204 protein-coding genes, 8 tRNA genes, 3 rRNA genes, 1 other RNA gene, 5 pseudogenes and 1 riboswitch (2 of these 222 running past the window's edge) are annotated in these 230,686 nt (G+C 59.5%); of the genes and pseudogenes, 95 read left to right on the top strand and 126 right to left on the bottom strand.

What is annotated here, in order from left to right:
* The 13 genes from murC to rsmI all read right to left on the bottom strand — a co-directional run.
* Nucleotides 1–1,359 carry the 5' portion of a UDP-N-acetylmuramate--L-alanine ligase gene (gene murC / locus DKY63_RS14870; RefSeq protein ID WP_110964799.1) on the bottom strand. It extends 102 nt beyond the left edge of the window, so 1,359 of the gene's 1,461 nt are visible here — the first part of the coding sequence; its start codon is at nt 1,357–1,359; its stop codon lies beyond the left edge, outside the window.
* A complete protein-coding gene (gene murG, locus DKY63_RS14875) occupies nt 1,352–2,422 on the bottom strand; it encodes an undecaprenyldiphospho-muramoylpentapeptide beta-N-acetylglucosaminyltransferase (RefSeq protein ID WP_110964800.1) in 1,071 nt (356 codons plus the stop codon). Before murG ends, murC begins: the two co-directional genes overlap by 8 nt.
* Complete coding sequence (gene ftsW / locus DKY63_RS14880; RefSeq protein WP_110964801.1) at nt 2,412–3,629, bottom strand: putative lipid II flippase FtsW; 1,218 nt, start codon at nt 3,627–3,629, stop codon at nt 2,412–2,414. Before ftsW ends, murG begins: the two co-directional genes overlap by 11 nt.
* Complete coding sequence (murD, locus tag DKY63_RS14885; protein ID WP_110964802.1) at nt 3,626–4,972, bottom strand: UDP-N-acetylmuramoyl-L-alanine--D-glutamate ligase; 1,347 nt, start codon at nt 4,970–4,972, stop codon at nt 3,626–3,628. Before murD ends, ftsW begins: the two co-directional genes overlap by 4 nt.
* Nucleotides 4,973–4,978: 6 nt before the next feature.
* The gene (gene mraY, locus DKY63_RS14890) at nt 4,979–6,061 is read right to left on the bottom strand and encodes a phospho-N-acetylmuramoyl-pentapeptide-transferase (protein WP_110964803.1); all 1,083 of its coding nucleotides are present in this window, start codon (nt 6,059–6,061) and stop codon (nt 4,979–4,981) included.
* Nucleotides 6,061–7,428 carry a UDP-N-acetylmuramoyl-tripeptide--D-alanyl-D-alanine ligase gene (locus DKY63_RS14895; RefSeq protein ID WP_110964804.1) on the bottom strand — a complete coding sequence of 456 codons (1,368 nt, stop codon included), beginning with the start codon at nt 7,426–7,428 and terminating at the stop codon, nt 6,061–6,063. Before DKY63_RS14895 ends, mraY begins: the two co-directional genes overlap by 1 nt.
* On the bottom strand, nt 7,421–8,884 hold the full coding sequence (locus DKY63_RS14900; RefSeq protein WP_110964805.1) for a UDP-N-acetylmuramoyl-L-alanyl-D-glutamate--2,6-diaminopimelate ligase: 1,464 nt from the start codon (nt 8,882–8,884) through the stop codon (nt 7,421–7,423). Before DKY63_RS14900 ends, DKY63_RS14895 begins: the two co-directional genes overlap by 8 nt.
* Entirely contained in the window at nt 8,884–10,623 is a 1,740-nt protein-coding gene (locus DKY63_RS14905) for a peptidoglycan D,D-transpeptidase FtsI family protein (protein ID WP_204354355.1), read from the bottom strand. Before DKY63_RS14905 ends, DKY63_RS14900 begins: the two co-directional genes overlap by 1 nt.
* Nucleotides 10,623–10,916, bottom strand: coding sequence for a cell division protein FtsL (gene ftsL / locus DKY63_RS14910; protein ID WP_110964807.1), 294 nt, complete (start codon nt 10,914–10,916; stop codon nt 10,623–10,625). The genes DKY63_RS14905 and ftsL overlap by 1 nt, the downstream gene beginning before the upstream one ends.
* Entirely contained in the window at nt 10,913–11,860 is a 948-nt protein-coding gene (gene rsmH / locus DKY63_RS14915; RefSeq protein WP_162634902.1) for a 16S rRNA (cytosine(1402)-N(4))-methyltransferase RsmH, read from the bottom strand. The genes ftsL and rsmH overlap by 4 nt, the downstream gene beginning before the upstream one ends.
* Nucleotides 11,857–12,312, bottom strand: a complete 456-nt coding sequence (mraZ, locus tag DKY63_RS14920) for a division/cell wall cluster transcriptional repressor MraZ (protein ID WP_007917012.1) — start codon at nt 12,310–12,312, stop codon at nt 11,857–11,859. Before mraZ ends, rsmH begins: the two co-directional genes overlap by 4 nt.
* Nucleotides 12,313–12,667: 355 nt before the next feature.
* An RNA gene (rnpB, locus tag DKY63_RS14925) (RNase P RNA component class A) lies at nt 12,668–13,021 on the bottom strand.
* 76 nt (nt 13,022–13,097) lie between these two features.
* Nucleotides 13,098–13,970 carry a 16S rRNA (cytidine(1402)-2'-O)-methyltransferase gene (gene rsmI, locus DKY63_RS14930; protein ID WP_110964808.1) on the bottom strand — a complete coding sequence of 291 codons (873 nt, stop codon included), beginning with the start codon at nt 13,968–13,970 and terminating at the stop codon, nt 13,098–13,100.
* Nucleotides 13,971–14,179: 209 nt separating this feature from the next.
* On the opposite strand from rsmI, the gene DKY63_RS14935 reads away from it, so the two are divergent.
* The 4 genes from DKY63_RS14935 to DKY63_RS14950 all read left to right on the top strand — a co-directional run bounded on the left by DKY63_RS14935 (nt 14,180) and on the right by DKY63_RS14950 (nt 17,623).
* Nucleotides 14,180–15,991 carry a penicillin-binding protein activator gene (locus DKY63_RS14935; RefSeq protein ID WP_110964809.1) on the top strand — a complete coding sequence of 604 codons (1,812 nt, stop codon included), beginning with the start codon at nt 14,180–14,182 and terminating at the stop codon, nt 15,989–15,991.
* Nucleotides 15,991–16,353 carry a YraN family protein gene (locus tag DKY63_RS14940; RefSeq protein WP_110964810.1) on the top strand — a complete coding sequence of 121 codons (363 nt, stop codon included), beginning with the start codon at nt 15,991–15,993 and terminating at the stop codon, nt 16,351–16,353. Before DKY63_RS14935 ends, DKY63_RS14940 begins: the two co-directional genes overlap by 1 nt.
* A 101-nt stretch (nt 16,354–16,454) precedes the next feature.
* On the top strand, nt 16,455–17,048 hold the full coding sequence (locus tag DKY63_RS14945; RefSeq protein ID WP_095192986.1) for a phosphoheptose isomerase: 594 nt from the start codon (nt 16,455–16,457) through the stop codon (nt 17,046–17,048).
* On the top strand, nt 17,045–17,623 hold the full coding sequence (locus DKY63_RS14950; protein WP_110964811.1) for a BON domain-containing protein: 579 nt from the start codon (nt 17,045–17,047) through the stop codon (nt 17,621–17,623). The genes DKY63_RS14945 and DKY63_RS14950 overlap by 4 nt, the downstream gene beginning before the upstream one ends.
* 54 nt (nt 17,624–17,677) lie before the next feature.
* Here DKY63_RS14950 and DKY63_RS14955 read toward each other — a convergent pair whose 3' ends face one another.
* From DKY63_RS14955 to rplM, 7 genes are all read right to left on the bottom strand, one after another.
* On the bottom strand, nt 17,678–18,091 hold the full coding sequence (locus tag DKY63_RS14955) for a ClpXP protease specificity-enhancing factor (protein ID WP_110964812.1): 414 nt from the start codon (nt 18,089–18,091) through the stop codon (nt 17,678–17,680).
* 16 nt (nt 18,092–18,107) lie between these two features.
* Nucleotides 18,108–18,725 (bottom strand): glutathione S-transferase N-terminal domain-containing protein, encoded by a 618-nt coding sequence (locus DKY63_RS14960; protein ID WP_110964813.1) that lies wholly within the window; start codon nt 18,723–18,725, stop codon nt 18,108–18,110.
* A 150-nt stretch (nt 18,726–18,875) separates the two neighbouring features.
* Complete coding sequence (locus DKY63_RS14965) at nt 18,876–19,658, bottom strand: cytochrome c1 (RefSeq protein ID WP_110964814.1); 783 nt, start codon at nt 19,656–19,658, stop codon at nt 18,876–18,878.
* Nucleotides 19,658–20,869, bottom strand: coding sequence for a cytochrome b (locus DKY63_RS14970; RefSeq protein ID WP_110964815.1), 1,212 nt, complete (start codon nt 20,867–20,869; stop codon nt 19,658–19,660). The genes DKY63_RS14965 and DKY63_RS14970 overlap by 1 nt, the downstream gene beginning before the upstream one ends.
* Nucleotides 20,869–21,462, bottom strand: a complete 594-nt coding sequence (petA, locus tag DKY63_RS14975; protein WP_110964816.1) for a ubiquinol-cytochrome c reductase iron-sulfur subunit — start codon at nt 21,460–21,462, stop codon at nt 20,869–20,871. The genes DKY63_RS14970 and petA overlap by 1 nt, the downstream gene beginning before the upstream one ends.
* Before the next feature lie 268 nt (nt 21,463–21,730).
* Nucleotides 21,731–22,123, bottom strand: a complete 393-nt coding sequence (rpsI, locus tag DKY63_RS14980) for a 30S ribosomal protein S9 (RefSeq protein WP_110964817.1) — start codon at nt 22,121–22,123, stop codon at nt 21,731–21,733.
* A gap of 14 nt (nt 22,124–22,137) precedes the next feature.
* Nucleotides 22,138–22,566 (bottom strand): 50S ribosomal protein L13, encoded by a 429-nt coding sequence (rplM, locus tag DKY63_RS14985; RefSeq protein WP_110964818.1) that lies wholly within the window; start codon nt 22,564–22,566, stop codon nt 22,138–22,140.
* 245 nt (nt 22,567–22,811) lie between these two features.
* Here rplM and DKY63_RS14990 point away from each other — a divergent pair, with 245 nt between their 5' ends.
* Complete coding sequence (locus DKY63_RS14990) at nt 22,812–23,852, top strand: NADP(H)-dependent aldo-keto reductase (protein ID WP_110964819.1); 1,041 nt, start codon at nt 22,812–22,814, stop codon at nt 23,850–23,852.
* Nucleotides 23,853–23,955: 103 nt separating this feature from the next.
* Here DKY63_RS14990 and DKY63_RS14995 read toward each other — a convergent pair whose 3' ends face one another.
* Complete coding sequence (locus tag DKY63_RS14995; RefSeq protein WP_110964820.1) at nt 23,956–25,092, bottom strand: acyl-CoA dehydrogenase family protein; 1,137 nt, start codon at nt 25,090–25,092, stop codon at nt 23,956–23,958.
* Nucleotides 25,093–25,313: 221 nt separating this feature from the next.
* Here DKY63_RS14995 and DKY63_RS15000 point away from each other — a divergent pair, with 221 nt between their 5' ends.
* Nucleotides 25,314–26,234, top strand: a complete 921-nt coding sequence (locus DKY63_RS15000; RefSeq protein ID WP_204354356.1) for a GlxA family transcriptional regulator — start codon at nt 25,314–25,316, stop codon at nt 26,232–26,234.
* A 182-nt stretch (nt 26,235–26,416) separates the two neighbouring features.
* Here the strand turns inward: DKY63_RS15000 and zapE are convergent, their stop codons facing one another.
* From zapE to DKY63_RS15015, 3 genes are all read right to left on the bottom strand, one after another.
* The gene (zapE, locus tag DKY63_RS15005) at nt 26,417–27,511 is read right to left on the bottom strand and encodes a cell division protein ZapE (RefSeq protein ID WP_110964822.1); all 1,095 of its coding nucleotides are present in this window, start codon (nt 27,509–27,511) and stop codon (nt 26,417–26,419) included.
* Between the two features lie 90 nt (nt 27,512–27,601).
* Nucleotides 27,602–28,957 (bottom strand): tryptophan--tRNA ligase, encoded by a 1,356-nt coding sequence (locus tag DKY63_RS15010; protein ID WP_110964823.1) that lies wholly within the window; start codon nt 28,955–28,957, stop codon nt 27,602–27,604.
* Nucleotides 28,958–28,981: 24 nt separating this feature from the next.
* Nucleotides 28,982–29,611, bottom strand: coding sequence for an alpha/beta hydrolase (locus tag DKY63_RS15015; protein WP_110967929.1), 630 nt, complete (start codon nt 29,609–29,611; stop codon nt 28,982–28,984).
* Between the two features lie 144 nt (nt 29,612–29,755).
* Between DKY63_RS15015 and DKY63_RS15020 the strand changes: the two genes are divergently transcribed.
* Nucleotides 29,756–30,190 carry a YhcB family protein gene (locus DKY63_RS15020; RefSeq protein WP_110964824.1) on the top strand — a complete coding sequence of 145 codons (435 nt, stop codon included), beginning with the start codon at nt 29,756–29,758 and terminating at the stop codon, nt 30,188–30,190.
* Nucleotides 30,191–30,268: 78 nt separating this feature from the next.
* Here the strand turns inward: DKY63_RS15020 and DKY63_RS15025 are convergent, their stop codons facing one another.
* The 6 genes from DKY63_RS15025 to DKY63_RS15050 form a co-directional block, all read right to left on the bottom strand.
* Nucleotides 30,269–31,000, bottom strand: a complete 732-nt coding sequence (locus DKY63_RS15025; protein ID WP_110964825.1) for an OmpA family protein — start codon at nt 30,998–31,000, stop codon at nt 30,269–30,271.
* Nucleotides 31,001–31,103: 103 nt separating this feature from the next.
* Nucleotides 31,104–31,745, bottom strand: coding sequence for an MBL fold metallo-hydrolase (locus DKY63_RS15030; RefSeq protein WP_110964826.1), 642 nt, complete (start codon nt 31,743–31,745; stop codon nt 31,104–31,106).
* A gap of 85 nt (nt 31,746–31,830) precedes the next feature.
* A complete protein-coding gene (locus DKY63_RS15035; protein ID WP_110964827.1) occupies nt 31,831–34,569 on the bottom strand; it encodes a LuxR C-terminal-related transcriptional regulator in 2,739 nt (912 codons plus the stop codon).
* A gap of 221 nt (nt 34,570–34,790) precedes the next feature.
* Nucleotides 34,791–36,155 (bottom strand): DUF1329 domain-containing protein, encoded by a 1,365-nt coding sequence (locus DKY63_RS15040; RefSeq protein ID WP_110964828.1) that lies wholly within the window; start codon nt 36,153–36,155, stop codon nt 34,791–34,793.
* A gap of 28 nt (nt 36,156–36,183) precedes the next feature.
* A complete protein-coding gene (locus DKY63_RS15045) occupies nt 36,184–38,070 on the bottom strand; it encodes a DUF1302 domain-containing protein (RefSeq protein ID WP_110964829.1) in 1,887 nt (628 codons plus the stop codon).
* A 337-nt stretch (nt 38,071–38,407) separates the two neighbouring features.
* Nucleotides 38,408–40,090: a fatty acid--CoA ligase gene (locus DKY63_RS15050; protein ID WP_110964830.1), complete on the bottom strand. Its 1,683-nt coding sequence runs from the start codon at nt 40,088–40,090 to the stop codon at nt 38,408–38,410.
* Nucleotides 40,091–40,366: 276 nt separating this feature from the next.
* On the opposite strand from DKY63_RS15050, the gene DKY63_RS15055 reads away from it, so the two are divergent.
* Both DKY63_RS15055 and DKY63_RS15060 read left to right on the top strand, forming a co-directional pair.
* The gene (locus DKY63_RS15055; protein ID WP_110967930.1) at nt 40,367–41,260 is read left to right on the top strand and encodes a glycosyltransferase family 2 protein; all 894 of its coding nucleotides are present in this window, start codon (nt 40,367–40,369) and stop codon (nt 41,258–41,260) included.
* Nucleotides 41,261–41,307: 47 nt separating this feature from the next.
* Nucleotides 41,308–41,946, top strand: coding sequence for a CatB-related O-acetyltransferase (locus DKY63_RS15060; RefSeq protein WP_110964831.1), 639 nt, complete (start codon nt 41,308–41,310; stop codon nt 41,944–41,946).
* Between the two features lie 44 nt (nt 41,947–41,990).
* Here DKY63_RS15060 and DKY63_RS15065 read toward each other — a convergent pair whose 3' ends face one another.
* The gene (locus DKY63_RS15065) at nt 41,991–42,620 is read right to left on the bottom strand and encodes a LysE family translocator (RefSeq protein ID WP_110964832.1); all 630 of its coding nucleotides are present in this window, start codon (nt 42,618–42,620) and stop codon (nt 41,991–41,993) included.
* Between the two features lie 91 nt (nt 42,621–42,711).
* Here DKY63_RS15065 and DKY63_RS15070 point away from each other — a divergent pair, with 91 nt between their 5' ends.
* From DKY63_RS15070 to DKY63_RS15080, 3 genes are all read left to right on the top strand, one after another.
* On the top strand, nt 42,712–43,677 hold the full coding sequence (locus DKY63_RS15070) for a 2-hydroxyacid dehydrogenase (RefSeq protein WP_110964833.1): 966 nt from the start codon (nt 42,712–42,714) through the stop codon (nt 43,675–43,677).
* A 33-nt stretch (nt 43,678–43,710) separates the two neighbouring features.
* Nucleotides 43,711–44,709, top strand: a complete 999-nt coding sequence (locus DKY63_RS15075) for a class I SAM-dependent methyltransferase (RefSeq protein WP_110964834.1) — start codon at nt 43,711–43,713, stop codon at nt 44,707–44,709.
* Nucleotides 44,710–44,748: 39 nt separating this feature from the next.
* Nucleotides 44,749–44,873: riboswitch (yybP-ykoY riboswitch) on the top strand.
* Nucleotides 44,874–44,962: 89 nt separating this feature from the next.
* Nucleotides 44,963–45,547 carry a TMEM165/GDT1 family protein gene (locus DKY63_RS15080; protein ID WP_110964835.1) on the top strand — a complete coding sequence of 195 codons (585 nt, stop codon included), beginning with the start codon at nt 44,963–44,965 and terminating at the stop codon, nt 45,545–45,547.
* 148 nt (nt 45,548–45,695) lie between these two features.
* Here DKY63_RS15080 and DKY63_RS15085 read toward each other — a convergent pair whose 3' ends face one another.
* Nucleotides 45,696–46,511 (bottom strand): M48 family metallopeptidase, encoded by an 816-nt coding sequence (locus DKY63_RS15085; protein WP_110964836.1) that lies wholly within the window; start codon nt 46,509–46,511, stop codon nt 45,696–45,698.
* Between the two features lie 1,374 nt (nt 46,512–47,885).
* On the opposite strand from DKY63_RS15085, the pseudogene DKY63_RS33100 reads away from it, so the two are divergent.
* Nucleotides 47,886–48,083, top strand: a pseudogene (locus DKY63_RS33100) (HAMP domain-containing protein); the annotation flags it as partial.
* A 111-nt stretch (nt 48,084–48,194) separates the two neighbouring features.
* On the top strand, nt 48,195–48,938 hold the full coding sequence (locus DKY63_RS33105) for a methyl-accepting chemotaxis protein (RefSeq protein ID WP_430523156.1): 744 nt from the start codon (nt 48,195–48,197) through the stop codon (nt 48,936–48,938).
* Nucleotides 48,939–49,074: 136 nt separating this feature from the next.
* Here DKY63_RS33105 and DKY63_RS15095 read toward each other — a convergent pair whose 3' ends face one another.
* Genes DKY63_RS15095 through DKY63_RS15105 form a run of 3 tightly spaced genes read right to left on the bottom strand, consistent with a single transcriptional unit; the run spans nt 49,075 to nt 50,186 of the window.
* Nucleotides 49,075–49,698, bottom strand: a complete 624-nt coding sequence (locus DKY63_RS15095; protein ID WP_110964838.1) for an SOS response-associated peptidase — start codon at nt 49,696–49,698, stop codon at nt 49,075–49,077.
* Between the two features lie 36 nt (nt 49,699–49,734).
* Entirely contained in the window at nt 49,735–49,995 is a 261-nt protein-coding gene (locus DKY63_RS15100) for a putative signal transducing protein (RefSeq protein ID WP_110964839.1), read from the bottom strand.
* An 8-nt stretch (nt 49,996–50,003) separates the two neighbouring features.
* Nucleotides 50,004–50,186: a CPXCG motif-containing cysteine-rich protein gene (locus DKY63_RS15105; protein WP_110964840.1), complete on the bottom strand. Its 183-nt coding sequence runs from the start codon at nt 50,184–50,186 to the stop codon at nt 50,004–50,006.
* A gap of 139 nt (nt 50,187–50,325) precedes the next feature.
* On the opposite strand from DKY63_RS15105, the gene DKY63_RS15110 reads away from it, so the two are divergent.
* Nucleotides 50,326–51,492, top strand: a complete 1,167-nt coding sequence (locus DKY63_RS15110) for a 1-acyl-sn-glycerol-3-phosphate acyltransferase (protein ID WP_110964841.1) — start codon at nt 50,326–50,328, stop codon at nt 51,490–51,492.
* 39 nt (nt 51,493–51,531) lie between these two features.
* Here DKY63_RS15110 and DKY63_RS15115 read toward each other — a convergent pair whose 3' ends face one another.
* Both DKY63_RS15115 and DKY63_RS15120 read right to left on the bottom strand, forming a co-directional pair.
* A complete protein-coding gene (locus DKY63_RS15115; protein WP_110964842.1) occupies nt 51,532–51,810 on the bottom strand; it encodes a hypothetical protein in 279 nt (92 codons plus the stop codon).
* A 232-nt stretch (nt 51,811–52,042) separates the two neighbouring features.
* On the bottom strand, nt 52,043–52,627 hold the full coding sequence (locus tag DKY63_RS15120; protein ID WP_110964843.1) for a YajG family lipoprotein: 585 nt from the start codon (nt 52,625–52,627) through the stop codon (nt 52,043–52,045).
* 206 nt (nt 52,628–52,833) lie between these two features.
* On the opposite strand from DKY63_RS15120, the gene DKY63_RS15125 reads away from it, so the two are divergent.
* Together DKY63_RS15125 and mqo are read left to right on the top strand one after the other, a co-directional pair.
* On the top strand, nt 52,834–53,067 hold the full coding sequence (locus DKY63_RS15125) for a hypothetical protein (protein ID WP_110964844.1): 234 nt from the start codon (nt 52,834–52,836) through the stop codon (nt 53,065–53,067).
* Nucleotides 53,068–53,807: 740 nt separating this feature from the next.
* On the top strand, nt 53,808–55,319 hold the full coding sequence (gene mqo / locus DKY63_RS15130; RefSeq protein WP_110964845.1) for a malate dehydrogenase (quinone): 1,512 nt from the start codon (nt 53,808–53,810) through the stop codon (nt 55,317–55,319).
* Between the two features lie 63 nt (nt 55,320–55,382).
* Here the strand turns inward: mqo and DKY63_RS15135 are convergent, their stop codons facing one another.
* The 4 genes from DKY63_RS15135 to DKY63_RS15150 all read right to left on the bottom strand — a co-directional run bounded on the left by DKY63_RS15135 (nt 55,383) and on the right by DKY63_RS15150 (nt 57,419).
* Nucleotides 55,383–55,670 carry a PA4642 family protein gene (locus tag DKY63_RS15135; RefSeq protein ID WP_110964846.1) on the bottom strand — a complete coding sequence of 96 codons (288 nt, stop codon included), beginning with the start codon at nt 55,668–55,670 and terminating at the stop codon, nt 55,383–55,385.
* A 63-nt stretch (nt 55,671–55,733) separates the two neighbouring features.
* Entirely contained in the window at nt 55,734–56,219 is a 486-nt protein-coding gene (locus tag DKY63_RS15140) for a hypothetical protein (protein WP_110964847.1), read from the bottom strand.
* A 165-nt stretch (nt 56,220–56,384) separates the two neighbouring features.
* Nucleotides 56,385–56,858 (bottom strand): WbuC family cupin fold metalloprotein, encoded by a 474-nt coding sequence (locus DKY63_RS15145; RefSeq protein ID WP_110964848.1) that lies wholly within the window; start codon nt 56,856–56,858, stop codon nt 56,385–56,387.
* A gap of 3 nt (nt 56,859–56,861) precedes the next feature.
* Nucleotides 56,862–57,419 carry a hypoxanthine-guanine phosphoribosyltransferase gene (locus tag DKY63_RS15150; RefSeq protein WP_110964849.1) on the bottom strand — a complete coding sequence of 186 codons (558 nt, stop codon included), beginning with the start codon at nt 57,417–57,419 and terminating at the stop codon, nt 56,862–56,864.
* Between the two features lie 175 nt (nt 57,420–57,594).
* On the opposite strand from DKY63_RS15150, the gene upp reads away from it, so the two are divergent.
* Together upp and DKY63_RS15160 are read left to right on the top strand one after the other, a co-directional pair.
* Nucleotides 57,595–58,233, top strand: coding sequence for a uracil phosphoribosyltransferase (gene upp / locus DKY63_RS15155; RefSeq protein ID WP_096509110.1), 639 nt, complete (start codon nt 57,595–57,597; stop codon nt 58,231–58,233).
* A gap of 2 nt (nt 58,234–58,235) precedes the next feature.
* On the top strand, nt 58,236–59,510 hold the full coding sequence (locus DKY63_RS15160; RefSeq protein ID WP_110964850.1) for a uracil-xanthine permease family protein: 1,275 nt from the start codon (nt 58,236–58,238) through the stop codon (nt 59,508–59,510).
* Between the two features lie 112 nt (nt 59,511–59,622).
* Here DKY63_RS15160 and hemH read toward each other — a convergent pair whose 3' ends face one another.
* Entirely contained in the window at nt 59,623–60,645 is a 1,023-nt protein-coding gene (gene hemH, locus DKY63_RS15165; RefSeq protein ID WP_110964851.1) for a ferrochelatase, read from the bottom strand.
* Nucleotides 60,646–60,658: 13 nt separating this feature from the next.
* On the bottom strand, nt 60,659–61,561 hold the full coding sequence (locus tag DKY63_RS15170; protein WP_110964852.1) for a TIGR01777 family oxidoreductase: 903 nt from the start codon (nt 61,559–61,561) through the stop codon (nt 60,659–60,661).
* Nucleotides 61,562–61,762: 201 nt separating this feature from the next.
* Between DKY63_RS15170 and DKY63_RS15175 the strand changes: the two genes are divergently transcribed.
* The 6 genes from DKY63_RS15175 (at nt 61,763) to DKY63_RS15200 (ending at nt 67,495) form a co-directional block, all read left to right on the top strand.
* Nucleotides 61,763–62,749 carry an NAD(P)/FAD-dependent oxidoreductase gene (locus DKY63_RS15175; RefSeq protein WP_110964853.1) on the top strand — a complete coding sequence of 329 codons (987 nt, stop codon included), beginning with the start codon at nt 61,763–61,765 and terminating at the stop codon, nt 62,747–62,749.
* Nucleotides 62,750–62,886: 137 nt separating this feature from the next.
* Nucleotides 62,887–63,846 carry a YbgA family protein gene (locus DKY63_RS15180; RefSeq protein ID WP_110964854.1) on the top strand — a complete coding sequence of 320 codons (960 nt, stop codon included), beginning with the start codon at nt 62,887–62,889 and terminating at the stop codon, nt 63,844–63,846.
* Nucleotides 63,846–64,787, top strand: coding sequence for a MerR family transcriptional regulator (locus DKY63_RS15185; protein ID WP_110964855.1), 942 nt, complete (start codon nt 63,846–63,848; stop codon nt 64,785–64,787). The genes DKY63_RS15180 and DKY63_RS15185 overlap by 1 nt, the downstream gene beginning before the upstream one ends.
* A 13-nt stretch (nt 64,788–64,800) precedes the next feature.
* The gene (phrB, locus tag DKY63_RS15190) at nt 64,801–66,246 is read left to right on the top strand and encodes a deoxyribodipyrimidine photo-lyase (protein WP_110967931.1); all 1,446 of its coding nucleotides are present in this window, start codon (nt 64,801–64,803) and stop codon (nt 66,244–66,246) included.
* Between the two features lie 81 nt (nt 66,247–66,327).
* Nucleotides 66,328–67,110 (top strand): SDR family NAD(P)-dependent oxidoreductase, encoded by a 783-nt coding sequence (locus tag DKY63_RS15195; protein ID WP_110964856.1) that lies wholly within the window; start codon nt 66,328–66,330, stop codon nt 67,108–67,110.
* Nucleotides 67,111–67,189: 79 nt separating this feature from the next.
* Complete coding sequence (locus DKY63_RS15200; protein WP_110964857.1) at nt 67,190–67,495, top strand: YkgJ family cysteine cluster protein; 306 nt, start codon at nt 67,190–67,192, stop codon at nt 67,493–67,495.
* Nucleotides 67,496–67,625: 130 nt separating this feature from the next.
* Here the strand turns inward: DKY63_RS15200 and DKY63_RS15210 are convergent, their stop codons facing one another.
* The 6 genes from DKY63_RS15210 to hemA all read right to left on the bottom strand — a co-directional run bounded on the left by DKY63_RS15210 (nt 67,626) and on the right by hemA (nt 72,987).
* Nucleotides 67,626–68,144, bottom strand: coding sequence for an acyloxyacyl hydrolase (locus DKY63_RS15210; RefSeq protein ID WP_110964859.1), 519 nt, complete (start codon nt 68,142–68,144; stop codon nt 67,626–67,628).
* 110 nt (nt 68,145–68,254) lie between these two features.
* Nucleotides 68,255–69,046, bottom strand: a complete 792-nt coding sequence (gene murI, locus DKY63_RS15215; protein ID WP_110964860.1) for a glutamate racemase — start codon at nt 69,044–69,046, stop codon at nt 68,255–68,257.
* Nucleotides 69,039–69,794: a molybdopterin-synthase adenylyltransferase MoeB gene (locus DKY63_RS15220; RefSeq protein WP_110964861.1), complete on the bottom strand. Its 756-nt coding sequence runs from the start codon at nt 69,792–69,794 to the stop codon at nt 69,039–69,041. Before DKY63_RS15220 ends, murI begins: the two co-directional genes overlap by 8 nt.
* A complete protein-coding gene (prmC, locus tag DKY63_RS15225) occupies nt 69,788–70,618 on the bottom strand; it encodes a peptide chain release factor N(5)-glutamine methyltransferase (RefSeq protein ID WP_110964862.1) in 831 nt (276 codons plus the stop codon). The genes DKY63_RS15220 and prmC overlap by 7 nt, the downstream gene beginning before the upstream one ends.
* Nucleotides 70,619–71,701: a peptide chain release factor 1 gene (gene prfA, locus DKY63_RS15230; protein ID WP_110964863.1), complete on the bottom strand. Its 1,083-nt coding sequence runs from the start codon at nt 71,699–71,701 to the stop codon at nt 70,619–70,621. It abuts the gene before it with no gap.
* Nucleotides 71,698–72,987: a glutamyl-tRNA reductase gene (gene hemA / locus DKY63_RS15235; protein WP_110964864.1), complete on the bottom strand. Its 1,290-nt coding sequence runs from the start codon at nt 72,985–72,987 to the stop codon at nt 71,698–71,700. Before hemA ends, prfA begins: the two co-directional genes overlap by 4 nt.
* A gap of 237 nt (nt 72,988–73,224) precedes the next feature.
* Between hemA and DKY63_RS15240 the strand changes: the two genes are divergently transcribed.
* The 8 genes from DKY63_RS15240 (at nt 73,225) to ychF (ending at nt 80,138) form a co-directional block, all read left to right on the top strand.
* Nucleotides 73,225–74,949, top strand: coding sequence for a tetratricopeptide repeat protein (locus tag DKY63_RS15240; protein ID WP_110964865.1), 1,725 nt, complete (start codon nt 73,225–73,227; stop codon nt 74,947–74,949).
* A gap of 4 nt (nt 74,950–74,953) precedes the next feature.
* Nucleotides 74,954–75,571: a lipoprotein insertase outer membrane protein LolB gene (gene lolB, locus DKY63_RS15245; RefSeq protein ID WP_110964866.1), complete on the top strand. Its 618-nt coding sequence runs from the start codon at nt 74,954–74,956 to the stop codon at nt 75,569–75,571.
* 1 nt (nt 75,572) lies between these two features.
* Complete coding sequence (gene ispE / locus DKY63_RS15250; protein ID WP_110964867.1) at nt 75,573–76,424, top strand: 4-(cytidine 5'-diphospho)-2-C-methyl-D-erythritol kinase; 852 nt, start codon at nt 75,573–75,575, stop codon at nt 76,422–76,424.
* 36 nt (nt 76,425–76,460) lie between these two features.
* Nucleotides 76,461–76,535 (top strand) — tRNA-Gln (locus DKY63_RS15255).
* A gap of 47 nt (nt 76,536–76,582) precedes the next feature.
* Nucleotides 76,583–77,524 (top strand): ribose-phosphate pyrophosphokinase, encoded by a 942-nt coding sequence (locus DKY63_RS15260; protein ID WP_003171603.1) that lies wholly within the window; start codon nt 76,583–76,585, stop codon nt 77,522–77,524.
* A gap of 140 nt (nt 77,525–77,664) precedes the next feature.
* Nucleotides 77,665–78,261 (top strand): 50S ribosomal protein L25/general stress protein Ctc, encoded by a 597-nt coding sequence (locus DKY63_RS15265; protein ID WP_110964868.1) that lies wholly within the window; start codon nt 77,665–77,667, stop codon nt 78,259–78,261.
* 169 nt (nt 78,262–78,430) lie between these two features.
* Complete coding sequence (gene pth, locus DKY63_RS15270; RefSeq protein ID WP_020799735.1) at nt 78,431–79,015, top strand: aminoacyl-tRNA hydrolase; 585 nt, start codon at nt 78,431–78,433, stop codon at nt 79,013–79,015.
* A 22-nt stretch (nt 79,016–79,037) separates the two neighbouring features.
* Entirely contained in the window at nt 79,038–80,138 is a 1,101-nt protein-coding gene (gene ychF / locus DKY63_RS15275; RefSeq protein WP_110964869.1) for a redox-regulated ATPase YchF, read from the top strand.
* Between the two features lie 179 nt (nt 80,139–80,317).
* Here ychF and DKY63_RS15280 read toward each other — a convergent pair whose 3' ends face one another.
* A complete protein-coding gene (locus DKY63_RS15280) occupies nt 80,318–81,535 on the bottom strand; it encodes an MFS transporter (protein ID WP_110964870.1) in 1,218 nt (405 codons plus the stop codon).
* Nucleotides 81,536–81,864: 329 nt separating this feature from the next.
* Here DKY63_RS15280 and DKY63_RS15285 point away from each other — a divergent pair, with 329 nt between their 5' ends.
* Together DKY63_RS15285 and DKY63_RS15290 are read left to right on the top strand one after the other, a co-directional pair.
* Nucleotides 81,865–83,922 carry a methyl-accepting chemotaxis protein gene (locus tag DKY63_RS15285; protein ID WP_110964871.1) on the top strand — a complete coding sequence of 686 codons (2,058 nt, stop codon included), beginning with the start codon at nt 81,865–81,867 and terminating at the stop codon, nt 83,920–83,922.
* Between the two features lie 116 nt (nt 83,923–84,038).
* Nucleotides 84,039–84,115: transfer RNA gene (locus DKY63_RS15290), tRNA-Met, on the top strand.
* Between the two features lie 193 nt (nt 84,116–84,308).
* Here the strand turns inward: DKY63_RS15290 and DKY63_RS15300 are convergent.
* Nucleotides 84,309–85,418 carry a DUF2817 domain-containing protein gene (locus DKY63_RS15300; RefSeq protein ID WP_110964873.1) on the bottom strand — a complete coding sequence of 370 codons (1,110 nt, stop codon included), beginning with the start codon at nt 85,416–85,418 and terminating at the stop codon, nt 84,309–84,311.
* Between the two features lie 165 nt (nt 85,419–85,583).
* Here DKY63_RS15300 and ggt point away from each other — a divergent pair, with 165 nt between their 5' ends.
* On the top strand, nt 85,584–87,428 hold the full coding sequence (gene ggt / locus DKY63_RS15305) for a gamma-glutamyltransferase (protein ID WP_110964874.1): 1,845 nt from the start codon (nt 85,584–85,586) through the stop codon (nt 87,426–87,428).
* Between the two features lie 60 nt (nt 87,429–87,488).
* On the opposite strand, the gene ddlA is transcribed toward ggt, so the two are convergent.
* The 5 genes and pseudogenes from ddlA to DKY63_RS15325 all read right to left on the bottom strand — a co-directional run bounded on the left by ddlA (nt 87,489) and on the right by DKY63_RS15325 (nt 92,136).
* A complete protein-coding gene (ddlA, locus tag DKY63_RS15310; protein WP_110964875.1) occupies nt 87,489–88,583 on the bottom strand; it encodes a D-alanine--D-alanine ligase in 1,095 nt (364 codons plus the stop codon).
* Nucleotides 88,584–88,607: 24 nt separating this feature from the next.
* On the bottom strand, nt 88,608–89,207 hold the full coding sequence (locus DKY63_RS15315; protein ID WP_110964876.1) for a flavin reductase family protein: 600 nt from the start codon (nt 89,205–89,207) through the stop codon (nt 88,608–88,610).
* Between the two features lie 168 nt (nt 89,208–89,375).
* Nucleotides 89,376–89,954, bottom strand: a complete 579-nt coding sequence (locus DKY63_RS33110) for a methyl-accepting chemotaxis protein (RefSeq protein WP_430523157.1) — start codon at nt 89,952–89,954, stop codon at nt 89,376–89,378.
* A 9-nt stretch (nt 89,955–89,963) separates the two neighbouring features.
* Nucleotides 89,964–90,692, bottom strand: a pseudogene (locus DKY63_RS33115) (PAS domain-containing protein); the annotation flags it as partial.
* A gap of 130 nt (nt 90,693–90,822) precedes the next feature.
* The gene (locus DKY63_RS15325; protein WP_110964878.1) at nt 90,823–92,136 is read right to left on the bottom strand and encodes an MFS transporter; all 1,314 of its coding nucleotides are present in this window, start codon (nt 92,134–92,136) and stop codon (nt 90,823–90,825) included.
* A gap of 198 nt (nt 92,137–92,334) precedes the next feature.
* Here DKY63_RS15325 and DKY63_RS15330 point away from each other — a divergent pair, with 198 nt between their 5' ends.
* Nucleotides 92,335–93,753, top strand: a complete 1,419-nt coding sequence (locus tag DKY63_RS15330) for a short-chain fatty acid transporter (protein ID WP_110964879.1) — start codon at nt 92,335–92,337, stop codon at nt 93,751–93,753.
* Between the two features lie 182 nt (nt 93,754–93,935).
* Nucleotides 93,936–95,108 carry a hypothetical protein gene (locus DKY63_RS15335; RefSeq protein ID WP_110964880.1) on the top strand — a complete coding sequence of 391 codons (1,173 nt, stop codon included), beginning with the start codon at nt 93,936–93,938 and terminating at the stop codon, nt 95,106–95,108.
* A gap of 164 nt (nt 95,109–95,272) precedes the next feature.
* On the opposite strand, the gene can is transcribed toward DKY63_RS15335, so the two are convergent.
* Nucleotides 95,273–95,917 (bottom strand): carbonate dehydratase, encoded by a 645-nt coding sequence (gene can, locus DKY63_RS15340; RefSeq protein WP_110964881.1) that lies wholly within the window; start codon nt 95,915–95,917, stop codon nt 95,273–95,275.
* A 155-nt stretch (nt 95,918–96,072) separates the two neighbouring features.
* Here can and DKY63_RS15345 point away from each other — a divergent pair, with 155 nt between their 5' ends.
* Complete coding sequence (locus DKY63_RS15345; RefSeq protein ID WP_110964882.1) at nt 96,073–96,477, top strand: serine kinase/phosphatase; 405 nt, start codon at nt 96,073–96,075, stop codon at nt 96,475–96,477.
* 91 nt (nt 96,478–96,568) lie between these two features.
* On the opposite strand, the gene rimI is transcribed toward DKY63_RS15345, so the two are convergent.
* Both rimI and DKY63_RS15355 read right to left on the bottom strand, forming a co-directional pair.
* Nucleotides 96,569–97,021 carry a ribosomal protein S18-alanine N-acetyltransferase gene (gene rimI / locus DKY63_RS15350; RefSeq protein ID WP_110964883.1) on the bottom strand — a complete coding sequence of 151 codons (453 nt, stop codon included), beginning with the start codon at nt 97,019–97,021 and terminating at the stop codon, nt 96,569–96,571.
* Complete coding sequence (locus DKY63_RS15355; protein WP_110964884.1) at nt 97,014–97,775, bottom strand: energy transducer TonB; 762 nt, start codon at nt 97,773–97,775, stop codon at nt 97,014–97,016. The genes rimI and DKY63_RS15355 overlap by 8 nt, the downstream gene beginning before the upstream one ends.
* Nucleotides 97,776–97,994: 219 nt before the next feature.
* Here DKY63_RS15355 and mksB point away from each other — a divergent pair, with 219 nt between their 5' ends.
* The 3 genes from mksB to mksF are packed head-to-tail and all read left to right on the top strand — an operon-like array spanning nt 97,995 to nt 102,806.
* On the top strand, nt 97,995–99,275 hold the full coding sequence (mksB, locus tag DKY63_RS15360; RefSeq protein ID WP_162634903.1) for an Mks condensin complex protein MksB: 1,281 nt from the start codon (nt 97,995–97,997) through the stop codon (nt 99,273–99,275).
* Nucleotides 99,265–99,969 (top strand): Mks condensin complex protein MksE, encoded by a 705-nt coding sequence (gene mksE / locus DKY63_RS15365; RefSeq protein WP_110964886.1) that lies wholly within the window; start codon nt 99,265–99,267, stop codon nt 99,967–99,969. Before mksB ends, mksE begins: the two co-directional genes overlap by 11 nt.
* Nucleotides 99,966–102,806, top strand: a complete 2,841-nt coding sequence (mksF, locus tag DKY63_RS15370; RefSeq protein WP_110964887.1) for an Mks condensin complex protein MksF — start codon at nt 99,966–99,968, stop codon at nt 102,804–102,806. The genes mksE and mksF overlap by 4 nt, the downstream gene beginning before the upstream one ends.
* 68 nt (nt 102,807–102,874) lie before the next feature.
* On the opposite strand, the gene DKY63_RS15375 is transcribed toward mksF, so the two are convergent.
* The 14 genes from DKY63_RS15375 to DKY63_RS15445 form a co-directional block, all read right to left on the bottom strand.
* Nucleotides 102,875–105,178 (bottom strand): PqiB family protein, encoded by a 2,304-nt coding sequence (locus tag DKY63_RS15375; protein ID WP_110964888.1) that lies wholly within the window; start codon nt 105,176–105,178, stop codon nt 102,875–102,877.
* Complete coding sequence (locus DKY63_RS15380) at nt 105,171–105,794, bottom strand: paraquat-inducible protein A (protein ID WP_110964889.1); 624 nt, start codon at nt 105,792–105,794, stop codon at nt 105,171–105,173. The genes DKY63_RS15375 and DKY63_RS15380 overlap by 8 nt, the downstream gene beginning before the upstream one ends.
* On the bottom strand, nt 105,781–106,440 hold the full coding sequence (locus DKY63_RS15385; protein WP_110964890.1) for a paraquat-inducible protein A: 660 nt from the start codon (nt 106,438–106,440) through the stop codon (nt 105,781–105,783). The genes DKY63_RS15380 and DKY63_RS15385 overlap by 14 nt, the downstream gene beginning before the upstream one ends.
* Nucleotides 106,441–106,586: 146 nt before the next feature.
* Nucleotides 106,587–106,702, bottom strand: a 5S ribosomal RNA gene (rrf, locus tag DKY63_RS15390).
* A 146-nt stretch (nt 106,703–106,848) separates the two neighbouring features.
* A 23S ribosomal RNA gene (locus DKY63_RS15395) occupies nt 106,849–109,740 on the bottom strand.
* A gap of 242 nt (nt 109,741–109,982) precedes the next feature.
* Nucleotides 109,983–110,058: transfer RNA gene (locus DKY63_RS15400), tRNA-Ala, on the bottom strand.
* A 30-nt stretch (nt 110,059–110,088) separates the two neighbouring features.
* Nucleotides 110,089–110,165 (bottom strand) — tRNA-Ile (locus tag DKY63_RS15405).
* Between the two features lie 80 nt (nt 110,166–110,245).
* A 16S ribosomal RNA gene (locus DKY63_RS15410) occupies nt 110,246–111,782 on the bottom strand.
* The 16S, 23S and 5S rRNA genes sit together here with 2 tRNA genes alongside, the layout of an rRNA operon.
* A gap of 479 nt (nt 111,783–112,261) precedes the next feature.
* The gene (gene msrQ, locus DKY63_RS15420) at nt 112,262–112,885 is read right to left on the bottom strand and encodes a protein-methionine-sulfoxide reductase heme-binding subunit MsrQ (protein ID WP_110964891.1); all 624 of its coding nucleotides are present in this window, start codon (nt 112,883–112,885) and stop codon (nt 112,262–112,264) included.
* Nucleotides 112,885–113,898 (bottom strand): protein-methionine-sulfoxide reductase catalytic subunit MsrP, encoded by a 1,014-nt coding sequence (msrP, locus tag DKY63_RS15425; RefSeq protein ID WP_110964892.1) that lies wholly within the window; start codon nt 113,896–113,898, stop codon nt 112,885–112,887. The genes msrQ and msrP overlap by 1 nt, the downstream gene beginning before the upstream one ends.
* A 63-nt stretch (nt 113,899–113,961) precedes the next feature.
* Nucleotides 113,962–114,819: a CDP-diacylglycerol--serine O-phosphatidyltransferase gene (pssA, locus tag DKY63_RS15430; protein WP_110964893.1), complete on the bottom strand. Its 858-nt coding sequence runs from the start codon at nt 114,817–114,819 to the stop codon at nt 113,962–113,964.
* A gap of 145 nt (nt 114,820–114,964) precedes the next feature.
* Nucleotides 114,965–115,981: a ketol-acid reductoisomerase gene (gene ilvC / locus DKY63_RS15435; RefSeq protein ID WP_007959661.1), complete on the bottom strand. Its 1,017-nt coding sequence runs from the start codon at nt 115,979–115,981 to the stop codon at nt 114,965–114,967.
* A 47-nt stretch (nt 115,982–116,028) separates the two neighbouring features.
* A complete protein-coding gene (gene ilvN, locus DKY63_RS15440; RefSeq protein WP_003205610.1) occupies nt 116,029–116,520 on the bottom strand; it encodes an acetolactate synthase small subunit in 492 nt (163 codons plus the stop codon).
* A 2-nt stretch (nt 116,521–116,522) separates the two neighbouring features.
* The gene (locus DKY63_RS15445; RefSeq protein ID WP_110967932.1) at nt 116,523–118,247 is read right to left on the bottom strand and encodes an acetolactate synthase 3 large subunit; all 1,725 of its coding nucleotides are present in this window, start codon (nt 118,245–118,247) and stop codon (nt 116,523–116,525) included.
* A gap of 400 nt (nt 118,248–118,647) precedes the next feature.
* Between DKY63_RS15445 and DKY63_RS15450 the strand changes: the two genes are divergently transcribed.
* A complete protein-coding gene (locus tag DKY63_RS15450; protein ID WP_110964894.1) occupies nt 118,648–119,070 on the top strand; it encodes a DUF4124 domain-containing protein in 423 nt (140 codons plus the stop codon).
* 97 nt (nt 119,071–119,167) lie between these two features.
* Here DKY63_RS15450 and DKY63_RS15455 read toward each other — a convergent pair whose 3' ends face one another.
* Genes DKY63_RS15455 through mrcB form a run of 3 tightly spaced genes read right to left on the bottom strand, consistent with a single transcriptional unit; the run spans nt 119,168 to nt 122,593 of the window.
* The gene (locus DKY63_RS15455) at nt 119,168–119,503 is read right to left on the bottom strand and encodes a YqcC family protein (protein WP_110964895.1); all 336 of its coding nucleotides are present in this window, start codon (nt 119,501–119,503) and stop codon (nt 119,168–119,170) included.
* Complete coding sequence (locus tag DKY63_RS15460) at nt 119,503–120,252, bottom strand: tetratricopeptide repeat protein (protein WP_110964896.1); 750 nt, start codon at nt 120,250–120,252, stop codon at nt 119,503–119,505. The genes DKY63_RS15455 and DKY63_RS15460 overlap by 1 nt, the downstream gene beginning before the upstream one ends.
* Nucleotides 120,253–120,268: 16 nt before the next feature.
* Nucleotides 120,269–122,593 carry a penicillin-binding protein 1B gene (gene mrcB, locus DKY63_RS15465; RefSeq protein ID WP_110964897.1) on the bottom strand — a complete coding sequence of 775 codons (2,325 nt, stop codon included), beginning with the start codon at nt 122,591–122,593 and terminating at the stop codon, nt 120,269–120,271.
* A gap of 117 nt (nt 122,594–122,710) precedes the next feature.
* Between mrcB and DKY63_RS15470 the strand changes: the two genes are divergently transcribed.
* The 4 genes from DKY63_RS15470 (at nt 122,711) to DKY63_RS15485 (ending at nt 126,067) form a co-directional block, all read left to right on the top strand.
* Nucleotides 122,711–124,267, top strand: coding sequence for an AAA family ATPase (locus DKY63_RS15470; RefSeq protein WP_110964898.1), 1,557 nt, complete (start codon nt 122,711–122,713; stop codon nt 124,265–124,267).
* Between the two features lie 92 nt (nt 124,268–124,359).
* Nucleotides 124,360–124,704 (top strand): pentapeptide repeat-containing protein, encoded by a 345-nt coding sequence (locus tag DKY63_RS15475; protein WP_110964899.1) that lies wholly within the window; start codon nt 124,360–124,362, stop codon nt 124,702–124,704.
* Nucleotides 124,705–124,948: 244 nt separating this feature from the next.
* A complete protein-coding gene (locus DKY63_RS15480; protein ID WP_007971093.1) occupies nt 124,949–125,221 on the top strand; it encodes a TfoX/Sxy family protein in 273 nt (90 codons plus the stop codon).
* 528 nt (nt 125,222–125,749) lie between these two features.
* Nucleotides 125,750–126,067: a Rieske (2Fe-2S) protein gene (locus tag DKY63_RS15485; protein ID WP_110964900.1), complete on the top strand. Its 318-nt coding sequence runs from the start codon at nt 125,750–125,752 to the stop codon at nt 126,065–126,067.
* Here the strand turns inward: DKY63_RS15485 and sfsA are convergent.
* Together sfsA and DKY63_RS15495 are read right to left on the bottom strand one after the other, a co-directional pair.
* Nucleotides 126,064–126,777 carry a DNA/RNA nuclease SfsA gene (gene sfsA / locus DKY63_RS15490; RefSeq protein WP_110964901.1) on the bottom strand — a complete coding sequence of 238 codons (714 nt, stop codon included), beginning with the start codon at nt 126,775–126,777 and terminating at the stop codon, nt 126,064–126,066. The genes DKY63_RS15485 and sfsA overlap by 4 nt on opposite strands.
* Nucleotides 126,777–127,949, bottom strand: coding sequence for a pyridoxal phosphate-dependent aminotransferase (locus DKY63_RS15495; protein WP_110964902.1), 1,173 nt, complete (start codon nt 127,947–127,949; stop codon nt 126,777–126,779). The genes sfsA and DKY63_RS15495 overlap by 1 nt, the downstream gene beginning before the upstream one ends.
* Before the next feature lie 332 nt (nt 127,950–128,281).
* Between DKY63_RS15495 and dksA the strand changes: the two genes are divergently transcribed.
* The 16 genes from dksA (at nt 128,282) to DKY63_RS15585 (ending at nt 149,182) form a co-directional block, all read left to right on the top strand.
* A complete protein-coding gene (gene dksA / locus DKY63_RS15500; RefSeq protein ID WP_110964903.1) occupies nt 128,282–128,716 on the top strand; it encodes an RNA polymerase-binding protein DksA in 435 nt (144 codons plus the stop codon).
* A gap of 202 nt (nt 128,717–128,918) precedes the next feature.
* Nucleotides 128,919–129,815: a tRNA glutamyl-Q(34) synthetase GluQRS gene (gene gluQRS / locus DKY63_RS15505; RefSeq protein ID WP_110964904.1), complete on the top strand. Its 897-nt coding sequence runs from the start codon at nt 128,919–128,921 to the stop codon at nt 129,813–129,815.
* A 77-nt stretch (nt 129,816–129,892) separates the two neighbouring features.
* The gene (locus tag DKY63_RS15510) at nt 129,893–130,069 is read left to right on the top strand and encodes a hypothetical protein (RefSeq protein WP_003176118.1); all 177 of its coding nucleotides are present in this window, start codon (nt 129,893–129,895) and stop codon (nt 130,067–130,069) included.
* The gene (locus DKY63_RS15515) at nt 130,053–133,007 is read left to right on the top strand and encodes a sensor histidine kinase (protein WP_162634904.1); all 2,955 of its coding nucleotides are present in this window, start codon (nt 130,053–130,055) and stop codon (nt 133,005–133,007) included. The genes DKY63_RS15510 and DKY63_RS15515 overlap by 17 nt, the downstream gene beginning before the upstream one ends.
* A gap of 22 nt (nt 133,008–133,029) precedes the next feature.
* The gene (locus DKY63_RS15520) at nt 133,030–134,469 is read left to right on the top strand and encodes a sigma-54-dependent transcriptional regulator (RefSeq protein WP_110964906.1); all 1,440 of its coding nucleotides are present in this window, start codon (nt 133,030–133,032) and stop codon (nt 134,467–134,469) included.
* Between the two features lie 713 nt (nt 134,470–135,182).
* Complete coding sequence (locus DKY63_RS15530; protein WP_162634905.1) at nt 135,183–136,580, top strand: polynucleotide adenylyltransferase PcnB; 1,398 nt, start codon at nt 135,183–135,185, stop codon at nt 136,578–136,580.
* A gap of 4 nt (nt 136,581–136,584) precedes the next feature.
* Nucleotides 136,585–137,070, top strand: a complete 486-nt coding sequence (folK, locus tag DKY63_RS15535; protein ID WP_110964909.1) for a 2-amino-4-hydroxy-6-hydroxymethyldihydropteridine diphosphokinase — start codon at nt 136,585–136,587, stop codon at nt 137,068–137,070.
* Nucleotides 137,071–137,435: 365 nt separating this feature from the next.
* A complete protein-coding gene (panB, locus tag DKY63_RS15545) occupies nt 137,436–138,236 on the top strand; it encodes a 3-methyl-2-oxobutanoate hydroxymethyltransferase (protein WP_110964910.1) in 801 nt (266 codons plus the stop codon).
* Complete coding sequence (gene panC / locus DKY63_RS15550; protein ID WP_110964911.1) at nt 138,233–139,093, top strand: pantoate--beta-alanine ligase; 861 nt, start codon at nt 138,233–138,235, stop codon at nt 139,091–139,093. Before panB ends, panC begins: the two co-directional genes overlap by 4 nt.
* Before the next feature lie 160 nt (nt 139,094–139,253).
* The gene (gene panD, locus DKY63_RS15555; RefSeq protein WP_003228271.1) at nt 139,254–139,634 is read left to right on the top strand and encodes an aspartate 1-decarboxylase; all 381 of its coding nucleotides are present in this window, start codon (nt 139,254–139,256) and stop codon (nt 139,632–139,634) included.
* A gap of 224 nt (nt 139,635–139,858) precedes the next feature.
* Entirely contained in the window at nt 139,859–141,523 is a 1,665-nt protein-coding gene (pgi, locus tag DKY63_RS15560; RefSeq protein WP_110964912.1) for a glucose-6-phosphate isomerase, read from the top strand.
* Between the two features lie 194 nt (nt 141,524–141,717).
* The gene (gene acs / locus DKY63_RS15565) at nt 141,718–143,655 is read left to right on the top strand and encodes an acetate--CoA ligase (RefSeq protein WP_110964913.1); all 1,938 of its coding nucleotides are present in this window, start codon (nt 141,718–141,720) and stop codon (nt 143,653–143,655) included.
* 129 nt (nt 143,656–143,784) lie between these two features.
* Complete coding sequence (locus DKY63_RS15570) at nt 143,785–144,657, top strand: oxygenase MpaB family protein (protein WP_110964914.1); 873 nt, start codon at nt 143,785–143,787, stop codon at nt 144,655–144,657.
* A 162-nt stretch (nt 144,658–144,819) separates the two neighbouring features.
* Complete coding sequence (locus tag DKY63_RS15575) at nt 144,820–145,836, top strand: class I SAM-dependent rRNA methyltransferase (RefSeq protein ID WP_110964915.1); 1,017 nt, start codon at nt 144,820–144,822, stop codon at nt 145,834–145,836.
* Nucleotides 145,837–145,931: 95 nt separating this feature from the next.
* Complete coding sequence (locus DKY63_RS15580; RefSeq protein ID WP_110964916.1) at nt 145,932–148,886, top strand: DUF748 domain-containing protein; 2,955 nt, start codon at nt 145,932–145,934, stop codon at nt 148,884–148,886.
* Nucleotides 148,886–149,182 carry a DUF2845 domain-containing protein gene (locus DKY63_RS15585; RefSeq protein WP_110964917.1) on the top strand — a complete coding sequence of 99 codons (297 nt, stop codon included), beginning with the start codon at nt 148,886–148,888 and terminating at the stop codon, nt 149,180–149,182. The genes DKY63_RS15580 and DKY63_RS15585 overlap by 1 nt, the downstream gene beginning before the upstream one ends.
* Nucleotides 149,183–149,450: 268 nt before the next feature.
* Here DKY63_RS15585 and DKY63_RS15590 read toward each other — a convergent pair whose 3' ends face one another.
* Nucleotides 149,451–149,804, bottom strand: a complete 354-nt coding sequence (locus DKY63_RS15590; protein WP_110964918.1) for a BON domain-containing protein — start codon at nt 149,802–149,804, stop codon at nt 149,451–149,453.
* 309 nt (nt 149,805–150,113) lie between these two features.
* A complete protein-coding gene (locus DKY63_RS15595) occupies nt 150,114–150,515 on the bottom strand; it encodes a pilin (protein ID WP_110964919.1) in 402 nt (133 codons plus the stop codon).
* Between the two features lie 227 nt (nt 150,516–150,742).
* On the opposite strand from DKY63_RS15595, the gene pilB reads away from it, so the two are divergent.
* Genes pilB through yacG form a run of 5 tightly spaced genes read left to right on the top strand, consistent with a single transcriptional unit; the run spans nt 150,743 to nt 155,351 of the window.
* Nucleotides 150,743–152,437 (top strand): type IV-A pilus assembly ATPase PilB, encoded by a 1,695-nt coding sequence (gene pilB / locus DKY63_RS15600; RefSeq protein WP_110964920.1) that lies wholly within the window; start codon nt 150,743–150,745, stop codon nt 152,435–152,437.
* Nucleotides 152,438–152,439: 2 nt separating this feature from the next.
* A complete protein-coding gene (locus DKY63_RS15605) occupies nt 152,440–153,657 on the top strand; it encodes a type II secretion system F family protein (RefSeq protein WP_110964921.1) in 1,218 nt (405 codons plus the stop codon).
* Nucleotide 153,658: 1 nt separating this feature from the next.
* Entirely contained in the window at nt 153,659–154,531 is an 873-nt protein-coding gene (locus tag DKY63_RS15610; protein ID WP_110964922.1) for a prepilin peptidase, read from the top strand.
* Nucleotides 154,528–155,151: a dephospho-CoA kinase gene (coaE, locus tag DKY63_RS15615; protein ID WP_110964923.1), complete on the top strand. Its 624-nt coding sequence runs from the start codon at nt 154,528–154,530 to the stop codon at nt 155,149–155,151. Before DKY63_RS15610 ends, coaE begins: the two co-directional genes overlap by 4 nt.
* Nucleotides 155,148–155,351, top strand: a complete 204-nt coding sequence (yacG, locus tag DKY63_RS15620) for a DNA gyrase inhibitor YacG (RefSeq protein WP_110964924.1) — start codon at nt 155,148–155,150, stop codon at nt 155,349–155,351. The genes coaE and yacG overlap by 4 nt, the downstream gene beginning before the upstream one ends.
* Nucleotides 155,352–155,381: 30 nt before the next feature.
* Here yacG and DKY63_RS15625 read toward each other — a convergent pair whose 3' ends face one another.
* Nucleotides 155,382–156,071 (bottom strand): energy-coupling factor ABC transporter permease, encoded by a 690-nt coding sequence (locus DKY63_RS15625; RefSeq protein WP_110964925.1) that lies wholly within the window; start codon nt 156,069–156,071, stop codon nt 155,382–155,384.
* A gap of 260 nt (nt 156,072–156,331) precedes the next feature.
* Here DKY63_RS15625 and DKY63_RS15630 point away from each other — a divergent pair, with 260 nt between their 5' ends.
* Nucleotides 156,332–156,571 (top strand): DUF2790 domain-containing protein, encoded by a 240-nt coding sequence (locus tag DKY63_RS15630; protein ID WP_110964926.1) that lies wholly within the window; start codon nt 156,332–156,334, stop codon nt 156,569–156,571.
* Between the two features lie 8 nt (nt 156,572–156,579).
* On the opposite strand, the pseudogene DKY63_RS15635 reads toward DKY63_RS15630, so the two are convergent.
* The 3 genes and pseudogenes from DKY63_RS15635 to DKY63_RS15645 all read right to left on the bottom strand — a co-directional run bounded on the left by DKY63_RS15635 (nt 156,580) and on the right by DKY63_RS15645 (nt 160,447).
* Nucleotides 156,580–157,848 (bottom strand): annotated as a pseudogene (locus tag DKY63_RS15635) (OprD family porin).
* 17 nt (nt 157,849–157,865) lie between these two features.
* A complete protein-coding gene (locus tag DKY63_RS15640; protein WP_110964927.1) occupies nt 157,866–159,086 on the bottom strand; it encodes a benzoate/H(+) symporter BenE family transporter in 1,221 nt (406 codons plus the stop codon).
* Nucleotides 159,083–160,447 carry an aromatic acid/H+ symport family MFS transporter gene (locus DKY63_RS15645; protein WP_110964928.1) on the bottom strand — a complete coding sequence of 455 codons (1,365 nt, stop codon included), beginning with the start codon at nt 160,445–160,447 and terminating at the stop codon, nt 159,083–159,085. Before DKY63_RS15645 ends, DKY63_RS15640 begins: the two co-directional genes overlap by 4 nt.
* A 223-nt stretch (nt 160,448–160,670) precedes the next feature.
* On the opposite strand from DKY63_RS15645, the gene DKY63_RS15650 reads away from it, so the two are divergent.
* The 4 genes from DKY63_RS15650 to DKY63_RS15665 are packed head-to-tail and all read left to right on the top strand — an operon-like array spanning nt 160,671 to nt 163,405.
* Nucleotides 160,671–161,297, top strand: coding sequence for a DUF1780 domain-containing protein (locus DKY63_RS15650; RefSeq protein ID WP_057400461.1), 627 nt, complete (start codon nt 160,671–160,673; stop codon nt 161,295–161,297).
* Nucleotides 161,294–161,821: an MOSC domain-containing protein gene (locus DKY63_RS15655; RefSeq protein WP_110964929.1), complete on the top strand. Its 528-nt coding sequence runs from the start codon at nt 161,294–161,296 to the stop codon at nt 161,819–161,821. Before DKY63_RS15650 ends, DKY63_RS15655 begins: the two co-directional genes overlap by 4 nt.
* A gap of 51 nt (nt 161,822–161,872) precedes the next feature.
* Nucleotides 161,873–162,046 carry a DUF3094 domain-containing protein gene (locus DKY63_RS15660; protein ID WP_007909875.1) on the top strand — a complete coding sequence of 58 codons (174 nt, stop codon included), beginning with the start codon at nt 161,873–161,875 and terminating at the stop codon, nt 162,044–162,046.
* A gap of 60 nt (nt 162,047–162,106) precedes the next feature.
* The gene (locus DKY63_RS15665; RefSeq protein ID WP_110964930.1) at nt 162,107–163,405 is read left to right on the top strand and encodes an NAD(P)/FAD-dependent oxidoreductase; all 1,299 of its coding nucleotides are present in this window, start codon (nt 162,107–162,109) and stop codon (nt 163,403–163,405) included.
* A gap of 116 nt (nt 163,406–163,521) precedes the next feature.
* On the opposite strand, the gene DKY63_RS33120 is transcribed toward DKY63_RS15665, so the two are convergent.
* From DKY63_RS33120 to rluD, 9 genes and pseudogenes are all read right to left on the bottom strand, one after another.
* Entirely contained in the window at nt 163,522–164,385 is an 864-nt protein-coding gene (locus tag DKY63_RS33120; protein ID WP_430523158.1) for a methyl-accepting chemotaxis protein, read from the bottom strand.
* A pseudogene (locus tag DKY63_RS33125) lies at nt 164,377–165,147 on the bottom strand (MCP four helix bundle domain-containing protein); the annotation flags it as partial. The gene DKY63_RS33120 and the pseudogene DKY63_RS33125, both read right to left, overlap by 9 nt.
* A gap of 146 nt (nt 165,148–165,293) precedes the next feature.
* A tRNA-Pro gene (locus DKY63_RS15675) sits at nt 165,294–165,370 on the bottom strand.
* Nucleotides 165,371–165,463: 93 nt separating this feature from the next.
* A tRNA-Lys gene (locus tag DKY63_RS15680) sits at nt 165,464–165,539 on the bottom strand.
* A 5-nt stretch (nt 165,540–165,544) separates the two neighbouring features.
* Nucleotides 165,545–165,621, bottom strand: a tRNA-Pro gene (locus tag DKY63_RS15685).
* A 9-nt stretch (nt 165,622–165,630) separates the two neighbouring features.
* Nucleotides 165,631–165,706, bottom strand: a tRNA-Asn gene (locus tag DKY63_RS15690).
* Between the two features lie 300 nt (nt 165,707–166,006).
* The gene (clpB, locus tag DKY63_RS15695; protein WP_110964932.1) at nt 166,007–168,571 is read right to left on the bottom strand and encodes an ATP-dependent chaperone ClpB; all 2,565 of its coding nucleotides are present in this window, start codon (nt 168,569–168,571) and stop codon (nt 166,007–166,009) included.
* Nucleotides 168,572–168,701: 130 nt separating this feature from the next.
* A complete protein-coding gene (gene pgeF / locus DKY63_RS15700) occupies nt 168,702–169,427 on the bottom strand; it encodes a peptidoglycan editing factor PgeF (protein WP_110964933.1) in 726 nt (241 codons plus the stop codon).
* On the bottom strand, nt 169,424–170,386 hold the full coding sequence (gene rluD / locus DKY63_RS15705; protein ID WP_110964934.1) for a 23S rRNA pseudouridine(1911/1915/1917) synthase RluD: 963 nt from the start codon (nt 170,384–170,386) through the stop codon (nt 169,424–169,426). Before rluD ends, pgeF begins: the two co-directional genes overlap by 4 nt.
* A gap of 151 nt (nt 170,387–170,537) precedes the next feature.
* Here rluD and DKY63_RS15710 point away from each other — a divergent pair, with 151 nt between their 5' ends.
* The 4 genes from DKY63_RS15710 to DKY63_RS15725 all read left to right on the top strand — a co-directional run bounded on the left by DKY63_RS15710 (nt 170,538) and on the right by DKY63_RS15725 (nt 174,845).
* The gene (locus DKY63_RS15710; RefSeq protein ID WP_110964935.1) at nt 170,538–171,560 is read left to right on the top strand and encodes an outer membrane protein assembly factor BamD; all 1,023 of its coding nucleotides are present in this window, start codon (nt 170,538–170,540) and stop codon (nt 171,558–171,560) included.
* A 138-nt stretch (nt 171,561–171,698) separates the two neighbouring features.
* Nucleotides 171,699–171,932, top strand: coding sequence for a PP0621 family protein (locus DKY63_RS15715; RefSeq protein WP_110964936.1), 234 nt, complete (start codon nt 171,699–171,701; stop codon nt 171,930–171,932).
* Nucleotides 171,922–173,511, top strand: a complete 1,590-nt coding sequence (locus tag DKY63_RS15720; RefSeq protein ID WP_110964937.1) for a sensor histidine kinase — start codon at nt 171,922–171,924, stop codon at nt 173,509–173,511. The genes DKY63_RS15715 and DKY63_RS15720 overlap by 11 nt, the downstream gene beginning before the upstream one ends.
* A 2-nt stretch (nt 173,512–173,513) precedes the next feature.
* Nucleotides 173,514–174,845, top strand: a complete 1,332-nt coding sequence (locus tag DKY63_RS15725; protein ID WP_110964938.1) for a sigma-54-dependent transcriptional regulator — start codon at nt 173,514–173,516, stop codon at nt 174,843–174,845.
* A 101-nt stretch (nt 174,846–174,946) separates the two neighbouring features.
* Here DKY63_RS15725 and thiO read toward each other — a convergent pair whose 3' ends face one another.
* The 7 genes and pseudogenes from thiO to DKY63_RS15760 all read right to left on the bottom strand — a co-directional run bounded on the left by thiO (nt 174,947) and on the right by DKY63_RS15760 (nt 181,711).
* Entirely contained in the window at nt 174,947–176,047 is a 1,101-nt protein-coding gene (thiO, locus tag DKY63_RS15730) for a glycine oxidase ThiO (RefSeq protein ID WP_110964939.1), read from the bottom strand.
* 58 nt (nt 176,048–176,105) lie between these two features.
* On the bottom strand, nt 176,106–176,507 hold the full coding sequence (locus tag DKY63_RS15735) for a type IV pilin protein (protein WP_110964940.1): 402 nt from the start codon (nt 176,505–176,507) through the stop codon (nt 176,106–176,108).
* 14 nt (nt 176,508–176,521) lie between these two features.
* Nucleotides 176,522–179,604, bottom strand: a pseudogene (locus tag DKY63_RS15740) (pilus assembly protein).
* Entirely contained in the window at nt 179,591–180,070 is a 480-nt protein-coding gene (locus DKY63_RS15745; protein WP_110964941.1) for a pilus assembly PilX family protein, read from the bottom strand. Before DKY63_RS15745 ends, DKY63_RS15740 begins: the two are co-directional and overlap by 14 nt.
* A gap of 11 nt (nt 180,071–180,081) precedes the next feature.
* On the bottom strand, nt 180,082–180,795 hold the full coding sequence (locus tag DKY63_RS15750) for a PilW family protein (protein ID WP_110964942.1): 714 nt from the start codon (nt 180,793–180,795) through the stop codon (nt 180,082–180,084).
* Nucleotides 180,792–181,241, bottom strand: coding sequence for a type IV pilus modification protein PilV (gene pilV, locus DKY63_RS15755; RefSeq protein WP_110964943.1), 450 nt, complete (start codon nt 181,239–181,241; stop codon nt 180,792–180,794). Before pilV ends, DKY63_RS15750 begins: the two co-directional genes overlap by 4 nt.
* The gene (locus DKY63_RS15760) at nt 181,238–181,711 is read right to left on the bottom strand and encodes a GspH/FimT family pseudopilin (protein WP_110964944.1); all 474 of its coding nucleotides are present in this window, start codon (nt 181,709–181,711) and stop codon (nt 181,238–181,240) included. Before DKY63_RS15760 ends, pilV begins: the two co-directional genes overlap by 4 nt.
* A gap of 130 nt (nt 181,712–181,841) precedes the next feature.
* Here DKY63_RS15760 and DKY63_RS15765 point away from each other — a divergent pair, with 130 nt between their 5' ends.
* A complete protein-coding gene (locus DKY63_RS15765; protein WP_110964945.1) occupies nt 181,842–182,390 on the top strand; it encodes a GspH/FimT family pseudopilin in 549 nt (182 codons plus the stop codon).
* Here DKY63_RS15765 and ispH read toward each other — a convergent pair.
* The 6 genes from ispH to murJ form a co-directional block, all read right to left on the bottom strand.
* Nucleotides 182,367–183,314, bottom strand: coding sequence for a 4-hydroxy-3-methylbut-2-enyl diphosphate reductase (gene ispH, locus DKY63_RS15770; RefSeq protein ID WP_110964946.1), 948 nt, complete (start codon nt 183,312–183,314; stop codon nt 182,367–182,369). The two genes, DKY63_RS15765 and ispH, sit on opposite strands and share 24 nt — an antisense overlap.
* A 151-nt stretch (nt 183,315–183,465) precedes the next feature.
* Nucleotides 183,466–183,918, bottom strand: coding sequence for an FKBP-type peptidyl-prolyl cis-trans isomerase (gene fkpB / locus DKY63_RS15775; protein ID WP_110964947.1), 453 nt, complete (start codon nt 183,916–183,918; stop codon nt 183,466–183,468).
* The gene (gene lspA / locus DKY63_RS15780; protein ID WP_085726135.1) at nt 183,911–184,423 is read right to left on the bottom strand and encodes a signal peptidase II; all 513 of its coding nucleotides are present in this window, start codon (nt 184,421–184,423) and stop codon (nt 183,911–183,913) included. The genes fkpB and lspA overlap by 8 nt, the downstream gene beginning before the upstream one ends.
* On the bottom strand, nt 184,416–187,247 hold the full coding sequence (gene ileS, locus DKY63_RS15785; protein WP_110964948.1) for an isoleucine--tRNA ligase: 2,832 nt from the start codon (nt 187,245–187,247) through the stop codon (nt 184,416–184,418). Before ileS ends, lspA begins: the two co-directional genes overlap by 8 nt.
* Before the next feature lie 13 nt (nt 187,248–187,260).
* The gene (gene ribF, locus DKY63_RS15790) at nt 187,261–188,199 is read right to left on the bottom strand and encodes a bifunctional riboflavin kinase/FAD synthetase (protein WP_162634906.1); all 939 of its coding nucleotides are present in this window, start codon (nt 188,197–188,199) and stop codon (nt 187,261–187,263) included.
* 129 nt (nt 188,200–188,328) lie between these two features.
* A complete protein-coding gene (murJ, locus tag DKY63_RS15795) occupies nt 188,329–189,867 on the bottom strand; it encodes a murein biosynthesis integral membrane protein MurJ (protein ID WP_110964950.1) in 1,539 nt (512 codons plus the stop codon).
* Between the two features lie 388 nt (nt 189,868–190,255).
* On the opposite strand from murJ, the gene rpsT reads away from it, so the two are divergent.
* On the top strand, nt 190,256–190,534 hold the full coding sequence (rpsT, locus tag DKY63_RS15805; RefSeq protein ID WP_007970922.1) for a 30S ribosomal protein S20: 279 nt from the start codon (nt 190,256–190,258) through the stop codon (nt 190,532–190,534).
* Nucleotides 190,535–190,716: 182 nt separating this feature from the next.
* On the opposite strand, the gene DKY63_RS15810 is transcribed toward rpsT, so the two are convergent.
* From DKY63_RS15810 to rplU, 5 genes are all read right to left on the bottom strand, one after another.
* Nucleotides 190,717–191,184, bottom strand: coding sequence for a CreA family protein (locus tag DKY63_RS15810; protein WP_110964951.1), 468 nt, complete (start codon nt 191,182–191,184; stop codon nt 190,717–190,719).
* Between the two features lie 12 nt (nt 191,185–191,196).
* Nucleotides 191,197–192,315, bottom strand: a complete 1,119-nt coding sequence (proB, locus tag DKY63_RS15815; protein ID WP_043302662.1) for a glutamate 5-kinase — start codon at nt 192,313–192,315, stop codon at nt 191,197–191,199.
* A gap of 139 nt (nt 192,316–192,454) precedes the next feature.
* Complete coding sequence (cgtA, locus tag DKY63_RS15820) at nt 192,455–193,678, bottom strand: Obg family GTPase CgtA (protein WP_110964952.1); 1,224 nt, start codon at nt 193,676–193,678, stop codon at nt 192,455–192,457.
* A gap of 193 nt (nt 193,679–193,871) precedes the next feature.
* Complete coding sequence (gene rpmA, locus DKY63_RS15825; protein ID WP_003281574.1) at nt 193,872–194,129, bottom strand: 50S ribosomal protein L27; 258 nt, start codon at nt 194,127–194,129, stop codon at nt 193,872–193,874.
* Nucleotides 194,130–194,164: 35 nt separating this feature from the next.
* Nucleotides 194,165–194,479 (bottom strand): 50S ribosomal protein L21, encoded by a 315-nt coding sequence (gene rplU, locus DKY63_RS15830; protein WP_007950961.1) that lies wholly within the window; start codon nt 194,477–194,479, stop codon nt 194,165–194,167.
* A gap of 238 nt (nt 194,480–194,717) precedes the next feature.
* On the opposite strand from rplU, the gene DKY63_RS15835 reads away from it, so the two are divergent.
* From DKY63_RS15835 to DKY63_RS15845, 3 genes are all read left to right on the top strand, one after another.
* Complete coding sequence (locus DKY63_RS15835) at nt 194,718–195,686, top strand: polyprenyl synthetase family protein (protein ID WP_110964953.1); 969 nt, start codon at nt 194,718–194,720, stop codon at nt 195,684–195,686.
* 192 nt (nt 195,687–195,878) lie between these two features.
* Nucleotides 195,879–196,220 (top strand): zinc ribbon domain-containing protein YjdM, encoded by a 342-nt coding sequence (locus tag DKY63_RS15840; RefSeq protein WP_110964954.1) that lies wholly within the window; start codon nt 195,879–195,881, stop codon nt 196,218–196,220.
* Between the two features lie 203 nt (nt 196,221–196,423).
* Nucleotides 196,424–196,681: a PA4570 family protein gene (locus DKY63_RS15845; RefSeq protein ID WP_110964955.1), complete on the top strand. Its 258-nt coding sequence runs from the start codon at nt 196,424–196,426 to the stop codon at nt 196,679–196,681.
* Between the two features lie 132 nt (nt 196,682–196,813).
* On the opposite strand, the gene DKY63_RS15850 is transcribed toward DKY63_RS15845, so the two are convergent.
* The 3 genes from DKY63_RS15850 to DKY63_RS15860 form a co-directional block, all read right to left on the bottom strand.
* Complete coding sequence (locus DKY63_RS15850; protein WP_110964956.1) at nt 196,814–197,431, bottom strand: FKBP-type peptidyl-prolyl cis-trans isomerase; 618 nt, start codon at nt 197,429–197,431, stop codon at nt 196,814–196,816.
* A 121-nt stretch (nt 197,432–197,552) separates the two neighbouring features.
* Nucleotides 197,553–197,861: a DUF6482 family protein gene (locus DKY63_RS15855; protein ID WP_110964957.1), complete on the bottom strand. Its 309-nt coding sequence runs from the start codon at nt 197,859–197,861 to the stop codon at nt 197,553–197,555.
* Nucleotides 197,862–197,994: 133 nt separating this feature from the next.
* Nucleotides 197,995–198,483 (bottom strand): TIGR00645 family protein, encoded by a 489-nt coding sequence (locus DKY63_RS15860; RefSeq protein ID WP_007970904.1) that lies wholly within the window; start codon nt 198,481–198,483, stop codon nt 197,995–197,997.
* A 159-nt stretch (nt 198,484–198,642) separates the two neighbouring features.
* Here DKY63_RS15860 and DKY63_RS15865 point away from each other — a divergent pair, with 159 nt between their 5' ends.
* Nucleotides 198,643–200,472 carry a hypothetical protein gene (locus DKY63_RS15865; RefSeq protein ID WP_110964958.1) on the top strand — a complete coding sequence of 610 codons (1,830 nt, stop codon included), beginning with the start codon at nt 198,643–198,645 and terminating at the stop codon, nt 200,470–200,472.
* Nucleotides 200,473–200,477: 5 nt separating this feature from the next.
* Here DKY63_RS15865 and DKY63_RS15870 read toward each other — a convergent pair whose 3' ends face one another.
* Both DKY63_RS15870 and DKY63_RS15875 read right to left on the bottom strand, forming a co-directional pair.
* On the bottom strand, nt 200,478–200,819 hold the full coding sequence (locus DKY63_RS15870) for a hypothetical protein (RefSeq protein WP_110964959.1): 342 nt from the start codon (nt 200,817–200,819) through the stop codon (nt 200,478–200,480).
* Nucleotides 200,820–201,128: 309 nt separating this feature from the next.
* Nucleotides 201,129–203,567: a Lon protease family protein gene (locus DKY63_RS15875; RefSeq protein WP_110964960.1), complete on the bottom strand. Its 2,439-nt coding sequence runs from the start codon at nt 203,565–203,567 to the stop codon at nt 201,129–201,131.
* Nucleotides 203,568–203,856: 289 nt separating this feature from the next.
* Here DKY63_RS15875 and DKY63_RS15880 point away from each other — a divergent pair, with 289 nt between their 5' ends.
* The 4 genes from DKY63_RS15880 to DKY63_RS15895 all read left to right on the top strand — a co-directional run bounded on the left by DKY63_RS15880 (nt 203,857) and on the right by DKY63_RS15895 (nt 207,518).
* Nucleotides 203,857–204,345 (top strand): DUF3015 domain-containing protein, encoded by a 489-nt coding sequence (locus tag DKY63_RS15880; protein WP_110964961.1) that lies wholly within the window; start codon nt 203,857–203,859, stop codon nt 204,343–204,345.
* A gap of 95 nt (nt 204,346–204,440) precedes the next feature.
* Nucleotides 204,441–206,294: a DUF4105 domain-containing protein gene (locus tag DKY63_RS15885; RefSeq protein WP_110964962.1), complete on the top strand. Its 1,854-nt coding sequence runs from the start codon at nt 204,441–204,443 to the stop codon at nt 206,292–206,294.
* 219 nt (nt 206,295–206,513) lie between these two features.
* Entirely contained in the window at nt 206,514–206,870 is a 357-nt protein-coding gene (locus DKY63_RS15890) for a hypothetical protein (RefSeq protein WP_110964963.1), read from the top strand.
* A 153-nt stretch (nt 206,871–207,023) separates the two neighbouring features.
* On the top strand, nt 207,024–207,518 hold the full coding sequence (locus tag DKY63_RS15895) for a GreA/GreB family elongation factor (protein ID WP_110964964.1): 495 nt from the start codon (nt 207,024–207,026) through the stop codon (nt 207,516–207,518).
* Here the strand turns inward: DKY63_RS15895 and gdhA are convergent.
* Nucleotides 207,515–208,852 carry an NADP-specific glutamate dehydrogenase gene (gene gdhA / locus DKY63_RS15900; RefSeq protein WP_110964965.1) on the bottom strand — a complete coding sequence of 446 codons (1,338 nt, stop codon included), beginning with the start codon at nt 208,850–208,852 and terminating at the stop codon, nt 207,515–207,517. The two genes, DKY63_RS15895 and gdhA, sit on opposite strands and share 4 nt — an antisense overlap.
* 348 nt (nt 208,853–209,200) lie before the next feature.
* Nucleotides 209,201–210,865: an energy-dependent translational throttle protein EttA gene (gene ettA, locus DKY63_RS15905; RefSeq protein WP_007950976.1), complete on the bottom strand. Its 1,665-nt coding sequence runs from the start codon at nt 210,863–210,865 to the stop codon at nt 209,201–209,203.
* Nucleotides 210,866–211,151: 286 nt separating this feature from the next.
* Between ettA and DKY63_RS15910 the strand changes: the two genes are divergently transcribed.
* The 3 genes from DKY63_RS15910 to DKY63_RS15920 all read left to right on the top strand — a co-directional run bounded on the left by DKY63_RS15910 (nt 211,152) and on the right by DKY63_RS15920 (nt 217,325).
* Nucleotides 211,152–215,000, top strand: coding sequence for a sensor domain-containing protein (locus DKY63_RS15910; protein WP_110964966.1), 3,849 nt, complete (start codon nt 211,152–211,154; stop codon nt 214,998–215,000).
* Between the two features lie 208 nt (nt 215,001–215,208).
* Nucleotides 215,209–216,462: a serine hydroxymethyltransferase gene (gene glyA, locus DKY63_RS15915; RefSeq protein ID WP_110964967.1), complete on the top strand. Its 1,254-nt coding sequence runs from the start codon at nt 215,209–215,211 to the stop codon at nt 216,460–216,462.
* Nucleotides 216,463–216,755: 293 nt separating this feature from the next.
* Nucleotides 216,756–217,325 (top strand): hypothetical protein, encoded by a 570-nt coding sequence (locus tag DKY63_RS15920; protein ID WP_110964968.1) that lies wholly within the window; start codon nt 216,756–216,758, stop codon nt 217,323–217,325.
* Nucleotides 217,326–217,417: 92 nt separating this feature from the next.
* Here DKY63_RS15920 and yjiA read toward each other — a convergent pair whose 3' ends face one another.
* The 3 genes from yjiA to DKY63_RS15940 form a co-directional block, all read right to left on the bottom strand.
* On the bottom strand, nt 217,418–218,389 hold the full coding sequence (gene yjiA / locus DKY63_RS15925) for a GTPase (protein ID WP_110964969.1): 972 nt from the start codon (nt 218,387–218,389) through the stop codon (nt 217,418–217,420).
* 170 nt (nt 218,390–218,559) lie between these two features.
* Nucleotides 218,560–218,757, bottom strand: coding sequence for a YbdD/YjiX family protein (locus DKY63_RS15935; RefSeq protein WP_077046022.1), 198 nt, complete (start codon nt 218,755–218,757; stop codon nt 218,560–218,562).
* Between the two features lie 14 nt (nt 218,758–218,771).
* A complete protein-coding gene (locus DKY63_RS15940) occupies nt 218,772–220,838 on the bottom strand; it encodes a carbon starvation CstA family protein (protein ID WP_110964970.1) in 2,067 nt (688 codons plus the stop codon).
* A 158-nt stretch (nt 220,839–220,996) separates the two neighbouring features.
* Between DKY63_RS15940 and DKY63_RS15945 the strand changes: the two genes are divergently transcribed.
* A complete protein-coding gene (locus DKY63_RS15945; RefSeq protein ID WP_110964971.1) occupies nt 220,997–221,365 on the top strand; it encodes a PilZ domain-containing protein in 369 nt (122 codons plus the stop codon).
* Nucleotides 221,366–221,495: 130 nt separating this feature from the next.
* Here the strand turns inward: DKY63_RS15945 and radA are convergent, their stop codons facing one another.
* On the bottom strand, nt 221,496–222,863 hold the full coding sequence (gene radA, locus DKY63_RS15950; RefSeq protein WP_110964972.1) for a DNA repair protein RadA: 1,368 nt from the start codon (nt 222,861–222,863) through the stop codon (nt 221,496–221,498).
* Nucleotides 222,864–223,478: 615 nt separating this feature from the next.
* On the opposite strand from radA, the gene mscL reads away from it, so the two are divergent.
* Complete coding sequence (mscL, locus tag DKY63_RS15955; protein ID WP_110964973.1) at nt 223,479–223,892, top strand: large-conductance mechanosensitive channel protein MscL; 414 nt, start codon at nt 223,479–223,481, stop codon at nt 223,890–223,892.
* A gap of 81 nt (nt 223,893–223,973) precedes the next feature.
* Here the strand turns inward: mscL and DKY63_RS15960 are convergent, their stop codons facing one another.
* Nucleotides 223,974–224,750, bottom strand: coding sequence for a ferredoxin--NADP reductase (locus DKY63_RS15960; RefSeq protein WP_110964974.1), 777 nt, complete (start codon nt 224,748–224,750; stop codon nt 223,974–223,976).
* 344 nt (nt 224,751–225,094) lie between these two features.
* On the opposite strand from DKY63_RS15960, the gene DKY63_RS15965 reads away from it, so the two are divergent.
* Entirely contained in the window at nt 225,095–225,826 is a 732-nt protein-coding gene (locus DKY63_RS15965) for a helix-turn-helix transcriptional regulator (protein WP_110964975.1), read from the top strand.
* A 163-nt stretch (nt 225,827–225,989) separates the two neighbouring features.
* The gene (locus DKY63_RS15970; RefSeq protein WP_110964976.1) at nt 225,990–227,114 is read left to right on the top strand and encodes a methyltransferase; all 1,125 of its coding nucleotides are present in this window, start codon (nt 225,990–225,992) and stop codon (nt 227,112–227,114) included.
* A gap of 72 nt (nt 227,115–227,186) precedes the next feature.
* On the opposite strand, the gene DKY63_RS15975 is transcribed toward DKY63_RS15970, so the two are convergent.
* From DKY63_RS15975 to DKY63_RS15985, 3 genes are all read right to left on the bottom strand, one after another.
* Nucleotides 227,187–227,354, bottom strand: coding sequence for a DUF2474 domain-containing protein (locus tag DKY63_RS15975; RefSeq protein ID WP_110964977.1), 168 nt, complete (start codon nt 227,352–227,354; stop codon nt 227,187–227,189).
* A 72-nt stretch (nt 227,355–227,426) separates the two neighbouring features.
* Nucleotides 227,427–228,434 (bottom strand): cytochrome d ubiquinol oxidase subunit II, encoded by a 1,008-nt coding sequence (gene cydB, locus DKY63_RS15980; protein WP_110964978.1) that lies wholly within the window; start codon nt 228,432–228,434, stop codon nt 227,427–227,429.
* Nucleotides 228,435–228,437: 3 nt separating this feature from the next.
* On the bottom strand, nt 228,438–229,871 hold the full coding sequence (locus tag DKY63_RS15985; protein WP_110964979.1) for a cytochrome ubiquinol oxidase subunit I: 1,434 nt from the start codon (nt 229,869–229,871) through the stop codon (nt 228,438–228,440).
* 485 nt (nt 229,872–230,356) lie between these two features.
* Here DKY63_RS15985 and DKY63_RS15990 point away from each other — a divergent pair, with 485 nt between their 5' ends.
* On the top strand, nt 230,357–230,686 hold the start of the coding sequence (locus DKY63_RS15990) for an MFS transporter (RefSeq protein WP_110964980.1). Its footprint extends 912 nt past the window's final position; only the first 330 of its 1,242 coding nucleotides appear in the window; the start codon lies at nt 230,357–230,359; its stop codon lies off the right edge, out of view.

The raw sequence follows: 230,686 nt of genomic DNA on the forward strand, positions 1-230,686 counted from the left end.
CAGCAGGATGTCGCCGGCACGCAGCAGCGGCTTGACCAGTGGCGCCAGGTCGATTCCGCGCTCGATGTAGATCGGGTCGAGCTGACCGCGCTGGCGGATGCTGTTGCACAGCTTGCGGCTGTCGGCACCCGGAATCGGCTCTTCGCCGGCCGGATAGACTTCCATCAGCAGCAGGACGTTGGCATCGGCCAGTACATTGACGAAATCGTCGTACAGGTCGCGTGTGCGGCTGTAACGGTGCGGCTGGTAGACCATCACCAGACGACGCTCCGGCCAGCCACCGCGCACGGCCTTGATCACTGCCGCGACTTCGGTCGGGTGGTGACCGTAGTCGTCGACCAGCATCACGTTGCCGCCTTCGACCGGCAGTTCGCCGTAGACCTGGAAGCGTCGGCCAACGCCCTGGAACCCGGACAGGCCCTGGACGATGGCTTCATCACTGACGCCCTCGTCAGTAGCGATGCAAATGGTCGCCAATGCGTTGAGCACGTTGTGGTTGCCCGGCATGTTCACCGAAACATCCAGCGGCTCACGATCCGGACGCAGTACGGTAAAGAAGGTCTGCATGCCCTGCTGGCGCACGTTGATGGCGCGCACGTCGCAGTCTTCGCCAAAACCGTAGGTGACGGTCGGACGCTTGACCTGCGGCAGGATTTCACGCACGACAGGATCGTCCAGGCAGACCACGGCCAGGCCATAGAACGGCAGGTTGTGGAGGAATTCGACGAAGGTTTTCTTCAGCTTGTTGAAGTCACCGTCGTAGGTCGCCATGTGATCGGCGTCGATGTTGGTGACCACGGCCACCAGCGGCTGCAAGTGCAGGAAGCTGGCATCGCTTTCGTCGGCCTCGGCGATCAGGTAACGGCTGGTACCGAGCTGGGCGTTGGTGCCCGCGGCATTCAGACGGCCACCGATGACGAAGGTCGGATCCAGGCCACCGGCGGCGAATACCGAAGCGATGAGGCTGGTAGTAGTGGTTTTGCCGTGGGTACCGGCGACGGCGATACCATGACGATAGCGCATCAGCTCGGCCAGCATTTCGGCGCGCGGCACCACAGGGATGCGGCGTTCCAGCGCGGTGGCAACTTCCGGATTGGAGGTGTTCACGGCACTCGATACCACCAGCACGTCGGCAGCAGCGGCGTTTTCGGCACGGTGGCCGATGAAAATCTGCGCACCGAAGGATTCCAGGCGCTCGGTTACCAGCGAAGCCTTGAGGTCGGAACCGGACACTTCATAGCCCAGGTTCAGCAGCACTTCGGCAATCCCGCACATACCCACACCGCCGATTCCGACGAAGTGGATGCGGCGGATGCGGCGCATTTCCGGTTGTGGCATGGCTTTCTGATTCTCAACCATGGGCCACCTCCAGGCAGGTATCGACCACGTTACGGGTGGCATCGGGTTTGGCCAGGCGGCGGGCGGCAGTGGCCATATCGTTCAGTCGTTGCGGTTGCATCAGGACCTCTGTCAGGCGAGCGGCAAGATCCGCTGCACCGGTCGTTCTTTGCGGCATCAGGAAGGCAGCGCCCTCACGGGCCAAATAGTCGGCGTTGCGGGTCTGGTGATCGTCGATCGCATGGGGCAAGGGCACCAGCATCGAGGGCAGACCGGCGGCAGCCAGTTCACTGATGGTCAGCGCACCTGCGCGACACACCACCAGATCGGCCCAGCCATAGGCTTGGGCCATGTCTTTGATAAAGGGCTGCACCTGCGCTTCCACGCCAGCCGCGCGATAGCGCTCTGCAGTCACTTCATCGTGATTTTTGCCGGCCTGATGGAACACTTCCGGGCGCAGGTCGGGCGCGACTTGCGACAGGGCTTCAGGCAGCAACTTGTTTAACGGCTCTGCCCCCAGGCTTCCGCCCAGGATCAGCAAACGCGCCTTGCGACCGCCCAGGGCGGGCCGCGGTGTTTCAAGGAACAGCTCGGTGCGCACCGGGTTACCGGTGGTCCGTCGGCTGCTCGACAGGGTAAAGGTGTCGGGGAACGCTTCACAGACTCGGGCGGCCAACGGCACCAGCAACCGATTGGCGGTACCGGCCACCGCGTTCTGCTCGTGAACGATCACCGGTACGCCGGCCAGTTTGGCGGCAACTCCGCCGGGACCGGTCACATAACCACCAAATCCGACCACACAGACCGGCTGCAAGCGGCGAATGATCGCCCGTGCCTGCCAGACCGATTTGAGCAACATGAACGGTGCCTTGAGCAGCGACAATTTGCCCTTGCCACGCAGGCCGCTGGCGTTGATCCGGTGCAATTCAATCCCGGCCATTGGCACCAGTTCGTTCTCGATGCCGCGCGGCGTGCCGAGCCAGTGCACGGTATAGCCGCGCGCCTGGAACTCGCGGGCACAAGCCAGCGCCGGGAACACATGACCACCGGTGCCGCCTGCCATGATCAATACATTAGCGCCCATGGTTCGGCTCCTCGGCGAAGTCGCTCTCATGGAATTCCATCTCTTCGCTGCCCAGGTGGGTTCGACTCTCCCACTCGATGCGCAGCAACAAGCCAAGACAGGCACAGCAGATCACCAGCGAACTGCCGCCATAACTGAGGAACGGCAAGGTCAGGCCCTTGGTCGGCAGCAGGCCGACGTTCACGCCGATGTTGATCAGGAATTGACCGATCCACAGGAAAGAAAGGCCATAGGCGACGTAGGCGGCGAAGAACTGCTTGGCTTTTTCTGCCCACAGGCCGATGTACATGCCGCGAATACAGACGAAAACGAACAGCGCGACCGTGCACAGGGAGCCCACGGCGCCCAGTTCTTCGGCCAGCACGGAGAATACGAAGTCGGTGTGGGCTTCCGGCAGATAGAACTGCTTCTGCACGCTGTTGCCCAGGCCAACGCCCAGCCACTCGCCGCGACCGAAGGCGATCAACGCCTGGGACAACTGATAACCGGCACCAAACTGATCGGCCCAAGGGTCGGCAAAGTTGGTCAGGCGCGCCATTCGATAGGGCTGCATCTGAATCAACAACACAACCGCGCCGACCGCCAGCACCACCATCAGGGAAAAACGGAACAGCCCCACGCCGCCGAGGAACAGCATCGCCGCCGCCGCGCCCATCATTACAACGGTGGCGCCGAAGTCAGGCTCCATCAGCAACAGACCGGCCATTGGCAGCAGCACGATGAACGGCTTGAAAAAGCCCATCCAGCTCTCACGCACTTCCTTCTGACGGCGCACCAGGTAACCGGCGAGGTAAATCACCACGAACACCTTGGCGATTTCGGAAGGCTGCACGTTGAAGAAGCTGAAGCCGATCCAGCGCATCGAACCGTTCACCTCACGGCCGATTCCCGGGATGATCACCATTACCAGCAGACCGAAGGCACCGATCAGCATCATCCAGCCCATGCGTTGCCAGGTGGCGATCGGAATCATCATCGTGACGATGCAGGCGCCCAGGCCCAGCACCACGTAGATCAAATGGCGAATCATGTAATACAGGGGGCTGCCCGACTGCACCGCCGCCACTTCGGTCGATGCCGAGGCAATCATGATCAGGCCCAGGCCAAGCAGCGCCAGGCAACCGGCGAGCATCGGGAAGTCGAGATCGATACCGCGCCCGGTAATCAGCGGCGATGGAAACGGCTTGATGATGCCCTTCAGACTCATGCCAATTCCTCCACGGCCTGGACGAACTGGTGACCACGGTCTTCGTAGTTCTTGAACATGTCGAAGCTGGCACAGGCCGGCGACAGCAGCACCACGTCACCTGGCTGGGCGGCGGCCCGGCATTGTTCCACGGCGTCGATCAGGGAGCCTGCGCGAATCAGCGGAACAGCGTCGCCAATGGCCTCGCCGATCTTGTCGGAATCACGGCCCATCAAAATGACGGCGCGACAGTTAGCTGCCACCGGACCACGCAGATCCTTGAATTCGGCACCCTTGCCGTCGCCACCGGCGATCAGCACGATCTTGCCGTCGATGTCCGCGCCCAGGCCTTCGATGGCAGCCAGGGCGGCGCCGACGTTGGTGGCCTTGGAGTCGTTGTAATAGCCCACGCCATCCAGGTCGCGAACCCACTGGCAACGGTGTTCAAGCCCGGCGAAGTTGCGCAGGGCCGAGAGCATGGCATCGAATGGCAGGCCGACCGCGTGACCGAGGGCCAGCGCCGCCAGGGCGTTGGACTGGTTATGGGCACCGCGAATCTTCAGCTCGCGTACGGGCATCAGGTTCTGGAATTCGAAGGCCAGGTACTTTTCGCCGTCTTCTTCGCGAAGACCGAAGGCCTTGAAGTCAGGCTTGGTCAAACCGAAGGTCCAGCAAGGCTGGTTCTCGCCCATCAGCGGACGGCTGAGGGCATCCTGACGGTTGACCACGAATTGCTTCGCGCCACGGAAGATCCGGTGCTTGGCCAAGTGGTAGGCCGGCAGACCGCTGTAGCGGTCCATGTGGTCTTCACTGATGTTGAGCACGGTCGCCACTTCGGCGTTGAGCTGGTCGGTGGTTTCCAGCTGGAAACTCGACAACTCCATGACGTAAAGCTCGACGTCATCGCGCAGCAGGTCCAGCGCCGGCGTACCAAGATTGCCGCCGACAGCGACACGCTTGCCGGCCGCAGTCGCCATTTCGCCGACCAGGGTAGTGACGGTGCTCTTCGCGTTGGAACCGCTGATGGCCACGATCGGCGCCTTCGCGTTGCGCGCGAACAGCTCGATGTCGCCGGACAATTTCACGCCACGGGCGGCGGCAGCCTGCAGGGCCGGAGTCGCCAGCGCCAGGCCAGGGCTCACGTAGAGTTCGTCGGCACGGCACAGGAATTCGACATCCAGCTCGCCACAACGCACTTCCACGTGCGGATAGTCACGCTTGAGCGTGGCCAGTTCCGGTGGATTTTCCCGCGTATCGGCCACGGCAAACGCCACGCCCCGGTTCGCCAGGAAGCGAACCAGGGACATGCCGCTCTTGCCGAGGCCGACAACGATGCGGAAGTGGTCAGAAGCGATCAGAGACACGGGTTTCTACCTCAGCTTCAGTGTGGCAAGGCCGATCAGCACGAGAATCACGGTGATGATCCAGAAACGGACGATCACGCGCGGCTCGGGCCAGCCCTTGAGTTCAAAGTGGTGGTGAATCGGCGCCATGCGGAATACGCGGCGACCGGTCAGCTTAAAGGAGGCAACCTGAATGACCACTGACAGGGTTTCCATCACGAACACGCCGCCCATGATGAACAGAACGATTTCCTGACGGACGATCACGGCGATGGTGCCCAGCGCTGCGCCCAGTGCCAGTGCGCCAACGTCACCCATGAAGACTTGTGCCGGGTAGGTGTTGAACCACAGGAAGCCCAGGCCAGCACCAATCAGTGCGCCGCAGAACACGATCAGTTCACCCGCGCCCGGTACGTAAGGGATGAGCAGGTATTCGGCGAATTTCACGTTACCCGACAAGTAGCAGAAGATCCCCAAACCACCGCCGACCATCACGGTCGGCATGATCGCCAGGCCGTCGAGGCCGTCGGTCAGGTTGACGGCGTTGCTCGAGCCGACGATCACGAAATAGGTCAGCACGATGAAACTCGCGCCCAGCGGGATGCTGTAGTCCTTGAGCATCGGCAGGATCAGGGTGGTTTCCACCGGCGTGGCGGCAGTCATATAAAGGAAGATCGCTGCGCCCAGGCCGAACACCGACTGCCAGAAATACTTCCAGCGGCTCGGCAGGCCACGGGAGTTCTTCTCGATCACCTTGCGATAGTCATCGACCCAGCCGATGGCACCGAACAGCAGGGTCACCAGCAAGACGACCCAGACATAACGATTGCTCAGGTCAGCCCACAGCAGGGTGCTGACGCCGATCGAAGACAGGATAAGTGCGCCGCCCATGGTCGGGGTGCCGGACTTGGACAGGTGTGATTGCGGACCATCGTTGCGAACGGCCTGGCCGATCTGACGGTTCTGCAGGGTGCGGATCATCCACGGGCCATAGCACAGCGACAAAACCAGCGCGGTCAGTACACCGAGAATCCCGCGCAGGGTCAGGTACTGGAAGACCGCGAAGCCTTTGTAGAACTGTTGCAGATACTCCGCTAGCAGCAGCAGCATTAATGTTTCTCCAGACTGGTCCCGCACAAGGCGGCAACGATGTTTTCCATCGCAGCGCTGCGCGAGCCCTTGATCAAAATGGTGGTGTTTGTGTCTTGCTCGGTGCCCAGCGCCTTGATCAGCTCAGCCTGCGTGCTGAAATGAAAGGCTTGTGGACCGAAGGCGTTGACGGCGTGAAGCATGTTTGGCCCGACGGCGTAAAGCGCAGAAACCTTGCCACGGGCGTAAGCGCCCACGTCGCGGTGCCCCTGCTCCGCCCAATCGCCCAATTCGCCGATATCCCCGAGCACCAGGACGGTGCGGCCGGAAAAGCCGGCGAGTATATCAACGGCGGCGCACATGGAGGTGGGGTTCGCGTTGTAAGTGTCATCGATCACGCGCATGCCATTGCTGGCCAGTTGCGCGACGGTGCGCCCCTTGACCGGCTGCACCGCGCCGAGGCCGGTGGCGATACCAAATAGCGATACGCCCAGCGCATGGGCAGCGGCCGCAGCGGCCATGGCGTTGGCGACGTTATGAGTACCGAGCAGGTTCAGTTGAACATGCTCCACACCCTCAGGGGTGTGCAGGTTGAATGCCGGGCATCCACGCGCGTCCGTGCTCAGGTCGCTGGCGTGGAAGTCCGCACGGCTATTGGTCAACGCGAAGGTCAGCACCTTGCGACCGGCCGCGCGCTTCTTCCAGATCTCGAATGCCTTGTCGTCGAGATTGAGAACCGCGACGCCATCAGCGGCCAGCCCTTCGATGATCTCGCCCTTGGCTTCGACGATTTTTTCCGGGCCGCCGAACTCGCCAACGTGAGCGGTGCCGGCGTTGTTGAGAATGGCCACGTGAGGCTTGGTCATGCCGACGGTATAGGCAATCTCGCCCAGACGCGAAGCACCCAACTCGATCACTGCAGCGGTATGCTCCGGCGCCAGTTCGAGCAAGGTAAGTGGAACGCCGAGATCGTTGTTCAAGTTGCCACGGGTAGCCAACACCGACCCGCGGGTCCGCAGGATGCTCGCGAGCATTTCCTTGACCGTGGTCTTGCCGCTGGAGCCGGTAATGGCGGCAACTGGTTGGGTGAACGCCGCACGGTTCAGCGCACCGAGTTGCCCCAGCGCCTGACGGGTATCGCCTACCAGCAATTGCGGCAGGGTGCTGTCGGCGACTTCACGCTCGACCAATGCCGCAACGGCGCCCTTGGCTGCCACTTCGTTCAGATAGTCGTGACCATCGAAACGCGGACCGGTCAGGGCGATGAACAACTGACCCGGCTTGATCGCGCGACTGTCGATGCTGACACCGTCGAAGGTGGCATCCGTACTGATCAATCGGCCATTGAGCGCGCTGGTCAACTCACTGAGTTTCAGAGCCTTAAGCATGGGCCACCTCCCAGGCAGTCAAGGCATGATCGGCCTCGACCAGATCGGAGAAGGCGTGGCGCACGCCGTTGATTTCCTGATAGTCCTCGTGACCTTTGCCCGCGAGCACGATCACGTCATCCGCCGAAGCTTCAGCGATCAACTGGGCAATCGCCTTGCCACGACCGGCCACGAAGGTGACCTTATCCACAGCCACAAAACCGGCGCGGATGTCATCGAAAATGATTGCCGGGTCTTCGGTACGCGGGTTGTCGTCAGTCACCAGGACGCCGTCTGCCAAACGCTCCACCACTTCAGCCATCAACGGACGCTTGCCCCGATCACGATCACCACCACAACCGAACAGGCACAACAAACGGCCTTTGACGTGGGGGCGCAGAGCGGTGAGGACTTTTTCCAGAGCATCCGGGGTGTGGGCGTAATCGACCACCACTAGCGGTTGGGTGCCGCCACCCAGGCGCTGCATGCGACCGGCCGGGCCTTCGAGTTTCGGCAACGTCTTGAGAATTTCGTCGAGGGGGTAGTCAAGGCCCAGCAGGGCACCGACGGCCGCCAGCACGTTGCTCAAGTTGAAACGACCGAGCAAGGTGCTGCGCAAATGGTGCTCGCCCTGCGGCGTGACCAGCGTGGCACGCACGCCTTCGTCGTCGAACTGTGCTTCGCGGCAATAGAGGTAGGCACTGCAGTCGAGCAGGCTGTAGGTGATCAGCCGCGACTCGCGTTTTTCGGCGGCCAGTTGCCGGCCGAAATCGTCATCGAGGTTCACCACGCGACATTTCAAATCGTTCCAGGCGAACAGCTTGGCCTTGGCCTCGCCATAGGCTTGCATGGTGCCGTGGTAATCCAGGTGATCCCGGGACAGGTTGGTCATCACCGCCACGTCGAATGCCAGCGCGGTGACCCGGCCCTGATCCAGGCCATGGGAGGAGACTTCCATGGCAACGGCCTTGGCGCCGGCCTTTTTCAGATCGCCCAGGGTCGCCTGCATGGCAATCGGATTCGGCGTGGTGTGCAGGCCGCTCTCCAGCGCGCCGTAGAAACCAGAGCCAAGGGTGCCAACGATGCCGCAATGCTGGCCAAGAAGGTCAAGCGCCTGGGCGACCAGTTGGGTCACGCTGGTTTTGCCGTTGGTGCCGGTCACGCCGACAAGATTCAGGTGGTGGCTGGGTTCGCCATAAAAGCGGCCGGCGATATCCGACAACTGCGCAGCCAGGCCCTTGACCGGAATCAGTGGCACTTCGGTGATCGGCAACACGGTGGCGCCTTCTACTTCGTAAGCCACGGCAGCAGCACCGCGTTGCAATGCATCGGCAATATGCGCGCGACCATCGAACTTGCCGCCTGGCACGGCGAGGAACAGATCACCTGCGCGAACGTTGCGACTGTCCAGCGCCAATTCACGGATCAACAGATCGTGGCCGGCGTGGGGGAAGATTTTATTCAGACTTAATGACATCAGCCGCGCCCTCCATTGGCTTTCAGCGGAACGACCGGGGTGGCGTTGACTTGTTGAACCGGTGGCAGGTTGTCCGGGGTGATGTTCATCAGGCGCAGGGTGCCCGACATCACGCGGCTGAACACCGGAGCCGACACCAGACCACCGAAGTAACCGGCCTTGGTCGGCTCATCGATGACCACCACGATGGCGTAACGTGGATCGTTCATCGGACCGAAACCGGCGAACAGCGAGCGGTAGGAGTTCTCTGCGTAGCCCTTGGTGCCCACCGAGGTCTTGCGTGCAGTACCGGATTTACCACCGACGTGATACGCAGGCACCTGCGCACGGAACACACCGCGCGGAGCTTCGATCACCTGCTGCAGCATGCCGTGCATGGTTTTGGCCACGGCTTCCGGCAGTACTTGGGTGGTTTGTGGCGGCTTGTCGGTTTTGATCAGAGTCAGCGGCGCAAGGCGACCGTTGTTGGCCAGCGCGGAGAAGGCGTGAACCAGTTGGATCGCCGTCACCGAAACACCGTAGCCGTAGGACAGCGTGGCCGTTTCGGCCTTGCGCCACTCGCGGTAGTTCGGGAGGTTGCCGACACGTTCACCCGGGAAGCCGAGGCCGGTATCCTGGCCGAGGCCGAGCTTTTGTGCGAGGCGGAAAATGGTTTCGCCACCGATATCGAACGCGACCTTACTCATGCCAACGTTACTGGAATTGATCAGAATGCCGGTCATGTCCAGCACCGGACCTTCGGTCTTGGACACGTCCTTGATGGTGTATTTGCCAATCTGCAGAGAGCCCGGATACACCTCGACAGTGTCACTTGGCTTCCAGCGCCCGGTTTCGATCGCGGCGCTCATGGAGATCGCCTTCATGGTCGAACCCGGTTCGAACACGTCGATCATCGCGCGGTTACGCATCATCGCCGGCTGCAGGTTGCGACGGTTGTTCGGGTTGTAGGTCGGCTGGTTGACCATGGCCAGGATTTCACCGGTCTTCACGTCCATGATCACCAGACTGCCGGCCTTGGCGCCGTTCTCGATGATCGCGTTGCGCAATTCGCGGTTGGCCAGGTATTGCAGGCGCAGGTCAATGGACAACGCCAAGGGCTTTCCGGCCTTGGCGTTCTTGGTGACCTGGACATCCTTGATCAGCCGGCCACGCCGGTCCTTGATGACCTGTCGCTTGCCGGGAACCCCGGCCAGCCATTCGTCATAGGCCAGTTCGACACCTTCACGACCGTGATCATCGATATCGGTAAAACCGACCATATGCGCGGTGACTTCACCGGCCGGATAGAAGCGGCGGAATTCTTCAATGCCGTAGACGCCCGGTACTTTCAGGTCGAGCACAGCCTGGCCCTGCTCAGGCGTCAGGCCGCGGACCAGATAAATGAATTCTTTATTGGCCTGAGCTTCGAGACGCTCGGCCAAGGCTTTCGGGTCCTGTCCCAGCGCCGCGGCCAGTGCGGGCCACTTTTCCTTGGCCAGCTGCATTTCCTTGGCGTTGGCCCACAGGGTGGTCACTGGCGTACTGACGGCCAACGGCTCGCCGTTACGGTCGGTGATCAGACCACGGTGAGCCGGAATGGGAATATGACGCACGCTGCGCGCATCGCCCTGACCCTTGAGGAAATCACGGTCGACGACTTGCAGGTCGATGATGCGCCAGGCGATCGCCGCCACCATCACGCCGAGCAAACCCAGCACCAGACGGAACCGCCAGGGAAAGAGAGCGCCTTCGAGTTTCATCATGGCGCCACCATCTGTACTTCTGCGGCACCGGGAATGCGCATTTTCAGCTGCTCGGTGGCCAGTACTTCGATTCGGCTATGAGCCGTCCAGGTACTTTGTTCAAGAATCAGCCGACCCCACTCGGCCTGCGCCTTGTCGCGCACGCTCAATTCGTTGTACAGCGAGTTCAGCAACTGACGGTTCCAGTGCGCGCTATAGGACACGCCGATGGCAGACACGAGCACGCCGAGAAACAGCAGCAGCATGAAAAAGCTTCCGCCGGGCAATGGCTTGGCGAAAAGCTTGCTCACCGCAGTTTCTCCGCGACACGCATGACTGCGCTACGGGAACGAGGGTTGGCCTTGAGTTCGGCATCGGAGGCCGTCTGCGCTTTGCCGTGGACTTTGATTTTCGGTTCGAAGGCGACATGCCGAACCGGCAGGTTGCGCGGCAGGTTGTCGGCTTCACCTTTAACCAGCTTGCGCATGAACAATTTGACGATGCGGTCTTCCAGCGAGTGGAAGCTGATCACCACCAGACGACCGCCGACTTCCAGGCAATCCAGAGCGGCTTCAAGACCGGCTTCCAGATCACCCAGTTCGTTGTTGACGTGAATACGCAGGCCCTGAAATGCGCGAGTCGCTGGGTTCTTGCCCTTTTCCCAGGACGGGTTGGCGACTTTCAACACTTCAGCCAGGTCAGCGGTGCGCTCGAACGGTTTGATATCGCGACGCTCGACCACCGCACGGGCCATGCGCCCGGAAAAACGCTCTTCGCCGTATTCCTTGAATACACGGGCAATTTCTTCCGCAGGCGCGGTGTTCACGAACTCCGCCGCGCTGATCCCGCGGGACGGGTCCATGCGCATGTCCAGCGGGCCATCGCTGAGGAAGCTGAAGCCGCGTTCAGGGTCATCGAGCTGAGGCGAAGACACACCGAGGTCGAGCAGAATGCCGCTGACCTTGCCGTGCAGGCCACGCTCGACAACTTCGGATCCGAGTTCGGCAAAGCTGCGCTGCACAACGACAAAGCGGCCGTCTTCGGCCGCTAGCGTCTGCCCGGTGGCAATCGCTTGAGGGTCTTTGTCGAATCCGAGGAGTCGACCATCCGGACCGAGCCGGCTGAGGATCAACCGACTGTGCCCACCGCGTCCGAACGTGCCGTCCAGATAGCAGCCATCAGGACGTACGGCGAGAGCCTCCACGGCTTCGTCAAGCAGTACGGTGATGTGGTTAAAGCCGCTATCAATAGTCACAGGATCAAATCACGCAGTTCATCAGGCATGGCGCCTGGTTGTTGAATAGCAGCCAGGTCAGCGGCAGAAACCGCATTCCAGGCATCCTCGTCCCACAATTGGAACTTGTTCAGTTGGCCTACCAACATCGCGCGCTTATCCAACTTGGCATATTCACGAAGACGCGGCGGAACCAGAAAACGACCACTGCCATCGAGCTCGAGGTCGACGGCGTTACCGATCAATAAACGTTGCAGGCGGCGGTTTTCTTCGCGAAGCGAAGGCAGTGCGCGCAGTTTGGTTTCAATAATTTCCCACTCATCGAGGGGGTAAACACACAAACACGGATCAACGGCATCAATCGTGACAATCAACTGACCGGAACTACGCGAATCGAGCTCGTCACGGTACCGACTCGGCATGGCGAGACGGCCCTTTGCATCGAGACTGATTGCATTGGCTCCGCGAAACACGTCAGCGTTTCTCCAAATGTTAGCGTTTTACGCTCAAAAAACCCACTTCATGCCACTTTCCGCCACTTGTGCACACTATAGGAATGCGCCCACTGCACCGTCAAGGCGCGGATTAAAGGAAAACCCTTACAGAACTGAGATTTAGGAGCATAAAAGGAAGGGACACGAGAATCCGGCAGATGAAACTGCCCGATAACTTGAATCAGCACAGAGGGCTGCGTTCGGAAGTTAAAGTAATTTATTAAGAGTAAGATTTTTTCGGTATTACGAAAGTGCTTATGCCGACGATTCTGAAAGGAGGGAAATTGCTATCACAGGCACCCTGCTCAATGATTTAAGCAGAGGAAAGAAAAAGGTGGAGAGTCGATCTGTAAGCCGGGTTCTGTCTTGAACAGTCATTCGTCTACGATGGCCATCACTGGACACCTTTAGCAACCTACCCGGTCCCAGCGCGGGCCACGCCTTGGGACCCTATTTGGTCTTGCTCCAAGTGGGGTTTACCTAGCCACGAACTGTTGCCAGACGTGCGGTGCGCTCTTACCGCACCTTTTCACCCTTACCGGCGCCGAAGCGCTTAGGCGGTTATTTTCTGTGGCACTTTCCGTAGGCTCACGCCTCCCAGGCGTTACCTGGCACTTCGCCCTATGGAGCCCGGACTTTCCTCCCCCCCCTAATTTTCATAGAGGGCAGCGACTGTCCGATCGACTCTCCGCCGCGCAGGTTAACGGCAGAGCGCCCGAAGAACAAGCGCTAAAAGCCTTTGGCCATGCCTTTGCGTCGGGTTTTTACTCACCCTTCTGTTTATCCAGCGCCACCTGATAGAGAACATTCTTGCGCTCACCGGTAATTTGCGCCGCCAACGCGGCGGCACGCTTGAGCGGCATTTCCTCGAGCAACAGATTGAGAACGCGCATCGCCTCGCTGCTGACCGCATCTTCGCTCTCGGGCACCGACCAGCCCGCCACCAGCACCACGCATTCGCCACGCTGCTGATTCGAGTCCGACTCGACGAACTGGCGCAATTCGGCCAGTGGCAAACCCTTGAGTGTTTCGAAGGTTTTAGTCAGTTCACGAGCCAGCAACGCGGGGCGGTCGGCTCCGAATACCAGTTCCATGTCCTGCAGGCATTCAAGGATACGGTGCGGGGCTTCGTAAAAGATCAGCGTGCGTGGCTCTTCCTTTATTGCCTCAAGACGCGCGCGCCTTCCCACGGCCTTGGCCGGCAGGAAACCTTCAAAGATAAAGCGATCGGACGGCAACCCGGCAGCCGATAATGCGGCGATCAGGGCACAGGCGCCCGGAACCGGCACCACATTGATCCCCGCGGCGCGAGCCTGGCGCACCAAGTGATAACCCGGGTCGGAAATCAGTGGCGTCCCCGCATCTGAGATCAGCGCTACATCATCTCCCGCCAGCAGACGGGTAATGAAACGACTGCCTTCGTCACGCTCATTGTGTTCATGGCAAGCCGCCAACGGCGTGGAAATGCCGAAGTGTTGCATCAAACGCTGGGAATGACGGGTATCTTCCGCAGCGATCAACGCTACCTCACGCAAGATTTTCAGCGCGCGCGCACTGATGTCATCCAGGTTGCCGATGGGCGTCGCCACCACATAAAGCGAGCCCGCAGCGGAATTCAAAGCACCTGGAGCAGTCAAAGCGCACACCTCATGATCGATAAAGCCGCCATTGTAGCGCGTAGCGGCACTCACGACAGACGCGGGTAACACCCGGTTTTGCCGTGGTTTGTGGCGCAGCGCAACATTTACACCAGCTAAATTGATCGATTCACGCCAGTAACATCGCACCCCGGCCAGCGCTTGGGTACAATTCCACGCTAATTTGATCGAGTATCAGGAACGCTTACATGATCGCTTGCCTGCGGCTGTTCACTGCCCTCTGCCTTGCTGCCCTGCTGGCTGCTTGCGCCAGCTCGCCCTCCTCCAGCCTTGGCGAACTCCCACGGACCCCGGATGCCAGTATCGAGCAACTGCTTGAGAAAGCCGCCCAGAGCAAATCGCCGGAAGATGCGGCCCTGCTGCGCCTGAGCGCAGCAGACCTGGCTTATCGTCAAGGCAACGCCGCGCAATCGGCGCAAATTCTGCAGCAGGTGCCCGTGGAGCAACTCAAGCCTGGCCAACAGGTGTTTGCCAGCACACTGGCAGCCGAACTGGCGATGACCCGCAATCAGCCGAAAGCTGCCTTGACAGCCTTGAGCCATCCAAGCATGCAGCGCCTCGGAGAATTGCCGCAGGAGCAGCAAGTCCGCACCGGCACCGTTCGCGCCCGCGCCCTGGAAGCTGACGGTCAGACCCTGGCTGCCGCAAAGGAGCGCATCTTCATTGCGCCAATGCTTAGCGGCGAAGCTGCCAGCAAAAACCACGAAGCAATCTGGGCATTGATCGCCTCGCTGCCGACCGAACAACTGCAACCAAACACCTCTGATGACCTCGGCGGCTGGATGGGGCTGGCCCTGGCGGTCAAGTCTGCCGGCACCGTGGAACAACAACAGGCCGCCATCGACAACTGGCGCAAGCAGAATCCGAAGCACCCCGCCGCCATTCAGTTGCCGCTGCCACTGACCAAACTCAACGAACTGGCCAGCCAGCCCCTGAGCAAAATCGCCCTGCTCCTGCCACAGGACGGCCCGCTCGCCTCGGTTGGCAAGGCATTGCGCGAAGGTTTCATGGCCGCTCACTACCAGGCGCAACAAGCCGGACAGAAACCGCCAGCCATCGAGTTCTATGACAGCTCGAAGCTCACCTCCCTCGACGAGTTTTATCGCAAGGCCCAGGCCGATGGCGTGCAATTGGTCGTCGGTCCGCTGGAGAAGCCACTGGTCAAACAGCTGAGCGCTCGCCCGCAACTGCCGATCACCACCCTGGCACTGAACTACAGCGAAGGCGCACAAGGTCCGGCGCAACTGTTCCAGTTCGGTCTTGCCGCGGAAGACGAAGCCCGCGAAGTGTCTCGTCGCGCCCGTGCCGACGGCCTGCATCGCGCCGCCATCATGGTCCCGAAAGGTGAGTGGGGCGACCGCGTACTGCGCGCATTCAGCCAGGACTGGCAAGCCAACGGCGGCACAATCGTCGCCACCGAGCGCGTCGACCAGCCGGTGCAATTGGCCCAGCAGATTGCCGATATGTTCCAGTTGCGCCAGAGCGAAGGTCGCGCCAAGAGCCTGCAGAGCACAGTAGGCTCACAGGTTGCCGCCCAGCCATCTCGCCGTCAGGACATCGAGTTCATCTTCCTGGCCGCCACGCCACAACAGGCGCAACAGATCAAACCGACCCTGAACTTTCAGTACGCGGGAGACGTTCCGGTCTACGCCACGTCCCACGTGTTCAGCGCCAGCGGCGATGTGAACCAGTACAACGACATGAATGGCATCCGCTTCTGCGAAACTCCATGGCTGCTGGACGCCAATGACCCGCTGCGCAAGCAGGTCACCGCACAATGGCCACAAGCTGCCAGCAGCCTCGGCCGCCTGTATGCCATGGGTGTCGACGCCTATCGCCTGGCACCTCGCCTGGGTCAACTCAAGGCCCTGCCGGATAGCCGCATTGAAGGCCAGTCGGGCAGCCTGGGCATGTCGCAGAACCAGCGCGTTGTGCGCCAACTGCCATGGGCAGAGTTCGTAAACGGCCAGGTTCAGCGCCTGCCGGACACCTCTCGCTGATGCCCGACGGGTCACGCCAGCAAAGCGGTAAAGATGCCGAGCGCCACGCGCTCGAGCATCTTCAACAACAGGGTCTGCGCCTGCTGGCGCAGAACTGGTTGTGTAAACGCGGCGAGCTTGATCTGGTCATGCTAGATGGCGATACAGTAGTATTCGTTGAAGTTCGTTACAGAAAAAACACTCAATGGGGTGGCGCGCTCGATAGCATCGATGAGCGCAAACGGCAAAAACTGATTTTTGCCGCGCAGTATTTTCTTCAGCGCGAATCGCGCTGGGCCAACTCCCCTTGCCGTTTCGATGTGGTTGCCATTGATAGCGACCTCGATCAGCTGAACTGGTTACAAAATGCCTTCGACAGCTGATCACTTGCACCCCGAACCGGAAAACGCCCAACACTTTTGCTCTTTGCTTTGCGGGCTGCACATTTTCGTGCCGAACAGCCGCGCTCATTAAGGTCACACAGATGGACATGCAATCCCGAATTCGCCAGCTTTTTCAGGCCAGTATCGACACCAAGCAACAGGCGATGGAAGTACTTGCACCGCACATCGAGCAAGCCAGCCAGGTCATGGTCAACGCCCTGCTCAACGAAGGCAAAATGCTGTCCTGCGGCAACGGCGGCTCCGCCGGTGACGCCCAGCATTTTTCCTCCGAACTGCTCAACCGCTTCGAGCGTGAGCGCCCGAGCCTGCCCGCCATCGCGCTGACCACTGACAGTTCGACGATCACCTCGATCGCCAACGACTACAGCTACAACGAAGTCTTCTCCAAGCAGATACGAGCCCTTGGCCAGCCAGGTGATGTTCTGCTGGCTATTTCCACCAGTGGTAACTCGGCGAACATTATTCAAGCGATCCAGGCCGCACATGATCGCGAAATGATTGTCGTAGCATTGACCGGTCGCGATGGCGGCGGCATGGCGTCATTGCTATTGCCCGAGGACGTGGAGATTCGCGTGCCCGCCAATGTCACCGCTCGTATCCAGGAAGTCCACCTGCTGGCGATCCATTGCCTTTGCGACTTGATCGACAGCCAATTGTTCGGGAGTGAAGAATGACCCCTAATCGCCTCGGCCTACTGGCCCTGACTTTGTGCCTCGGCATCAGCGGCTGCACCTCGGTGGTTAATGCCAGCCGCGAAGCACCGATTGAAGACGACCGTGGCACCCGCACCTTCGGCAGCAAGATCGATGACTCCCTTATCGACACCAAGGTCGGCGTGAACGTTGCCAAGGCCGACCCAGCCCTGGATAACGATTCGCACATTGTGGTCACCAGCTTCAACGGTGTCGTACTGCTCGCCGGCCAAACCCCTCGCGCCGACCTCAAGGCCAAGGCCGAACAGGCCGCTGCCGCCGTTCAGCGGGTAAAGACCGTCCACAACGAACTGCAGATCCTGCCACCCTCCTCACTGCTGGCTCGCCAGAACGACACCTGGCTGACCACCAAGATCAAAACCCAGATGCTCACCGATCCGAACATCCCGGGCTCACGGATCAAGGTCGTGACGGAGAACGGCATCGTTTATCTGCTGGGCCTGCTGACCAAACAGGAAGCTGCGCAGGCGACCAATCTGGTGCAAGGTGTATCCGGCGTGCAGAAGATCGTTAAGCTGTTTGAGTACATCGACTGATAAACACCGCTTCTGCAGGCAATAAAAAAGGCGACCCTTGAAGGTCGCCTTTTTTTATTTCACCACTTTCAGACTGGGGCGACCGCTGGGACGCGGAGGCTCGCTATCGGGTGGCGGAATGTCGTCATCCGGTTCGATCTCGTCTTCATCACCCATTGGCGACTCCAGATCGAACACCATGCCCTGGCCATTCTCCCGGGCGTAAATACCCAGGATCGATGCGATAGGCACATACAGCGTATGCGGCACGCCTCCGAAGCGGCCTTCGAAACTCACCGCTTCGTTATCCATGTGCAGATGACGCACGGCTTGGGGCGATACGTTCAGGACAATTTGCCCATCACTGGCAAACCCCTGCGGCACTTGAACCGATGGATACTCGGAGTTCACAAGGATGTGCGGGGTACAGTCATTGTCCACAATCCACTCGTAGAGCGCGCGGACCAGATATGGTCGACTGGAGTTCATAGCGGCTCCTTAAGCCTTAGCGCATGTCGCGTTCGACACCAGACAGACTTGCCTGGAAAGCCTCACGCGCAAACTGGCGCTCCATGTAATCAAGCAGCGGCTTGGCAGGCCGCGGCAGTTCGATACCCAGAATCGGCAATCGCCAGAGTATTGGCAATAGGCAGCAATCCACCAGGCTTTGTTCCTCACTGAGGAAAAACGGCTTGTCAGCGAACAACGGCGACACGCCAGTCAGACTTTCGCGCAGCTCCTTGCGCGCCACGGCGCGAGCCGCGTCCTTGGTCCGCGAATCCAGAATCAGATCCACCAGACCACACCAGTCCCGCTGAATACGGTGCATCAGCAGTCGGCTATTGGCACGCGCCACCGGGTACACCGGCAGCAGCGGCGGGTGCGGATAGCGCTCATCCAGGTATTCCATTACCACCGTGGACTCCCACAGCGCCAGGTCCCGATCAACCAGGGTAGGCAAGCTGCCATAAGGGTTCACTTCGATCAGTTTAGGTGGCTGGCGACCAGCCTCCACGTAGATGATCTCGGCGCTGACACCCTTCTCTGCCAGTACGATTCGCACTCGGTGGGAATAGTGGTCGGCGGGGTCGGAGTAGCAGGCCAACCGATTGGTCACGCCCATGGCGATCCTCCTCGCTTGTAAAAATGATCGAAAGCGGAAAAACGAACGCGCCCAGAGGGCGCCTCCCGTAACGCCTGGCAAGCCAGATTCGTTACACCTTCAGAGGCGCCCTTGGGCGCGCGCGATTAACAGCAATAGCTTGAAGCTTTATCAGTGCACGTCTTTCCAGTATTCACGCTTGAGCAAGTATGCGAATACGAAGAAGAACGCCAGGTACAGCAATACATAGGTACCAATGCGCTGATGTTGCAGCTTAACCGGGTTAGCCGAGTAAGCCAGGAAGGTTACCAGATTCTTGACCTTCTCATCGAACTGCTCTTCGGTCAAAGAACCACTCTTCGGCACGATCGTCAGCTGATCGCATGCCTCGTGGGTCAACGGCGTACCGGTCAACGGGTCAAATTGCTTCTTGCCGTCTTCGACGATCTGGACTTGTTTGCAACCGACAACCTGGCGACCTTGCAAACCGACCAGGACGTTAGGCATACCGACGTTCGGGAAGACCTTGTTGTTCACCCCCCAAGGGCGCGATGGGTCTTCATAGAACGACTTCAGGTAACCGTAAAGCCAATCAGTACCACGAACACGAGCTACCAGGGTCAGATCGGGTGGTGCCGCACCGAACCAGGTCTTGGCGTCAGCCGGCTGCATGCCGATGCTCATGTGATCGCCAATCTTGGCGCCGGTGAACACCAGCTTCTCCAGCATCAGTTCATGAGGAATACCCAGGTCATCGGCGACACGCTCATAGCGCTGGAACTTGGCGCTATGGCAACCCATGCAATAGTTGGCAAACGTGCGCGCACCATCCTGCATGGCAGCTTTGTCGGATACGTCGATGTCGACTTTTTCCAGTTCAGGACCGCCGTGTTCAGCAGCGAAAGCAAACACTGGCAGTGCCGCAAGCATCAATACCGCAAATAGTTTTTTCATCAGCCAGTCACCCTTTCCGGAACCGGTTTGGTCTTCTCGAGCCGGGTATAGAACGGCATCAGAATGAAGTAAGCGAAATACAGGAAGGTACATACCTGCGACAGCAACGTACGCTCAGGGGTAGGCGCCAATACGCCCAGAACACCCAGGATCACGAACGAAATGCAGAATACCCAGAGCCAGATCTTGCTCAGCCAGCCTTTGTAGCGCATCGACTTGACCGGGCTGCGATCCAGCCACGGCAGCACGAACAGCACTGCGATGGCCGCACCCATGGCGATAACACCGAAGAGCTTGTCCGGAACCGCACGCAAAATCGCGTAGAACGGGGTGAAGTACCAGACCGGAGCGATGTGCTCAGGGGTCTTGAAGGCGTTCGCCACTTCAAAGTTCGGCTTCTCGAGGAAGTAACCGCCCATTTCCGGGAAGAAGAACACGATCGAACAGAAGATGAACAGGAACACCACCACGCCGACGATATCCTTCACGGTGTAGTACGGGTGGAAGGCAATGCCGTCCAGCGGTACGCCGTTTTCATCCTTGTGCTTCTTGATGTCCACACCGTCCGGGTTGTTCGAGCCCACTTCGTGCAGCGCCAGAATGTGCAGTACCACCAGACCGAGAATCACGATCGGCAACGCAACCACATGCAGGGCGAAGAAGCGGTTCAGGGTAATACCGGAAATCAGGTAGTCACCACGGATCCACTGGGTCAGGTCGTTGCCGATGACCGGGATCGCACCGAACAGCGAGATGATCACCTGGGCGCCCCAGTAGGACATCTGGCCCCACGGCAGCAGGTAACCCATGAAGGCTTCAGCCATCAGCGCCAGGTAGATCAGCATGCCGAAGACCCACACCAACTCGCGCGGTTTCTGGTACGAACCGTAGAGCAAGCCACGGAACATGTGCAGATAGACCACGATGAAGAACGCCGAAGCGCCGGTGGAGTGCAGAAGACGCAGGATCGAGCCGTACTCGACATCGCGCATGATGTATTCGACGGAAGCGAACGCTTCTTCCGCCGACGGGGTGTAGCTCATGGTCAGCCAGACACCAGTGACGATCTGGTTGACCAGCACCAGCAAAGCCAGGGAGCCGAAGAAGTAGAAGAAGTTGAAGTTTTTTGGCGCGTAATATTTGCTGAGATGGTCTTCCCACATTTTGGTCGCGGGAAAGCGCGCATCAACCCAATCCATGAACTTGCTCATCACGCGTTCTCCTTATCGACACCAATGACAATGATTTCATCGGTCTCATAGGAATGCGGGGGAACTGGCAGGTTCAAAGGCGCGGGTTGTGCCTTGTAGACGCGGCCAGCCAGGTCGTAGTGGGAGCCGTGGCAGGGGCAGAAATAACCACCTACCCAGTCCTTGCCCAGATCTGCGGGGGCGACTTCGGGACGGAATGTCGGCGAGCAACCCAGGTGCGTGCAGATACCGATCAGCAGCAGAACCTCAGGTTTGATCGAACGGGTTTCCGGATCAACATAGGTCGGTTGAGTCGAGTTCTTGGAGGTAGGATCAGACAGTTGACCCTCGATCTTCTTCAGATTCCCCAGGATTTCCGGTGTACGGCGGACGATGAATACCGGCTGGCCACGCCATTCAGCAATCATCTGCTGGCCTGGCTCGACTTTGCTGACATTCACTTTCACCGGTGCCCCTGCGGCTTTCGCCTTGGCACTGGGAAACCATGACCCCACGAACGGGACCGCAGCCCCCACCGCTCCTGCAGCACCCACCACGGATGTGGCTGCTACCAAGAAGCGACGCCGGCCTGCATTCACGCCGTCATTGCTCATTCAGTCCTCTCCCATCAGCTTTGTGGCCTGTTAAATCAGGCATCTACTAAATAAATCTATGTACTTATAAAAATTTTGCCGAATGGTAATGAAAACCCCCAATTCTGACAAGGTAATTACCGGGAGCTACCCCCCTCAAGCCTTGTAGTATAGGGCGTCTACGGATGTGGCAAGTTGTCACAGAGCAATTCTTTTATAAATCGCAGACACAAAAAAACGCCCAGCTCCGTGAGGAAACTGGGCGTTCTTTTTTGAACGTGGAAGCGAATTAACGCTTCGAGTACTGCGGACGCTTACGCGCTTTACGCAGACCAACTTTCTTACGTTCAACTTCACGTGCATCGCGGGTTACGAAGCCAGCTTTACGCAGCGAGCTGCGCAGAGTTTCGTCGTAGTCCATCAGGGCGCGAGTGATACCGTGGCGGATTGCGCCAGCCTGGCCACTTACACCACCGCCGATCACGGTGACGTAGATGTCGAATTTCTCGACAGTCTCGGTCAGCTCCAGCGGCTGACGAACTACCATGCGGGCAGTTTCGCGGCCGAAGAAGGTATCCAGCGAACGGTTGTTGATGGAGATTTTACCAGTGCCCGGACGCAGGAAAACGCGTGCGGTTGCGGTCTTGCGACGGCCAGTGCCGTAATTTTGAGTCGCCGACATAATGAACTATTCCGTTAAATCTTCAGTTCTTGGGGCTGCTGAGCAGTATGAGGGTGTGCAGCGCCCGCATAGACTTTCAGCTTACGGTACATGTCGCGACCCAGCGGGTTCTTAGGCAGCATGCCTTTCACCGCGGTCTCGATCACGCGCTCAGGGGCCTTGGCGATCAGCTTTTCAAAGTTGATCGACTTGATGCCGCCCGGGAAACCGGAGTGGGAGTAGTACATTTTGTCGCTGGTTTTAGCGCCAGTAACACGGATCTGCTCGGCATTGATCACGACGATGTAGTCGCCGGTGTCAACGTGAGGAGTGTACTCAGGCTTGTGCTTGCCACGCAGACGGCTGGCGATTTCGGTGGCCAGACGACCCAGGGTCTGACCAGCAGCGTCGACGACAAACCAGTCGCGCTTTACTGTTTCCGGTTTAGCAGTAAAAGTTTTCATTCTTTATAGCCTCAGGGGCCGCCTGTAAATAAGACGGCGGATCTTACTGAATAGTGCGTACTTTGACAAGTCAAAGGCAGCCGGATACAGACGCTTTCGGGGGCTCGGGTCGGCGCGTCCGTTCAACGGCAAGATTCTTCGGCGGCGGCGCATCACTTCCACTGCAGAAAGAGGTGCGCAATTATGCAGATTGCGAAAAATAATTCAACCTGCTTTTATGCTTGTTTTGCCCAAGGAGCTCCCCGATGGAGTATCGCCAGTTAGGCCGGACCAACCTGAACGTGAGTGCACTCTGCCTCGGCACCATGACCTGGGGCGAGCAAAACAGCGAAGCTGAAGCCTTCGCCCAGATTGAGCGGGCCAAGAGCGCCGGGATCAATTTCATCGATACCGCCGAGATGTACCCGGTGCCACCCAAGGCCGAAACCTACGCCACCACCGAACGCTACATCGGCAATTACTTCAAGAGCCGCGGCGATCGCGCCGACTGGATACTGGCCAGCAAGATCGCCGGCCCCGGCAACACCATCGACTACATCCGCGACAAGAACCTGCGCCACAACCGCCAGCACATCACCGAAGCCGTGGATGGCAGCCTCAAGCGCCTGCAGACCGACTACATCGACCTCTACCAACTGCACTGGCCCGAGCGCAGCACCAATTTCTTCGGACAACTGGGCTACAAGCACAAGATCGAAGCCAACCTGACACCACTGGAAGACACCCTCGAAGCGCTCGATGAGCAGGTCAAGGCCGGCAAGATCCGCCACATCGGCCTGTCCAACGAAACGCCGTGGGGCACCATGCGCTTCCTCGCCCTGGCCGAAGCCCGTGGCTGGCCGCGCGCGGTATCGATCCAGAACCCCTATAACCTGCTCAATCGCAGCTTCGAAGTCGGCCTGGCGGAAATCGCCATTCGCGAACAATGCGGATTGCTCGCCTATTCGCCGCTGGCGTTCGGTTTTCTGTCAGGCAAGTACGAAGGTGGTGCCCGTCCACCGAAAGGCCGCCTGAGCCTCTACAGCCGCTTCAGCCGCTATTTCAACCCGCAGTCGGAAGCAGCGTGCAGCCGCTACGTGGCGCTGGCGCGCGAGCACGGCCTTGATCCGGCACAAATGGCCTTGGCCTTCGTGACGCAGCAGCCGTTCGTCACCAGCAACATCATCGGCGCGACAACGCTGGAGCAACTGGACAGCAACATTGCCAGTTTTGATCTGAAACTGTCGGATGAAGTGCTGGAAGGGATCGAGGCGATTCACAAGGATCATCCGAATCCTGCGCCTTGATTGACTCATCTCTCCATTCGCGAGCAGGCTCGCTCCCACAGGGATTGCACTGTACCCGTGGGAGCGAGCCTGCTCGCGATGGCGGCATAACAGTCACAGCAGATCAAAGCGACCGCGCAATAATCTCCTTCATGATCTCATTGGTCCCGGCATAGATCCGCTGCACCCGCGCATCCGCCCACGCCCGGGCGACCGGGTATTCCCACATGAAGCCGTATCCGCCATGCAACTGCACGCACTCATCGAGAACCTTGCATTGCAGGTCGGTTCCCCAGTACTTGGCCATCGCCGCCGTGGGCACGTCGAGCTTGCCTTGCAGATGCAGTTCCATGCAGCGGTCGACGAAGACCCGGCCGATCTGGATTTCAGTCGCCATCTCCGCCAGCTTGAATCGCGTGTTCTGGAAGTCGGCAATCGATTTGCCGAACGCCTTGCGCTCACGGGTGTAATCCAGCGTCCACTCCAGCGCCGCTTCGGCTGACGCCAGCCCACCAATCGCCACGGTCAGACGCTCCTGCGGCAATTCCTGCATCAGATAGGCAAAACCCATCCCTGCCTGCCCCAACAGATTTTCCTTGGGCACCCGGACATCCTGGAAAAACAGCTCCGATGTATCCTGAGCCTTCATGCCAACCTTCTCCAGGCGCTTGCCCTTGTCGAAGCCCGGCGTATCGGCTTCCACCAGAAACAGGCTGGTGCCCTTCGCGCCCGCCTTCGGATCAGTCTTGGCCACGACAATCACCAGGTCAGCGAGATAACCGTTGGTGATGAAGGTTTTCGAGCCGTTGATCACATATTCGTCGCCGTCCAGCACTGCCGTGGTCTTGACCCCTTGCAGGTCCGAACCGGCGCCCGGCTCGGTCATGGCGATAGCGCTGACCATCTCCCCGGAAACCAGTTTCGGCAGGTATTTTTGTTTCAGCATTTCACTGCCGTAATGCAGGATGTACGGCGCCACGATGTCCGAATGCAGGGAGAAACCGATGCCGGTCAGCCCCAGCCGCCCCACTTCTTCGATCACCACCGCACTGTAAAGAAAGTCCGCCCCCAAGCCGCCGTACTCTTCCGGCAGATGCGAGCACAACATCCCCGCCTCCCCCGCCTTGTTCCAGAGTTTGCGGTCGATATAGCCCTGTTTTTCCCATTGCCCATGGAACGGCACCGCCTCTTTTTCCAGAAAGGTTCGCACGCTGTCACGGAAGAGTTCGTGCTCGGAACTGAACAAGGTTCTGGGAATCATGCGGCACCTGTCGTTAGTTTTTAGAAGAGGTAGGCCTTCAGAGACTAAGCCCCGTGTCCGATACAGGACACTGGACACATCCGACAAAAAATAAGACGATCCAGCCGTCTGGTGACCACTTTCCCCTATAAAAATAAAGTTGAATTATGTCTAACCAAGCCTCCACGCCCCTGCGGCGCGTCAGCATCCTGGCCTTCGACCGGGTTTTCGCTTCCACCCTCATGCAAGCCAAGGATTTCTTCCACCTCGCCAGTCTGCGCTACGGCAAACAGCTGGGCCACGGCCTGGTACCGGCCTTCGAAACCCGCCTGGTCAGCCCCGACGGCAAACCTGTGCAAAGTTTCAGCAATGTGCTCATGCCAGTGGACGGCGGGCTGGAAAATGCCGACATCATCGTCATTCCCGCATTCTGGGACGACTTCGAAAACCTCTGCCAACGCTACCCTCAAGTCCTGCCCTGGCTGCGCCAGCAACATGCACGCGGCGCCGTACTCGTTGGCGAGGCCACCGGAGTCTTCTGGCTGGCCGAGGCCGGGTTGCTCGACGGCAAGGAAGCGACCACTTACTGGCGCTTCTTCAATGCCTTCGCCGAACGCTTCCCGCGGGTCTACCTCAACCAGGACAAGCACCTGACCGACGCCGATAACCTCTACTGCGCGGGCGGCACCACCTCGGCATGCGACCTGTACATCTACCTGATCGAACGCTTCTGCGGCGCCAATGTGTCCCAGGCAGTGGCCCGGGACATTCTCTACGAGGTGCAGCGCAGCTACTCGCCAGGAAGAATCGGCTTCGGCGGCCAGAAACTGCATCAGGACGTGATCATCCTGCAGATCCAGCACTGGCTCGAAGAGCACTTCGCCGACAAATTCCGCTTCGAAGACGTCGCCCGCGAGCACGGCATGAGCATCCGCAACTTCATGCGCCGCTTCCAGACCGCCACCGGCGACAAGCCGCTGCACTACCTGCAACGCCTGCGCATCGAAACCGCCAAGGGCCTGCTGTCCGGCAGCCGCAAGAGCATCAAGACCATCAGCTATGAAGTTGGCTACGACGACGCCAGCTTCTTTGCCCGACTGTTCCGGCAGCACACTGAGTTGTCGCCGAACCAGTATCGGCAGCAGTTTCAGCAAGCGGCGTAGATTCCAGAATCAACACAATTTCAATGGAGGAGCGAGCCTGCTCGCGATGACGTCGGCACATCCAGCTTTAATGTGACTGACCCGGCACTATCGCGAGCAGGCTCGCTCCTACAGAGATCCCGGTAAGCCATTAGCGAAAAAAAAGGCCTGCAATCGCAGGCCTTTTCATTTTCCGAACCGCTCTACGGCTTATGCGCCCGAGACAGGAATTCGTGGGATTGCATTTCCAGCAGGCGGCTGAGGGTGCGCTGGAACTCGAACGTCAGGCGGCCACCGGTGTAGAGGTCTTTGAGCTCTACTTCGGCAGAAATGATCAGTTTCACGTTACGGTCGTAGAACTCGTCGACCATGTTGATGAAACGACGGGCGATGTCGTCGGTGGTGACGCTCATCTGCTCGACACCGCTAAGCAACACGGCGTGGAAGATCTTGCCCAGTTCGATGTAGTCGTTCTGGCTGCGTGGGCCATCGCACAGTTCGCGGAAGTCGAACCAGGCCACGTCATCACAGGTGCGCAGGGCGCGGATTTCGCGGTTTTCGATCATCAGCACGTCGTTCTCGACTGCTGCAGTGCATTCCGGCGTCAGCGCACGGAAACTCTTGCGCAGGCTTTCGTGGGCGGCTTCGTCCAGCGGGAAGTGGAACAGTTCCGCTTGTTCGAGATGGCGCAGACGGTAATCGACGCCACTGTCGACGTTGACGATATCGGTGTGCTGCTTGATCAGCGCGATGGCCGGCAGGAAACGCGCACGTTGCAGGCCGTCCTTGTACAAGCCGTCCGGCACGATGTTCGAAGTCGCGACCAGGCTCACGCCGTTCTTGAACAGCTCTTCCATCAGGGTGCCAAGGATCATGGCGTCGGTGATGTCGGAAACGAAGAACTCATCGAAACAGATCACCCGGGTCTCGGCGGCGAAACGCTTGGCGATGATGGTCAGCGGGTTTTTCTCGCCGCCCAGGGTTTTCATTTCTTCGTGCACGCGCTTCATGAAGCGGTGGAAGTGTGTACGGGTCTTTTCCTTGAACGGCAGCGCCTCAAAGAAGGTGTCGACCAGGTAAGTCTTGCCGCGACCTACGCCGCCCCAGAAATACAGGCCCTTGACCGGCGTCTGATCCTTCTTGCCAAACAGTTTGCCCAGCAGGCCTGGTTTGTTCTGCTCGGCCGCGACCAGATCGTCGTACAGGCGCTGCAAATGACGCACAGCCGTTTCCTGCGCAGCGTCATGGAAGAACTCCGGGCGTTTCAGATCAGCTTGATATCGTTCTAGGGGCGTCATAATTCGTTAGCAAGGCAACAAAAACGGGCCGTCACTTTAGCGATGGCCCGTGGGAATGGCAATCAACCCTTGGTCGGGTCGAGCCGTTGATTATTCCTGAATCGGCGTCAGCGCAATGCGCAGGGCGTCGATCGCACCGTCGCGCGCGGCGCTGTCAGCGAAAGCCGGGCTATCGCCGACGCACTCGCCTTCCAGCCAGACGCTGAAGCTCAAGTCTTCGCTACGCACGTCCAATGGCTGGCCCGATTGCAGTTGCTTGGTCACCTGCCCGGCGGTTTTACCGTCAGCGAAGTTGCGCGATAGCAGCAGTTGTTCACCATCGGCTGCCAGCAGGCGGAAGCGGAAGCTGCCGTCGTCTTCGCGGAAGCTGACGAAACGCGCGGCTTTCGCAGCTTTCTTCTTGGTGGTCGCCGCCACTTGTGTCTGAGCGACGAAGGAGCGCAAGCCCACCGCTTCACGCAGCTCGTGAAGGAACGGCGTCGCCACCGCACGGGCCTTTTTCGCACCGTGCTGCAGGATGTCTTCCAGGTCCGCCGGGCGCTCGATCAGTTGTTGATAACGCTCACGGGACTCGCCCAGTTCGTTGTCCAGCAACTGGAACAGGCGGTTCTTCGCCTCGCCCCAACCCAGGCCCTGCAGCAGTTCGCTACGGAACTCGTCGGCTTGCGCGGGGGTAGCAAAGGCCTGGAACAGGGTGAACAGGTGCGAATTGTCTGGATCTTTCGCTTCGCCCGGGGCACGGGAGTCGGTGACGATCCGCGAAATCGCGTCCTTCATCTCTTTGGCGCTGCTGAACAGCGGGATGGTGTTGTCGTAGCTCTTCGACATCTTGCGACCGTCGAGGCCCGGCAACGTCGCCACACTTTCCTCGATCAGCGCCTCGGGCATGGTGAAGAACTCCTTGCCCTGGCCGAACAGGTGATTGAAGCGTTGACCGATGTCACGGGCCATTTCCACGTGCTGGATCTGGTCGCGACCGACCGGCACCTTGTGCGCGTTGAACATCAGAATGTCCGCGGCCATCAGCACCGGGTAGCTGTACAGGCCCATGGTGATACCGGCATCCGGGTCTTCACCGGTCTCGACGTTCTTGTCCACCGAAGCCTTGTAGGCGTGGGCGCGGTTGAGCAGGCCCTTGGCGGCGACGCAGGTCAGCAGCCAGGTCAGCTCGGGAATCTCCGGGATGTCGGACTGGCGGTAGAAGGTCACGCGATCCACATCCAGGCCACCGGCCAGCCAGGTCGCGGCGATTTCCAGACGCGAACGCTGAATGCGCAGCGGGTCATCGCATTTGATCAGGGCGTGATAGTCGGCCAGGAAGTAGAACGAATCGGCATTGCTGTCACGGCTGGCGACGATCGCCGGGCGGATGGCGCCAGCGTAGTTGCCCAGGTGCGGCGTGCCGGTGGTGGTAATGCCGGTGAGGATACGGGTACGAGTCGTCATGGGTAATCGCTTGTCAGACTGCAATCAATTCGAAAGACGCGGCAGGATAAGATCCTTGAGATCGGTCAGCTTGCCATGAAAGAAGTGCCCGCATTCTGCCACTTTCAGCAGCTCATGGGGACGTTCCAGTTGTTCGGACCAGTCGTAGACGACTTGCGGGTCGATGACTTCGTCGGTTTCCGGCTGAATCAGGGTCAGTTCGCCCTGCTGCGGCAGTTGATCCTGATCGCCCAGGCGCATGACCGCTGGTGCGACCATGAACAGGTGCTTGATCTGCTCGCCTCTGGCTTCCAGGCGTCCGCCGAGGCTGGCGGCGACAAAACCGCCGAAGGAGAAGCCGAACAGGGTCAGGGGCAGATCCGGGTGCTTTTGCCGAAACCATGCCGCTGCGGCCTGGGCATCGTCGACTTCGCCCGTGCCCATGTCATGAGTGCCTTCGCTGGCGCCGACGCCACGGTAGTTGAAGCGCAGGGTGATCAGGCCGGCATCGCGGGCGGTACGCTGCAGGGTCGAGACCACTTTATTGAGCATGGTGCCGCCCTGCACCGGGTTCGGGTGGCAGATCAGCGCAATACCGCGCGGTTGCTCGTTATCCAGATAGAGGGCTTCCAGCTGCCCAACAGGGCCATCAATCACTACAGGGGTTTCACGCATCAGCAAGGAAGGAACTCCGTGACCTCGAATCAGGTCGACTCGTCTAGCAAATTGTCTGCGACTGTCCATTGCGAGTGAATCGCGGTATACAGCGCAGGTTCGAGCCGTTAACGTAAAGCAAAGCCGTTTATAGAGGAAGGACTCGTGGAACACTCGCTCTTAGTTTGGTTGTTGCCGACTCTTGCCCTGGTTGTGGGTGTCGCCATTGGATTCCTGATCGCTCGCCTTGCGCCGAATGCCGCGCCTAGCAGCACGCAACGTCAGCTGGACGATATTCAGGAACGCTTCGACAGTTATCAGAACGAAGTGGTGACCCACTTCAACAGCACTGCGACACTGGTCAAGAAACTGACTCAGAGCTATCAGGAAGTGCAGGATCATCTCGCCGAGGGCGCCAACCGCCTGGCCCTGGACGAGCAGACCCGCCAACGCTTGCTGGCCTCCCTGCACGCCGATGCGACGCAGGCTCCACGGGAACGCCTGACGCCACCGCGCAGTCAGGAACCACCGCGCGACTACGCACCTAAAGCCCCGAACGCCCCGGGCATGCTCGATGAGCATTATGGTCTGAAGAAGTAAGCAAATTCAGGCGAAAAAAAACCGCCCGAGCCATTAAGGATCGGGCGGTTTTTTTATGTCTGGGGTTCAGTCAGACAATTATGGGTATTGCTGAACGTTGCCCTGCTGCTGGGCACCATACTGCTGCCCCGGAATCGCCTTGAGGTTGACCTCTACACGACGGTTCTGTGCACGGCCATTGACGTCGGCGTTGCTGGCAACCGGGCTATCCGGACCGGCGCCACGGGCGCTCAGGTTGGTGCCACTCACACCTTGCGAGGTCAGGTAAGTCGCGACGCTCTGGGCCCGACGCTGGGACAGGTCCATGTTGTGCTGGCGGCTGCCGGTGCTGTCGGTGTAGCCGACGATTTCGATCTGGTTCTGGTTGAATTCCTTCAGCGAGCCGGCCAGGTTGTTCAGCGGCTGGTAGAAGCTTGGAGCGATGTTCGCCGAATCGGTGGCGAAAGTGATGTTGCCCGGCATGATCAGCTTGATCTGATCGCCCTGGCGCTGCACTTCAACGCCGGTGTTGGCCATGCTGGCGCGCAGTTTCTTCTCCTGCTGGTCAGCGTAGTAGCCGTAACCGGCGGCGGAAGCACCGACCACTGCGGCACCGATCAGCGCGCCCTTGCCACGGTTATCGTGGTTGATGGCGGCACCGGCCAGTGCACCGGCCAAGGCACCGAGGCCACCGTACTTGGCGGTTTTGCTCATGCCTTGCGAGCCACCATCAGCCTGCCCCTGACTTCCGTCATATGGGTTGGGCGATGCACAACCGGACAACAGCGCCACGGCAGTAGCAACAATAATCAAACGACGGGTGGTGAACATGAAGAGCTCCTACTTTTTGCATTCTGTGGTGCAAAGGACGTAAGCATCGAACCTTTGCGGGCGTTGGATCATTTCGCCCGGGGAAAATTCCGCTTGTTACAAATCAGGCCCGAACGAACGGGTTCTCACGCATTTCATCGCCCAAGCGGGTGTCAGGGCCATGCCCGGCCACCACGATTGCCTCCTCATCGAGGGTATACAGGCGCTGCTTGATCGAACGCACGATCGTCCCCTGATCGCCACCCCACAAATCCGTACGCCCGACTCCGCGACGGAACAAGGTGTCGCCGGCAATCAGCAGTTTAGCTTCCGAAAACCAGAAGCTCATGGAACCCGGCGTATGCCCTGGCGTGTGCAGGGCAACGCCGCAGCCACAAGCCAGTTCTTCATCGTCGGCCAACCAGCGATCCGGTGATGGCACTGGCGTGTAGGGCACGCCGAACATCTGGCATTGCATTTCCAGATTGTCCCAGAGGAACTGATCTTCCTTGTGCAAATGCAGGGTTGCGCCGGTTTTCTCCTTCAACTGACCGGAAGCCAGGAAGTGATCGAGATGCGCGTGGGTGTGGATGATGCTGACCAGCTTCAGGCCCAGTGCTTCAAGCCGGGCAAGGATCAGTTCGTGATTGCCGCCCGGATCAACGACGATGGCCTTTTTCGTGAGCGGATCGCCGATGATCGTGCAGTTGCACTGCAACGGGCCGACGGGGAAGGTTTCTCGGATAAGGGAAGGTTGCTGGGACATCGGGGCCTGCTCGATAAACGGGACGAGCGATTTTCGCACACTTGAGTATCGAGGGATTTACCGGGCGATGTAACGTGAAAGTTCCTTAACCCAAAACCCCCAGTTCCTTCGCCCGCGCCACCGCCTGTGTCCGCCGCTCGACGCCAAGCTTGCTGTTGATATGGCTGGCGTGGGTCTTGACCGTGTGCAGGGAAATGAACAGCTGGTCGCTGATTTCCTGATTCGAGCAACCCTGTGCGATCAGGCGCAGGACTGCCAGTTCCCGGGTACTCAGTTGCTCGGAAACAGGAGCGACCTCCAGGGCAGAACGCGCAGATTGTGCCGGAAGTTTATCGACGAGGTCCTGGGCAACGGTCGTCAACGCGCCGCATGGCAACTGCCCGCGAAGCCAGTCGGGATGTTCAGCCAGCAACCTGTCGAAGGGTTGCAGAATGCCGCCGGCGGCAGCGTCCAGTGCGTGCCCCAATGCCTTGCGTGCCTCGGGCTCACGCCCGGCGCCGAGCAATAGCGAGACTTTTTGCGTCAATGCCATCGCGCTCAACATCTGCCGACCGGTTTGCTGGCCGTGCTCGAGCAGCGCATTCAAGCGTCCTTCGGCCAGCATGGGTTGCCCTTGAATCACTTCCAGCAAGGCTTGCTGCAACTCGATGTGCAACGGCAACTGCGGGTGGAATTCCGGTGGTGCGGCCGGGTGTTCTCCGTTGTAGGTCTGCCCCAGTCGCGCCAGCCAGGCTTCCGCCAGATCGATGCGCCCCTGGGCCAGCCACAGCTCGCATTTGACCAGGGTGATCATTGCCAGATAGTAAATCGGCGGCACGTCCCAGATGTGCATCAGTCGCTCGGCTTCGGCCAGCTCGGCAAAGGCCTTGGCGAACTCCCCGCTGCTGCCTTCGAGCCGGGCAATCACGCAATGGCCGATCAGCACACTGATATCGCGACAGGCCCGCGCTTCGCTCAAGCCGACCTGCAAGCGCTGGCGCGCGGCGTGCGGTTGCAGGCGCAGCGCCAGCAGAAAACCCTCGTACAACGTCAACCGTGCGCGAACGGCATACAGGCGTTGCGGTGACAGCCCTTGCAGGCGACGCAGCCCCTGCCGGACTTCATCCATGGCGCGAAGGATCTCCCCTCGCGCTTGCAGCACCCGCGCGCGGTCGTAATGGGTCAGCGCTTCGAACAACGGGTTGCCGACACGTTGTGCCAGCTCCAGGGAATCACGGTTCAACTGGCGTGCACGCCACAAGTCACCGTCGGCAATCGCCAGATTGGACAGCGTGGACAGGCACATCAAACGCTGGCCATAGCGTTTGGCGGGCAGGCTCTCCAGCGCTTCGGTGCAATAGCGCAGCGTGAGTTCACGATTGCCGCGCCCGCGGGCGATGATCCCGCTAAGGGCCAGCCATTGGGCCAGCATCGACTTTTGCGCAGTGGCCGATGGCGCCGGCAGGAAACGGCTCAAATGCGCGGCCAATTCCTCAGCAGCGTCCAGCTGACAGGCCAACCCCAACGCCCAGCTGTAGAGCACGATCAGCCGTGGCGTGCTGATCAGCAGGCTGTCAGGCAAGTCCATTTTCCAGCGCAGCAACATGCCGACATTCTGCTCGGCCAGCAGTTGCTCTTCCGAAAGGTTTTGCACCAGGTTCGCCGCGACATCCAGATGTCCGGCGCGCAATGCCTGCTCTACCGCCTCGTCAAGCAAACCCTGAGCATTGAACCAGCGGCAGGCACGCAAGTGCAGGCTCGCAGCCGGCACCATCGACTGGACGGCAGGCCGCGAACGCAACAGATCGGAAAACAGATGGTGATAGCGATACCAGTGACCATGCTCATCCAGCGGCACCAGAAACACCTGATGAGCCGCCAGGAAGCGCAGGATTTCAGCGCTGTCGTGGGCATCGCGAACGGCGTCGCACAGTTCGCTGCAGAAACGCTCCTGGGGCGCGGTGTCGTAGAGGAAAGCTTGCACTTCGGCGGGCAGGCAATCGATGACTTCTTCAAGCAGGTAGTCGCGGATCAGCCCTTCCCCACCGTGAAGCGTCTGGGGCAGTGCGCCATGAGTGCCGGCTTCCGACGCTGCCAGCAGCCAGAAACGCAATCCGGCGACCCAGCCTTCACTGCGTTGGATCAGCGCTTCCAGCGCCTCGCCACGCAGGGAGCTGCTGTGGCGATCGAGCAAGCTCAGGGCTTCGTCATGGGTCAGACGCAGGTCCTGTTCATGCAACTCCAGCAACTGCCGCGACAGGCGCAGGCGCGCCAGATGCCAGTCAGGTCGCTGACGGCTGGTGACCATCACCAGTAAACCGTCGGGAAGGTGATTGAGGAAAAACTGCAGGCAACGATCGAGTACCGGCCCCTGGGCCAGATGATAGTCATCGAGCACCAGTAACAGCGGCGTTGCTGTCGACAGCTGCACGGCCAGTTCATCGAGCAATCCGTCGAGCCATTCCTCGAAGGCAAAAGGCTGATGGCGCTGGCGCATTTTCAGCAGCCCCAGGGACTGCCTGCCCAATTGCGGGTAAAAGTCCTGCAGGCCCTCGAGCAGCCGTTCGAGGAAGCGGCCAGGATCACTGTCCCGTGGACTCAACCCCAGCCACAAGCTCTGCCAATGACCCGGCAGCGACTGGCAGAACTCCACCGCCAACGAGCTCTTGCCGAACCCCGCTGGCGCACTCACCAATAGCAGCCGGCCATCGAGCCCCGCGCTCAGACGTTCGCAAAGCCGCGGACGCAGCACATGACCATCGGGCAATGGCGGTCGATAAAAACGCCCGTCCAACGCCGCGATAGCGATGCTTGCAGGACCTGGTGGTGGGGACAGATCAGTCATGGCCGGCTCTTGTTGAATTGCAGGTGGCGGCGTTGCAGATGTCCGCAGACTAGCGGTAAACGATGAGGGAATGAAGATAATTGCTACAAATGGCTACAAAAAGACTACGAACAAAATTATCTCCGCCTGTAACGCAACGTTGTTCACGGAAAGATCGCCATAAAAAAACGCCCCGAACCAGTCGGGGCGTTTCAGAGGATGCGGCCTCGGTTTACTGACGCTTAACGAATGCCATCCTGACGCAGGGCGTTCGGGGTGAAGTCCGCGGTGGTCGCGGTGAAGCCGAAGTCATATGCCGACTTCTCTTCGTTCTTCATGCCCAGTGCCAGATAGCGACCCGACTGCAGGTCGTACAGGGCTTCCAGGGTGTACCACGGCACCTGAACGTTGTAGTAAGGCTGGGCATGAGCTTCCGCCACGCGCCAGAGCTGGTTGCGACCGTCGTAGTGGTCGATCACCGCCGCTTGCCAGGTGTCTTCGTCGATGTAGAAGTCACGCTTGGCGTAGATGTGGCGCTGACCTTCCTTCAAAGTCGCCACCACGTGCCAGACGCGACGCAACTCGTAACGGGCCAGATCCTGGTTGATGTGACCTGCCTTGATGATGTCGGCGTACTTGAGCTTCGGATCGTCGAGCTTGTAAGCGTCGGAGGCGATGTACATCTCTTTCTTGCCTTCCAGCTTCCAGTCGTAACGATCCGGCGCACCGTTGTACATGTCGAGGTTGTCGGAAGTGCGCAGACCGTCGGCGGCTGTACCCGGGCCGTCATAGGACACTTGCGGTGCACGACGCACACGACGCTGACCGGCGTTGTAGACCCACGCCGAACGCGGCTCGGCGACCTGGTCGAGGGTTTCGTGCACTAGCAGCACACCACCGGCCAGACGTGCCGGCGCGGTCACTTTCTGCTTGAAGTAGAACAGGATGTTGCCCGGGTTCTTCGGATCGTAATCCTTCATCTTGTCGCGGAACACGAACTGGTCCTGGAAGTACACCAGGCTGAACGAGCCGTTGGCCTGCGGCGTGGCCTGAGTGACCAGTCGAGTCACGCTGCCGCCGCGATAGCGGGTGATGTGGTTCCAGATCACCTCGACACCGCTTTTCGGAATCGGAAACGGTACGGCGGTCTCGAAGTTCTTCAGCCCGTTGCCACCGGATACCAGCTCTGTGTTGGTGGCGTTTTTCTTGATGGCGGCGAACACGTCATCCGGCACGGTCGCACCGCGATGGGACGGGTAGACCGGCATCTTGTAGGTGTCCGGGTAGCGCTTGAACATCGCGTACTGGCCAGGTGCGAGCTTGTCCTTGTACTGCTCGACGTTCTGCGCCGTGATGGTGAACAACGGCTTTTCACTGGCGAACGGATCGGACAGGAAGCCCTTGCTGTCGACGGTGCCGGCATTCTTCGGCAGCGGTTTCCAGGCCGGGATCGAACCGTCGGCGTTACCCGCCATTTCCGCGCCCATCGGGGTCAGGCTCTTGCCCAGCTTGTCCGCTTCGGCCGCCGGGACTGCCGCCATTACGCTGGTCGCCAGCAGCGAAAGTCCCAGAACACCGGCGTGGAACAGACTTTTTGTAATTTTCATGTGTGTACTCGTCCTGAAAATACAGTGCTTAGAAGTTCACGCCGAAGCTGAGCGCAACGAAGTCGCGGTCATCCACGGTGGTGTACTTGCCGTCGAAGAAGTTGGTGTACGCCAGGCTTGCGGTGTAGGTGTTCTGGTACTCGGCGTCGACACCCAGGCTGACCGCCTTGCGGCCTTCCTCGAAGTTGCCGCCAGGGCCAGGGGAGTAACCTTCCACGTCGTGGGACCAGGCCACGTTCGGCTTGAGGTTCACACCGGCGAACACGTCGTTGTATTCCCAGATCGCACGAGCGCGATAACCCCAGGAAGTCGGTGTAGTGAAGCCTTCGTCGGTGCAATTGCGGCTGAGGTTGTTGGTCGGTGTACCTGGACCTGCACCGTTGATCGTGCTCTGGTTGAGCGCGATACAAGTGTTCTGGCCACCGGTCGCCGGCAGTTCGCCAGGACCGAATACCGGGTCACGGCCATAACGGACGTCGGAGGTGCTTTCCAGGCCGCCTACGTGGGTTACGCCCACTTCGCCCACCAGGGTCAGACGCTCGGCGCCCATGACCTGATCGAAGAAGTGCGTCAGGGTAGTCTGGAACTGGGTGACTTCCTTGCGGCGATAGCCGTGCAGATCCGAACCTGGTGGGGCGGAGAGCAACGACGCATTGGTCAGTGCGCCGCCCAGAGGACGTACACCGGCGAACAGAATGTCGGTGGTGTTGAGTTGTACCGGCGCGTTTGGACGGTAGCTGATCTCACCGCTCCACGCCGTGCCGGTAGGCAGGGTGGTGGAGAAGCTCAAGCCGTAGAGGCGGATGTCTTCCGGGTATTCGATGAAATAGCTCGAGTTACCCGCGACAATCAGCGGCGCCAACGCCTGCAACTGCGCCGGCAGAGCCCTTACCCCGGCAAAAGTCGATGCTGGAGCACCCGTGGCGCTGAAGACCGGCGCACGGCTGTGGTAGTTCATGAAGTAGGCACCGAACTCGGTGTCCAGCGGATCGAACATGTACTTGAGGGACGCGCCCCATTGGCCGCTATCCCGCGCATCGCGGTCCGGACCACGGCGCACCAGCACACCTTCGTTGTCGACGTCGACACCCAAGCGGGTCAGAGTCGGCAGGGCCGCTGCCGGAATGGTCGAGCGTTTGTTCAACACGCGCAGGTTGCCATCGCAACCGTCGGCGACGATGTCGGGCTGGGAGAAGAAGGTGCCGCAGTTGTCGACGACGGTCTGGTCCCATTCGAGCTGATAGAAGGCGTCGGCCGACAGGTTGTCGGTCAGGCTCTGGGACACATAGAACATGTTGACCGGAATCAGGCCCTCCTTGATCTCGGCGCCTGGACGGCGGAACGCGGACACGTCGATCGGGTTGATCGAGTTGATACCGCCACCGATAAAGGTACTTTCACCCCAGCTGACGACCTGCTTGCCCAGTCGCACGGAACCGGGTTTATCGGCGATGGCATAGTTGTGATAAACGAAGGCGTCGAGAAGTTCGCTACCGGCGGACTTGGCGCCTTCCTTGCGGTTGTCGTCGCTGATGTCCTTGAATGGACGGCTTTCGTCCTTGAGTTCGAAGTCGTACCAGTATTTGCCACGGACGAAGACGCCGGTGTCGCCATACTTCAACTCAAGGTCATGGATGCCCTTGAAGATCTTCGAGAAGGTTTCACCGCTCTTGAAGTTCAGGTGACCGTCATCGGAAGTCTGGGACAGGCCACGGCCGCCGTTGTTGACACCGATGAGGTTCTTGTTGGCGTTCTCAGTAGACCAACTGGCACCGATCGACAGGGACGAGTCGAATTGACCTTCAATTTCTCCGATGTTGAAACTGACGCCGAATGCGGGTCCGGCGAGCGTAGAGGCAAGGCTGACGGCCAAGGGCAGTTTAGCCCGGCGCCAGAACTGGTTTACTGATGTCATCGACGCTTCTCCATGTGCATTTTATTGTTATGGCAGTGAGCACTTTTAAAAACGCTTGGAGGACAGGGAGCCAAGGCATCCCAAAGTCATTCCAAAGTTGCATCGCCCCGGTTTGTGCGTTTGCTCCGTTCTTAAAAATCCTTGAGCGGACTATAGCCAGCAGGTAGTAGTGCTTGATCCCTCTAAAGTGTGATTTGCACCTGCCAGGCACTCTGGAACAGTCCTTTGCCAGGCCGACACCCGTCGGCACGGCAAGGATGGCTGAAAATACGGATTTGACAAGCCAAGCGCTTGCTTGGTGGGGCTGGCGCGCCCTTTCGGGCACGCCGCGGGAGGATTAAAGCGTCGAGAGGAAGGTGCTGTTGGTGGCTTGCCATTCGCTGATGTCGAGGCGAATTTTCTTCTTGTCGAGCTTGCCGACACTGGTCTTGGGAATTTCAGTAACAAGGGCAATCTGACTCGGGATCGCCCATTTGCTCAGGTGTCCCAACTCCACGAAAGGCTTGAGATGTTCCTTGAGTTCCCGGGCCCCGACCACATGGCCTTCACGCACGACCAGCAAGGCAAACGGGCGCTCGCCCCACTGTGGATCGGCAATTCCCACCACTGCTACTTCGCGTACCGCCACGTGTCGACTGATCAGGTCTTCGAGGTCCAGAGAGGAGATCCATTCACCCCCCGTCTTGATCACGTCCTTGATCCGGTCGCGAATATCGATCACACCCATGCTGTCCAGCGTGGCGACGTCACCGGTGTGCAGCCATCCGCCCGCCCAGAGCTCAGCGCCTTTCTGCGGTTCGTTGAAATAACCCTCGGTAAGCCACGGCGCACGCAGCACCAGTTCGCCCTGGGTCTCGCCATCCGCCGGAAGGAAATTGCCGTCGGTATCGACGATTGCAGCCTCCACCAATGGTCCCGGTACGCCAGCCTTGATCCGGTAGGTGGTGCGCTCGTCTTCGCTGCCGGCCATCAATTCGTCGTTGAGGTGCGCGCACGAGACCAGCGGCCCGGTTTCCGACATGCCGTAAGCCGCCGTCAGCTGAATGCCCTTGGCCTTGGCCGCTTCGTAGAGCGCACGATTGAGCGCACTGCCGCCAATGACGATTTTCCAGCCGCCGAAATCGATGTTTTGCGCCGCCTTGGCGTTGAGGACCATTTGCAGGATGGTCGGCACGCAGTGGGAAAACGAGACCTTCTCCTTGCGCCACAACTCGACCAGGAACTCCGGATCGTAGCGCCCCGGATAAACCTGCTTGAGCCCCAGCATGGTCGCCACATACGGCAGCCCCCAGGCATGCACGTGGAACATCGGGGTGATCGGCATGTACACGTCATTGGTGCCGAGCAGGCGCACGCTGTCGATGGCGCCCATGATGGTCGACACGCCCATCGTATGCAGGACCAGTTGCCGATGGGTGAAGTACACACCCTTGGGATTACCGGTGGTGCCCGTGGTGTAGAAAGTGGTTGCGACCGAATTTTCGTCGAAGTCCTGAAAGTCGTACTGCGGGCTCGCGGCGGCCAGCAACTGCTCGTACTCGCCGATCAGGTTCGGCAGGTCGGCGGTCTTTTCCGGCAGGTCGGTCAGCAGCAGGGTTTTCTCGACCGTGGTCAGGTGCCCTGCAATTGCCTTGTACAGGCCCACGAACTCGCTGTTGACCAGCACGTAGCGGTCCTCGGCGTGATTCATGGTGTAGAGGATCTGCTCCGGTGACAGGCGCACATTGATGGTGTGGATCACTGCACCAATCATCGGAATGGCGAACATGCACTCCAGATAGCGATGGCTGTCCCAATCCATGACCGCGACCGTGTCCCCGGGTTTGACCCCGGCCGCCGTCAGCACATTGGCCAGGCGCGCGACACGTTCGATCAGTGTCGGATAGCTGTAGCGCAACTGGTCGCGGTAAACGATTTCGCGGGTTTTCTCATATCGTGTCCCGGACATCAGCAACCGTTTGATCAGCAGCGGATACTGGTAAGCGCCTTCGGCTGGGGGGATAACACGTGTCTGCAACATAAGAACCCCTTTTTCTGACTGCACGGTCGTGGCTGAAAGCAAGCACTGTAGTGCGCCTTTTCGCCGGCCAAATCAGCCAAAGGAATGATTTGCAGAGCCGCATAAATGCTAGCCTTGCGCCATTATCACTTACGTTTCAAACACAACGTTGTGATGGATGGCACAATGTCTTTCGTGCGAGCCTATGTATCCTTTGCGAAACAATGGCCCATCGACCTGTCAGCCGTCTGGTTTCAAGGCATTTCTCGTCAACAGCGATCGGTACTGCAAACCACAATGAACGATAACGCGACACCTCTTGCCGGTTCCGCCAAATCGCAAGCGCCCCTGGTTTCCATCGTGGCGCCTTGCTACAACGCGGAAAAGTATCTGGAGGAGGCCATCCAAAGCATCTTTGCCCAGGACTATCCGAACTTCGAAGTGATCATTGTCGACGATGGGTCGAGCGACAACAGCGTCGCCATGCTCAAGCAACTGCAGAAAACCCATGACTTCCAGCTCTACACGCAACCCAACCAGGGGGTCAGTGCGGCGCTCAATCATGGTTTGCAGTATGCCAAGGGAGAATACGTCTCGACGCCCGATCTGGACGACATCATGCTCCCGCAGTCACTGCGCATAAGAGCCGATTACCTGGATAAACATCCGAATGTCGGCTGCGTGGGCGCACTGATCATTTACATGGACAGCGATGGCAAGACCATCAAGCAGCAACAGCGCGACAAGATCCATGTGTATGACTTCGATCAGATTTTAAGCGGAGCCATCGTAATCGGTGCACCCGCCGCGCTCTATCGCATGAGTGCGATGCGCAGTGCCGGTTTCTACGCACCGCACCTGCGGGTCCAGGACTTCCAGATGACCTTGCGCATTGCCCGGCTCGGTTACGAAATCCATGAATTGCCGGTCTGTGTGACCCGCTATCGGCGGCACGCCAATAACCTGTCGAAAAAGTACAAAGTGCTGCTCCAGGCGGACCTTGAGGCCATCGAGCCGTACATGAGTCATCCTGCCTATCAGAGTGCCCGTGCCCATCTGGTGAACAAGGCCCTTAAGTACGCGGTTGTCGAAGACAAGAAAGAGGCCTGGAAACTGCTGCGCTCCATCCCCTGGCGCCACATGAACGGAACCACCTTCAGGCGTTTCAAGCGACTAGTCCTGAAACGTTAGATACGCCCGCTGACCGCTCTCTTTTCCCCCGTTTTCCAGGCTTGCCAATGAAATTCCTAGAAAAACTCAAAGAACGAAAAACCAGAAAACATCTCAAGCGCCTGGAAAAACTGCAAAGGGCACCGGAAAAAATCCGCTTGCGCTACCCCCGCTACGAGATCGGTGTGGGCACCTATGGCATCCCGGAGGTCATGGAGTTCGGTGACGATACGATTCTGAAAGTCGGCTCCTACACTTCGATCGCCGAAGGCGTAAAGATCCTGTTGGGCGGCGGGCATCGCACCGACTGGGTCAGCACCTACCCCTTTCCCCTGATGATTGATGAAGCCCGGGACATTCCCGGCGCCAGCCCGACCAAGGGCGATGTGGTAATCGGCAGCGATTGCTGGATCTGCGCCGACGTCATGATCCTGTCCGGCGTGACTATCGGCCATGGTGCCGTCGTGGCGGCAGGTGCCGTCGTGACCCGCGACGTCGAGCCCTACGCAATCGTCGGCGGCAACCCCTGCCGCCACATCCGCTGGCGCTTTGAAGAAGACGTGCGCCGTGAGTTGCTGGCATGCGCGTGGTGGGACTGGCCCATGGAAGAGGTCAAGGTCGCGTCGCGGATTTTATGCAGCAGCGATATGGAGGGCTTTCTGGAGTACGCCCGCCAGCGTCAGGCGTCGAAGGCCGTCGCCCACTGATCGTGTGGCTGCGACGGGATACGCCGCAGCCATTTCAACCAGACTCAATGCATCTCGGTAAACGCGAGCTTCACACCGATGGCGATCAACACCGCACCCATGGTCCGGTCAAACCAGTGCCCCATTCGAGCAAAACCTGCGCGCACGCGCTGCTGGCTGAACAGCATCGCCACCAGGCAAAACCAGGTTGCCGTCGCTGCCGCGAGGTAGATCCCGTAACCGGCCTGCACCATCAGCGGGGTGTGCGGGTTGATGACCACGGTGAACAACGACAGGAAGAACAGCGTGGCCTTCGGGTTGAGACCGTTGGTCACGAAGCCTGCGGTGAAGGCGCCGCGCGCCGTACGCTCACCCGCCTCTTTGTGCAGATTGTCCGCCACCGGCTTGGCCGGCTGTGCACGCAATGCCTTGAAGCCGATGTACAGCAGGTAAGCGGCGGCGGCCCATTTGAGCGCGTTGAACAGCATGATCGATTGCGACACGATCAGACCGATACCCAGCAGCGAATACCCCACATGCAGGAAAATCGCCGTACCAACGCCCAGTGCCGTCCAGGTGCCGGCTCGACGCCCATGGGTCACGCTTTCACGCACCACCACGGCAAAATCCGGGCCCGGGCTGGCCACCGCCAGCAGGTGAATCAGGGCAACGGTCAAGAATTCTGTCCAATACATGAGGGCTCCTTCAGGCCAAGCGTAACTATTTATTTCATCTGATAGGCTGGGCAGATTACGCCTTCAGTCCATTGCACAAAAGGTACAGTTGATGACGAACAACCGCCGCGCCGTTTTCCTCGATCACCCGTCCCTGGATCTTGGCGATCTGGATCTCGACCCACTGCGCGGGTGCTTCAGCGAATTGAAGTTATTCGCCCAGACACTGCCCGATCAGGTGATCGAACACCTCAAGGGCGCCACCGTCGCCATCACCAACAAGATCATGATCGACGCTGCCGCCATTGCCGCCAGCCCTGATCTGAAGCTGATCCTGATCACCGCCACCGGCACCAACAACGTCGACCTCGCCGCCGCCCGCGCCCATGGCATCACCGTGTGCAACTGCCAGGGCTATGGCACACCGTCCGTGGCGCAACACACCATCATGCTGTTGCTCAACCTGGCAACACGCCTGGGCGACTATCAGAAAGCTGTCGGTGAAGGTCGCTGGCAGCAAGCCAAACAGTTCTGCCTGCTCGACTACCCGATCGTCGAACTGGAGGGCAAAACCCTGGGCCTGCTGGGCCACGGAGAACTGGGCGGCGCCGTCGCGCGACTGGCAGAAGCGTTCGGCATGCGCGTATTGCTGGGTCAGATTCCGGGGCGCCCTGCCCGACCCGACCGCCTGCCGCTGGATCAATTGCTGCCGCAGATCGATGCGCTGACCCTGCACTGCCCCCTCAACGAACACACCCGGCACTTCATCGGCGCCCGTGAACTGGCCTCGATGAAACCCGGTGCATTCGTGGTCAACACCGCCCGTGGCGGCCTGATCGATGAGCAAGCGCTGGCCGATGCCTTGCGCAACGGTCACCTGGGCGGCGCCGCCACCGACGTGCTGAGCGTGGAGCCTCCGGTCAACGGCAATCCGTTGCTGGCCAACGACATCCCGCGCCTGATCGTCACCCCGCACAACGCCTGGGGCAGCCGCGAAGCTCGCCAGCGGATCGTGGGCCAGGTCACCGAAAACGCCTTGGGCTATTTCAGCGGTAAGGCATTGCGAGTCGTCAGTTGATAAACTGCGGCACTTTTTTTCACAGGAGCAGTTATGGATCCGCGCAGTGAAGTACTGCTTCGTCAGGCTGAATTATTCCAGGGCGCCGTGCTGCTCGCCGGCTTGCCCGCCGATGACTTGCTCGGCCGCCTGCCCGCCGCGCGCGGTTGGTGCTGGCATGCCGGCGACCAGGCCGCGCTGGATGCACGCTTTGAAGGGCGTAGCGATTTTGGTGTGAACGTGCCGGCATTCGAATTTGAAGCCGCCGTAGTGTTTCTGCCCAAGGCCAAGGATCTGACCGACTACATCCTCAACGCCGTCGCCTCGCGACTGGAAGGTCGCGAGGTGTTTCTGGTCGGGGAGAAAAAAAGCGGCATCGAAGGCGCAGCCAAGCAACTGAACCCGTTCGGCAAGCCGCGCAAGCTCGACAGCGCACGTCATTGCCAGCTCTGGCAGGTCACCGTGGCCAATGCTCCGCCAGCCAAACCGCTGGAAAGCCTGGCCCAGGAATACGAACTGCCACTGGCCGAAGGCCCGCTCAAGGTCATCAGCCTGCCGGGCGTGTTCAGCCATGGCCGACTGGATCGCGGCAGCGCGCTGTTGCTGGAGCATCTGGACAAACTGCCGGGCGGGCACTTGCTGGACTTCGGCTGTGGAGCCGGCGTGTTGGGCGCTGCGGTAAAACGTCGCTACCCACACAATCAGGTGACGATGCTGGATGTCGACGCATTTGCCGCCGCCAGCAGCCGTTTGACCCTGGCAGCCAACGGCCTGGAAGCCGAGGTGATCACCGGTGATGGCATCGACGCCGCCCCCATGGGTTTGAGTGCGATCCTGAGCAATCCGCCGTTCCATGTCGGGGTTCACACCGACTATTACGCGACGGAGAACTTGCTGCGAAAAGCGGCCAAACATCTGAAAAACGGCGGCGAACTTCGCCTGGTTGCCAACAGCTTCCTGAAGTACCAGCCGTTGATCGAAGAGCATCTGGGCCCGTGCGCAATCAAGGCCGAAGGACAGGGCTTTCGAATCTACCGGGCCAAGCGCGGGTAGAAATTTCTGCTTGCACGATGGGTTTTGCCTAGGCAGAATCCGCTCCGTCCTAGGGGAGTAGTCTCCCACGAGCGCCATGCTCGTCCGGCGTGCGTCAACATACTTGGTCCTCAGACCATGGCGCACGCGACCCAAGCGACCGCATCAGACGGATCGCAGGGTTTGACAAGACCTATGACACGAACACCTTACCCGGGGCGGGAAGGCTGTACGTGTCATAGCCGTGTCGACCCGCCCCTTAGGAAAACCCCTGATGCTGGATTCATTACTCGTTCCCACCGCAATCGTTGCCTTGGCCGAAATCGGCGACAAGACGCAACTGCTCGCGCTCATTCTCGCTGCCCGTTTCCGTAAACCCTGGCCGATCATCGCCGGCATCGTTGCCGCGACCCTGGCCAACCACGCGGCAGCCGGTGCGGTAGGTGCCTGGGTCGGCAGCTTCTTCTCGGACACGTTATTGCACTGGATCCTCGCGGCGAGCTTTGCGGCCACCGCACTGTGGACCCTGGTGCCGGACAAGATGGATGACGACGAAGCCAGCACCGCCCGCAAGTTCGGACCGTTCCTGACGACGCTGATTGCGTTCTTCCTGGCGGAAATCGGTGACAAGACCCAGATCGCGACCGTGATGCTCGCGGCGCAGTATCCAGAGTTGTGGCTGGTGATCATCGGCACCACCGCCGGCATGCTGATTGCCAACGTTCCGGTGGTTCTGGCGGGTAACTTCGCTGCGGACAAATTGCCACTGGCGCTGATTCGCCGGCTGGCGGCTTCGGCGTTCTTCATCCTGGCAATTGTCGCGGTGTACAAGGCGATGCAGAGCAGTGGGTGGGTTTGACGTGACAGGTCAATAGACCGCGTCATCGTTCATCGCGAGCAGGCTCGCTCCCACCTATGATCTTCAGCGAACACAAAATCCGCGAACAATGAAGATCCACTGTGGGAGCGAGCTTGCTCGCGATGGCGGCATCAGCCGCGCTACAGGACTACTTCTTTGCCTTCTCGTAAAGCGGCATCACCTTCGGAATCGCCGCCTGCAACGAAGCCGTCCGGCTACTGGAAGACGGGTGAGTGCTCATGAACTCCGGTGGCGCGCCTTCGCTGGCCTTGCTCATCTTGCCCCACAGACTGATCGCGGCGTTCGGGTTGTAGCCGGCGCGTGCGGCCAGTTCGAGCCCAATCAAATCCGCTTCGTTTTCGTTTTCACGACTATTGGGCAAGGTCATGCCGTAATTGGCGACCGCATCCGCCAATGCCAGGCTGTCCTGGCCGAGGCCCAACAATGCGCCGGCGCCCTGCTTGGCCATTTCGATCCCGTAAGCCTTGGACATCGCTTCACGACCGTGCTCGCGCAAGGCGTGGGCGATTTCATGCCCCATGACCGCGGCGATTTCATCGTCGGTCAGTTGCAGCTTGTCGATCAGCCCGGTGTAGAAAATGATCTTGCCGCCAGGCCCGCAGTTGGCATTGAGCTCGTCGCTCTTGATCAGATTGACTTCCCACTTCCACTGGGCCGCATCAGGACGGAATGTCGGCGCCTGGGCAATCAGCCGATCGGCAATCGCCTGGACCCGCTTGGCATCGCTGCTGGTCTTGTCCAGCACGCCCTGATTGGTCGCCTCGCCCACCGTCTTTTGATAGGACTGGGCGTACATCTGGTTGACCTCCTGCTCAGACAACATGCTGAACATGTACTGCTTGCGCTCCACGCCGACGGCGCCAGCGCTGGTGGTATTGACCGACTGGCATCCGCCGAGCAGCAGACTGGCGCTCAGGCCACACAACACCAATGTCTTGTTCATCAATTAACTCCCTGAAAAACCTGACCGTTATCCTAGGCGTGTAAATGTATCGACGCCAGATACAACCTGACTTACATCGCAGCTAAGACGCAGAATTCGGACAAAGCTCTCGCCAGCGCAGTAAAAAACTCACAAACCCGGCAAACCCGTGTCGTTTACGAACCGCGACGATCCATTTGCGACATCCACCCTGCAAAAAGCAATGATTTCGACTTGGGCCGCTCATGCCCTTCGAATCCCCTGCCGATATTGCTCCGCAGATGACCTATTGCGTGCGGAGCACCCATGAAATTCAAGTCGATCCAGTTTTCCGTGGCAGCCCTGGCGGGCGCCATCGTTCTCAGTGTGGTGGCAGCGCTGGTGGTCTACGCGCTGTTTTCCGGTGCCCGGACGCAAGACATGGTCCAGGAGCGGACCCAGGCTCAATTCGAGCAGGTCATCGAACAGCGCCTGACCTCCCTGGCACAGACCCAGGTCAGCCAGATCCAGCGTGAACTCGAAGCGCCACTGCTGATCGCCGGCGGCCTGGTGCGTGTGAACACCCTGATCGGTACCAAGGGTGCCGACGGCCAGCCGGCGCTGACCTTGAGCCGCGAGCAGTTGATCGGCCTGATCAAGGAAAACGTCGCCAAAAACCCGAAAATCCTCGGCACCTACATCGGCTGGGAAAAAGACGCGCTGGACCACAACGACGCCGCCTACATCGGCACCCAAGTGGTCGGCATCGACGCCAAGGACGGACGCTTCCTGCCCTGGTGGTTCCGCAACGCGGATGGCAGCCTGGGCCAGGACAAACTGGTGGACGTGGATGACCAGAAAACCCTGTCCACCGGGGTGCGCGCCAGCGAGTACTACCTGTGCTCCAAGGAAACCAAAAAATCCTGCGTGATCGATCCGGCGCCCTACAAGGTCGGCGACAAGATCGTCATGCTTGCCTCCTTCATCGAACCGATCATGCTCAACGGCGCTTTCCAGGGCATTGTCGGCGCCGACCTGTCGGTGAACTTCATCCAGGAAATGCTCCTGGGTGCCAACCAGAAACTCTACGGTGGCGCCGGCGAAATGGCCCTGATCGGCGGTAACGGCCGGATCGTTGCCTACACCAAGGATCCGAGCAAGTTCGGCGAGAAAGTCAGCGACATCCTCGACAGCCAGCAGATTGCCAACATGGCCAATCTCAAGCGCGGCGAAGTCACCTACACCGTCGACAAGGCCCAGGGCCGCATCGAGTTGTACCTGCCCTTCGGTATCGGCCAGACCGATGCCCGCTGGACCATGATGCTGCAATTGCCGCTGAACGCGGTGATGGCCGACTTGCAAAAGCTGCAGGCTGATCTGAACACCCAGCGCAAATCCGACACCTTCGGCATGGCCATGGTCGGCCTGCTGATCGCCGGCCTCGGCTTGCTGGTGATCTGGCTGGTCGGCCACGGCATTGCCCGCCCGCTGAAGCAGATGGTCGCCATGCTCGACGACATCGCTCAAGGCGAAGGCGACCTGACCCGCCGCCTGAGCAGTGATCGCGCCGACGAACTGGGCTCGATCGCCAAGGGCTTCAACACCTTCCTGGCCAAGCTGCAGGCAATGATCACCCAGGTGGTGACGTCGGTGCAGAGTGTCAGCGACTCATCCGAACACACCGCCGATATCGCCATCCGCACCAACACCGGCGTGCACAAGCAAATGGCCGAGATCGACCAGGTGGCCACCGCCGTGCAGGAAATGACCGCTACCGCCCAGGACGTGGCGCGCAACGCGACGCAGGCCGCGCAAGCCGCCAGCCATGCCGACCAGGCGGCCAGCCAGGGCAAACAGATTGTCCATGACACGTCCAATTCCATTGGCGCACTGGCGGTGGAAATCGGTCGCGCGGTGGGCGTGGTGCAGACCCTGGCCAAGGACAGCGAGAACATCAATGCGATCCTCACCGCCATCCGCGGGATTGCCGAACAGACCAACCTGCTGGCGCTGAACGCGGCCATCGAGGCGGCGCGGGCCGGTGAACAGGGGCGTGGTTTTGCGGTGGTGGCCGATGAAGTGCGCAACCTGGCGCAGAAGACCCAGGGCGCTACCGAAGAAATCCAGACCATGATTCAGCAGCTGCAGCAAGGCACGCGGGACGTGGTGCGGGTGATGGAGGACAGCCAGCACCGTACCGATGAAAGCGTGCAGCACGCGGCCAAAGCGGCTGAAGCGCTGGAAACCATCACCCAGGCGGTGTCGGTGATCAATGACATGAACACCCAGATCGCCAGTGCCGCCGAGGAACAAAGCGCGGTGGCGGACGACATCAACCGCAACGTGATCAACATCGGTCAGGTGGCTAATGAAGTGGCGGGTGGCGCGGATGAATCGAGTGCGGCCAGTGCGGACTTGACCAAGCTGGCTGAGCAGCAACGGCGGTTGATCAATCAGTTCAAGGTTTAATCATCGAGGAAGGTCCTGCGGACCTTATCGCGGGCAAGCCTTGCTCCCACAGGATTGCGTCTGGCCCCCCATTGGGAATTGCCTCAATCCCGTAGGAGCAAAGCTTGCTCGCGATGGGGCCGGTACAAACACCCCATTAACCCGGGGTCAAACACTCCGGCCCATTGAGCTTCGGATCATTGACCATGTTCGCCAGCACCCGCTCGCGCAATGCGGCGGGCTCACTGGCCAACAGGGCCTGCAAGGTGTGCAACGGCGTTTGCGGATCGAGCCAGGCCGCCTGCCCCGTCGCATCCAGAATCAACGGCCGACGCTGACTGGCTGCCGGCTGGGTGATCACCGCCGTGCTCAGCCACACCTGCTCCTGCACCGGATAAGCCTCCCAGATGGCCGCGAAAAACAGCGACGAGCCCTCCCCCGGCGTCAGCCAGTACGGGCGTTTGCGCGTGCCGCCACGCCATTCGTAGAAACCGTTGGCCGGCAACAGGCAACGGCGCAAGCGCAGGGCTTCGCGAAACATCGGTTGCTCGGCCACGGTTTCGGCCCGGGCGTGGGCCGGGGTGCGCGACATATCGGTCAGCCACGGTGGTGTAAGCCCCCAGCGCGCACGCGCGAGATTGCGTTGCCCGTTTTCGCCGGCACGCAGGATCAACACCGAATCATTGGGGGAAATGTTCCACTGGGCCTGCTGATCGGCAGGGAAGCCAGGCAGGGCGGCAAAGGCGGGATTCCAGCGAAACAGGGCATAACGTCCACACATGGCGCAGCACAACTCTTGATCGAACGAACGGCCAGCCTAACAGACCAGCGTGCCCGGAAAGCTCTCCGGTTCATCACCGGGGAGCGGCAGCGCGGCATTGTACGCGCTGATCAGCTCGCGGGCGTATTCGGCCTGATCGTTGTCCACCGCCAGGCCCAGCAGTCCGAAAATCGGCAACTCGCCGCTGGCACCGACCAGGTCGCGTCCCACCAGATGCGCCTCGATGCCCTCGCTGGCGAGCATGCCTTGCAGCAATTCGCCTTCCATCAGGTTTTCCGGTTCGTAGATTCGCTGCATATAAACCTTCAATCGTTCTCGCTGAAGACTTCGAGATGCCATTCATCTTCGTGAACCTGCAACACAAAGGTTATCGGCCGACAGCACACCTGACAGTCTTCAATATAGGTCTGATCCCCACCGGACAGGTCCAGCGTGGTTTCGACTTCCTCACCACAATACGGACATTCATAACTTGCAGTCTCCAGCATCGCGGTCTCCCGAGTGACTTGTGCGTATAATCGCCGGTCTATTTGCAGGGCTATTTTTGTCTGACTACTTTTTCAGACCGCGCCCTGCCGGTTTTCGATCAGAACCTTTACTTACCCTAGCCGTTTCTAACAAGAGAGCATGATGGGCGAATTCGATGCCATCCGACCTTACGACGACAGCGAAGTCCCGGCAGTGCTGGCACGACTGCTCGGCGACAAGGCGTTTCTAGATATCCTCACCCACTTCCGCTTTCCGCGTTTTGCCGGTGCCCTGGGCTGGGCGCTCAAACCTCTTATAGCTCATCGTCTGCGTCGTGAGTTCGCCGGTATCACGTCGGTGGCGACCTTGCAGGACAAAGTCGAGCATTACGTCGACCACACCATCGAGCGCGCCACCGACGGGGTGACCTACACCGGTGTCGAGCAGTTCAAGTCCGGCAGCGCCTATCTGTTCATCGCCAACCACCGCGATATCGTGATGGACCCGGCCTTCGTCAACTACGCCGTGTATCACGCCGGCCTGCCGACGCCGCGTATCGCCATCGGCGACAACCTGCTGCAAAAGCCCTTCGTCAGCGACCTGATGCGCCTGAACAAGAGCTTTATCGTGCACCGCTCGATCACCGGCCGCCGCGAGAAAATGGCGGCTTATCAGTTGCTGTCGGCCTACATCAACCATTCGATCCGCAACGATTGCGCGTCCATCTGGATCGCCCAGGCCGAAGGCCGTGCCAAGGACGGCGACGACCGCACCGAGTCGGCGATCCTCAAGATGTTCCACATGAGCCGCAAGGACGAGCCGTTCGGCGAGGTCATCCGTTCGCTGAACCTGACGCCGGTGTCGATCAGCTATGAATACGACCCGTGCGACCAGGCCAAGGCCCGCGAACTCTACATCCGCGCCACCACCGGCACCTACACCAAGGCGCCGGGCGAGGACGATGTGAGCATTGCCAAGGGCATCACTGGCTACAAGGGCCGGGTTCACGTGAACTTTGCAGCGCCCATCACTGAGCTGTATGAAGACACCAAGCAATTGGCGGTCGAGATGGACAAGCAGATTCTGGGCGGCTATCGCCTGTTCCCGGTGCACTACCTGGCTTATGCACAGTGGAAAGACGCCGACCCGCAGTTGCAGGTGCCAAACGCCGCCGAACTGTTCGCGACCGACGAATTGGCCAAGGCCCGGGAACAATGGCAGCAACGCCTGGATGCCTGCCCTGAAGAACATCGCCCCTACCTGGTGCTGCAATATGCGACGCCGGTGCGCAATCAGTATCGGGTCAAGGCCGGGTTGCCGCTGTAACCCCGCATACAACAACGGCGCCTTCGGGCGCCGTTTTCATTAAACCTGTGTGCTGATCCACGACACCAGCAGCGCCAGCCCCATGCAGGCAAAGCCGAAGACGTAGAAAAAGCGATTCATGCGCAGGGTCGCCCAGTCCAGCGCAGGTTCTTCACCGGAACCATTCTGGCGCTGCGCCTGGAGACTGGCCATGGCGCGTTGCTCGCGACGACGGGTGGCATGCAGCAACCATCCGCCCGGGAATGCGAACAGCAAAGCCAGCAGATTGATCAATTTGGCGGGATGGGCGGTAAACAGCGTCATCAAGTGCAGCGACATCACAAGCCTCAAGCAAAACAGGTAGGGCAGACGCCGAGCGACGACCGCGGCCGGGATTCTACCGAATGCCTTTGGGCCTGCCCTCTCTTTCCGACAATTAGCTGATGATTACCCTGGTTTATCTGCCAGAACGCGGACTCCTTCACTGCTCGGTGCATACGCACCTGCTCAGCAGGCATGAAAAAGCCCGGGACCATTGCTGGTACCGGGCTTTTTCGCATCCGGCGAAAGATTATTCGCCGAGAATCTGACCTATCGTCGGATCCTTGAACAGACGGGTCAACGCATCGCTCAGCACGTCACTGACCAGCTTGGTGTTGGTTTCCTGGTTCGGCGCCATGCCGAAACGCTGGTCCAGGGATGAGCCATAACGGCCGCTGTAACGACGGTTGGCGTTCTGCACGTCGGAACGGAAGGTCGCGCCGATGGTTGCCTCGGTCACGTACATGCCTTCTTTAGGCGACTGGTACTTCAGTTCGGCCAGAGTGACGGTCAACTGCGGTGCGTTCATCGCATTGGCGGTCGGGGTGAAACCCAACAGGCGAACGGCGGCTTCGGCCTGGGCCTGCAGCTTTGGCAGGATCTGCGCGCCCTGTACGGTAATCGCGCTGGTCTCCGGGTACAGACCGCCACGGGTGCCCAGGGTTGGCGACGGACGTCCGTCCACCACACGCACCACCACTGGCTGACCATGACCTACCGGTGCCAGTTGCGCCGTCAGTTTCGGTTCCGGGCTCAGTTGTTGCGGACTGTGGGCGCAGCCGACCAGCGTCAAGCTGGTCACAGTGATCAAACCGAACAACAGGCGTTGCAACATGCTCTTCTCTCCATAATCAGGCACAAAAACAGGCCGGCAGTATAGCGGTGCGCCACTGCAGCGAACCAGCGTCGCACGGTGATTACTGAAATCTCTGACACATCCGCCGGACCGGGGTTCCTGTCACAGATTTTTCACCGGCCTTTCACCGGCGCGTCACGACAGTCTGACAATCTAGGCAGCAATCAGCCAAAAGGTCATTTGCCATGCGCTTTCTCGTCTCGCTGTTCGCGCCACGCCCATTGCACCGCTGCTTCGCCCTGCTCGATCACAACGGCCATTGCCAGGCATTCAAGCAATGCAGCCTGCAGCCCATGGGCGACGGATGGGTCGAAATCGAGGAAATCCGCCTCAACTGGCTGCACCAGCCCCTGCCCGCCAGCGCCCGCATCACCGAGCATCAGTCCCGCCCACGGGTACGACAACTGTTGACCACCTGACCAGACGCCTAATAAAAGTCGTTAAACACGCCCATTTCCCTGCATTTCTTAGATACAATCTCCCCCCGATTATAAGGACGTCTCCTGATCGGGCCTCGCAACACCGTCAATGCTCCGGTATTGGCAATCCGCACCGCCCACAGAGAGCCGCCCACACAGATCGAGTGAAGCTGGCGCGCTTGCTGTTCCTCTGGCAAAACCACCACTTTGCGCGAATCTGCAGAGCTGTCATTACGCTCGGTCACTGAGCTGTTTGCCCGATTTGCCCGTCATGTACTCCCTGGCGGCCAACCCTGCGGGCACAGTGCCAGGCTGGGACAGCCCTTTTTGAGGTTCACGTCTTCAAAAGAGCGTGAAAAAAACGGGTTTTCACAACTTCACAAGAGTGTGGCGAGCAAATGAATAGTTTTGCGTTTGGATATGCACCATTAGCGTCTACAACAGCCCGACGACACAGGACCGAGTACTCCTCGAATACCGGGGCCTGAAGCCTGTCCGCTACGGATTTGGTTGCACGAACGGATGTATCGACCATAAGTCGAATTGCCAGTCGCCCGTTGAAATGAGTTCATATGGACTCTGATTAGACCCGGCAGGCAGCGTCCGTCGAAGTTGCAAAAAATTGCGAAGATTCGGACATGGCGATCCTGCCATGAGTTTGAGGGGCATCACTGACTCGCCCCGGAACACCTGGCAGCCATGCCGTCAATTTGGTGCTGCAGATTTTGGAGACGCGTTAAATGGCGCATAACGAAGCAGTCGACGTAGTACTGGTAGGGGCCGGCATCATGAGCGCCACCCTGGCCGTACTGCTCAAAGAGCTCGACCCCGCGATCAAGCTGGAAGTCGTCGAGCTGATGGATTCCGGTGCCGCGGAGAGTTCCAACCCGTGGAACAACGCCGGTACCGGTCACGCCGGCCTGTGCGAGCTGAACTACACGCCGCAGTCTGCCGATGGCAAAGTCGACATCAAGAAAGCCGTGCACATCAACACCCAGTTCGAGGTGTCGAAGCAGTTCTGGTCGTACCTGACCAAAAAAGGCACCTTCGGTTCGTGCAAATCCTTCATCAGTCCGGTGCCGCACCTGAGCTTCGTCCAGGGCGACAAAGGCGTGTCGTTCCTCAAGGAACGCTTCAAGTTGCTGAGCAAGCACCACGCCTTCTCCGACATGGAGTACACCGAAGACAAGGCCAAGATGGCCGAGTGGATGCCGCTGATGATGCCAGGTCGGGCGAAGGATGAAGTCCTCGCCGCCACCCGCGTGATCAATGGTACCGACGTCAACTTCGGCGCCCTGACCAACCAGTTGCTCAAGCACCTGACCAGCGCCCCCGATGCGCAGGTCAAGTACTGCAAGCGCGTGACCGGCCTGAAACGCAACAAGAGCGGCGGCTGGACCGTCAGCATCAAGGACGTCAACAGCGGCAACAGCCGTGAAGTCGATGCCAAATTCGTCTTCCTCGGCGCTGGCGGTGCGGCATTGCCGCTGCTGCAGGCTTCGGGCATTGAAGAGAGCAAGGGCTTCGGCGGTTTCCCGATCAGCGGCCAGTGGCTGCGCTGCGACAACCCGGAAGTGGTCAAGCACCACCAGGCCAAGGTTTACAGCCAGGCTGCGGTGGGTTCGCCACCGATGTCCGTGCCGCACCTGGACACCCGCGTCGTCGACGGCAAGAAGTCCCTGCTGTTCGGGCCGTACGCCGGTTTCACCACCAAGTTCCTCAAGCATGGTTCCTTCATGGACCTGCCGATGTCGGTTCGCGCCGGCAACATCGGCCCGATGCTGGCGGTGGCGAAAAACAACATGGACCTGACCAAGTACCTGGTCAGCGAAGTGATGCAATCGATGGAGCAGCGCCTGGACTCCCTGCGCCGCTTCTACCCGGAAGCCAAAGCCGAAGACTGGCGCCTGGAAGTGGCCGGCCAACGGGTGCAGATCATCAAGAAAGACCCGAAAAAAGGCGGCATCCTGCAATTCGGTACCGAACTGGTCGCGGCCAAGGACGGCTCTCTTGCCGCCCTGCTCGGCGCTTCGCCAGGTGCATCGGTGACCGTTTCGATCATGCTGGAACTGATCGAAAAATGCTTCCCGGGCAAAGCTTCCGGCGAATGGGCTGCCAAACTAGCGGAAATCTTCCCGGCTCGCGAAAAAGTCCTGGAAACCGACGCTGCGCTGTATCGCAAGATCAACACGCAGAACAACGTCGCCCTGGAACTGGTTGAAGCCAGCAGCGAAACCGAAAGCTACGCTTGATCCGGCCCCAATAAAAAACGCCCCGCCCTCATTGAGGGCGGGGCGTTTTTTTATGCCTTCGGATTAACCGCGAGCCTTTTCGATCAGCTCGATGTATTCCGGCGCGTTGCGCTGATCCTGGATCAGGGCAACGAAGTCATTGCCGTGCTCGTCCTTGCCGTTCACGTCATAACCGGCCTCGATGAAGAACGTCAGGAAACGTTCGAAATCGTCGATGCGCAAGCCACGGTAGGCCTTGATCAGTTTGTGCAACGAAGGCGAAGTGGCGTCGACCGGTTCGAAATTGAGGAACAACTTGATCTGCTCATCGCCGATTTCGTCACCAATCACTTGTTTCTTATCTTTACGCATTGCCGGCTCCAGCTCGCAGACATTTCACGGGGCGGGCAGTTTACCCCCGCGCGGGCCCGGCACTCAACGCGGACGAACGCTGCCGGTGTGCAGATCGGCCCAGATATGGCCGTTGGCGTAGCTGAGGAACTGGCAATACACGGTGTCATTGCGCAGCAGATCGATGATCACTCGATACTGAGCCAACGGGTAGTAAAGCGTCAGGGTCTTGCTCTGGTCGTCGTAGACCGGCTTTTTCAGGCTTTTGCTTTCGCCATCGAAATTGACCAGCACCTGGCTGATCGTCGCGCCCTTGTTCAGGGATTTGCCCTTGAGGCGGATCAACAGTGGAGAAGTGACCGGGATAGGTTGCTGGTTGGACTGACGCTGGCTGCCGACCACCACCGAATACTCGGTAACCTGCAACAACTGTTGTTGCTCGGGCTCCGCGTCACGCAGGGTCAGGTCATCCGGGGGCAGGAATTGAGCGTGCATCGGTGCCGGGGCGGCGGCCAGGGGCAGGCTGAGGGTCAGCAACAGGGCGGCGCAGCAGCGGATCAGATGGCTCATGGCGGGCTCCGGAAACGGGGCCGAGCACTCTACCACGCGCGTCCTCCCCTGTAGGAGCGAGCCTGCTCGCGATGGTCGTCAACGATGACGCGGAAAACCTGATACCACGTGGTGTTCTCAGGTCCATCGCGAGCAGGCTCGCTCCTACAGAGGTGGTGTACAAAATCAATCGAACTGCGCGCGCATCCAGGCCTGGTATTCGGCGACACCCGGCTCGCCCTCACGGGGCGCCCAATGTGCCAGCTCACCTTCACCGACCGGCCGATAAGGGCCTGCCTTGCACTCGAACATCAGGCTGTCGGCTTCCAATACCACCAGACCGTGGAACACCCCGGTCGGCAGATCCACGCCGACACAGTCGCCACCGGCCTGCAGGATCTGCTTTTTCACCACTGCGCCGGACTCGTCAAAAATCAACAGCCCAAGGCGCCCCTTGAGGACCAGCAAGGTTTCAGCCTTGTTTTCCCCCAGGTGACGATGAGGCGGGATATAGGTGCCCGGTTGCAGACCGACCGCCATGCGATGACAGGCCTCTTCCATCTGGTGGAAGTTGTGGTGCTGGCGCCCACGCGGATTGGCCCCGGCTTTCTCGGCCAATTCAGTGAACAGCGTTTGATCAAGAAAGCTCGGTGTGGCCATTGCTTACATTCCTTTAACGGCAAAAATTCCGTTGGCGTTGCGCCAGTAACCTTTGTAGTCCATGCCGTAACCGAAGATGTAGCGGTCGATGCACGGCAAACCGACGAAATCGGCCTTCAGGTCCGGGCGAGCCTTGCGGTCGTGGTCCTTGTCGATCAGGACGGCGGTGTGCACTTTACGTGCGCCGGCGTGTTTGCAGAAGTCGATGATTGCGCCCAGGGTGTGACCTTCATCGAGGATGTCGTCGATGATCAGCACGTCACGGTCGATAAACGAGATTTCCGGCTTGGCTTTCCAGAACAGCTCGCCGCCGCTCGTTTCGTTGCGATAGCGGGTGGCGTGCAGGTAGGACGATTCCAGCGGGAAGTTCAGATGGGTCAGCAGCTTGCCGGAGAAAATCAGCCCGCCGTTCATCACACAGAACACCACCGGGTTGCTGTCCGCCAGTTGATCGTTGATTTGCGCACCGACGCGGGCGATGGCCGCCTCGACTTCAGCTTCGGTGTACAGGCAGTCAGCCTCTCGCATGATTTGACGGATATGCTCGAGATTAGCGGACATGGCGCTCTCCAGGGGAATGAGGGGGAGGGTCGATTTCGGAAAAGCGGGCAAAGGTACGCATCCCGAACGGCCAGATCAAGCGTTTGTGGACTAACGTACTCTATGTCTATAGGACATCAACCTCGGATAGATTAATCTAGGCCGGTTTTTTTGCCCGCCGCCGGAGCCTTTTCCCATGCCCATCCTCGAGATCCGCCATCCGCTGATCCGTCACAAACTAGGCCTTATGCGCCGCGCAGACATCAGCACCAAGAATTTCCGTGAGCTCGCTCAGGAAGTCGGCGCCCTGCTCACTTATGAAGCCACCAAAGACCTGCCGCTGGAAACCTACGATATCGAAGGTTGGTGCGGCACCGTGTCGGTGGAAAAAATCGCCGGCAAGAAGATTACCGTGGTGCCGATCCTGCGTGCCGGTATCGGCATGCTCGAAGGCGTGTTGAGCCTGATCCCGGGCGCCAAGGTCAGCGCCGTGGGCGTAGCCCGCAACGAGGAAACCCTCGAAGCCCACACCTACCTTGAGAAACTGGTCCCGGAAATCGACGAGCGCCTGGCCATGATCATCGACCCGATGCTCGCCACCGGCGGTTCGATGGTCGCCACCATCGATCTGTTGAAGAAAGCCGGCTGCAAGGACATCCGCGCCATGGTGCTGGTCGCCGCGCCGGAAGGCATTGCCGTGGTCGAGAAGGCACATCCGGACGTGACCATCTACACCGCCTCCATCGATCAGAAACTCAACGAACACGGTTACATCATCCCGGGCCTGGGCGATGCCGGTGACAAGATCTTCGGCACCAAGCAGAAGGACGCGTGACCATGCAGGATGAGTTCAACGATCCGCTCTGGCGCACGGTGCTGTCTGGCGCGCAGATGCTGTTCGTGGCTTTTGGCGCCCTGGTGCTGATGCCACTGATCACGGGCCTGGACCCGAACGTGGCGCTGTTTACCGCAGGTCTGGGGACGATTCTGTTCCAGATCGTCACCGGGCGTCAGGTGCCGGTGTTTTTGGCGTCGAGCTTTGCCTTCATCACTCCGATCATTCTCGCCAAGGGCCAGTTCGGCCTGGCGGCGACCATGGGCGGCGTGATGGCGGCCGGCTTCGTCTATACCTTCCTCGGCCTGGCCGTGAAGATCAAAGGCACCGGCTTCATCGACCGCCTGCTGCCGCCCGTGGTGATTGGCCCGGTGATCATCTCCATCGGCCTGGCCATGGCGCCGATCGCCGCCAACATGGCGATGGGCAAGGCCGGCGACGGTTCCGAGCTGATTCATTACCAGACGGCCATGATGATCTCGATGCCAGCGCTGCTGACCACCCTGATCGTCGCGGTGTTCGGCAAAGGCATTTTCCGCCTGGTACCGATCATCTCCGGCGTGCTTGTGGGTTTTGGCATGTCGTTCTATTTCGGCGTGGTCGACACCGCGAAGATTGCAATGGCACCGTGGTTCGCCATCCCGAACTTCACTGCACCGGAATTCAACTGGCAGGCGATCCTGTTCATCGTTCCGGTGGCACTGGCGCCGGCCATCGAGCACATCGGCGGCGTGATTGCGGTGGGCAGCGTGACCGGTCGCGACTACCTGAAGAAGCCAGGCCTGCATCGCACCCTGCTCGGTGACGGCATCGCCACCACCGCAGCCGGCCTGTTCGGCGGCCCGCCCAACACCACCTATGCCGAAGTGACTGGCGCGGTGATGCTGACCAAGAACTACAACCCGAAAATCATGACCTGGGCGGCGATCTTCGCCATCAGCCTGGCGTTCATCGGCAAATTCGGCGCGTTGCTGCAGAGCATTCCGGTGCCGGTGATGGGCGGGATTCTGTGCCTGTTGTTCGGTTCGATCGCGGCGGTGGGCATGAACACGCTGATTCGCCACAAGATCGACCTGGGCGAAGCGCGCAATCTGGTGATCGTCTCGGTAACCCTGGTGTTCGGGATTGGTGGCGTACTCGTCGGCACCGGTACCGGTCCGGACGATTTCGGCCTCAAAGGCATCGCGCTGTGCGCGGTGGTGGCGATTGCGCTGAACCTGATCCTGCCGGGCAATGACAGCTGGAAGCACAAGAAGGCGGATGAGCCGCTGATTTAATTGGCCTTCAGTACGCCATCGCGGGCAAGCCTTGCTCCTACAGGTTTTATGTCGACCTCACCATTGTGAAACGACGCGAAACCTGTGGGAGCAAGGCTTGCCCGCGATGCTTTTAAAGGGTCAAAGGCGCCCTTTCGCACAACGTGCTCAATGCCCGCGCCCACCGCGGATCATCATTGAGGCACGGCACCAACACCAACTCCTCCCCTCCCGCCTCGCGGAACTGCTCCAACCCGCGATCGCCGATTTCTTCCAGGGTCTCGATGCAGTCAGCCACGAAGGCAGGGCACATCACCAACACCTTCTTTACACCGCTTTTAGCCAGCTCATCGAGGCGCGCTTCGGTATAGGGCTCGATCCATTTGGCGCGTCCCAGGCGCGACTGGAAGGACACCGACCACTTGCCGTCCGGCAGGCCCATGCGCTTGGCAAACTCCCTGGCGGTGCGCAGGCACTGGCCGCGATAACAGGTGGCAACCACTTGCGGCGGCGCACCGGCGCAGCAGTCGCCTTCGCCGTCGAAGCGATGGCCCGGATTGAGTTTGGTCAGGTGTCGTTCCGGCAATCCGTGGAAGCTCAGCAACAAGTGATCGTAATCCTGTTGCAGGTAAGGACTGGCCGTTGCCACGAGGGCGTCGAGGTATTCCGGCTGATCGTAGAACGGCTGGAGCACTGACAGTTGCAGATCGAGTTTCTTGTCGCGCACAACCCGCCTGGCTTCCTCGATCACAGTGGTCGTGGTGCTGTCGGCGAACTGTGGATAAAGCGGTGCCAGGGTGATGCGCTTGTGCCCTTGGGCGACCAGCTTCAACAGGGCGGACTCAATGGACGGCTCGCCGTAACGCATCGCCAGTTCAACCGGACCGTGATGCCATTGCGAGCTCATGGCCTGTTGCAGGCGTCGGCTTAGCACCACCAGCGGCGAGCCCTCCTCCCACCAGATCGAGGCATAGGCGTGGGCCGACTGTTCCGGGCGCTTGATCAGGATCAATGACACCAGCAAACGCCGCACCGGCCATGGCAGGTCGATCACGTAGGGATCCATCAGAAACTGATTGAGGTAGCTGCGCACATCCGCCACCGAGGTGGAGGCCGGTGAGCCCAGGTTGACCAGGAGCAACGCGTGATCGGTCATGCAACGTCCTATTTCAGAGGCGGCTGGACAGATCATCCAGGGCCGCGCGCAAATCAGTGAACTGGAAAGTGAAACCTGCCTTGAGCAAGCGAGCCGGCATGGCTCGCTGACCACCCAACAACAGCAACGACAATTCGCCCAACCCGACCTTCAGCGCAATCGCCGGCATCGGCATGAACGCCGGACGGTGCAGCACGCTACCGAGGGTTTTGGCAAACTCGCGATTGCGCGCCGGCTTCGGTGCGCAGGCATTATAGGGACCGCTGGCTTCATTGCGATGCAGAAGAAAATCGATCAGGGCGATTTGATCGTCGATATGGATCCACGGCATCCACTGCCGACCATTGCCAATCGGCCCGCCCAGCCCCAGTTTGAACGGCAATAACAGCCGCGACAAAAAGCCGCCCTCGGCCGACAGCACCAGCCCGGTGCGGATGAGTATCACGCGAATGCCCAAGGCTTCGGCACGCTGGGCCGTTTCCTCCCAGGCAATACACAACTGACTGGCGAAATCGTCGATTACCGGTGGCGACGCCTCAGTCAGTTCACGCTCGCCGCCATCGCCATACCAGCCCACGGCGGAACCGGAAATCATCAGCCGTGGTTTCTGCTCCCGGCTTTCGAGCCAGGCCAGCAGAGTTTCCGTCAGGGTAATGCGACTGCTCCATAACAACGCTTTGCGCTTGTGCGTCCATGGACGATCGGCGATCGGTGCGCCGGCGAGATTGACGATGGCATCGACAGGCTCCTGCCCCACTTCCTCCAGTCGAGCGATTCCCCGCACTTGAGCACCACAGATTTTCGCCACTTTGACCGGCGTGCGACTCCACACAGTCAGCCGATGCCCCTGACTCAACCAGTGCCGACAGAGCTGACGTCCTATCAAACCAGTACCGCCGGTCAGCAATATGTGCATGACTTCTTCCTCGCGTGGCGTTTTACCTTGATCACTAGTCTATTTTTATAAGCAAGGGATCTTTGATATCGGGCAGCCTCTGTGTTTAACAATAGGTCAAGCTGTCGGAACGAGAACGCGAGAAGTTGTACCTAATAACAAAATTGTACAGGTTTTAACCCCCGCGTAGTCTGTACAGAAAGAAAGGTAAACGAGGCCCTTATGACTGTACCTATCGCAATCATCGGCACCGGCATTGCCGGGCTCTCAGCCGCTCAAGCCCTGACGGACGCAGGGCATGTCGTGCAGCTTTTTGACAAAAGCCGCGGCAGTGGCGGGCGCATGTCGAGCAAGCGCAGCGATGCGGGTGCCCTGGACATGGGGGCGCAATACTTCACCGCGCGCGACCGCCGCTTCGTCACTGAAGTCCAGCGCTGGCAAGCCAACGGCTGGGTCGCCGAGTGGACGCCGCAGCTGTACACCTACCACGGTGGCCGGCTCGATCTGTCGCCGGACGAACAGACGCGCTGGGTCGGTACGCCGCGCATGAGCGCGATCACCCGCGCCCTGCTCGGCGATCTCGAAGTGCATTTCGCCTGCCGGATCACCGAGGTGTATCGCGGTGAAGAACACTGGCATCTGCAGGACGCCGAAGGCTTTACCCACGGCCCCTTCAGTCACGTCGTGATCGCCACGCCCGCCCCGCAGGCAACCGCGCTGCTGGCCTCGGCGCCGAAGCTCGCCGGTGCCGCCGCCGGGGTGAAAATGGACCCGACCTGGGCCGTTGCCCTGGCGTTCGAAACCCCGTTGGAAACGCCCATGGAAGGTTGCTTCCTGCAAGACAGCCCGCTCGACTGGCTGGCGCGCAATCGTAGCAAACCCGGGCGCGACAACACCCTGGACACTTGGGTACTGCACGCCACCAGCGCCTGGAGCCGCCAGCACATCGATCTGCCGAAAGAGGCCGTGATCGAGCAATTGCACGGAGCCTTCGCCGAACTGCTGCACAGCGCCATGCCCGCGCCGACCTTCAGCCTCGCCCACCGCTGGCTCTACGCCCGCCCCAACAGCAATCACGAATGGGGCACCCTGGCCGATGCCGATCTGGGCCTGTATGCGTGTGGTGACTGGTGTCTGTCGGGGCGGGTGGAGGGTGCATGGCTCAGCGGCCAGGAGGCTGCCCGCCGTTTGCATGAGCATTTGCAGTAACCCTCTGTAGGGGCTGCCGAAGGCCGCTCCTACATAAACTTGTACAAAAAATTTGACTTGCACACCTTTGAATCTATGATGAACCCAAGTTGTACAGATACCAAAAGCTGTACAGGTTTTGATTCCGAGGTGCTTCCATGCCCCTGCCCGCCACCAAACCGAAAATCGCCATCAGCGCCTGCCTGATGGGCGCCGAGGTGCGCTACAACGGTGGACACAAGGCATCACGACTGTGCCGCCAAACACTTTCCGACTACTTCGATTTCGTGCCGGTCTGCCCGGAAGTGGCCATCGGCCTGGGCATTCCCCGTGAACCGATCCGGCTGGTGGGTGATGTGGACCAGCCCCAGGCAATCGGTACGGTCACTCCCCAGCTCAACGTCACCCGGCCACTGGCCGAATACGGCCAACACATGGCGGTGGAACTGGACGATATCTGCGGCTACATCTTCATGCAGCAGTCACCATCCTGTGGACTGGAGCGGGTCAAGGTCTACCACGCTAACGGCGCACTGCTGGACCGTGGCGGCCAGGGCATCTACGCCCGGGCCTTTTGCGCGTCGCGTCCCGATTTGCCGGTGGAGGAAGACGGACGGCTGAACGACCCGGTCCTGCGGGAAAACTTCCTCACCCGCGTATTCGCTTTCCACGCCTGGCAGCAACTGCTGCAAGAAGGTTTGAGCCGTCGCGGCCTCACCGACTTTCATTCGCGCTACAAGTACCTGCTGATGGCGCATAACCCGGTGCAATACAAAACACTGGGCAACCTGCTGGGCAACATGGGCCGCACTGATCCACGAACACTGGGTCCGCGTTACTTCAGCGAACTGATGACAGCCCTGAAACGCTGCGCCACGCGAGGCACGCACACCAACGTCCTGCAACACCTCAGCGGTTATCTGAAACAGGCGATCAGCGCCGAGGATAAACAGGAAGTGCAGCACGTCATTGGCCAGTATCGTCACGGCATCGTGCCGCTGGTGGTGCCGCTGACGCTGCTCAAGCATCACTTTCGCCAACACCCTGATCCCTACATTGCGCAGCAGGTCTACCTGCAGCCGCACCCGGAAAACCTCAGTTTGCGAAACGCCATTTGATGAACGCCCGACCCGACAGCAGCGCCAGCGAAGACCTGGGCGCGGACTTTCGCAAAGCCCTCGACGAAGGCTGGCTTCCTATTCGAGAAGTGGCCCGTAAGACGGGGGTGAACGCCATCACCCTGCGCGCCTGGGAACGCCGCTATGGCTTGATCGTGCCGCAGCGCACGCCCAAGGGGCACCGGCTGTTCTCGGCCGAACATGTGCAACGCATCCTGACTATTCTGACCTGGCTCAATCGTGGTGTCGCCGTCAGCCAGGTCAAGCCATTGCTCGACACTCCGCAGGCCATCAGCGGCCCCGTGGAAAACGATTGGCAACGGTTGCGCCAGACTCTTTTGCAAGCGGTTACGCATCTGGCCGAGCGCACCCTGGACGACACCATCAACCAGAACATCGCGCTGTACCCGCCGCGAACCTTGTGCGAGCACCTGCTGATGCCCTTGCTGGCGGATCTGGAGCAACGCTGGCAAGGCCAGTTTGGCGCCCAGGTGGAGCGCGTATTTTTTTATTCCTGGCTACGCAGCAAATTCGGCGCGCGCATCTACCATAACAACCGCCAGCTAAACACTTCGCCCCTGTTATTGATCAATCACTCGGACCTGCCACTGGAACCGCATCTGTGGCTCACCGCCTGGCTGATCAGCAGCGCCGATTGTCCGGTGCAAGTGTTCGACTGGCCGCTGCCCGCCGGAGAACTGGCGCTGGCGGTGGACCATCTGCAACCCCGGGGCGTGCTGCTGTATTCCAGCAAAGCCATGAACCTTGCGCAGTTGACGAAACTTTTGAATGGCGTCAACTGCCCAAAAATGATCGCCGGACCAACGGTGTGCATCCACCACGCCGAGTTGTCCGAAAGAACTGCCGTGATTGCTGAGTTGTACCTGGCCCAAGACCCGTTGCTGGCACACCAGGCACTCATTCGGCACGGGTTGATTTGATATGGACGTCTGCATGCAATTGATCTGGCTGCGCTGCGACTTGCGCGTAAACGACAACACCGCCCTCTCGGCCGCCGCCGCGGCAGGCCCCTGCGTGGCGGTGTATCTGTTGAGCCCCGGGCAATGGCTGGAACACGACGATGCGCCGTGCAAAGTGGACTTCTGGCTACGCAATCTGGCGCATCTGAGCCAGGCGCTGGGCGAGCTGAACATTCCCCTGTTGATCCGCTCGGCCGACCACTGGGATCAGGCGCCAGAGGTACTGCTGGAGTTGTGCCGGCAACTGAAGATCGACGCCGTGCATTTCAACGAGGAATACGGCATCCACGAAAGCCAGCGCGACACGGCAGTGACCGACACGCTGCAAGGCGAAGGTATTGCCGTTCACCGTTATCTCGATCAACTGCTGTTCCGGCCTGGCAGCGTGCTGACCAAAACCGGCACGTACTTCCAGGTTTTCAGTCAGTTTCGCAAGGTCTGTTACGAACGCCTGCACCATTCCTTGCCCGGTCTGGTTAAAGCACCCAGAGCGCAAAAGCCGGTGAAGGTTGCCAGCGACGAGATCCCGACCCGGATCGAGGGCTTTGCCCCTCCCACCGAGCACCTGCGCCGGATGTGGCCCGCCGGCGAGGTTGAAGCAAGACGGCGCCTCGACAGTTTCACAGACGCCCAGATCGACCACTACCAGGCCGAGCGGGACTTCCCGGCCAAACCCGGCACCAGCCAACTGTCGGCCTATCTCGCCACCGGCGTGATTTCCCCGCGCCAGTGCCTGCACGCGGCATTGCAGAGCAATCAGGGGGAGTTTGAAAGCGGCAAGGTCGGCGCGGTGACCTGGATCAATGAACTGCTGTGGCGCGAGTTCTACAAACACATCCTGGTGGGCTACCCAAGGGTGTCCCGCCACCGTGCATTCCGCCCGGAAACCGAAGCCCTGGCCTGGCGCGATGCGCCTGATGAGCTTGCCGCCTGGCAGGAGGCCCGCACCGGCCTGCCGATTATTGACGCGGCCATGCGTCAGTTGCTGGAAACCGGCTGGATGCACAATCGCCTGCGCATGATTGTGGCCATGTTCCTGACCAAAAACCTGCTGATCGACTGGCGCGAAGGCGAGCGCTTTTTCATGCGTCACCTGATTGATGGCGACCTGGCCGCCAATAATGGCGGCTGGCAATGGAGTTCATCGACCGGCACCGACTCAGCGCCTTACTTCCGCATATTCAACCCGTTGAGCCAGTCGGAAAAATTCGACGCTCAAGGCGTGTTCATCAAGGCATGGCTGCCGGAACTGGCGGGGCTGAACAAAAAAGAAGTCCATAACCCGGATGTCGGTGGCCTCTTCGGGGTCGCGGATTACCCGCCGCCGATTGTCGATCTGCATGCCTCCCGTGCCCGAGCCCTCGCCGCGTTCAAGAACCTGCCGCCACGTCAGAGCGCCGGAGGTGAACATGGATACTAATTGGCGACTCGCCGGGTTACTGTTTTTGGAATTTTTATCGATATGGGATCGGGGCAACCCTCGATCGAGAAGGAGCACGGGATGAGCCTTACGCCCCCACGACGATATTGGCTGACAGGCGCAAGTAATGGCCTGGGCGCCTCGCTGGCTGAAGAAATACTGAAAACCGGTGCCCATCTGGCCGTCACTTCACGTTCGCTGGCGCCTTTGAAAGTCTTGTCTCAACGGTATCCGGGGCAAGTGCTGGTGCTGGCTGGCGATATGACCGACAGTCAGACCGTGCGCGAGACCGGCGAGCAGATTGCCGAGATCTGGGGATCCCTGGATACGTTGATTCTCAATGCCGGCACCTGCGAATACGTGGATGCCAAACAGTTCGATGCCTCGATCGTCGAACATGTTGTACGCACCAACCTGCTTGCCAGCAGCTATTGCGTCGAAGCTGCGTTGCCGCTGTTGCGCGCCGGAACTGCACCGCACTTGGTCGGCCTGGCCAGCCCGGTCACCTACCTGCCGCTCCCGCGAGCGGAGGCTTATGGCAACTCCAGAGCCGGCTTGCGCTACCTGTTCGAGTCCATGCGCCTGGACGTTGCATCAGATGGAGTCGAAGTCACCGTGGTCAGCCCCGGCGCTCCCGACACCCCGCCAGCTGCCAAAAAAGACCCATCGGCCCCTTTCCTCTGGCCGGCCGCCAAAGCCGCACGCTACATCTTTGAAAAACTCAAAAACCGCCCGTTGGAAATTCACTTTGCAGGGACGACTGTCGCCGAGCTGTGGCCGATGGCGAAATTGCCGTGCAAGACAGAACTGACTATCGGCAAAAGCATGGTGCGCAGCAGTCCACCGATCATGGACTCACCGTGAGTAGCGCCATAAAGGCACGCGCCTGAGCGTCCGTCAGAGCGTTCACACACTGTCGACGGCGTGCCTTACACTGCGCGCCATGAAAACCATTCCCCATCTGCAAATTGCCGAGCCGGCCGTGACGTGTTCGACCTGCGCGGCTTGCTGCTGCCAGCTCGAAGTGATGCTGATCACCGATACGGGCGTGCCCGAGCGCTATGTCGATACCGATGAGTGGGGCGGGGAAGTCATGCTGCGCCTGGATGACGGCTGGTGTGCCGCGCTGGATCGCGACACGATGATGTGCACCATCTATGAAAAACGCCCGCTGATCTGTCGGGAGTTCGAAATGGGCGCGCCAGAATGCCTTGAAGAACGCGAGGGGATTTCGACGGCGTATCGCTGAAATCCATCACGCAGCCCCCCTGTAGGAGCGAGCCTGCTCGCGATGGACTTCAGGACGCCGCGGGGTCTCAGATTCCCAGCGTTATCGTTGACGACCATCGCGAGCAGGCTCGCTCTTACAAGGGCCAGCGTTACAACGGCATTGTGTAATGCAACGCGTAACTTTCTACACCGTCGTTGCTGTCGCTGAGTCCGGCATTGGAGTAGTGCGTTGCACGGATGCCAACTTCATGACCGCCGGCAAAACGCAGTCCAAAGCCGAACCGGTCTTCGAACTGGAAAGCACCGCCGATATTGTTGTCTTCAAGTCTGGTGTGAGAGAACACTGCCACGCCAATCCCTGCCTCGATGTAGGGTTTGACACTCTGTCCGGCAAACTCATAAACGAATACCGGGGAGAAGGACAGGCTGTTATTGCTGGAGGTCTTGTCACCTTCCCAATAGGTATAAGCGCCGCTCCAATAGCCGGTCAGTCGACCGACATCGCTCTGCCACCAACTCTTGTCCCAATCGAATTGCATGCCCAGTCGATAAGTCATGGTCGAATCACTGGTTTGACCGACCCCGAACTCCACCCCTGCCGCCTGTGCCGTAAAACTTTGCCCCATCAATGCAGCCGCAATCGCGGCCAAGCAGAATAGTCGCTTCATAGAAACATCCTTTTCCGAACGATTTCGTTTGGTTTTATTGTTGCTTGACGCTCACAGCTATAGAAGTCGACGGTAAATCAGAAGTTCACCTCTTTTTTAGTTGCCCCCAACTACCTTTCAAAGCTTCGCACAACACCGCCGTTATGCCACAGGATCGGCAATATATTTGTGAAATGTTCGGGATCGGCGCTGCTCCAGAATTGCGCCGCTTGCGCAGGCCCTTCGGCGAGCAGTTCGCGCTCGGCCAGCAAGCGTTGAAGTTGCCGTGCAACAGCGGCGCCGGTGTCGATCAGGCTGATGTCATCAGGGATCATCTGCTTGAGCAGTGGCTTGAGAAAAGGGTAATGGGTGCAGCCAAGAATGATGGTATCGGCGCCTGCGGCAAGTAGCGGCCGTACGTAGTGTTCCAGTAACTGGCGCAAGGCCGGGCTGTGCAGATCACCACTCTCGATGAGTTCTACCAGCCCGGGACAAGGCTGGGTGATGACCTGCACATCGTTGGCGAAACGGTCGAGCAGCGCCGCAAAGCGGGCACTCTGCAGCGTGCCTGTCGTCGCCAGCACACCGACCACGCCACTGCGGGTGGCGGCCGCGGCCGGCTTGACCGCGGGCTCCATGCCGACGATGGGCCACTGGGGATAGTCGCGTCGCAGGTTGGCCACGCCCGCCACCGTTGCGGTGTTGCAGGCCAGCACCAGCGCCTTGGCACCCTGCTGCTGGAAAAAATCGGCGATGACGCTGCAACGCTGCTGGATGAATTCCGGGGTTTTCTCGCCGTAGGGAATGTTCCCGCAATCGGCAACGTACAAAAGCGATTCGTTGGGCAGCAAGCGCTGGATTTCGGCCAGCACCGATAGCCCGCCGACTCCGGAATCGAACACGCCAATCGGCGCTTCACGCATGCGTTGGCCCACAGACCGTGCAGCCCGGATCCCGCTTGACTCGCAACTCACGGAAACGCGAGCCCAGTGCATCGATCAGCAACAAGCGCCCCACCAGCGGCTCGCCGAATCCGGCCAGCAACTTCAGCGCTTCGAGCGCCTGCAAACTGCCCACCAGGCCTACCAGCGGGCCGACCACACCGGCCTCACTGCAGGTCAATTCGGCCTCGCTGCCGTGCCCGTACAAACAGTGATAACACGGACTTTCCGGGCGGCGCGGGTCGAACACCGACAACTGCCCTTCCAGGCGAATCGCCGCGCCGCTGACCAGTGGTTTGCCCGCCGCTACGCAAGCGGCATTGACCGCTTCACGAGTGGAAAAGTTGTCGGAACAGTCGAGGACCAGATCCACGCCGGCCACGACCGCCGCCAGCGAGTCTTCATCCAGCGCGGCGCGATGGGCGACCAGCCGGACCTCGGGATTGATTGCTGTCAGGCGCTTGATCGCCGAATCGACTTTGGTCGCGCCGACGCTGTCGGTGTCGTGAATGATCTGGCGTTGCAGATTGGTCAGGTCGACCGTATCGAAGTCCGCCAGGTGCAATTCGCCAACACCTGCCGCCGCGAGATACAGCGCCACCGGAGCGCCGAGACCACCAAGGCCGACGATCAGCACGCGGCTGTCCTTGAGCCGCAACTGACCGTCGATGTCGATGTGCGCCAACAGGATCTGTCGGCTGTAACGCAGCAACTCCTGATCATTCAGCACGGCAGGCGCCCCAGACTGATGCGTTGGTGGCCGCCCAGGTCGGTGCGGCTGTGGACTTCTTCAAAGCCGCGGGTCAGCAGCAGGTCGCGCACGGCTTCGGCCTGATCGTAACCGTGTTCGAGCATCAACCAGCCGCCGGCCTCCAGATGATCCGGCGCCTGGGCAACGATCAACCGCAGATCGTCGAGCCCGTCGACACCCGCCACCAAGGCGCTGGCCGGTTCGAAACGCACATCACCTTCGACCAGATGCGGATCCGCCGCGGCGATGTAGGGCGGGTTGCTGATGATCAACTCAAAACGCTGGCCTTGCAGCGCACTGAACCAATGGCTGCTCAGTACTGTGGCGTTGGTCAGATTCAGGCGTTGGCGGTTGCGCTCGGCCAGGGCCACGGCTTCCAGCACGCGGTCCACGGCAGTGACCTTCCACGCCGGACGCTCGCTGGCCAGAGCGAGAGCAATGGCACCGCTTCCGGTGCCGAGGTCCAATACTTTTGCGGGCGTGGCCGGCAGCAATTCGAGTGCGGCCTCCACCAGCAATTCGGTGTCGGGGCGCGGGATCAGCGTGTGCGGCGCAACTTCCAGGTCAAGCTTCCAGAAACCTTGCTGACCCAGGATGTAGGCCACTGGCTCACCGCTGCGACGACGCTGCAGATAGCTGGTGAAGGTCAATGCCGCTTCACTCGGGACGATACGTTCCGGCCACGTGTGCAAAAAACTGCGGGACTTGCCCAACGCCGCCGCCAGCAACAACTCGGCATCCAGACGCGCCGTGGGCGAGTCAGGCAAATCGGCGGCACGCAACAGACTGGCGATGATCGTCATTTACTCACCTATCGCTGCCAGTTGATCGGCCTGATATTCGGCCAGCAGCGGCTCGATTACGGCTTCCACACCGCCGGCGAGGATTTCGTCGAGGGAGTACAGGGTCAGGTTGACCCGGTGATCGGTCACGCGACCCTGGGCAAAGTTGTAGGTACGGATACGCTCGGAACGGTCACCGGAGCCCACCAGCAACTTGCGCTCGCTGGCGATGGCATTGGCGGCGGCGCTGGTCTGCTGATCGTTGAGCTTGGCCGACAGCCAGGCCATCGCCCGCGCACGGTTCTTGTGCTGCGAACGTTCCTCCTGGCACTCGACCACGATGCCGGACGGCAAGTGGGTGATGCGGATCGCCGAGTCGGTCTTGTTGACGTGCTGACCGCCGGCACCGGAAGAACGGTAGGTATCGATCCGCAGGTCCGCCGGGTTGATCTCGATCGCTTCCTGCTCGTCCGGCTCAGGCAGAACAGCCACGGTGCAGGCGGATGTATGGATTCGCCCCTGGGACTCGGTCGCCGGAACGCGCTGTACGCGATGGGCGCCGGACTCGAATTTCAACTTGCCGTAGACATTCTCGCCTTCGACCCGGGCGATGACCTCTTTGTAGCCGCCGTGCTCACCCTCGTTTTCCGAGAGGATTTCCACGCGCCAGCCACGACGCTCGGCGTAGCGTGAATACATGCGGAACAGGTCGCCGGAGAAAATCGCCGCCTCGTCACCACCGGTGCCGGCGCGGATTTCGAGGAACACATTGCGTCCGTCGTTCGGATCCTTGGGCAGCAACATGCGTTGCAGGCTGGCTTCCAGTTCGACCAGTTGCTCCTTGGCTTCGCGGACTTCTTCCACGGCCATCTCGCGCATGTCCGGGTCGCTGTCCTTGAGCAGTGCCTGCGCACCTTCGAGGTCGCCCTGCACTTTGACCAACTGTTTATAGGTTTCGACAATCGGCTCGACTTCCGCGTACTCCTTGGAATAGGTGCGGAATTTGGCCTGATCGGAAATGACTTCGCCGTCGCCCAGCAAGGCGGTCAATTCTTCGAAACGATCCTGGAGGACATCCAGCTTATTGAGCAGTGACGCTTTCATTGCGGTTTCTTTTCCGAAAAGCTTTCCGATGAGCCCTCATTGAGGGCAAAGAGTTCCTGGGCCATCGCCAGCGCATCGAGGCGCCCTTCGGCAGAGAGCTTTTTCAGTTGCACGCTCGGGGCGTGCAACAGTTTGTTGGTCAGGCCTCGGGCCAGTTGCACCAGCACCTCTTCGGCGCTGCCGCCATTGGCCAGCAGGCGCTGGGCCTTTTGCAGTTCTTCGTCGCGCAAGCGCTCGCTCTGTTGACGATACGCCTTGAGCACGTCCACCGCCGCCAGTTCGCGCAGGCGGACCATGAAATCCTCGGCACCGACCGAGACCATCTCTTCCGCGGCCTGCGCGGCGCCCTGACGGCTCTTGAGGTTCTCGGCGACCACTTCGTGGAGATCGTCGACGCTATAGAGGTAAACGTCGTCCAACTCGCCGACTTCAGGTTCGATATCGCGAGGAACGGCGATATCCACCATGAAGATCGGCTTGTGCTTGCGCAGCTTCAGGGCACTTTCCACGGCACCCTTGCCGAGAATTGGCAATTGGCTGGCGGTCGAACTGATCACGATGTCGCTGCGCACCAGTTCCGCTGGAATGTCGGACAACAGCACGGCATGCGCACCGAACTGTTCGGCCAGGGTGCTGGCGCGCTCCAGCGTGCGGTTGGCCACGACGATGCGTTTGACCCCGAGGTCATGCAGGTGGCGGGCGACCAGGGTGATGGTCTCGCCGGCGCCGATCAGCAAAGCCTGGCTGCGTTGCAGGTCGCTGAAAATCTGTTTCGCCAGGCTGACCGCGGCAAACGCCACGGAGACCGGGTTTTCACCGATGGCGGTGTCGGTACGCACTTGCTTGGCGGCGTTGAACGTGGCCTGGAACAGCCGCCCGAGCAAAGGCCCGATGGTACCGGCCTCGCGGGCCACAGCGTAGGCCGATTTCATCTGGCCGAGAATCTGCGGTTCGCCCAGCACCAGCGAGTCGAGCCCGGAAGCGACGCGCATCATGTGACGAACTGCCGCATCATCTTCGTGCACATAACTGCTCGCGCGCAGCTCTTCGAGGCTCAATTGATGATATTCGGCCAGCCAGCGCAGCACGATATCGGCCGACAGGTGATCCTGTTCTATATAGAGTTCGCTGCGATTGCAGGTGGAGAGGATCGCAGCTTCGCGGCTGTCGGTGAGTCGGCAGAGCTGCTGCAAGGCCTCAACCAGCTGCTCAGGGGTAAAGGCCACGCGCTCGCGGACGTCTACTGAAGCAGTCTTATGGTTAATACCGAGTGCGAGGAAGGCCATTCAAAGTCGCTGATGGTGACGTGAAGCCGGCAATTGTCCTACTTCGAAAGAGTCAGGACAACTACTCGATATCTATAGCTTTGGTAGAGATTGCCGACGATTGCGAGCCGTTCTCGTTTGTACGACCGCGGCACTCCTGCCTCAATCCGCGAATCCGGTAAATTGCCGGGCCGGTTATGTTTGACCGAAAGCTTGTGTCATGATGATCCGACCGCAGGTTAGTCGTCCTCTTCCTATATGAATAGATCTTCCGCGTTGCTCCTCGCTTTTGTCTTCCTCACCGGCTGTCAGGCCCTGGCCCCGACGTCGTCGGACGGCACCTCGACGGCCGAAGACAGCACCCCGGCACCTGAAAAGCCCAAGGTTTACAGCTCGTTCAGCGAAGACACGGTCTTTAGTCTGTTGAGCGCCGAACTGGCAGGCCAGCGCAATCGCTTTGACATTGCTCTGGACAACTACGTGACCCAGGCGATCAACACCCAGGATCCGGGCGTTTCCGAACGTGCATTTCGCATTGCCGAATACCTGGGTGCCGACCAGCCTGCCCTGGACACTGCGCTGATCTGGGCCAAAAACGCCCCGGATGACCTGGAAGCTCAACGCGCTGCTGCGGTGCAACTGGCGCGGGCCGGGCGCTATGACGACTCCATGGTCTATATGGAGAAGGTTCTGCAAGGCAAGGGCGACACCCATTTCGATTTCCTCGCCCTGTCCGCGGCTGACACCGACCAGGACACCCGCAACGGCTTGATGAAGAGCTTCGACCGTTTATTGCAGCGCCATCCGAACAACGGCCAGCTGATCTTCGGCAAAGCCTTGCTGCTGCAACAGGACGGCGACTCCCGAGGCGCGCTGACCCTTCTGGAAAACAATCCGCCGGATGACGGTGAAATAGCACCGATTCTGCTGCGTGCACGCCTGCTGCAATCCCTGGGTCGCAGTGATGAAGCCCTGCCGCTGCTGCAAAAAAGCATCAAGAAGTACCCGGACGACAAGCGCTTGCGCCTGACCTACGCCCGTATGCTGGTTGAACAGGACCGCATGGATGACGCCAAGGCCGAGTTCTCCAGCCTCGTCCAGCAGTACCCGGATGACGACGAGTTGCGTTATTCCCTGGCACTGGTCTGCCTGGAAGCCAAGGCCTGGGATGAAGCCAAAGGCTACCTCGAGGACCTTATCGCCCGGGAAAGCCATGTCGACTCGGCACACCTGAACCTCGGCCGTATCGCCGAAGAGCGTAACGACCCACAGGGCGCGTTGATCGAGTACGGCAAGGTCGGTCCGGGCAACGACTATCTGCCGGCACAGTTGCGCCAGGCCGACATCCTGATGAATAACGGCAAGACTGCCGAAGCCCAAAGCAAGCTGGCGGCCCAGCGCGATGAACAACCGGATTACGCGATCCAGCTTTACCTGATCGAAGCCGAAACCCTGGCCGCCAACAAACAGGGCGACAAGGCCTGGCAGGTTCTGCAAAAGGCGCTGCAGCAGTACCCGGATGATCCGAACCTGCTGTACACCCGAGCCATGCAAGCGGAAAAACGTAACGACCTTGCGCAGATGGAAAAAGACCTGCGCCTGATCATCAAGCGCGATCCGGACAACGCGATGGCACTTAACGCCCTCGGTTATACCTTGTCCGATCGCACGACCCGTTATGCCGAGGCCAAGGCCCTGATCGAGCAGGCACACCAGATCAATCCGGAAGACCCGGCGGTGCTCGACAGCCTCGGCTGGGTGAATTTCCGCCTGGGTAATCTTGATGAAGCGGAGCGCTTGCTGCGCCAGGCCCTGGACCGTTTCCCGGATCAGGAAGTCGCCGCGCACCTCGGTGAAGTCCTGTGGGCCAGCGGCAAACAGCGCGAAGCCCGGCAAATCTGGGACAAGTTCCTCAAGGCACAACCCGACAGCCCTATCCTGCGCAGCACCATCAAGCGCCTGACCGGTTCAGAGACTCTTTAAGATTATGTTTTTGCGTCACATCATCGCCTTCAGCTTCATCGCCCTGCTCGCCGGTTGCGCGGGTTTCGGTGCCCGCGAATCAGTCGAGGGCCACGGCAACCCTGCTCAATGGCGCGAACACAAAGAGCAACTGACCAACCTTGATGGCTGGCAGATCGACGGCAAGATCGGCATCCGCGCGCCGAAAGACTCGGGCAGCGGCACGCTGTTCTGGCTGCAGCGCCAGGATTACTACGACATCCGTCTCTCCGGGCCTTTGGGTCGCGGCGCTGCTCGGCTGACCGGCCGCCCGGGTAAAGTGTCGCTGGAAGTCGCCAACCAGGGACGCTATGAAGCGCCGACGCCGGATGCCTTGCTCGAAGAACAGCTGGGCTGGAAGCTGCCGGTTTCCAACCTGGCCTGGTGGGTCCGCGGCCTTCCGGCGCCGGACAGCAAAAGCCGTTTGACCCTGGACGGCGACAGTCGCCTGGCCAGCCTCGAACAGGACGGCTGGCAGGTTGAATACACGGCCTACACAGAGCAAAACGGCTACTGGCTGCCCGAGCGAATCAAGCTGCACGGCAGTGACCTTGATGTCACGCTGGTGATCAAGACCTGGCAGCCGCGCAAGCTGGGGATATGACATGCCGACCGCTCGCCTGACCCTGCCCGCCCCGGCCAAACTCAATCTGATGCTGCACATTCTTGGTCGCCGTGAAGACGGCTACCACGAACTGCAGACGCTGTTTCAGTTTCTCGATTACGGCGACGAACTCACCTTTGCCCTGCGCGAAGACGGGGTGATTCAACTGCATACCGAGTTCGAAGGCGTCCCTCACGACAGCAATCTGATCGTGAAGGCGGCGAGAAAACTTCAGGAACAATCGGGCTGCACGCTCGGTATTGATATCTGGATCGATAAAGTCCTGCCCATGGGCGGCGGGATCGGTGGCGGCAGCTCGAATGCCGCGACGACCTTGCTGGGCCTCAATCATCTCTGGCAACTGGACTGGAATGAAGACCAACTGGCCGCGCTGGGCCTGACGCTGGGGGCCGACGTTCCGGTTTTCGTTCGTGGTCATGCGGCTTTTGCCGAAGGCGTGGGGGAGAAACTGACCCCGGTTGAGCCCGAAGAACCCTGGTACGTCGTACTGGTGCCGCAAGTCTCTGTAAGCACAGCAGAAATTTTTTCCGATCCGTTGTTGACACGTAACACGCCGCCCATTAAAGTGCGCCCCGTTCCCGAGGGAAACAGTCGAAACGACTGCTTGCCGGTGGTATCAAGACGTTATCCAGAAGTACGTAACGCCTTGAATTTGTTAGGTAAATTTACCGAAGCAAAACTCACCGGAACTGGAAGTTGTGTGTTTGGGGGCTTCCCAAGCAAAGCTGAAGCTGATAAAGTCTCGGCCCTTCTTACAGAGACCCTTACAGGTTTTGTAGCAAAAGGAAGCAACGTTTCGATGTTGCATCGCAAGCTTCAAAGTCTGCTCTAAAGGAACCGAGTACCGGGTACTCGTTGCAACAGATACAGGGGCGTCGCCAAGCGGTAAGGCAGCAGGTTTTGATCCTGCCATGCGTTGGTTCGAATCCAGCCGCCCCTGCCATTTTCCTATACTCATCCAGGTATACCCTCAGCCTTCAGGTACTGCGCGTGTCCAAGATGATGGTCTTTACGGGGAACGCTAACCCCGATCTGGCTCGGCGTGTCGTACGTCAGCTGCATATCCCTCTCGGTGACATCTCTGTCGGTAAATTCTCCGACGGCGAAATTACAGCCGAGATCAATGAAAACGTTCGCGGTAAAGACGTCTTCATTATTCAGCCGACTTGCGCTCCGACCAACGATAACCTGATGGAACTGGTAGTGATGGCTGATGCCTTCCGCCGCTCCTCGGCTACTCGTATCACTGCTGTTATTCCTTACTTTGGTTATGCCCGTCAGGATCGCCGTCCGCGTTCCGCACGTGTGGCTATCAGCGCGAAAGTCGTTGCTGACATGCTCACCGTAGTCGGCATCGACCGTGTTCTCACGGTTGATCTGCATGCTGACCAGATTCAGGGCTTCTTCGATATTCCGGTAGATAACATCTACGGCTCCCCGGTTCTGGTGGATGACATCGAAGATCAGCGCTTCGAAAACCTGATGATCGTGTCCCCGGACATTGGCGGCGTCGTGCGTGCACGTGCCGTTGCCAAATCCCTGGGCGTGGATCTCGGGATCATCGACAAACGCCGTGAGAAAGCCAATCACTCTGAAGTGATGCATATCATCGGTGATGTCGAAGGGCGTACCTGCATCCTGGTCGATGACATGGTCGATACCGCCGGCACCCTGTGCCACGCGGCCAAGGCCTTGAAAGAGCATGGCGCTGCCAAGGTTTTCGCCTACTGCACGCACCCTGTGCTGTCGGGTCGGGCGATCGAAAACATTGAAAATTCCGTGCTGGACGAGCTGGTGGTGACCAACACCATCCCGCTGTCCGCTGCAGCACAAGCCTGTGCGCGTATCCGTCAACTGGATATCGCACCGGTAGTTGCCGAGGCGGTCCGCCGCATCAGCAATGAAGAATCGATCAGCGCGATGTTCCGCTAAGGGCCCTGCCCTTCTCGAACACCCCGTTGACGAAAAGCGCCCCGCCCCGGCATCCCTGCCGGGGCGGGGCTTTTTTGCCCATACCGTGCCTGGCGCTGGTCGCAAACGCCTGCCGGTGATGGCTATTTTGGAGATACAAAATGACTGAATTTACTCTGAACGCTCAAGCGCGTACTGACCTGGGGAAAGGTGCGAGCCGCCGCCTGCGTCACGCTCTGAACATCCCTGCCGTTGTATACGGTGGCAACAAGCCTGCTGAATCCGTGACCATCCTGGCCAAGGAAATCGCCAAGCTGTTCGAAAACGAAGCAGCTTTCAGCCACGTTATCGAGCTGAACGTCGACGGCACCAAGCAGAACGTTGTTGTTAAAGCGATGCAGCGTCACCCAGCCAAGCAATTCATCATGCACGCTGACTTCGTGCGCGTTGTTGCTGGCCAGAAACTGACCGCTAAAGTACCGGTTCACTTCATCAACGAAGAAGCTCCGGTCAAGAAAGGCGGCGAGATCTCCCACGTTGTGAACGAGATCGAAGTTTCCTGCGAAGCCAAGGATCTGCCTGAATTCATCGAAGTCGACCTGGCTAACGCCGAAGTCGGCGCGATCATTCACCTGTCCGACCTCAAAGCCCCTAAAGGCGTTGAGTTCGTTGCTCTGGCACACGGCGATGACAAGGCAGTTGCCAACGTCCACGCTCCACGTGTTGCTCCAGAAGCTGCAGAAGGCGCTGCAGAGTAATTTCACTCTGTACGCCGGAGTGAAGGAAACATCGCGGACTGGAACGTAGCGAGAAAGCGGGCGGGAACGCGGAGTTTACATTCATGGTAAATGAGCATTTTTCGTCCACTTTCGCCGCTTGCACTGCTCGCGGCGATGTTATCCACCACTTCAAGGAAGGGCCCCTATCGTGACTGCCATAAAACTGATCGTTGGCCTGGGTAATCCAGGCGCCGAATACGAACAGACCCGGCATAACGCAGGGGCCCTTTTTGTTGAGCGCATCGCGAACGCACAAGGCGTAAACCTTGTGGCGGACCGCAAATATTTCGGCCTGACCGGGCGCTTTTCGCATCAGGGTCAGGATGTTCGTCTGTTGATTCCCACCACCTACATGAACCGCAGCGGCCAGGCCGTGGCGGCACTCGCCGGTTTCTTCCGCATCAAGCCCGAAGAAATCCTGGTGGCGCATGACGAACTCGACCTGCCTCCGGGCGTTGCCAAACTCAAGGTTGGCGGCGGCCATGGCGGTCACAACGGGTTGCGCGACATCATTGCGCAATTGGGCAATCAGAATACGTTCCACCGCTTGCGACTTGGCATTGGCCATCCGGGCGTAGCCAGTATGGTTTCAAACTTCGTCCTGGGTCGTGCGCCACGCGCCGAACAGGAAAAACTCGATGCCAGCATCGACTTTGCCCTCGGCGTGCTGCCGGATATCCTCGCCGGTGAATGGAACCGCGCGATGAAAAACCTGCACAGCCAGAAGGCCTGACTCTTACCCGAGGGGAAACACCATGGGATTCAATTGCGGCATCGTCGGCCTGCCTAACGTCGGCAAGTCCACCCTGTTCAACGCCCTGACCAAATCCGGTATCGCGGCCGAGAACTTCCCCTTCTGCACCATCGAGCCCAACAGCGGTATCGTGCCGATGCCGGATTCGCGCCTGGATGCCCTGGCAGCCATCGTCAATCCAAAGCGCATCCTGCCGACCACCATGGAATTCGTCGACATCGCCGGCCTGGTTGCCGGTGCATCGAAAGGTGAAGGCCTGGGTAACAAGTTCCTGGCCAACATCCGCGAAACCGACGCCATCGCTCACGTGGTCCGCTGCTTCGAAGACGAGAACGTGATTCACGTCTCCAACAGCGTCGACCCGAAACGCGACATCGAAATCATCGACCTGGAACTGATCTTCGCCGACCTGGACAGCTGCGAGAAGCAACTGCAGAAAGTCGCGCGCAACGCCAAGGGCGGTGACAAGGACGCAGTGGTCCAGAAAGGTCTGCTGGAGCAACTGATTGCTCACTTCACCGAAGGCAAACCGGCGCGCAGCCTGATGAAGAACATGAGCACCGACGAGAAAGCGGTGATCAAGGGCTTCCACCTGCTGACCACCAAGCCGGTCATGTACATCGCCAACGTGGCTGAAGACGGCTTCGAGAACAACCCGCACCTGGACGTGGTCAAGGCCATCGCCGAAGAAGAAGGCGCCGTGGTTGTTCCGGTCTGCAACAAGATCGAAGCGGAAATCGCCGAACTGGATGACGGCGAAGAAAAAGACATGTTCCTCGAAGCCCTGGGCCTTGAAGAACCAGGTCTGAACCGCGTGATCCGTGCCGGTTACGAAATGCTGCACCTGCAGACCTACTTCACCGCCGGTGTCGAAGAAGTCCGCGCCTGGACCGTCCGCGTCGGTGCCACCGCACCACAAGCCGCTGGCGTGATCCACACCGACTTCGAAAAAGGCTTCATCCGCGCCGAAGTGATCGCCTACAACGACTTCATCCAGTACAAGGGTGAAGCCGGTGCCAAGGAAGCCGGCAAATGGCGCCTGGAAGGCAAGGACTACATCGTTAAAGATGGCGACGTGATGCACTTCCGCTTCAACGTGTAAGACACACCGCCCACAAAAAAGCCGCGTTTGATACGCGGCTTTTTTGTGCCTGAAATATTCGCTAGCCACACCACCGATCAACTGTAGGAGCGAGCCTGCTCGCGATGGTGTGTCAGTCAGCACTTTGTTATCTGATACACCATCGCGAGCAGGCTCGCTCCTACAGTGGATGGATTTGATCAGGCCTTTTTGGTACGCGGCAGGAAGATTGCCAGCACACCCAGCAACGGCAAGAACGAGCACAGGAAGTACACATATTCGATCCCGTGAATATCCGCCAGATGCCCCAGCAGTGCCGCCCCGATCCCGCCGAAGCCGAACATCAACCCGAAGAACACCCCGGCAATCATCCCCACATTGCCCGGCACCAGTTCCTGGGCATACACCACGATGGCCGAGAACGCCGACGCCAGAATGAAGCCGATGACCACGCTGAGAATGCTGGTCCAGAACAGGTCGACATGGGGCAAGACCAGGGTAAAAGGTGCCACGCCGAGGATCGAGAACCAGATCACCGCCTTGCGCCCGATCCTGTCGCCGATCGGCCCGCCAAAGAAGGTCCCCGCCGCGACCGCGCCGAGAAACAGGAACAGGTGCAGCTGTGAACTGGCCACCGAGAGGTCGAACTTTTCGATCAGGTAGAAGGTGAAGTAGCTGGTGAAACTGGCCATGTAGAAGTACTTGGAAAACACCAGCAGCCCCAGCACCACCAGCGCGCTGATCACCCGCCCACGAGACAGGCCGTGAGTCGCCGCCTGGCCCTTTTTGAGCTTGAACAGGCTCAAGTGATTGGCGTACCAGCGGCTGATCCGATAGAGCACGAACAGCGCGAACACAGCAAACAACCCGAACCAGGCCACATGCCCCTGGCCGTAAGGAATGATGATCGCCGCGGCCAGCAATGGACCGAAGGCCGAGCCCGCATTACCGCCGACCTGGAAGGTCGATTGCGCCAGCCCGAAACGCCCGCCAGAGGCCAGCCGCGCGACCCGGGATGCTTCCGGGTGAAAAGTCGAGGAACCGATGCCGATCAGCCCCGCCGCCAGCAGAATCAACGGGAAACTGCCCACCACCGACATCATCAGAATGCCGATCAACGTGCAGACCGTACCGGCCGGTAGCAGCCACGGCTTGGGATGGCGGTCGGTGTGATAACCCACCCAGGGTTGCAGCAGCGAGGCGGTCAATTGAAAGGTCAGCGTGATCAGGCCGACCTGAGTAAAGGTCAGGCCGTAACTGGCCTTGAGCATCGGATAGATCGACGGCAGTACCGATTGAATCAAGTCGTTGATCAAGTGCGCCAGCGCCACCGCGCCAATGATCCGCATGACCAGAGGACTGCTTTGTGAACTGGCAGGCGCCGACGTAGCGGCGGATTGGGCATTGCTGATAGCCATGGGGATTTCCGGACAACAGAGGGTGCACACAGGCAGGTGCGTCAATGTGCCATTTTTCCGTGCATCAACGCCATCCCCTTAGCCTGCTAACGACTTGGATGTTCATTGACAGAGCGTTGATAGCCCTTAGCCATGGTCTGAATCTTGCCTTGCTTCTCCACTTCAACGCGGCCCCCTTACAAAGGGGACCGAGAATGGGAAGTTTCGCCACAGAGTCGGCCTACAGAGCTGACGAGGGTGACTTTTCGAGGCCTTTTAAAGGGCACGGGTCGAGAGCGCCGTCTCTCGATGCACGCCAATGGTGCGTGGTGTCCGGGGGAGTCATGGGCATGCAGGCTTTTTTATCACCGGGGATCGGGCTGCTGGGGCGTTTCGGCTTCGCACGTAAATTCCAGCTGCTGTTTCTGCTATTCATCCTGCCGCTGGCCGGCAGCCTGTGGATGATCGGCCAGGACTATCGCGACAAATTGAATCTGATCTCCGGCGAACGTGCCGGAGTTCGTCAGCTGCTGGCCCTCGATGCGCTGGATAATTTGCTGTCCGCTCAACGGGATCGCGCAGCGCGCTGGCGTGCCACTGAAACCAATCGGCAGCCGACGCCGGCCACCCTCTCCGCCATGGCCGCGTTCGATGCGGTTCAACCTGCCGTCGCCCAGGCCACTGCTGATCTAAACAACACGCTGCAAGTGGAAGGCGCCGAGGGCGAAACCCTGGTCCGCTTTCAAGCGCTGCAAAAAGCCCTCGAAGGTCTGGACTCCAAGAGCCTGAGCAGCGTCGGCTGGTGGCCGGACGGCTATGACCGCTTCACGGGCGCCTTGAGTGCCCTGCAAGCCCTGCGCGAGCAGATCGCAATGGACAATCGCCTGACGCTGGCGCCATGGCTGGAAACCTGGTTGCTGACACAGATCTCCACCCAGCACGCGCCGGATCTGATCGAGCGGGTCGGTCGTCTTGCAGCCGTCGGCCAGGCGTCGGTGGTGTCCGGTCAATTCACCCTGCAAAGTCGCCTGCAACTTCGCGACCTGCGCAGCCGTATCGGTGACGCCCGCGAACAGTTGGTGAAAACCGCCGGCCTGCTCGAAGCGCGCCTGCCCACCGCGCTGCAAGCCTGGGCCCGGCAGTATGAGGAGAGCCTCAAGCGCCTTGATGGCGGACTGAATGTCCTTGATGACGGTGTGTTCGGCGGCAGCATCACTCTCAAGCCGGAAGATTTCGAGCGCAACATGGATACCCTGCTCTCGGACCTTGCGACACTGCGCCAGCAATCATTGGTGTCACTGGATCAACGCCTGGATTCCTACCACGGCTCGGCAATTCGTCAGTTCATCGTCGTGGCAAGCGTCTTTGGCATCCTGTTGCTGGCCGCGCTGTACCTGTTCATCTGTTTGCAGGCTTCGATCCGCCGCAGCGCCAGCGGTATTACCTTGCTCGCGCAAGCCCTGCGCGATGGCAACCTGAGCCTGCAGGCGCCGGTAGAGGGTCGCGATGAGCTGGCAGCCATCGGCACGGCCCTGAATGTCGCGGTCGTGCAACTGCGCGGCAGCCTGTTGGGTGTCGATCACGAAACCTCGCAACTGAGCCACGCGGTACAAACCCTCAATCATCATTCCAGCGACGCCCTTGGCGAAGTCGAAGCCCAGCAACTGCAGATCAGCCAGATCGCCGCCGCGGCCACGCAACTGGCCGCCACCTCCCAGGGGGTCGCCCAGAGCTGCGAACGGGCCTCCGGCAGCGCCCAGCACACAAGGCGCATCGCCGCCGACAGCAGCCGTGACAGCCAGCGCACCACCGCCAGTATCCAGCAGCTCAATCAGCGCCTGAATGACACGGCAGCCGCCCTGGGACGGGTCAGTGAACAGGGGCAACAGATTCAACTGGTGGTCGACACCATTCGCGGTGTCGCCGAGCAGACCAACCTGCTGGCACTCAACGCCGCCATCGAGGCCGCTCGTGCCGGGGAACAGGGGCGCGGATTTGCGGTGGTGGCCGACGAAGTGCGCAGCCTGTCGCAGCGCACCCAGTCCTCGACCGCGCAGATTGCCGGGACGGTCGACAGTTTACGCAGCACAGTGAACGAGGCTGTCAGCCTGATGGAAGCCGCCTGCGGCCAGGCACAATCCGACGCACAAGCCGTCACCGGCCTGGGTGAACGCCTGGGCGAAATTGCCAGCGCCGTGCAGGGGGTCACCGATACCCTCGCGCAGATCGCCAGCGCCGTTGACGAACAGGCGAGCACCGCCGACGAAGTCAGCGGCAACATCCAGCAAGTCGATCAGGCGGCGGTTCGTCTGCTTGAAGGCGCACGGGCAGTAAACCTGGCAGCCGATACCCTGAGCCAGGGCAGCAAGGCCCTGAGTGCCAATACCGGCAGATTCCAGCTCAAGTGATGCCCTCCTCCGAGCCGTTTTTGCGGCTCGGGAGGATAAGCGGTTGAAAGTGTAGAGAAATATTTTTGAATTACGCTTGACGCATCTGCATTACCGGTGAATAATGCGCGCCACTTGGCTACATAGCTCAGTTGGTTAGAGCATAGCATTCATAATGCTGGGGTCCGGGGTTCAAGTCCCTGTGTAGCCACCAAGTACTAAAAACGGCTTACCGCGAGGTAGGCCGTTTTTTTATGCCTCGAGAAAATGTTCGCTCATTCTTTTGCTCTCTGTAGGAGCGAGCCTGCTCGCGATGGACTCAAGCACACCGCGATTAGCCAGCAAGCACGCGTAATCGTTGACGACTATCGCGAGCAGGCTCGCTCCTACAGAAAAGCAAGCACGTTTCAGAGGCGGATCGTCGGTAGCGCCGACAACGCCTTCTCCCATATCTGCCAGGTGCGCAGCCACACCATCGCCTGCCAATCGCTGTCGGCCGGATAGAACTGCTCAAGCAGATTAAGTTTGATGTCGCGCCCCGTCGCATCGCTCGGATTACCGTGCAGATGCAGCCAATGGTCATCACGCAGATGACGATGAACGTCCGGCCCCGGATAAGTCCCGCACTCAATGACGAACGGCATCAGTCGCACCTGAGGCAGCCCGTTGATCAGCGCCTGCGAGGTGTAGCCGGTCGCGGTCGCCGCCACCCCGGTTTCGCTCACAGCGCCAGCACCGGTGTGCAAGGTGTAGAGCCACGGGCCATAAATCGCCTGGGCATCTGGCAGCGCCGGATAGGCAGACTCGGTGATGGTCAGCAGCATCGGATGACCATACTCGCCGGCACCGGTGTGCAGGTCGAAACACATCGCGACCTCGGCATGGCTCAAGTGCTTTTGCATGATTTGATGCAGCGTGCGATTGGACCAGCTCGGCGCCACCCCGCCGAAGAACAGGCCATCGGGATGCCGATGCTGCCCGCCTTCGACAATCGACATGACCGCCGACCAGCCGTGCTGGCGGATCTGCTCATCGAGTTGCGCATCGGCATGCTCACGCTCGGGACCTTGCAACTGCGGGCAGCCATAAATGCCGTGCAGCGCATCATAGGCCCGGTTGTCCGGCAAAGGCCCATCGAAGTTCAGGTGATTGCGGTTCAAGTCGATGTTGTCTTCGTTGACCCGACGCAACCAGGCCATGCCCCAAGGATTGATCCCATGGATCATCACGACGGCCACATCGGCCGGCAGGGAGCGCTTGCCCAGATCCTGCAGCCATTTGGTCTGGCAACCCGAGCCATAGTAGCCCTCCACACCGTGGGTACCGCTGAGGGTGACGAGCAGGCGTTTGGCGGCTGGATCGCCGAGGATCGCCACATCCGTACTCAGTGGCTCACCGAACGGCCCCTTGAGCGGGTGTGGGTACTCCGTCAGCGTGGCGCCGGCCGCACTGGCCGCGGCGAGAAATTGTTCACGCTGGGAACGGTAGCTTGGCTGGGTCGGAAATTCGTTGTGCATGTCTGCCTCTTGTCGATTGTTCTGGCGGGCTATTGGCAATGACCCTACAGAAAATCCAGCCATTGATGAAGGATAAAAGCGCCGTTGTCGTAGGACGTTGTTTGCGCCACTTCCCAACGGTCGATAAAGTCCCTGAACCCTTTCCAAGGACAGAGAACCTCGCGCATGTCTTCAGCCTTCCGCCTGAACCGCTTTCGCCTGCCAGCGCTCTCGCTGATTGTCGCCGCGCTGACGCTGGCCGCCTGCAACGCGCCGCCCTCCTCGCCCTCGGTGTCGACGCTGCCATTGGCACCGGAAAACGCCTCCGGTTTCCGCACCGATCTGCAAACCCGCCACGCGTCCAAATACATGGCCGCCGCCGCCAATCCGCTGGCAGCCGAAGCCGGGCGCGAGATGCTCCGGCGCGGTGGTTCGGCCATCGACGCGGCGATTGCGATGCAGGCTGTACTGACCCTCGTAGAACCGCAATCGTCGGGCATCGGTGGCGGCGCGCTGATCGTGCTCTGGGACGGTAAAAACGTACGGACCTACGATGGCCGTGAAACGGCACCAAGCGGCGCGACGGAGAAACTTTTCCTGCAGGCCGATGGGCAACCGATGGGGTTCACCCAGGCGCAGATTGGCGGTCGCTCGGTGGGAACACCGGGCGTGTTGCGCGCCCTTGAACTGGCCCACCAAAAACACGGACGCCTGCCGTGGGCACAGCTGTTCGAACCCGCGATCAAGCTCGCCGATCAAGGTTTCGCCATCTCGCCGCGTCTTCATCTGCTGATCGCCTCGGATTCGAAACTGCCCGGCTCGCCCGACATGGCGGCGTATTTCCTGAACGCCGATGGCAGCCCGAAAACCGTCGGCACGTTGCTGAAAAACCCGGCACTGGCCAACGTCTTTCGGCGGATCGCCAAGGAAGGTCCGGACGCCTTGTACAAAGGCGCCATCGCCGAGGAAATCGTGGCCAAGGTGCAAGGCCACGCCAACCCCGGCAGTCTGTCGCTGAACGACCTCAAGGGCTACAGCGCCAAGGAGCGCGCGCCGCTGTGCACCGATTACAAACGCTGGCAGGTGTGCGGCATGCCGCCACCGTCATCGGGCGGGATCGCCGTGGCGCAGATCCTCGGCACGCTGCAAGCCCTGGAGGCACGCGATAAGCGCTTTACCCTGGCGCCGATGAAACCGACCAAGACCCACTTTCCGGCTGGCATCGAACCGTCTCCCTATGCCGTGCACCTGATTTCCGAAGCTGAACGGCTGGCCTACGCCGACCGCGCGCAATACGTGGCCGATACGGACTTTGTGCCAGTGCCCGTCAAGGGACTGGTCGACCCGACCTACCTGGCCAGCCGCGCTGCGCTGATCGGTGAGCGCAGCATGGGCACGGCCGAACCGGGCACGCCCCCCGGCATTCAGGTGGCCTACGCGAAGGATCGTTCGCCGCTGCGAATCTCCACCTCGCAAGTAGTGGCGGTCGATGATCAGGGTGGTGCAGTTTCCATGACCACCACGATCGAATCAGCCTTCGGTTCGCACCTGATGGTTCAAGGCTTCCTGCTCAACAACGAGATGACCGACTTTTCATTCATCCCCGAAGAGCACGGACAGAAAGTCGCCAACCGCGTCGAACCCGGCAAGCGCCCGCGCTCATCCATGGCGCCGACATTGATCTTCGACCGCCAGAGCGGTGAGTTCGTCGCCAGCGTCGGCTCACCCGGCGGCTCGCAAATAATCGAATACGTGGCCAAGACCACCATCGGCCTGCTCGACTGGAACCTGGACGCGCAAACGGCCATTAACCTGCCCAACTTCGGCAGCCGCAACGGTCCGACCGAACTGGAACAAGGCCAATTCAGCCCCGCCCTGATTCAGGCGCTGAAGGACAGGGGCCACAACGTAGGTGAAATCGACATGACCAGCGGCACCCAGGCGATTGTTCGGGTGAAGGATGCACAGGGTAAGGTTTCGCTGACAGGAGGCGCTGACCCTCGGCGTGAGGGGGAAGCGCTGGGGGATTGAGTCTTACATGTGCGTGAGAAAGGGCTTACCGCGAGGTAGGCCCTTTTTGCTTGCGAGCGCTCATCGGCTGATTTTCAGCGCCCGCCGTGCCTCGTGCTTCTCAAGCGCCAACTCGATCAAACGGGTGACCAGTTCGCTGTAGGTCATGCCGGCGGCCTGCCAGAGTTTCGGGTACATGCTGATGCGGGTGAAGCCTGGCAGCGAGTTGATCTCATTGATCAACACCTCGCCGCTCTCGGTCAGGAACACATCGACCCGCGCCAGCCCGGAACATCCCAGCACCTGGAACGCCTCGACCGCCATCGCGCGGATACGCTCGCTGGCCTCGACGCTGATAGTGGCCGGCACTACCACCTCGGCAGCCTTGTCGTCGATGTACTTGCTGTCGTAGGAATAGAAGCCGCTGTGCACGACGATTTCGCCGCAGCCACTGGCAATGGCGGTTTCATTGCCCAGCACCGCGCATTCGATTTCGCGACCGCTGACGGCAGACTCGACCAGCACCTTTTCATCGAACCCCAGCGCCAGCTCGATCGCGGCGGTGTATTCGGCCTCGTCAGTGGCCTTGCTCACGCCCACGGAAGAACCCTGGTTCGCCGGTTTGACGAACAGTGGAAGGCCCAGTTTGGCGGCAACCTCGGCGAACGTAGTGCGCTGCGCCGTCCGGCGAGTCAGGATCACGAACGGCGTGACCGCCAGCCCGGCATCGCGCAGCAGGCGCTTGCTGATGTCCTTGTCCATGCACACCGCCGAGCCCAGCACGTCGGAGCCCACGAACGGCAGGTCCGCGATGCGCAGCAGGCCTTGCAGGCAGCCGTCTTCCCCAAGGGTGCCGTGGACGATCGGGAAAATAACATCAACGTGCCCCAGCAGCTCCTGGCTGGAGGTCTCCACCAATTGCTGGCTGGCCTTGCCGGGCACGACCGCCAACTCGCGGTTGGATTGATTGAGCGCGATCAGCGCCGGATTTTCCTGGTTCAACAGGAAATTCGACGGGTCGTTGAGGTGCCAGTGGCCTTGTTTGTCGATGCCGATCAGCACTGGTTCGAAGCGTGAACGATCCAGCGCATCGACGATGTTTTTGGCCGACTGCAGCGACACTTCATGCTCGGCCGAGCGGCCGCCAAAGATAATTCCTACTCGCAATTTGCTCATTGCCTGCCCCCAATGTGACTGTGTTTATGGCTGCAACGCTTTGCCGTCCACCGGCTCGCCAATGGTCAAGAAGTGCCCGCCCGCGACGTGGTGCAGGGTGCGCAGCGCGTCATGGCCCTCGAAGTGCCAGCGCCCGTCACTGAACACGCGCTCGTCGGCCTGGGCGGCAATCACTTCGGCGACGAACAGGTCGTATTGCTGATGGTTACCGGGTTCGGGCAGCAGTTTGCATTCAAGCCAGGCGACGCAACCGTCGAGCATCGGTGCTTCAATCAACTCGGCCAGGAAGGTGGGCAAACTATAGATCTGGAATTTGTCGCGCCCGTGCTCACGGGTCAGTTCCAGGCCGGAAGTCGAGCCGACGGTTTGCGCGATATCGGCTTGAGCAGCGCAGGGGACGTTGAGCACGAAGGTGCCGGACGCTTCCAGCAGTTGGCGGGTCCAGGTGGACTTATCCAGCACCACGGCGATTTTCGGTGGTTCGAAATCCAGCGGCATGGCCCAGGCCGCCGCCATGATATTGCGCTCGCCACCATGGGCGGCGCTGACCAGCACGGTCGGCCCGTGGTTGAGCAAACGATAGGCCTTGGACAAGGGAACCGGGCGGCGGTGGGAAACGCTCATGGGTGTCTGCTCCTTGGGGAAATGAGCAGATTGTAACGACATACGAGCCCCAAAAACCTGTAGGAGCGAGCCTGCTCGCGAAGAACGTCCGGACAACGCGGGCATTCAGACAGCACGCGTTATCGTTGACCTCCATCGCGAGCAGGCTCGCTCCTACAAGGTGACATCTCAGCTCGACAACTGATTGGCGAATTGTCCTACCGCATTGACTACTTTCTGCGCACCGTCCTGGATCTCGACGATCACCGTGCCCGCTTCCGCCGCGAGTGCCAGGCCCTGCTCCGCCTGGAGCTTGCCATCGGTCATCAGGGCCACGGCATTGCGCGCCATGTCCTGGTTTTGCCGCACCACCAGCACGATCTCATCGGTGGCCTGGCTGGTGCGCGAGGCCAGTTGCCGTACCTCGTCCGCCACCACGGCAAACCCCCGACCCTGCTCACCGGCGCGAGCGGCCTCGATGGCAGCGTTCAGCGCCAGCAGGTTGGTCTGCTCGGCAATGCCGCTGATGGTTTTGACGATGGTGCCGATCACCAGCGACTGCTCGTTCAGCGCTTCAATGCCGTCACCGGCGGTCTGCATGTGTTTGGCCAGATCACGCATCACGTCCACCGCCTGGGTCACGACGGCGGTACCACGCTGGGCGCTCTGGTCGGTTTGCTGCGAAGTGCTGTAGGCAATGTTCGCCGCTTCAGCGACGGCTTGTTCCTGATGGACCTGATCGGTAATCACAGTGGCGAATTTCACCACTTTGTAGAGCTTGTTGTTGGCATCGACTACCGGGTTGTAGGACGCCTCGAGCCAGACCGGACGGCCATGGCTGTCGACACGCTGGAATCGGTCCGCCACGTATTCGCCAGCGTTCAGGCGGCGCCAGAAGTTCTGGTATCCGGCACTGTTGGCGTCCTCTGGCCGGCAGAAGGTGCGGTGATGTTTGCCCTTGATCTGCGCCAGGCTGTAACCCATGCCGGAAAGAAAGCGGTCGTTGGCTGCGAGTACGTGGCCATTGAGGTCGAACTCGATCACTGCCGTCGAACGCACCAGGGCGCCGATCAGGTTTTCATGTTCGCGAGAGGCTTCGATGGTACGGGTCAGGTCGCTGGAGAAGATCGAGAAGTGCCGGATCCGACCATCGGACGAGCGCACCGGCTGCACGATTGAACGCAACCAGGCTTCCTCACCACTGCCGCGCAACAGGCGCACGGCACCGGCGAAGTGCTCGCCACGGGTCAGTGCCGCCTTGAAGCGGTTATGGAAGTCATCGGTTTTAACGTGCTCGGGAACGATGTCCTCGATGTGCCGGCCGATCAGGTCATGGCTTTTGTAATGCATCTCGCCAAGGAAGTTCTGGTTGACCGACAGTACCCGCCCATCCGGGTCGAGGGTCAGCACCAGCATCTCGCTTTCCAGGCTTTCCTTCACTTGCTGAAGGCTGGAGAGTTCTTCGCGAAGAGCCTGCAGCTCCTGCTTCAAGCGTTTATTGAACATGGGAAAGCACCGATGGACAGGGATGGAAAGCGTTATGCAGCCTAACCATCGGCCTTGCGGATTTTTTCTGAAGTGCGCTTGAGCCTTGTCCTACAAAAATAGTTGCGGCACGCAGGCCGATCCTTTCCTGTTACGCCGCACCGGCGGCCGAACAAGTACCGACTCTCGGCATTCGCGCACCGAAATACGCGGCACTGCCCACGCCCACCGCGCCCATTACCGCGCAGAACATCACGCAGATCCATGGACTCCAGGGCATCAGACCGATCAGCAGCAACGGCGTGAAACTCGCCCACGCGGCGTAGGCAATGTTGTAGGTAAAGGAAATTCCGGAAACACGAATTCGCGCCGGAAACAGGCTGACCATCACCGATGGCACCGCACCGACCACTCCGCAAGCCAGGCCCGCCACCGAATAGGCCATCGCGATCCAGCTGCCACCATGGATCAGGCAGGCGTAGAGCACGCCAATACCCAACGGCAGCAGCAGGCTATAGAGCATGACCGTGCGCCAGGCGCCGATGCGGTCGACCAGCAACCCGGCGAGCACGCAGCCGATATTCAGAAAGACGATGCCCAGTGCGCTCAGGGCGAACGTGTGGCTGGCGGTCATGCCAAAGGTTTTCTGCATCATGGTCGGCGTGATGACCACGAACACCACCACGGCCGAGGTCAGCACGCAGGTCAGAATCATCGCCGGCAGCATGGCCAGCCGGTGTTCACGCAGGACCGCACGCAACGGCAATTCGACATACTCTTCACGTCGCGCCTGCATGGCCATGAATACCGGGGTTTCGCTGAGCCAGCGACGCAGCCAGACGCCAATCACACCGAACACGCCGCCCAGCAGGAACGGGTAGCGCCAGGCGTAATCGAGGATCTCGGTCGGGGTGAAGGCTTGGGCCAGGAAGGTCGCGGTCAGGGCGCCCAGCAAGTAACCAAAGGTCAGTCCCGCCTGCAGAAATCCCAGGGCGTAGCCGCGATGACCAGCCGGCGCATGTTCGGCCACGAAGACCCAGGCGCTGGGCACTTCTCCACCCACTGCCGCCCCTTGCAGGACGCGCAGCAGCAACAGCAACAGGGGTGCGAAATAGCCGATTTGCGCGTAGGTCGGCATGACCCCGATGAGCAGGCAGGGCAGCGCCATCATCAGGATGCTCAGGCTGAACACCCGCTTGCGCCCCAGCCGGTCGGCGAAATGCGCCATCAGGATCCCGCCCAGGGGCCGCGCCAGGTAGCCGGTGACGAAGATGCCGAAGCTCTGCAACAACCGCAGCCACTCAGGCATTTCCGGCGGGAAGAACAGCTGGCTCAAGGTCAGCGCGAAAAACACGAAGATGATGAAATCGTAGATTTCCAGCGCCCCGCCCAGGGCCGCGAGCCCAAGGGTCTTGTAGTCCGAGCGGCTGAACGGCGCCGGGCGCGAATCGATGGAGACAGTCATGAAAAGAACTCTGGTATCGGCAAATCCAAGGCGCCCATGGTCTACGCAAATGCCCCCGGGAACAACCCGTTAGACCAAAGTCCCATAGCCACAAAACAGCCCCGCAAAAAAACTCCGCCTGCTTTACTGTTAGTGCCTGTCCAGACGGGCCTGTGCCGCCCCGAAGACCACAACAAACATAAAAACCGAGGTACTCCCGTGGCCGCTGATATCGAAGATAGCCGCTCCGCCCGCTTTGCCCTGCGCTGCTCAAGTTTTGCCGAACGCTGGTTCCCCGATTCCTGGGTCTTTGCCGCCCTGGCGGTGATTATCGTCGCCGTGGCCACTATGGCGATGGGCGCCAAGCCCACCGATGCCGCGATGGCTTTCGGTGACGGTTTCTGGAGCCTGATTCCCTTCACCATGCAAATGGCGTTCGTGGTGATCGGTGGTTATGTGGTGGCCAGTTCGCCACCCGCCGTGAAGCTGATCGACCGTCTGGCGAAGCTGCCGAAAAACGGCCGTTCCGCCGTGGCCTGGGTCGCCTTGATTTCCATGGTCGCCTCGCTGCTCAACTGGGGCCTGTCGCTGGTGTTCGGCGGCCTGCTGGTACGCGCCCTCGCCCGCCGCACCGATCTGAAAATGGACTATCGCGCCGCCGGTGCCGCTGCCTACCTCGGCCTTGGTGCCGTCTGGGCCCTGGGCCTGTCGTCGTCCGCGGCGCAGTTGCAGGCCAACCCGGCGAGCCTGCCGCCGTCGATTCTGTCGATCACCGGGGTGATCCCGTTCACCCAGACAATCTTCCTCTGGCAGTCCGGCGTGATGCTGCTGGCCCTGATCGTCATCTCGATCATCATCGCCTACGCCACCGCCCCCGGCCCGAATTCGGCACGTGACGCCAAGGCCTGCGGCGTCGACCCGAGCTTCAACCTGCCGCCCCTGCAGCCACGCACCCGCCCAGGCGAATGGCTGGAACACAGCCCGCTGCTGATCATTCTGCTGGTGTTGCTGGCGGCCGGATGGCTGTTCCATGAGTTCTCGACCAAACCGGCCATCAGCGCGATTTCCGGCCTGAACACCTACAACTTCCTGTTCATCATGCTCGGTGCCTTGCTGCACTGGCGCCCGCGCAGCTTCCTCGACGCCGTGGCCCGCGCGGTACCGACCACCACCGGCGTGCTGATCCAGTTCCCGCTGTACGGCTCGATCGCCGCCCTGATGACCACCGTCAAAGGCGCTGACGCGCAGACCCTGGCCCACCACATCTCGACCTTTTTCGTCAGCATCGCCTCCCATGACACCTATGCGCTGTTGATGGGCGTGTACTCGGCGATTCTCGGCTTCTTCATTCCGTCCGGCGGCGGCAAGTGGATCATCGAAGCGCCGTACGTGATGCAAGTGGCCACCGACCTGAACTATCACCTGGGCTGGGCCGTGCAGATCTACAACGCCGCCGAAGCCCTGCCCAACCTGATCAACCCGTTCTACATGCTGCCGCTGCTCGGCGTGCTGGGGTTGAAGGCGCGGGACCTGATCGGGTTTTCGTTCGTGCAGTTGCTGGTGCATACACCGCTGGTGCTGGTGTTGCTTTGGGCGCTGGGGACGACGCTGGCGTATACGCCGCCAGTGATGCCGTAATACACAAGCGATTGCACCTGCTGCGAGGCAGGTGCAGTTACGAATCGGCGGGCAGGACTTTCAGCAATTCAGGTAGTGCTACTTGAGTTGTCCTGCGCAGCAGACACTGCACGGATGCCAACCCGGGTGCTACATATAATGTATCCACCCCGTTCAAGGGATCACGCTGAAAGGATCTGAGCATGCTCAAACTCGCAGGACTTACCCTCGCGGCTCTCACTCTGAGTGTCGCCGCTCACGCCGATGTCGGCCTGAAGCTGGGCAGCACCGAACGCGTCACCCGCCTGTTTTCTTATCCCAACAACTGCAACGTGATCTGCTTTCGCAACTGGACGCTTGAGCAAACCGTCGAGCATTACCTGACTCAAAGCCTGCAACGCGATGGCTACGGCGATGCGAAGGTCATGGTCAAGACCGATAACGGTCAGCTCCACGCCGAAATCACCGGCGTCCCCAAGAGCTATGAAAAGCCCCTGGCAGCGCTGCTGGATGCCGGTGACCTGGCGTACGAGGGCGCGAGCAAACTCAACGCCGATGGCAAGTGGGCGTTTAACTGGTACCTGTTCCTGCCGCTGGGCATGGCCCTGGAAAACCGCAGAAGCGTCGAACTGCTGCACTTCCCGCCGGACTATTCGCTGACCCAGGCCCAGGATTACCTGCGCTCCGCCACGACCGATCGCTGGGCCTCGCTGCTGACCCTGAACGGCGTCCCCGCCGAACAGACGCCGGGCTTTCAGACGATCATCGACATCGCGCCGATTGCCGCGCCGTCCAACGCCGGCAAGGACCTTGAGGGCGTCTACGACTACTTCAAGGATTACCAGACCGCCATGGTCAAGAACATCAGCGTGATGGCCAACGGCGATCCGTTGCCGATGGTCGCTTTCGGCACACCGGTGCGTAACTGGGTCAAGCAGCAGTACGGGCCGACCGTGAATGTGCTGAGCCTGGTCAGCATCAATCCGGGTGGCGATACGAAAGTGCCCGTGCTGGGCGCCAACCACCCCAGCTACATCTGGTATGCGGCCGACCCGGCGAACTATACGGGCAAGGATGCCCAGGCCAAGGCCGATACGGCGGGCCTGAAAGTCATGGGCCAGGATTTGAGTGTCGCCTGCTGGCAAGCCGCCATGGGCCGCGATCCGGAGAGCAATGCCGACATCGAGCTCAAGAGTTGCACGCAGACCTGGCAAGTGGCCGATAAGGAGAAGACCTGCGCGCTGTTCTACACCTCGATCCGCAACCTGACGCCGGCGCAGGCCGCCGGCAAATGTGCGTCAGCGACCATTGCGCCACAGCTCAAGCAACTCAAGGCGCCAGCACCTGCCACTACGGTCCCTGCGCCGGGGCTTTAAACGACGAACGGCCGGCCAACGGTCTTTGATGACGGTTGGCCGGCCGTTGCGCGTCGTCGGGTAGGAGCGAAGCTTGCTCGCGATGGCGGCCTGACTATCACCTCCTCCAGTGAACGTCCTGCCGCTATCGCGAGCAAGCTCGGCTCCCACAGTTCATACAGGGTTTACAGCGGTTCGAAAGGACGCAGGCGATACTGCGGCGGCAATTGCTCCGGTCCGCTGATGGTGGTGTTCAGGCTCTTCCAGCGGCCGTCCTTGATACCGTAGATGCAGCCGTGAATCGACAGCTTCTGACCCCGGTGCCAGGCGTTTTGCACGATGCTGGTGTGACCGACGTTGGCCACCTGCTGGATCACGTTGAGCTCGCACATACGGTCAACTCGCTCCTCTTCGGTCGGCAGTTGGGCGAGTTCTTCACGCTTTTCGTAGTACAGGTCACGAATCGAACGCAGCCAGCCATCGATCAGGCCGAACTGGCGATCCTGCATCGAGGCCCGCACACCGCCGCAGCCATAGTGGCCGGTGACGAGGATGTGTTTGACCTTGAGTACGTCGACGGCGTACTGGATCACGGAAAGGCAGTTGAGGTCGGTGTGCAGCACCACGTTGGCCACGTTGCGGTGTACGAACAGGTCACCCGGCAGCATGCCGACGATCTCGTTGGCCGGTACTCGTGCATCGGAACAGCCGATCCACAGATACTCCGGCGTCTGCTGGCGAGCCAGTTTGGCGAAAAAGTCCGGGTCTTCCTTGGTGATCGCGTCAGCCCAACGCTCGTTGTTATCAATCAGGTCTTGTAAGTCGTGCATGCTGGGAAGCCTCAAGAATGATTTGCTGCTTTGACAGTCGACCGCCCGTCGGGGTCACCAAAGGTTTACAAGTGATTTCGTTGGAATTCTCGTGAGTGGGGTGAGTCCACCCTTGTAAGGCCCAAAGTATGAGGCCTGCATTATGAGGAATGGCCATGACTGATTCACGACGCCCCTACGATGCGGTGCAGCCGCAACCCATCGATGATAACGAAGACCGCATGGGATCGGTGCACGAACTGGACTTTGACGACGAACAGCCCAGCGGGAAAATCGGCGACGAGCTGCCTGAGCGTGAACACGAGCACCTGATGCCACGGGAACGGGTGCGCGAAGCCGGCATGACCGGTGCCTCGACGGCCGACCATCAACCTACCGACGATGATCTGAGCCCGGAAACCCTGATTCGCGAAGACGGTGCCCGGGATGCCCGGGAAATCGGCCGGGGCCATGAGGCGGGCTGGGATCTGAGTATTGTCGATGAGGACGAGATTGGTGGCGGTGACGGGCTGGATGAAGCAGAGATGGCGCGGCACGATCCGATGGATGGCAAACGCTGATCAGCGTTCTGGCAGACCGCAATCGCGAGCAGGCTCGCTCCCACATGGGTTTGTGAACGCCTGTGGGAGCGAGCCTGCTCGCGATGCCTTATCAGTCGACCAGGGTGCAGGCCATGACCACCGCATCTTCACGACCACCCACCGCCGGGTAGTAATCCCGGCGCCGGCCGATTTCATTGAATCCATAACGTTCATATAGCTTGAAGGCGGCGGTGTTGCTGTCGCGCACTTCCAGGAAGCACTCCCGGGCATCGGCCTTGTAGGCAATCGACATCAAATGCTCCAGCAGCGTCAAACCCAGGCCACGGCCCTGGTTTTCCGGTTTGACGGTGATATTCAGCAAATGGGCTTCGTCGAGGATGATCTGCACCACCCCGTGTCCGACTTGTTGCTGCCCTTCGAACATCAGCCAGATCTGGTACTTGCCCAGTCCATCGAGAAAAATGCCGCGGGTCCAGGGATGACTGTAGGCGGCGTATTCAATCTTCAGTACAGCGTCCAGGTCCGCCTCGGTCATCGGGCGAAACGATACAGAGTCACTCATTTGTTTCTTTCCAGCGCGCCATCAGCCGACGCATGGCTTGCCAGACTTCAGCCTTACGCTGTGGCTCTTCCATTAATAACTCCAGGCCCGGCAAGGCCCAGACCGAACCCAGGCCTTCGACCTGAAGTTCGCGGTTGTAGGATTCGGCATCGGCCTCGCCGGCGAATCGCACCGCCGGCAGGCCGATCAGCCACAGGCAGGCGCACGGCGCCTCTTCGAGCCGGGCACCGAGAAAGCCCTGCACGAAATCGCGAGCCGCTTCCGGGCCCTGATCCATCGAGCCACGCACCAACAGCGGCCAGCGCACCGGTTCGCCGATGATCTGCGGGCTGTCCGGCAGACCGGCGGCACGCAGCATGTCCTTGAGCAACAGGTAGGCAGGATCGCGGGACTGGAAAGCTTCGCCTGTGGGTAACTCCACCAGCAGCAGGCAGCGACCGGCGCGCAGCAGTTGCAGGGCAAATCGCGGAGGCGGTACCACTGGTGTCTTGACCACCACTGGCGCCTCTTCGACCTCTTCCACCGGCTTGGCTGCGGCACGCGCGCTTGCCGGCGATGGTCGGGGCACTTCGATTTTCACCCGTTCGGCGGGCTTGACCGCGGCCGGCATGGCCTCTCTGGCCACAGCCGCCTCAGGCACGGGGGCCGGCGCCACAGGCTCGACGACAAGCGGTTCGAGCGGCTCCAGCAATTGCGGGCGCGACGGCGCAGCAAAGGGCAATTCGGTGCGCGGCAGCCAATTGACCACCTGCATGGCGCTCAGATAGGCGCGGCGACGGGACTCGATAAGCAAAGTTCGGCCACTTGTGGATAACTAAAGTGCACCGATTCTACAGCCCTTCGCTCAAGATCGCCCGCAGTTGATCGATAGACTTGACCTAGAGAAAAGCGACAGCCCGTCCCGAGAGTGAATCGCATCGCGCCTGATGCAGTACAATCGCGGCTTTTAATCGCCAACCAGCCGGCCATTCCGATGATCGAACCCAAGCGCGTCTTGCGCGCCCTCGCTGAACACTGGGCCCTGCTTGAGCCACTGTGCGAGCACTTCGACCAAGGCACCCTGAGCCTCAACGAACTGCGTTCACAGTTGGCCGCCCAGCAAATCGACAGCACGCCGCAGGACATCACCAACCTGCTCGACGTGTGGATTCGCCTCGATATTCTGGTTCCCGTGGCGAAAAGCCCGAACCGTTTCGAGCTCAATGCGCAGATTCACGACTTCCTGGCCTATCTGCGCCGGGAACACCGTCTGGGCCTGTGCCTGGAGATCGAAGCCTACCTGCGCCACCTCGAGCGCCTGGCCGGTTATATCCAGGACGCTTTCGACATTCGCGATGGCAACGACCTCGCGCGCCAGCTGCGACTGCTCGACATGCGGGTTCGTGATGTCCTGAAGAAACTCGCCAACGATGAACAGGCCCTGGTGGCCGTCGCCGAGCGGGCCAAGACCAGTGACCGGCAGATCCCGTTGCGTCAGCGCTATGCCGAGGTGCTGGCGACCTGGGACGAATACGTCGAGCCGATGATCCAGTTGGTTAACGCTGACGGCGCCTTCGAACAAGGCGTGCGCAAGGTCGAAAACGTTCTGCTGAAGATGCTCACCGAACAGCAACGTCTCGGCCATCTGGTTGATGACGACATGCTGTTGCGCACCCACGCGCGCATCCTCGAAATGCAGACCAGCGCCCAGTTGACCCTGCGTCACGCCCGCGAACTGCTGCTGCCACTGCGTGAAGAAGCACGCCGGCACAACGCCGTGACTCGTGGTGCGGCGCTGGCGCTGTCGATGATTCGCCGCAAGGGCATCGATGCCGTGCCGCAAGCGGCCATGCCGATGTTCACCCGGCCGCAAAGCACCTTCCTCGGCAGTGCCAGTCAGGTCGAGGCTTACGTTTATGCGTTGGCCCGCTTCGAACCGAAACCGGCACGCTTCCCCAAGGCGCACAAGGTCCACAAGGGCGGCGACGCGCCGCGTGCGCCACGCACGGTCCGCGAGATGCTCGACCGCTGCGAGGACGCCCTGCCGATGCCGGACCTGATGACCTGGCTGCTGGAACAGGAGCCGGACGGCGCCACCGACGAATTGCTGTACTGGTTCTCCCGCCTGTCCCGGGAAAAACGCTTCAAGCGCGAGCGCCTGGAACGCCGCGACTATTTCACACACGAGCACCAGGTCAGCCTGCGCTCCTTCGCCCTGCTCTCGGCTGGCCCTGATGCCCCCGAGAATTCTGCGAGCACGCCCAATGCATCTTGATCTATCCGAACTGTCCCATCTGGCGCCGATCTTTCGCGAACTGTTCAAGGGTTATCACGTCAGCCGACGCGACCCGGAACTGTACGCGCAGCTATCGAACTTTCAGGACCAGTACCGCACGCTGTTCAAGGCCCTGGGTTTCGAACTGGTGTGCGACACCCGTGGTTTCTACTACTTCGTGCCGGAACTCGCCGCAGCGGCGGTGAACAAGACCGCCCAGCGCCTGGCGCTGTTCACCTTCATTCTGGTCGAGCACCTGGCCGACCAGGGCCGTGACCCGATCTCCGTACTCGACGGCGGCAGCCTGGGTCGCGATGAACTGCCGTCGCTGCTGGAAAAGTATCGCGACCTGTTTATCCAGGCCGAGGTGCAGACCCAGGAAGAGCTGGAAGAAAAGATCATGCGCCGCATGACCCAGCTCGGTTTCGCCAGCGAAGAAAACGGCGTCTATCGCTTCCTTCCGCCGATGCACCGCTTCCTCGATGTATGCCTGTCGGTCCAGCAGGACCGCGACCTGGCCGCCAGCCTGCACAGCGTATTGCCGTTGCCGACGCCGGTGCTGATCGACGAAGACAGCGACGAAAAGCTGCTGCAGACCGACGACCCGCTGGATCTGGCGGAGTTTGAGGAAGAAGAAAGCGAGGAAGACGCCCTGGCCCGCGCCATCGCCGAAGAACAGGAGCTCGACGCATGAGCAAGGAACGTTACGGCATTCGCCGCTTTGCCCTTTTGAACACCGCCGGCTACAGCCTCGGTCTGTTTCCGCTGGAAGAACCGCTATCGGTCTACGGCGCAAACAACCTGGGTAAATCCGCTTCGATCAACGCCCTGCAGTTCCCGATCCTGGCGCGCATGTCGGACATGAGCTTCGGCAAGTACAGCCTGGAGCAATCCCGGCGTTTCTACTTTGCCTCGGACACCAGCTACATCCTGGTCGAAGTGAACCTGCCCCATGGTCCACACGTGATCGGCGTGGTCGGTCGCGGCCCCGGTGGTGGTTTCGGTCACCAGTTCTTTGCCTATGCTGGCAAACTGGACCTGGCCCACTATCAGAAGAACGACACCTGCCTGCGTCAGAAAGAACTGTTCACCAACCTCGAGCGCGAAGGCCTGAAAGCCTACGAACTCAAACCGGACGAACTGCGCCGCTTGCTCGTCGGTGGCCATACCTCGATCCCGCTGGACCTGACGCTGATCCCGCTGCGCTCCACCAGCGAACAGAGCCTGAAGACCTTCCGCGCGCTGTTCATCAACCTGCTGCACATGCGCGAAATCACCGCGGCCAAGCTCAAGCAGCTGTTCCTCGATGCCTTCGAGCACAGCCTGCGTTCCGGCAGCGTGGACTACATCGCAGCGTGCGAAGAAGCGTTCCGCGATGTACGACGCATGGAGCAGGACTACAACTCGTTGGTCGCCGCCGGTCCGTTGGTCGAAGCACTGGCCAACGGCGTGAAACAGCGCGACGTGCTGCGCGGCAAGCTGCATCGCCTGTCGCCGCTGCTCGACTCGCTGCTCGGCACCTGGTCGGACTACGCCAGTGCGCGCAAGGAAGAGCTGACCATCCAGGCCGAACACTACCGTCGCGAGCAGGACGATCTGCAAAACGATCAGCGTGGCGGTACTCAGGAACTGATGCGCCTGGAGCGGGAAATCACCGGTATCCAGCGCTGGCTGGGTGAGTTGTCGGTGCTCAAGCATCGCTTCGCCCTGGTCGATGACGTCAAGGTGCTGGAGCAGCAACTGCTGGCGGCCAAGGATGCTCACGACGAGCTGGCCGGTGCTCTGGCGCAATCCCGTCAATTCAGCGCCGAGGATCTGGAAGAGCGTCTGCGGGATCTGGAAAAACGCCTGAAGTCGGTGAAGCAGCAACTCGATCACGCCGACAACAACAGCTATGCCCGCCTGCGCGAAGAGTTCTCGCAACAGGATGTCGAGCGCCTGATGCGTCTGTTCAACAGCGCGCTGTTCAGCCTGCCGCTGGGTGAGCATGGCATTGCGCTGGACGACAACGGCGATTGGGTCAAATCCGTGGAGCTGATCCTCGACGGCTTCAAGGGCGAGCGCTTCGAAGTCCCGGGCCTGTCCATCGACCTCTCGCACATCGAGCCACCGGCGCTGCAAGCCCTTGCCGACCGTGCGGCGTTGCGCGACCAGAAAGAACGTCTGGAAAAGGAACTCAAGCAACTCAAGACCCAGCAAGCCGTTGCCGCAGACCGCGCCGCGAGCAAGACCCAGACCGAAGCGCTGTATCAGCAGGTGCTGGATGCGCAGAAGGCGCTGGAAGATTTCCGCCGCACGCAAACCCTGAGCGCCGAGGAAGGCGAGAAGCTGGAACAACTGGCGCAGATGGAGGCCGCCCAGGAAGAGTTGAAGCGCTCCAGCGATGCCTTCACCGAGCGCGTCCAGCAACTGTCGGCCAAGCTGCAACTGGTGGGCCGGCAGATCGCCGACATGGAAGCCAAGCAGCGCACCCTCGATGACGCCCTGCGCCGTCGTCAGTTGCTACCGGCGGACCTGCCGTTCGGCACACCGTTCATGGATCCGGTAGACGACTCCATGGACAACCTGCTGCCGCTGCTCAACGACTATCAGGACAGCTGGCAGGGCCTGCTGCGCGCCGACGGCCAGATCGAAGCGCTGTACGCGCAGGTGCGCCTCAAGGGCGTGGCCAAGTTCGACAGCGAAGACGATATGGAGCGTCGCCTGCAACTGCTGATCAACGCTTACGCGCACCGCACAGATGAAGCCCTGACCCTGGGCAAGGCCCGTCGTGCGGCCGTGACCGACATCGCCCGGACCCTGCGCAACATTCGTAGCGACTACGACAGCCTCGAACACCAGTTGGCGCTGTTCAACCGCGAGATCAACAAGCGTCAGGTCTCCAACCTGCAAAGCTTCCGCATCGTACTGGCGCCGAACAAGGAAGCGCTCAAGCACATCGACCAGATCATCCACAGCGCCGGCCAGTACGAAGAAGGCGAAACGCTGTCGGTGTTCGACCTGAGCCAGAGCGCGGAACAGGACAACAAGAACGAAGAGGCCAAGGAGTACCTGGCGCGGCTGGTGGCGGCCAACCATAACCAGCTCGGTCTGAAAGATTTGTTCGAGTTGGCGTTCGAGATCACCAAGGTCAATGGTCAACCGGTGATCCACACCGATATCGATGGTGCCGCGTCCAACGGCACCACCATGACCATCAAGGCGCTGACCAACATGTACCTGTTGCTGCACTTGATGGACCGCGACCTGGCCGGGCGTGTACGCCTGCCGTACTACCTCGATGAGGCGGCGGATATCGACGAGCGCAACCAGGCAGCGCTGCTGGAAACCAGTCTGCAGTTGGGCTTCGTGCCGATCCTGGCAAGTGTGAAGCCGCAGGTCTGTGCCAGTGTCGCCATCGACCTGGAAGGCGGTAGCGGCCCGGCCGGCATTTACATCGACGAGGCGGACTGGAAGTACATCCGTCGTCGTGATCAGGTGCAGGCCACGGTCAATGTCGAAGCGGATGAGCCGGAGCTGGATGCGGTTTGATCGGTTTTAGTTGATGGAAATGAAAAGGCCGCGAACCAATGGATCGCGGCCTTTTTTGTGTTGCCCTGTTACTTGCCGAGGGAAATCTTCGGCGCCCAGGTCAGCCATTCTTCTTCGAACTTGTCGAACAACGCAAAGGTCTGCTCAGGCCGCGCCGCGCTCCCCATGCGATCGCCGTCCGGGGTGGCAAATGCGACGCCTCCCTGAATCATGGTTTCCAGCGATTCGGTACGCAACGTCGCGCCCTTGAACAGGCCGACATCAAAGTCGAAACCACTGGTGTTCCAGAAGCGGGTGCCGCTGCGCACCAAGGGTGCGTATTTCGGCTCGATCAGAATGTGGATCAGCACCCGGTCCGCGGTTTGCCCCAACTCATAGCCCGTCACCTTGCCCACGGTAATTTCGCGATAAGTCACTGGCACGCCAGGCTTCAGCGAGCCGCGACGAGCAGCGCTCAACACCAGGCTCAACCCGGCTTCCTGCTTGGCGGTTTCCGGAGCGGCAGACAGCGCGACAAAGTTTTTCTGTGGGCCGAGGTTTTTCGCCCCCGGCTGCACTTCGATGTATTGCCCGGTGACCAAGGTCTCGAGGTTCGAGGTCTTGATCAGACCCAGTTCCGGCTTGACCACCCAGAACTCACTGCCAACCCGCGCGATTCGTTCGGGCACTTCGGTGATCCGTGCCGTCAGCAGTACCGATTGCAGGTCGTCGCTGAGGTCGACGTTCTCGATCTTGCCGACATCGAGCCCTTTGAAGCGAATCGGGGTACCGGCGCGCAAGCCGTCGGCGCGGTCGACCTTGATCGTGATCACCGCGCCTTTCTGGTTGGCGTCTTCACGATTGGCGAACAGACGGAAACGCGGGATGCGCTTCTGCAATGGCGCCTTGGCCTCCGGTGTTTCAAAGGCAATGCCGCCGGCCATCAGGCTTTGCAGCGACTCGCTCTTGACCTGGATTCCGCCGGTCAGCCCACCGGTGAGCGTGATCCCGCTGGCATTCCAGAAGCGCGTCGAGGCGTTGACCAGGTTTTCGTATTCCTTCTCGATGTGGACGCCAATGACCAACTGGTTTTTCTTGCGGGAAAACTGATAGCTCTGGACCGAACCTACTTTGACCTGCTTGTAGAGAACCGGACTGCCGACGTCCAGAGAACCGAGGTTGTCGGTGAACAACACCAGATGCAGGCCTGGTGACCGCAGGTCCAGTGGTGGCGCTTTGGGGCGAGCGACGAACTCACGTTGCGGGGCGTTACCTTTGTCACCCGGACGCACAGCGATGTAATTGCCTTTGACCAAGGCTTCGAGACCGGTGATGCCGGCCAGGGAGATCGATGGCTTGACCACCCAGAACTGAGTCCCATCCACGAGGTAATCCTCGGCCAGTGGATCGAGCGTCAGTTCGGCAGTGGCGGCGGACAGATCCGCATCGACCTTGAGCGCCTTGAGCGTACCGACCTGAATACCCTTGTACATTACCGGCGTGCGACCAGCCTGCAGGCCTTCGAAGTCACTGAGTTTGACCTTGACCTTGATTCCGGCCGCAGCGGCATCGAAGTCTTCATAAAGACGGAACGGCAGGCTTGGATCGGTGGGCGGGCTGTCCTTGCGATTGTCTGGGGTGGCGAACGCGATGCCTCCCGCAACAATGCTGGCCAGGGACTCACTGCGGACCTTCACTCCCGAGAGATTGGCATCGATGCTGATGCCGCTGGCATTCCAGAATCGCGTGTGTTTGCGCACCAACTTGGCGTAGGTCGGCTCGATGAACACCTTGAGCTCGACGGTGCTCTGGTCTTCGGACAGCAGGTAGCTTTTGACCTGGCCGACCTTGATCTGCTTATAGAACACCGGGCTGCCGCGATTGAGCGAACCCAGCCGATCTGCTTTGATCGTCAGGTGCAGGCCGGGCTGGGCATCGGACAATGGCGGCTCTTCAGCCAGCGCCTTGAACTTGCGCGCAGGTTCGCCTTCGCCCGGGCTGATCGCGACGTAGTTGCCAGAGACCAGGGTTTCCAGCCCTGTGATACCAGCCAAAGTCACACTCGGCTTGACCAGCCAGAAACGCGTGCTGGTGCGCAGGTACGGTTCCACGTCCTTGTTCATCTCGACCGTGGCAATCACACCTTTGGTGCCGCCCTCATCATCGAGCTTGAGGTTTTTCACCTTACCGACGGACATGCCTTTGTAGACCACTTCGGTCTTGTTGGCCTGAATGCCTTCACCGCTTTCGAAGCGCACCTGAATTTCGATACCGGTTTCGTTGTAGGCACGCCAGCCGAGCCAGCCGCCGATGATCAAGGCAATCAGGGGGAGTACCCAAATGGCAGACCAGTTCGAGGCCGGTCGGGTTTTCGCTACGGGCAAATCAGTCATGGTCGTCGTCCGACTCCGTGTTATCCCAAATCAGTCGGGGATCGAAGGTTACTGCTGCAAGCATTGTCAAAATCACCACACTGGCAAAGGCGATGGCCCCCAGATCAGCTTCAATACTGGCAAGCCGTCCAAAGTTCACTAACGCCACGAGGATGGCGATCACGAAGATATCGAGCATCGACCAACGACCGATGAACTCGATGAAGCGATACATCCAGATACGTTGCCGGGCCGAGAGAGGCTGGCGGCGCTGCACGGAATACAGAAGCAGTGCGATGCCTACCAATTTGAAGGTGGGTACCAGGATACTGGCGATAAACACCACGGCCGCGATGGGAATCATGCCGTGCTGAACCAGTTGAATGACCCCGGACATGATGGTGCTTGGATCGCCTTTACCCAGGGAACGCACGGTCATGATCGGCAGCACATTGGCTGGTATATAGAGAATTGCCGCAGTGATCAGCAGCGCCCAGGTCCGTGCCAGGCTGTTCGGGCGGCGGGCGTGAACCAACGCGCCGCAACGCGTACAGACCTGCTCGTCGGTATCAGCTTCCTGCCTGTTCAATTCATGACATTCGGTACAGATCAGAATGCCTGCATCAATCGCCCGCATGGGCATCCTCTCCTGATAAAGCTTGCCAGATCTGGTGAGGCGACATCACGACCTCCAGCCAGACCTGGATCAGTAACAAACCGATGAAGCAGGCGAGCCCGAGACCTATGGTCATGGCTGCCATATCCGCGAGTTTCACAATCGCCACCAGCACGCCCATGAGGTAGACCTCGAGCATCCCCCAGTCTCGCAAGTGGTGGTAAATGCGGTAGAGCAGCAGGCCGTAGCTGCGTCCGATATTGAAACGGATGCTTAACAGCACAGCCAGTTGGCAGAGCAGCTTGAGCAACGGGATTGCCATGCTGCACAGGAACACAACCACGGAGACGCCGCGCATTTGCGAATTGAATAGGCCGACAACACCGCTCCAGACCGTATCCTGCGATGACTGCCCGAGTAGATTGAGCTGCATGATGGGTAAAAAGTTCGCGGGGATGTACAACAAAAGCGCTGCAATCACGAGGGCGAGGCTGCGCTGTACGACGTTGTATCGATGGGCGTAAAGCTCGTAGCCGCAGCGCGGGCACAGGGCTTTCTCGCCATGGGCGAGCACGGGCTTGCGCATCAGCAGGTCGCACTCATGACACGCCACCAAATCGTCCAGCGGTAAATCTGACAGCCCGGGGGCGTCAACCGGATCTGGCATAAAGGCTCTGGCTCCGAAAAAGGTGGACCTATTCTAGTGTCCTGAAGCGAAAATAACTGCGCAAATTTGCACTGGAGTACAGGGTGCTTTTCCGCGCGCAAAAACAAAACCCCAACTGCTTTCGCAATTGGGGTTTCGGAATTTAATCTTGACGATGACCTACTCTCACATGGGGAAACCCCACACTACCATCGGCGATGCATCGTTTCACTTCTGAGTTCGGGATGGGATCAGGTGGTTCCAATGCTCTATGGTCGTCAAGAAATTCTTGAGCTGACGCGTCTTTCAACGTTCCAGCGAATCGGGTATGTGACAGCTTTCGGTGTTTGCGAGTTGCGCGAACTTTCGGTTCATTGCGTCTTCACACACCGCAATCTGGCCTTTCGACGCAAATTGCTTGGGTGTTATATGGTCAAGCCTCACGGGCAATTAGTATTGGTTAGCTCAACGCCTCACAGCGCTTACACACCCAACCTATCAACGTCGTAGTCTTCGACGGCCCTTCAGGGAACTCAAGGTTCCAGTGAGATCTCATCTTGAGGCAAGTTTCCCGCTTAGATGCTTTCAGCGGTTATCTTTTCCGAACATAGCTACCCGGCAATGCCACTGGCGTGACAACCGGAACACCAGAGGTTCGTCCACTCCGGTCCTCTCGTACTAGGAGCAGCCCCTCTCAAATCTCAAACGTCCACGGCAGATAGGGACCGAACTGTCTCACGACGTTCTAAACCCAGCTCGCGTACCACTTTAAATGGCGAACAGCCATACCCTTGGGACCGGCTTCAGCCCCAGGATGTGATGAGCCGACATCGAGGTGCCAAACACCGCCGTCGATATGAACTCTTGGGCGGTATCAGCCTGTTATCCCCGGAGTACCTTTTATCCGTTGAGCGATGGCCCTTCCATACAGAACCACCGGATCACTAAGACCTACTTTCGTACCTGCTCGACGTGTCTGTCTCGCAGTCAAGCGCGCTTTTGCCTTTATACTCTACGACCGATTTCCGACCGGTCTGAGCGCACCTTCGTACTCCTCCGTTACTCTTTAGGAGGAGACCGCCCCAGTCAAACTACCCACCATACACTGTCCTCGATCCGGATAACGGACCTGAGTTAGAACCTCAAAGTTGCCAGGGTGGTATTTCAAGGATGGCTCCACGCGAACTGGCGTCCACGCTTCAAAGCCTCCCACCTATCCTACACAAGCAAATTCAAAGTCCAGTGCAAAGCTATAGTAAAGGTTCACGGGGTCTTTCCGTCTAGCCGCGGATACACTGCATCTTCACAGCGATTTCAATTTCACTGAGTCTCGGGTGGAGACAGCGCCGCCATCGTTACGCCATTCGTGCAGGTCGGAACTTACCCGACAAGGAATTTCGCTACCTTAGGACCGTTATAGTTACGGCCGCCGTTTACCGGGGCTTCGATCAAGAGCTTCGCGTTAGCTAACCCCATCAATTAACCTTCCGGCACCGGGCAGGCGTCACACCCTATACGTCCACTTTCGTGTTTGCAGAGTGCTGTGTTTTTAATAAACAGTCGCAGCGGCCTGGTATCTTCGACCGGCGTGGGCTTACGCAGCAAGTGCTTCACCCTCACCGGCGCACCTTCTCCCGAAGTTACGGTGCCATTTTGCCTAGTTCCTTCACCCGAGTTCTCTCAAGCGCCTTGGTATTCTCTACCCAACCACCTGTGTCGGTTTGGGGTACGGTTCCTGGTTATCTGAAGCTTAGAAGCTTTTCTTGGAAGCATGGCATCAACCACTTCGTCACCCAAAGGGTAACTCGTCATCAGCTCTCGGCCTTAGAATCCCGGATTTACCTAAGATTCCAGCCTACCACCTTAAACTTGGACAACCAACGCCAAGCTGGCCTAGCCTTCTCCGTCCCTCCATCGCAATAACCAGAAGTACAGGAATATTAACCTGTTTTCCATCGACTACGCTTTTCAGCCTCGCCTTAGGGACCGACTAACCCTGCGTCGATTAACGTTGCGCAGGAAACCTTGGTCTTTCGGCGTGGGTGTTTTTCACACCCATTGTCGTTACTCATGTCAGCATTCGCACTTCTGATACCTCCAGCAAGCTTCTCAACTCACCTTCACAGGCTTACAGAACGCTCCTCTACCGCATCACCTAAGTGATACCCGTAGCTTCGGTGTATGGTTTGAGCCCCGTTACATCTTCCGCGCAGGCCGACTCGACTAGTGAGCTATTACGCTTTCTTTAAAGGGTGGCTGCTTCTAAGCCAACCTCCTAGCTGTCTAAGCCTTCCCACATCGTTTCCCACTTAACCATAACTTTGGGACCTTAGCTGACGGTCTGGGTTGTTTCCCTTTTCACGACGGACGTTAGCACCCGCCGTGTGTCTCCCATGCTCGGCACTTGTAGGTATTCGGAGTTTGCATCGGTTTGGTAAGTCGGGATGACCCCCTAGCCGAAACAGTGCTCTACCCCCTACAGTGATACATGAGGCGCTACCTAAATAGCTTTCGAGGAGAACCAGCTATCTCCGAGCTTGATTAGCCTTTCACTCCGATCCACAGGTCATCCGCTAACTTTTCAACGGTAGTCGGTTCGGTCCTCCAGTCAGTGTTACCTAACCTTCAACCTGCCCATGGATAGATCGCCCGGTTTCGGGTCTATACCCAGCGACTAAACGCCCTATTAAGACTCGCTTTCGCTACGCCTCCCCTATTCGGTTAAGCTCGCCACTGAATATAAGTCGCTGACCCATTATACAAAAGGTACGCAGTCACAGAACAAAGTCTGCTCCCACTGCTTGTACGCATACGGTTTCAGGATCTATTTCACTCCCCTCTCCGGGGTTCTTTTCGCCTTTCCCTCACGGTACTAGTTCACTATCGGTCAGTCAGTAGTATTTAGCCTTGGAGGATGGTCCCCCCATATTCAGACAAAGTTTCTCGTGCTCCGTCCTACTCGATTTCATGACTAAGAGATTTTCGCGTACAGGGCTATCACCCACTATGGCCGCACTTTCCAGAGCGTTCCGCTAATCTCAAAGCCACTTAAGGGCTAGTCCCCGTTCGCTCGCCACTACTAAGGGAATCTCGGTTGATTTCTTTTCCTCAGGGTACTTAGATGTTTCAGTTCCCCTGGTTCGCCTCTTGCACCTATGTATTCAGTACAAGATAACCATCTTATGATGGCTGGGTTCCCCCATTCAGACATCTCCGGATCAAAGTCTGTTTGCCGACTCCCCGAAGCTTTTCGCAGGCTACCACGTCTTTCATCGCCTCTGACTGCCAAGGCATCCACCGTATGCGCTTCTTCACTTGACCATATAACCCCAAGCAATCTGGTTATACTGTGAAGACGACATTCGCCGAAAATTCGCAAAACTCTTAAGAGTCACTCACAAATTTTACCTTAGCCTGATCACCACCAGTGAAAGTGGATCTCAGTCTATCTTTCTATCACATACCCAAATTTTTAAAGAACGAACTAGTCAAAGACTAGAAATCAACATTCACCATCACTCGATGGAATGCTCATTTCTAAGCTCTTACTTCAGAAGCAGTAGTGGTGGAGCCAAGCGGGATCGAACCGCTGACCTCCTGCGTGCAAGGCAGGCGCTCTCCCAGCTGAGCTATGGCCCCGTATTTCTACAGGCGTTTCCCACACAAAATTGGTGGGTCTGGGCAGATTCGAACTGCCGACCTCACCCTTATCAGGGGTGCGCTCTAACCAACTGAGCTACAGACCCAATTTCGGGCTGCTTCTTTCGTCTTCTTCAATGAATCAAGCAATTCGTGTGGGAGCTCATGGAGCAGCTGAGTCGTCGATTAAGGAGGTGATCCAGCCGCAGGTTCCCCTACGGCTACCTTGTTACGACTTCACCCCAGTCATGAATCACACCGTGGTAACCGTCCTCCCGAAGGTTAGACTAGCTACTTCTGGTGCAACCCACTCCCATGGTGTGACGGGCGGTGTGTACAAGGCCCGGGAACGTATTCACCGCGACATTCTGATTCGCGATTACTAGCGATTCCGACTTCACGCAGTCGAGTTGCAGACTGCGATCCGGACTACGATCGGTTTTGTGGGATTAGCTCCACCTCGCGGCTTGGCAACCCTCTGTACCGACCATTGTAGCACGTGTGTAGCCCAGGCCGTAAGGGCCATGATGACTTGACGTCATCCCCACCTTCCTCCGGTTTGTCACCGGCAGTCTCCTTAGAGTGCCCACCATTACGTGCTGGTAACTAAGGACAAGGGTTGCGCTCGTTACGGGACTTAACCCAACATCTCACGACACGAGCTGACGACAGCCATGCAGCACCTGTCTCAATGTTCCCGAAGGCACCAATCCATCTCTGGAAAGTTCATTGGATGTCAAGGCCTGGTAAGGTTCTTCGCGTTGCTTCGAATTAAACCACATGCTCCACCGCTTGTGCGGGCCCCCGTCAATTCATTTGAGTTTTAACCTTGCGGCCGTACTCCCCAGGCGGTCAACTTAATGCGTTAGCTGCGCCACTAAAGACTCAAGGTCCCCAACGGCTAGTTGACATCGTTTACGGCGTGGACTACCAGGGTATCTAATCCTGTTTGCTCCCCACGCTTTCGCACCTCAGTGTCAGTATCAGTCCAGGTGGTCGCCTTCGCCACTGGTGTTCCTTCCTATATCTACGCATTTCACCGCTACACAGGAAATTCCACCACCCTCTACCATACTCTAGCTTGTCAGTTTTGAATGCAGTTCCCAGGTTGAGCCCGGGGCTTTCACATCCAACTTAACAAACCACCTACGCGCGCTTTACGCCCAGTAATTCCGATTAACGCTTGCACCCTCTGTATTACCGCGGCTGCTGGCACAGAGTTAGCCGGTGCTTATTCTGTCGGTAACGTCAAAACACTAACGTATTAGGTTAATGCCCTTCCTCCCAACTTAAAGTGCTTTACAATCCGAAGACCTTCTTCACACACGCGGCATGGCTGGATCAGGCTTTCGCCCATTGTCCAATATTCCCCACTGCTGCCTCCCGTAGGAGTCTGGACCGTGTCTCAGTTCCAGTGTGACTGATCATCCTCTCAGACCAGTTACGGATCGTCGCCTTGGTGAGCCATTACCTCACCAACTAGCTAATCCGACCTAGGCTCATCTGATAGCGCAAGGCCCGAAGGTCCCCTGCTTTCTCCCGTAGGACGTATGCGGTATTAGCGTTCCTTTCGAAACGTTGTCCCCCACTACCAGGCAGATTCCTAGGCATTACTCACCCGTCCGCCGCTGAATCAGAGAGCAAGCTCTCTTCATCCGCTCGACTTGCATGTGTTAGGCCTGCCGCCAGCGTTCAATCTGAGCCATGATCAAACTCTTCAGTTCAAACATCTTTGGGTTTTGAGAAAACCCTAAACTTGGCTCAGCAATCGTTGGTTACATCTTTGATTTCTCGCGGAGTAACTTGTGATGCTGATAATCTGTTGACTAGCAGTCTGACTTCACAAGCACCCACACGAATTGCTTGATTCAGTTGTTAAAGAGCGGTTGGTTAAGCGCTTTGCTCAACCGAGGCGCGCATTCTACAGCAGCCTCATTTGCTGTCAAGTGATTATTTTCAGAAGTTTTCAAGGAATCCTTAACAACTTCAACCACTTGCGCTGTCGATCTCTCGTCAGCGGGAGGCGAATTCTACAGCGTTACTCGCTGCTGTCAACACCTCTTTTTCAACTGCCTGCGGGCTTCGATGAACTGAAGCACCTGACCATCGAAACTGCGTAACTCATTGTTTACCAAGGAGTTTTCCGCTTCGACTGCGCCGGAAGTGGGGCGAATTATAGAGAACTAAAATTCGCCGTCAACCATTAATTACGCTTTTCTGGCAGAAATGCCTTTTTAGCCAGTAACCGGGGTATTCGTCGGGCAATCGGCGGTAGGCGCAACACTAATAACAGCACACCGATGGCCGCATAGATCACCCACTCCTTCAGATCAGCGCGCACAATCCAGAGCATATGCAGCAATCCAAGCCCAAGAACCAGATATGCGAAGCGGTGAAGCTTTTTCCAACCCGCCCCCAACCGCCTCTGGCTGTATCTATTGGAAGTGACGGCCAACGCCAGCAAAAACAGGAACCCCAACACACCGACAATAATGTAGGGACGCTTACGCAGCTCAACCCCTAGCTGTGACCAATCAAAGCCAAGGATGAATGCCAGATAGGCACTCAAGTGCAGCACCACATAAGCAAAACTCCACAACCCCAACTGGCGTCGGACAGCAATCCACCCTGCCCACCCCGAAAGCTTCTGCAGCGGCGTCATGCTTAAGGTAACGAGCAACAAAACAAGCGCCCCCAACCCCAACCGGTCAACCAGCACCTTGCCCGGGTCTGGCCCCAGTGCATCCCCCCAGGCCTGATACAACCAAAACAACGGCCACACCAACGCCGCCACGAAAACACCCACACGCCAACGTGGATATCGCATCAGTAGTTTTTCCGCAGATCGAGCCCTGTATATAGAGAAGCCACCTCATCCGCATAGCCGTTGAACATTTGCGTATCACGCACGTTCGGCTTGAAGAGGCCACTCGGGAGGCGACGTTCACGAGCCTGCGTCCAGCGTGGATGATCGACCGTAGGGTTCACATTTGCATAAAAGCCATACTCATCCGAGGCAATGCTCTGCCAAGTCGTTTTCGGCTGCTCACTCACCAGACTGATCCGTACGATGGACTTGATGCTTTTGAAACCGTATTTCCAGGGCACAACCAGACGCAGAGGCGCCCCGTTCTGGTTCGGCAACTTGCGCCCGTACATCCCCACCGCCAAAATCGCCAATGGATTCATCGCCTCATCAAGCCGCAACCCTTCCACATAAGGCCAGTCGATCAAGGCAAACCCTGAACGTTGTCCCGGCATGCTCTTGGGATCCTCAAGCGTTTCAAAGCGAATGAATTTGGCTTTCGATGTGGGCTCCACCTGATTAAGCAATGCCGAAACAGGGAAGCCTACCCACGGAATGACCATCGACCATGCTTCCACACAACGAAGGCGGTAGACCCTCTCTTCCAGTTGGTATGGTTTCATGAAGTCTTCAAGCGCATACCGCCCAGGCTTATTCACCTCACCATCGATCACCACAGTCCATGGCTCTGTCTTCAGTGAACCGGCATTGGCGGCCGGATCACCCTTGTCAGTCCCGAACTCATAGAAGTTGTTGTAGTGAGTTGCATCCCTGAAAGGGGTTATCGCCTCTTCCTTGACGTTAACCGCCCCCCAATTGGTAGAAGGGAGCTTCTCACTGAACCAGGAAGGCGCCTTGCCAGGCTCGACATCCGCATAGCGCGCCGCCTCATCAGCACACGCCCACTGCGGCAGCGCACTCACGGCAATACCGGCTGCGGCAGCACCCAATACATGACGTCGAGAAAGATAGATGGATTCGGGCGTGACGTCCGACTCATGGCAATCGGATGCTTTGGGGACTTTGATCAGCATGACTACTCCGCAGCATTGGAGAACAGATGCACCAACAGACTGCGGAGTATGAGGGAAATTACATCACTCGACGCTTTTGCGCCGACGAAGATGTAACAGATATTGCACCGGACCGGATGCTGCGTAAGCAAGGAAAACCAGCAGCAGAATACGCGGAGGATCACTGAACACCACCGCGAACACCAACACCACGGCAAGGATCGCAACGAATGGGACACGCCCCTTCAGATCCAGCTCCTTGAAGCTGTTGTACTTGATGTTGCTGACCATCAGCATACCGGCGGCCGCGACCAGCAATGCCACCAGGAAGGACATTTTGGAGCCTTGAATGCCGTAATCGCTGAATGCCCAGACGATTCCCGCGACAACACCAGCGGCCGCCGGGCTGGCCAGGCCGATGAAGTAACGCTTGTCAGCCGTGCCGACCTGGGTATTGAAGCGCGCCAGACGCAACGCCGCACCTGCAACATAAATGAAGGCGACCATCCAGCCGACCTTGCCCATGTCACCCAGGGCCCAGCCAAACGCCAACAATGCGGGAGCTACGCCAAAAGCCACCATATCCGATAGCGAGTCGTACTCGGCGCCAAAGGCACTCTGCGTATTGGTCATGCGGGCAACGCGGCCGTCGAGACCATCAAGCACCATGGCGACGAAAATCGCGATGGCAGCGAAGGCAAAATATTTGCTCGCGCCAAGCGAATCACCCGCGCTCAAGGCACTTTGGGCACTCATGGAATTGATGATGGAGTAAAACCCTGCGAACAGGTTTGCAGTGGTGAAAAGGTTCGGCAGAAGATAGATGCCACGATGTCGGACTTTGCGGCCTTCAGCATCATGCCCTTCTTCGACATGTTCATCGATGGGCAACAGGCTTTCGGCGTCAGAGACCTTGTTTGGCTCTTCGGGACGTTCGCTCATGAACAATACCTTGCAACGGGGTGGAAAGTTTCGACAGGTGCCTGCGACGTCAGTTCGCCTCGCAAACGATGCAGCTTTATACCAGAACCAGCCATCCAAACGAAAAAACGCGGCCTAAGCCGCGTTTTTCGTACAAGGGTCAGACTTAGTTTTTAGCTTTGTCGACGATCTTGTTGGCACCGATCCACGGCATCATGGAGCGCAGTTGCTCACCGATGATTTCGATACCGTGAGCGGCGTTGTTACGACGCTTGGCGGTCATCGAAGGATAGCCGGTGGCACCTTCGCTGATGAACATCTTGGCGTATTCGCCGTCCTGAATACGTTTCAGGGCGTTGCGCATGGCCTGACGGGATTCGGCGTTGATCACTTCCGGACCGGTCACGTACTCGCCATACTCGGCGTTGTTGGAGATCGAGTAGTTCATGTTGGCGATACCGCCTTCGTACATGAGGTCAACGATTAGCTTCAGTTCGTGCAGGCATTCGAAGTAAGCCATTTCCGGCGCGTAGCCAGCTTCGACCAGGGTTTCGAAACCGGCTTTTACCAACTCAACGGTACCGCCGCACAGAACGGCTTGCTCGCCGAACAGGTCGGTTTCAGTCTCGTCCTTGAAGGTGGTTTCGATGATGCCGGTACGACCGCCACCAACGCCAGCAGCGTAGGACAGCGCAACGTTCTTGGCGTTGCCCGAAGCGTCCTGATAGATAGCGATCAGGTCAGGAATACCGCCGCCCTTCACGAACTCGGAACGTACGGTATGGCCCGGGGCCTTCGGCGCGATCATGATCACGTCGAGGTCAGCGCGCGGAACAACCTGGTTGTAGTGAATCGCGAAGCCGTGGGAGAACGCCAGGGTGGCGCCTTTCTTGATGTTCGGCTCGATTTCGTTCTTGTACAGCTGAGACTGGAATTCGTCCGGGGTCAGGATCATGACCAGGTCGGCACCGGCAACGGCAGCAGCCACGTCGGTCACTTTCAGGCCGTGGGCTTCAGCCTTGGCAACGGTGGCCGAACCTTTACGCAGGCCAACGGTAACGTCTACGCCGGAGTCTTTCAGGTTGCACGCTTGAGCGTGGCCCTGGGAACCGTAACCGATGATGGCAACTTTCTTGCCCTGGATGATCGACAGGTCACAGTCTTTATCGTAGAAAACTTTCATGAATTTCCCCTATATATCCAGGCCGTTCAGGCCATTCGCTAATTTGGTTAGATGCTGAGTACTTTGTCGCCGCGAGCAATGCCGGTAACGCCGCTGCGGACGGTTTCCAGAATCGAGGCGGTGCCGATGGACTGAATGAAGCTGTCGAGCTTGTCGCTGGTACCGGTCAATTGAACGGTATACACGCTGGCGCTGACATCGACGATCTGTCCACGATAAATATCGGTAGTGCGCTTGATCTCGGCGCGCTGGGCGCCGGTGGCCTTGACCTTGACCAGCATCAGTTCGCGCTCGATGTGAGCACTTTCCGACAAGTCGACCAGTTTGACCACTTCGATCAGTTTGTTCAGGTTCTTGGTGATCTGCTCGATGATCTCATCGTGGCCCACAGTGGTCAGCGTCAGACGCGACAGGGTCGGATCTTCGGTTGGTGCCACGGTCAGGCTTTCGATGTTGTAGTTGCGCTGCGAGAACAGGCCGACTACGCGAGACAAAGCGCCGGGTTCGTTTTCCAGAAGCAAGGAAATAATGTGACGCATGATTAGGTACGCTCCGTCTTGCTCAGCCACATATCGCGCATGGAGCCGTCTTTGATTTGCATCGGGTAGACGTGCTCGTTGGCATCGACCTGGATATCGAGGAACACCAGGCGATCCTTCATGGCGAATGCTTTTTCCATCATCGGCTTCAAATCCTTCAAGTCAGTGATGCGCATGCCCACGTGACCATAGGCCTCGGCCAATTTGACGAAGTCCGGCAACGATTCCATGTAAGAGTGCGAGTGACGCGCGCCGTAGCTCATGTCCTGCCACTGACGAACCATGCCCAGTACACCGTTGTTGAGCAGAATGATCTTCAACGGCAAATCATGCTGCAGGCAGGTCGACAGCTCCTGGATGTTCATCTGGATGCTGCCTTCGCCAGTCACGCAGGCGACATCGGCATCCGGGAAGTTCAGTTTCACACCCATTGCCGCCGGCAGACCGAAGCCCATCGTGCCCAGGCCACCGGAGTTGATCCAGCGGTTCGGCTTGTTGAAGCGGTAGTACTGCGCCGCATACATCTGGTGCTGGCCCACGTCGGAGGAGACATAGGCGTCGCCACCGGTCACTTCACAAAGAGTCTCGATCACGGTTTGAGGCTTGATGATGCTGCCGTCACCCTTGTTGTAAGGGAACATGTCGCGATCGCCACGCCACTCTTCGATCTGCTTCCACCAGTTGGCAACCGACTCCTTGCCAGGAACCTCACCGATCTCCTTGAAGGTAGCGACCATTTCGGTCAATACGCTTTCCACCGGACCTACGATAGGCACGTCGGCCTTGATGGTCTTGGAGATGGATGCCGGATCGATGTCGATGTGAATGATCTTGGCATTCGGGCAGAACTTCGATGGGCCGTTGATTACACGGTCATCGAAACGTGCGCCAGCTGCCAGGATCACATCGGCGTTGTGCATGGCCAGGTTGGCGGTGTAGCTGCCGTGCATACCCAACATGCCGAGGAATTGACGGTCCATGCCCGGGTAGGCGCCAAGGCCCATCAGGGTGTTGGTCACCGGTGCGTTCAGCAACTGCGCCAATTCGGTCAACGGAGCGGAACCGTTGCCCATGATCACACCGCCACCGGCGTAAATGACCGGACGCTTGGCTGCCAGCAGCATTTCCACAGCTTTGCGGATCTGCCCGGAATGGCCACGGACGGCCGGGCTGTAGGAACGCAGCTTGGCTTTCTTCGGGAAAACGTATTCGAACTTCTCGGCCGGGTTGGTCATGTCTTTGGGAATGTCGACAACGACCGGACCTGGACGACCGGATTGCGCCAGGTAGAAGGCTTTTTTCATGACTTCCGGGATTTCCGACGCATGCTTGATCATGAAGCTGTGTTTCACGATCGGCCGGGAGATACCGATCATGTCGGTTTCCTGGAATGCATCGGTACCGACCATGGTGCTTGGCACCTGGGCGGTCAGAATCACCATCGGAATGGAGTCCATGTACGCCGTGGCGATACCGGTAATGACGTTGGTCGCGCCGGGACCGGAGGTCACCAGTACGACACCCGCCTTGCCGGTGGCACGCGCGTAGCCGTCAGCCATGTGAGTGGCTGCCTGCTCATGACGGACGAGAATATGTTGAACGGTCGGTTCTTTAAAAAGTGCGTCGTAGATATGCAGTGCGGCACCACCCGGGTACCCATAGATATACTTGACGCCTTCGTCACGCAAAAAGCGGACGATCATTTCACCGCCAGATAAAAGCTCCACGTTGTCCACCTCTAAAACGCCAGAATACCGCCCACGAAACATGGGACGGGTCTTAATAGGTTTACTTCTCAGCAGAGCATGAGCGACGGTGGTCGCCGACTACGTCAGCACTGACTGAGCAAGTATTGGGATCGTCCCAAGTGTTGCGGGCCTCTCCCACCCAGCGCGAGGTAACGCGTTGCGGGTGTAGCAGGTCGGCGCGGATGTGCGCCTCATGATCTGCTGAGTGGGTCTGCTTCTGGCAGTCCCTCTACAGCGGACTTTGGATTCTTCTGTTTCGTCCCCTGCAAGTCAAGTCGTGTCTGTGCTTTATTGAAGTAAGCACATGAGAAAGCAAGAAAAAACCGCGAAACCGCAAGTGTGTTAGCTTCAATTGCGCAACCCGATATAAGGAAATGACATGCGAGTGCTGTTCCTGGCCGCCGGCCTGCTGATTTGTGTCAGCCCCTTGAGCATTGCCGCGTCGATTTACAAATGGGTCGACGCCCAAGGCGTTACCCACTTCGACGCACAACCACCCCAGGGCCAGCAAGCCACTGTCGTCGCAACACCTTCCCAGTCCGCCACCAAATCCGCTCCCCTCAGGAGCAACGGGACAATTGGTGATCAACAGGCAGTCGACAAAGATGTCAAAAGACAGGTTGCCGAGCAGCAGGCGCAATTGAAAACGTTCTGTGAGCAGGCGCGGACGAACCTGGCGCAATTGCAAAACAATCCGCGACTCAGGGAGGAGGTAGATGGAGAGTTGCGCCGCCTGGACGACGTTCAGCGAAAAGAGCGAATAGGCGAAACACAGAAGCAAATAGCGGAAAACTGCATGTAGGAGCAATGCTTGCTCGCGATGGCGGGGCAACAATCAACGAATGAGTTGAATGTCGGGCCCCAATCGCGAGCAAGCTTTGCTCCTACAGAAATCAGGGTCAGCGAGATGCGCTGATCAATTGATCAAACTCTTTGAGCAGCAATTGCAGCTGTCGATCCCTGCCCTGAACGTTACGGGAAGCGAAAACCATTTCGGCCATTTCCTGAATCCCCGACGCATTGGGCAATGGCAGATTCTGCTCGAGGATCGCCTTCATGCGTGGCAGGAAAATCCACTGCAGCCACTGCTCGAAGTCCAGCGTGTCGACGGAAAAGGGTTCGACGCTGGAGAGTGCCTCCACCGATGGAGAAACTTCGTCCCACCAGCCTTGCAGGCGCAACTCGCGCTCGATCAGCAACAAATGATCGGCAATTCTCGGAAAACGCGAATCCATTACGACGAAACCCTGGCGTTCTGACGGGCCAGCGCCGCGCCAGCAGAGTCGCCCTGTTTCTCACGGGCCTGGGCAATCAGTTCCCACAGACTGGCCTGAAGCGCCGGACGCCCATTGGCAAAGGTCAAGCCACGACGGGCAAACTGCTCGGCCTGCGGCGCATCGCCTTGGGCCATGCGTACTTGCGCCAGGCGATAAAGCACTTGCGGTTCACGCGGAGCGACACGCTGGGCGCGCTCCAGGCTGGAAGACGCACCGTTGAGGTCGCCATTGGACTGTTGCTGCTGAGCCGTGGTCAACAGCGCCAGGACCGGCCCGTCCAACTGCTCGTCGGCTGACAGACCACCGGCACCGGCCGACGGAATCCCGCTGGGGGTCGACGGCATGTTGTAAGTGCCTTGATTGATCGGCGCGGACTGCACCGGCGAAGTATCGATCGGCCCCGGGGTAATCGGACCCGAGCTGACCGGGCCTGGCGTGATCGGCGTGGTGCTGATCGGCGTCGACGTCGTTGCGCCACCACCTGGCACCATCACCACAACACCGGTATCACCTTGCGGAATCTCTTGAACCCGAGCTTGCGCAGGTCGTTTTACCGTCGTCTGACGAAAACCACCGTTCGCCGAAACCCGCTCGCTGTTGGACACAGCGGTGCCGGAGTCGACAACCGGAATCGAACCACGTTGTACGGTGGAGCAACCGCTGAGCAAAGCCACGGCGGTAACCGCTGGAATCAACCACTTGTTCACTTGAAACCCTCTTTGCTTAGTTCATCCAGCCTTTGACCCAATCCATCACCGTTTCAGCAGGATTAGGACTTTCGCCACCGCAAGCGGCGCCGGGAGGCGGCTCGCTGCCGCGAATATACGGCATCTGCACAGCGCCTGGGCAGTTAGCATCCGAGCCCTGCCCGGTCCGCGAATCGACCCAGGCCTGAACGATATTATCCGGCTGCGGCATGTCCAGCGGCAACGGGTCCGCCTTGCGCATGAAGCTGGTCCAGACCTGCAGCGCACCGGTTGCACCGGTAAACGGCGTCTTGCCGTTGTCGTCGCGCCCCAACCAGACTACCGCCAGCAAATCCTGACTGAAGCCGGCGAACCAACTGTCGCGGGAATCGTTACTGGTACCGGTCTTGCCCGCCAGCGTCAGGGTTTTCGGCAATACGTTGTAAACGGAGCTGCCGGTACCCTCACGCATCACTCGCTGCATGGCGCTCTGGATCAGGTAAATGGAAGCCGGATCGAAACGCTGCTGAATCTGGAACGGGTACCGTTTGAGCGGCTCGCCTTCTGCAGTCAGCACGCTGCGAATACCACGCATCGGAGTATTGAAACCACCGTTGGCGAGTGTCTGGTACATCGTTGCCACTTCAATCGGCGTCATGCCACCAGCACCCAGCAACATCGACGGGAAGGCCGGGAACTCGCGACTCACACCGAGACGGCCCAGGGTCTTGAGCACATTCGGGACACCCACCGCCAAGCCGAGACGTGCGGTCGACAGGTTGTAGGAATGCGCCAGGCCCTGATAAAGGAAGACGGTGCCATGACTGCGTCGATCATAGTTCTGCGGTTTCCACACCTGTCCGTCCGCACCCTTGACCGAGAAGGATTCGTCTGACAACCAACTGGTCAATGTGTACTGGCTCGGTTTCTCCAGCGCTGTCAGATAAACCGCCGGTTTGATCAGCGAGCCGATCGGCCGCACCGCATCCAGCGCCCGATTGAAACCGGCAAAACTGGCCTGGCGACTGCCGATCATGGCCTGGACTTCGCCGGTTTCCGGGTTGGTGACAACCATCGCTGCCTCAACATCATCCGACCCCTTGCGCCCGGCCAGACGCTTGAAGGTGTCGTTGACGGAGGCTTCGGCCTTCATCTGCAGGATCGGGTCGAAACTGGTGAAAATCCGCAGGCCTTCTTCGGTCAAGTCTTCGTCGCGATAGTCTTCGCGCAGTTGACGCTTGACCAGATCGAGGAAGCCGGGGAACGAGCTGTCCGCCAATTTGCCTCGCGTTGTCACGCCCAACGGCATTTTCTTCGCGGCAGCGACCTGCTCGGCGGTGGCAACGCCTTGCTGCTCAAGCACATCGAGCACCAGATTACGCCGCTCAAGCGCCCGCTCCGGATTGCGACGCGGGTTGTAGTAAGACGGCCCCTTGACCATGCCCACCAGCATCGCGACTTGATGCAGCTTCAGTTCGGACAATGGCTGCCCGAAGAAGAACTGGCTGGCCAAACCAAAACCATGCACCGCCCGCTGACCATCCTGGCCGACGAACACTTCATTGAGGTAAGCCTCAAGAATTTCTTTTTTGTCGTAATGCAATTCAAGCAACATCGCCATCATGGCTTCGGTCAGCTTGCGGCTCAGGCTGCGTTCGCTGGTCAGGTAGAAGTTCTTGACCAATTGTTGCGTGAGCGTACTGCCGCCTTGGGTCATCTTGCCGCCAGAGGTATTGACGTAGATAGCTCGTACGATCGACTTGGGCGACACACCCCAATGGCTATAGAAATCCCGGTCTTCCACGGCGACCAGGGTTTCCAGCAGATACGGCGGGACCTGATCGATTTTGATCAGGATGCGATCTTCGAGGTTCTTCGGGTAAATCCCGCCGATCAACAGCGGCTCCAGGCGCACCACGGAGAGCTTTGAACCGTTCGTCGCCGAAAGCTCGGCGACATAGTCGCCGGAGAAACGAACACGCACCGGCTGTGCCTGCTCCATACCCTCATAGAACTGGAAGCCACGGGTATTCAAGTCGACGGTATTGCCGTTGACCGCCGCCGCGCCGGGGCCATTACTCACGCTTTCACGCCGGTAGCCCAAGGCATCGAGTTCTGTCAGGAAGTCGTCCCGGCTGAGCTTTTGTCCGACGAACAGCTCAAGCGGGCGCGCGTATACCTTGGCCGGAATCGTCCAGCGCTTGCCGGAAAACTTTTCCTGCACGATGGCATCGAGGTAAACCGCGAATCCGGCGAGCACAACAAGGCCGACCAGACTGAGTTTAAGGGCCCAGCCCAACCAGGGCCGCAGGCCTTTGGAGGGTGGTTTTTTGGGGGTACGGGGGGTTCGAGTACGTGTCATGGCGGCGGATTATACGCACTTTATTCATCCTCAACAGGAGCGCTCCGCGTTTGCGTTAGGCTGGCTAGCCGCCATAATGACGACCTGAATTTTTCCAGACTCTGAAGGACCACCCCCGTGAGCCAGTCCCTGATCGCCGCCCTGCAAAATCCGGCCCTCTACCCGCATCCGGTAGACGGCTTCAAGGTCATCGAGACCCATATCTCCTGGGTGCTGCTCACCGGCCCCTATGCCTATAAAGTGAAGAAGCCGGTCAACTTCGGCTTCCTCGACTTCACCACCCTCGAGGCTCGCGCACACTTCTGCGGCGAAGAGCTGCGCCTGAACCAGCGCCTGACCGAAGACTTGTATCTGGAAGTGTTACCGGTCACCGGCAGTGCCGAAGCCCCGCAACTGGGCGGCGACGGTCCGGCCATCGAGTATGTGCTGAAAATGCGTCAGTTCCCGCAGGACGGCCTGCTCAGCACGCTTCAGGCCAACGGCGAACTGACCCCTGCGCACATTGATGAAATGGCAGCGCAAATCGCCCGCTTCCACCTCAACGCCCCGAAGGTACCGGCTGAACACGAAGCCGGCACACCCGACAGCGTCATGGCTCCGGTACGGCAGAACTTCGAGCAAGTTCGTCCGTTCCTCAGCGACAAGGCTGACCTGCAGCAGCTCGAAGCCCTGCAAGCCTGGGCCGAAAGCAGCTTCGACCGCCTCAAATCCGTGTTCAGCCAACGCAAGGCTGACGGCTTCATCCGTGAATGCCATGGCGACATTCATTTGGGTAACGCCACGGTGATCGACGGCAAGGTGGTGATTTTCGACTGCATCGAATTCAACGAACCCTTCCGTTTCACCGATGTGTATGCCGACACCGGCTTCCTGGCCATGGACCTGGAAGACCGTGGCCTGAAGTGCCTGGCTCGCCGCTTCATCAGCCAGTACCTGGAATTGACCGGCGACTATCAGGGCCTGGAGCTGCTCAACTTCTATAAGGCTTACCGCGCAATGGTCCGCGCCAAAGTCAGTCTGTTCAGCATGCCGGCGGACGCCACTGCGGTGCAGCGCGCCACCACCCTGCGCCAGTACCGCACCTACGCCAACCTGGCGGAAAGCTACAGCACCATCCCTTCACGCTTCATGGCCATTACCCATGGTGTTTCCGCCGTCGGCAAAAGCCATGTGGCCATGCGACTGGTAGAAGCGCTGGGCGCGATTCGCCTGCGCTCCGACGTTGAACGCAAACGCCTGTTCGGCGAGCAAACCGTCTCCAATGACCTGCAGGCCGGCATTTATAGCGCTGATGCCAGCGCCGCGACCTACAATCGCCTGCATGAAGTTGCTGCCACCATCCTGCACGCCGGTTTCCCGGTCGTAATCGACGCTACCTACCTCAAGCAGGAGCAGCGCATCAGCGCGGCTAAAATCGCAGAAGCCACAGGCACGCCATTCCTGATTCTGGACTGCGATGCACCCAAAGCTGTTATCGAGAGCTGGCTGGCCCAGCGCCAGGCAGACAAGACCGATCCATCCGACGCCACGCTGGCGGTCATCGAAGCCCAGCAGTCCAGTCGCGAAGCCCTGACGCCTGCAGAAATTCTCTACAGCAAACGCGTTCAGACCAATGAAAGCGGCACGCTCGACACTGTCGTGGCGCAGATTCGCCAGCGCCTGCCAGGCCTGTAAGAAACTATTTTCAGCCGTGGAGCCCCCGCTTGCTTCACGGCTGGCAAATAGTGGCATTATACTGGCGTCATAAAACCAACAGGTGATATGCCATGAGCCAGCCGAAGCTACTCGATACTCCGCTTTATGCCCTGCTGCACAAAGACGACATCACGGGCTTCAACAAGGAACGCCCCAAGGACGGCCCCATCGACATGGTGGGTGGAGATTTCCGTGGCCTGGACCTACGGGAACTGAACGCAGACGGCGTCGATTTTACCGATGCCTATTTCCGCTCGGCTGATCTGCGCGGCATCGACTTTCGCAACGCTACGCTGGAAGGCGCGAGCCTGGCCCATGCGCAGATTTCAGGTGCGTACTTTCCAGCGGAAATCAGCGCCGACGAAATTCTCATGTCGATGAACTTCGGCACTCGCCTGCGCTATCGCACTCGCTGAGCCATAGCGTGATTTGACAAGTCTGGTGCCCCTGCCCTCGCACCGGACTTCGGGACGGTTCAGCAAAAAATCGCCTTCAAACACCTCCTCTGACCCGTCATTCGTAGACGTTCATTCATCGCAAGCCCCTGCCCCTTAGAAGCGTTTGCGTCAAAAACGACCAAACAATCACGCTTTTCCTACTGATGGCTACACTCCTGAGAGGCTTGCCCCACGCACCATTCGGCCATCGCAAGGAGGCTTGATGAATGATGAACTGCAACACCTGAAGAATCTTGGCAAGACGTCAGCGCAATGGCTGCATGCGGTGGGCATTCACAGCGCTTCGGACTTGCGTCGCCTGGGGGCGGTGGACGCTTACCGGGCCGTGCGCACGCGCGGCTTTCGGGCGTCCAAGGTGTTGTTGTATGCAATTGAAGGCGCCCTGATGGATGTGCACTGGAATGACATACCGGCCGAACGCAAGGAGGCATTGAACAAGCAACTGGAGGCTATTTCTTCACGCCACAAGAATTGAGTGGTCGGTGCTCTTTTGACCTGGCTGTCGGCAGGCATTAAAAGCGACAACGCCACAATCAATGATTTCAATGACTTATCAATAGCGTGCGACACAAATCAAGCCAGCCCAAAATCAGCTGTTGACTTGGTAATGAGAATCGATATGATTATCACAACTGGTCGCGAGACTGGTCGATATTCTGAAAAGCCCTTGGTTCGGACTCTCAGATTATCTCCTCATCAGGCTAATCACGGTTATTTGACCCGGCTCTTGCCGGGTCTTTTTTTGCCCATGAAAAAACCGTCGCCCCTTCCAGGCAGCGACGGCGCAGTATTACTGGCCAGATATCAGGATAGAAACCCTCGACAGTTTCTTCAGACACAGGGGCAGTCTCGGCCCCAATCCGCCACAGCAGCAAGGCCGGGTCACGTATCCTGTGCACCTGGCACCTTCATCTACCGAAGCTGCCGGACATTTGAGAGACGCTTGCATTTGCGAGTCAAGTCCGGATATTTCCGCTGATGACCGCACGCTCTGAGGATAGGCATGAAATTTCTGTGTATAGGCAATGAACTGGCCGATGCCAGCAGCCGTGGATTCGACATCGATGGGCAAAAGCTGTTCGCCGTGCGCCGGGCCGGCCAGGTTTACGTCTATATCAATCGCTGCCCGCACCGGGGTGTCGGGCTCGAATGGACGCCAGACCAGTTTCTGGACCCGAGCAATAGCCTGATCCAGTGCGCTACCCACGGCGCCCTGTTTTTGATCGAGGACGGCGAATGTGTCGCCGGCCCTTGCGCAGGGCAATCACTCACCCAAGTCGAATGCCGCGAGGATGCGCAGGGCATCTGGATCACCCTTTAGCCACCGAGCAACACGTCCAGACGCCGATTCACCACCATCTCCTCATGGGTCAGGCGCACGCCATAGGCCAGCACTTCAACACCGCATGCCACCGCCTCACGCAAAGCCCGGGCGTAGGCCGGATCGATCTCTTCGGCCGGGCGCACCGCATCGATTCCGGTCAGGTTCACGCAGTACAGCTGCACGGCACGAACCCCGTCTCGAGCCAGATGGGCCAGCTCGCGAAGATGCTTGGCTCCGCGCTGGGTAACCGCATCTGGAAACGCCGCGACCGCGACACCCTCAAAACCCAGCGTGACACTTTTGACTTCCACATAAGCCGGGCCGTCCGGGTATTCGAGACGGAAATCGATCCGACTCTTCTCCTGTCCGTACGCCACTTCGCGCTTGAGTTCGGTAAAGCCATTCAGTTCGGTAATCACCCCGGCACGCAGCGCCTCTTCAATCAGCGTGTTCGCGCGACCGGTATTGACGCAAAAATGCCGGCCGTGCGGGGTTTCACCGATCTCCCAGGTCCCGGGCAACTTGCGCTTGGGATCGGTTGATCGGCTGAACCAGACCTGCCCACCTTCGACCTGACAATTGAGCATCGACCCCGTGTTCGGGCAGTGAATGGTCAGCAACTCGCCGCTAACGGTTTCGATATCGGCAAGAAAACGCTTGTAACGGCGGATCAGCCGACCTTCTTCCAGAGGAGGATGAAAGCGCATCAGCCTTGCCAGCTCCGCAGGCCACGGGTGATGCGCTCTACGGCTTCCTGCAAGCGTTCGAGGCTTTGCGTGTAGGCAAATCGCACGTGATGGCCAGCCTGGTAACGCCCGAAGTCGAGTCCAGGAGTGAATGCCACGTGTTCGGTTTCGAGGAAATGTCGACAAAACGAGAAGGCATCGCCGCCGAACTTGCTGATATCCGCGTACAAGTAGAACGCCCCCTCCGGTTCCACGGCGATGCCGAAACCCAGTTCCCGAAGCGCTGGCAGCAGGAAGTCCCGTCGACGACCGAACTCGGCGCGGCGCTCTTCGAGAATGCTGATGGTCGCCGGCTCAAAACAGGCCAATGCTGCGTGCTGGGCCATACTTGGCGCGCTGATGTAGAGATTCTGGGCAAGCTTCTCCAATTCATTGACCGCCGCATCGGGCGCCACCAGCCACCCTAGGCGCCAGCCGGTCATGCCGAAATATTTGGAAAAACTGTTTAGCACGAAGGCACTGTCGTCGACTTCCAGCACGCTGGCTGCGTCGGTGCCATAGGTCAGACCGTGGTAAATCTCGTCCACCACCAGATGACCGTGGCGCTGCTTGATGGCGGCAGACAGGGCAGCCAGCTCGTCGCGCGTGAGGATAGTCCCTGTCGGGTTGGCCGGAGAGGCCACCAGCGCGCCGACACTGTCGTGATCCCAATGACGCTGGATCAAATCAGGGGTCAACTGATAACGCACATCCGGCCCTACAGGAACGAGCTGTGCGGCACCTTCCACCAACCTCAGGAAATGCCGGTTGCACGGGTAACCCGGGTCCGCCAGCAGCCAATGCTTGCCCGGATCCACAAGCAAGGCACTGGCCAGCAGCAACGCGCCGGAACCGCCAGGGGTGATCAGGATGCGCCGCGGATCGATGTTCAAGCCGTAGCGTTGCTGATAAAACCCCGAAATGGCCTCGCGCAACTCGGGAATGCCACGTGCGGCGGTGTAGCGGGTCTTGCCCGACTCGAGGGCAGCCTGGCCGGCGCGGATGATCGGCTCGGCGGTTGTGAAGTCCGGCTCGCCGATTTCCAGGTGGATCACATCCTGTCCGGCGGCTTGCAGTTCATTGGCTCGCGCCAGCAACGCCATGACATGGAAAGGTTCGATCGCGCGACTGCGAGCACTATAGGACTGAGCCATTGGCCTTCCTTCAACGAAGAAAAGAACCGATTCTACCCAAGCGCAGGAACGAGCGAGAACCTAAAGCGGTCAGAGCCCTATAACCGGACCCGAAACGACTCAGGCGAGCGCCCCAGGTTTGGCTAAAATCAATAATTGACCAGGGACCCAGAGCCACCGGACAGCGCTTTGCCACCATCGGCAAGCGCCACAGACCGCGGCCTCGACATCCGGGAGTAGCGCGGCCTGATTTGATCTGGTAAGTTCGCCCGCTTGCAGCCGCAGGGCCGGCGGGTGCCGGTGATGGAACAATCCTGCGCAGATGGATTACAAGAGTAGAGGCGGTCTATTTCATGTCCACCCAAGCAAAGCAACAGCCAATCAGCGGCTTCGAACCCTACGTTGAGTCTCCGGGCGAGGAGTACATGGGCAAGCCCATGCGCGCTCACTTCACCAAGGTCCTGAACAAGTGGAAGCAGGACTTGATGCAGGAAGTCGACCGCACGGTTGATCACATGAAGGACGAAGCAGCCAACTTCCCGGATCCGGCAGACCGTGCCAGCCAGGAAGAAGAGTTCGCCCTCGAACTGCGGGCCCGCGATCGCGAGCGCAAACTGATCAAGAAGATCGACAAGACCCTGCAACTGATCGAAGACGAAGAGTACGGTTGGTGCGAGTCCTGTGGCGTCGAGATTGGCGTCAAGCGCCTGGAAGCCCGCCCTACCGCCGACATGTGTGTCGACTGCAAGACCCTGGCGGAAATCAAGGAAAAACAAGTCGGCAAGTAATGGCGACTTGAATGAAGAACGGAGCGTGAGAACGCTCCGTTTTTGTTTCTGACATTTGCTTCTGCAGTAAACCTGTGGGAGCGAGCCTGCTCGCGAAGAGGTCTTCAGCTTCAACAATAGTGCTGGCTGACACACCGCTTTCGCGAGCAGGCTCGCTCCTACAGTTGATTGGCGTAAGCTCGGACAAATTGATATCACCTCTATGACCGCCATCCCCCAACCCTCCTACATCGGGCGCTTCGCTCCCACGCCCAGCGGGCACCTGCATTTCGGCTCGCTGGTCGCCGCACTGGCTTCGTACCTCGATGCGCGTTCGGTCGGTGGTCGCTGGCTGATGCGCATGGAGGACCTCGACCCGCCCCGCGAAGAGCCCGGTGCCCAGGCAGCGATTCTCAAGGCGCTGGAAAGCTATGGCTTCGAGTGGGATGGCGAGATGGTCCGTCAGAGCGACCGCCATGAGGCCTACGCCGAAGTACTCCATCGCCTGTTCAATCATGGTCTGGCCTACGCCTGCACCTGCTCGCGCAAACAACTGGAGCCCTACCACGGCATTTATCCGGGGCTGTGCCGCAATGCCGGCCATGGCGTCGAAGATGCCGCGATCCGGATCCGCGTTCCCGAGCTGGACTATCACTTCATTGACCGCGTGCAAGGTGAATTCCATCAGCACCTGGGGCGGGATGTCGGCGATTTCGTGATTCGCCGCCGCGACGGGCTCTACGCCTATCAACTGGCGGTGGTGCTCGACGATGCCTGGCAAGGCATTACTGACATCGTGCGCGGTGCCGACCTGCTCGACTCCACGCCGCGCCAGCTTTACCTGCAGGAACTGCTCGGTCTGCGCCAACCGCGTTACCTGCACATCCCGCTGATCACCCAGCCCGATGGCAACAAACTCGGCAAGTCCTACCGCTCGCCGCCATTAACTGCAGATCAGGCCACGCCCCTGTTGCTTCGAGCATTGCGCGCCCTGGGGCAGACGCCCGGCACCGAACTGAATTACGCCACGCCCAGGGAAGTACTGGCCTGGGGGATCACCCATTGGGATGCCAGCCTGATCCCGCGCACATTGAGCCTGCCCGAGGCACAGCTACAGTGAACAGGCTTGCAGTGGCGCACCCATCCGTTACCATCGCCGCACGTTTTCGGGCACGGGCATAAAAAAGAGAGGCCGGGATGTACATCTATCGCTTGGTCCTGCTCCTGGTAGTGGGGATTTATCTGTTTTCCCCAGCCATCATGGATTGGTGGATCGACGCCACTGGCGCCTGGTATCGCCCTTATCTGCTCTGGCTGATCCTGATCGTCGTGACCTTCATCCTGCAGAGCCAAAAAGATGCCGATGAGCTTTAGCCTGACCCAGATGATCCTGATCAGTGCCGCGTACCTGGCGGTGCTGTTCGGCGTGGCCTGGATCAGTGAACGGGGCATGATCCCCCGGGCGATCATTCGCCACCCGCTCACCTACACCCTGTCGCTGGGCGTCTACGCCAGCGCCTGGGCGTTTTATGGCACGGTGGGCCTGGCCTATCAGTATGGCTACGGCTTCCTGTCCAGCTATCTGGGCGTATCCGGGGCATTTCTGCTGGCGCCGGTGTTGCTCTACCCGATCCTGAAGATCACCCGCACCTATCAGCTGTCCTCCCTGGCGGACCTGTTCGCATTCCGTTTCCGCAGCACCTGGGCCGGTGCACTGACCACGATTTTCATGCTGATAGGCGTTCTACCACTGCTGGCGTTGCAGATACAGGCAGTGGCCGACTCGATCGGCATCCTCACCCGCGAACCCGTGCAGCATCGCGTCGCCCTGAGCTTCTGCGCCCTGATTACCCTGTTCACGATTTTCTTCGGCTCCCGGCATATCGCTACCCGTGAGAAGCACGAAGGGCTGGTGTTCGCCATTGCCTTCGAATCGGTGATCAAGCTGATCGCCCTGGGCGGCGTCGGCCTTTATGCGCTCTACGGCGTCTTCGACGGTCCGCAACAGCTGGAACTGTGGCTACTGCAAAACCAGACTGCCCTCGCCGCCCTGCACACTCCGCTGCAAGAAGGTCCGTGGCGCACGCTGCTGCTGGTGTTTTTCGCCTCGGCGATCGTGATGCCGCACATGTACCACATGACCTTTACCGAGAACCTCAATCCGCGCGCGCTGGTCAGCGCCAGCTGGGGCCTGCCGCTGTTCCTGCTGCTGATGAGTCTGGCAGTGCCGCTGATTCTCTGGGCTGGCCTGAAACTCGGCGCCACCACCAACCCGGAATACTTCACCCTTGGCATCGGCATCGCCGCCAACAGCCAGGCATTGGCGCTGCTGGCGTATGTCGGCGGACTTTCCGCCGCCAGCGGCCTGATCATTGTCACCACCCTCGCCTTGTCGGGCATGGCCCTCAATCACCTGGTACTGCCGCTGTACCAACCGCCGGCGGAAGGCAATATCTACCGCTGGCTGAAATGGACGCGCAGGGCGCTGATCGTCGCGATCATCATGGCCGGCTACGGTTTCTACCTGTTGCTGGGCGCGGAACAGGACCTGGCCAACCTCGGCATCGTTGCGTTCGTGGCCACCTTGCAGTTCCTGCCGGGCGTACTTTCGGTCCTGTACTGGCCGACCGCCAACCGTCGCGGTTTCATCGCCGGCCTGCTGGCGGGCATTCTGGTCTGGCTGGTGACCATGCTGCTGCCGCTGGTGGGCAATCTGCAGGGTTTCTATATACCGCTGCTGAATATGATTTACGTGCTGGACGACACCAGCTGGCACATGGCGGCAATCGCCTCCCTGGCCGCCAACGTGCTGATGTTCACCCTGATCTCGCTGTTCACCAACGCCAGCACCGAAGAAGCCAGCGCCGCCGAAGCCTGCGCCGTGGACAATGTGCGTCGCCCGCAACGTCGCGAACTGCACGCCGCCTCGCCTCAGGAGTTCGCCACCCAGCTGGCCAAACCGCTGGGCGCCAAGGCTGCGCAGAAGGAAGTCGAGCAGGCCCTGCGCGACCTCTACCTGCCGTTCGATGAGCGCCGGCCATATGCCTTGCGTCGTTTGCGCGATCGCATCGAAGCCAACCTCTCCGGCCTGATGGGCCCCAGCGTTGCCCAGGACATGGTCGAAACGTTCCTGCCCTATAAGGCCGGCGGCGAAAACTATGTCACCGAGGACATCCACTTCATCGAAAGCCGGCTCGAGGATTACCACTCGCGCCTGACCGGCCTGGCCGCCGAACTCGATGCCCTGCGTCGCTACCACCGCCAGACGCTGCAGGAACTGCCGATGGGCGTCTGCTCCCTGGCCAAGGATCAGGAGATCCTCATGTGGAACAAGGCCATGGAGGAATTGACCGGGATCGCCGCGCAGCGCGTGGTCGGCTCGCGCCTGAGCACCATTGCCGCGCCTTGGAAGGATCTGCTGCAAGGCTTCATCAACGTCCCGGACGAACACTTGCACAAGCAACACCTGGCCCTCGACGGCCAGACCCGCTGGCTGAACCTGCACAAAGCCGCGATCGACGAGCCGCTGGCTCCCGGCAACAGTGGCCTGGTATTGCTGGTGGAAGACCTGACCGAAACCCAGATGCTCGAAGACAAGCTGGTGCACTCCGAGCGACTGGCCAGCATCGGCCGCCTCGCGGCTGGCGTGGCCCATGAAATCGGCAACCCGATCACCGGTATCGCCTGCCTGGCGCAGAACCTGCGCGAAGAGCGGGAAGAAGACGGCGAACTCAAGGAAATCAGCGGGCAGATTCTCGAGCAGACGAAGCGTGTGTCACGCATCGTGCAATCGCTGATGAGTTTCGCCCACGCCGGCAGCCATCAGCACAGCGACGAAGCCGTCTGTCTGGCCGAAGTCGCCCAGGACGCCATCGGCCTGCTGGCCCTGAACCGACGCAATTTCGAAGTGCAGTTCTATAACCTGTGCGACCCCGAACACTGGGTCGAAGGCGACCCGCAACGGCTCGCCCAGGTGTTGATCAATCTGCTCTCAAACGCCCGTGACGCCTCGCCTCCGGGCAGCGCAGTGCGCGTCAAGAGTGAAGCCGGCGAACACACGGTCGACCTGATCGTGGAAGACGAAGGCAGCGGGATTCCGGCGAGCATCATGGACCGATTGTTCGAACCCTTCTTTACCACCAAGGACCCTGGCGAAGGCACCGGTCTGGGCCTTGCACTGGTCTATTCCATCGTTGAAGAGCATTATGGACAAATCACCATCGACAGCCCGGCTGATGTTCAGAGCCAACGCGGCACCCGTATCCGGGTGACATTACCGCGTCATGTCGAAGCGACGTCCGCTGTGAACTGAGACCGTCGAGAGTATCGAATCAATGCCGCACATTTTGATCGTCGAAGACGAAACCATTATCCGCTCTGCCTTGCGCCGCCTGCTGGAACGCAACCAGTACCAGGTCAGCGAAGCCGGATCCGTGCAGGAAGCACAAGAACGCTTCACCATTCCCACGTTCGACCTGATTGTCAGTGACCTGCGCCTACCGGGGGCACCGGGCACCGAATTGATCAAACTCGGCCAGGGTACGCCGGTGCTGATCATGACCAGCTATGCCAGCCTGCGCTCGGCGGTTGACTCGATGAAGATGGGCGCGGTGGACTACATCGCCAAGCCTTTCGATCACGACGAGATGCTCCAGGCTGTCGCGCGCATCCTGCGTGATCGCCAGTCGTTGAAAGCCAGTGGCGAACCGGTGGCCGGCAAAGCTGCCAATGGTGCGGCTAAAACGGGCACCGATAACAGCAATGGCGAGATCGGCATCATCGGCTCCTGCCCGCCGATGCAAGACCTCTACGGCAAAATCCGCAAAGTGGCCCCTACCGACTCCAATGTACTGATCCAGGGTGAGTCCGGTACCGGTAAGGAACTGGTGGCGCGCGCCCTGCACAACCTGTCCAAACGGGCCAAGGCACCGATGATTTCGGTGAACTGCGCGGCCATTCCGGAAAGCCTGATCGAGTCCGAGCTGTTCGGCCACGAAAAAGGTGCGTTCACCGGTGCCAGCGCCGGACGGGCCGGCCTGGTGGAAGCGGCGGACGGCGGGACACTGTTCCTCGACGAAATCGGCGAACTGCCACTCGAAGCCCAGGCTCGATTGTTGCGGGTGTTGCAGGAAGGCGAAATTCGCCGGGTAGGCTCGGTCCAGTCGCAAAAAGTCGATGTGCGTCTGATCGCCGCGACCCACCGTGACCTGAAAAATCTGGCAAAGATCGGTCAGTTCCGTGAAGACTTGTACTACCGCCTCCACGTGATCGCCCTGAAACTGCCGGCCCTACGCGAACGTGGTGCCGACGTCAACGAAATCGCCAATGCGTTCCTGGCGCGTCAGAGCGCGCGGATCAACCGCACCGATCTGAAGTTCGCCGCGGACGCCGAACAAGCCATTCGCCACTATTCGTGGCCAGGTAACGTTCGTGAGTTGGAAAACGCCGTCGAGCGCGCGGTGATCCTGAGCGAGAGCCCGGAAATTTCCGCCGACCTGTTGGGTATCGATATCGAACTGGGCGATCTGGAAGAAGACGAGTTCATGGGCCTGGCGCCGCAACAGGGCGCCAGCAACGCTGCCAACAGCAATCACGAGCCGACCGAAGACCTGTCCCTGGAAGACTACTTCCAGCACTTCGTGCTCGAGCATCAGGACCACATGACCGAAACCGAACTGGCCCGCAAGCTTGGGGTCAGCCGCAAATGCCTGTGGGAGCGGCGTCAGCGCCTGGGCATTCCGCGTCGCAAGACCGGGGTAGCCAGCGAGAGCTGAACCACAGCTGTCTGATGTGCGGGTAACACGTGATTTTGTAAAAAAACTGTTACCTCAGATTTATCGCGTAACAAAAGCCGGGGCTTACGGTAACGAAACCCCGGCTTTTTTTCGCCCTCAGGAACCTGCCCGGCACACTCAACCCCTTGTTTTATTGGGGTTTGCAAAAGTTGGCACGCACCCTGCTATATGTTTGGTACAAGAACAATAACAAGCAATGCACAAGATAATAAAAATAAGACGAATCGACTCACGCACAATAAAAACAAGACGGCGAGAGGCGCAGCTAACTGATTCTTTTGGAGAGGCGTTGTATTTGGGGCTTGCCCCACGACCAGGCCGAGAACAACAAAAAACTGTCTTAAGACAGAGCCTGTACTGGTTGGATCGAAAGATCACTGCAATTCAGCGACCAAAGCAATCCGTTTGCTCTTGGCTCCCGATTGGGAGGGTCATGAAGGAAGCTTCATGGCGTGGGCACTCAACAAAAACAAAAAGCCCGAAACCAATAACAAAAATAGAGCATGCAACTACTTCTTGGGGAGCTTCGGCTCCCCTTGTAGTTTCTACCTTTTGGTTTCTACGTTTCAGCTCCCTCCTACAGCTCATATTTGCTGCGTCCTACACCATCCCCCGACTAAATGCTAGAATCCCCGCCCATCATGCGGTCATTCTTCGTTTTTGGCCGAACATTCCTTCAAACAGTGCATCCCATGCTGAAGAAGCTGTTCCAGTCATTCCGTCCCCCTGTGCGTCGCACGCAACACATTCGCAGCACGCCTGAAGTGCTCAACAGCGGCCAACATTCGCTGCAAAAGGCGCAATTCAGCCGTTACGCGGTCAACATCGTCGAACGCCTGCAGGGCGCCGGTTACCAGGCTTATCTGGTCGGTGGTTGCGTGCGCGACATGCTGCTGGGCATCACGCCCAAAGATTTCGATGTCGCCACCAGCGCCACCCCTGAACAGGTCCGTGCCGAATTCCGTAACGCGCGAATCATCGGTCGCCGCTTCAAGCTGGTGCACATCCACTTCGGTCGCGAAATCATCGAAGTTGCGACCTTCCGCGCCAATCACCCGCAAAACGAAGAGGAAGAAGACAGCAACCAGTCTTCCCGCAACGAGAGCGGGCGCATCCTGCGCGATAACGTCTACGGCACCCTGGAAGAAGACGCGCAACGTCGCGACTTCACCATCAACGCCCTGTATTACGATCCGGTCAGTGAGCGCATCCTCGATTACGCCAATGGCGTACACGACATTCGCAATCACTTGATCCGCCTGATCGGCGATCCAAAGCAACGCTATCAAGAAGATCCGGTGCGCATGCTGCGGGCCGTGCGCTTTGCCGCCAAGCTGGACTTCGGCATCGAAAAACACAGCGCCCTGCCAATCCGCGACCTGGCGCCGATGCTGCGCGAAATCCCGGCCGCCCGCCTGTTCGAGGAAGTGCTCAAGCTGTTCCTCTCCGGCCATGCCGCGGATACCTTCGAGATGCTGGTCGACCTGCAACTGTTCGACCCGCTGTTCCCGGCCAGTGCCGAAGCGCTGGAATACAACCCGACCTACACCCACACCCTGATCAGCGAAGCGCTGATCAACACGGACCTGCGCATCAAGCAGAACAAGCCGGTAACACCGGCGTTCCTGTTTGCAGCCCTTTTGTGGCCTGCCCTGCCGGCGCGTGTCCTGCGCCTGCAAGAGCGTGGCATGCCGCCGATTCCGGCAATGCAGGAAGCCGCGCATGAGCTGATTGCCGAACAGTGCCAGCGCATCGCGATTCCGAAACGCTTCACCATGCCGATCCGCGAGATCTGGGACATGCAGGAGCGCCTGCCGCGTCGCAGCGGTAAACGGGCTGACCTGTTGCTGGACAACCCGCGCTTCCGTGCCGGTTACGACTTCCTGTTGCTGCGTGAGAGCGCGGGCGAGCAGACCGATGGCCTGGGTGAGTGGTGGACCGATTATCAGGACGCCAACGACAGTGAGCGTCGCGACATGATTCGCGACCTCAGCGGCAAGGAAGAAGGCACCGGTGCACCGCGCAAACGCCGTCGCAGCGGCGGCTCCAAGCGTAAACGCGCTGCCGGCGTATCGGATAGCGGCGAGTAGATCCATGGAACGCATCTACATCGGCATGGGCAGCAATCTGGCTGAACCTGCCGAACAACTGCGCAGCGCCGTTGCCGCCATGGCACGGCTGCCGCAAACGCAGCTCGTCGGGGTCTCCGCTTTCTATCAAAGCGACTCGCTGCTCCCTGGCCAACCGCGCTACACCAACGCGGTCGCCGCCCTCGACAGCAACCTCGCCCCGCTGGAACTGCTCGATGCGCTGCAAGCCATCGAGAACGAACAGGGCCGCGAGCGCCTGGAGCGCTGGGGGCCGCGCACGCTGGACCTGGATATCCTGTTGTTCGGCGATCGCCTGATCGACGAACCCCGCCTCAAAGTCCCGCACTACCATATGCAGGAACGCGCCTTCGTGCTCTATCCATTGGCAGAACTGGCACCTGCGGATCTGCGCCTGGCCGATGGCCGCACGCTGGCTGACATGCTCGAAGCCTGTCCGTTCGTCGGTCTGGAACGCCTGACTACAAATTAATACAAAACCCTGTGGGAGCGAGCCTGCTCGCGAATGCGGCGTGTCAGTCGATATCAATCTTGACTGAAACGCCGCATTCGCGAGCAGGCTCGCTCCCACATTTGATTTGGACTATTCCTACAGAATCTGCTGAATCGCATCAGTCCCCTTCGGTAACACCCCAGCCGTAACAATGCGGTAACACACGCAATTGACTTCCCGGGTTCTCCTCACGACTATAGGCGTCCCGCTGCCGCCAACACGGCACTAAAAGGGCGCAATCCAGGCCTTATAAGCACGACAAAAGACCGTGCGCCTGAGTAGATGACGAATCACGCGCGTTACTCGCAGTAGTTTCCAGAGCGCCTGAACGAGGATTTTTTGACATGCCAGCCATCACCCTGACCACGCTCCAGAGCCTCAAGCAGAAAGGTGAAAAGATCACCATGCTGACCTGCTATGACGCGACCTTCGCCCACGCCTGCAACCAGGCTGGCGTCGAAGTGCTGCTGGTGGGCGACTCCCTCGGCATGGTTCTGCAAGGCCACGACAGCACCCTGCCAGTCACCACCGCCGAAATGGCCTACCACGTGGCGGCGGTCAAGCGCGGTAACACCGATGCACTGATCCTTGCCGACCTGCCGTTCATGGCCTATGCCACCACCGAACAAGCCATGGCCAACAGTGCCCTGTTGATGCAGGCCGGTGCCCACATGGTCAAGATTGAAGGCGCACTGTGGCTGGCCGATTCGATTCGCCTGCTGGCCGAGCGCGGTATCCCGGTGTGCGCACACCTGGGCCTGACGCCACAATCGGTCAACATTCTTGGCGGCTACAAGGTTCAAGGGCGCAATGAAAACCAGGCACGGCAGATGCGCGCCGACGCCATCTCCCTGGAACAGGCCGGCGCGGCAATGCTGTTGCTCGAATGTGTGCCGAGCGAACTGGCCGAAGAAATCACCCAGGCGGTGAGCATCCCGGTGATCGGTATCGGTGCCGGCCATCGCACCGACGGCCAGGTCCTGGTCCTGCACGACATGCTGGGCCTGTCCATTACCGGTCGGGTGCCCAAATTCGTGAAGAACTTCATGGCGGGCCAAGAGAGCATCCACGGGGCCCTGAGCGCCTACGTCACTGAAGTCAAAGCGGCGACTTTCCCTGGCATCGAACATGGATTCTCTGCATGAACACCGTAAAAACCGTACGCGAATTGCGGGCCGCCGTGGCCCGCGCCCGAGGTGAAGGCAAGCGCATCGGCTTCGTGCCGACCATGGGCAACCTGCACAGCGGTCATATCGCGCTGATCACCAAGGCTACCCAGCGAGTGGACTTCGTGGTCGCGAGCATTTTCGTCAACCCGCTGCAATTCGGCGCCGGCGAAGACCTCGACAAATACCCGCGCACCCTCGCCGCGGACCAGGAAAAACTGCTCGAGGCCGGTTGCGACCTGCTGTTCGCACCAACGGTCGAAGAGATGTACCCCGACGGCATGGCCGGCCAGACCCGCGTCAGCGTCCCGCAATTGTCCGAAGGCCTGTGCGGTGCCAGCCGTCCTGGGCACTTCGAAGGCGTGGCGACCGTTGTCAGCAAGCTGTTCAACATGGTCCAGCCGGACCTGGCGATTTTCGGCCAGAAGGATTTCCAGCAACTGGCGGTCATCCGGGCCCTGGTGCATGACCTGAACATGCCGATCCAGATCATCGGCGAGCCAACTGTTCGTGCGGCCGATGGCCTGGCGTTGTCGTCGCGCAATGGCTTCCTCAGCGAAGAGCAGCGCGCCACCGCGCCTGTGGTCTATCGCACCCTGAGCCAGATTGCCGAGGCGATCAAACAGGGCGAGCGGGATTTCCCGGCGCTGATCAGTGCGCAAATCAAACAGCTCGAAACCGCTGGCCTGCGTCCCGATTACCTGGAAATCCGCCACGCCCTGACCTTGCGCCCGGCGACGGCGGAAGATCGGGATCTGGTGATCCTGGTGGCGGCGTTCCTTGGCACCACTCGGTTGATCGACAACCTGCACCTGAACCTCGATACCCCCGCCTAAGCACCACAAATCCCTGTAGGAGCCGAGCTTGCTCGCGATAGCGGACTTTCAGTCAACACACATGTTGAATGCCAGTCCCTCATCGCGAGCAAGCTCGGCTCCTACAGGTAAAACAACAGGGCAACCTGCCCACTGTTCGATTCCGACCTGGGAAACACTCATGCACGCCATCATGCTCAAAGCCAAGCTGCATCGCGCCGAAGTCACCCACGCTGTACTCGATTACGAAGGTTCCTGCGCCATTGATGGCGAATGGCTGGATTTGTCCGGCATCCGTGAATACGAACAGATCCAGATCTACAACGTCGACAACGGCGAACGTTTCACCACCTACGCCATTCGTGGTGAAGAAGGCTCGCGCATGATCTCGGTCAACGGTGCCGCCGCGCACAAGGCCAAAGTGGGCGATCGCGTGATCATCTGCGCCTACGCCCACTACAGCGAAGCCGAGTTGCTCAACTTCAAGCCGCGCATGCTCTACATGGCACCGGGCAATGAACTGAGCCACACCAGCAACGCCATTCCGGTCCAGGTCGCCTGATCCGAGCCGTGCCTTTACCGTTTGTCGGACCGTTTCTAACCTGGATGTTAAAAAAGTACCGGAAACAGGTCAGACAAAGCCAAGACAGATCATTGCGCGGGGTTTACTGTAGTCGCCCTGCGCCATGAAATCGTGTCGACGCAGGTGACCGGAGTGCCCACCCACAGCGCTCCGGGATTTTTCGTGTTCAAAAGGCCGTTCAAGTAATAAGGAAACCCGCAGCGATGGCGTACTACCGCACTCCTCATGACGTTACCGCTCTGCCCGCCTGGCAGGCGTTGAATGACCACCGCCAAGCCATGCAGGATTTCAGCATGCGCGAGGCCTTCAATGCCGACCCGCAGCGTTTCACTCAATTCACCCTCAGCAGCTGCGGCCTGTTTCTCGACTATTCGAAGAACCTGATCAGCGCCGAGACCCGTAACCTGCTGGTGGGCCTGGCCAACGAAGTCGACCTCAAGGGTGCGATCAAATCGCTGTTTGACGGCGAGATCGTCAACGCCTCCGAAGGCCGCCCTGCCCTGCACACCGCCCTGCGTCGTCCGGTTGGCGACAAGCTGTCGGTCAACGGCGTCAACGTGATGCCGGAAGTGCACAAGGTCCTCAACCAGATGACCGACCTGGTGGGCCGCATCCACGACGGTCTGTGGCGCGGTTACACCGAGAAGCCGATCACTGACGTGGTGAACATCGGTATCGGTGGTTCCTTCCTTGGCCCGGAGCTGGTGTCCGAGGCCCTGCTGGCCTACGCCCAGAAAGGCGTGCGCTGCCACTACCTGGCGAACATCGACGGCAGCGAGTTCCACGAGCTGGCCATGAAGCTGCGCGCCGAGACCACGCTGTTCATCGTGTCGTCGAAATCCTTCAACACCCTCGAAACCCTGAAAAACGCCCAGGCCGCCCGTGCCTGGTACCTGGCTCAGGGTGGCTCGGAAGCGGAACTGCATCGTCACTTCATCGCGGTATCGAGCAACAACGCCGCCGCCGTGGCCTTCGGTATCCGTGAAGAGAACATCTTCCCGATGTGGGATTGGGTTGGCGGGCGTTACTCGCTGTGGTCGGCCATCGGTTTGCCGATTGCCCTGGCCATCGGCATGTCGAACTTCAAGGAGCTGCTGTCCGGTGCCTACACCATGGACCAGCATTTCCAGAGCGCGCCGTTCGAACAGAACATGCCGGTGCTGCTGGCATTGCTCGGCGTCTGGTACGGCAACTTCTGGGGCGCGCAGAGCCACGCGATCCTGCCGTACGACCACTACCTGCGAAACATCACCAAACACCTGCAGCAGCTGGACATGGAATCCAACGGCAAGCGCGTGCGCCAGGACGGCCAGCCGGTTTCCACCGACACCGGCCCGGTCATCTGGGGCGGCGTGGGTTGCAACGGTCAGCACGCGTACCACCAGTTGCTGCACCAGGGCACCCAACTGATCCCGGCCGACTTCATCGTGCCGATCGTCAGCTTCAACCCTGTAGCCGACCACCACCAGTGGCTGTACGCCAACTGCCTGTCCCAGAGCCAGGCGCTGATGCTCGGCAAGACCCTGGCCGAAGCCGAGGCCGAACTGCGCGACAAAGGCATGAGCGATGCCGACGTGCAGAAACTCGCCGCGCACAAGGTGATTCCGGGCAACCGTCCAAGCAACACCCTGGTGGTCGAGCGCATCAGCCCTCGCCGCCTCGGCGCGCTGGTGGCGATGTACGAGCACAAGGTCTTCGTGCAAAGCGTGATCTGGGGCATCAACGCCTTCGATCAGTGGGGCGTGGAACTGGGCAAGGAGCTGGGCAAAGGCGTCTACAACCGCCTGGTCGGCAGCGAGGAAACCCCTGCTGAAGATCCGTCCACCCAAGGCCTGATCAACTACTTCCGTGGGCGTCACCGCGGATAACTCCCCCGATCCTGTAGGAGCAAGGCTTGCCCGCGATTGCGGTATGTCATTCAGCATTGTTGTTGACTGACCTGACGCTATCGCGAGCAAGCTATGCTCCTACAGGCGTTGTGTATGGGTTCAAGTCTGCCTTGAACCCATTTCCTACTCGGCGCATCTTTATCTTTGTCGCAAAACAAGAATAAGGAACCGTCATGTTCGATATCAGCACGTTCCCCAAAGCCGATGCCGTCTGCCGGGCTGCACAACTGAGTCAAGACGACTACCACCGCCTGTACCGCGAATCCATCGAACACCCCACTCAGTTCTGGTCCGAACAGGCCACCCGTTTCCTCGACTGGATCGCCCCCTGGGACACCGTCCAGCGCTATGACCTGAAAACCGGCGAAGCCAGCTGGTTTGCCGGGGCCAAATTGAATGTCAGCTACAACTGCATCGACCGGCACCTGGAAAAACGCGGCGATCAAGTCGCGATCATCTGGGAAGGCGACGACCCCGCCGACTCCACCCAGATCACCTACAAAAAACTGCATCACAACGTCTGCCGCCTGGCCAACGTGCTCAAAAGCCGTGGCGTGAAAAAAGGCGACCGCGTGTGCATCTACATGCCGATGATCCCCGAAGCGGCCTACGCCATGCTCGCCTGCTCGCGCATCGGTGCGGTGCATTCGGTGGTGTTCGGCGGCTTTTCCCCGGATTCCCTGCGCGATCGCATTCTCGATGCCGATTGCCGCACCGTGATCACCGCCGATGAAGGCGTGCGCGGCGGAAAATTCGTGCCGTTGAAGCAGAACGTCGACAAGGCCCTGCAAAGTTGCCCGAACGTGAGCACCGTGGTGGTGGTCGAGCGCACCCAGAATCAAGTGAACTGGGTCGAAGGCCGGGATATCTGGTATCACCAGGCTTTGCGCGATGTCGACGACAACTGCCCGCCCGAGCCGATGGACGCCGAAGATCCGCTGTTCATCCTCTACACCTCTGGTAGCACCGGCAAACCCAAGGGCGTGCTGCACACCACCGCCGGCTATCTGCTGCAAGCGGCGATGACGTTCAAATACGTGCTGGACTACCGCGACGGCGAAGTCTTCTGGTGCACCGCCGATGTCGGCTGGGTCACCGGTCACAGCTACATCGTCTATGGCCCGCTGGCCAACGGCGCCACGACCCTGATCTTCGAAGGCGTTCCCAGCTACCCCAGCGTCTCGCGTTTCTGGCAAGTCATCGACAAGCACAAGGTCAATATCTTCTACACCGCCCCGACCGCCCTGCGCGCCCTGATGCGCGAAGGCCCCGAGCCGCTGAAGCAAACCTCCCGCGCCAGCGTCCGGCTGCTCGGCACCGTCGGCGAGCCGATCAACCCGGAAGCCTGGGAGTGGTACTTCCACACGGTCGGCGAAGAGCGTTGCCCGATTGTCGATACCTGGTGGCAGACCGAAACCGGCGGCATCATGCTCAGCCCGCTGGTCAGCGCCCAACGGATCAAACCCGGCTGTGCCACGCAACCGATGTTCGGTGTGCAACCGGTGCTGCTCGATGAACAGGGCAAGGAAATCAAAGGCGCCGGCAGCGGCGTGCTGGCGATCAAATCCAGCTGGCCGGCACAGATCCGCACGGTCTATGGCGATCCGAAACGGATGGTCGATACCTACTTCAAGCCCTACCCCGGTTATTACTTCACCGGTGACGGTGCACGCCGTGACGAAGATGGCGACTACTGGATCACCGGGCGCATCGACGACGTGATCAACGTGTCAGGCCACCGCATCGGCACCGCCGAAGTCGAAAGCGCCCTGGTGCTGCACGATAGCGTCGCCGAGGCCGCCGTCGTCGGTTACCCCCACGACGTCAAGGGCCAGGGCATCTACGCCTTCGTCACCCCCATGAACGGTGTGGAAACCGACGACGAACTGAAGAAAAATCTGCTGGCACTGGTCAGCAAGGAAATCGGCAGCTTCGCCAAACCGGACCTGATCCAGTGGGCGCCGGCCTTGCCGAAAACCCGTTCCGGCAAGATCATGCGACGCATCCTGCGCAAGATCGCCTGCAACGAACTGGACAGCCTGGGGGACACCTCGACCCTGGCCGACCCGAGCGTGGTGCAGGGGCTGATCGACAAGCGCCTGAACCAATGACGCCCTGCCCTCTGTAGGAGCGAGCCTGCTCGCGATGAACTCAGCCACACCGCGTTTACTCAGGAGAAACGCGTTATCGTTGACGTCCATCGCGAGCAGGCTCGCTCCTACAGAAATCACCGGAATCCCATGGAATTCATCCGCAGCCGCATCGAAACCCAAATCATGAGCCTGACCGGACTGTCCCTGGGCAAGCTCGATCTGGAAAACCCCAAGGGCGATCCCGGTCTGTTCGGGCCTGACTCGATCAGTTGGCAGGTGCACGGCGATTTCAGCAGCATGCTCATCGGTGGTATCAGCGCCTTGATGTTGCAAGCCCTGCACCCGCTGGCACTGGCCGGTGTGTGGGACCATTCGAATTTCCGCGAGGACATGCTCGGCCGCTTGCGGCGCACCGGTCAGTTCATTTCCGGCACCACCTTCGGTTCGCGTCAGGATGCCGACTGGCTGATCGAGAAAGTCCGCACCATTCACCTGCAGATCACCGGCACCGCGCCCGATGGCCGGCCCTACGCCGCCAGCGATCCCGAACTGCTGACCTGGGTGCATGTGGCCGAAGTCAGCAACTTTCTCGCCGCACATTTGCGCTATCGCAACCCGGATTTGTCACCTGCCGATCAGGACCGCTATTACGCGGAAATTGCCCTGGTCGCCGAGCGCTTGGGCGCCCGGGATGTGCCCCGCTCCCGGCAGGAAATTTCCGATTACCTTGAGCGAATCAGGCCGCAATTGTTGTGTGACGAGCGCAGTCGAGAAGTGCTGCGGCTGTTATTGAACGCCCCGTCCCCAAGCCGACTGGCCAGGCCGTTCGGCGGGCTGATGATGCAGGCGGGAATTGATCTGCTGCCGGATTGGGCCAGCGACCTGCTCGGTGTCAGCCAGAGCCCGCTGCAACGCAAGCTGATCCGCGCCAGCGTCAACCGCAGCGCGCCGATGCTGCGCTGGGCGGTGCGTAATGGTTCGGTGCAACGGGCGAAACGGCGGATGGGGTTGTTGCCCTGACCCCATCCTTGTAGGAGCAAAGCTTGCTCGCGATAGCGTCATTACAGCCAACAATGCAACGTCTGGCCCACCGCCATCGCGAGCAAGCTTTGCTCCTACAGGTTGTTCTGCGCTCAAGCTGCTAAACTCCCGCGCCAAATTCCCACCTGCAAGGCGCCCAGCATGTCTTCCTTGAATCAGGCGCTGCGCGCCGCCCTCGAACGTCGCCAGGACCTGTTGGCCGAACTGCACGGCCAGGGTACCGATTGCTATCGCCTGTTCCACGGCAGCCAGGAAGGCGCCGGCGGCCTGACCATTGATCGTTACGGTCCGCAATTGATGGTGCAGAGCTTTCACCAGCCACTGGAACGCGACGCCCTGTTGCAACTGCACGAGATCGTCAACCAGCACCTGGGCTTTGAAAGCCTGCTGGTCTACAACGACCGCTCCGGCGGCAACTCGCGCATCGATCGCGAAGACCATGTCTACCGCGCCGAAGAAGCTGCCTTGCAGGATCTGATCGGCCATGAATGGGGCCTCAATTACCGGGTTCGCGGGCGTCATGCCGGGCAGGACCCGTTGCTGTTCCTCGACCTGCGCAACACCCGCGGCTGGGTAAAGGCGCACAGCAAGAACAAAAGCGTGCTCAACCTGTTCGCCTACACCTGTGGCGTCGGCCTCAGTGCCGCCGCCGGAGGTGCCCGCGAGGTATGCAACCTGGACTTCGCCGAAGGCAATCTGGCGGTCGGTCGTGAAAACGGTCAGCTCAATCCGCAGTTGCCGACCATGGAATTCATTCAGTCCGACTATTTTCCCGCGATCCGCCAACTGGCCGGGCTGCCCATCAGCCAGCGTCGCGGGCAGAAACTGCCGAGCTATCAGCGCCTGGAACAGCGTCAGTACGATCTTGTACTGCTCGACCCTCCGGCCTGGGCCAAGAGTGCGTTCGGCACCGTCGACCTGCTGCGTGACTACCAGAGCCTGCTGAAACCGGCGCTGCTGACCACCGCCGACAACGGCGTGCTGATCTGCTGCAACAACCTGGCAAAAGTCAGCATGGACGATTGGCGCGAACAGGTTCTGCGCTGCGCCGAAAAAGCCGGACGGCCGGTGCGAGAGTGGAGTGTGATGAAGCCGGCGGCGGACTTCCCGTCGATGGATCAACAACCACCGCTGAAAACCCTGATCCTGCAGCTCTGAGTACCCCAGACTATTCCTACAACAAAATGTGAACAGGGCTCTTCCTTCGGAACCGGAAACGCGTGCCATACTCCAAGGCACTCCGATTCAGACAGATGAAGCCACACATGTACAAAGGATTGCTACGCGCCCTCGGCGCCTTGTTGACTGCTCTGGCTCTCTACAGCCTGCTGGGGTTTCTGATTTTGCCGGGCATCGCCTTGCGCGTCGCCAACCAGCAACTGGCCAACTACGCCACGACGCCCGCCTCGATCCAGCGCATCGAACTCAACCCGTTCAGCCTCGAAGTGACCCTTTGGGGCTTGAACATTGGTGAGCCGGGCAAGGAACAGGTCGGCTTCGAACGCCTGTACGCCAACCTGGAACTCGACAGTCTCTGGACCAAGGCGCTGCACCTGTCGGAAATCGAACTGGAGAAATCCAAGACCGAAGTGCTCTTCGGCAAAGACGGCAAACTCAATCTACTGGGACTGTTCAAACTGCCAGCCAGCGAACCGACACCAGCCGATCCCAATGCCAAGCCGTTCCCGCTGCGTATCGACAACATCAAGCTGGCGGGCGGTGCCGTGCATTTTCTCGATGAGCGCCCCAGCGAACCCATCGAATTTCTTTACGACAAACTCGACTTCGAACTGAAGAACCTCAGCACCCTTCCCGAAGACAGTGCCGACATGACCCTGTCGGCCATCGGCCCCAATGGCGGGCAGATCGACTGGACCGGCAACTTCAGCCTTATCCCGCTCGCCTCCGAAGGCAAGCTGAAAGTCACCGACGGCAAGATGAAGGCCTTTTGGCCTTATGTGCGTGACGCGGTGCCACTGGTGCTCGAAAGCGGGGTCTACACCCTCAGCACCGACTACAAACTCAACCTGTCCAAAGAAACCCAACTGCTGCTGAGCAATATCGATCTCAAAGTCGCACCATTCGCCATCAAGGCCCCTGACGGTCGCGAACTGGTGAAACTCGAGCGACTGGATGTCAGCGAAACCACGCTCGACCTGGCCAAACAGCAAGTCGTCGTCGGCAAAATCCGCAGCAATAAACTGGAAACCTGGGCAGCCCTGGAAGCCGACGGCCAACTCGACTGGCAGAAGCTATTTGCCAGCCAGCCTTCCAAACCGGCAGCCAAGGCCAAGGCCGAACCCGCGAGCACCCCGGCAGCGGCCGATTCGCCGAAACCCGAACCGGCCCCCGCCGCCAAACCCTGGCAGGTGCTGCTCAACGACGTGCAACTGCGCAATTACCAGGTGCACCTCGCCGACCGCAAGGCACAGCCTGCCGTCGCCCTGGAACTGGGCCCGCTGAATCTCGACCTGCAGAAGTTCGACAGCCTCAATGGCTCACCCTTCCAGCTCAAGCTCGACACCGGCGTGGGCAAGCAGGGCAAGCTCACGGCCGAAGGCGAAGTCAACCTGGCACCGGTCACCGCCAAACTCAACGTCACAACCCGCGACATCGACCTGCGTGTCGCCCAGTCCTACATCAGCCCGTTCATTCGCCTGGAACTGCGCAGCGGCATGCTGGGCAGCGATCTGGCGGTCAACCTGAAAAGCACCGAACCGCTGGCCTTCAGCGTCACCGGTCGCGCCCAGGTCGATCAACTGCACACCCTCGACACCCTGAAAACCCGCGACTTCGTCAAATGGCAACAAGTGGTGGTCGAAGGCCTGAACTATCAGCACGGTGACAGCCTGTCGATCGACAAAGTGAACATGCTGCAGCCCTATGCGCGCTTCATGATCAACGATGATCGCACCACCAACATCGATGACCTGCTGATCCCGCAGCCCGCCGACGCCGGCACCAAGTCCGCCGCCGCCAAACCCGCTGCCGGCAAGGACAAGCCGCTGGGCATCCACGTTGGCGGGATCGTGATCAACGACGGTTCGGCCAACTTCGCCGACTTCAGCCTGACCCCGAACTTCGCCACCGCGATCCAGGAGCTCAACGGCCAGATCGGTACCATCGACAGCCGCCAGGTCAAACCGGCCGCCGTCGACGTCAAGGGCAAGGTCGACCGCTATGCACCCGTCACCATCAAGGGGGCAGTCAACCCGTTCGACCCGATGGCCAGCCTCGACATCGCCACCAGCTTCAAGCGGGTGGAACTGACCACCCTGACGCCCTACTCCGGCAAATTCGCCGGTTATCGCATCCGCAAGGGCCGGCTCAATCTCGACCTGCACTACAAGATCACCAAGGGCCAGCTCCAGGCCGAAAACAAGGTGGTCGTGGAGCAACTGCAACTGGGTGAGAAAGTCGACAGCCCCGACGCCGTGAGCCTGCCGTTGAAACTGGCGATTGCCTTGCTCAAGGATGTCGACGGCAAGATCTCCATCGAACTGCCGGTGACTGGCGACTTGAACAACCCGCAGTTCAGCGTCATGCCGATTGTCTGGCAGACCCTGCGCAACCTGATCGTCAAGGCGGCCGCCGCACCGTTCAAACTCATTGGTGGCCTGGTGTCCGGTGGCGGCGCGGAAGACCTGGGCACCGTGGCGTTTGCGCCGGGTTCCAGCGAGCTGAGCAAGGACGCCGAAGCGGCTCTGGTCAAGCTGTCCAACGCCCTCAAGGAACGCCCGGCCCTGCGCCTGGAAATCGAAGGCACCGCCGCCAAGAGCAGCGATGGCCCTCTGATTGCCGAGCAGCGCCTGGAGCGTGAGTATCAATACAACTACTACAAGATGCTCCAGCGTCGTGGCGAGAAGGTTCCGGCCCAGGCGTCCATGCTCGACGTGCCGGACAATGAAAAAGGCCCGTTGCTGGAAGGCATCTACCGCACACGTCTGAAGGCGCAGCCTCCGGCCGAATGGAAAGACCTGGGCAAGGAAGAACGCACGGCGAAGATGCGTGAAGGCGTGATCCAGTTCTGGAGTTCCAGCGAAGTGCTGTTGCGCCAGTTGGGCCAGGACCGCGCCAGCAGCATCAAGGATTACCTGGTGGACAAGGGCCAACTGGCCGACGATCGCGTGTACTTCATCGATGCCCAGTTGGGCGAAGCGGAGAAAGACGGCAAGGTCGTTACACCGCTGCACCTGGACGCCGAATGATGGGCAAGCGTCTGTTGCTGGCGATGGTGCTGGCGATGGGCGCCGGCCAGGTATTTGCGGCGGACACGTTGCGCTGTGGCAGCCAACTGATCAGCGTCGGCGACCGCGCGGGGGAAGTGCTGCAAAAATGTGGCGAGCCGGTCAGCCGAGACCAGCTGGGCTACAAGCGCAGTGCCAATCGGCGGGAGGAGTTTCCCGTCGAGGAATGGACTTACGGGCCGAACAACGGGATGTATCAGTACCTGCGGTTCGAGGGCAATCGCCTGACGCAGATCACCAGCAAACGAGGGAACTAAGAACACCACAACCCACTGTAGGAGCGAGCCTGCTCGCGATGAGGGACTGACATCCAACAGATGAGTTGGCAGACAGTCCGCTTTCGCGAGCAGGCTCACTCCTACAGTGGGTTTTGCGTGTCTGAAAATAGAACAGGCCCCGACACGAATGCCGGGGCCTGTAATGGCCACCTCCCTGTGGCCGTTCGCATGAACTCTCCAGAGGCGACAGGCGTATGACTCGGCCCACCTGCCGCGTCTTCTCCCAGTCCAGGCGAGAAGCCTTGCCTTACTCGGCTTTCAGGCCGTCAGCGGAGACCGCCTTGACGCCTTTGATTTTCTTGGTGATCGCCACGGCGGTAGCTTTTTGCGATTCAGTCACCGCAGTGGTCGACGACAGGGACACGACGCCTTTGTTGGTTTCAACCTTGATGTCGGTGCCAGGAATGCCTTTTTCGGTCATCAGGTCACTTTTGACTTTGGTGGTAATCCAGGTATCGGAAGTAGCTTCCTTGGCTTGGGTCATTTCACCGGCTGCCAGAGTCATTGGCGCCTGAGTGGCTTGAGTCTGTGCGAACGCAACATTGGCCATGGTCAGGGTCAGCGCGGTAGCAGTAGCGGCAGCGATAGCGAACTTCTTCATACGAGTAACTCCTGTTTTTCTGGAAATTCTGCTGGGTGTCTTTTCAGCAGGGTTACCTGAGATATTGCGAACGCTGTGCCAAGTTTGAGACAACCAATAAACCCTTATAAATCAACAAGTTATGAAAACGTGGGTTTTTCGGATTCGTGCAAAATGCATGACTTTGATTTTCTCTACATGCAAGTTGCCGTTTTTGAAGAAGGCCTAAAGCCATGAATTGTGGGAAGTTTTCTCTTTTACAGCAGCGCATGACGAAAAATGCCCCGTCCTTTGAGGGACGGGGCATTTTTCCATGCAAAGAACCGGTTGTTAGCCGCCGCAGCCTTTAGGCGCATAGTCGGCAGCGACACTGGTGGAGCATGTCCAACCTTTGGTTGCGTCTCGCGAGAGCGTAACGGTCGCATTTGAAATGACCGCTGGCGCACCTTTCAACGTGCAAACCATCCCAGTCGCGGTGCCGGCAGCAGCGGAAAAAGTGCAGTTCTGGGTATCGCCACCCGGGGCAAATACCGTCACGGCAGGCGCAGCCGTACCGGAGTTGACCGCATCCTCATAATTGACCTTCAACGACGAAAGCTCCGCGACCCCCGCCGTCACCTTAGCCCGCGCCTGGTACTTGGAATACGCCGGAATCGCAAACGTCGCCAGAATCCCGATGATCGCCACCACGATCAGCAACTCGATCAGGGTAAAACCTTTTTGAGTCTTCATAGACAGCCTCCGTGCATGAGTCGAAATCTCATGATCTGACACTGTCTCAGCACAGCCCATGCCAAGCCCCGCAGGCCCAATTGGCGGGGGCACGGTGCAGCAGCGGCACCCTGCCCGGCCCCCAGGATTCGCACTATCTGACACTTTTTGTCACCTGGCCGCCGCTGGTTTGGCTCGATCGCTTGACTAGGCTATAAGTCATCCAACGGTCTTGCCCCGGATTCCCAATGAATGACATCACCCTCAGCGGTCTGGCCAAACAACTGGTCCTGGCCGAGCTGCTCACTGACAAAAGCGCGCAACAGGCCTCGCAACAAGCCCACCGCAACCGCATCTCGCTGGTCAGTTATCTGGTGCAGAACAAACTGGTGAAAAGTCGCCAGGTCGCCGAGATCGCCTCGGAACACTTCGGCATGGCCCTGATGGATCTCAACCACCTCGACAGGGAAACCCAGCCCAAGGGACTGGTCAGTGAAAAGCTGGTGCGCCAGCATCACGCCCTGCCGCTCTGGCGTCGTGGCAACAAGTTGTTCGTGGGGATTTCCGACCCGACCAATCACCAGGCCATCAACGACATTCAGTTCAGTACGGGCCTGAGTACCGAAGCGATCCTGGTCGAAGAAGACAAGCTGAGCGACGCCATCGAAAAATTCTTCGACAGCCATGGCAGCGGCCTGGAAGACATCGGCGACGTTGACCTCGAAGGCGTCGATATCGAAACCGACGATAGGCAGGACGCCATCGTCGGCCAGGATGCCGATGACGCGCCGGTGGTGCGCTTCGTCCACAAGATGCTGCTCGACGCGATCAGGAGCGGCTCTTCCGACCTGCATTTCGAGCCCTACGAGAAAATCTTTCGCGTGCGTGTGCGCACCGACGGCATCCTGCACGAAGTCGCCAAGCCACCGATCCAGCTGGCTGGGCGCATCGCGGCGCGGCTGAAGGTCATGGCCAGCCTCGACATCTCAGAACGTCGCAAGCCACAGGACGGGCGGATCAAGATGCGCCTGTCGAAAAGCCGGTCGATCGATTTTCGGGTCAACACACTGCCCACCCTGTGGGGCGAGAAAGTGGTGATCCGGATCCTCGATCCGTCCAGCGCGCAAATGGGTATCGACGCCCTCGGTTACGAGCCCGACCAGCAAGCGTTGTACATGGACGCGCTCAAGCAGCCCCAGGGGATGATTCTGGTGACAGGCCCCACCGGTTCCGGCAAGACCGTGTCGCTCTACACCGGGCTGAACATTCTCAATACCGTCGACATCAACATCTCCACCGCCGAAGACCCGGTGGAGATCAATATGGAAGGCATCAACCAGGTCAACGTCAATTCGAAACAAGGCATGGATTTCGCCCAGGCGCTGCGTTCGTTCCTGCGTCAGGACCCGGACGTGATCATGGTCGGCGAAATCCGCGATCTGGAAACCGCTGAAATCGCCATCAAGGCGGCCCAGACCGGGCACCTGGTGCTGTCGACCCTGCACACCAACAGCGCCGCGCAAACCCTCACCCGCCTGCACAACATGGGCATCCAGGGTTTCAACATCGCCACTTCCGTCAGCCTGATCATCGCCCAGCGCCTGGCGCGCAAACTGTGCAGCCATTGCCGGACAACCCTCGACATCCCCCGCGAGACATTGATCAAAGAGGGCTTCCCCGAGGAACGCATCGGCTCCTTCACGATCTATGGGCCGGTGGGTTGCGAACACTGCAACGGCGGTTACAAGGGGCGCGTGGGGATTTATGAAGTGGTGAAGAACACGCCGGACTTGCAGCGCCTGATCATGGCCGAAGGTAACGCACTGCAAATCGATGAGCAGATGCGCAAGGACGGCTTCAATGACTTGCGCACCTCGGGCTTGCACAAAGCCATGCAAGGCATCACCAGCCTTGAGGAAATCAACCGGGTCACCAAGGACTGAACATGGCGGTCAAAGCGGCAAAAATCAGCACCTACGCCTGGGAAGGCACCGACCGCAAAGGTACGAAAGTCACCGGCGAGCTGAGCGGCCAGAACCCGGCCCTAATCAAGGCGCAACTGCGCAAGCAAGGCATCAACCCCGGCCGGGTGCGCAAGAAAACGCCCTCCCTGCTCAACCTGGGCAAGGGCATCAAGGCCAAGGACATCGCCCTGTTCACCCGGCAGATGGCGACCATGATGAAAGCCGGCGTGCCCTTGCTGCAGTCGTTCGACATCATCGGCGAAGGCTTCGACAACCCGGCCATGCGCACGCTGGTAGATGAGGTCAAACAGGAAGTCGCCGCTGGCAACAGCTTCGCCGCAGCCCTGCGCAAAAAGCCCAAATACTTCGATGAGTTGTATTGCAACCTGGTGGACGCCGGCGAGCAGGCCGGCGCCCTGGATACCCTGCTGGAGCGGGTGGCGACCTATAAGGAAAAGAGCGAAAGCCTCAAGGCCAAGATCAAGAAAGCCATGACCTACCCGCTGGCGGTGATATTCGTCGCCACCATCGTGACGGGGATTCTGCTGGTCAAAGTGGTGCCGCAATTTCAGTCGGTGTTCGCAAGCTTTGGTGCTGAATTGCCGGCATTTACCGTGATGGTCATCGGCCTGTCGCACTTCATGCAGGACTGGTGGTGGGCGATGCTCGGCGGCTTGATCGCGGCGATCCTGGGCATGCGCCACGGGCTCAAGACGTCGCAGGCTTTGCGTGATCGAGTGGATGCGTGGCTGCTGAAAGTACCCCTTGTAGGCGCCCTGCTGTACAAGTCCGCCGTGGCCCGTTTTGCCCGCACTCTGTCGACCACCTTTGCCGCTGGCGTACCCCTTGTCGAGGCCCTGGATTCCGTGGCGGGCGCCGCCGGTAATGTGGTGTTCAAGCGCGCCGTGCTGCGCATCCGGCAGGACGTCTCGACGGGCATGCAATTGAATTTCTCCATGCGCACTACCGGGCTTTTTCCGAACATGGCGATCCAGATGACCGCCATTGGCGAAGAGTCCGGCGCACTGGACGAGATGCTGGACAAGGTCGCGGGTTTCTATGAAGACGAAGTCGACAATATGGTCGACAGCCTCACCAGCCTGATGGAACCGTTCATCATGGTGGTACTGGGTGTTATTGTCGGTGGCCTGGTGGTTGCGATGTACCTGCCCATCTTCCAACTCGGGTCGACGATCTGACATGCCCTTGAACGAAATCATGACGCTCTACCCCCTGGCATTCGTGGCAATCGCCGGTCTGGTGGGGCTGCTGGTCGGCAGCTTTCTCAACGTGGTGATCTGGCGTCTGCCGAAGATGCTCGAACGCGAGTGGCGCGTGCAGGCCCATGAAATCCTCGGGTTGCCCGAGGAAACGCCACTGCCCACCTACAATCTGCTGCTGCCCCATTCCCAGTGTCCGCGCTGCGAGCACCGGATTCGTGCCTGGGAAAACATTCCCGTCATCAGCTTTCTCTTTCTGCGCGGACGCTGCTCGGCCTGCGCCACCCCCATCAACAAACGCTACCCGTTGACCGAATTGGCCTGCGGCCTGTTGTCGGCGTTCGTGGCCTGGCACTTCGGTTTCGGCTGGCAAGCCGGCATGGCGTTGCTGCTGACCTGGGGCTTGTTGGCCATGAGCCAGATCGACGCCGAGCATCAACTGCTGCCGGATGTGCTGGTACTGCCGCTGTTGTGGCTGGGACTGATCGTCAATAGCCTCGAGCTGTTCGTGCCCCTGCATGACGCGCTGTGGGGCGCGGTGGCCGGCTACCTGTTGCTGTGGTCGGTGTTCTGGCTGTTCAAGCTGCTTACCGGCAAGGACGGCATGGGTCACGGTGATTTCAAGCTGCTGGCAATGTTCGGGGCCTGGGGCGGCTGGCAGATATTGCCGTTGACCATCCTGCTTTCGTCCTTTGTGGGGGCGATCATCGGCGTGATTTACCTGCGTCTGCGCCGGGCAAAAACCTCGACGCCCATCCCCTTCGGCCCCTATCTGGCGATTGCCGGCTGGATTGCCATGCTCTGGGGTGGTCAAATAACCGACTTCTATTGGCAGTTTGTCGGTTTGAAATGAATACCCCTGCGCAAAAACCCTGGATTCTCGGCCTCACCGGCGGCATCGGCAGCGGCAAAAGTGCCGCTGCCCAGCATTTCATCGACCTGGGCGTGCACGTGGTCGACGCCGACCATGCCGCGCGCTGGGTGGTCGAGCCCGGCCGTCCGGCGCTGGCGAAAATCGCCGAACACTTCGGCCCCGGCGTGTTGCAGGCCGACGGCCAACTGGATCGCGCGGCCCTGCGAAAATTGATCTTCGAGGTAGCGGACGAACGCCGTTGGCTCGAAGCGCTGCTGCATCCGTTGATCGCCGAGGAAATCGCTCATCACCTGGCACTGGCAAAATCACCTTACGCCATTCTGGTTTCACCGCTGCTGATCGAATCCGGCCAGTACGCCATGACCCAGCGAGTGCTGGTGATCGATGCCCCCGAACAGTTGCAGATCGAACGCACCTTGCAGCGTGACCAGACCAGCGAAGAGCAGGTCCAGGCGATCCTCAAGGCCCAATCCAGCCGCCAGGATCGCGTCAGCCATGCCAACGAGGTGCTGGTCAACGACCGCGACCTCGCCTGGCTGCACAGCGAGGTCGAACGCCTGCACCACTTTTACCTTACTTTGCCTGGAGGCCAGTCATGAGCCAGTACCCAACCGTCGAATGCCCGACCTGCGGCGCACCTGTCGAGTGGAGCCCCGAGAGCCTGTTCCGGCCCTTTTGCTCCGATCGTTGCAAGCTGATCGACCTGGGCGCGTGGGCCTCGGAAGAACACAAGATTCCGGTGGCCCCGGATGCCGAGGACGAACTGTTCAGCGGCGATTTCGAACCCCGTCATCACTGATACCTGCAAGCACTGACGATTCCAGTCCCGTCAGGGACCGGGATCGTCGTCCTTCCACGGCGCCGACAGATAGCGTGTGCGATTGAAGGTCTCCAGCCATTCCGGGCAGAACACCACCAGCGCGCTGACCACCATGCCGTTGATGAACGCCTCGGGAAAAATGATCAGCCACAGGTAGCCGATAAAATCCTCGAGCCAATAAGGCATGGCGAAGCGCTCGTCGAACCACAGCACCGTGAGTGCCAGCAACAGGCACAGCAACGCCGACAGGGCCGCGGCAAAGAAACCGGACACGAAGATATACACGAAGAGATTGCGCGGCTGTGCACGCTCCACCGCAATCGCACAGCACTCGGTGACCAGCACCGGCAAGACGATAAACAGTGCGCCGTTGACCCCCATCGCCGTCAGGTCCTGACGCCCCAACAGCACCAGCCCCACCTGCGCCACCAGCCCACCGATGATTGCCAGTGGCCAGTCGAGCAACAGCGTCACCGCAGTCATGCCGATGAAGTGATAGGACACGCCAGTATCGAAATCCCGCCGCACCAGCCACAGCAAAAACAGCGCGAACACTGTGCCGAGTACCTGATGCTGGCGACGGCTGTCGGTAAACAACTCGACCCAGGGCGCACGACAAATCGCCCAGATAAGCACCGGTACATAGATCAGCCAACCCAGGGTCAGGGTTTCGGGTGACAGCAACTCGACGCCGATCATGGCGGGTCACGCTCCGTTGACTTGCCGAAAACGAACAGGACCACAGTCTACACCGCGGGCTGAATTGCCTTCGCTCCTACAGGTATTGCATGACTCCTGTGGGAGCGAGCCTGCTCGCGAAAAACGTATGGACGACGCGTTCATTCAGACAGAGCGCGATTGTTACGTTTCCTGCAACGCTGAATCGGCCCAACGCCCCTTTATCACCCACGACCAAAGCCTAAACTTCAAGCATCAGAATCAACCCCGAGCCAACAAAAATGAAAGCCCTGACGACTCTGTTCCTGACCCTCATCGCCACCTCTGCCATGGCCGCCAATGAGCCTTCGGCTACCCCGTACAACCCCGCTCAGCCGCTGGACATCGCCAAGGTGGTTTCCGTGTCCGATACCGCGACCGCGTGCGGGGTCGTGCCGGCGACCATGGTCTATGTCGATCATCAGGGGCAGACCCATCGCGTGACCTACGAGGTCATGGGCAATTGCACCAGCAACCTGTGATCACCCGCTCATAGCAGGGTCCAGGTGTAACTCAGGATCAGACGGTTTTCATCGATATCACTGCGATAGTTGGAGCGCGCCATGGCATTGCGCACACGGATGCCGAGGCCCTTGAGACTGCCGCTCTGCACCGCATACCCGATATCCAGATCGCGCTCGCGATCCTTGCCTTCGTAGCCCTTGCCGGTGTCGACGTTGTTGCCGGAGATGTAACGCACCGTGCTAGTCAAGCCCGGCACGCCCAGGGCGGCAAAATCGTAGTCGTAGCGTGCTTGCCAGGAACGTTCGTCGGTGAAGGCAAACTCGTAGGTCGGCACCTCGTTGCCCAGTGGCGAGATGTTGGCAAAGACCCGCGGGAAAGCCGTGTCGCCATACATCGCCTGGTACCCGACGTAAAAGGTATGACCGCCGCGCTTGGCCGACAGCAGGGAAAAGAACGCCTGGTTGTCGATGTTGCCCAGCAGCTTTTTACCGTCCTCGCGGGAATCGAAGTAGCCGAGGTTGGCCCCCAGAACCCAATCCGCCACCGGCTCGCTGTGCTTGAGGCCAAGAAACCGCTGGTTCTAGATATCTTCCAGTTGCCCGTACCAGGCACTGACCGAGCTGCGCTTTTCGTTGAAGACGTAATCGGCACCAGCAAAATTGAAGCCGTCACTGCTGACCTGACGCTGCGGCACGTGGCCGAGCATAGCCTGCATTTTTTCGTCGCCCGCCTCATTGCGCAGGCTCGTTGAACTCAAGTGGCCACCTTGCAGGGTCAGGCCATTGATCTCGTTGGAAGTGATGCTTGCGCCCTGGTAACTCGGCGGCAGCAGACGGATATCACTGAACACCAGCACCGGCAGGTTGGGTTGCAGCTCCCCGACTTTCAGCTCGGTTTTGGCGTAACGCATTTTCAACGCGCCCTGCAGACGGCTGTAATTATCCGGCGCGCGCCCGTCATCCTGCACCGGCAGCAAACCGGTGTTGACCCGGTCCGGACTGCTGTCCAGCTTGAGGCCGAGCAGACCGATCACGTCCACACCGAAACCGACGGTGCCCTGGGTGTAACCCGATTTGACGTTGAGGATGAAACCCTGCGCCCACTCTTCGGCCTTCGATTGTTGATTCGCTCCGACGATGTCCGAATAGTCCCGGCTGAAGTAGTAATTGCGCGCTTGCAAGGTCGCGGTGGTGTCTTCGATGAAGCCTTTCTCGGCAGCCGTCGCGCCGGTGGAAAAACCGGAGGCGACAGCCAGCGACAACACGGATCCGGTTGCTGGAAAAATCTGTTTCATTGTTTTGTCTCTTATTGTTATTGATCGACAGGAACAACTGCTTTTGCTGCAGCGCTCTGGCTGCGGGTAACGGGACGACGGGCGTTGAGGATCAAGTGGGTGACCATGCCGAAAATCAGCCCCCAGAAAGCCGCGGACAAGCCCAACAGCGACATGCCCGAGGCGGTCGTCAGGAAAGTCACCAGCGCGGCTTCGCGATCATTCGGCACCGCCATCGAGCCGGCCAGTGCGCCAGCAATCGCGGCGAACAGTGCCAGCCCGGCGAGGGCCGTGATCAGTTCTTTGGGGAATGCCGAAAACAGCGAAACCAGGGTCGCGCCGAAGATGCCCAGCACCAGGTAACACAAGCCACCCACGATCCCGGCCACATAACGTTTGCCGGGATCTTCATGGGCTTCGCGGCCGGTGCAGATGGCAGCGGTGATGGCCGCCAGGTTCAACCCATGGCAGCCGAACGGCGCCAGCAACGCCGTACCCAGAGCGCTGCTGGCAATGATCGGGCCGGCCGGCGTTGCATAGCCGCTGGCGCGCAACACCGCCATGCCCGGAACGAACTGCCCGGTCAGTGCCACCATCACCAGCGGCAAGGCGATGTTCAGCGTCGCGCTCAGGCTGAACGCCGGAGTGATCCACACCGGCGTGGCCAGACCGATGACCAGCGCCTCGCGGTGCAAGTCGCCGGCAAGAAACGCCATCGAACAGCCCACCAACAGGACCAGCAGCACCGCATAACGCGGCACCAGCCGTTTACCGATCAGATAGGTGGCAAACATCGCCAGCACCAGCACCGGTTTGCTCTGCAGCGAGACGAACAGCCCGGTGCCGAAGCTGAACAGGATGCCCGCCAGCATCGCGGCTGCCACCGCTCCCGGCAGCTTGCCGATGATCCGGTCGAACGCCCCCGAGATTCCGACCAGAAACACGATCAGGCTGCTGATCAGGTAGGCGCCCACCGCTTCCGGCATGGAGATCCCCGGCAGCAACGCCACCAGCAACGCCGAGCCCGGCGCGGACCAGGCGATGATCACCGGCACCCGAAAGCGCAGGCTCAAGCCGATACCGAGTACGGCGCTGCCGATGGAAATCGCCCAGACCCACGACGACAGCACTTCCCGCGACAGGTGCGCCGCATCGGCCGCCTGGAAAATGATCACCAGAGGGCCGGCGTAGGAAATCACCGTGGCGATGAATCCGGCAACGGCCGCCGACAGGGAAAAATCCCGCAGCAATCGGTTCATGACACTTCGCCCACTGCGCTGTCAGGCAAGGCTGATTGCAAGCCCTCTGGCTGCCCGACACTGCGCCGACTGCTAACGGCGAACACCGTCATGGCGATGGCAGCAATCGCGCCGGGCAAGGCAAACGCCATGAAATTCAATTGCAGCGGCAAACTGATGCCAAGCAAGGCACCGCCCAGCAGCGGACCGACGATGGCACCATTGCGCCCGATGCCCGACGCCCAGCCCAGGCCGGTTGAACGGATGGTCATGGAATAGAACTGCGCGGCACAGGCGTACAGCAAAATCTGCGAGCCGATGGTGGTGGCGCCGGCAATCGCGATCAGCAGGTACAACACCGGCATCGGGCTGTTGAAGCCCAGCAAGGTGATCGACACCGCACCCACGGCAAAGAACGCTGCCAGCACCCGTGGCAGGTTGAGTTTGTCCCCCAGCACACCGCCGCCCACCGCTCCGAAAATCGCACCGAAATTAAGCACCAGCAGGAACGACAGGCTCGAACCCAGGCTATAGCCAGCGTTGGCCATCAGTTTCGGCAGCCAGGAACTCAAGGCGTAGACCATCAACAGGCAGCAGAAGAACGCCAGCCACAACATCAGCGTGCGCAGTGCGCGCCCTTCGCGGAACAACTGCAACACTGGCGTGCCGTTGCCCTTCACTTCGCTCATGTGCAGTTGATCGTCGGCCTGTGCGACGTAGGAAGGTTCAATCCGTTGCAGGACGCTGCGCGCTTCCTGATGGCGCCCCTGGCGCAGCATGAAACCCACCGACTCGGGCAGGAAGTACATGATCAGCGGCAACAGCAGCAACGGCAGGATCGCCACGTAAAACACCGACTGCCAGCCGAAGCTCGGAATCAGCACGATGCCCAGCCCGGCGGACAACATGCCGCCCACCGAGTAACCGCTGAACATGATCGCCACCAGGGTGCTGCGGATTTTCTTCGGCGCGTACTCGTTCATCAGCGCGACGACATTGGGCATCACCCCGCCGATGCCCAGGCCGGCGATGAAACGACAGATGCCGAATTCAGTAGGGTTTCTGGCGAAACCATTGAGCACGGTGAAACCGCTGAAGAGCATCACACAAATGGTGATGGCTTTCTTGCGACCGATCCGGTCGGACAGCGGCCCGAAGAACAGCGCGCCGAACATCATGCCGAACAGTGCATAACTCCCCAGCGCCCCCGCTTGCAGCGGACTGAGCCCCCACTCCTTCATCAGCATCGGCAGGACCACGCCGTAGATCACCAGATCGTAACCATCGAAGATGATGATCAGGGCACACCAGAACAGCACCATCCAGTGAAAGCGGTTGAAACGGGCCTTGTCGATAACCTCATGTACATCGATCTTGCGCATGGCGTTTATCTCTTGTTGTTGTTTTTCAGGTCGTCGGTAAGACGGCGAACGTCCGTACCGCCGATGCTAGAGGTGCAAGAGGCAGGTCAATATCCGGGCTGCGCAGATCGCTATCCGTTTTGTGCAGAGGAGGGGTTGCGGGTTGGGGCCGTCGTGCAGGGATTTGCCGTTGCGCGACAAACTGTTTTCTTTGCGTTCACATTTGAGCGCTAAGCTTGGGCCTATGGATGATTCAGATTACTTACGCCTGCTGACCATCGCGGCCGAGCAGGCCAACGCCTTCCTGTCCAATGCCCGCAAGTGGGAGCGTGAGCGTTGGGTCTGCCAGCGCCTGCTGCAAGGCTTGAACATTCCTTATCGCGCCGACGAGTTCACCCCGGCCGGAGAGCCGCCGGACGTGTTGTTTCGCGATGCCAGTTTCGAAGTGTTCTTCGTCCTCGACGAAGGTCGACGCCTGAACGATGAATGGCGCGACGAGCTGCAACGCCGGCGCAGCGCGTTCTCCCTCAGCCAACTGGTACGGCGCGAAGCCAAGCCCCGGCGCATCCCGGCCAACGAGTTTCTGCTGCGACTGGCGCCGACCTTGCGCAAAAAAGCACATAACTACAAGGAACGCGGCATGGATCTGGGGGAGCTGGACATCATCGCGTTCGCCAGCCTCAAACGTGAAGTGCTGGACCTCAACAGCCATTTCCCGCCTCCCACCGAATACCTGCGCCAGGGCTGGCGTTCGCTGTCGCTGGTGGGGCCGACTTTCGCCCGCGTACTGTTCGCCCATCCCGACGCGCCGGACTTCCTGCGCAGCAACCTGGGGCGCAGCATCGTTTTCGATGTCGGGATCAGTCTGTGAGTCCATTGCAGACATTGATTGCCGAGGTGCCACAACTGGGACGCGTGCGCTGGATCGGTGTGCGGCCGCAGTCGCGCTCCTCGATGGTGGAACTGGACGCCGTGGAGGCTCGGCTGGAGGCCGGCCTGACCGGCGATCACGCCCGCCCCGGGGTACGTAACGCACGGCAGGTCACGCTGATCCAGTGGGAGCACCTGGCGGTGATCAGTTCACTGATGGGGCGCCCGGACGATCAGCCGGTCACGCCTGAAGATCTGCGGCGCAATCTCGTTATCAGTGGCATCAACCTGTTCAGCCTCAAGGGCCGGCGCTTTCGCATTGGTCAGGCGATCTTCGAAACCACCGGCTGGTGCCAGCCCTGCGCGCGCCTGGAAAACAATCTGGGGGTCGGGACTTTTCAGGCGGTACGCGGACATGGCGGAATCACTGCCCGAGTGTTACAAAGTGGCATCATTCGCCTGGGCGATACGGTGAGCGTCGAGCCCATTCCCGACACCGGCTATGCTCCGTTCATCGTTCGTTAAATCTGCCTGTAGCTTCTACACATTCAGCAACGTCTACCTGACGAGGGCTTTATGACCAGCCGCCTGAACCCCGAAGACCAAAAGCATGTCGAAGAGTACCTGCAACTGTCCCAGCACCGAGTCGAGCGCCGGCCATTCCGGCCGTGGATGCTCCTTGTGCTGGTGTTGGCAGTGACCATTGGCCTGGGCCTGTTGAGCCGATTTATCAGTTACCTGACGCTATGAGCTGCCTTGCGCTCGCTCGGGTAACCGCACCGATTTCTTTTAGCCTTGCGAGTTATCCCCATGTCCCATCGTATCGTTATTGTCGGCGGCGGCGCCGGCGGTCTGGAGTTGGCTACCCGTCTGGGTAAGACTCTGGGCAAGCGCGGCACGGCCAGCGTGATGCTGGTCGACGCGAACCTGACCCACATCTGGAAACCACTGCTGCACGAAGTGGCCGCCGGATCCCTGAACTCTTCCGAAGACGAACTCAACTATGTAGCCCAGGCGAAATGGAACCACTTCGAGTTCCAGCTGGGACGCATGAGCGGGCTCGATCGCGCGCAGAAAAAAATCCAGCTGGCCGCCACCTATGACGAAGCCGGCCTGGAACTGGTACCTGCGCGGGAAGTGTCTTATGACACGCTGGTGATTTCCGTCGGCAGCACCACCAACGATTTCGGCACCCAGGGCGCGGCGCAGCACTGCCTGTTCCTCGACACCCGCAAACAGGCCGAACGCTTCCACCAGCAATTGCTCAACCACTACCTGCGTGCCCACGCCGGGCAAAACGTTCAGGACGAACAAATCAGCGTGGCCATCGTCGGAGCCGGTGCCACCGGGGTCGAACTGGCCGCCGAGCTGCACAACGCGGCCCACGAACTGGCGGCCTATGGGCTGGACCGGATCAAGCCGGAAAACATGCACATCACCCTGATCGAAGCCGGGCCTCGGGTCCTGCCGGCGCTGCCGGAGCGCATCGGCGGGCCTGTGCACAAGACCCTTGAGAAGCTCGGGGTCAACGTCATGACCAATGCCGCGGTCAGCGAAGTGACGGCCGACGCGCTGATCACTGGCGACGGTAAAGTGATCAACGCTGGCCTGAAAGTCTGGGCGGCGGGGATTCGTGCCCCGGGCTTCCTCAAGGACATCGACGGTCTGGAAACCAACCGTATCAACCAACTGCACGTGCTGCCGACCCTGCAGACCACTCGCGACGAGAACATCTTCGCCTTCGGCGACTGCGCCGCCTGCCCGCAACCGGGCAGCGACCGCAATGTGCCGCCACGGGCCCAGGCCGCGCATCAACAGGCATCGTTGCTGGCCAAGTCGCTGAAGCTGCGCATCGAAGGCAAGCCACTGCCGGAGTACAAATACACCGACTACGGCTCGCTGATCTCGCTGTCGCGTTTTTCCGCTGTGGGTAACTTGATGGGTAACCTGACCGGCAGCGTGATGCTGGAGGGATGGCTGGCGCGGATGTTCTACGTGTCGCTGTACCGCATGCACCAGATGGCGCTGTACGGATGGTTCCGCACGGCCATGCTGATGCTGGGCAGCAAGATCGGGCGCGGGACTGAGCCGCGGCTGAAACTGCATTAACCCCTGAACATTGTAGGAGCGAGCCTGCTCGCGATGACGGTCTTACATTCAGTACATCTGCTGAATGTTAGGCCCTCATCGCGAGCAGGCTCGCTCCTACAGGTTTTCTGTCGGGGTTAAACCCGAAACCGCCGCACCATCCCCTGCAGTGCATTGGCCAGTTGCGACAACTCATGGCTTGAAGCACTGGTCTGATCCGCCCCGGCTGCCGAGCGCACCGACAAATCACGAATGTTCACCAGGTTGCGATCGACCTCCCGGGCCACTTGTGCCTGTTCTTCTGCGGCGCTGGCGATCACCAGGTTTCGCTCGTGAATCTGATGCACGGACGCCGTAATGGTTTGCAACGCCTCACCTGCGCGCTCGGCCAGGATCAGCGTACTGGCGGCACGGGTGGCGCTGGCGTTCATGGCGTCCAGGGCCAGGCTCGATCCATTGCGCATGCCTTGTACCATTTGCTCGATTTCCCGGGTCGATTGCTGCGTACGCCCGGCCAGGGCCCGCACTTCATCGGCCACCACCGCAAAACCCCGGCCGCTCTCCCCTGCCCGCGCCGCCTCGATGGCCGCGTTGAGTGCCAGCAGATTGGTCTGTTCGGCGATGGCGCGAATCACATCCAGAACCTTGCCGATATCCTGGGATTGATTGGCCAGCGACTGCACCAACTCGCTGGTGCTCTGTACATCCTCGGACAGAGAACTGATGGCACTGGCCGTTTCGCTGACCCGTTCCTGCCCCAGATGCGCCGACTCACTGGATTGGCGAGTGGCATCGGAGGTCGACACGGCATTACGCGCGACCTCTTCCACGGCACTGGTCATCTGGTTGACGGCGGTGGCCGCCTGTTCAATTTCGTTGCTTTGCTGTTGCAGCCCCTGATTGCTGTCGAGGGTGACGGCGTTCAGCTCATCAGCCGCAGTCGCCAACTGAGTGGCGGATCCGCTGATGCCCTGCAAGGTTTCCCGCAGGTTCTGCTGCATGGTGGCCAATGCCTTGAGCAAACGGCTGACTTCATCATTGCCACGGGTTTCGATCGGACGGGTCAGGTCGCCCTGGGCCACATGCTCCGCGGCAGTGACCGCTTCGCTCAACGGACGCACGATGCTGCGGGTCAACAACAGCGCCAAAGCGACTGTCGCCAGCGCTGCGAGGGCGATGAACAGGCTGACGATCATGCGTGAGGTGTCGTAGTGATCTTTGGATTTTTCGCTTTCGGCGGCGACCTGCCGCGTGAACAGTTCCGCAAGGTCACTGAGTTGCTTGCCCGAGCCGTCGACCACGGTTTTCATGTCGACCAGCAGCAGTTTGGTCAATTCGTCGCGACGCCCCTGTTCGGCCAGGGTGAATGATTGAGCAATGCCGGCGCGATAGGCGGTGAAGGTGCTCTTGAACTGGTCATACAACGCCTTGCCTTCAGCCGAGGTGACCAGCTTGTCGTAGGCGGCGATTTTCTCGCTCAGTTCCTTGTCCCGGGTATCCATCTGGCTGCGGTATTGCGCGATGTTCTTCGGGTCCTGATCCAGGGCCATGCGCAAGGAAATGGTGCGAATGCGCAGCATGATTTCACGAATCTCGTCACCACCGCGAATGCTGGGCAGCCATTGTTTCTCCACCGCCACTTCGCTCTCGCGGATACTCGACATCTGCCCCAGGGCAAAAATCCCCAGCAGCGCCACGAGCACCGCGATCAAGGCAAACCCCAGTGCGGCACGGGGGGCAATATTCAACTGACGAAGAAACATAACGAGCGCCTTTGTTTTTTTATGGCTTGAGTGGAGGGCTGAACCCCGACAGCTCGTTATCGGCAAGTTGTACGATGACTTGAAGCGATGTGCTTTTCTGAAGACAAAAAAAATCCCCGTATCTTTCGATACGAGGATTTTTAATATGGTCGGGGTAAGGGGATTCGAACTCCTGACATCCTGCTCCCAAAGCAGGCGCGCTACCGGACTGCGCTATACCCCGGTAAAAAAAAGGCACCTTCGAGAGGCGCCTTCTGCGAACAGAGCTTTTGGCGTCTGATCTTAAGATTCGATTCCAGCGAACTGGTCTCAAAAATGGTGGGTCGTGTGGGATTCGAACCTACGACCAATTGGTTAAAAGCCAACTGCTCTACCAACTGAGCTAACGACCCAAAAATGGTCGGGGTAAGGGGATTCGAACTCCTGACATCCTGCTCCCAAAGCAGGCGCGCTACCGGACTGCGCTATACCCCGGTTTGAAATTGGCTCCGTGACCAGGACTCGAACCTGGGACCCAATGATTAACAGTCATTTGCTCTACCGACTGAGCTATCACGGAACTACACATTTCAACTTACAACGGTGAAGCTTTACTGCGTTCTCTTCGACTCGTTCGCATCGCTGCGTTCGTGTGTCTGAGGCGCGCTATTCTACAATCTTCAAAACCTCTGTCAACCCCCTAAATTGCTTTCAAGTTAATGATTTGCAACTTATTTTGGATTCCTGCTTGGGGAGCTGAAACCCTGGTGGGTGACTGACTGCGGGGCGCACTTTACAAGCCTTTTCCTTTAAGTTCAACAGCCTGGCGAAAAAAAGGCCTCGCAATGCGAGGCCTTCATTTTACAACCGCCGTTTAGGCTCAGTTGAAAACGATCTCGTCGTTTTCCACAGTGCCTTTGGCCGTATCCCCCGGCATGAATCGACCGGAGAGAATCAGCTGTGCCAGCGGGTTCTCGATCCAGCGCTGGATCGCACGCTTGAGTGGTCGTGCGCCATACACCGGGTCATACCCGACCGCGATCAGCTTATCCATGGCCTCTGGGCTCAGCTCCAACTTCAGTTCGCGCTCGGTGAGGCGACTGCGCAGGCGGCTCAACTGGATCTCGGTAATACCGGCGATCTGATCCCGTGCCAAAGGCTCGAAGATCACCACTTCGTCGACCCGGTTGATGAACTCCGGCCGGAAGTGCGAGGAAATCGCATCCATCACCGCAGCACGCTGGGCCTCACGATCACCCACCAGCTCCTGAATCTGTACCGAACCCAGGTTGGAGGTCATGACGATCACGGTGTTCTTGAAGTCCACCGTGCGGCCATGGCTGTCGGTCAGGCGTCCGTCCTCCAGCACTTGCAGCAAGACGTTGAACACGTCCGGATGCGCCTTCTCCACCTCGTCCAGCAGAATCACCGAGTAAGGCTTGCGCCGCACCGCCTCGGTCAGGTAACCGCCCTCTTCATAGCCTACATAGCCTGGTGGCGCACCGATCAAGCGAGCCACGGAATGTTTCTCCATGAATTCGGACATGTCGATGCGTACCATTGCCTCTTCGGTATCGAAGAGGAACTCGGCCAACGCCTTGCACAGCTCGGTTTTACCGACACCGGTCGGGCCGAGGAACATGAACGAACCGCTAGGACGATTCGGGTCGGCCAACCCGGCACGGGAGCGCCGCACCGCATTGGAAACCGCCACCACCGCTTCTTCCTGGCCAATCACACGCTGGTGCAACAGGCTTTCCATCTTCATCAGTTTTTCGCGCTCGCCTTCGAGCATTTTCGACACTGGAATACCGGTCCACTTCGAAACGACTTCGGCGATTTCCTCTTCAGTCACCTTGCTGCGCAGCAACTGGTTTTCGCTTTTTCCATGCTGGTCGACCATCTGCAGGCTGCGCTCCAGATCCGGGATCACCCCGTACTGCAGCTCGGCCATGCGGTTCAGATCGCCCTTGCGACGGGCCGCTTCCAGTTCCTGACGGGACTGCTCGATTTTCTGCTGAATCTGCGCAGAACCCTGCACCTCGGCTTTTTCCGAGTTCCAGATTTCTTCGAGATCCGAGTACTCACGCTCATGACGAGCGATTTCTTCCTGCAGCTTTTCCAGACGCTTCTTCGCCGCGTCGTCGCTTTCTTTCTTCAGTGCCTGGGATTCCACCTTCAACTGAATCAGGCGGCGCTCCAGACGGTCCAGCACTTCCGGCTTGGAGTCGATTTCCATGCGGATGCGGCTGGCAGCTTCGTCGATCAGGTCGATGGCCTTGTCCGGCAACTGACGATCGGTGATGTAGCGATGGCTGAGCTTGGCCGCCGCGATGATCGCGCCGTCGGTAATCGCCACCTTGTGGTGAACCTCATAACGCTCCTTGAGGCCACGGAGGATAGCGATGGTGTCCTCTTCACTTGGCTCGTCCACCAGGACTTTCTGGAAGCGCCGCTCGAGGGCCGCGTCCTTCTCTATGTATTGGCGGTACTCGTTGAGCGTGGTCGCACCGACACAATGCAACTCGCCACGGGCCAGGGCTGGCTTGAGCATGTTGCCGGCATCCATCGAGCCTTCGCCTTTACCGGCGCCAACCATGGTGTGCAGTTCGTCGATGAACAGAATGATCTGCCCTTCCTGTTTCGACAGTTCATTGAGCAGCGCTTTGAGCCGCTCTTCGAACTCGCCGCGATACTTGGCACCGGCAATCAGCGCCCCCATGTCCAGGGACAGCAGGCGCTTGCCCTTCAGGCCATCCGGCACTTCGCCATTGATGATGCGTTGGGCCAGACCTTCGGCAATCGCGGTTTTACCCACGCCAGGCTCACCGATCAGCACCGGGTTGTTTTTGGTGCGACGCTGCAGGACCTGAATGGTCCGGCGAATTTCGTCGTCACGACCGATGACCGGATCGAGCTTGCCGTCTTCGGCGCGCTTGGTCAGGTCGACGGTGTATTTATCCAGCGCCTGGCGCGCTTCTTCGTGGTTGGGGTCATTGACCGCCTCGCCACCGCGCAGGTTGTTGATCGCATTTTCCAGAGCCTTCTTGCTCACGCCCTGGCCAAGCAGCAGCTTGCCGAGTTTGCTGTTCTCGTCCATGGCGGCGAGCAGCACCAACTCGCTGGAAATGAACTGGTCGCCCTTCTGCTGCGCCAGGCGGTCGGCCTGATTGAGCAGACGCGCCAGATCCTGCGACATGTTGACGTCGCCGGTCGGATTCTGGATTTTCGGCAGCTGGTCGAGCTCTTTGGTCAGCTCTTTACGCAAGCTGTTGACGTCAAAGCCCACCTGCATCAGCAGGGGCTTGATAGAACCGCCCTGTTGTTCGAGCAGGGCCTGCATCAAGTGCGCCGGCTCGATGGCGGGATGGTCAAGACCGACGGCCAAAGATTGGGCGTCGGATAAAGCTAACTGCAACTTACTGGTTAAACGATCTATACGCATGGGTCACCTTCCTTTTGAGCAGGCCGGACCTATAGAACATCCTGAATGAAGAAACCTGCCAGATACCACGTTAGATGCGGTCGATTCTGGGAGTTTCAAGCGTCTTGACGTTGACGCAGGTCAGAGGAGTCTAGCGTTCGAGCCAGATCAAGGAGGCGAATCGGCCGGTGCGGGGTGCACGGCGGTAGGAAAAGAAGCGTGGATCGGTCACGGTGCAGAAACCGCCACCATAAACCGCGGTGACACCACGAGCCGCCAGACGCAAACGCGCCAACATATAGATGTCGGCCATGAACTTGCCTTCGTTTTGACTCGGTACGAAGGCGTCGGCAGCCTCAGGCAATTGCTCGACGAAGGTTTCGCGCACTTCCGGGCCAACTTCAAACGCTCGCGGGCCAATGGCCGGGCCTAGCCAAACCAGTACTTCAGACGCTGGTACGGCCAGACTCTCGAGAGTTGCTTCAAGCACACCCGCCGCCAACCCGCGCCAACCGGCGTGTGCCGCCGCCACGCGAGTGCCGGCGCGGTCGCAAAACAGTGCAGGCAGGCAATCGGCGGTCATCGCCGCGCAGGCGATCCCGGGGGTCGACGTCCAGCTCGCATCGGCGGTGACGACCTGGCTCGGATCGGCATGGGCCACGACGATTCCGTGGACCTGCTGCAGCCAGGCCGGTTGAATATCGAAATGATCGGTCAGACGACGGCGATTTTCGGCAACAGCTTCGGGACTGTCATCGACGTGATCGCCAAGATTGAGGCTGTCGAACGGCGCCAGACTGACGCCGCCCGCACGGGTGGTGACACAGGCTTTGACCCCGGCCGGCGCGGGCCAGTCTGGAATCAGCCAGTCACTCATCCGACAAATGCCTCACGGTCTTGCTTGAGCAGAGTCAGCAACCAGACGAAGTCTTCCGGCAACGGCGACTCCCAGCTCATGCGCTTGCCGGTGGTCGGGTGATCCAGTTCCAGGAACCGTGCATGCAGGGCCTGACGCGGGAAGTGTTTCAACGACTCGACCATGGTCTGGCTGGCTGCCGGCGGGATACGGAATCGGCCACCATAAGCCGGGTCTCCGACCAACGGGAAGTTGATGTGGGCCATGTGCACACGAATCTGGTGCGTACGACCGGTTTCCAGTTTGACCCGCACGTGAGTGTGGGAGCGGAAGCGCTCCAGCACACGGTAATGGCTGACGGCCGGCTTGCCACCTTCCATTACCGCCATGCGCTGGCGCTGCTGGCCGTGACGACCGATCGGCGCGTTGATCTTGCCGCCGGCAGTCACCACACCGATCACGATGCATTCATAGATACGGCTGACGCTGCGGCTCTGCAACTGTGCCACCAACTGCGTCTGCGCCTGAATGGTCTTGGCCACCACCATAAGACCGGTGGTGTCCTTGTCCAGGCGATGCACGATACCGGCACGGGGCACGTTGACGATGTCCGGTACGTGGTGCAGCAAGGCATTAAGCAGAGTGCCATCAGCATGGCCGGCGGCGGGATGCACCACCAGGCCCGCAGGCTTGTTGATCACCAGGATGTCGTCATCTTCATAGACGATGTCCAGGTCAATGTCCTGAGCGACCCATTCACCTTGAGCTTCCTGCTCGGCGGTCAGCTCAAGAATGGCGCCGCCGTGAACGATGTCTCGCGGGCGGATAACCGCCCCATCCACAGTCAGGCGGCCGTCTTTGATCCAGGCGGAAAGGCGCGAGCGCGAGTGCTCTGCGAATAATTGTGCGGCGACTTGATCGAGGCGTTGGCCGCCCAATTCGGACGGCACCTCTGCGCGGAGTTCAATTTTATCGGACATGCTCAGACTAGGCGTCGGCACAGCTTTTGGTTTCGGCTGCGCGCTTGTGGTTAAATACGGCGTCTTTTGCCCCGAGGCTATTCAACGGGGCGCTCATCATAACAGGACGGCCACGCCCAAGACAGCGGCCGTCATAGGGACGCAAGCCGCCATGCAAGTGAAACACCTGCTGCTGATCGCCATCCTCGCATTGACCGCTGCGTGCTCATCGAAGGAAGTCGTAGACGAAAACCTGAGTGAAGTCGAGTTGTACCAGCAGGCCCAGGCAGATCTGGACAACAACAGCTACAACAGCGCCACGGCCAAGCTGAAGGCTCTGGAGTCGCGTTATCCGTTCGGTCGTTATGCTGATCAGGCTCAACTCGAGCTCATCTACGCCAACTACAAGAACGCCGAACCGGAAGCTGCCAAGGCCGCTGCCGAGCGTTTCATCCGCTTGCACCCACAGCACCCGAACGTCGATTACGCCTATTACCTGAAGGGCCTGACGTCGTTCGACCAGGACGTCGGCCTGCTGGCCCGCTTCCTGCCGCTGGACATGACCAAGCGTGACCCGGGCGCCGCGCGCGACTCCTACAACGAGTTCGCCCAGCTGACCAGCCGCTTCCCGAACAGCCGTTATGCTCCAGACGCCAAGCAGCGCATGATCTACCTGCGAAACCTGCTGGCTGCCTACGAAATTCACGTTGCCGACTACTACCTGACCCGCCAGGCCTATGTGGCCGCCGCGAACCGTGGTCGCTACGTTGTGGAAAACTTCCAGGAAACCCCTTCGGTCGGTGACGGCCTGGCGGTGATGACCGAGTCCTACCAGCGTCTGCACCTGGACGATCTGGCCGCCACCAGCCTCGAAACCCTGAAGCTCAACTACCCGAACCACCCGACGCTGGTCGATGGCCAGTTCGTGCCGACGGTCGCCGAAGCCGACAACCGTTCGTGGTTGAGCAAGGCCACCCTGGGTCTGATCGAGTCCCGTCCGCCACTGCCACCGGGAGAAACCCGCGCCAACCAGGACGTGCAGAAGCAGTTCCAGGACGCCAAGGACGCAATCCCGAGCGAGCTCAAGCCTAAAAACTCGGACGGTGACGTAATCGAAGAACAAGACCATGAGGCTGAAGGCAACAACGAAGACCGTTCGTGGTTCAGCTACATGACCTTTGGCGTGTTCGACTGATACGACCGACGGCAACAAAAAAGGGAGGCTCTCGAGCCTCCCTTTTTTGTTGCGCCTGTTTTGTCCCACGCATTTGCCCTGTGCGCCCGTCATGACCTTGGCTAAACTGCCGGTTCATCAGTCAAAAAGCAGCTCATCATGCTTCGTTTATTATTCTGGATCGCGGTGATTGCCGCCGCCGTGTGGTTCTGGCGCAAGTTTAAAGGCCAGGCTTCCTCCCCTAAGTCCCCCGCCGAGCTGGAAGCGGCCCCGATGGTCCGTTGCGCCCATTGCGGCGTGCACCTGCCGCGCGATCGCGCCGTCAGCTTTCAACAACAATGGTATTGCAGCCAGGCCCACCTGGAGCAAGGCCCCGGTTCCAGTGGTCGCTGAGGCCTCCAGTCACGGCGACAAACAGGCCCAGCGACTGCTGCGCCTTTATCACCTCTACCGTTTAAGCGTCGGCATCATTCTGGTGCTGCTGATCTCCAGCAACATGGACAACCGGTTGCTGACGTCAGCCAACGACGAGCTGCTGCGAACTGGCAGCTGGTTGTACCTGGTGCTGAATATCCTGCTGGTGGTGTTCTTCGAGAACACCCGGCACCCCGCACAACTGTTCGGCCTGGCGCTTTTGGATGTCTTGCTGCTCTGCGTCCTGTTCTACGCCGGCGGCGGCGTGGCCAGTGCCATTGGCAATCTTTTGATCGTGTCGGTGGCCATCAGCAATACCTTGCTGCGAAGGCGTATCGGCCTGTTGATTGCCGCGATCGGTGCGATCGGCATCGTGAGTTCAAGTTTTCTGCTGAGCCTCAGCCATCCACCCAGTGCGAATGACTATTTGCAGGTCGGCACCCATGGCGCCCTGTGTTTTGCCGCCGCATTGCTGGTGCAAGGGCTGATCCGGCGCCTGGAGGTCAGTGAAACCCTGGCCGAGCAGAAAGCCAGCGAAGTCGTCGGCCTGGAAGCGCTCAACGCACTGATCCTGCAACGCATGCGCACCGGGATTCTGGTGTTGGACGACCAGCGACGCGTGCAGTTGGCCAACCACAGCGCACGCTCACTACTCGGCAACGGCCATCTGGAAGGCTGCCAGATCGAGGAGCATTTCCCCGCCCTGGTCGAGCGCATGGACCTGTGGCTGAGCAACCCGACGCTGCGCCCCCCGAGCCTGAAAGTCGCCGCCAGTGGCGTGGAGCTTCAACCCAGCTTCATTGCTCTGGACCCGAGCCCCCAGCATCAGACCCTGGTTTTTCTCGAAGACCTCGCCCAGATAGCCCAACAGGCCCAGCAGCTGAAACTCGCCGCCCTGGGGCGCCTGACCGCCGGCATCTCCCACGAAATCCGCAACCCGCTGGGGGCAATCAGTCATGCCGCGCAGTTATTGCGAGAATCTGAGGAACTGAGCAGTGCCGATCAACGTCTGACTCAGATTATTCAAGATCACTCTCAGCGAATGAATCGGGTTATTGAAAACGTCTTGCAACTGTCCCGCCGCCAGCAAACCGTCCCGCAACGACTGGACCTGAAGCCGTGGCTGGATCAATTCGTCACTGAAATCAGCGAGGGCGCGACTGAGCGCCAGCGCATTCATCTGCACATCGCGTCAGGGGACTTCACGACCCTGATGGACCCGAACCAGTTGAACCAGATTCTCGACAACCTGATACGCAATGCCTGGCGCCACAGCGCCCAGGACCACGATATCGCCCAGGTCTGGCTTGAGTTGTTCATCGATGCCGAGAGCCAGTTGCCCATTCTCGAAATCCTCGACGATGGTCCCGGTGTCGCCCCCGACCATCAGGCGCAATTGTTCGAGCCTTTCTTTACCACCAGTCATCAAGGCACTGGCCTTGGGCTTTATCTGTCCCGTGAGCTGTGCGAAAGCAACCAGGCCCGCCTAGACTTCAAACCACGCCAAGGCGGCGGCTGCTTTCGTATCACCTTTGCTCACGGACGGAAACAAAGTTGAACATGAGCCCACGGCAAAAAGTCCTGGTCGTCGATGACGAGCCGGACATCCGCGAACTCCTGGAAATCACCCTGGGACGGATGAAACTCGATACCTACAGTGCCCGAAACGCCAGCGAGGCCCTCGCCTTGCTCAAGCGCGAGGCATTCGACCTGTGCCTGACCGACATGCGCCTGCCGGACGGCACAGGCCTGGAGCTGGTACAACATATCCAGCAACGCTACCCCAACCTGCCCGTGGCGATGATCACCGCCTATGGCAATGTCGACACCGCGATCAACGCACTCAAGGCCGGTGCGTTCGACTTCCTGACCAAGCCGGTGGACCTCACTCGACTCCGGGAACTGGTCACCAGCGCCCTGCTCCTGCCTGCTCCGGGCATTGCCATCGATCGCCGCTTGCTGGGCGACTCCCTGCCCATGCGCAACCTTCGCAAGCAAATCGACAAACTGGCGCGCAGCCAGGCGCCGGTGTACATCAGCGGAGAATCCGGTAGTGGCAAGGAACTGGTCGCCCGCTTGATCCATGACCGCGGACCGAGGGCCAACCAGCCTTTCGTTCCGGTCAATTGCGGCGCCATCCCGTCGGAACTGATGGAGAGCGAGTTTTTCGGCCATCGCAAAGGCAGCTTCAGCGGCGCTATCGAAGACAAGCCCGGACTGTTCCAGGCCGCCCATGGCGGTACCCTGTTTCTCGATGAGGTGGCTGACTTGCCACTGCCCATGCAGGTCAAATTGCTGCGGGCGATTCAGGAGAAAGCCGTACGCAGTGTCGGCGGGCAACAGGAAGTGGTTGTCGATGTACGTATCCTTTGCGCCACCCACAAAGACCTCGCCGCCGAGATTACCGCCGAGCGCTTCCGCCAGGATTTGTACTATCGCCTGAACGTGATCGAACTGCGGGTGCCGCCCCTGCGCGAGCGCCGCGACGATATCGAACCGCTGGCAAACCATGTGCTCAAGCGCCTGGCTGCAGACACCGGCCAACCCGTGGCAAAACTTCACCCGCAGGCCCTCGATGCGCTGAAAAGCTATCGCTTTCCGGGCAATGTCCGGGAGCTGGAGAACATGCTCGAACGGGCGCATACGCTGTGCGAGAACAAACAGATCGAAGCCGGCGACCTGCGCCTGGCCGAAGGGAATTGCGCGGCAGATGCCGGGGTGCCGGACCTGACGCAGATCGATAATCTGGAAGCGTACCTGGAAAGCGTCGAACGCCAGTTGATTCTCCAGGCGCTGGAGGAAACCCGCTGGAACCGCACGGCGGCGGCTCAGCGGTTGAATCTTTCATTTCGCTCGATGCGCTACAGGCTGAAGAAACTGGGTTTGGATTGAGACCCTTCGCGAGCAGGCTCGCTCCCACAGGGTCTTGCAGCTTCCTTGTGGGAGCGAGCCTGCTCGCGAAAGCGATTCCTCAGACGCCAAACATCTTGAGGTTAGATCCGCCCGGTCGGCGCATACGGCGCCGGATCAATGATCGGCTCCCTGCCCAACATCACATCAGCGAACAACTGACACGACGCCGGCGCCAGCACCAGGCCATTGCGGAAATGCCCGCAGTTGAGCCACAGACCCTCAAACCCCGGTACCCGGCCAATGTAGGGAATGCCCTCTGGCGAGCCCGGCCTCAAGCCCGCCCAATGCCCCACGACTTCCGCCTCCGCCAACGCAGGAATCAGCTCGACCGCCGAAGCCTTCAGGCTTTCCAGCGCCGAGTCGGTCGGCGTCTTGTCGTAACCTTCGTGTTCCAGGGTGCTGCCAATCAGGATGTGTCCGTCACGACGCGGGATCGCATAACGCCCCTTGGCCAACACCATGCTCGGTAGAAAGTCCGCCGCGCATTTGTAGAGAATCATTTGCCCTTTGACGGGTTCGACGGGCAGCTCAAGCCCGAGGCTCTTGAGCAAGTCGCCGCTCCAGGCGCCCGCCGTCAGAACGACTTGATCGCCGCGAATTGCGCCGTCAGGCGTCTGCACGCCGACCACTGTTTCGCCTTCACGGACAAAGCCGCTGACTTCGCACTGCTCATGAATCGTCACGTTAGGCAGCGCTTGCAATGCCGCCTTGAGGGATTTCACCAGCCGTGGATTTCGAACGTTGGCCACGTCGGCCATATAGATCGCCCGGGAGAAACCGCCGCCCAATACCGGTACGGCATCATGAGCCGCCGAGATATCCACAGCCCGCAGCGGACGGTTCTCCCGCGCCGCCCAGGCCAGCGCCTCGGCTTCGTCATCCAGGTCCAGCCAATACAGCCCGGTGGTATGCACCTCGGGATCAACACCAGTGGCAGCGAACAGGCGCTCGCCCAGCTGTGGATAAAAATCCTGGGACCAATGGGCCAAGGCGGTAACCGCCGGGTTGTAACGCCACGGATAGAGCGGCGAAACGATGCCACCCCCCGCCCAGGACGACTCCTGCCCGACGTTGGAACGGTCCAGCAGCACGACGCTCTGCACCTCTGACGCGAGATTGAAAGCCGTCAACAGACCGATGACCCCACCGCCGACAATCACTACTTGCTGTTGCCTGATCATGTATTGAACCAACCGATAAATAGACAGAGGGACGCAAAAGACGTCCGAAAAAGAAAACTCAACGCCCCCAACAATCCTTGGTGACCAGGCCGGCCGTGGCGTTGACCATGCCACGGACGCCCGTATTGGCAATGGTGAAATCACCGCACTTGTCCGTCGCCATGCTCGTGCCCGACTTGCGCACGGCCGTCAGCAGGAACGTCTGATCAGTGATGGTCTGGTTGATGGTGTAGTAATCGTTGCCGCCGCTCAGGCCTGTGGCGCCGGTGTAGACGTTTTTCTGCGAATAGAAACGCTCGAGTATCTGTGCCTGCTCGGACAGCAGGCTGGTGACTTCGGCACGTCGCCCCTTTTTCAGGTATTCGGTGAATGTCGGGGCGGCGATGGTCATGACAATCCCGATGATCGCAATCACGATCATGATTTCGATCAGGGTAAAACCGCGGTTGGATCTGTGCATGCCTCAACTCTCGCTTACTGTATTTGTCGCCACATGATGCGACGGCTGCCGCCGCCGGATTTTTCCACCAGCGTGGTGATGCCGCCACTGGAATCGTTCACGATCTTGCGGGTCGCGCCATTGACGATGGCATTGAGGGTCGGGATACCCCCGGTAAAGACCACGCCGCTGGAGATCGTGTCAGTACTGTCGACCACGCCATCGTTGTTGGTGTCGAGCACCGCGTAGTTGAGCATCTTACCGCTGAACGCATCGAGTTCGACCAGCTTGCCGGTACCGAAGCTCGCGCAGGGGTCCGTGGTGTCGACGCTGGCCGTGGTAAACACGATCCGGCCGAGCACCAGGCTGGCCTGATTGATCACTCGCTCGCCGGTCAGCGCGTTGTTATACACCAACGGCAGGTACCAGCCCTTCTGCGCGGGATAGGTCACTTCGTTTTGACTCGTGGTTATAAATTGCCCGGTGGCGCCCGAGAACACTCCGGTCACCGCTTGAGCCTGTAGCGCAGAGGTAGTGATCTGCCCGGAGCCACCCTCCGCGTCCCACACCGAATAGAACGCCTGTAGATCCTTGTTGGTTTTATCCGCGGTCTCGTTGAATTTGCCGGTGCCCACGAAGATTTGTTTCCCCCCCTGCGCATTGTCCGCCAGCAAAGGCTGCGCGGTGATCGGCTGGGTGGTGCCTCCAGCGGTGGTGAACAACGGCTTGCCGGAAAACGCCACACCCCAGCTATCGGTGCTGGTGCTGCTCAGGTCGAACTTCCACAGCCGTCCTTTGAGATCGCCGCCATAAGCGGCCTGCACCACGTTTTGCGAGTTGACCCGAAGCTTGACCGAGGACAAGCCGTTGGTGGTTTCAGTGCTGTCGATGACGATTTTCCGGATCAGCGAGCCGTCGCGGATGTCCACCACATACAACGCAGCGACTCCGGAGTTGCTGCCGTAGCCATTGGAAATGAAGGCAGCCCAGCGACCGTCGGCCAAGCGTGCCACTTCCGGGCGCGCGTAGGCGTAACCCAGATCATTGAAAGCGTTCGCCGTACTGGCCGTGGCCGGAGCGCTGATTTCCCACAATGCCTTCGTCGCATTGCCGGCCGAGGCATCGAACAGTTGCAGGGCATAGATGGTCCGACCACCTGCGCCGGTGCCGCCCAATGCGAGGGTTTTCCAGGCACTGTTGAGTTGGGCATCGAACACGCCGACCTGCCCGTCCACCAGAAATTTGTGATTGACGCCGTTGACGTAGGCGGTGTCGGCGATGACGCGCAGCGACGGCAACACGCTGGACGGCATATAGGCAAAACGCCGCGCACCGCTGCCGGAGTTGATGACGCTGACGAAGCCGTCGTTGGCGTTGACCACCAGACTGCTATTCATGTTGGCCGCCTTGGTCGCCAGATAAGTGCTGTATGAGGTATCCCCCGACAGATCGGAGGCGGTTTTCTCGTTCGGCGATGCCAGCACCAGCGGCGAGTTGACGATGTCCCCCAGCAACACGCTGCGCACCTTCAGGCCGGTCTTGTTGGTGCCCTTGCTCCACTCCACCAGATCGGCGCCGGTGATGCCTGTGGGCAAACCCTGATTGAGGACTGTCTGCTGGGCTGTGGAAAAGTTGGCGTAGGCCAGGGTGACGGGCGCGTTGGTCTGATTGTTCCAGGACTGGTAAATCGGCGCCGTGGCACTGGGCACGATGGCCGTGTCGGTGGTCCACAGCACGGAACTCGTATCAACCGCTCCGCTGGCGGTGAAACCAAACGCCTTGATCGTGCCACGCCAGTCCTTTGGGTCGTAACTGGTCTGGAAGTAACTGGTGCCACTGGCGAGAACCGTTCCGCTGGTTACGCCACTGCCACCGGAGCCCGCCTTGGAGGTGATTTCACTCAAGGCGGCCGACAATGCGGTATTGAGCCCGGCACTGTCGGTGGCCTGGTAATACTTGCCCTGGCCGTAACTGGCAGCATCCGACAACATCTGATTAGCCGCGGTAAAACCCACGGTGTAGGTATTCATGTTCTGCTTGGGAAAATCCGCGGCGTTCCAGCTTTTGTTCGCAAGGTCCGTTCCGGTGGAACGCATATCGATGTCGAAGGCGAACTTGGCGATGTCATCCAGGTAAAGCGTGTCCCCTTCCCCGTCGCCGTTGAGGTTGTCGCCATCGTTGGCGCTGTTGCCGTCCCAGTTCGGCAGGCGGGTCCCCCGAGCGGATCATTGGTGGGGAAGGTGCGGTCGTAGGTGGGCAAGCCATCGGTAATCACCACCCCGTAGTTTTTCTGGCAGCGGTACTGGATCGGGCTGGTATAGGTGGCCGGCGTTGAGTTGTAGTACGGCGCCATGCCGCGCATATAGCGCGTCACTTCGTAATAGGTTTCCGCCAGCGGCGTGTTGGCCACGGCACTCAAGCCGTTGATCGAGTTGATCAACGCGTTGTAGTTGGCATCCACCGACAGGTCACTGATGGTGCGGGCAATGAAGCCACCGCTGCCCGGGTTGCTGCTGGTGGCCGGGTTGAAGGTGGCCAGGCCGATGCGCAGCGTGCGGTTGCTGGTCACCAGATTGGTGGAAACGTCCTGTGCCACGCTGATGCGGTAATCATTGGGGATTGCGTTGGCACCCGTGGTGAAATCCCGGTTGGATCCGTTGGCCAGACCCAGCAGATACGCGAGGTAATTGGCGGTATAGCGAGTGTTTCCGTTGCCCACCGGATCCGGCAGCCTCAGGCAAATCGGAGTGAGCCCGAGAAACCCGCGATAAAAACCGTACCAGTTGCCAGCCGTCGAACAACCGCCCCGGTTCAGACTCGACAGGGCAATGTTGGTATCGGTCATGTCCAGGTTCTGGCCACCCAGACAAAGGGAGTTGGAGTTGCAGATCGCGATCTGCGCCCGGCTGACGGTGGGATCGAATCCCGCTGCCCAGATGATGTTGTTCATGCTGCCCGAATCATCGATCATCAGCATCACGTTCGGCGCCACGGCAGCCGCGCTCAACAGCGGTGAATCCGAAGGCGTGAAGGCATATACCGGTGCCGAGAGATACAGCCCCAGCGCAAAACCGCACAGCAGCTGCCAAAGCCCCACGCGCCGTTCAGTACTTCGCATAAATGCTCTCCACCACGCTGCGCGAACTGCCCGCGATACCGACAGCGGTAACGCGGTACAGCGTTGCCGAGGTGTTGCTCGGCACATTCACCGCCGCCACGGAGGTGCCAATGTTCTGTACGCCATAAAAACCATTGCCGGAGGCAATCCAGTTCACCCCCGAAGTGGAGTTGAGACCTGCGGCCTTGACCGTGGCCGACTCGGCCGGTGGCGCGCATTGCGTCGTACCGCTGCACACCGCCAATACATAGCTGTCGAGCTGCACCGCGCTTTCGCCCACTCGCAACACCGCTTCCGCTGCCTGGAATGACTGATTGCGCAGGCTCACGCTCCCGGCCATCTTTTCCTGCAGGGTGGCGTTCTGCATCGAGGAAATCCCGATCAGCGTCAGCAGCAACAGGAACACCAGGCTGACCAGCAGCGCCATGCCACGCTGGGAACCGGAAGTTATCGGAAAAACACTCATTGGCCCTCCCCTCATGGCAAGCGGTTGCGTAGCGCGGCAACCACGTTGAAAGTCTGGTTGCTCACCCGGTTGTTCGGATCGGTGAGGGTCAGGCTCAAACGTACGCTGCGGATGCGAGCCGGGTCGGACGGGTTGGGGCTGTAACTGGAGGCTGCCGTATCGGTGGCGGAACTGGCGAGGCCGAAGCTGACGTTGAAGGCACTGACGTTGTCCACCAGTACGGATTGGGCCGGTGTGCCGGTGCCGACACCCATGGTGAGCTGGCCATTTTTCAGGCTGTAGATGATTCGCCGGATGGGAAACGCCAACTGGCCCGCCGCAGGGGTCTGCACGCCGATGTAAGCCGTCGCATTGCTTCGACAGTCGGAAACCACCGTCCAGGTTGGCGTACCGCCACTGCTGCCAACGTCCGCCGTCACCAACGTCAGCTTGAGATTGGTGTTATCCCAGCTGATGGGCGTGAGCTGACTGGAACTGAAACTCCCCCCCGTATTCCCATCGGTAATCGTCCCCAGGCAGCCGAACATGCCCACCATGCGGATTTCCTGGATCATTTTGCTCAAGACAAATCGCGCGTCCTCCTGGATGGCGGCAGCGCTGTTCTGGCTGACGAAGGTGTTTTTCGCGGCGATAAACACCTGCACCACGCCCAGCACCACGATCAGACTCAAGGTCAGGGCGATGAGCAACTCGATCAGGCCGAAACCTCTTTGAACGCGGCTCATGGCGTCGCCACCGGGTCGACGGTCGCGCGACTGGTGAGGACAAAGCTGCGACGGGTATTGGCTGTGTTGGCGGCCCGGGAGTCATCCCAGGTAATGGTGATGGTATACACGCGCTGGTTGAGGGCGATGCTGCCAGTGGCCGTGGCGCCACCGAAATTCACGATGTTGCTGGCGAAATCGTAGAGGTCCTGATCCCGGGCCACGCTCAAATTGCCTGAAGTCGGTGGAGTCACGGTGTAGTCGGCGGCAGAGTTGGCGCGAATACGGTCCATCATGTCGTAGGCGATGAAACTGGCCAGGCTGGTCATGCGTGCGCTGTCGGTGTACTTCAGCGCGTTCAACTGAAACGCCGCCGCACCCAACAGTCCCACACTCAGAATCAACAACGCCACCAGGACTTCGATCAACGTCATGCCTTCCTGTGCACGCTTGCTCCAATGCCTCATCCGCAACTTCCACCCAATAGAATTCGTCCGTTCAAACACACATTCAGCGTCCTGCTTTGTGCTCCCAGCACATAAGTGATCACCACCGCCGTGGAAGACGACGCCAACCCGCCGAAGCTGTTGAAATCGATGGTGGTGACACCTGAGGTTAGCGTCAGGTTCGCACCGCTGCTCATCGCCGGTACAACACGCAATACATTGGCGGAGGAACCGGTGTTGTCATACACCGACAACTCCCCGGTCCAGACACTGCCTCCTGCGGTGGGACGCACCCGTGTGGTCACTCCCCTGTCGATCGCTTCCAGACGCGCGAAGTTCAGGCCGCGTTGCAAATCACCGATCTCGGTGTCGGCCTGGGTTATTTGCGTAGAACGGGTGAAGGCAGGTACCGCCAGGGTGATCAGGACCAGAAAGATCGCGATGGCGACCAACAATTCGATCAGCGTGAAACCTTTTGAACGATGATCCATCGGTGCCCTCCGTTGCCGCCCGCTATACCTGCTGTTACACGCTAGAACATTCGAGAGCCGAGACGAGATTGTTTCGCCATTATTCGCGCATGGATTGCACGAGCCATCACACTCCAGGGAGGGAGATGTCATGCATCAACGAGGCTTCAGCCTGATTGAATTACTCATGGGACTGATGATTGCCGGGATTGTTCTGCATTTGGTCAGTCCGGCGTTTGCGGCTGTCGTGGAGTCGAATTATCGGGAAGAGGCGGCGAGGTCGCTTTTCAGTGGTCTGCGCACAGCCAGGAGCGAAGCCATCACGCGTAATCAGACGGTCGTCATCCACGCCATCAACGATGACTGGAGCCAAGGCTGGCGGATGATTCTGGATATCACTGGAAAGGGTCATGAAGACAGCAGCAATCCGCTGCTGATCGAACGCCAGGGCAGCGTCCGGGTTCCTGTGGTGGGCAATCGACCGGTCAGGAATTTTGTGCGGTTCAGCGGTCTGGGTGAGCCGCTAATGCCAAGCGGAGCATTTCAAGCGGGGACATTACATATTTGCTCGGCCCGCCAAGCACTGAGCCAGTACCAAGTGGTACTGGCCCGTAGCGGATTGATCAGCCTGCGTAACAAGAAAACCGAACAGACGCTGTGTACAGGCGGAGAGGACTCAGAGCAAGGAGCGAACGCGTAGCTCTTTAGGCATGGAGAACGTGATGTTCTCTTCACGGCCCGCCAACTCATCAGCGCCCGTCGCACCCCATGCCTGCAATTGCTCAATCACGCCACGTACCAGCACTTCCGGCGCTGAAGCACCCGCGGTGATACCGATGCGCTCCACGCCGTCGAACCAGCTTTTCTGCAGGTCTTCGGCACCGTCGATCAGGTACGCCGGCGTGGCCATGCGCTCGGCGAGTTCACGCAGGCGGTTGGAGTTGGAGCTGTTGGGGCTGCCAACCACCAACACCACGTCGCACTCGTCAGCCAACTGCTTGACCGCGTCCTGGCGGTTTTGCGTGGCGTAGCAGATATCGTCCTTGCGCGGACCGCCAATGGCCGGGAAACGCGTACGCAGGGCATCGATGACGCGGCTGGTATCGTCCATGGACAGGGTGGTCTGGGTGACGAACGCGAGCTTGTCCGGGTTGTTGACTTGCAGTTTGGCGACGTCTTCCTCGTCTTCGACCAGGTAGATCGCACCGCCGTTGCTGGAGTCGTACTGGCCCATGGTGCCTTCGACTTCCGGGTGACCGGCGTGGCCAATGAGAATGCACTCGCGACCGTCGCGGCTGTAGCGCGCAACTTCGATATGCACCTTGGTCACCAGCGGGCAGGTTGCATCGAACACTTTCAGACCACGGCCGGCGGCTTCAGTACGCACCGCCTGGGAAACACCGTGGGCACTGAAGATCACGATGACGTCGTCCGGCACCTGATCCAGTTCCTCGACAAAGATCGCGCCACGGTTGCGCAGGTCTTCGACGACGAATTTGTTGTGGACCACTTCATGGCGCACATAGATCGGCGGCCCGAAGACTTCCAGGGCACGGTTGACGATTTCGATCGCCCGGTCCACGCCGGCGCAGAAGCCACGGGGGTTGGCGAGTTTGATTTGCATGCTGTGCCTCGTGTCTTGCGCGCGAAAACAATGAAAAACCATTGTAGGAGCGAGCCTGCTCGCGATGGGTGTCTGACATTCAACATTGATGTTGACTGACACTCCGCCATCGCGAGCAGGCTCGCTCCTACAGTTGACCTTATCCAGTCAGTTACAACGCTTTGACGGAAATGATTTCCACGTCAAAGGTCAGCGTCTTGCCTGCCAACGGGTGGTTGAAGTCGACCGTCACTTGCGTGTCATCGAACTCTTTCACCACACCCGGCAATTCAGTATTGGCCGCATCGTTGAAGATCACCAGCAGACCCGGCGACAGGTCCATGTTCTGGAACTGCGAACGCGGGATGATCTGCACGTTTTGCGGGTTGGGCTGGCCGAAGGCGTTTTCCGGTTCGATGCTCAGGGTACGCTTGTCCCCTGCCTTGAAACCGAACAGCGCCGCTTCGAAACCTGGCAACAGATTGCCATCACCGACCTTGAAGGTCGCCGGGGCCTTGTCGAAGGTGCTGTCCACCGTGTCGCCGTTCTCCAGGCGCAATGCGAAATGCAAGGTGACTTCCGTGTTCTGGCCGATACGTGGTTCAGCCAATACCTGTTCAGTCATGAACGGTTTCTCCGGTTTTCTTACTTTTGAACATATCCAGTGCCAGCATGACAGCGCCTACAGTGATGGCACTGTCGGCGAAGTTGAACGCCGGGAAGTACCAGCGGTTCTGCCAGTGCACCAGAATGAAATCGATCACATGGCCCAGGGCAATGCGGTCATAAAGGTTGCCCAGCGCACCACCCAGCACCAGTGCCAGGGCGACGGCCAGCCAGGTTTCGTTGCGGCCCAGGCGCTTGAGCCAGACCACCAGCACCGCACTGACCACCACGGCGATCAGGGCAAACAGCCAGCGCTGCCAGCCGGAGCTGTCCGCCAGGAAGCTGAACGCCGCGCCCGTGTTGTAGGCCAGGGTCCAGCTGAAGTAATCAGGAATGATCACGATCTGCTGGTACATCTGGAGCCTGCCTTCGAAGTAGAACTTGCTGGCCTGGTCGATGACCAGGACCAGCAAACTCAACCAGAGCCAGCTCAGCCGTCCGAAACGGCCAACGGCATTAGGCATAGTGGCGAACCTCGCCGGCGCCGCTGATGTTGTCGACGCAACGACCGCAGATTTCCGGATGCTCCGGATTCACGCCGACGTCTTCACGGCAGTGCCAGCAACGGGCGCACTTGGCGTGGGCCGATTTGACGATCTTCAGCTTCAGGCCGCTGACTTCGGTGACCACGGCATCGGCTGGCGCCTGCACGAACGGTGCAACGCTGGCGGTAGAAGTGATCAGGACGAAACGCAGTTCGTTGCTCAGCTTGGCCAGATCGGCGCTCAGGGCGTCTTCGGCGAACAGCGTCACTTCGGCCTGCAGGTTGCCACCGACGGCCTTGGCCGCGCGCTGGATCTCCATTTCCTTGTTGACCGCCACCTTCACTTCCATGATGCGATCCCAGTACTCGCGACCCAGCTCGAAGCCTTCCGGCAATTCGCTCAGGCCTTCGTACCAGGTGTTGAGCATGACCGATTCGTTACGCTCGCCCGGCAGGTACTGCCACAGCTCGTCAGCGGTGAACGCCAGGATCGGCGCGATCCAGCGCACCAGCGCTTCGGAGATGTGGAACAGCGCGCTCTGGCACGAACGACGGGCCTTGCTGTCGGCGCCGGTGGTGTACTGGCGATCCTTGATGATGTCGAGGTAGAAACCACCCAGCTCCTGCACGCAGAAGTTGTGGATCTTGGAGTAGACGTTCCAGAAGCGGTATTCGCCGTAGTGCTCTTGCAGCTCACGTTGCAGCAGCAGGGTACGGTCCACGGCCCAACGGTCCAGTGCCAACATTTCTTCGGCCGGCAGCAGGTCGGTGGCCGGGTTGAAACCGGTCAGGTTGGAGAGCAGGAAGCGCGCTGTGTTACGGATACGCCGATAGGCGTCCGCGCTGCGTTGCAGGATCTGCTCGGAAACCGCCATCTCGCCCGAGTAATCGGTAGACGCTACCCACAGACGCATGATGTCGGCGCCCAGGGTGTCGTTGACCTTTTGCGGCGCGATGACGTTGCCCAGCGACTTGGACATCTTGCGGCCGGACTCGTCGACGGTGAAACCGTGGGTCAGCAGCTCGCGGTACGGTGCGTGGTTATCGATGGCGCAACCAGTCAGCAGCGACGAGTGGAACCAGCCGCGATGCTGGTCCGAACCTTCCAGGTACAGGTCGGCGCGCGGACCGGTTTCGTGGCCCATCGGGTGCGAACCGCGCAGGACATGCCAATGCGTGGTGCCCGAGTCGAACCAGACGTCCAGGGTGTCGCTGATCTTGTCGTACTGCGGCGCTTCGTCGCCCAGCAGTTCGGAAGCGTCCAGCTTGAACCAGGCTTCGATGCCTTCGACTTCGACGCGCTTGGCGACTTCTTCCATCAGCTCGACGGTGCGCGGGTGCAGTTCGCCGCTTTCCTTGTTCAGGAAGAACGGGATCGGCACGCCCCAGTTACGTTGACGGGAGATGCACCAGTCCGGACGGTTGGCGATCATCGAGTGCAGACGTGCCTGACCCCAGGCCGGGACGAAGGTGGTGTCTTCAATGGCTTTGAGCGAACGCTGACGCAGGGTGTCGCCGGTGGTTGGCTGCTTGTCCATGCCGATGAACCACTGCGCGGTGGCGCGGTAGATCAGCGGGGTCTTGTGGCGCCAGCAGTGCATGTAGCTGTGGTCGATGACGGTGGTGTGCATCAGCGCACCGACTTCGGTCAACTTGTCGACGATGGCCGGGTTGGCCTTCCAGATGAACTGGCCGCCGAAGAACTCCAGCGATGGGACGTACACGCCATTGCTTTGAACCGGGTTGAGGATGTCGTCGTTGACCATGCCGTATTTCTTGCAGGTCACGAAGTCGTCCACACCGTAGGCCGGGGCGGAGTGAACCACACCGGTACCGGCGCCCAGCTCGACGTAGTCGGCCAGGTAAACCGGCGACAGACGGTCATAGAACGGATGACGGAAGTTGATCAACTCCAGCGCCGAGCCCGGCGCAGTGGCCAGAACCGAACCTTCGACACCGTAGCGGGACAGGCAGGACTCGACCAGCTCCTCAGCCAGCACCAGCAGTTTGTCGCCGATATCGACCAGGGCATAAATGAATTCCGGGTGAACGTTCAGCGCCTGGTTGGCCGGGATGGTCCACGGGGTGGTGGTCCAGATCACGATCGAAGCCGGCTTGGCCAGCGATGGCAGACCGAAAGCGGCAGCCAGTTTGGCTTCATCGGCAATCGGGAAGGCCACGTCGATGGTCGAGGACTTCTTGTTCTCGTACTCGACTTCCGCTTCAGCCAGGGCCGAACCGCAATCGAAGCACCAATTCACAGGCTTCAAGCCCTTGAACACGAAGCCGCCCTTGACGATTTCGGCCAAGGCGCGGATTTCACCGGCCTCGTTCTTGAAATCCATGGTCTTGTACGGGTTGGCGAAGTCGCCCAACACACCCAGACGGATGAATTCGGTTTTCTGGCCTTCGATCTGCTCGGTGGCGTAGGCCCGGCACAGTTCGCGGGTCTTGTCCGCGCCCAGGTTCTTGCCGTGGGTCACTTCGACCTTGTGCTCGATCGGCAGACCATGGCAGTCCCAGCCAGGAACATAAGGTGCGTCAAAGCCCGAGAGGGTCTTCGAGCGGATGATCATGTCCTTGAGAATTTTGTTCAGTGCATGACCGATGTGAATCGTGCCGTTGGCGTACGGAGGACCGTCGTGCAGGACGAACTTCGGACGATCCTTGCCAATCTCGCGCAACTTTCCGTACAGGCCAATGCTGTCCCAGCGCTGCAGAATCTGCGGTTCGCGCTGAGGCAGGCCGGCCTTCATTGGGAAGGCGGTGTCCGGAAGGTTTAGCGTGGCTTTATAGTCGGTCATTTAAGGCTCTTCATTAGCGATGGGCGCTAGGTGCGGCTAGTGCACGGGCGGCGGCGACGTCCGCGTTGATCGCCGTTTTCAACGCCTCCAGAGAGGCAAAACGCTGCTCTTCACGCAGCTTGTGGTGGAAAACCACCGTTAAACGCCGGTCATACAGATCGCCGGCAAAATCTAAAAGATGGACTTCAAGGTGGGCCTTGCCATCACCCTGGACCGTGGGCCGTACGCCGATGTTGGCGACGCCGGGCCAGGTCTTGCCGTCGATATCGACGTTGACCAGGTAAACCCCGGTAAACGGCACACGACGGCGCTTGAGCTGGATGTTGGCGGTGGGCGTTCCCAGCTGTCGCGCGAGCTTCTGGCCATGCAGCACGCGACCGGCGATCCGGTACGGGCGGCCGAGGAGGCGTTCGGCGAGGACAAAGTCAGCGGCGGCCAGCGCATTACGCACCTGGGTGCTGCTGACGCGGATGCCATCCAGCTCGACAGTCTGCGCGGCCTCGACGGTGAAGCCCTGCATGACGCCGGCCTGCTGCAGGAAATCGAAATCCCCTACCCGATCGCAACCGAAACGGAAGTCGTCACCGACCTCAAGGTGCTGCACACCGAGGCCATCCACCAGAATGGTATCGACGAATTCGCTGGCGCTGAGCTTGCTCAGGCGCTGGTTGAACGCCAGGCACAGGACCCGGTCGACGCCTTCGGCGGCCAGCAGCTGCAATTTGTCCCGCAGGCGGGCCAGACGCGCTGGAGCGGTGTCGGGAGCGAAAAATTCCCGTGGCTGCGGTTCGAAAATCACCACGCAGCTGGGTACGCCCAACTCGAGCGCACGCTCACGCAGCCGCGCCAGGATAGCCTGGTGACCACGGTGTACACCGTCAAAGTTGCCAATAGTGGCGACGCAGCCCCGATGCTGGGGGCGCAGATTGTGGAGGCCTCGAACCAGCTGCATAACGCGCTTCTTGCTCATAAAGTGGTCGATTATAACCACACCCGGCGGCCGACGACAGGCAACACCGCAACCCAAAGTCATCGAGCCGACAAAAATGCCGGCCCGCCCCTGTTTGTCGAGGACTTAACCTCAGCTCAACGCCTTGCGATTGAAGTCGCGCAAGCGGAAGCCCATCAACACTAACATGCCGAAATACGCCACCACACCTGCGACCACTAGGGCGCCCAGGCGCAGGAAGCGCTCAAGCATCTGCCCCTCACCCCACGCCGGCATGAAATGCATCCCGCCCAGCAGTACGGCGGACATCACAGCCACCGCAACCACCAGTTTGAAGCCGAACTTGGCCCAACCCGGCTGCGGCTGATACATCTGCTGCTTGCGCAATTGATAGAAGAGCAGGCCGGCATTGAGACAGGCACCCGCACTGATCGCCAGCGCCAGCCCGGCGTGAGCCAGCGGCCCGATCAGCATCAAGTTGAACAGCTGAGTGACGATCAGGGTGAAAATCGCGATTTTTACCGGCGTGCGGATGTTTTGTTGCGCATAAAAGCCCGGCGCCAACACTTTGATCACGATAATCCCGAGCAAACCGACCGAATAGGCGATCAAGGCCCGCTGGGTCATGACCGCATCATGCGCATCGAACTGCCCGTACTGAAACAGCGAAACCGTCAGCGGCTCGGCAAGAATCCCCAACGCCAGGGCACAAGGCAAAACCAGCAGGAAGCACAGGCGCAGGCCCCAGTCGAGGATCCGCGAATACTCCTGACGATCCTTGTTGGCGTAGGTCTTGGCCAGGGTTGGCAGAAGAATCGTACCCAATGCCACCCCCAATACACCGGACGGCAACTCCATCAGGCGATCGGCGTAATACATCCAGGAGACGGAGCCGGCGACCAGGAACGAAGCGAAAATGGTGTTGATGATCAGCGAAATCTGGCTTACCGACACCCCGAGGATTGCCGGCAGCATCTGTTTCATCACTCGCCAGACGCCGGTGTCGCGCAGATTCACGCGTGGCAGCACCAGCATGCCGATTTTCTTCAGGTGCGGCAGCTGATAGAGCAACTGTGCCAGGCCGCCGGCCAGAACCGCCCATCCCAGCGCCATGACGGGCGGATCGAAATACGGCGTCAGGAACAGCGCGAAGATGATCATGCTGACGTTCAGCAGGGTCGGCACGAACGCCGGGACCGAAAAGCGATTCCAGGTGTTGAGGATGGCGCCGGCCAGTGAAGACAGGGAAATCAGCAAAATATAGGGAAAGGTCACCCGCAACAGGCTCGAGGTCAGCTCGAATTTTTCCGGAGTATTGGTGAAACCCGGGGCCGTGACCCAGATGACCCAGGGCGCGGCGAGCATGCCCAATGCCGTGACCAGTGCCAGTACCAGTGTCAAAAGCCCCGAGACATAGGCAATGAACGTGCGCGTCGCCTCTTCCCCCTTCTGGCTTTTATATTCGGCAAGAATCGGCACGAATGCCTGGGAAAACGCCCCTTCGGCGAAAATGCGTCGCAGCAGATTGGGCAATTTGAAGGCGATAAAGAAGGCATCGGTTGCCATTCCCGCGCCAAAAGTACGCGCAATGAGGGTGTCACGAACGAACCCGAGAATCCGGGAAAGCATCGTGATAGAGCTGACGGCGGCCAACGATTTGAGCAGATTCATTGAAAGAGTGTGTGCCTGTCGATAAACAGCAGGCGAACTCGGCGCCTACTTGTGCGATACTCCGCGCCGCAACAGCACAGAGCCAAAGCTCGCGAGTTTACAGGTCACACGCCGGAAAGAAATATCCCGCGCAGACGACCCCATGAAAACGTGACGAGCGAAGGCAAGACAAGGCGAAAGCAGGCGAAAAAGCGGAGTTGACGAACGTCAATGAGCATTTTGAGCCTGCTTTCAACGCTGTATTGCCGAGCGCAGTAGTTTTCATGGGGTCGGGACCGACCACTTAGCGGAACGTTTCCTCCGCCCTTGACAAGACTTCAACTCATCGGCATGATTCGCGGCCTATTTTGTTTGCTATTTCCTAAAAAGTCTTTCGAGGAGCTCGACGGTGGCCAACTCACCTTCCGCCAAAAAACGTGCAAAACAGGCTGAGAAGCGTCGCAGCCACAACGCCAGCCTGCGTTCCATGGTTCGTACCTACATCAAGAATGTAGTTAAGGCCATCGACGCAAAAGACGCTGCAAAAGCTCAAGCTGCTTACGTTCTGGCTGTGCCTGTTATCGACCGTATGGCCGATAAAGGCATCATCCACAAGAACAAAGCCGCTCGTCATAAGAGCCGCCTGAATGGCCACGTAAAGGCCCTGAACGTTGCCGCTGCTGCCTAAGCGACGCGTTCACTAAAAAACCGACCTCAGGGTCGGTTTTTTATTGCCTGCGATTTCACGAATGCAGCACAAAGAAATGTAGGAGTGAGCCTGCTCGCGATGGCGGTGTGCCAGTCGAGATCAATACCGACTGACACACCGCCATCGCGAGCAGACTCACTCCTACAACTAGCTCTGCGCTGCTATTGCTGGACAGGCACCCACGGCAAAATCGGAATCGCCGTCACCGCATTCTGCGGACTACCCTCGATCAAACGATCGCTGTACACCAGATAAACCAGCGTATTGCGCTTCTTGTCGAGGAAACGCACCACCTGCATGGTCTTGAACACCAGGGACGTACGCTCCTTGAACACCTCATCCCCATCCTTCAGTTCGCCCTTGAACTTGATCGGCCCGACCTGGCGACAGGCAATGGAAGCCTCCGCGCGATCTTCCGCCAGACCCAAGCCACCCTTCACGCCGCCGGTCTTGGCGCGCGAAAGGTAGCAGGTCACGCCTTCGACCTTCGGATCATCGAATGCCTCGACAACGATTCGGTCGTTGGGACCGACGAACTTGAACACCGTCGACACCTGGCCGATTTCCTCGGCCGACGCCAGCAACGGCATCGCCAGCAGCAGCCCCAACAACCCTTTTGCCATGCGCATTCAGATATTCCTTCAGACCAGAATCAGGTTATCGCGGTGAACCAACTCCGGCTCAGCCATATAACCCAGTAAACCGACGATCGCATCAGACGATTGACCGATGATTTTTTGCGCTTCCAGCGCGCTGTAGTTAGCCAGGCCACGAGCGATTTCTCGACCATCCGGCGCCACGCACACCACCATTTCGCCACGGCGGAAGCTGCCTTGAACCAGTTTCACCCCTACAGGCAGCAAACTCTTATTACCCTCGGACAGCGCCGTCACCGCCCCGGCATCCAGCACCAGAGTGCCGCGGGTCTGCAGATGCCCGGCCAGCCACTGCTTGCGCGCCGCCAGCATGCCGCGCTCAGGCGAAAGCAAAGTGCCGATGCGCTCACCCGCCTTGAGGCGATCCAGCACGCGCTCGAGCCGCCCACCAACAATGATCGTATGCGCCCCGGAACGCGCCGCCAGACGCGCCGCACGCAACTTGGTCTGCATGCCGCCGCGCCCCAGCGCACCACCAGTCCCGCCCGCCACCGCATCGAGTGCCGGATCGTCGGCACGGGCCTCGTAAATCAACTGGGCATCGGGATTGTTGCGCGGATCAGCATCGAACATGCCGTCGCGATCCGTCAGGATCACCAGCAGATCCGCCTCGACCAGATTGGCCACCAGCGCCGCCAGGGTGTCGTTATCGCCGAAACGGATTTCGTCGGTGACCACGGTGTCGTTTTCGTTGATCACCGGAATGACTTTCAGCTCGACCAGAGCACGCAGGGTGCTGCGGGCATTCAGGTAGCGCTTGCGGTCGGACAGGTCATCGTGAGTCAGCAGAATCTGCGCGGTATGCCGGCCATGCTCGGCAAAGCTCGATTCCCAGGCCTGCACCAAACCCATCTGGCCGATTGCCGCGGCAGCCTGGAGTTCGTGCATCGCACTGGGTCGCGAGGTCCAGCCCAGACGGCTCATGCCGGCCGCCACCGCCCCGGAGGACACCAGCACCAGCTCAACGCCCGCCTCATGCAAGGCCACCATCTGCTCTACCCAGACACCCATTGCCGCGCGGTCCAGCCCCTTGCCGTCCGCCGTCAGCAAAGCGCTGCCGATTTTCACGACCCAACGCTGCGCACCCGTCACCTTGCTCCGCATCATCTTCAACCTTAGCTCGAGGACAGCGCGACTTGGCGCTGCCCGTAACGTTATTCGTGATTACCAACTTACAGAACTATCGATTTCCAGATACTAAAACGCCGCTCGATTGAGCGGCGCTTAAGTTTATCGCAACGGATCAGTCACGCACGTAAATGATTTCCGGACCATCTTCATCATCCACATCTTCTTCGTCCCAATCATCGTCACCGATGTCGTGGACCGACTTCACGCCACTGCGACGCAGGGCACGCTGGTCATCCAGCGCCTGCAACTGGGCGCGCGCTTCGTCTTCGATGCGCTGATCGAGCTCGGACAGCTCTTCGCGGTAGGCCGGATCATTCGCCAGACGATCAGCACGATCTTCCAGGTAACGCATGATGTCGTGGCACAGACGCTCGGTGTTCTGCTTGGCGATGGCCGAGATGACGTAAACCGGACCGGTCCACTCCAGGCGATCGACGATTTCCTTGACGCGAGCATCGTGCTCCTCTTCGAGGATCTGGTCGCTCTTGTTCAGGATCAACCAGCGATCACGCTCAGCCAGGGACGGGCTGAACTTGGTCAGCTCGTTGACGATCACTTCAGCCGCCTCGGCAGCATCAGACTCATCCAGCGGCGCCATGTCGACGAGATGCAGCAACAGACGGGTACGCGACAAGTGCTTGAGGAAGCGAATCCCCAGGCCGGCACCATCGGAAGCGCCTTCGATCAGACCCGGAATGTCCGCGATCACGAAGCTTTTCCAGCGATCGACGCTGACCACACCCAGGTTTGGCACCAGGGTGGTGAACGGGTAATCGGCGACTTTCGGCTTGGCGGCCGATACCGAACGGATAAAAGTACTTTTGCCGGCGTTCGGCAAACCCAGCAGACCCACGTCCGCCAGCACCTTCATTTCCAGCTTGAGATCACGCTGCTCGCCCGGCTTGCCCGGCGTAGTCTGGCGTGGTGCGCGGTTGGTACTGGATTTGAAACGGGTGTTGCCCAGACCGTGCCAGCCACCATGAGCTACCAGCAGCTTCTGGCCAGCCTTGGTCAGGTCGCCGATGACCTCCTGGGTGGCGGAGTCGATCACAGTGGTGCCGACCGGCACGCGCAAGACCAGATCTTCACCTTTTTTGCCGGTGCAGTCGGTGCTGCCGCCGTTGGAGCCACGCTCGGCATCGAAGTGCCGGGTGTAACGGTAGTCCACCAGGGTGTTGAGGTTTTCGTCGGCCATCATGTAGATGGAACCGCCGTCGCCGCCATCACCACCGTTCGGACCGCCGTTTTCGATGAATTTTTCGCGACGGAAGCTCATGCAACCGTTACCGCCGTCACCAGCCTTTACTCGGATCGATACTTCATCAACAAACTTCATAACAAAACGCCTCTCGCCATACGGACGAGCCGAAAAACACTAAGACATAAGACTCTTGCAAAGATGAGCGCAGCGACCCCAAGACACGACCCGCATCGCACGCCGACAGCCCATACAAACAGCTTTGCAAGAGACTCACCCCACAAACGAAAAAGCCCCGTCGCAAGACAGGGCTTCTCCAGCATTCTCGCAGTTAGGCTGCGACAACGCTCACGTAACGACGACCGAAGGCGCCTTTTACTTCGAACTTGATCACGCCTTCGACTTTAGCGAAGAGAGTGTGATCTTTACCCATGCCAACGCCGTAGCCAGCGTGGAATTGGGTGCCGCGCTGACGCACGATGATGTTGCCTGCTTTGATAGCCTGGCCGCCATACATCTTCACGCCAAGGCGTTTGGCTTCTGAGTCGCGACCGTTACGGGTACTACCACCAGCTTTTTTGTGTGCCATGAGTTCAATTCTCCTAGTGAGGAATTAGGCTGAAATTAAGCCTGAATACCGGTGATTTTGATCTCGGTGTACCACTGGCGGTGGCCCATACGCTTCATGTGGTGCTTACGGCGACGGAACTTGATGATGCGGACTTTATCGTGACGACCTTGGGAGATCACTTCAGCCACAACGGTAGCGCCAGCAACAACTGGAGCACCGATATTCACGTCGTCACCGTTGGCAACCAACAGAACGCGATCAAAGGTAACGGATTCGCCGGTAGCGACTTCCAGTTTTTCGATCTTCAGGTATTCACCCGGGGCGACTTTGTACTGCTTGCCGCCAGTAACGATTACTGCATAAGACATGGTATTTCTCCGATAATCCTGCTCACCCAGCTCTTTATAAGAAGAGGTATTGGCTGGCATGGCTGCATTTGGCTGGAGGCCGCTTGCAATTGCGTAAGGCAGGTGCTGCCCAGGAAGTTCAGGGTGCGCGATTGTACGCAAGGCAAGAGCGCCTTGCAATAGGCCGTCCATCGCGCCTTGACAGGCCCGGACGTGGGTCCTAGCATGCCGCGCAACCCTTCTGGAGCGACTGTCGCTGATGCAACCCCAAGCTTTCTACCGCGCGGTCGCGGACGATTTTAGCGCCGTCGACGGCATCATCAAGAAGCAGCTGACTTCCCGAGTCCCGCTGGTATCGAAAATCGGCGACTACATCACCTCGGCCGGCGGCAAACGCCTCAGGCCTTTATTAGTGTTGCTGTGTGGCAAGGCACTGGGCCGCGAAGGCGACGACCTGCGCCTGCTGGCGGCGACCATCGAATTCCTGCACACCGCGACCCTGCTGCATGACGACGTGGTCGACATGTCCGGCATGCGCCGTGGCCGTTCGACCGCCAACGCCATGTGGGGCAACGCCCCCAGCGTGCTGGTAGGCGACTTCCTGTACTCGCGCTCCTTCGAAATGATGGTCGAACTGGGCTCCATGCCGGTGATGAAGATCCTTTCGCAGGCCACGCGCGTCATCGCCGAAGGCGAAGTGTTGCAACTGTCGAAGGTTCGTGACGCCAGCACCACCGAAGAAACCTATATGGAAGTCATCCGCGGTAAGACCGCGATGCTCTTCGAGGCCTCGACCCACAGCGCAGCCGCCCTGTGCGAAGCCACGCCGGAACAGGCTGAAGCCCTGCGCACCTTTGGTGACCACCTGGGCGTGGCCTTCCAACTGGTCGACGACCTGCTGGACTACAAAGGCGACGCGGACACCTTGGGCAAGAACGTCGGTGACGACCTGGCCGAAGGCAAGCCGACCCTGCCGCTGATCTACACCATGCGCGAAGGCACACCGGAACAGGCAGCCCTGGTGCGCAAGGCGATCCAGAAAGGCGGTATCGAAGACCTGGAAAGCATCCGCGAAGCTGTGGAAGCCTCGGGTTCGCTGGAATATACCGCGCAACTGGCCCGTGACTATGTGGCCCGTGCGATCCAGTGCCTCGAAGCGCTGCCTGCCAGCGAGTATCGCGATGCGCTGGTGGAGCTGAGCGAATTTGCGGTAGCCCGTACGCACTGACAGCCGCTGTTCTGTAGGAGCGAGCCTGCTCGCGATGGACGTTAACGATAACGCGGGTATCCAGGATAAACGCGGTGTCCTTGAGTTTTTCGCGAGCAGGCTCGCTCCTACAGGTTCCGGTACTGCCCCCTCTCCCGCCTAAAACCCTATACAATGTGCGCTTTTTAGCGATCCTGAATTCAAGGAGCCTTAGTGAGCACGTTGCCACCCTGCCCGAAATGCAATTCCGAATACACCTATGAAGACGGCGCTCAGCTGATCTGCCCCGAGTGCGCTCACGAATGGTCCGCCAGCGGTGAAGTCGAAGCGGCTTCCGATGACGCGGTGAAAAAGGACTCGGTCGGCAACGTCCTGCAGGACGGCGATACCATCACCGTGATCAAGGACCTGAAGGTCAAGGGCACTTCCCTGGTGGTCAAGGTCGGCACCAAGGTCAAGAACATCCGCCTGTGCGACGGCGACCATGACATCGACTGCAAGATCGATGGCATCGGCCCGATGAAGCTCAAGTCCGAGTTCGTCAGGAAAGTCTGATTTAGCTGCCTTCCATCCCGCGCCCGACGCGGGATGTCGCCCCGCCCCCTACTGCTTCCCACGCCACTCCACGCAATAGCAAAGCGCCAGTCGCTTTGACCTTGCGCAATCTTTATCCGGAAAAAACCGCAATCCGCCAATCGACCCTTGCTATTTATTGAATAGGAATTATTCTCATCAAGCCCAACCAATGGAGATGAGACATGACTTATTTGATCGATGCCTGGCTGGACCGCCCGCACCCTTACCTGAGGATTCTGCATCGGGAAACCGGGGAAGTCTGTGCGGTGCTTGAGGAGGAAGCCTTGAGCGAGCTGCAGGATCAGGGAGACTTGGATCTCAATGGCTTGAGCTCGAACGAGCCGGTGGTGCTCAAGGAAGTGGTGAGGAATCTGTTTCTGTTCTGCTACGCCCGGGCATTGCGCCCGACGACAGACCTCAATGGCAAATTTCATCCATGAGACACACTGCAAAAAACTGTAGGAGCGAGCCTGCTCGCGATGAACTCAAGGACACCGCGATCATTCAGAATGCCCGCGTCATCGTTAACGCCCATCGCGAGCAGGCTCGCTCCTACAGGTAATCAGCGGGTATTACAGAACGTCGAGCAGCTCGACGTCGAACACCAGTACGCTGTGCGGCGGAATGCTGCCAACGCCTTGAGCGCCGTAAGCCAGTTCGCTCGGCACGTACAGGCGCCATTTGCTGCCGGCATTCATCAGTTGCAGGGCTTCGGTCCAGCCGGCGATCACGCCGCCAACCGGGAATTCCGCAGGCTGGCCGCGCTCGTAGGAGCTGTCGAACACAGTGCCGTCGATCAGGGTGCCGTGGTAGTGAGTACGCACGGTGTCTTCACGGGATGGCTTGGCGCCTTCACCGGCGGTCAGCACTTCGAATTGCAGACCGGAAGCCAGGGTGGTGATGCCATCACGCTTGGCGTTTTCAGCCAGGAAGGCCAGGCCTGCACCGGCTGCTGCTTCAGCCTTGGCTGCAGCTTCGGCCTGCATGATTTCGCGGATCACCTTGAAGCTGGCGGACATTTCTTCCTGGCCAACGCGGCTTGGCTTGCCGGCGAAAGCGTCGGTCAGACCTGCCAGGATCGCGTCCAGGCTCACACCCGGTGGCGGGTTGTCACGCAGTTGGTCGCCCAGCTGACGGCCAATACCGTAGCTGACGCGGGTTTCGTCGGTGGACAGATTTACTTCGGACATGACACTGCTCCGCTGTGCGGACGGCCCGGGAACTTGCCGTGCGTGCACAGCGCGTCCCGGAGCGCCCGGAACCAAAAGGGTCAGCAGACTAGCACAGATGCCATGGTGTTGATCAGGGCCGTCAGCGCTGCGCAGAGGAACGCTGATCGATCGGCACCTTCAGCATTTCATCAATGCCCAAGAGCCCGCACATCTCGTCATGCACCAGGTGATGCACCAGATTGAAGTTCAACTTGGGAAAGGAACGCAGCACATCACGGGCATGCTCCACCGAGCGCAGGTGCATCATGTGGCCGTGGGTGTCGCTCAGCGGGTAGGCGGCGCCGTGCATCCGCGCCTCCAGCAGGTAAATTCCGCCTTCCAGGGAAATCAGGTTCAGCTCGTCGAGCTTCCCGGCGACGGCATAGGCATTGAGTTCTTGCAAGTTCATGAACGCACCTCATGCAGTGACGAATCATTACCATTACAGGGATATGCCTCGGCGCATCAAAGCACAAGCCATAAACGACACCGCCCGTCTGTTTTGCAACAGACGGGCGGTGAGTGACGGCCATGAACAGCAATCAGTGCTTGGTCACTTTATCCAGATAACCCATGGCGAAGGCCGAGACCACGAACGTCATGTGAATGATCACATACCACTGCAGATGCTCGGGATCGACATTCTTGGCATCCATGAAGATACGCAGCAGGTGGATGGAAGAAATCGCCACGATGGACGCCGCCACTTTCATCTTCAGGGAAGACGAGTCCATGGTGCCCAGCCAATTGAGCTTTTCCTTGGAGTCGTCGATGTCCAGCTGGGAGACGAAGTTTTCGTAACCGGAAATCATCACCATCACCAGCAAACCGCCTACCAGCGCCATGTCGATCAGCGACAGCAGCACCAGGATCAGGTCCGATTCGGCCATGGAAAAGACGTTGGGAATGACGTGGAAGACTTCCTGGAAGAACTTCAGTGCCAGGGCCAGCAACCCCAGGGACAGGCCGAAGTAGATGGGCGCCAGCAGCCAGCGGGAGGCGTACATTGCGTTTTCGATAAAGCGTTCCATTGAATCTCACACGTGGTTTGAAAATGGCCGCGAGTATAACAGTCGCCTGTTGCCCCCAGAAACCGCCCGTAAATCCGCCCCTTGCGCGTGTGTGTCTAAATTTTTCTGCTAGTGTCCAAACCATTGACAGCTCAGTGTTATCGGACAGGAAGACTGGAAATGGATGTGCGTTTGCCTTTGACCAGTGCCGTAATCCTTCTGGCGCTCGTGCTGGGTGGCTGCTCGCCCGGCGACGAGAAACATGAGGTCAGCCTTGAGGAAAAGACCGCGCAGTTCGAAAAATCCCTGGATGCCATTACCGACCCGAAACTCAAGGATGCCGTGGCCGAACTCGGGGGCTCGCTGTTGCTGCTGGAGCGGGCGCAACAGCGGCTCGCCAGCAAGCCGGTAGTGACCGAATACGGTGAGGACGCCCTCGCCATCCTCAAGCATTACCCCACGCCGCAGGCGCTGGTCGACACCTACATCAACGGCCTTTTCGTGCTGCACAAGGACTCCAGTTCGGACTATTTGACTGACCTGCAACCCGTGTTTCCTTTCAACTTCAGCGTTCCCGCAACGTTTCTGTTCCCCCACGGCCTGGAATGGCAGTCGGTTACCTTGAGCAATAAACGCGTGATTGCCTTTCAACCGGAGTGGTCGGAAACCGATCCCGGCATTCAGTTCAGCCCGTCGAGCTCGAACCTGACCAACCCTGATGACCTGACCGTGGCCTACCCCTTCATCGAGGGCCTGGATGTCGACATCAAGAACCAGCCGCAGCCGGTCAGCGTGCAAGGCAAGGTGGAAGTCATTGCGCCCCGCCGGCTCTACAGCTTCGACCTCGGCAAAAAAGACGTCGGCCAGACCCGAACCGATGACAACCTCAGCGTCACCCTGGTGAAACTGGGCAAGAACTACGCGGAAATCGAGTACAACAACAGCGCGCCACAGGCGGCGGACATTGGCGAAACCCAGCTGAACTCGCTGATTGCCCAGGCGCGCGACAGCACCGGACAGTTTCTTTCGCGCGCAGGCTCGATCAACGAGACCCCTGCTCAAGTAGCCTTCTATCAACGCCAGCTGGCGAAAATGCAGCAACAGAAAAGCTGGAGCGACGCGTTCGAAAAACAGATCGATGAAGAACAGCACACCTTCGAAAAGCAGCAGACCCGCCATTACTCGAAGGTCTATTTCAACGGGAAGATCGACACCCTCGAAATCAGCCTGCTGGATTTCTCGGCGGTCACGGTGACCCGCAAGGAACTGAACTTGCCGGTGCGGCGCTTCGATCGCCATACAACGCAAAAGTCGATTCAGCCTCTGGATTTGCCAGTGCTGGTGTACGACGACCAGGCGCCGAACTGGCTCAAGGGTGCGACGCTGACCGAGGAGCAACTGAAGAACAACGTCAGCATCAATCAATCGGTGGACGACCCGAGTGCAGCGCGCATCGAGTTCAGCCACCTCAGAACCTTCAATGACGAACTGCTGGGTACGTCCTTCAATCCAGGTGAAAGCCCGGTGAGCTTCTTTACCGAGAACAGCAAAGGCAAACTCGACGAACCCATCGAACTGCCGGCGGAGGCCTATCAGATTGATCCGCTGCGCGGCACCATCACGTACGACTTGAATCTGTTTCCGGAAACGCCAGCCTATGCGGTGGGCTCCATTCCGCTGTTCCTCGCCACGGTCGACAAACAGAGCATCGACGCCCGCCAACTGCCCAAGGGCCTAGAGCTCAAGAGCAATGCCCTGGTGGTGGATCTGAAAGTGTTTCCCGAGCAGGACTGGCGCTTCTACGCCAAGGACGACAGCGGCCATTACCTCAAGGAAATTCTGGCGGTCAACCATGACGCGAGTGAGCAAGGCCCGTCGCTATTCGCCGTGCATTATTTCTACGGGCAACCCACGCGCCTGGAAACCTATCAAAGAACCGACCTCGCCACCGTGCAATACGGCTACGAGGTCAAACTCGAGAAAGCTGACATGACCAAACTGGTCGAATAACGCAGTCAGTGCTCAGGCCGCAACTGCGGACCATCGAGGCTGCGGCCACGTCCCCCGTTGATTTCCCGTAGCTGGGCTTGCAGGTGCAGGCACCAGATTTGCGGGTCATCGGCCAATTCATAACCGTGCAGGGTCAGGCTTTCAACAATGGTGTCGAGGATGGACTCGGCCACGAAGGGACCATGGAACGGGCCCTGGGCTTTGATGGCTGAAGGTTGCTCGCCGGCCATTCCGGCGGCGAAGAGTAAGGTCCACATGCCTGAATCGCCCGCCAACGGTTTGATGGCGCATTCGATACGGGTCACAAGACCCAGGCATTGACGGGTGAGGCAGAGGTTGCGCGACATGGCGGCGACCCTCGATCAATCCGGTATTCAGCCTCCGCGGGAAGCTGTTTCGATCCTGATTACTGTCTCTGTCCTTGAGCAGAGAATAGAAGAAAAGTTCGAGATGCAGGCTTTTCGACACCAGCAGGCGCCGAGCGGTCATAGTGTGAAGATTGACGCCAGAGTGATGGCACTTTCGACTTCAACAACCCCAAAAAACTGTAGGAGCAAAGCTTGCTCGCGATAGCGGTCGTTCATTCAAAACACATGTTGAATGGCAGTCCGTCATCGCGAGCAAGCTTTGCTCCTACAGAGGGTTGTAGTTTGAGGTCAAGCCGGCTTGGCCTCCGCCAACGCCTCGACCGCCATTTCCTTCTCCGCCTCCTTCAGATCATCCTCGCTGATCATTTCGGCGATGACCCGCAAACGCTCCACAACCCGCGCATTGACGCTGCCTTCCGGGAACTCGCCGTTCTCGTCCGGCTCACCCGCCGGCTCGCCGACCAGCAGGCTCAGCGCCTCATCGGCCTGGCGTACCGCGTAGACGTGGAACTGCCCCGCGCGCACCGCGGCCAGCACTTTCTCGTCGAGCATCAGCGTGGCCACGTTGGCGTGGGGAATGATCGCGCCCTGCTCGCCCGTCAAGCCACGGGCTTCACAGAGACGGAAGAAGCCTTCGATCTTCTCGTTGACCCCACCCACTGCCTGCACTTCACCGAACTGGTTGATAGAACCGGTGATGGCAAAGCACTGCTTGAGCGGTGTTTTCGACAGGGCCGAAATCAAGGTGCACGCCTCGCCCAGGGACGCACTGTCGCCGTCCACGTAACCGTAGGACTGCTCCAGGGCGATGCTCGCCGAAATCGCCAGCGGGAATTCCTGGGCGTAACGGCTGCCCAGATACCCGGTGAGAATCATCACCCCCTTGGAGTGGATCGGTTGCCCGAGGTTGACCTCACGCTCGATGTCGACGATGCCGCTGCCGCCCGGGTACACCGTGGCGGAAATCCGCGCCGGCACGCCGAAGGCCGAATCGCCGACCTCCAGCACCGTCAGCCCGTTGCATTTGCCGACCGCCGCGCCAGCGGTATCGATCAGGATGATCCCTGCCAGCATGTCGTCGAGAATCCGTGCCGAGACGCGCCCGGTGCGGGTCGCTTTGGCCTTTAGCGCGCGTTCGATGTGACCGGCGTCGGTCATCTCGTCCGACGCCAGATGGCGAATGAAGTCCGCTTCGCTGACCAGTTGGAACAGATCACCGATGCGCGCCGACAACCGCCCCTGATGCTCGGCCAGCCGCGCGCTGTAGGTCGCCAGACGCGCCACCGCATCGGCGGTCAACGGTGCCATGCCTTCTTCAGAGGTACGGGTTTTCAGCAACTGGGCAAACTGCTCCAGGCTTTCATCGACCATCGGGATGTCTTCATCGAAATCCACCAGGACGCGGAACATCTCCTGGAAGTCCGGATCAAGGTCCTGCAGCGTGTAGTAGAGCGAACGGGCACCGATGATGATCACTTTGACCTGCAACGGAATGTGCTGCGGAGTCAGGGTGACAGTGGCGAAACGACCCATTTCGCTTAGAGGCGATTCCATCTTCAGCTTGCGCGATTGCAGGGCGCGTTTCAGCGCGTCCCACACGAATGGCTCGCCAAGCATTTTTTCCGCTTCAAGGATCAGGAAACCGCCGTTGGCGCGGTGCAGGGCACCCGGTCGCAACTGGCGATAAGTCGTGTACAGCGCGCCCTGGTCGGTGCTGTATTCGATGCGGCCGAACAGGTTTTCATAGGTCGGGTGCGGCTCGAACACCACTGGAGCGCCGCCGCTGACGGAGTGGCCGACCACCAGGCTCGGGGCGTATTGCTCTTCCAACAGTTTGCGGGCGACGGCGTCTGTCTTGCTGTCGTCCACCAGTTGCTCGACCACGGTTTTGAGCAGGTATACCTGCATGGCTTGCAGATAACCGCAGACAGCCGCGTTCTCGGCATACTTCTCCGACAGCGGCGACAACAGCGGCTGCAAGGCCAGGGTGATGGTTTCTTCGTTGAGGTGGCGCAGTTGATTGCTCGACTCGCGCTTCCATTGCGGCAGGCTGGCGAGCTCTTCGTTCAAGCGCTCTTCAAGGGCCGAGATGTCCTCGTGGAAACGCTCGCGTTCGGCTTCCGGCAACTGGGCAAATTCCGCCTCGTCCAGCGCCTTGCCTTCGAGCATCGGGGTAAACGCGATGTTGCTGCTGTCACGGTAGAGCGCGACGTCTTTTTCCAGCGCCAGACGCTCGATCACGTCCAGTGCCTTGTCGTAACGCTGGTTGAAAGCACGGTCGATGGCGCTTTTCTTCTGCTGGTAGGACGGGTGTTCGAACACTGCCGGGAAGGTAGCCAGCAGGTTGTCGATCAAACCGTTGATGTCACCGATGAAGGCACCGGCGGTGCCTGATGGCAACTCCAGTGCACGGGGTTCGCGCGGCTCATCGAAGTTATTGACGTAGACCCAGTCCGCCGGGGTCTGCAGGCGCTTGCCTTCGGCCTTCAGGTAGCGTTTGACGAACGAGAACCGGCCGGTGCCGGGTTCACCCATGACGAATACGTTGTAACCGGGGCGTGGCATGGCCACACCGAACTGCAAGGCTTCGACCGCGCGTTCCTGGCCGAGCACACCGCGAAAGGGCTCCAGATCGTTGGTGGTAGAGAAGCTGAACTGTTCAGCGGAAAACGGACGGGTCAGCGCTTCGGGCGCAAGACGCAAGCTGGCAGCAACAGGATCAGGCATCGGGCTTCCTTACATCAGGCGGGGCAGATAGCGGCATTCTGGCGCTGCCTGTGCCTGACTGGCAAGGAGCGCCTCAGACCAAAGCATAGACAAGTCGAAACCCCGGCACAGAGCAGCGCCAAATCACTGTTTTCAACGAATCTTTGGCAAAAAATCACGGAACCCCGTGATCGTGCCTAAACTCCAAACTGCGCGGCTGGACTAATAACCGGCCCAACTGGCGGCCGTCGGGTATTGAGCCGGGCCAGACCCCCTTGTCCATTGGTATGCACACAAAGAGAACAAAGCTATGAAACGGATTCTTCTCGGTACTCTCTTCACCGCTGTATCCATCAACGCCATGGCACAGGCGCCAGGCGGTCCGGATTGCGGTTGGGGCAACATGCTGTTCGAAGGTCAGCGTGGCACTCCGGCTCACTTCCTGGCATCCACCACCAACGGCACTTCCGGTAACGCAACCTTCGGCATGACTTCGGGCACCAACGGTTGCTCCACCAACGCCTCGCTGACCTATGGCGGCAAATCCTGGTTTGCCATGAATGGGATGATGAACGAGCTGTCCGAAGACATGGCCAAGGGTCAGGGCGAAGCACTGACGACCTATGCCGTGGTACTGGGCGTGGCACCGGAAGACCGCGCGCACTTCGCCGCCGTCACTCACGAGCACTTCCAGCAGATCTTCAGCAAGGCCGATGTGACCGCCGAAGATGTGCACACCAACACCATGGCCGTTCTGAAGAACGACCCTCGTCTGGCCAAGTACGCCACGCAGGCTTAAGCTCGGCCCTGCCCCGCTTCTTCCGGGAAGCGGGTTTTATTTTTCGACCCCGCCCCTCTTCGGGTCTTTATTTTTTCCTGTTCAAGTTGCCACTTATGCTCAAACGCCTCGCCTGGCTGGCGCTCTGTGCCTGCGCCCCGCTGTCCGCCGCGCCGCTCATCGACAATCAACGTTTGCAGCAATTGGCCAACGACCCTTTCTGGATTTCCCTGGGCCATTACGAAACCGCCAAGCTCGGCGGCTGGCGCAGCTATGTCAGCGACAAGAAATTCTTCCTCGCCGCCGATGGCAATGAACATCCGGACCATGAACTGGCGGCCACCGTACAAGCGCTGTACGCCCCGGCCAGTGCCGGTGAGCAGCATGCCCAATGCGTTTACCCGGCGCGTACCCGCTGGTTGAAAGCCCAGCTCAATCTCTCTGATCTGCCTGAACTCGATTGCGCTGAATTCAAGCAGTGGTTCAAGGACGTCTCGCCCCACAGCGCCGTGATGATTTTCCCGGCGGCCTACCTCAACAGCCCGTCCTCGATGTTCGGCCACACCCTGCTGCGCATCGACCAGGCGGATGTCCAGAGCGACAAGACTTCGCTGCTCAGTTACGCGATCAATTTCGGCGCCTACATCGAAGGTTCGGACAACAGCATCCTCTACGCCTGGAAAGGCTTGATGGGCGGATATCCGGGCCTGTTCGCGCTGGTGCCGTACCAGGAAAAACTCTCGGAATACCGCAGTCTGGAAAACCGGGACCTGTGGGAGTACCGCCTGAACCTGACCCAGGCCGAGACGGCGCGCATGGTCGAGCACGTCTGGGAGCTGAAGCAGATTCAGTTCGACTACTTCTTCTTCGACGAAAACTGCTCCTATCGCTTGTTGGAACTGCTGCAGGTCGCCCGTCCAAGCCTGCGCCTGACCGAACAATTCCCGCTCACGGCCATCCCGACCGACACCGTCAAGGCCGTGAAGGAAGCCGGGCTGGTGGAGTCGATTCAGTACCGCCCCTCCCGCGAAAGGGAATTGCTCAGCCGCGCCGAGCCACTGTCCGATGAAGAACAGCAGTGGGTGTTGAAAGTCAGTGCCGATCAGAAACAGCTGCAAACTCCGGCATTCAAGGCGCAACCCCGGGACCGCCAGGCGCTGATCATCGATGCCGCCTATCGCCTGGAGCGCTACCGCGCCAACGGCCAGGAGCGTGATCCCGAACGCGCGCAGCGCAGTTTCGAACTGCTGCGGGCGATCAATCAGAACCCGGCACCAGAGCTGGACATCCCGCAACCGGGCCTGCCAGAGGATGGTCATGAATCCCGCACCTGGCAGGCCGGCATCGGCACCCGGGGCGATCGGGCCTTTGGCGAATATGGCCTGCGCATGGCCTATCACGACCTCAACGACAATTCCGAGAGTTTTCCCCTCGGCGCGCAGATCGAAATCCTGCAACTGAAACTGCGCCAATACGAAGGCAATGACTGGCAAGTGCAGCAACTGGACCTGGCGACCATTCGCTCCCTGACGCCGAGAAACGAGCTGCTGCAGCCGCTGTCGTGGCAAGTCACCGGTGGCCTGGAGCGGGTACCGGGCAAGCATGACGACGAGAACCTGGTCAGCCACGTCAATGGCGGTGGTGGCGGGACCTGGCAACTGGCCGACGACATGCTGGGTTTCGCCCTCGGCACCGTGCGTGTAGAGCACAACAACGATTTCGCCGGCTTCATCGCGCCAGCGGCGGGCTTCAACACGGGCGTGCTGTGGAAAAACCCGCTGGGCAACTTCAGCCTGGAAGCCAAAGGTGATTTTTTCACCAATGGCGAAGTGCGTCGCAGCCTGAGCCTGAATCAGCAGTGGGAGTTGTCACGCAACCTGGGTTTGCGCCTGAGCGCCCAGCGAGAATTCAGCCACCTGGCCACGCCGGAGAATGAGGTGATGCTTGAGGTGAAGTGGTATCACTATTGATCAATAACCCTGCTATTTCCCCCTGTAGGAGCGAGCCTGCTCGCGATTGCGGTGTGTCAGCCGACATCAATGTTCACTGGCCTACCGCTATCGCGAGCAGGCTCGTTCCTACAGGGGGTTGGTGGTGTTGAATGGATTTTTCACAGCCCCTGTACAAACACCTGACGAACCCACACCTAGACTTCTCATATTGGCCGTAGAAAGACCCGGGAGTCGAAGATGTGGCGTTGTGCTGGAGTTGTAGCTTTATTGCTGTTGATCGAAGGTTGCCAGACGACCCACGAGGATCTGATCGCCAAGGGTTATCCGCCAGCGTTCGCCGATGGTTTCGATGACGGCTGCAGCAGCGGCCGGCAAGCCGCAGGCGCCATCACCGGCGAGTTTCGCAAAAACGTGCCGCGCTATCTGAAGGACAACAATTACGCCGAAGGCTGGAGTGATGGCTTTCGCCAGTGTCAGGCCATGCGTGAGAGCCAGGAGCGCGAGGACTACCACAACAGCCATTGGGACGAGCGCGAAAAGGCCTGGCAACAGCAAAAAGACCAGGACACCGCCCGGGCCTATCACTCGCCATAGGTCGCTGTCAGACATTCCTCCCCTGTAGGAGCAAAGCTTGCTCGCGATAGGACCAATGCGATACATCTTGATGACCGCGTCGATGCCATCGCGAGCAAGCTTTGCTCCCACAAGGCTGCAACCATGGCCTAAACCCTATAACGGGAGCCAACCATGAGTCGCGCCTTCGTCAATGAAGATAATGCCGCCGCGCAAGCCGATCAGCCGGTCGAACGACAGGTCAGTGCGCAGCCCAACTACGTCACGCCCGCCGGCCTTGGCCAGTTGCAGGACAAGGTCGCCGAGCTGCAGGCCCGGCACGGCGAACAATCGGCGCTCGGCGATCAGGCCGACAAACAGCAACTGGCCAACCTCGAGCGCGATCTGCGTTATTTCCTTCAGCGCCTGCAAAGTGCCCAAGTGGTTCCAGCCGCGACTTCAAACAGCAAGGTGCAGATCGGCAGTTGGGTCACTTACGCGGATGAACACGGCACCGAGCGCCGCGTGCAACTGGTCGGTGAAGACCAGGCGGCCGCCGCCAGGGGCCTGATCAACTGGGGCTCGCCCTTGGGGCGGGCGCTGCTCGGGGCACAACTCAATGATGAAGTGCTGTGGCAACGCCCGGCCGGCGATCAATTGATCGAGATCATCCGCATCGAGCCGACCTAGACCACGCCCTGGGCCAGCATGGCCTCGGCCACTTTAACGAAGCCGGCAATGTTCGCGCCTTTCACGTAGTTGACCTGGCCGTTCTCTTCGCCGTAATGCACGCAAGCATGGTGGATCGACTGCATGATCGCGTGCAGCTTGCTGTCCACTTCACCGCCGGTCCACAGCAGGCGCATGGCGTTCTGCGACATCTCCAGCCCGCTCACAGCCACCCCGCCGGCGTTGGACGCCTTGCCCGGTGCGAACAAGATCCCGGCCTCGATAAACAGGTCCACTGCCTCCAGCGTGGTCGGCATGTTCGCGCCTTCGGCCACGCAGACACAGCCGTTGCGCAGCAAGGTGCGCGCGGCCTCGGCGTCCAGTTCGTTCTGGGTGGCGCACGGCAGCGCGATGTCGCAGCGCAGGCCCCACGGATGTTGGCCGTCGAGGAACTCCAGGCCGAAACGGCCAGCCAGCTCGCGGATGCGCCCGCGCTGGACGTTCTTCAGCTCCAGCACCGCCTGCCATTGCTCCTCGGTCAAACCGCTTTCGCAATACAGCGTGCCTTCGGAGTCGGACAGCGAAATCACTTTCCCGCCCAGGTCCATGACCTTGCGTGCCGCATATTGCGCAACGTTGCCGGAACCGGAAATCGCCACGCGCTTGCCCTCGACGGTTTCACCGCGGCGCTTGAGCATTTCCTCGGCGAAGTACACGCAACCGAAGCCGGTAGCCTCAGGACGAATCAGGCTGCCGCCGTAGCTCGGGCCCTTGCCGGTGAGCACGCTGGTGAACTGGTTGCTCAGGCGCTTGTATTGGCCGAACAGGAAACCGATCTCCCGGGCGCCCACGCCGATATCACCGGCAGGCACGTCAACATCGGCGCCGATGTGGCGGTACAACTCGCTCATGAAGGCCTGGCAGAAGCGCATCACTTCCGCATCGCTTTTGCCCTTCGGATCGAAGTCAGAACCGCCCTTGCCGCCGCCCATCGGCAGCGAAGTCAGCGAGTTTTTGAAGGTTTGTTCGAACGCGAGGAATTTCAGTACGCCCAGATTCACCGAAGGATGGAAGCGCAGGCCGCCCTTGTACGGGCCGATGGCGCTATTCATCTGCACGCGGAAACCACGGTTGACCTGAACCTTGCCGTGATCGTCGACCCAGGACACGCGGAACACGACGGCCCGCTCCGGCTCACAGATGCGCTCCAGAATGCCCGAGGTCAGGTAGTGCGGGTTGGCCTCGAGAAACGGCCACAGGCTGCGCAGGACCTCTTCTACGGCCTGGTGGAATTCAGGCTGGTCGGGGTCACGCTGCTTGAGGCGGGCGAGGAAGGATTCGACGGATTCGATCATGGAAAAGTCTCGGCAAATTTATTGTCATTGGAAGAAATTGAGCCGGACTGTAACAAAGGATTCACGCACTGGAACAGCGCAAAATGTCGCCTTTATGAAATTAAATGGTGCACAGGATATAAATTAACTTCGTTTTCTGGGCCGATTTGCACCTTAAAAGGGATTAGCAAGTCGAGTGATGCACCATTAGTTACACCGCCATCGCGAGCAGGTTCGCTCCTACAATTTGAAATGCATTCACCCTGTAGGAGCGAGCCTGCTCGCGATGAATTCACCAGGGTGTCACTGAAAAGAAGCAAAAAAAAACGGAGCCCGAAGGCTCCGTTTTTTCATGCAACCAGCCCCAGATCAGGCCAGTTTCTTGTGCCGTACACGGTGCGGCTGGGCAGCCGCTTCGCCGAGACGCTTTTTGCGATCGGCTTCGTATTCGGTGTAGTTGCCTTCGAAGAACACCGCTTGCGAGTCGTCTTCGTACGCCAGGATGTGTGTCGCCACGCGGTCAAGGAACCACCGATCGTGGGAGATCACAATGGCGGCGCCCGGGAAGTCCAGCAGGGCTTCTTCCAGGGAACGCAGGGTTTCGACGTCGAGGTCGTTGGACGGTTCGTCGAGCAGCAGGACGTTGCCGCCCTCTTTCAGCGTCAGCGCCAGGTGCAGACGACCGCGCTCACCACCGGACAGGTCCTTGACGAACTTCTGCTGGTCGCCGCCCTTGAAGTTGAAGCGACCGACATAGGTACGCGACGGAATCTCGTAGTTGCCGATGCGGATCTGGTCGGAACCGTCGGAGATTTGCTGGAACACGGTCTTGCTGCCGTCCAGGTCTTCGCGGCTCTGGTCCACGCAGGCCAGTTGTACGGTTTCGCCGATTTCGATGGAGCCCGAATCCGGGGTCTCCTTGCCCATCAGCATGCGGAACAGGGTCGACTTACCGGCACCGTTACCACCGATAACGCCGACGATGGCGCCTTTAGGCATGGAGAACGACAGGTTGTCGATCAACACGCGATCGCCGTAGCCCTTGGTGACGTTCTTGAACTCGATGACCTTGTCGCCCAGGCGCGGACCGGCCGGGATGTAGATCTCGTTGGTTTCGCTGCGCTTCTGGAATTCCTGCGATTGCATTTCTTCGAAACGCTGCAGACGAGCCTTGGATTTCGACTGGCGGGCCTTGGCGCCTTTGCGCACCCACTCCAGTTCTTCCTTCATGGCTTTTTCATGAGCCGATTGCTGCTTGGATTCCTGGGCCAGACGATCGGACTTGGCCTCCAGCCAACCCGAATAGTTGCCCTCGTAAGGAATGCCCGCGCCGCGGTCGAGTTCCAGGATCCAGCCCGCTACGTTGTCCAGGAAGTAACGGTCGTGCGTGATCGCAACCACGGTGCCCGGGAAATCGTGCAGGAAGTGCTCCAGCCAGGCGACGGAATCGGCGTCCAGGTGGTTGGTCGGTTCGTCGAGCAGCAGCATGTCAGGGGCCGACAGCAGCAGGCGGCACAGGGCCACACGACGCTTCTCACCACCGGACAGATGCTCAACCTTGGCATCCCAGGCCGGCAGACGCAGCGCATCGGCGGCGACTTCCAGCTGACGCTCCAGGTTGTGGCCATCGCTGGCCTGCAGGATTGCTTCGAGCTTGGCCTGTTCGGCAGCCAGCTTGTCGAAGTCGGCATCCGGGTCGGCGTAGGCCGCATAGACCTCGTCCAGACGCGCCTGGGCATCCTTGATCACGCTGACCGCTTCCTCGACCACTTCACGTACGGTCTTGGTTGGATCAAGTTGTGGCTCTTGCGGCAGATAACCGATGTTCAGCTCCGGCATCGGACGGGCTTCACCTTCGAACTCGGTGTCGACGCCAGCCATGATTTTCAGCAGCGTGGACTTACCCGAGCCGTTGAGGCCGAGCACGCCGATCTTGGCGCCGGGGAAGAACGACAGGGAGATGTTTTTCAGGATTTCCCGCTTCGGCGGCACAACTTTGCCCAGCCGATGCATGGTGAATACGTATTGAGCCATGGAGAACCTAGGGTCAGTGACTGATGAATGATTGGAGCGCAGGCGATGCCCGGGCCAGACCGTGCGCGTGGACGCTTGATGGAGACCCGAGCGTGCACGCTGAAAAAAGTCTGATTGTAGGAGCTGGAACGCTCCCGCGTAACCGGCAAAGCTACCTGAATGACAGGTGGCCGTCCAGCCGAGCGGGGCTGGCACTTTGCCACAACTCAAGGCATGCTAGCCGCCCTTCGGGCGTCCGGCTTATAGTGCACGTCGCGCCAGTCCAGCCAAACCGCAGGATTACAGTTTGTCCATTGCCCCTCCGCCCCTGACCACTCGTGCGCCGGCATCCGCGAACGGCTCGCCCCTGCGCGGAACCCTCAAAAGTGCCCTGGCGACCCTGGTACTGCTACTGCTTGCATTAATGTTCTGGCAACTGCTGGACCAGTTGCGCGAAACCCAGAAAAGCCAGCGTCAGTACACCATCGACTACACCGCCGACCTGGCCACGCAAGTCAGCCTGAACATGGCGTTGAATGCGCGAATCGCCCTTAACCTGCTGCCGATCGTCGAGCAACCGCAAAGCCTCGAAGAACAGCAGGAGCTGCTGCGCAAGCTGCAAAAATCGCTGCCCGACCTGATCAGCCTCGCCTTGCTCAGTCCATCAGGGATCATCCTTGCCGACAGCGCGAGCAACAGCGAAGACGCCGACTATCTGAGCGAGCTCGTCCGGCGCAGCCACGCCCAACCTCACTATTTCAGCAATGCCATCGATGGCTCGATCGTGCACCTGTTATTGCATCAGGCCAGCGGCACTACCCGCGGCTACTGGGCCTTGCGCTTCAAACCGACGTTTTTTTCGTCGCTGACACAACTCGGCGACGCCGAAAACCGTCCGCAGTGGCTCGTGGAAAACCGCTACAACCACCAGATCATCAGTCGCGATGAAGCACTGCCGCAGGTCAACCCGGGCACCCTGACCCAGGACGATCTGAGCAACAGCGTACTGACCGTTCCCCTGAGCAGCAGCGACTGGCAACTGCGCGGGCTGTTCGATCGCCAGCAGGTGCTTGAAGAACTGCTGCCGGCTTTCATCGGCAAATGCCTGCTGGGCCTGGCGTTTTCCCTGCTGCCTTTTATCGTCCTGCTGAACATGCGCCGGCGCCAGCGCCAACTGCATGAAGGCCGTCGGCGTTATCAGGAGATTTTCGAAGGCACGGGCGTCGCCTTGTGCGTACTCGACATGTCCGGCCTCAACACCGCGCTTAACAAGGCCCGAGTACAAAGCAGCGAGCAACTGCGCGAATGGCTCCAGGAGCCGGAACAACGCCGTCAGTTGTTGCAGGCGTTGCGCGTGACCGAAGTCAACCAGGTCGCGTTGCAACTGCTCAACGTCAACAGTTGCGAACAGGCCTGGGACCTGTTGATCGATGGCAGCCCGCTGGATGGCAGCGCCATCGGCAACCAGGTACTCGAGGCGACAATCAATCAGCAGCCGCAACTGGAGCTGGAGATCAAGCTCCAGGACGCCAACGGCCGCGACCAGCACCTGTGGCTGGTGCTGCGCCTGCCGCAAGGCCCGGAAGAATACAAAGCCGTCATCCTCAGCATCACCGACATCACCAGCCGCAAGCTCACCGAGCTGTCGCTGCAGGAACGGGAAGGCTTCTGGTCCGACGTGGTGCGCACCGTGCCCGATCACCTGTACGTGCAGGATGTGATCAGCCAGCGGATGATTTTCAGCAACCACCATCTGGGCCAGACCCTGGGCTACAACCGCACCGAACTGCAGCAGATGGGTGAGTACTTCTGGGAAATCCTCCTGCACCCCGACGATGCCGACTTCTACCACCGTTCGCGCCATCACCAGCGCCAGGACGGCTACAGCCAGTTGATGCAATGCCAGTTGCGCTTCCGTCACCGCAACGGTGAATGGCGGCGTTTCGACATTCGCGAACAGGCCCTGGCCCGCGACAAGCACAATCAGGTGACTCGCATCATTGGCGTCGCCAAGGACGTTACCGAGCAGATCGAAGCCAGTGAGTCGCTACGCGACAGCGAGCAGCGCTACCGGATGCTCGCCGAAAGCATCAGCGACGTGATCATCTCCACCGACAACCGCCTGACACTCAACTATGTCAGCCCGTCGGTGCAGGCCGTGCTGGGTTACGACGCCGAATGGATTTTCCAGAACGGCTGGAATTCGACCATCGCCAACCCACAGCAACTGACCGGCATTTACGGCCTCATGGAGCGGGTCAGCAAGGCGCTGGACCAACCCGAACAACTGGCGCTGTTGCGCAGCCAGGTGCAGACGCAACTGTTCCTGTTCGACTGCCTGCGGGCCGACGGGCGCAAGATTCCTATCGAACTGCGACTGGTGCTGGTCTGGGACGAGCACGGAGCGTTCGAGGGCGTGCTCGGGGTCGGCCGCGATGTCAGCCAGCAGCGCCGCGCCGAGAAAGACCTGCGCATGGCCGCCACGGTTTTCGAGCACTCGACCTCGGCGATCCTGATCACCGACCCCGCCGGCTACATCGTCCAGGCCAACGAAGCCTTCAGTCGCGTCAGCGGTTATGCGGTCGAACAGGTGCTCGACCAGTTGCCGAACATGCTGACCGTCGACGAGCAGCAGGAAGCCCATCTGCGCTATGTGCTCAAGCAACTGAACCAGAACAGCACCTGGGAAGGCGAAGTCTGGCTCAAGCGACGCAACGGCGAACATTACCCGGCGTGGGTCGGCATCACTGCCGTGCTGGATGACGAGGGCGACCTGGCCAGCTACGTGTGCTTCTTCAGTGACATCAGCGAGCGCAAGGCCAGTGAGCAACGGATTCACCGCCTGGCCTATTACGATGCGCTGACGCACCTGCCCAACCGCTCGCTGTTCCAGGATCGCCTGCACACCGCCCTGCAAGCGGCCGAACGGCAGAAGTCCTGGGTGGTGCTGATGTTCCTCGACCTCGACCGTTTCAAGCCGATCAACGACTCCCTGGGCCATGCCGCCGGTGATCGCATGCTCAAGGAAATGGCCACCCGGCTGCTCGAGTGCGTCGACGATGACGACACCGTTGCACGCATGGGTGGCGACGAGTTCACCTTGCTCCTGCAACCGCGGGCCAACCGCGAAATCGCCCTGAACCGGGCGATTCATGTGGCGGAACAGATTCTCGCCGGGCTGGTGAAGCCGTTCGTGCTCGAAGGGCGCGAGTTCTTCGTCACGGCCAGTATCGGCATTGCGCTGAGCCCGCAGGACGGCAACGAACTCAGCCAGTTGATGAAGAACGCCGACACCGCGATGTACCACGCCAAGGAGCGCGGCAAAAACAACTTCCAGTTCTATCAGACGGACATGAATGCCAGTGCCCTCGAACGCCTGGAACTGGAAAGCGATCTGCGCCATGCCCTGGAACAGAACGAGTTCACGCTGTTCTACCAGCCGCAATTCAGCGGCGATGGCAAACGTTTGACCGGTGCCGAAGCCCTGTTGCGCTGGTGTCATCCGCGCCGCGGCATGGTACCGCCGGGAGATTTCATTCCGGTACTCGAAGAATTGGGCCTGGTGGTGGATGTGGGCGACTGGGTCATCAGCCAGGCTTGTCGCCAGCTCAAGGCCTGGCATCAGGCCAAGGTGCCGGTGCCCAAAGTCTCGGTAAACATCTCGGCGCGACAGTTCTCCGATGGCCAACTCGGTACGCGGATCGCCACCATCCTCAAGGACACCGGCCTGCCGCCGGCCTGCCTGGAGCTGGAACTGACCGAAAGTATCCTGATGCGCGAAGTCAGCGAGGCGATGCAAATTCTCGATGGCCTGAAAAACCTCGGCTTGAGCATTGCGGTCGACGACTTCGGCACCGGTTACTCATCGCTCAACTACCTCAAGCAGTTCCCGATCGACGTGTTGAAAATCGACCGCACCTTCGTCGACGGCCTGCCGTCGGGTGAGCAGGATGCGCAGATCGCCCGGGCAATCATCGCCATGGCCCACAGCCTCAACCTGGCGGTGATCGCCGAGGGTGTGGAAACCCAGGAACAGCTCGACTTCCTCAGGGAACACGGTTGCGATGAAGTGCAGGGTTACCTGTTCGGGCGTCCGATGCCGGCGGACAGGTTCGAAGTGCAGTTCAGTAATGATGCGCTGTTCGTCCTCGACTGAAACTCAGCGCAAGCGCTGAAAAGATCGCAGCCTTCGGCATCTCCTACATTGGAATGCGTCCCTCTGTAGGAGCTGCCGCAGGCTGCGATCTTTTGACCTTGAAGTCATGAAAACCGCTTATCTGCGACATGACGTCCTTTCATATGCCTTCCAAAACCGGTTGGGGTAGAATGCCCCCCTTTTCCGCCCCCGATCCTTGAGGACCGCCATGTTCAGCCGTGATTTGACTATTGCCAAGTACGACGCCGATCTCTTTGCCGCCATGGAGCAAGAAGCTCAGCGCCAGGAAGAGCACATTGAGCTGATCGCTTCGGAAAACTACACCAGCCCTGCGGTGATGGAAGCTCAAGGCTCGGTACTGACCAACAAGTACGCCGAAGGCTACCCGGGCAAGCGCTACTACGGTGGTTGCGAGTACGTCGACGTCGTTGAGCAACTGGCCATCGATCGTGCAAAAGAACTGTTCGGCGCCGATTACGCCAACGTTCAGCCACACGCCGGCTCCCAGGCCAACGCTGCCGTTTACCTGGCCCTGCTGTCGGCCGGTGACACCATCCTGGGCATGAGCCTGGCCCACGGTGGTCACCTGACCCACGGTGCCAGCGTTTCGTCTTCGGGCAAGCTGTACAACGCCATCCAGTACGGCATCGACGCCAACGGCCTGATCGACTACGACGAAGTCGAGCGCCTGGCGGTCGAGCACAAGCCGAAAATGATCGTGGCCGGTTTCTCTGCCTACTCGCAGATCCTGGACTTCCCGCGTTTCCGCGCCATCGCTGACAAGGTCGGTGCCTACCTGTTCGTCGACATGGCCCACGTAGCCGGTCTGGTCGCCGCTGGCGTGTACCCGAACCCGGTTCCATTCGCCGACGTCGTGACCACCACCACCCACAAGACCCTGCGCGGTCCACGTGGCGGTCTGATCCTGGCTCGTGCCAACGCCGAAATCGAGAAGAAGCTGAACTCCGCGGTATTCCCTGGCGCCCAGGGCGGCCCGCTGGAGCACGTGATCGCGGCCAAGGCGATCTGCTTCAAGGAAGCACTGCAGCCTGAGTTCAAGGCCTACCAGCAACAAGTGGTGAAAAACGCCCAGGCCATGGCCAGCGTGTTCATCGAGCGCGGTTTCGACGTGGTTTCCGGAGGTACTCAGAACCACCTGTTCCTGCTGTCGCTGATCAAGCAGGAAATCTCCGGTAAAGACGCTGACGCTGCTCTGGGCAAAGCGTTCATCACCGTGAACAAGAACTCCGTGCCAAACGACCCACGCTCCCCGTTCGTCACCTCCGGTCTGCGCTTCGGCACCCCGGCCGTGACCACTCGTGGCTTCAAGGAAGCCGAGTGCAAGGAACTGGCTGGCTGGATCTGCGACATCCTGGCTGACCTGAACAACGAAGCGGTGATCGACGCCGTTCGTGAGAAAGTCAAAGCCATCTGCAAGAAGCTGCCGGTATACGGCGCCTGATAGCAGAAACGCTTTAAAAAAACCCGGCCAATCTGGCCGGGTTTTTTATTGCTCGAAATTCAACTCGGCCAGTTATCACCTTTGAAAACAAAATCATTGAAACACCAGAACAACGTTAATTAATTTTCAGCCACACACCTGAATGTTAACTTCACAGAGCACCACATCAAAAGCATCAGCAAATGCTTATCTACATAATTAAACATGGACGCCTACCCTTGACCTCAACAACACACTTAAAAATATCAGCCTTTATATTTTATTAAATTGATAACTACAGCAAGGAAGCAGTTATGAGCACTGATCGGCAAAAATCTTTTATAGCGACCATTGGCACTGAATTCGGTCTATTGCACTTCCTGGACGAGATGTACGGCGAGCGGGCGATCTCCAGGCCGACTCGCGCGAGCGGCGGGTCCTTTACAGGTCGCCCACAATCTCGCGACGACTCGCACCTATTGGGACTGCGAAAGGATGTCCCCACCAACCACAGGCCTCGCCTGACGCTTTACTTCAGGCATACCAACAGCGGTTACCAGCTCTACATCCGCACCCCAGGCCCTTATTTTGGAATGTGCCTCAGTACCAATGACAATGGTTTAGTTGGAGCGTTCCCCTCAGATAAATCATCAGACACTTTCTATCTGATCAGAGAGAATGGCATCCCCATCAATCTTGAAAACCTGAACGACACTACACCTTGCATCTATTTGCAAAGCAGAAACGCTGGAGTGCTACACACATTTATAGCCCGAGGTTCTCCCTATACCTATATCGCCACTAAAGATGGGACGGCACTGGCTTTCAATCTAAACACCCTGGAAAGAAATGCCCCTTATCTCAATCACCCGAGCGAAGTCTGACGTAAAACTTGCGAATTGGCGGGCACTACGCATGCGTCTTGCCCGCATCTTTCAAATGCCACAAAAAGTTCATTATCAGGCTGCGAACCGGTTCAGTTCGCAGCCACTTTGGCAAACCCCTCGCGAATCTTTTCTTCCGGCAACTCATCGGCAATGAACACGATCACGCTTTCACGCGCTTCATCATCGGCCCATTCCGTATCCCAGTCGAATCCGTAAAGCTTCAGCACGCCCTGAAACACCATGCGACGTGGCTCGCCCAGGATGTTCAACACACCTTTGTAGCGAAGCAACTGCTTGCCATGATCCTCCAGCAGTTCGTTCATGAACTCGCTGAGCCTGTCGATATCCAGCGGCTTGTCAGTGCGCAGCACCAGGCTGGAAATGCGATCAATGGAAGACGCCGTACTGACCGGGCGCAAACTCACGCCCCCGCCCAGATCGGCATTGAGATTGAAACCACGCACATCGAGCATTTCGGCCAGGTCGATCCTGCCGTGGTCAACCACGCGAATGGGCGCGCGGCGGTTGATGCGGGTCAGGCGTTCGCTCAAGGCATTGAAGGTGGACTCGTCCACCAGGTCGCGTTTGCTCACCAGCAAGCGGTCGGCGAAACCGATCTGTGCCTGGGCGATGGTTTGGGTCAGGTGCTGCTCGGCATGCGCCGCATCCACCAGGGTGATGATGCCGTCGAGGATGTAACGCTCGCGAAGCTCTTCGTCGATGAAGAAGGTTTGCGCCACCGGTGCCGGATCGGCCAGCCCGGTGCATTCGATCACCAGACGGTCGAAGGCGATTTCTCCGCTGTCCAGACGCTCGAGCAGCAGGTACAGGGCCTTGGTCAGGTCGGTGTGAATGGTGCAGCAGACGCAGCCGTTGGATAGCGTCATCACCTGTACCGGTTCTGCGCCCAACAACTCGGTGTCGATACCGGCGTCGCTGAATTCATTTTCGATCACCGCGATCTTCAGGCCGTGCTCGGCTTTGAGCAGGTGACGCAGCAGCGTGGTCTTGCCGGCGCCGAGGAAGCCGCTGAGGATCGTGACCGGGATGGGAGAGGACAAAAGCAGATCTCCTGGTAGCAGAAAATTAGGAAACAACACTAAACAACTGTGGGAGCGAGCCTGCTCGCGAAGAGGTCGTATCAGTCGACATTAATGTTGAATGACACAACGCTTTCGCGAGCAAGCTCGCTCCCACAGGCTTCGCTTTACATCATGACCTGTCTAACAGATCAACAGCACTTCGGCCCACCCTTGCCACCGTAACGGGCTTCCTGACGTTCCCGGAAGAACGCTTCGTAGCTCATCACCGGTTTGTCCGGGTGCTTGTTTTGCATGTGCTCGACGTAGTTGTCGTAGTCGGGCATGCCGACCATCAGGCGCGCGGCCTGACCGAGGTATTTTCCGAGGCGACTCAAGTCATTGAACATGCTGCACTCCTCGATCACGCATCCGGCAGCGCCTGGAAGGGCGATTCTTTATCCGTACGTTCTTTTTTACCCCAGGAGGCAATGCCGACCTTGAGCGCATAGAACAGGATGCTGAACACCACGAACAGGAACAGCGCGGTCAGCGTAGCGTTGGTGTAGGCGTTGAAAATCACATGCTGCATCTGCGTGATGTCCTTGGCCGGGGCGAGGATCTGGCCATTGGCCAGGGCGTCGCTGTATTTCTTCGCCAGCGACAGGAAGCCGATCGCCGGATTAGGGTCGAACAGCTTGATGAAGCCAGCGGTGGTGGTGCAGATCAGCAGCCATACCGCTGGCAGCAAGGTCACCCAGATGTAGCGCTGGCGCTTCATCTTGATCAGGACCACGGTGCCGAGCATCAGCGCGATACCGGCCAGCATCTGGTTCGAGATGCCGAACAGCGGCCACAGGGTGTTGATGCCACCCAGTGGATCGATCACGCCTTGATACAGCAGCCATCCCCACATGGCCACGCAACCCGCGGTGGCGATCAGGTTGGCGGTCCAGGATTCGGTACGTTGCAGCGCCGGTACGAAGGAACCGAGCAGATCCTGCAGCATGAAACGCCCGGCACGGGTACCGGCATCCACTGCCGTCAGGATGAACAGGGCTTCGAACAGGATCGCGAAGTGGTACCAGAAGGCCATGGTGTTTTCACCTGGCAGCACACTGTGCAGGATTTGCGCGATCCCCACCGCCAGGGTCGGTGCACCGCCGGCACGGGCCAGGATGGTGGTTTCACCGATGTCGTGGGCCACGGCTTGCAGCGCGTCGGGAGTGATTGCGAAGCCCCAGTTGCTGACCGCCGTCGCCACCGCCACCACATCACCGCCGACCACGGCCGCCGGGCTGTTCATGGCGAAGTACACGCCAGGCTCGATCACCGAAGCGGCAACCATGGCCATGATCGCCACTAAGGACTCCATCAGCATGCCGCCGTAACCGATGTAACGGGCGTTCACCTCGTTATCGAGCAGTTTTGGCGTGGTGCCGGAAGAGATCAGTGCGTGGAACCCGGACACCGCGCCACAGGCGATGGTGATGAACAGGAACGGGAACAGACCGCCCTTCCACACCGGGCCGGTGCCGTCGATGAACTGGGTCAGGGCCGGCATTTTCAGCTCGGGCATGGTGATCAGGATGCCGATCGCCAAACCGACGATGGTGCCGATTTTCAGGAAGGTCGACAGGTAGTCACGGGGCGCCAGGATCAGCCACACCGGCAACGAGGCGGCCACGAAACCGTAACCGATCAGCATCCAGGTGATCTGCACGCCGGTGAAGGTGAAGGCCTTGGCCCATACCGGGTCGGCGGCAATCTGCCCGCCCAGCCAGATTGACCCCAGCAGCAGCAACACGCCGATCACCGAGATCTCACCGATGCGACCCGGGCGGATGTAGCGCATGTAGATGCCCATGAACATCGCGATCGGGATGGTCGCCATCACCGTGAAGATCCCCCACGGGCTTTCCGCGAGCGCTTTCACGACGATCAGCGCCAGCACCGCGAGGATGATGATCATGATCAGGAAACAGCCGAACAGAGCGATGGTGCCGGGGATGCGGCCCATTTCTTCACGGACCATGTCGCCCAGGGAACGACCGTTGCGGCGGGTGGACATGAACAGGACCATGAAGTCCTGCACCGCACCGGCCAGCACCACGCCGGCGATCAGCCACAACGTGCCGGGCAGATAGCCCATCTGCGCCGCCAGCACCGGGCCGACCAGAGGCCCCGCGCCGGCGATGGCCGCGAAGTGGTGACCGAAGAGGATGTGTTTGTTGGTAGGAACGTAGTCCAGACCGTCATTGTTGAGCACGGCGGGGGTGGCCCGTCGCGGGTCGAGTTGCATCACGTTGTTTGCGATGAACAGACTGTAGTAGCGATACGCAACCAGATAGATGGCCACGGCAGCGACCACAATCCACAAGGCGTTGATCGCCTCACCTCGGCGCAGTGCCACTACCCCAAGGGCGCAGGCTCCCAGGATTGCCAGCACCAGCCAGGGTAAGTGGCGTAGCGGGCTATTATTATTTTTCATTTTATTATTCCAGCCAGAGTGGACAGAAAGACAACCACTCCGAGTTTAGCTCTCCTGACGGCAAAGGCCATACCCCAACGTTGGTCTAGAGCCCTGCCCTGGCTGGCAGGTTCTAACAAGGCGGGTCTATAGTCAGCGAACATCTAGAGGATTGCGCCATGAGCGAGCACCCTGCCGATCGCCGCCGCTTCAAACGTATTGCGTTCGATGCCAGAACCGAGCTGAGCCAGGGGGAATTCGTCTGGCCGGTGAAACTGATCGATCTGTCACTCAAGGGATTGCTGATCCAGCGACCTGAACCGTGGCTGGGCGACCCGCAGCAGGATTTTTTCGTCGACATTCACCTGAGCGAAGACGTCGACATCGAAATGGACGTGCAATTGACCCACGAAGACCAGGATCAGCTGGGCTTTGTCTGCCACCACATCAGTCTGGAATCCATCGAACGTCTGCGGCGATTGATTGAGCTCAACCTGGGAGACCAGCAGGAGCTTGAGCGGGAGTTGGGCGCTCTGATCGAAATCTGACGGGCATACCTCTACCAATGTGGGAGCGAGCCTGCTCGCGAAGAGGGCATCACATTCAACATTGATGTTGTTTGTAACACCGACTTCGCGAGCAGGCTCGCTCCCACTGGGGCGGCCCCTAACCGTAATTTCACTCAAATAGTGCGTCGAGGGCCTGTTCAAGGCGTGTAACGGCAATGATCTGCAACCCCGGCGGCGCCTCTTTCGGTGCGTTGCCCTTGGGTACGATGGCACGCTTGAATCCGTGCTTGGCCGCCTCTTTCAGCCGCTCCTGACCACTTGGCACAGGGCGCACCTCGCCGGACAAACCGACTTCACCAAACACCAGCAGGTCATGGGGCAGCGGCCGGTTGCGCAGACTGGACATCACTGCCGCCATCAACGCCAGGTCGGAAGCCGTTTCCAACACTTTCACGCCACCCACCACGTTGAGAAACACATCCTGGTCATGGGTCGGAATTCCGCCATGACGGTGCAGCACCGCCAGCAACATCGCCAGGCGGTTCTGATCCAGGCCCAGCGTGACCCGACGCGGGTTGGCCAGGTGGCTGTCATCGACCAGTGCCTGGACTTCCACCAGCATCGGCCGCGTGCCCTCCCACGTTGCCATGACCACACTGCCCGGTACTTCTTCCTGGGCACGTGTCAGAAAAATCGCAGACGGATTTGAGACTTCCTTCAGGCCCTTGTCCGTCATGCCGAACACGCCCAGTTCGTTAACCGCACCGAAACGGTTTTTCACCGCCCGCAACAAGCGCAGGCGCCCATCCGACTCACCTTCGAAGTACAGCACCGTATCAACCATGTGCTCCAGCACACGGGGACCGGCCAGCGCGCCTTCCTTGGTTACGTGACCAACGAGGAAAATCGCCGTGCCGCTCTGCTTGGCATAGCGCACCAGCAACGCCGCGCTCTCGCGTACCTGGGATACACCGCCCGGCGCCGATTGCAATTGTTCGGTGAAAATCGTCTGGATCGAATCGATCACCATGACCTTGGGCTTTTCCTGGCGGGCCGTGGCGATGATGGACTCGATGCAGGTTTCAGTCATGACCCGCAATTGATCCTGCGGCAAGCCCAGCCGTCGTGCACGCATGGCCACTTGCTGCTGGGACTCTTCGCCGGTGACATACAGTGCCGGCATGCTTTTGGCCAGGTTGCACAAGGTCTGCAGCAGGATGGTCGATTTACCGATACCCGGGTCGCCGCCAATCAGCACGACCGAACCGTCGACCAGACCGCCTCCCAGCACCCGATCCAGTTCGCTGGATACGGTGGAGAAGCGCGGAATTTCTTCGACACTGACTTCGGCCAGAGTCTTGATCTGCGCCTGCTGGCCAGCCCAACCTGTGCGCCCGCTGGGCGCCGCAGCCCCACCGCTTTCCACCATGGTTTCGGTCAGCGTGTTCCAGGCGCCGCATTCGCTGCATTGGCCGGCCCACTTCGGGAAGGTTGAGCCGCACTCCGTGCAGCCGTACATACGTTTGGCCTTGGCCATCTGAACCCCCGGCAAAAACCGCGATGATAGCTCAGGCGAGCGAGATGAGCCCGCGCGGTTATCCGTCATCCTCATATAGACGGAAAATCATCTCGGAAACGAGCAAGGAGTGAAAACGAACAAGGCGCAGTTAAATAGAACGCTTCGCAATTTCAAATGGAGCCATCTTATACAAGCAACTTCACACGACCTCGCCTTAAACACTAAACAGCTTCGATAAAACTTGTACAACCCCTTCAAGTTAAAACTCCGACCGTATAACTCCATTTTTAAACTACCAACAAACAGACAGCCCATTAACCCACACAAAAAGTAAACCTATTGTTTTAGTTTAGAGTATTCACTTCGGAGACCATAAAAAACCATGACAACAGTATCAAGCACCAGATTTCTATTGAATCGCCCTTAACCGCCTAATAAAAGCTTAATTAAAAATCCCGATATCGGGTCTGCCAGGTTTTTACACAAAGAGCGATAGCCTTCGCTTCGGAATTAAACTTTCCAGCGTCCCTCCGGTCGACTGCAGGCAAGCGCTTCAGGCAGCCGCTCAAGCAGGATGTGCCCTGCTGATTTACACTGCCTTCACCAACCTCATCTGTAACAAGGAAATAACCTATGGGCGTGATAAGTGAGTTCAAGGCCTTCGCGGTCAAAGGCAACGTGGTCGACATGGCCGTTGGTATCATCATCGGTGCGGCCTTCGGCAAGATCGTCACCTCGTTCGTCGGTGACGTGATCATGCCGCCGATAGGCATGCTGATCGGTGGGATGGACTTCAGTGACCTGGCCATTACGCTCAAGGCAGCCACCGCGGACACCCCGGCAGTGACCCTGGCCTACGGTAAATTCATCCAGAGCGTGATCGACTTCATCATCGTTGCGTTCGCGATCTTCATGGGCGTCAAGGCCATCAACCAACTGAAACGCGAAGAAGCTGTCGCACCTTCCGCGCCGCCGGTTCCAACCAAGGAAGAAGAGTTGCTGAGCGAGATCCGTGATCTGCTCAAGGCCCAGAACAATCGGCCCTGAAGGCCCCTTGACCTGTAACAGCGAGCAAGCGCGCGACCAGCGCGAGCATGCTCGCTGTTACAGGTATGGGTAAGGCGTTTTCTACCAGAAGTTCTCCACCGCCACCTGCCCGGGTCGGCGGCTGAGACTCAAGTGCATGTCACGTTGTTTGAGCAGTTTGCGCGTGTCATCGATCATCTGCGGATTGCCGCACAGCATGACCCGCGAGTGTTCGGGTGTCAGCGCCACCCCTGCCGCTCGCTCCAGCTCGCCGTTTTCGATCAGCGTGGTAATCCGCCCGTTCAGGGCCCCCGGATGCTGCTCGCGCGTCACCGTATTGATCAGTTGCAACTTATGCGCGTATTCCGCCAGGTAATCGCGCTGCGCCAGCCCTGCAATCAACGCCTGATAGGCCAGTTCCCGTGATTCACGCACGCTGTAGACCAGGATGATGCGCTCGAACTTCTCCCACACTTCGAAATCCTGGAGGATCGATAAAAACGGAGCCAGTCCGGTGCCAGTGGACAGCAGCCACAGGTCACGCCCATCGACGAAACGATCGAGGGTCAGGTATCCAAAGGCCTGTCGATCGACCAGCAACGTATCGCCGACGTCCAGCCGACTCAACTCGCTGGTGAACTCACCGCCCGGCACGACAATGGAAAAGAACTCGAGAAACTCGTCGAAAGGTGACGACACCATGGAATAGGCACGCCACACGGTACTGCCGTCCGCCTTGGTGACACCCAGTCGCGCAAATTGCCCTGCCCGAAAACGAAAGCCCGGATCCCGCGTGGCGCGCAGCGTAAACAGATTCGGGGTCAGCGGTTGTACGTCGAGCAAGGTCTGGCGAGTAAATTTTTCTTCACTGGCGGTCATGAGCGGCTCCAAGAAAACCATGGTCGCAGTGTCTCTCAAAGTGCATGACATAAACACCGATGATTTGTAGTGTTTTTAGAGCAAATGCCTATCATTTAATTAAACAGCACCGCACAAAGATAATAGCCACATGACACCACACAATTACAAACCCGATATTTAATATTAACGATGACATTCAATAATATTGAACCCAATACTCATACATAGAACCAGACCATCTACTTCCACTCCGATATAAATTCAAAAAAATCTCAGCACAGCAGTAGGATTGATCCTACAATCCAAACGCAAACACTCTGGATCCAATATTAACTGTCTAGAACAAATAAACGGAGCCCATGATGGAGCGGTGGAAGGAGTCTCAGCTTGAACAAATTTCCTCTACGACCGAACTTGGGAATGCGTTCCAGAGTTCCTTGAACTTCATAAAGAATATCGGCTTCAAATTTTTTGCCTTTTCAACCACTTGCCCAACGAAAACAGAGCACTTCCATACATCGCTGTTCAACAATTATCCCGTTGCGTGGAGCCGTGAGTATGAGAAACAAAAACTCGTCGCCACTGACCCGATAGTAGCTCATTGCAATCAATCCCCATTGCCGGTTCTTTGGAGTGAGGATCTTTTCCACGATGCGCCCTGGATATGGAACGCGCTTGAGCAACAAGGCATACAGTACGGGTGGTCACAAGCGATTCACGATGATGAAAGCGGTTTGTGCAGCATTGTGAGTGTGGCCAGGAGTCATTGCCCCATCAGCCCATGGGAACTGTATGAAAACCTTGGCTTCACCACCTTCATTGGTCGTCATCTGCATAATCTGGTCACCCAGTCGATGCCCAGGGAGGCGGAAAAAATCTGTGGGACGAATTTATCGGTGCGGGAAATCGACGTACTGAAACTCGCTGCACTGGGCAAAACGGCGTATGAGAGCGCGCGAATTCTCAATATCAGCGCACGGACAGTGAACTTCCATGTCCAGGAAGCCATCCGCAAACTCGGGGTCAACAACAAGGTTTCCGCCGTGATTGCCGCCGTGAAGGCTGGCTACCTCAACAGCGGCGCGACGCGCTGAACCGCAAAACCTGCGGGTAATCCGACTCAAAAAAACGTACCATCCGCAGTTCCTCCAGAGTGATGACATGTGAGTCTTTCACGACGCACCGAACTCGGACGACCACGCCCGCTACAACGCCCCTGGGCGCGGGATACCCGTTGATTACCCAGAGCCCCGCCCCATGCCTTTGCTCGAAACGCCTTTCGCCAGCCTCGACCTGATCCGTCAACCCGAACAGCAGAACGAACCCCTGCAAGCCTTTGATGCGGCAGATGAGTACCTGCTCAACCATCTGGCCGAACAGCAGACTTCGATCGACACACGGGTGTTGGTGCTCAACGACAGTTTTGGGGCATTGGCGGCAAGTCTGGCCGGCAAGGTCGATGTGACCAGCAGCGGCGACTCATTCCTGGCGTTTCAGGGGCTGGAGAAGAACCTGGCCCGCAATGGCCGGGCATTTGACGCAGTGCCAGCCATCCCCGCCAGCGAAACGGCAACCGGCCCCTTTGACCAGGTGCTGATTCGGGTGCCGAAGACCCTGGCCCTGTTGGAAGAACAATTGATCCGCCTGCAAGGCCAATTGGCGCCCGGAGCCCAGGTGATTGCCGCGGCAATGATCAAACATTTGCCGCGTGCCGCCGGTGATCTGCTTGAGCGCTACATTGGCCCGGTACAGGCGTCGCTGGCGGTGAAGAAAGCCCGGCTGCTGATCGCCACGCCGGAGGACAAGACGCCGGCCACCTCCCCTTACCCGACGCGTTATCGCCTCGACTCACCTGCCATCGAACTGCTCAACCATGCCAACGTCTTTTGCCGCGAAGGCCTGGACATCGGTACCCGGGCGTTTCTGCCGCACTTGCCGAAAAACCTGGGGGCCGCACGCGTGGCCGACCTCGGCTGCGGCAATGGCGTGCTGGCGATCGCCAGTGCCCTGCAAAACCCTGAAGCCCAGTACACGCTGGTGGATGAATCGTTCATGGCGGTGCAATCGGCCGCCGAGAACTGGCGTGCGGCGCTGGGCGAGCGCGATGTCATCGTGCGTGCCGGCGATGGCCTGGCCGGGCAGGATCCTCAATCACTGGACGTGGTGCTGTGCAATCCACCGTTCCATCAGCAACAGGTGGTTGGCGACTTCCTCGCCTGGCGGATGTTCCAGCAAGCCCGGGAAGCGTTGGTGGTGGGGGGTGCGCTGTACATCGTCGGCAACCGCCATCTGGGTTATCACAGCAAATTGGCGCGCCTGTTCCGCGGCGTCGAGCAAGTGGCGGCCACGCCGAAGTTCGTGATTCTCAAGGCCCGCAAGTAACCAGTCGAAAAAAACCCTCCGGGCGGAGGGTTTTAAATTCGCACCCGAAGGCACAAGAGGGATGCGATGTTTTCAGTGCGTGGTCAGACCGGCGGCGTTCATGAACATCCGCATCAGGCTGGCCGCGATGAACAGTGCACCGACACTGCCGACCCAGATCAGGGCCAGCCAGCCAAGCCGCTGCCATAGCGGTTTTTTTTCGGCTTCTTGAATGTCGTGCAGGGAAGGTTTGCCAGTCATTTGCTTCAACCTCTTCAAGATGGATGGCGTCGCTGCCGACGCCATCGCGAGCAGGCTCGCTCCTACAGGGGACTAGTGATAACCGTCTTCATGGGTGACCTTGCCGCGGAACACGTAGTAGCTCCAGAAGGTATAACCCAGGATGAACGGGATGATGAACAGCGTACCCACCAACATGAAGCCCTGACTCTGCGGCGGCGCGGCGGCGTCCCAGATGGAGATCGACGGCGGCACGATGTTCGGCCACAGGCTGATTCCCAGGCCGCTGTAGCCGAGGAAGATCAGCACCAGCGTCAGCAGGAATGGCGTGTAGTGCGCATTTCGCGCGACCGCGCGGATCAGGCCGTACAGGGTCACCAGCACCAGAATCGGCACCGGCAGGAACCAGAACAGGTTCGGCAGGGTGAACCAGCGCTCGGCGATTTCGACGTGAGCCAACGGCGTCCAGATACTGACGATGCCGATCACCGCCAACAACACGAACGCCAAAGGCCTCGCCAGGTCATGCATCTGTTCCTGTAGCTTGCCTTCGGTCTTCATGATCAGCCAGGTGCAGCCCAGCAACGCATAGGCCACCACCAACGCAGCACCACAGAACAGGGTAAACGGCGTCAGCCAGTCCAGAGAGCCGCCGGCGTATTGACGATCAACCACCGGCAGGCCATCGATGAAAGCCCCCAGCGCCACGCCCTGGAAGAAGGTGGCCGCGATTGAGCCGCCAATGAACGCCTTGTCCCACAGATGTCGTTTATCGTCCCGCGCCTTGAAACGGAACTCGAAGGCCACGCCACGGAAAATCAGCCCGATCAGCATGAAGATCAGCGGCAGGTACAGCGCCGAGAGCACCACCGAATAAGCCAACGGAAAGGCCCCGAACAACGCCGCCCCCCCAAGCACCAGCCAGGTTTCGTTGCCGTCCCAAACCGGGGCTACGGTGTTCATCATCACGTCGCGATCAGTCTTGCCCGGAATGAACGGGAACAGGATCCCGATGCCCAGATCGAAGCCGTCCATGACCACGTACATCATGATGCCGAAGATGATGATCACGGCCCAGATCAGCGGAAGATCAATACCCATGATTCAAATCTCCTTGGCCGCGGTGTGGTCCGCGTCGGCGTGATCGTCGGCAGCAGACAGGGGACGCGCCGGGGTGCGTTTCTGGCCCGGGCCACCGTCGTTGGTTTCCTTGCCTTCGTCGACCTTCGGTCCCTTGCGCACCAGGCGCATCATGTAGCCGAGACCGGCACCGAACAGCGCGAAATACACCACCACAAACAGGATCAAGGTGATGCTCATCTGCATGACGCTATGGTTGGACGACGCATCTGCCGTGCGCATCAGGCCATAGACGACCCAGGGCTGACGGCCGATTTCCGTGGTGAACCAGCCGGCGAGAATCGCGATCAGGCCGGACGGTCCCATCCACAGCGCCAGATAGAGGAATGGGCGTGAGCTGTAGAGCGTGTCGCGCTTGCGCAGCCAGAGACTCCAGAGACCTGTGAAGATCATCAGGAAACCCAGGCCGACCATGATCCGGAACGACCAGAACACGATGGTCGAGTTCGGCCGGTCTTCAGGCGGGAACTCCTTGAGTGCCGGTACCTGTTTGTCCAGGGAGTGGGTCAGGATCAGGCTGCCCAGATACGGGATCTCCACGGCGAACTTGGTCTTTTCTTCTTTCATGTCCGGCCAGCCGAACAGGATCAGCGGAGTGGCCTCATTGCCCTTGTTTTCCCAGTGGCCCTCGATCGCGGCGATTTTCGCCGGCTGGTGCTCAAGGGTATTGAGCCCATGGAAGTCGCCGATCACGGCCTGAATCGGCGCGACGATCAGGGCCATCCACATGGCCATCGAGAGCATTTTACGAATCGCTGGGTTGTCCTTGCCGCGCAACAAATGCCAGGCCGCGGACGAGCCGACGAAAAACGCCGTGGCGACGAATGCAGCGGTGGCCATGTGCATCAGGCGATAGGGGAACGAGGGGTTGAAGATCACCGCGATCCAGTCGGTGGGAATGACTTGGCCGTTGACGATTTCAAAACCCTGCGGCGTCTGCATCCAGCTGTTGGAGGCGAGAATCCAGAAAGTCGAAATGAGTGTACCGATGGCCACCATAACCGTGGCGAAGAAGTGCAAACCACGTCCGACCTTGTTCCAGCCGAACAGCATCACGCCGAGGAAACCGGCTTCGAGGAAGAATGCCGTGAGCACTTCATAGGTCAACAGGGGACCGGTCACGGAACCGGCGAAGTCCGAAAAACGGCTCCAGTTGGTGCCGAACTGATAGGCCATGACCAGCCCCGAGACCACGCCCATGCCGAAGTTGACGGCAAAGATCTTCGACCAGAAATGGTAGAGGTCACGGTAGGTGTCGTTGTGGGTCTTGAGCCACAGGCCTTCGAGTACCGCCAGGTAACTGGCCAGGCCAATGGTGATGGCAGGGAACAGGATGTGGAACGAGATGGTGAACGCGAACTGAATTCGGGCGAGATCAAGTGCCTCTAAACCGAACATAAGTCTTCCTCTGTCAGGTAATACGGCTGCTGGCTGGAAGCCTGCATCCACGGCCCCCACGGGTAATGGAGTGTGGCGAATCTCTGTTTGTTCTTTTTTTACACGCATCGCTACGCAGGGAGTCTGGCCTCATGGCCGCCGGATCATCGCCCTTGAGGGTTTTTGATCTGGATCAAGCAACGTTGAAAGAGTAGTCCCATTTGCGGGGTTGAACCGCGTGGTCTTTTGCCGCGTGACAAGTTGCCTCATGGCCGCAGCAACAGGCAGAAACACATCCCCCTGTAGGAGCGAGCCTGCTAGCGATAGCGGATTGTCTGTCACATCATTTCTGAATGTGCCGCCGCCTTCGCGAGCAGGCTCGCTCCTACAGGGTTTTGTGTTGCCAGCGAAATCGATGTCTGGCTAATGAAATTTTCACAATCAGCAACTTCTTGTTACAGGCTGGTGATAATCTCGCCCTTCACTTCCTGCCGATATGCCTTCAAATGCCCAGCCAAGAGCCTTTGCTGCTACGTCACCACCGCCCTTTCCTCGCGTTCTGGTTCGCCCGGATCTTCACCGCCAGCGGCTTTCAGATGCTCACCGTGGCCATTGGCTGGAACCTCTATCAGTTGACTGGCAACGTGCTCGACCTCGGTCTGGTGGGTTTGGTGGAGTTTGCACCGCGGGTGCTGTTCATGCTGCACACCGGACACGTCGCGGACCGCTACGATCGGCGCAAGGTGGCGGCGATCTGCCAGTCCCTGCAGGCACTCATCGCCCTATCGCTGGCCATCGGCAGCGCGACTGACCATGTCACCCGGGAAATGATCTTC

Source organism: Pseudomonas putida (assembly GCF_003228315.1).
In the GTDB taxonomy this organism is placed as follows: domain Bacteria; phylum Pseudomonadota; class Gammaproteobacteria; order Pseudomonadales; family Pseudomonadaceae; genus Aquipseudomonas; species Aquipseudomonas putida_S.

Coding starts and splice junctions, on each gene's coding strand:
- murG (WP_110964800.1), bottom strand. CDS start 2,422: ATGGGCGCTAATGTATTGATCATGGCAGGCGGCACCGGTGGTCATGTG.
- ftsW (WP_110964801.1), bottom strand. CDS start 3,629: ATGAGTCTGAAGGGCATCATCAAGCCGTTTCCATCGCCGCTGATTACC.
- mraY (WP_110964803.1), bottom strand. CDS start 6,061: ATGCTGCTGCTGCTAGCGGAGTATCTGCAACAGTTCTACAAAGGCTTC.
- DKY63_RS14895 (WP_110964804.1), bottom strand. CDS start 7,428: ATGCTTAAGGCTCTGAAACTCAGTGAGTTGACCAGCGCGCTCAATGGC.
- DKY63_RS14900 (WP_110964805.1), bottom strand. CDS start 8,884: ATGTCATTAAGTCTGAATAAAATCTTCCCCCACGCCGGCCACGATCTG.
- DKY63_RS14905 (WP_204354355.1), bottom strand. CDS start 10,623: ATGAAACTCGAAGGCGCTCTCTTTCCCTGGCGGTTCCGTCTGGTGCTG.
- DKY63_RS14935 (WP_110964809.1), top strand. CDS start 14,180: ATGATCGCTTGCCTGCGGCTGTTCACTGCCCTCTGCCTTGCTGCCCTG.
- DKY63_RS14940 (WP_110964810.1), top strand. CDS start 15,991: ATGCCCGACGGGTCACGCCAGCAAAGCGGTAAAGATGCCGAGCGCCAC.
- DKY63_RS14945 (WP_095192986.1), top strand. CDS start 16,455: ATGGACATGCAATCCCGAATTCGCCAGCTTTTTCAGGCCAGTATCGAC.
- DKY63_RS14950 (WP_110964811.1), top strand. CDS start 17,045: ATGACCCCTAATCGCCTCGGCCTACTGGCCCTGACTTTGTGCCTCGGC.
- DKY63_RS14955 (WP_110964812.1), bottom strand. CDS start 18,091: ATGAACTCCAGTCGACCATATCTGGTCCGCGCGCTCTACGAGTGGATT.
- DKY63_RS14960 (WP_110964813.1), bottom strand. CDS start 18,725: ATGGGCGTGACCAATCGGTTGGCCTGCTACTCCGACCCCGCCGACCAC.
- DKY63_RS14965 (WP_110964814.1), bottom strand. CDS start 19,658: ATGAAAAAACTATTTGCGGTATTGATGCTTGCGGCACTGCCAGTGTTT.
- DKY63_RS14970 (WP_110964815.1), bottom strand. CDS start 20,869: ATGAGCAAGTTCATGGATTGGGTTGATGCGCGCTTTCCCGCGACCAAA.
- petA (WP_110964816.1), bottom strand. CDS start 21,462: ATGAGCAATGACGGCGTGAATGCAGGCCGGCGTCGCTTCTTGGTAGCA.
- rpsI (WP_110964817.1), bottom strand. CDS start 22,123: ATGTCGGCGACTCAAAATTACGGCACTGGCCGTCGCAAGACCGCAACC.
- rplM (WP_110964818.1), bottom strand. CDS start 22,566: ATGAAAACTTTTACTGCTAAACCGGAAACAGTAAAGCGCGACTGGTTT.
- DKY63_RS14990 (WP_110964819.1), top strand. CDS start 22,812: ATGGAGTATCGCCAGTTAGGCCGGACCAACCTGAACGTGAGTGCACTC.
- DKY63_RS14995 (WP_110964820.1), bottom strand. CDS start 25,092: ATGATTCCCAGAACCTTGTTCAGTTCCGAGCACGAACTCTTCCGTGAC.
- DKY63_RS15000 (WP_204354356.1), top strand. CDS start 25,314: ATGCAAGCCAAGGATTTCTTCCACCTCGCCAGTCTGCGCTACGGCAAA.
- zapE (WP_110964822.1), bottom strand. CDS start 27,511: ATGACGCCCCTAGAACGATATCAAGCTGATCTGAAACGCCCGGAGTTC.
- DKY63_RS15010 (WP_110964823.1), bottom strand. CDS start 28,957: ATGACGACTCGTACCCGTATCCTCACCGGCATTACCACCACCGGCACG.
- DKY63_RS15015 (WP_110967929.1), bottom strand. CDS start 29,611: ATGCGTGAAACCCCTGTAGTGATTGATGGCCCTGTTGGGCAGCTGGAA.
- DKY63_RS15025 (WP_110964825.1), bottom strand. CDS start 31,000: ATGTTCACCACCCGTCGTTTGATTATTGTTGCTACTGCCGTGGCGCTG.
- DKY63_RS15030 (WP_110964826.1), bottom strand. CDS start 31,745: ATGTCCCAGCAACCTTCCCTTATCCGAGAAACCTTCCCCGTCGGCCCG.
- DKY63_RS15035 (WP_110964827.1), bottom strand. CDS start 34,569: ATGACTGATCTGTCCCCACCACCAGGTCCTGCAAGCATCGCTATCGCG.
- DKY63_RS15040 (WP_110964828.1), bottom strand. CDS start 36,155: ATGAAAATTACAAAAAGTCTGTTCCACGCCGGTGTTCTGGGACTTTCG.
- DKY63_RS15045 (WP_110964829.1), bottom strand. CDS start 38,070: ATGACATCAGTAAACCAGTTCTGGCGCCGGGCTAAACTGCCCTTGGCC.
- DKY63_RS15050 (WP_110964830.1), bottom strand. CDS start 40,090: ATGTTGCAGACACGTGTTATCCCCCCAGCCGAAGGCGCTTACCAGTAT.
- DKY63_RS15055 (WP_110967930.1), top strand. CDS start 40,367: ATGAACGATAACGCGACACCTCTTGCCGGTTCCGCCAAATCGCAAGCG.
- DKY63_RS15060 (WP_110964831.1), top strand. CDS start 41,308: ATGAAATTCCTAGAAAAACTCAAAGAACGAAAAACCAGAAAACATCTC.
- DKY63_RS15065 (WP_110964832.1), bottom strand. CDS start 42,620: ATGTATTGGACAGAATTCTTGACCGTTGCCCTGATTCACCTGCTGGCG.
- DKY63_RS15070 (WP_110964833.1), top strand. CDS start 42,712: ATGACGAACAACCGCCGCGCCGTTTTCCTCGATCACCCGTCCCTGGAT.
- DKY63_RS15075 (WP_110964834.1), top strand. CDS start 43,711: ATGGATCCGCGCAGTGAAGTACTGCTTCGTCAGGCTGAATTATTCCAG.
- DKY63_RS15080 (WP_110964835.1), top strand. CDS start 44,963: ATGCTGGATTCATTACTCGTTCCCACCGCAATCGTTGCCTTGGCCGAA.
- DKY63_RS15085 (WP_110964836.1), bottom strand. CDS start 46,511: ATGAACAAGACATTGGTGTTGTGTGGCCTGAGCGCCAGTCTGCTGCTC.
- DKY63_RS33105 (WP_430523156.1), top strand. CDS start 48,195: ATGGCCGAGATCGACCAGGTGGCCACCGCCGTGCAGGAAATGACCGCT.
- DKY63_RS15095 (WP_110964838.1), bottom strand. CDS start 49,698: ATGTGTGGACGTTATGCCCTGTTTCGCTGGAATCCCGCCTTTGCCGCC.
- DKY63_RS15100 (WP_110964839.1), bottom strand. CDS start 49,995: ATGCAGCGAATCTACGAACCGGAAAACCTGATGGAAGGCGAATTGCTG.
- DKY63_RS15105 (WP_110964840.1), bottom strand. CDS start 50,186: ATGCTGGAGACTGCAAGTTATGAATGTCCGTATTGTGGTGAGGAAGTC.
- DKY63_RS15110 (WP_110964841.1), top strand. CDS start 50,326: ATGATGGGCGAATTCGATGCCATCCGACCTTACGACGACAGCGAAGTC.
- DKY63_RS15115 (WP_110964842.1), bottom strand. CDS start 51,810: ATGTCGCTGCACTTGATGACGCTGTTTACCGCCCATCCCGCCAAATTG.
- DKY63_RS15120 (WP_110964843.1), bottom strand. CDS start 52,627: ATGTTGCAACGCCTGTTGTTCGGTTTGATCACTGTGACCAGCTTGACG.
- DKY63_RS15125 (WP_110964844.1), top strand. CDS start 52,834: ATGCGCTTTCTCGTCTCGCTGTTCGCGCCACGCCCATTGCACCGCTGC.
- mqo (WP_110964845.1), top strand. CDS start 53,808: ATGGCGCATAACGAAGCAGTCGACGTAGTACTGGTAGGGGCCGGCATC.
- DKY63_RS15135 (WP_110964846.1), bottom strand. CDS start 55,670: ATGCGTAAAGATAAGAAACAAGTGATTGGTGACGAAATCGGCGATGAG.
- DKY63_RS15140 (WP_110964847.1), bottom strand. CDS start 56,219: ATGAGCCATCTGATCCGCTGCTGCGCCGCCCTGTTGCTGACCCTCAGC.
- DKY63_RS15145 (WP_110964848.1), bottom strand. CDS start 56,858: ATGGCCACACCGAGCTTTCTTGATCAAACGCTGTTCACTGAATTGGCC.
- DKY63_RS15150 (WP_110964849.1), bottom strand. CDS start 57,419: ATGTCCGCTAATCTCGAGCATATCCGTCAAATCATGCGAGAGGCTGAC.
- upp (WP_096509110.1), top strand. CDS start 57,595: ATGCCCATCCTCGAGATCCGCCATCCGCTGATCCGTCACAAACTAGGC.
- DKY63_RS15160 (WP_110964850.1), top strand. CDS start 58,236: ATGCAGGATGAGTTCAACGATCCGCTCTGGCGCACGGTGCTGTCTGGC.
- hemH (WP_110964851.1), bottom strand. CDS start 60,645: ATGACCGATCACGCGTTGCTCCTGGTCAACCTGGGCTCACCGGCCTCC.
- DKY63_RS15170 (WP_110964852.1), bottom strand. CDS start 61,561: ATGCACATATTGCTGACCGGCGGTACTGGTTTGATAGGACGTCAGCTC.
- DKY63_RS15175 (WP_110964853.1), top strand. CDS start 61,763: ATGACTGTACCTATCGCAATCATCGGCACCGGCATTGCCGGGCTCTCA.
- DKY63_RS15180 (WP_110964854.1), top strand. CDS start 62,887: ATGCCCCTGCCCGCCACCAAACCGAAAATCGCCATCAGCGCCTGCCTG.
- DKY63_RS15185 (WP_110964855.1), top strand. CDS start 63,846: ATGAACGCCCGACCCGACAGCAGCGCCAGCGAAGACCTGGGCGCGGAC.
- phrB (WP_110967931.1), top strand. CDS start 64,801: ATGCAATTGATCTGGCTGCGCTGCGACTTGCGCGTAAACGACAACACC.
- DKY63_RS15195 (WP_110964856.1), top strand. CDS start 66,328: ATGAGCCTTACGCCCCCACGACGATATTGGCTGACAGGCGCAAGTAAT.
- DKY63_RS15200 (WP_110964857.1), top strand. CDS start 67,190: ATGAAAACCATTCCCCATCTGCAAATTGCCGAGCCGGCCGTGACGTGT.
- DKY63_RS15210 (WP_110964859.1), bottom strand. CDS start 68,144: ATGAAGCGACTATTCTGCTTGGCCGCGATTGCGGCTGCATTGATGGGG.
- murI (WP_110964860.1), bottom strand. CDS start 69,046: ATGCGTGAAGCGCCGATTGGCGTGTTCGATTCCGGAGTCGGCGGGCTA.
- prmC (WP_110964862.1), bottom strand. CDS start 70,618: ATGACGATCATCGCCAGTCTGTTGCGTGCCGCCGATTTGCCTGACTCG.
- prfA (WP_110964863.1), bottom strand. CDS start 71,701: ATGAAAGCGTCACTGCTCAATAAGCTGGATGTCCTCCAGGATCGTTTC.
- hemA (WP_110964864.1), bottom strand. CDS start 72,987: ATGGCCTTCCTCGCACTCGGTATTAACCATAAGACTGCTTCAGTAGAC.
- DKY63_RS15240 (WP_110964865.1), top strand. CDS start 73,225: ATGAATAGATCTTCCGCGTTGCTCCTCGCTTTTGTCTTCCTCACCGGC.
- lolB (WP_110964866.1), top strand. CDS start 74,954: ATGTTTTTGCGTCACATCATCGCCTTCAGCTTCATCGCCCTGCTCGCC.
- ispE (WP_110964867.1), top strand. CDS start 75,573: ATGCCGACCGCTCGCCTGACCCTGCCCGCCCCGGCCAAACTCAATCTG.
- DKY63_RS15265 (WP_110964868.1), top strand. CDS start 77,665: ATGACTGAATTTACTCTGAACGCTCAAGCGCGTACTGACCTGGGGAAA.
- ychF (WP_110964869.1), top strand. CDS start 79,038: ATGGGATTCAATTGCGGCATCGTCGGCCTGCCTAACGTCGGCAAGTCC.
- DKY63_RS15280 (WP_110964870.1), bottom strand. CDS start 81,535: ATGGCTATCAGCAATGCCCAATCCGCCGCTACGTCGGCGCCTGCCAGT.
- DKY63_RS15285 (WP_110964871.1), top strand. CDS start 81,865: ATGCAGGCTTTTTTATCACCGGGGATCGGGCTGCTGGGGCGTTTCGGC.
- DKY63_RS15300 (WP_110964873.1), bottom strand. CDS start 85,418: ATGCACAACGAATTTCCGACCCAGCCAAGCTACCGTTCCCAGCGTGAA.
- ggt (WP_110964874.1), top strand. CDS start 85,584: ATGTCTTCAGCCTTCCGCCTGAACCGCTTTCGCCTGCCAGCGCTCTCG.
- ddlA (WP_110964875.1), bottom strand. CDS start 88,583: ATGAGCAAATTGCGAGTAGGAATTATCTTTGGCGGCCGCTCGGCCGAG.
- DKY63_RS15315 (WP_110964876.1), bottom strand. CDS start 89,207: ATGAGCGTTTCCCACCGCCGCCCGGTTCCCTTGTCCAAGGCCTATCGT.
- DKY63_RS15325 (WP_110964878.1), bottom strand. CDS start 92,136: ATGACTGTCTCCATCGATTCGCGCCCGGCGCCGTTCAGCCGCTCGGAC.
- DKY63_RS15335 (WP_110964880.1), top strand. CDS start 93,936: ATGCTCAAACTCGCAGGACTTACCCTCGCGGCTCTCACTCTGAGTGTC.
- can (WP_110964881.1), bottom strand. CDS start 95,917: ATGCACGACTTACAAGACCTGATTGATAACAACGAGCGTTGGGCTGAC.
- DKY63_RS15345 (WP_110964882.1), top strand. CDS start 96,073: ATGACTGATTCACGACGCCCCTACGATGCGGTGCAGCCGCAACCCATC.
- rimI (WP_110964883.1), bottom strand. CDS start 97,021: ATGAGTGACTCTGTATCGTTTCGCCCGATGACCGAGGCGGACCTGGAC.
- DKY63_RS15355 (WP_110964884.1), bottom strand. CDS start 97,775: ATGCAGGTGGTCAATTGGCTGCCGCGCACCGAATTGCCCTTTGCTGCG.
- mksB (WP_162634903.1), top strand. CDS start 97,995: ATGATCGAACCCAAGCGCGTCTTGCGCGCCCTCGCTGAACACTGGGCC.
- mksE (WP_110964886.1), top strand. CDS start 99,265: ATGCATCTTGATCTATCCGAACTGTCCCATCTGGCGCCGATCTTTCGC.
- mksF (WP_110964887.1), top strand. CDS start 99,966: ATGAGCAAGGAACGTTACGGCATTCGCCGCTTTGCCCTTTTGAACACC.
- DKY63_RS15375 (WP_110964888.1), bottom strand. CDS start 105,178: ATGACTGATTTGCCCGTAGCGAAAACCCGACCGGCCTCGAACTGGTCT.
- DKY63_RS15380 (WP_110964889.1), bottom strand. CDS start 105,794: ATGCGGGCGATTGATGCAGGCATTCTGATCTGTACCGAATGTCATGAA.
- DKY63_RS15385 (WP_110964890.1), bottom strand. CDS start 106,440: ATGCCAGATCCGGTTGACGCCCCCGGGCTGTCAGATTTACCGCTGGAC.
- msrQ (WP_110964891.1), bottom strand. CDS start 112,885: ATGCGATATCCACGTTGGCGTGTGGGTGTTTTCGTGGCGGCGTTGGTG.
- msrP (WP_110964892.1), bottom strand. CDS start 113,898: ATGCTGATCAAAGTCCCCAAAGCATCCGATTGCCATGAGTCGGACGTC.
- pssA (WP_110964893.1), bottom strand. CDS start 114,819: ATGAGCGAACGTCCCGAAGAGCCAAACAAGGTCTCTGACGCCGAAAGC.
- ilvC (WP_007959661.1), bottom strand. CDS start 115,981: ATGAAAGTTTTCTACGATAAAGACTGTGACCTGTCGATCATCCAGGGC.
- ilvN (WP_003205610.1), bottom strand. CDS start 116,520: ATGCGTCACATTATTTCCTTGCTTCTGGAAAACGAACCCGGCGCTTTG.
- DKY63_RS15450 (WP_110964894.1), top strand. CDS start 118,648: ATGCGAGTGCTGTTCCTGGCCGCCGGCCTGCTGATTTGTGTCAGCCCC.
- DKY63_RS15455 (WP_110964895.1), bottom strand. CDS start 119,503: ATGGATTCGCGTTTTCCGAGAATTGCCGATCATTTGTTGCTGATCGAG.
- mrcB (WP_110964897.1), bottom strand. CDS start 122,593: ATGACACGTACTCGAACCCCCCGTACCCCCAAAAAACCACCCTCCAAA.
- DKY63_RS15475 (WP_110964899.1), top strand. CDS start 124,360: ATGAGCCAGCCGAAGCTACTCGATACTCCGCTTTATGCCCTGCTGCAC.
- DKY63_RS15480 (WP_007971093.1), top strand. CDS start 124,949: ATGAATGATGAACTGCAACACCTGAAGAATCTTGGCAAGACGTCAGCG.
- DKY63_RS15485 (WP_110964900.1), top strand. CDS start 125,750: ATGAAATTTCTGTGTATAGGCAATGAACTGGCCGATGCCAGCAGCCGT.
- sfsA (WP_110964901.1), bottom strand. CDS start 126,777: ATGCGCTTTCATCCTCCTCTGGAAGAAGGTCGGCTGATCCGCCGTTAC.
- DKY63_RS15495 (WP_110964902.1), bottom strand. CDS start 127,949: ATGGCTCAGTCCTATAGTGCTCGCAGTCGCGCGATCGAACCTTTCCAT.
- dksA (WP_110964903.1), top strand. CDS start 128,282: ATGTCCACCCAAGCAAAGCAACAGCCAATCAGCGGCTTCGAACCCTAC.
- gluQRS (WP_110964904.1), top strand. CDS start 128,919: ATGACCGCCATCCCCCAACCCTCCTACATCGGGCGCTTCGCTCCCACG.
- DKY63_RS15510 (WP_003176118.1), top strand. CDS start 129,893: ATGTACATCTATCGCTTGGTCCTGCTCCTGGTAGTGGGGATTTATCTG.
- DKY63_RS15515 (WP_162634904.1), top strand. CDS start 130,053: ATGCCGATGAGCTTTAGCCTGACCCAGATGATCCTGATCAGTGCCGCG.
- DKY63_RS15520 (WP_110964906.1), top strand. CDS start 133,030: ATGCCGCACATTTTGATCGTCGAAGACGAAACCATTATCCGCTCTGCC.
- DKY63_RS15530 (WP_162634905.1), top strand. CDS start 135,183: ATGCTGAAGAAGCTGTTCCAGTCATTCCGTCCCCCTGTGCGTCGCACG.
- folK (WP_110964909.1), top strand. CDS start 136,585: ATGGAACGCATCTACATCGGCATGGGCAGCAATCTGGCTGAACCTGCC.
- panB (WP_110964910.1), top strand. CDS start 137,436: ATGCCAGCCATCACCCTGACCACGCTCCAGAGCCTCAAGCAGAAAGGT.
- panC (WP_110964911.1), top strand. CDS start 138,233: ATGAACACCGTAAAAACCGTACGCGAATTGCGGGCCGCCGTGGCCCGC.
- panD (WP_003228271.1), top strand. CDS start 139,254: ATGCACGCCATCATGCTCAAAGCCAAGCTGCATCGCGCCGAAGTCACC.
- pgi (WP_110964912.1), top strand. CDS start 139,859: ATGGCGTACTACCGCACTCCTCATGACGTTACCGCTCTGCCCGCCTGG.
- acs (WP_110964913.1), top strand. CDS start 141,718: ATGTTCGATATCAGCACGTTCCCCAAAGCCGATGCCGTCTGCCGGGCT.
- DKY63_RS15570 (WP_110964914.1), top strand. CDS start 143,785: ATGGAATTCATCCGCAGCCGCATCGAAACCCAAATCATGAGCCTGACC.
- DKY63_RS15575 (WP_110964915.1), top strand. CDS start 144,820: ATGTCTTCCTTGAATCAGGCGCTGCGCGCCGCCCTCGAACGTCGCCAG.
- DKY63_RS15580 (WP_110964916.1), top strand. CDS start 145,932: ATGAAGCCACACATGTACAAAGGATTGCTACGCGCCCTCGGCGCCTTG.
- DKY63_RS15585 (WP_110964917.1), top strand. CDS start 148,886: ATGGGCAAGCGTCTGTTGCTGGCGATGGTGCTGGCGATGGGCGCCGGC.
- DKY63_RS15590 (WP_110964918.1), bottom strand. CDS start 149,804: ATGAAGAAGTTCGCTATCGCTGCCGCTACTGCTACCGCGCTGACCCTG.
- DKY63_RS15595 (WP_110964919.1), bottom strand. CDS start 150,515: ATGAAGACTCAAAAAGGTTTTACCCTGATCGAGTTGCTGATCGTGGTG.
- pilB (WP_110964920.1), top strand. CDS start 150,743: ATGAATGACATCACCCTCAGCGGTCTGGCCAAACAACTGGTCCTGGCC.
- DKY63_RS15605 (WP_110964921.1), top strand. CDS start 152,440: ATGGCGGTCAAAGCGGCAAAAATCAGCACCTACGCCTGGGAAGGCACC.
- DKY63_RS15610 (WP_110964922.1), top strand. CDS start 153,659: ATGCCCTTGAACGAAATCATGACGCTCTACCCCCTGGCATTCGTGGCA.
- coaE (WP_110964923.1), top strand. CDS start 154,528: ATGAATACCCCTGCGCAAAAACCCTGGATTCTCGGCCTCACCGGCGGC.
- yacG (WP_110964924.1), top strand. CDS start 155,148: ATGAGCCAGTACCCAACCGTCGAATGCCCGACCTGCGGCGCACCTGTC.
- DKY63_RS15625 (WP_110964925.1), bottom strand. CDS start 156,071: ATGATCGGCGTCGAGTTGCTGTCACCCGAAACCCTGACCCTGGGTTGG.
- DKY63_RS15630 (WP_110964926.1), top strand. CDS start 156,332: ATGAAAGCCCTGACGACTCTGTTCCTGACCCTCATCGCCACCTCTGCC.
- DKY63_RS15640 (WP_110964927.1), bottom strand. CDS start 159,086: ATGAACCGATTGCTGCGGGATTTTTCCCTGTCGGCGGCCGTTGCCGGA.
- DKY63_RS15645 (WP_110964928.1), bottom strand. CDS start 160,447: ATGCGCAAGATCGATGTACATGAGGTTATCGACAAGGCCCGTTTCAAC.
- DKY63_RS15650 (WP_057400461.1), top strand. CDS start 160,671: ATGGATGATTCAGATTACTTACGCCTGCTGACCATCGCGGCCGAGCAG.
- DKY63_RS15660 (WP_007909875.1), top strand. CDS start 161,873: ATGACCAGCCGCCTGAACCCCGAAGACCAAAAGCATGTCGAAGAGTAC.
- DKY63_RS15665 (WP_110964930.1), top strand. CDS start 162,107: ATGTCCCATCGTATCGTTATTGTCGGCGGCGGCGCCGGCGGTCTGGAG.
- DKY63_RS33120 (WP_430523158.1), bottom strand. CDS start 164,385: ATGCAGCAGAACCTGCGGGAAACCTTGCAGGGCATCAGCGGATCCGCC.
- clpB (WP_110964932.1), bottom strand. CDS start 168,571: ATGCGTATAGATCGTTTAACCAGTAAGTTGCAGTTAGCTTTATCCGAC.
- pgeF (WP_110964933.1), bottom strand. CDS start 169,427: ATGAGTGACTGGCTGATTCCAGACTGGCCCGCGCCGGCCGGGGTCAAA.
- rluD (WP_110964934.1), bottom strand. CDS start 170,386: ATGTCCGATAAAATTGAACTCCGCGCAGAGGTGCCGTCCGAATTGGGC.
- DKY63_RS15710 (WP_110964935.1), top strand. CDS start 170,538: ATGCAAGTGAAACACCTGCTGCTGATCGCCATCCTCGCATTGACCGCT.
- DKY63_RS15715 (WP_110964936.1), top strand. CDS start 171,699: ATGCTTCGTTTATTATTCTGGATCGCGGTGATTGCCGCCGCCGTGTGG.
- DKY63_RS15725 (WP_110964938.1), top strand. CDS start 173,514: ATGAGCCCACGGCAAAAAGTCCTGGTCGTCGATGACGAGCCGGACATC.
- thiO (WP_110964939.1), bottom strand. CDS start 176,047: ATGATCAGGCAACAGCAAGTAGTGATTGTCGGCGGTGGGGTCATCGGT.
- DKY63_RS15735 (WP_110964940.1), bottom strand. CDS start 176,507: ATGCACAGATCCAACCGCGGTTTTACCCTGATCGAAATCATGATCGTG.
- DKY63_RS15745 (WP_110964941.1), bottom strand. CDS start 180,070: ATGAGTGTTTTTCCGATAACTTCCGGTTCCCAGCGTGGCATGGCGCTG.
- DKY63_RS15750 (WP_110964942.1), bottom strand. CDS start 180,795: ATGAGCCGCGTTCAAAGAGGTTTCGGCCTGATCGAGTTGCTCATCGCC.
- pilV (WP_110964943.1), bottom strand. CDS start 181,241: ATGAGGCATTGGAGCAAGCGTGCACAGGAAGGCATGACGTTGATCGAA.
- DKY63_RS15760 (WP_110964944.1), bottom strand. CDS start 181,711: ATGGATCATCGTTCAAAAGGTTTCACGCTGATCGAATTGTTGGTCGCC.
- DKY63_RS15765 (WP_110964945.1), top strand. CDS start 181,842: ATGCATCAACGAGGCTTCAGCCTGATTGAATTACTCATGGGACTGATG.
- ispH (WP_110964946.1), bottom strand. CDS start 183,314: ATGCAAATCAAACTCGCCAACCCCCGTGGCTTCTGCGCCGGCGTGGAC.
- fkpB (WP_110964947.1), bottom strand. CDS start 183,918: ATGACTGAACAGGTATTGGCTGAACCACGTATCGGCCAGAACACGGAA.
- lspA (WP_085726135.1), bottom strand. CDS start 184,423: ATGCCTAATGCCGTTGGCCGTTTCGGACGGCTGAGCTGGCTCTGGTTG.
- ileS (WP_110964948.1), bottom strand. CDS start 187,247: ATGACCGACTATAAAGCCACGCTAAACCTTCCGGACACCGCCTTCCCA.
- ribF (WP_162634906.1), bottom strand. CDS start 188,199: ATGCAGCTGGTTCGAGGCCTCCACAATCTGCGCCCCCAGCATCGGGGC.
- murJ (WP_110964950.1), bottom strand. CDS start 189,867: ATGAATCTGCTCAAATCGTTGGCCGCCGTCAGCTCTATCACGATGCTT.
- DKY63_RS15810 (WP_110964951.1), bottom strand. CDS start 191,184: ATGCGCATGGCAAAAGGGTTGTTGGGGCTGCTGCTGGCGATGCCGTTG.
- proB (WP_043302662.1), bottom strand. CDS start 192,315: ATGCGGAGCAAGGTGACGGGTGCGCAGCGTTGGGTCGTGAAAATCGGC.
- cgtA (WP_110964952.1), bottom strand. CDS start 193,678: ATGAAGTTTGTTGATGAAGTATCGATCCGAGTAAAGGCTGGTGACGGC.
- rpmA (WP_003281574.1), bottom strand. CDS start 194,129: ATGGCACACAAAAAAGCTGGTGGTAGTACCCGTAACGGTCGCGACTCA.
- rplU (WP_007950961.1), bottom strand. CDS start 194,479: ATGTCTTATGCAGTAATCGTTACTGGCGGCAAGCAGTACAAAGTCGCC.
- DKY63_RS15835 (WP_110964953.1), top strand. CDS start 194,718: ATGCAACCCCAAGCTTTCTACCGCGCGGTCGCGGACGATTTTAGCGCC.
- DKY63_RS15845 (WP_110964955.1), top strand. CDS start 196,424: ATGACTTATTTGATCGATGCCTGGCTGGACCGCCCGCACCCTTACCTG.
- DKY63_RS15850 (WP_110964956.1), bottom strand. CDS start 197,431: ATGTCCGAAGTAAATCTGTCCACCGACGAAACCCGCGTCAGCTACGGT.
- DKY63_RS15855 (WP_110964957.1), bottom strand. CDS start 197,861: ATGAACTTGCAAGAACTCAATGCCTATGCCGTCGCCGGGAAGCTCGAC.
- DKY63_RS15860 (WP_007970904.1), bottom strand. CDS start 198,483: ATGGAACGCTTTATCGAAAACGCAATGTACGCCTCCCGCTGGCTGCTG.
- DKY63_RS15865 (WP_110964958.1), top strand. CDS start 198,643: ATGGATGTGCGTTTGCCTTTGACCAGTGCCGTAATCCTTCTGGCGCTC.
- DKY63_RS15870 (WP_110964959.1), bottom strand. CDS start 200,819: ATGTCGCGCAACCTCTGCCTCACCCGTCAATGCCTGGGTCTTGTGACC.
- DKY63_RS15875 (WP_110964960.1), bottom strand. CDS start 203,567: ATGCCTGATCCTGTTGCTGCCAGCTTGCGTCTTGCGCCCGAAGCGCTG.
- DKY63_RS15880 (WP_110964961.1), top strand. CDS start 203,857: ATGAAACGGATTCTTCTCGGTACTCTCTTCACCGCTGTATCCATCAAC.
- DKY63_RS15885 (WP_110964962.1), top strand. CDS start 204,441: ATGCTCAAACGCCTCGCCTGGCTGGCGCTCTGTGCCTGCGCCCCGCTG.
- DKY63_RS15890 (WP_110964963.1), top strand. CDS start 206,514: ATGTGGCGTTGTGCTGGAGTTGTAGCTTTATTGCTGTTGATCGAAGGT.
- DKY63_RS15895 (WP_110964964.1), top strand. CDS start 207,024: ATGAGTCGCGCCTTCGTCAATGAAGATAATGCCGCCGCGCAAGCCGAT.
- gdhA (WP_110964965.1), bottom strand. CDS start 208,852: ATGATCGAATCCGTCGAATCCTTCCTCGCCCGCCTCAAGCAGCGTGAC.
- ettA (WP_007950976.1), bottom strand. CDS start 210,865: ATGGCTCAATACGTATTCACCATGCATCGGCTGGGCAAAGTTGTGCCG.
- glyA (WP_110964967.1), top strand. CDS start 215,209: ATGTTCAGCCGTGATTTGACTATTGCCAAGTACGACGCCGATCTCTTT.
- DKY63_RS15920 (WP_110964968.1), top strand. CDS start 216,756: ATGAGCACTGATCGGCAAAAATCTTTTATAGCGACCATTGGCACTGAA.
- DKY63_RS15935 (WP_077046022.1), bottom strand. CDS start 218,757: ATGTTCAATGACTTGAGTCGCCTCGGAAAATACCTCGGTCAGGCCGCG.
- DKY63_RS15940 (WP_110964970.1), bottom strand. CDS start 220,838: ATGAAAAATAATAATAGCCCGCTACGCCACTTACCCTGGCTGGTGCTG.
- DKY63_RS15945 (WP_110964971.1), top strand. CDS start 220,997: ATGAGCGAGCACCCTGCCGATCGCCGCCGCTTCAAACGTATTGCGTTC.
- radA (WP_110964972.1), bottom strand. CDS start 222,863: ATGGCCAAGGCCAAACGTATGTACGGCTGCACGGAGTGCGGCTCAACC.
- mscL (WP_110964973.1), top strand. CDS start 223,479: ATGGGCGTGATAAGTGAGTTCAAGGCCTTCGCGGTCAAAGGCAACGTG.
- DKY63_RS15960 (WP_110964974.1), bottom strand. CDS start 224,750: ATGACCGCCAGTGAAGAAAAATTTACTCGCCAGACCTTGCTCGACGTA.
- DKY63_RS15965 (WP_110964975.1), top strand. CDS start 225,095: ATGGAGCGGTGGAAGGAGTCTCAGCTTGAACAAATTTCCTCTACGACC.
- DKY63_RS15970 (WP_110964976.1), top strand. CDS start 225,990: ATGCCTTTGCTCGAAACGCCTTTCGCCAGCCTCGACCTGATCCGTCAA.
- DKY63_RS15975 (WP_110964977.1), bottom strand. CDS start 227,354: ATGACTGGCAAACCTTCCCTGCACGACATTCAAGAAGCCGAAAAAAAA.
- cydB (WP_110964978.1), bottom strand. CDS start 228,434: ATGGGTATTGATCTTCCGCTGATCTGGGCCGTGATCATCATCTTCGGC.
- DKY63_RS15985 (WP_110964979.1), bottom strand. CDS start 229,871: ATGTTCGGTTTAGAGGCACTTGATCTCGCCCGAATTCAGTTCGCGTTC.